Here is a 230686-nt window from a genome sequence, read left to right on the forward strand (position 1 = left end):
AGTACTAATAATCCGTAAGCTTATGTACACCCTTTTCCCCACACCTCGGTGTGGGGGAGAAACTTTCTAAAAATAGTAAATAAAAGTACTTTTCTTTATCTCAGTATGTTAAAATATTAGCTCGACGTAGAGCAGTAACTAGTGAAAAGTAACTAGTAAAGAGTCTAAGGACTAATTACTAAGCACTAATAACTAATTACTAACAACCTTAAGGTGGTTATTGCGGCGGGGCTCACCTCTTCCCATCCCGAACAGAGTAGTTAAGCCCGCCTGCGCAGATGGTACTGCAATTTTGTGGGAGAGTATGTCGTCGCCTTTCTTTTTAAAACCCTGTTTCATAGAAATGGGGTTTTTTATTCAAATTTTACTTAATTTTTAAGTAAAAATGGTACCTTAGCTCAGATGGTAGAGCAATGGACTGAAAATCCATGTGTCCCTGGTTCGATCCCTGGAGGTACCACATAATGCTCGGATGGTGAAATTGGTAGACACGCTGGACTTAAAATCCAGTGAACAGCAATGTTCGTGCGGGTTCAAGTCCCGCTCTGAGTACTAAAACTTCAATTGGCTTTTGCTAATTGAAGTTTTTTTTTGGACATAAATGAAAATTTTGTTAATGCTATTGGTAAAATTTAATTTATAAAAGAATAAGTATGTATTTTGTATGTAAATTTTATATTTTTACTTTACATATTTAACTATATACTATTTTTTAATCATGCAAAATGTTTTTTTAAAGGAAGATTGTGATCAGTTTATTAATAGAATAAATCAGCTTAAACCTGATTCAAATGGACTTTGGGGTAAAATGTCTGTTGATCAGATGCTTGCCCATTGCAATGTGTCGTACGAAATGGTATATGAAGATATTCATCCAAAACCAAACGGTTTTATGAAGTTTATTTTAAAATTATTGGTAAAGAGCAAGGTGGTTGATGATAAACCTTATCCTAAAAATAATCAAACGGCACCGCAATTTATAATTAAAGGAAATCGTGATTTTGAAACTGAAAAGAAAAGGCTAATATCCTATCCTATTTGATTAGAACTCAGACTTTAGGCACAAATGAATTCGAAGGTAAAGAATCGCACTCTTTTGGAAAATTGACTTCGAAAGAATGGAATAATATGTTTGCAAAACATTTAGAGCATCATCTTTCACAATTTGGAGTTTAATAAAATTGAAATTTTATGAGAAGTTTTATTGCTATATTATTTCTATTTCTTGGGTTAGTATCTAATGCCCAAAAGCAAGATGTTCAAAAATGTATTGATGTATTTTTTGAAGGTTTTCATAAAAAAGACACGCTTAAATTGAAATCAGTTTGTGGGGATAAGGTTATTTTACAATCGATAAGTGAAAGTAAAACTAAAGGCAATAAATTGTCAAATGAAAGCGCAGAAGAGTTATATAAATCTATTGCATCAATTCCTGCGAATTTTAAATTTCAAGAAAAAATATTGAGTTATAATATTCAAATTGATGGGGCAATGGCACATGTGTGGGCACCTTATGAATTTTATATCAATGATAAATTAAGTCATTCGGGTGTAAATACTTTTACATTATTTAAAGAAAAAGATAATTGGAAGATTATTTATTTAATTGATACGCGAAGAAAGTAGTTTTTTAGATTACTTCTTGTAAATAGTAGTGACAAACATCTGCTATAAGGCATTCTTCGCATTTTGGTTTTGGTCTGCAGGTTTCTCTGCCAAGAAAAGATATAGCCATACCAATTTCAGACCAAATATTTTTAGGAAGTATTTGCATGAGATCTTTTTCTACTTTATTTCCGTCTTTACTTTCTTTTATAATTCCAATTCTTGGAGCTACTCGTATTACATGTAAATCAGAAATAATGCCCTCGGCTGGTTGATTAGTTTCTCTTAAAATTACATTTGCCGATTTTCTTCCAATTCCTTTTAGGGTTGTTAAACCACTCATAGTTAGTGGAATATTTTTGTCTTCTTGAATAGTCTTTGCAATTTCTAAAAGCCAGTTTGCTTTTGTCTGAAAGTTTCGAACTTTACTGATATAGGGAACAAATGTTTCCAAGTCTGTTTTTGAGAGACTATTTAAGGTTGGGTATTTATCAAATAAAGTTGGTGCTATTTTATTGATATTTGCATCAGAATCTTGTGCTGATAAAACAACCATAACCAATAATTGGTAAGTGTTCTTATATTCTAAAGGATGTTTCTTTCCTTTATATTTTTCTAAAATGGGCTCTAATTTAGTTTCCCAATTTGATGTTTCTCCAAATAAATCCATTTTTTTCTTTTTTTGAATTAAATAGGTAAAACGTTAATTCTTATGAAATTAAGAGTTTTTGATGAATTCTAAAGTCTTTTTAATTACATTTTGATTTCCTAGAATTTTTCTATGCCCTAAACCATCTGTTAAGAATAATTCTCCATTTTCAAGATTTTGATGAATATGAATTCCAGCTTTTGGGGGAACTTCAGGATCATCATTATCATGTATAACCAAAACAGGTATTTTTACTTTTTGAGCGGCTCTGTAAGCTGAAAAATTATCCATTTTTACTTGATACTTATTCTCGAAAAACTCACGTAAGCGTTCGCTTATGGCTTGTTTTAAACCTAATTTAGCAACAAAATCATCAAGAATATCCTGAACAATATCTCCACTTCCAATTACAATAGCTTTTTTCACTTTTAAGCCGTCTTTAATTGAATTTAGTACCGACATTCCTCCTAAAGAATGACCAATCGCAAATTCAAATGGGCCATATTGTTTTTCTATTTCTAGTATAGAAGCAATAAATTCAGACATAATTGTCGTATTTCCTTTTGATTTCCCATGTGCGGGAGCATCAAAACTTACTACAGAGTAATCATTTTCTAAAAGCTCGTCGGCAATTTTAAATAATTGCGTGCCTCGACCAGACCATCCATGAACTAATAAAACTTTACGATCACTTTTGCCATACTGATATGTCACAACACTTTTGTTTATTTCAGGGACGTAGATTAAGTTTTGGATGCTTTTTTTATCCATCTCAAATTCTCGTTTTGGAACCTTATGTTTTATAGGTGTTGTAAATAATTTTGCTGTATATGATGTGACTAGTTTTGATGAAATTAAAGCACAAATTTTACATGATACAATAATAAACTGTGGAATTTTTAATGATTTAGTAGGATTGTTTGCCTTTTTTGACATATCAATAAATTTTACTTGTGGGCTTAATTCTGTTTATTTTTTGCTAAATTTAAAAAACATAAAAGTAGCTATTTATATAGGACTGCTGAAAAATAATTCACAATTTGTTATAATTTTTAACATGGAAATATTTCATATTAGTGCCGAATGTTATCCAATGGCAAAAGTTGGCGGTTTAGCTGATGTTGTTGGTGCATTGCCAAAATACCAAACTAATGCAGGTCATCAGGTACGAGTAATTGTTCCGTGTTATGATACTAAGTTTAGAAAAGAGAATGACTTTGAATGTGTTCATTGGGGAACAGTTAAACTTGGAAATTTTAATTTCCCGTTTAGTATCCTGAAAGAAACTACTAATAAATTAGGGTATGAATTATATCTTGTCGAAATTAAAGAATTATTTGACCGTCCTAATATTTATGGCTATGAAGATGATATAGAACGTTTTTTAGCTTTTCAGATAGCAGTTTTAGATTGGATAATTTGTCGAAATACAATTCCAGATGTTATAAATTGTCATGATCATCACACTGGATTAATTCCATTTTTAATTCAGTTTGCTTACAAGTATGATAGTTTGAAGAATGTAAAAACAGTAATTACAATTCATAATGGTTTGTATCAAGGCTGGTTTGGATTTGATAAGCTGCATTATTTACCGGAATTTGATTTAAAGCATGTTGGATTTTTAGAATGGAATAATTCGATTAATTCATTAGCAGTTGGTGTAAAATGTGCAAATGCGGTTACTACGGTATCTCCAAGTTATTTAAATGAAATAAATCAGGCTGCTAATGGTTTGGAATCTTTGTTCAAATCAGTTCGCAGTAAATCGAGAGGAATTTTAAATGGAATTGATATTGAAGTTTGGGATCCTTTAAAAGATCAGATGATTGTAGCGAATTATTCGATTGAAACTTTTGAATCTGGAAAACAAAAAAATAAAGAAAAGCTTTGTGAGCAGTTTGATTTAGATCCTGAAAAACCGTTATTTAGTTTTATCGGCCGTTTGTTTGAGGAAAAAGGAGGAGATTTATTACCTCACGCATCTGCTTTAGCATTATCTGAAAATTTCGAAAATATCAATATTCTGATTTTAGGATCTGGAAATGCAGTTATAGAAGAACAATTAGTGCAATTAAGAAATGATTATAATGGTAATTACAATGTTTTTATTGGTTATAACGAAGAATTAGCGCATTTGATTTACGCTGGGTCAGATTATATTTTAATGCCTTCTAGAGTTGAACCTTGCGGTTTAAATCAAATGTATGCGATGCGTTATGGAACAATTCCGATAGTTAGGAGAACTGGAGGCTTAAGAGATACGGTTATTGACTTTGGGGACGAAGGAAACGGAATTTGTCATGATCAAGCTTCAGTTGGAGATATATGTTATTCTATAAATCGAGCAGTAAAGCTGTATAATAATAAATTAAATTTCAATAAAGTTTTAGAAAGAGGAATGGCTGCTGACCATTCCTGGGAAAGAGTTTGCCAAGAATACATCGAGATATACAACCTAATAATTGAGAAAAATGAAATTTAAAAAGAAAAATGTAGTTGCTATTATTTTAGGAGGAGGACAAGGATCACGTTTATTTCCGTTAACCGAAACGAGATCAAAACCTGCAGTGCCAATTGGCGGAAAATATAGATTAGTCGATATTCCTATTTCAAATTGTATTAATTCGGATATTTTTAAAATATTTGTTCTAACACAGTTTAATTCAGCATCTTTAAATGCGCATATTAAGAATACTTTCAATTTTAGTATTTTCAGCCAGTCGTTTGTAGATATTTTGGCAGCGGAACAAACACCAGATAACCCAACGTGGTTTCAAGGAACTGCAGATGCCGTTAGACAATGTATGTCTCATTTTTTAAAACACGATTTTGATCACGCATTAATTCTTTCTGGCGATCAATTGTATCAAATGGATTTTAATGAAATGCTGGAGGCTCATATTGCAGCCGATGCGGCTATTTCCATTGCAACACTTCCTGTAAATGCTAAGGATGCACCAGAGTTTGGAATTTTAAAAACGAATCATGAAAGCTGTATAGAAGCTTTTATTGAAAAACCAGACGCATCATTACTGCCAGATTGGGAATCTGAAGTAAGTGAGCAAATGCAGGAAAAAGGCAAAAAATATCTAGCTTCAATGGGAATTTACATTTTCAATAAACCATTACTCGAAGAATTAATGTCGAATCCTGATACAAAGGATTTTGGAAAAGAAATTATTCCGCAAGCCGTTGGAAAGCATAAAATTCTAAGTTATCAGTACGAGGGTTATTGGACTGATATTGGAAATATCGAATCCTTTTTTGAAGCAAATATTGGTTTAACTGCTGATATTCCAGAGTTTAATTTATTCGATAATGAGAATAAAATTTTTACGAGACCTAGATTATTGCCACCGTCGAAATATAGAAATACAACAGTTGATCAATCCTTAATTTCTGAAGGCTGCATTATTAATGCAAAAGAAATTAAGAGTTCTGTAATTGGTATTCGTTCTAGAATTGGAGTAGGGACGGTACTTGAAAATTGTTATGTTATGGGGAATGATTTCTATCAGGATCTTGACGAACTAAATCATGAGAGTACAATTAATAAAATTCATGTAGGCATTGGTGAAAATTGCTTTATAAAAAATGCTTTAGTCGATAAAAATGTTAGAATTGGAAACAATGTTCATATTAGCGGCGGAAAACATCTAGACAATTTTACTAATGAATTGTACAGCATAAAAGACGGAATTGTTGTAATTAAAAAAGGGGCAGTCCTTTCGGATAATTTCAGAATTGAATAAAATTAAAAATTCCAATTAAAAAATCTAAATTCCAATAGTTGCCTTAAAAAACAAATATGACAAAAGTAATTACACATTCTCTGTTTACTGATTTTGATATTGATTTATTCAAAGCTGGAAAGCATTTCAAATTGTATGAAAAGCTGGGAGCTCACTTAATTGAAGTTAATGGAGTAAAAGGAGTTTACTTTGCCGTTTGGGCTCCAACTGCACAGACAGTTTCGGTTGTAGGTGATTTTAATTATTGGACTCAGGGAGAACATGTTTTAAATGTACGTTGGGATTCCTCTGGTATTTGGGAAGGATTTATTCCAGAAATTACAAAAGGAGCACTTTATAAATATAAAATCCAGTCGAATATTGACGAAATTGTAACTGAAAAAGCAGATCCATTTGCTTTGTACTGTGAGAAACCGCCGCATACGGCATCTGTAGTATGGGATTTGGAATACAAATGGAAAGACGAAAACTGGATGCAGAATCGTAAGCAGAATAATGCGTTAGATAAACCTTATTCTGTTTACGAAGTGCATTTGGGGTCATGGAAACGTGCCGAGAATAACCGTTTTTTAACTTATTTGGAGCTTGCTGATGATTTAGTTAAATATGTAAAAGAAACTGGTTTTACTCATGTTGAGTTCATGCCAATAATGGAGTATCCTTATGATCCTTCTTGGGGATATCAGTTAACGGGATATTTTGCGCCAACATCACGTTTTGGTAAACCGCAGGATTTTATGGTTTTAGTTGATAAACTGCATCAAGAAGGAATTGGAGTAATTTTAGATTGGGTTCCTTCACATTTTCCAGATGATGCACATGGTTTAGGTTTTTTTGATGGATCACATTTATACGAACATCCAGATCGTCGAAAAGGATACCATCCTGATTGGAAAAGTTTGGTTTTTAATTATGGACGAAATGAAGTTCGAGCTTTTTTGATTAGTAATGCTGTTTTTTGGCTTCAAAATTATCATGCCGATGGTTTAAGGGTTGATGCCGTCGCTTCGATGTTGTATCTTGATTATTCAAGAGAAGATGGAGAGTGGGAACCTAACATTTTTGGCGGAAGAGAAAACCTGGATACGATTAGTTTTCTAAAAGAGTTCAACGAAGTAATTTATGCTAATTTTGATGGAGTACAGACTATCGCCGAAGAAAGTACTTCTTTTCCGATGGTTTCAAGGCCCACTTTTACAGGTGGTTTAGGTTTTGGAATGAAATGGATGATGGGCTGGATGCATGACACTTTAGAATATTTTCAAAAAGAAACAGTTTACAGAAAATACCATCAAAATGATTTGACTTTTTCGATGACGTATGCTTTTACCGAAAATTTTATGCTTCCGTTTTCGCATGACGAAGTAGTTTACGGAAAAAAATCTCTTATCTATAAAATGCCCGGCGATGAATGGCAGCGATTTGCCAATTTGAGATTATTATACGGATATATGTTCACGCATCCCGGAGCAAAATTATTGTTTATGGGAGCTGAATTTGGTCAAACGAGCGAGTGGAATTTTGAGAATAGTTTAGACTGGCATCTGCTTCAATATGATTTTCATTCAGGAATAAAAAAACTAATTACAGATTTAAATAAGCTGTATAAATCATATCCTGCTTTATACGAAAAGCAATTTACAGGCGAAGGCTTTGAGTGGATTAATTACTCAGATCATCAAAATGCGGTTTTATCTTATATCCGAAAAGGAAATAAACCTGATGAAAATGTTATTGTGGTTCTCAATTTCACACAGATTGTAAGAGAAAATTATAGAATCGGAGTGCCAAAAAAGGGAAAATTACAGGAAATTTTTAATAGCGATGCTGCAGTCTATGGTGGAAGCGATGTTGGAAATTCTAAAGTAGTAAAAGCAGAAGCAATACCATATGACGGAAGAGAATTTTCTGTTGAATTAATTCTGCCTCCTTTAAGTATTACTGTTTTTTCTTTCATATAAAAATTTGGCAAATTAAATTTTACAACTATTTTATTAGTATTTCGTTCTTAAATTATCAAATTGATGATTTTTGGAGAAGAATTCTAATACCCATTCAGAAAAAACGTTTTCGTGAATAAACCTTTTATTCATAGGGCTTTATAAACTTTTTTTGTAAGTTTGAAAGAGCGTTAACGTTTTATAATTAATTCATTTGGAGATATGATTACAAACACGGCATTAGAATACAAAGGCGATTTATATCCATCAAAAATTGTCTCTTTTCAACACGAAGGCGATTCCATTTTTTTTAATACAGATAATAAAGTAATCCTAAAAGTTACTATTCTTAGAGATAGTTTAATTCGATTTCGTTTTACAACAAAGGGATATTTCAGCAATGACTTTTCGTATGCAATTGATAAATCCCAGCTTCATGGTTATAATTTTCTTGAACTAACTGAAGAAGAAACTTATTTTCAAATTAAAACCAGTAAAGTAAAATGTAAAATTCAAAAATCAGATCTTCGTTTATCGATTTACGATTTAAACGATTTTCTAATTCTTGAAGATGAGCTTGGTTTTCATTGGGAAGAAAGCTACGAATATGGAGGAAATATCGTAAAAATGAGTAAATCATCTAAAGATGGTGAATGTTTTTACGGACTTGGTGACAAGGCAACTCAAATGAATTTAAAAGGTAAAAGAGTTGAGAATTTTGCTACAGATCAATATGCTTACCAAAAAGAACAAGATCCGCTTTACAAAGTAGTTCCTTTTTATATAGGTTTACATAACAAACAGTCTTATGGTATTTTCTTCGACAATACATTTAGGACTTTCTTTGATTTTTGTCAGGAAAGACGAAATGTAACTAGTTTTTGGGCAGAAGGTGGTGAAATGAATTACTATTTCATTTACGGGCCGCAAATGCAGGATGTTGTTACCAATTATACAGATTTAACAGGTAAACCAGAACTTCCGCCGCTTTGGGTTTTAGGGTACCATCAATGTAAATGGAGTTATTATCCTGAAAGTAAAGTAAAAGAAATCACTTCAAAATTTAGAGAACTTCAAATTCCGTGCGATGCCATTTATTTGGATATTGATTATATGGAAGGATTTCGATGCTTTACATGGAATAAAAATTACTTTCCAGATCCAAAAAGAATGGTTGCCGAATTAGCCGAAGATGGTTTCAAAACGGTAGTAATTATAGATCCGGGAATTAAAATAGATCAAGATTATTGGGTTTATAAAGAAGCTTTAGAGAAAGATTATTTCTGTAAAAGAGCCGATGGACCTTATATGAAAGGAAAAGTATGGCCGGGCGAATGTAATTTTCCAGATTATACAAATCCTGCAGTTAGAGAATGGTGGGCAGGATTATTTAAAGAATTAGTGGCTGATATTGGAGTAAAAGGAGTTTGGAATGATATGAATGAACCAGCTGTTATGGAAGTTCCAAATAAAACATTTCCAATGGATGTTCGCCATGTTTACGACGGAAACCCTTGCAGTCATAGAAAAGCACATAATATTTATGGAACTCAAATGGCAAGAGCGACTTATCATGGTGTAAAGCGTTTTGCCTATCCTAAACGTCCCTTTGTTATAACAAGGTCAGCTTATTCAGGAGCACAGCGTTATACATCATCTTGGACAGGAGATAACGTAGCAACTTGGGAACATTTATGGATTGCTAATATTCAGGTACAAAGAATGTCAATTTCAGGAATGGGATTTACAGGTTCTGATATTGGTGGTTTTGCGGAACAGCCAACTGGCGAATTGTATGCACGCTGGATTCAGTTAGGCGTATTTCATCCGTTTTGCAGAACACATTCCTCAGGAGATCACGGTAATCAAGAACCTTGGGCTTTTGATGAAGAAGTGATTAATATTACTAGAAAATTTGTAAGCTTACGTTACCAATTACTACCGTATTTATATACCATGTTTTGGCAGTATATCGAAGAAGGAATTCCAATGTTGAAACCATTAGTTTATTTCGATCAAGATGATACACAAACACATTATCGCAACGACGAATTTATCTTTGGAAATCAAATATTAGTCTGTCCGATTCTTGAGCCAAACGCAGTAGGAAGACGTATGTATATTCCAAGAGGAGAGTGGTATAATTACTGGACAAATGAATTTTCAGTTGGAGGACGTGAAGTGTGGATTGATACAAAATTTGATGAAATTCCAGTTTTTATAAAAGCAGGCGCCGTAATTCCAAAATATCCAGTGCAGCAATATGTTGGAGAATTAGAATTTGACGAATTAACACTTGATGTATATTATAAAAATGGCAAAGAAAAATCTGTAGTTTACGAAGATGCGCAAGATGGTTATGATTATAAAAAAGGACGTTACAGCTTTTTGTCTTTTAGAACAATAGGAAAAGAAAAAGAACTAATTATTCAACTTCACAAAGAAGGTAAATATGATACACCTTACAGCAAATACAAAATCAACTTGATTGGATTACCATTTAAAGTGAGTGAGATTGAAATTGACAACGAAAAAATACAATTTGATAAAGCTGCTTTTGAAGTAAATCAGTTTTTAATTGTTGAAAAAGGTTTTAGCGAACTTCATATAATTGGAGAATAAGTTAATTCTGATAAATTAGTCAATAATTATATAAAAGCTACATTAATAATTATTGTATTTTTGTATGTTGAAAAATATCAGAATCATGAAAAAGCAATTATTACTAGGGTTATCTGCGGCTCTTTTTATTGGATGTGCAACCAATCCAGTGACAGGAAAAAAGAATTTAAATTTTGTTTCAAATAGCGAATTATTTCCCTCTTCATTTCAGCAATACAGCCAGTTTATTTCTGAAAATAAAGTAATAACAGGAACGGCTGATGCAAAATTAGTAGAGAAAGTTGGTATAAAAATAAAAGCAGCTGCTGAAAAATATTTAACCTTTTTAGGACAATCTCAATATTTAAAAGATTATAGATGGGAGTATAAATTGGTCGATAATAAAGAGGTAAATGCTTGGTGTATGCCGGGAGGAAAAATCGTAGTTTATTCAGGAATTTTGCCAGTTACGCAAAATGAATCTGGTTTGGCAACTGTTATGGGACACGAAGTTTCACACGCTTTGGCTAATCATGGAGCACAAAGAATGAGTGCAGCACAATTGCAGCAAATTGGTGGAGCAGCTTTAGATGCAGCGACAAGCGGTAAATCGCAATCGACAAGAGATATTTTTGCACAAGCATATGGAGTAGGTTCGCAAGTTGGAGTAATGCTTCCGTTTAGTAGAAGCAATGAAAGTGAAGCAGATAAAATTGGACTTACTTTAATGGCAATTGCAGGGTATAATCCAGATGATGCTATTGCATTTTGGAGTAGAATGTCGGCAAAATCAGGAGCATCTGGAACACCAGAATTTATGAGTACACACCCTTCTGATGCTACGAGAATTGCGAACTTAAAAGCATTAATTCCAGAAGCAAAAGCTACAGCACTGAAAGTTGGAGTTATAAAATAAAAACAAAATAATACAAAGATAATTTGAAAGCTGTCCAGATTTTTGGACGGCTTTTTTGTTTCTATAGATGACACTGCACAATAGCCTTGTTTATAATTTATTAATACATGATTTATTGAATTTCTATTTGATTATCATAAAAAAGAGATAAATTCGTAGCCTGTTAACAAAACCATTTCTATGAAAGAATTAAAAAAAGGCGATAAAAAACTATTAAACGCCTGGGCATTTTATGATTGGGCAAATTCTGTTTATACACTTACAATAGCATCTGCAGTATTTCCTATTTTTTATGAAGCATTATTTTCAAAAAGAGATCATTATATTGATGTTTTTGGACTTCATTTAAAGAATTCAGCACTAATTAGTTTTATTACCGCGGCAGCATTCTTAGTTGTTTCTTTTATTTCACCACTATTATCAGGTATAGCAGATTATGTAGGAAATAAAAAATGCTTTATGAAGTTTTTCTGTTATTTAGGAGCATTATCCTGCATGGGATTGTATTGGTTTGAATTGACTGATATTTATATCGGATTGGCATTTTACTTCTTTGGATTATTAGGATATTGGGGAAGTTTAGTTTTTTACAATTCATATTTACCAGATATTGCTTTTGAAGAACAACAAGATAGAATCAGTGCAAAAGGATATTCTTTAGGTTACATAGGAAGCGTTATTTTATTGGTTATCAATTTAGCGATGATTATGAAGCCAGAATGGTTTAATATTTCTGGTCCAGAACCAGCAATGAAAGCGATGCGTTACTCTTTTATCATGGTAGGAGTTTGGTGGATATTATTTAGTCAGTATACGTATTATTATTTACCAAAAGGAAGAAAAGAAAAGGGCGAAAAACTAACAAAATCTGTTGTCTTTAATGGCTTCAAAGAATTGAAAAAGGTTTGGGGTTTACTGAATGAAAATGTTCCTTTACGACGTTATTTAGGTGGTTTTTTTGTTTCAAGTATGGCCGTACAAACTGTAATGCTGGTTGCAACTTATTTTGGAGCACAGGAAATTCAATGGTCATCAAAAGAAGAAAGTACTATTGGTTTAATAATTTGTATTTTGATAATTCAGCTGGTAGCTGTTGTGGGTGCAGTTTTAACTTCGAGAGCTTCAGAAAAATTTGGAAATATTCCAACGCTGATTTTTATTAATGCCATTTGGGCTGCTTTTTGTGCTTTGGCTTATTTCATAATATTACCAATGCATTTTTATGTTATGGCAACAGTTGCCGGATTTGTTATGGGCGGAATTCAGGCTTTGTCACGTTCTACCTATTCAAAGCTCTTGCCAGAAACAGAAGATACAGCTTCGTTTTTTAGTTTTTATGATGTTGCTGAAAAAATAGGAATTGTAATAGGAATGTGTGTTTACGGAATTATCGATCAAATAACAGGAAGTCCTCGTGCGGCAATTGTTATTTTAGCAGTTTTCTTTGTTACTTCTATTTTCTTATTAAGAAGAGTGCATAAAAAAGACGTTTTAAATTAATAAAACGCCTTATAAAAATTTAAATGTCACGAATTAGAATTTGTTATTGATTGATGATGAATAAAAATTCGTGACATTCTTTGTGTTAGACTTTTGAAATATTTCCTGATCCAGAAACTTTTACATCACGTTTTTCAGGATTTCCAGTATATTTAATATCACCAGAACCAGAAACTCGAGCAGTCAAAGTTTCGCTGCAATTTACTTTACTGTCTCCAGAACCCGAAACATTAACTACTACATTTTTAGATTTTAAAGCGCTGGCATCTATATCTCCAGATCCCGAAAGTTTTGTAGTAAAGTTATCAGTATTGCCTTTTAAATTTACATTTCCTGATCCGCTTAAGTTCAGTTCAAAAGAATTGGAGTCAACCGCTAAACTAAAATTTCCTGATCCTGAAAGTTTCGCTAAAAACGAATCGTTTTTGATAATATCTCTTGATTTAATATTTCCAGAACCAGAAAGACTTAATTCTGATATTTTTTCAAACGGAATTGTTACTTCAACCTTTTTGCCTATACTTGAACGGATGTTAGTATTTTTCTTTGTATAAATTTTCAAAGTATTTTCTTCAACTTCAACTACGATTGCAGATAAAATATTTTCTTCACCCTTAACGATAATTTTTCCTTCTTTTCCAGCAACTAAATCAACATCAAAAGAACCTGCAATTTTTATTGCATCGTAGCCCGCTGTTGATCTTGTTTCAGTAACAACTTTACCGTTTCCGTTTATTTTTTCTGATTGCGCATTAGCCATAAAACCAATTAAGAATGCACCACAAACTACTAATAGAGATAATTTTTTCATTTCTTTAAATTTTTATGATTATTGTTTTTTGTTTAATGTTACGTTTCCGTAAGTAGAATTAATAGTAACCTTATTTTGACCTTTCTTTTTATTAAAGCCGCTGATTCTTTTACTGGCATTTTTAGTTTCATTAACCAAAACATCTAGAGAATTATCGCTTTTAATGCCTCCATATCTTGTATTAATATCAAAATCAAAAGAATAATTCATATCATAACCCATATAAACATCAGAATAACCAGAGTTTATATTGACATTATTAGCCTTGCTTGTTACGTTAGAAATATTGATTTTACTATAGTTTGTATCTAAATTTACACTATTCGAAATCTCAGCGATAGAAATGGTTAGATAATTTCCCGAGCCTGTAAAGGAGTTTATTTTCTGAAATTTGAACGTCCCGTAATTACAGTCGTATTTTATATTTTGTCCTTCAAGAATTACTAAATCAGTATAATTAGTATCTAAATTTAGATTACCAGATTCGTTAATTTTTAATCCAGAATATTTTGCTGTAATATTTCCACTTTTGATATAGTTAATAGCTGAAGTTTGGCAATATTCTATTTTTATGTTATTGCTTGAATTGTTTAACTTCCCTAAAGAAATTTTACCATATTTACAGGCAATATCTGTAGCGCCATAAATATTTTCAGTTGCTATATCTCCGTACTTATTAAGCAGTTTTACAGAACCGTTTTTTGGAATCTTGATAACATAATTGATTTCAAAAAAGTTAGTACTTCCTTTACTTTTTAACGAAGAAGTTCCAATAGAAGTTACAGCAGTAACCATTGATTTTAGAGCTGTAATATTAACATCAATATTATTTAGTTTTTCGTTAACCCAATTTTCATTTGGCCCAGTAACTTTTATAATGATATCAAGATCTATTTTATCCTCATCCCAAGTCGAGACAGTGATATTACCATATTTGTTATCAATATCGATACCTGCATTTGAGTTTACGATATATGTTTTTTTAATATTTTTTTGTTTTGTGATATAAGCACCATCATTTGAAAAACCTAAAAAAGGAATCAAAAGAAGTAAGATGAGTAAATTATAATGTTTTTTCATGAGAAGTATTTTTTAAGTTTTCGTTTTCTTCAATTCGCTGTAAAACAGTCTGCAAGAATGATATTCTAGTCTGCAGATTGCTTATCATAGCATAAATAATTTGTTTGTTTTCTCCATTTTTCTGAACCTCTTTGATGATTTTTTCATAGTCAGCATCAAAGACTTTCATTTGTTTTAAAGCATCATTTATAATTTGCTCATTTTCTGGAGAGTTTTTTTCTTTTAATTTAACCAGCTCATTTTTAATCAAAATACTAAAGATAGAATCCGTACGCTGCGTTTCAGTTGATGCAAATTTTAGTTCTTTCGGTTTCTCATTATTGTTGTACAATATTGATACTCCCAAAAACAGAACTATCGAAGCTGCAATTGCCCACACAGCATAATTTTTTCTCTTAGGTTGTTTTTTATTTAATTTATTTAAAAAGTCAACTTGATGATCTGAGCTCATTTCGCGAACATCCCATTGGTTTTCAAACTTGTTAAACAATTGATCTAATTCGTCATTTTCCTTTTTCATAATATCCAAAATTTATTTTGTAGAGGTGATAGATGATATCGCTTTTTATTTACCGGCGTTTGTGCGCACAAACTTTTTTTAATTGGCGAACTCATAAATCCTCTAATTTTTTTCGTAAACTTTCTTTAGCCCTGCTCAGCGTAGTTCTGCAATTCGCATAACTAATATTTAAGATTTCACAGATTTCTTCCTGATCGTAACCCTCAATATAAAATAAGGTCAAAACCATTCGGTAGTTATCTTTTAAACCTGAAATTGTGTCCAGAACCTGCTGTACTTTAAGTGAATTGAGATCGATATTTTCAGATAAAATAGAATTATCTTCCTCAATCTTGTAAAGTGTTTTGTTCAGGTCTTCCATTTGGAAAGCATTATTTTTTTTATAAAAATCAATGCTGTAATTAATTACAATTTTTTTGAGCCAAGCTCCAAACGCTACTTCCTGTTTGTAATCGTTAATCTTTGTAAACGCTTTCAAAAAACCTTCCTGCATGACGTCTTGTGCAAAATGTTCGTCCTTTACAATTCTATAAGCGATATTGTACATAGCTTTAGAATAGCGATTGTAAATTTCGAATTGAGCCTTTTGATTATTGTTTTTACAAAGTGCAATTAATTCTTCGATATTTTGATTAGTTATACTCAAGTAATGGTTGCTAGTTTTTTATAAGGACGGTGCTTTTTTTTGTTTGTTACAGTTTTATAAAAATAATTTTATTTTTTTTAGAAATAAATGCAAATACTAGTTAAAATATAAAATTCAAAACTGACTATTTTGGATTTGGCATAATGATTGTCTAATTTTATGGCCTATCTTGTAACTGCAGTACTTAATAGAAATTATAGTCTTTTATGCTCCATTTGCAATTTGGATTAAACTTTTAATGACAAAACGACTTATATATTATTATGTCAAATCATAAAATACTTACTATTGACAATCTGTCACTTCAAGAATTTGATTCAGAAGCAGAATTAATTCCATTATTAACTCCAGAGGACGAGGAGGAAATGAACAATGAAGAACTTCCTGTTTCGCTTCCAATTTTACCATTGCGTAATACTGTTTTATTTCCGGGAGTTGTAATTCCAATTTCTGCAGGAAGAGATAAATCAATTAAACTGATAAATGATGCCAATGCCGGCGGAAAAATTATTGGAGTAGTTTCTCAAATTAACGAAGAAGACGAAGATCCATCAAAAGATGATATTCATAAAATAGGAACTGTAGCACGAATTTTACGTGTTTTAAAGATGCCTGACGGAAATGTAACAGTTATTTTACAAGGAAAAAAACGTTTTGAAATTGACGAAGTTGTTTCAGAAGAGCCTTATATAACTGCTACAATCAAAGAAGTATCAGAAGAACGTCCAGATGAAAATGATACTGAGTTTACTGCTATTTTAGATTCTGTAAAAGAATTGGCAATTCAAATTATAAAAGAAAGTCCAAACATTCCATCAGAAGCTACATTTGCGATAAAAAACATTGAAAGCCAGTCGTTTTTGATCAATTTTGTTTCTTCTAATATGAATTTATCCGTAAAAGAAAAACAAGGTTTGTTATCTATAAACGGATTAAAAGACAGAGCTCTTGAAACTTTGCGTTATATGAATGTTGAGTTACAAAAGCTGGAATTAAAAAATGACATTCAGTCAAAAGTTCGTTTTGATTTAGATCAGCAGCAGCGCGAATATTTCTTGCACCAACAAATGAAAACCATTCAAGAAGAATTGGGCGGCGTTTCGCAAGAGGAAGAAATGGACGAAATGGGGCAGAAAGCGAAAACCAAAAAATGGGACGAAAAAACGCAGAAACATTTCGAGAAAGAATTATCTAAAATGCGCCGCATGAATCCGCAATCTCCTGATTTTGGAATTCAGCGTAACTATTTAGAGTTGTTTTTAGAATTGCCTTGGGGCGAATATTCTAAAGATAAATTTGATTTAAAACACGCTCAAAAAATATTAGACAAAGATCACTTTGGTCTTGATGAAGTTAAAAAAAGAATGATTGAACATTTGGCAGTTTTAAAATTGCGAAATGACATGAAATCACCAATTATATGTTTAACAGGGCCTCCAGGAGTTGGAAAAACTTCTATCGGGCGTTCAGTTGCAGAGGCTTTAGGTCGTGAGTATGTTCGTATTTCGTTAGGTGGTTTACGTGACGAAGCGGAGATTCGCGGACATAGAAAAACATATATCGGTGCAATGCCGGGACGAATTATTCAGAGTTTGAAAAAAGCAGGAACATCAAATCCAGTTTTTATTTTAGACGAAATCGATAAGTTGTCAAACGGTAACAGCGGCGATCCATCATCTGCATTATTAGAAGTTTTAGATCCAGAACAAAACAGTGCTTTTTATGATAATTTCCTAGAAATGGGATATGATTTATCTAAAGTTATGTTTATAGCTACTTCAAACAATATGGCGGCGATTCAGCCTGCGTTGCGTGATAGAATGGAAGTTATAAAAATGTCTGGTTATACAATTGAAGAAAAAGTAGAAATTGCTAAAAGACATCTTTTTCCAAAGCAATTAGAAGCACACGGATTAACGTCTAAAGATTTGACAATTGGAAAAAAACAATTAGAAAAAATTGTTGAAGGTTATACAAGAGAATCAGGTGTTCGTAATCTTGAAACTAAAATTGCTCAAGTAATTCGTAATGCAGCAAAAGCTGTTGCGATGGAAGAAGAGTATAACAAAAAAGTTACAGATGAAGATATCGTGAAAGTTTTAGGTGTACCAAGATTAGAGCGTGATAAATACGAGAATAATGATGTTGCAGGAGTTGTAACAGGTTTAGCTTGGACAAGTGTTGGAGGAGATATTTTATTTATCGAATCCTTAATTTCTGAAGGAAAAGGAGCTTTAACCATTACAGGAAACCTTGGTAATGTAATGAAAGAATCGGCTACAATTGCTCTAGAATACATCAAAGCAAATGCTAAAAAGTTAGGTTTAGGAATTGAGCTATTTCAAAAATACAATATCCATTTGCACGTGCCAGAAGGAGCAACTCCAAAAGATGGTCCAAGTGCAGGTATTGCAATGTTGACTTCATTAGTTTCGTTATTGACACAAAAGAAAGTGAAGAAAAATCTTGCTATGACTGGAGAAATTACGCTTCGCGGTAAAGTATTACCAGTTGGCGGAATTAAAGAAAAAATCTTAGCTGCAAAAAGAGCCGGTATTAAAGAAATCATTTTATGTCACGAAAATAAAAGTGATATTGATGAAATTAAAGCAGAATACTTAGAAGGACTTACTTTTCATTATGTAAAAGAAATGAGCGAAGTATTGGCTTTAGCACTTACAGATCAAAATGTAAAAAATGCTAAAGTGTTGAAATAAAAACTTCTATTTGAAGCATGAATTATTTAAAATCCAAATTCCAATTTTTAATTAAGATTGGGATTTGGATTTTTTTTATACTGTAATTTATTTTTTTAGGTTTATAATTTTACCTTCGCAACTGCGTTATTCCCATATAGGAACGCCAAGAAAAGAATGTTAAAACATTATGTTTTATTTTTTATAATATTCGTTTGTTCGGTTTCATTCGGACAAGTTGGCGGGCGTTACACCTATCAATTTTTAAATTTGACAGCATCGCCAAGACAGGCAGCTTTAGGAGGTAAAACGATCACTATTTATGATGAAGATGTTAATCAGGCAATGTCTAATCCTGCAGTTTTAAATGACGAAATGGATAATCACTTGGCTTTAAATTATGGAAATTACTACGGACAAGCTTCTTATGGAAGTGCTTCGTATGCCTATACCTATGATCGACACGTGCAAACATTTTATGCTGGAGTTAATTATATAAACTACGGATCATTTGAAGGTTATGATGAAAATGGGCAGTCAACATCGGATTTTAGAGGAAGTGAAGGTGCATTATCGTTGGGATATGCCTACAATGTTCCGTATACCGATCTTCATATTGGAGCTAATGTTAAGTTAATAACTTCAAATTTAGAGAGTTATAATTCTATTGGGAGCGCTATTGATTTAGGATTTTTGTATATATTTGAAAAAAATAACGTAAATTTGGCTTTAGTAATCCGTAATATTGGTACACAATTTACAACCTACTCAGGAATACAGGAAAATTTGCCCTTTGAAATTACTGCAGGAGCATCGCAAGAATTAGAACATATTCCTATTCGCTGGCATCTTACATTAGAGAATTTGCAACAATGGAATATTTCATTTTCGAATCCCGTTCGAAGTGAAACTAATATCGATGGATCGACAAGCAGCGAGAAAGTTTCGTTTGTTAACAACGCTTTAAGGCATGTTGTTTTTGGTGTGGAGTTATTTCCTAAAAAAGCAATAAATCTGCGTTTAGGATATAATTTTAGAAGAGGGGAAGAATTACGAGTAGAAGAAAAGCGTAATTTTTCAGGAGTTTCATTAGGATTTGGTCTGAAAATGAATAAATTAAAGTTTAATTATTCATATTCGAGATACACATTGGCGGCGAATACAAGTCTTTTTGGTCTAATTTTAAATTTTCAATAATTTGTATGAAAATATTTAGTTTATTTTTGTTTATGACTGTGGGGTTATTTACGGGCACAAACCATTACTTCAAAGAAGAATCTATTACCAGTTTAGAAATTGAAAGAATCAACAGCAGAATAGGCGACATAAGAAACATGATTACTATCGATAAAAAATACAATACAAAAATTGCTTTTTTGATTGATATGAAAGTGCCTTCTGGAAAAAATCGCTTCTTTGTGTACGATTTAGAAAACAACAAGGTTTTAGATCAAGGGCTTGTTGCGCATGGTTCTGGTTCAGAAACTGGAATAAAAGGGTTGCTTAGATTTAGCAATACACCAAACTCCAATTGTACTGCGTTAGGCAGATATGTTATTGAAAAATGCTATAAAGGAATTTTTGGAAAAGCATATCGATTAAACGGTTTAGAAGAATCTAATAATAATGCTTTAAAAAGAGCAATTGTTTTACATTACTATTCTGCAGTTCCTTATGACGAACAAGATTATTATATAAGTAATAGTCATGGTTGTCCAATGGTGAACGAGCAGTTCTTTAAACGAATTGAAAAAATAATTGATAGTTCTAAGTCGAATATTATCTTAGATATTTATTATTAAAATAATAGTTAGAAGTACTTTAAAAAGTATAGTCCTTTTATAATTGTGAACCATTGTGTTTTCGATTTTAAAAGGATTTTTTTTGCCTTAGTTATTTATGAAAAAGACATTATTTGCCACAGTTTTTATTCTCTTAGCATTTGCAGTTTATAAATTTGTTTACAGAAATGAGAACTTGAAAGAAGATAAAAAAAATGAAGAAAGATTTAGTTCGCAAGTAGATGAAGTAAAAAAGTTGATTAAGAAAGATTCGAAATACAATCAGGATATTGTGTTTTTAATAGACATGAAAATACCGTCTGGAAAAAATCGATTCTTTGTTTATGATTTAAAAACAAATAAAATTATAGATCAAGGTTTAGTTGCGCATGGTTTAGGTTCTGAAACACCAACCAAGGGAAAACTTAAATTTAGCAATGTACCAAATTCGTTAAGTACTTCATTAGGCAGATATTCGATCGGGAATTCTTATGTTGGTAAGTTCGGAAAAGCCTATAGGCTGTATGGTTTGGATACAACTAATAGTAATGCTTTTAAGCGAGATATTGTTTTTCATTACTACTATGATGTTCCGTATAAAGAGAAAGATGGTTACATTTGTAACAGTTTTGGCTGTCCAATGGTCAACAAAAAGTATTTTGAAAGAATAGCTAAAATTATAGATAAGTCAGAATCTGATATTTTGATGAGTATTTATTACTAGAAGCTTTTAGGATTAAAAATTAAAACATAAAAAATTGAGAAAAATTACAATTGCTATCGACGGATTTTCATCAACAGGAAAAAGTACATTAGCGAAACAATTGGCAAAAGAACTTGAATATGTATATGTAGATACGGGAGCAATGTATCGTGCGGTAGCTTATTTTGCCATGCAGAATAAATTTATTGGAGTTGATTTTTTTGACAAAAGTGCTCTGATAAATGCTTTGTCAAAGATTCAGTTAGAATTTAAATTTAATACTGAATTAGGTTTTGCCGAAATGTATCTGAATAGTGAAAATGTCGAAAAACAAATTAGAACAATTGAAGTTTCTAACTTTGTGAGTAAAGTGGCAGAAGTTTCTGAAGTACGCGCTAAATTAGTAGAGCAGCAACAAGAAATGGGAAAAAACAAAGCAATAGTAATGGACGGAAGAGATATAGGAACCGTTGTTTTTCCAAATGCAGAACTTAAAATATTTATGACAGCTAGTGCAGAAACTCGTGCACAAAGGCGTTTTGATGAATTACAGCAAAAAGGAGATAATGTTTCGTATGAAGACGTTTTAAAGAATGTAGTGGAAAGAGATTATATTGATACACATCGTGAAGATTCGCCTTTAGTGATAGCTGATGATGCAATAGAAATAGATAATTCTTACTTAAATAAAAAAGAGCAGTTTGAAGCCGTTTTAGAATTGGTAAATGATGCTTTAAAAACCATTTAATTTTTTGTAGATATTATTTTTAATGGTAGTTTTACCGCTTCATTTTTACTAAAAAGACAATTTCATCATATGGGAATTAAAAATAGATTAATTGTAATGAGTTTTCTTCAGTTTTTTGTTTGGGGAGCTTGGCTTATTACAATTGGAAATTACTGGTTTGGAACCAAAAATTGGGAAGGAACACAATTTGGTTTAGTATTTGGAACCATGGGAATTGCTTCTTTGTTTATGCCAACCTTAACTGGAATTATTGCTGACAGATGGGTAAATGCCGAAAAATTATATGGTGTTTTACATATTGCTTATGCGGCAGTTTTGTTTGGAATTGCTCATGTGACTACTCCAGATAATTTTATTTATGTAATGTTTGCTGCAATGTGCTGTTATATGCCGACAATTGCATTAAGTAATTCAATTTCTTATACTTCGCTGAAGCTAAATAATAAAAATATTGTAAAAGATTTTCCGCCAATTCGTGTTTGGGGAACTATTGGTTTTATAGCTGCAATGTGGATTACTAATTTAAGTGGAAGTAAAGCAACTGAATATCAGTTTTATATTGCTGGAATTGGAGCTTTGATTTTAGGAATTTATGCTTTTACATTGCCAAAATGTGAACCGCAGCGTTTAACTAAAGAAGATGCGTCGTTAACCGAAACTTTGGGCTTAGAAGCTTTTAAATTATTTGGTAATTACAAAATGGCTTTGTTTTTTGTTTTTTCTATGTTTTTAGGAGGAGCACTTCAATTGACAAATGCATATGGAGATGTGTTTTTAGATGAGTTTAAGCATTTTCCAAAATATGCTGATTCTTTCGTGATCCAGTATTCGACTATTATTATGTCGATTTCTCAAGTTTCTGAAACGTTATTTATCTTAGCGATTCCATTTTTCTTGAGACGTTTCGGAATCAAACAAGTTATGCTTATTAGTATGCTGGCTTGGGTTTTACGTTTCGGATTATTTGCTTTTGGAGATCCTGTTGGAGGATTATGGATGATTATTCTTTCTTGTATTGTTTATGGAATGGCGTTTGATTTCTTTAATATTTCAGGTTCATTATTCGTAGAAAGCAATACTGATTCTAAAATTCGTTCTTCGGCGCAAGGTTTGTTTATGATGATGACCAATGGAGTAGGAGCCGTTTTAGGAAGTTTAACTTCCGGTTGGGCTATTGATCGTTTCTTTACAAAATCATTTACCAATACAACTGAATTAGCAGGATTTTTACAAACTGATGCAACAAATTCTAAGATGTTAGAATTTGTAAAAGGCCAAGGAAATTCGATTTCGACAGATGGAATTTTTGCAAATCCAATATTAATGAAAGACTGGCATACGATCTGGTTGTCTTTTGCAGCTTATGCTCTGGTTATTGCGATTGCTTTTGCTGTTTTATTTAAACATAAACATGACCCGAAGGAAATCGAGAATTTGAGTCATTAAATAAAAATACTATAACACAAACCCGATAAATTTTATTTGTCGGGTTTGTTGTTTTAAAGAATGAAATTAAATCAAAAAACTTAATTTTGATTTAAAAGATCAAAATTATGATTCGACAAATTTTAGCTGTAATAGCAGGTTATGCTATTTTTGTAATCACTTCTGTGCTTTTATTCCAAGTTTCGGGAGTTAAACCGCATTCTGACGCTTCAGGATTATTTATGGGTTTGACTTTTGTATATGGAGCGGTTTTTTCTTTTTTAAGTGGACTTGTTACACAGTTTATTTCGAAAACTAAAAATTTAAAAGTCAATTATATCCTATTTGCTATTATGGCTGGATTTGCCACTTTTTCACTTTTTAAATCGAGTGGTAGTTCCTGGACGCAATTGTTTGCAATTTTTGTTTTTGCGCCGGTTTCAGTTTTGGGAGGATTGTTTTGGATTAAAAAGAAATAAAGTTTATAAAAATTAATATGAAAGCATTAAAGATCATTTTTGGGATATTTTTATTTTTTAATTTCAGTTTTATTTATGCGCATAAGGATAGAATAGAAATTCCTCAAAAATTTGTATTTATTTTAAAAAGTAAAGATGTAGTTCAATTTGAATCTATTGATTCAAAACTGGAAGAATTCTGTAAGGAAATTGTTACTGGAAAAAAAGAAATTTCAGAAGTTCAGTTATACTATAAAACAGGAGAAATTGTAACTGTTCGATCTGAGGGGAAAAACTGGATATTATTTAAAATTACTTTTAAAGATAAAAGTTTATATGTTCCTGAGGAAAAATTAAAAAAGATTCCTGAAATTAATTTCTCGACTTTGAACTTATTTTGGTCAGGAGAAAGTAATGCATTTAATTCTCATCATCTATGTATGAGGTTAGATATAGGAACCAATCGTTCATTTGATGTTTTACCAAATTTAGAATTGCATTTCGAAAATCGCAAATTTACCAGAGCTGAAGTTTGGACACAAACAAGCGAGAACTCAAGACATGGGAAGGCTTTTTAAGAAAAATTTTGACAAAGATAGTTACGCAGAGTAAACCCGACAGGTTTTTAAAACCTGTCGGGTTTGTTGTTGAAAAACACAACACTTAAAAAAAATCTTAGAATTTTTTGAGTAAGGTTCTTAAAAACTATTAAATTTTCTAATCTAGCCCCGATAGAAGTGAAAATCTTTTTGTGCCGGGGTTCGGTATAAAAGATTGTAACGGATAGCGGGACTTCAGGTCTTGAAAACCCAAAAAACGTCTGCTTCAGAGCAATTGACTGATAATCATTTGAATTTATTTTGTAAGTACAGAAATTTGTAGTAATTTTGCAAACCTTTTGGCAGAGAAGAGTTTCCATTAGGTATCAACCATTTATGTAAAACAACTTCTGTTTTTTCTATCGCTTTGAGAAACTCAAGAAAAACAGAATACAAATTTTTTATCAGCATGTCTGAACAATTAAAATCACAAGAAGAGTTTTTAGCAAATTTTAACTGGCATAACTTCCAAGAAGGAATTGATGCAGTAGATGAGAAAAACTTACAAGAGTTTGAAGAACTAGTATCAAAAACTTTCATCGCTACAGATCAAGAAGAAGTAGTTGAAGGAGTTGTTGTTAGAATTACAGATAGAGACGTTATCGTTGATATCAATGCTAAATCTGAAGGTGTTATTTCTTTAAATGAATTCCGTTACAACCCAAACTTAAAAGTAGGTGACAAAGTTGAAGTATTAATCGACATCCGTGAGGACAAAACAGGTCAATTAGTATTATCTCACAGAAAAGCACGTACTATCAAATCTTGGGATAGAGTTATTGCAGCTAATGAAACTGGAGAAATCGTTAACGGTTTTGTTAAATGTAGAACTAAAGGAGGTATGATCGTTGACGTATTCGGTATCGAGGCGTTCTTACCAGGATCTCAAATTGACGTTAAGCCAATTAGAGACTACGATGTATATGTAAACAAAATGATGGAATTCAAAGTGGTAAAAATTAACCACGAATTCAAAAACGTTGTTGTATCTCATAAAGCGCTTATCGAGGCTGATATTGAAGTACAGAAAAAAGAAATCATCGGTCAATTACAAAAAGGACAAGTATTAGAAGGTGTTGTTAAAAACATTACTTCTTATGGTGTGTTCATTGACTTAGGTGGTGTTGACGGATTAATTCACATTACTGACCTTTCTTGGAGCAGAATCAACCACCCAAGTGAAGTTCTTGAATTAGACCAAAAATTAAACGTTGTAATCCTTGATTTCGATGATGAGAAAACAAGAATTCAATTAGGATTGAAACAATTAAACGCTCACCCATGGGATGCTTTAGATGCTAATTTAACAATTGGTGATAAAGTTAAAGGTAAAGTAGTTGTAATCGCTGATTACGGTGCATTTATCGAAGTTGCTGAAGGTGTTGAAGGTTTAATCCACGTTTCTGAAATGTCATGGTCAACTCACTTACGTTCTGCTCAGGACTTCGTGAAAGTTGGAGATGTTGTTGAAGCAGTTATCTTAACTCTTGACAGAGATGATCGTAAGATGTCATTAGGTATCAAACAATTAACTCAAGATCCATGGACTGACATTACTTCTAAATACCCAGTAGGTTCTAAACATACAGGTATCGTTAGAAACTTTACAAACTTTGGTATTTTCGTAGAATTAGAAGAAGGAATTGATGGATTAATCTACATTTCTGACCTTTCTTGGACTAAGAAAATTAAACACCCATCTGAGTTTGTAAACGTTGGTGAAAAACTTGATGTTGTAGTATTAGAATTAGATGTTGAAGGACGTAAATTATCTTTAGGTCACAAACAAACTACTGCTAATCCTTGGGATCAATACGAAGATTCTTTCGCTGTAGGAACTATCCACAATGGTGAGATTTCTGAAATCGTTGACAAAGGAGCTACTGTAGAATTCGGAGATGATATCGTTGCTTTCATTCCAACTCGTCACCTTGAAAAAGAAGACGGAAAGAAATTGAAAAAAGGTGATACTGCTGATTTCAAAGTAATTGAATTCAACAAAGAATTCAAAAGAGTAGTTGCTTCTCACACTGCTATCTTCAGAGAAGAAGAAGAGAAAAACGTGAAAGCTGCAACTGAAAATACTTCATCTAACTCTACTACTAATGCACCAGCTGCAACTTTAGGAGATAACAATGATGTATTAGCTGCATTAAAAGCTAAAATGGAAAAAACTGAGAAAAAATAATTCTCAATTTTTTATAAATAGAAAGTCCCACAGCAATGTGGGACTTTTTTTTGTTTCAGGTTTTCTTTGTTTGCTTCGTCATTTTGGTTTTCAGTCTAGTGTCAGGTTTTAAGTTCTTATATTGACTGTTTTTTTTCTACTTGTTTTTCAAATATAGCCCGTGGTTTCAAGCATGGGAAACGTGTTGTGATATTTCTTTGTGTTCCAATAGTTGAAACCATTGGCTATGTTTGTTTTATTTTGAAGCTAATAATTTTGATTCTTCTAGTGTAAATTCGTTGACTATTGCATAAGTGTTGATTTTTGCAATTGCCATTTCGTCCAAAATATCTACTAGATTTTGAAAATTACTTTTTGAACTTGGTTTTATAACTACAATTACTCCACTTTTAGGCTTTCCTACAGATACCATATATTCTTGAATTTGTTTCTTTTTTAAAAATACTTCTTCACGAATACCTTTTTTTCCGAATTCAAATTTTTTAGGAATTTCAATTGGAAAAGTTAAAATACCAGAATATGTTATTATTCTATTGTTATCATCAAGTAAAATTGTATATAAACGATTTGGCTTAATATGACCTATCGGTCCACATACAATATCACCATTATCTGGCAGATCTAAGTTTGCTCCTTTAGGCTTGGATAATTCACCAACAACCATAAAAAATATAATCAGTAAAAAAGAAACATTGACCATTGCAGTTAAATCAACTCTTGTGTTTAACTTTTTACTTCTGACTTTTTTAGGTAGATTTTCCATAATGAATTGGTTTTGAATTTAAAGTTAATAATAAAATAGAGACAAAAATCATCGTGTCTTTAAAAAAAAATAAAAAAGTTTTGGATAGTTAAAAGCTTGTTTTATAATCGATTTTGAGAATGTTTAGGTATTATTTGAGATTATTTCAGATTTCTTTAAAACCAAAACAAAAAGTTCTCCGTAAATGAAGATATAACTTAAAACATTAATTATGAAAACTAGAAAATTTTTAGCTGCAGCAATTTTAACTTTAGCGTTAGGATTTACATCTTTTGCTCAAAAAACAGTAATGGTTGGCGGCGCTGCAATGTATCCGAACAAAAATATTATTGAAAATGCCGTTAATTCAAAAGATCATACAACATTGGTTGCTGCTGTAAAGGCTGCTGATTTAGTAGAAACACTTCAAGGAAAAGGACCATTTACTGTTTTTGCTCCAACAAACGCAGCTTTTGATAAACTGCCAAAAGGCACTGTTGAAACATTGTTGAAACCAGAGAATAAAAAAATGCTTCAAAATATTTTGACTTACCATGTTGTTGCAGGAAAATGGAATGCATCAGACATTGCAAAAGCAATTAAAGAAGGAAAAGGAAAAGCAACTATAAAAGCAGTAAACGGTGGAACACTAACAGCTTGGATGAAAGGAAAAGACTTATATATAAGCGATGAAAGCGGAAATAAATCTAAAGTTACAATTGCTGATGTCAATCAATCAAATGGTGTAATTCATGTTGTTGACACAGTATTATTGCCAAAGAAATAATTTAAAATCTCCAAAACAATACCTACGTTTATGAAAGCCTTGTATTTGCAAGGCTTTTGTTTTTTATCGTTTTGCTGTTAATGTAGCGCCAACAGAGGCAGATACAACACAAACGACTGCTAGAATCTCGTAAAAGTTCAGTTTTTCTTGTAGAAATAGAAAAGCACAAATTGAAGCAGCGGCTGGTTCTAAACTCATTAAAATGCTAAATGTACGGGGTGGAAGCTGTCCTAGTGCTTTCATCTCTAAAGTAAACGGAATTGCACTTGATAAAAGGGCAAGAGCAACACCATAACCAAAAAGTTTAGGAGTCAGATTAGCTAATCCGTTTTCATAAAAACCAAAAGGTAAAATAAGTAGAGAGGCGAATAACATACCAGTTGCAACCGCCTGACCGCCGTGCATTATTTTTGATACTTTTCCGCCTAGAATAATGTAAGTTGCCCAGAAGGTTGCAGCTAAAAGAGCAAATAAAACTCCTACTATGTCTATTGAGTCATTTGACCATGGTGCTATTAATGCAATTCCGGCGGCAGCTAATAATACCCAGCAATAATCCATTAAGCGTTTTGAGCCAATTATTGCTAGTAATAAAGGACCGACAAATTCTAGAGTAACAGCTAACCCAATTGGGATTCTTTCAATAGCTAAATAAAAAGTTAAGTTCATAGCTCCTAAGCACAAGCCGTAAGGAACTACAGTTTTCCATTGGTTTGGTTTTATCTGCTTTAAATTAGGTCTGTATGCTAAAAGCAGAATCAATGCCGAAACCCCAATTCGGATAGATGCCGTTCCGGCTGCTCCAATAGCAGGAAAAAGAGTTTTTGCAATTGCAGCTCCGCATTGAACGCTTATGATTGCTAAAAGTACGGCAGGAACAGGGGGGATATTTAATTCTTTATTTTTCATGGAGAAATTCATGTAAAGTGAACAGCAAATTTTATCTCATTGCGGTTCATTTACGTTATGCTGCTATTTTGAATTCGATTTATAAAATACCGATTCAAATGTGATTTTTATTCTAAACTAAATTATTCTAAGGCCCGTTTAGTAATAAAAGCTCTGTAACCAATAAGAGCCATTTGTCATTTTTTGGCTTTAGAAATATCTAAACCTTGTTTGGTAAAACTTGGTAAAAGTATTTTGTTTAATTTGGCTAAAAATTTGTACATCGCAGGTTAATTTTGCGCAAAGATACAAAAAAAGACTTTGCGGTCAGGCAAAGTCTTTTTTGTAACATATTCTTAAATTAAAGATTAAGAACGTTTATTTTCTTTTTCAAATTTCTGAATGTTTTTTTCGTACACTTTCATCTTCTGTTCGTATACTTTCATTTCTTTTTCAAATTGTTCCATCTTTTTTTCGAAATCACCTCCAAATTGCTGGTCAATTTGAGCGTTGTATTTGTCCATTTCTGCGTTAAATTTATCCATCGCAATTTCGAACTTTTCCATTTCTTTGTCATAGCCACCTTCACGTTTAGCCATAATTTCATCTACTTGTTTTTCGTAAGCTGATAATTGCGGCTGAAAAGCTTCCATTTTTCTTTCAAATTCCGCCATCTTTTTTTCGAAATTTTTCACTGCAACTTTATCCTCAAAATTTCTTGGAGGTATTGGTGCTTTTGGCATTTTAGACATATTTGGCGGAGCTGGAAGTTCTAAGTTTTTAGGTAACTCAGGCAGTGCAGGAGGAGCAGGCGGCGGAGGTAGTGCCGAAGTTATTGGTGCTGCAGGCGGAACTGGCGGTTCAGGCATATCTTTGCCGTTAAAATGCTTAATATCTACCACACGACTTCCTGCTGTTATTGGTTCGTCAATTTCTTCACCAGTAAGAATGCCGGCTTTTTTGGAGCCATTGCTGTTCGTTGTAATTACAATACCACTTTCATTAATAGGATTGTTGCCTTCAATCTCTAAAGTTTGTGCTTTTCCGGTTCCTTTGTCGATGTCAATTTTAATCGATGTTAATTCATTATTAGAATTTCTGATAACATTAGAAACAACAACATTTACATCATGCTCTTTTTTAAGTTTAGCCGTCATTTCTTTTAGTTCCTGATCAGTTGTTGTTTTCTTGATTTTGAATACAATAATCGGATCTGTTTTTGAAGTAATTTCTTGAGCTTCTTTTCGTTCTTTTTCTTGCGCTATTGTTTTAATTTGGAATAAAAGCACAAAAGCAACAAGAGCAGGAAGTATGGCATAATACTTCCAATAATTCCATTTTTTTGATTGATTTTTGTTTAACATGACAATTCGTTTTTTGATTAATGATTGATAAAAATGATTGGTGATTGCGACACAGCTTTCATGTGTCGTGATTTTTAAAAGCGTGTATTGATACGCTTTTTTGTCTGAAATTTTTTTGGCAGCTTCACTGTCGGCAATAAACTCGAGATTTTGCAAAATCGCTTTTTTGTATAGCCAGATAATTGGATTGAACCAAAACAGCACACAAAATACTCTAGAAATCAAAACATCCATTGTGTGATTTTGATCGCTGTGCACTTTTTCATGCTCAATAATATTCTCTAATTCAGCCTCTGTATACATTGATGAGTTGTATACGATATAATCAAAATAGGAGAAAGGAGCAATGTTTTCATTTACATCTATAAATTTAAAATCAGCTTGCTGTTGTACTTTTTTGCCTTTTAAAACGGAATTTAAACTATAAAAATCCATTGCGAATTTTATAATTAAAGCCAGAAATCCAAGAGCATAAATTGCAATTGCAACATAATTCCAGTTAATTTCAAAAGATTCTTTTTCGATAGTCTGCGGATAATAGCCTCGAGTATAATTAAAGTTTTCAATTATTGGCGCCGGGTCAACCCAAACGATTTTAGTATACACCAAAAATGGCAAAACAATAGAGGTGAATAATCCAGCTAATAAAAACCATCTGTTACTATTGAAAAAAGTTTCTTTACGAAGTAAAAAGAAATAAGCACAATAAAACAGTACTAATAAACCGCTTGATTTTGTAATAAAAATAAAAAGTGCTTCCATATCGATTATTTTTCTTCTTTTGGAGTTTCGATCATAGCTAAGATTTCGCGTAATTCATCTGCAGAGATTTTCTCTTCTTTGGCAAAAAAGGAAACCATATTTTTGTATGAACTATTAAAATAGTTGTCAATCGCAGTATTCATGTACTTTTTGCTGTAAGCTTCTAAACTAATTGCAGGATAATATTGATGAGTGTTTCCAAATGCATTGTGTGCCACAAAGCCTTTTTCTTCAAGATTGCGAACAATAGTCGAAAGTGTATTGTAATGCGGTTGATCTTCAGTAATTTCCGCCTGAATTTCTTTTACAAAAGCTTTTTTAAGCTTCCATAAAATATGCATAATTTCCTCTTCTTTGTTGGTTAACTTTTGCATTTTTAGGCTATTTATATGTTTCAACCTCAATTACACCATTCGATCCGCTCTCTCCATATTTAGCTTTTGCTTGAGTTCCTTTAGATATAACAATCGTTTTAATTTCATTTGGTTTAAGCTCTTCAAGGTTGTAATCGCTTGACATTACTGTGCCATTTATAACTACTAATTGATTGCCTTTTTTCATATTGCTTCTAGTAGAATTTGAGATCGTTATTGAAGAATTATTTCCATCTGTCGTAATTACTTTTGTCGTAACATTATTGTCAGAATCTGTCGTTACAGTAGTGCTAATATTTGTATTAATATTAGTGTCAGTTTTTGCACTAACATCAGAATTATTGCTATCATTAGTATTTGATTTAGTTATTGTTTTTGTGCTGCTTACAAATTTTGCTTTTTTGCCAGTTTTAGAATCATTGGTTTCATCAGAAGTTTGAATACCAACTTTTTTACTGCCTTCTTTATCAGTTGTAACAACTATTCCGAAACTCTTAATAGGTTGATCGCCTTTTGTTTGAATAGATTGTACCTGCTGAGTTCCGTTTTTAATATCAATTTTAATTGATGTTAAGTCATTCTCTGCATTTCTTCGTATTTCAGAAGTTTCGAAATCAATATTGTATTTTTTCTTTAAGTTTTCTTTGATTTCGTTTAATTCTTTATCCGTAGAATTTTTCTTGATTTTGTAGATGTCCTCTGATTCTTTTTTCTCAGAAACTCCTTTTAATACCAGTTGTTTTTCTTTTGCAATTACTTCAATTTGAAATAAGAACACAAAAGCGGCAAGAGCTGGAATTACAGTATAGTACTTCCAAGAATTTCGTTTTTTTGATTGATTTTTGTTTAACATAACAATTCGTTTTTTGATTAATGATTGATAAAAATGATTGGTGATTGCAACGCAGGTTTCGTGCGTTGTTATTTTTAAAAGCGTGTATTGATAGGCTTTTTTGTCAGATAGTTTTTTAGCAGCTTCCTTATCAGCAATAAACTCTAAGTTTTGAACTATTGCCTTTTTATAAAGCCATATTATTGGGTTAAACCAAAAGATAATGCAAAAAACACGAGTAATTAAAACATCGATAGTATGATTTTGTTCGCTGTGTACTTTCTCATGTTCAATGATATTTTCTAATTCTTGTTCGTTATACATTGATGAATTGTATACGATGTAGTCAAAGTAGGAGAAAGGAGCTATATTTTCGGCAACATCAATAAACTTAAAATCGGCTTGTTGTTTTACTTTTCGGCCTTTTAAAATTGTGTTTAAACTATAAAAATCAAAAGCAAATTTTACGATCAATGCCAAAAAAACGACAGCATAAACCGCTAGTAAGATATAATTCCAATTAAGTTCAAAAGTTTCTTGGGTAATTTGCGACGGCTGAAGCTGCGAATAGTCAATATTAAATGATGGAGCACGGTCAACCCAAATAACTTTAGTGTAAACTAATAAAGGTAAAACTACAGCTGTTATTAAACCAGTTAATAAAAACCATCTATTGCTGTTAAAAAATGTCTCCTTGCGAAGTAAAGCTTGATAAGCACAATAAAATAGTGCGATTAGACCTGTAGATTTTGCAATATAAATGAAAAGTGCTTCCATAACCATTATTTTTCTTCTTTTGGAGTTTCGATCATAGCTAATATCTCGCGTAATTCATCTGCAGAGATTTTCTCTTCCTTGGCAAAAAACGAAACCATATTTTTATAAGAACTATTAAAATAGTTGTCAATTGCCGTTTTCATATATTTCTTGCTGTAGGCTTCAAGAGTTACAGCAGGATAATATTGATGTGTATTTCCAAATGCATTATGCGCTACAAAACCTTTTTCCTCCAGATTTCGAACTATTGTCGATAGGGTATTGTAATGTGGTTGATCTTCAGTTATTTCTGCCTGAATTTCTTTTACAAAAGCTTTTTTCAACTTCCATAAAATTTGCATTATCTCTTCTTCTTTGTTGGTTAACTTTTGCATGTCTTTTAATTTTAATTCAAAGCTATAACTATTTTTTTAGTTACGCAACTATAAAAATAGTTATTTAACTAAAAAAGACGTTATTGTAGAATAAAAGACACAGAAAAGTTATTCAAGTTCAAAGTTAATGAATTGAATTTTAATGGTTTAGTTTTGAATAAAGGATTTGTTTATTTTTTTTCCTGCAGTAAAGCTTTTTTAATCCAAAGGCAGCAAAGAGTTGCAATTATTCCAATACAAGCCATAAATAACCAGTTTATTTGATAGCCAAAATCAGAGATAATTTCAAATCCAACTTTAGAACTAACAATATGTGCCAGACTAAAGCTCATGGTATAAAGTGCCATATAGCGTCCTTCTTGGCCACGCGGAGCACGGCTTAATGCAAATGCATTCGAGAACGGAAAGGTTAAGATTTCGCCAATCGAAATACAGATCATGCTGATTACTAACATTCCAGCCCAAAAATTAATTAATAAAAGAAAGAAGCTCGAAGCCATTACAAAGGATCCTAGAATTATTATTTTGATTTTAGGAAATCCTCGTCTCTCTATAAAACCAACCGTCGGAACTTCAAATGCAAAAATTAAAAGTCCGTTTAAAGTCATTAATAATCCAGTTTGAAATGGACTTAAATCAAATTTTTTAAAATGATATATAGGTAGTGTTGTAAATAATTGAAAGAAAATCATAGCCGTTATGAAACTTACAAATAAGAAAACCCAGAATATTCCATCATGAAATACAGATTTCACTTCAGCAGCACTTTCAGTTTTGTCACCATGATCTACTTTTTTCTTTTCCTTAACTAATAATGCAAAAATTAGAATTGAAATAATACAAGAGGCACCATCAACCCAAAACAATCCAGAATAACCCATTCCCATAATTATTAAACCGCCAAGTGCAGGTCCGGCTGCAAAACCTAAGTTTACAGCAAGACGAACCAGTGTTAATGCACGAGTTCTATTTTCAGGTTTTGCATATGCTCCCAGAGATACAAACATTGCTGGTCGAAACATATCGGCAATAGTCATTAAAACAAACATTGCAATACATAAGCCCCAAAAAGTGGTAACAAATTGTACTAGAAACATTGAAATTCCTGTAGTAAACAAGCTAAAAATCATGATTTTATAAAAACCAATTTTATCAGATAATTTGCCGCCCAGCCAAGAACCAAGCATAGAGCCTAAACCAAACGCAACCATAATCCAGCCAACTTGATTATACGTAAAATGAAGGTCTTCTTTTAAATACTTAGACAAAAAAGGAAGTACCATTGTTCCGGCACGATTGATAAAAGTGATAATTGTAAGTATCCAGATTTCTCTAGAAAATCCTTTAAAGTTGTTTATATAGTGACTAAAAGCAGTTTTGAGCATTACGATGATTAAAATTTGCAACAAAGTTAGAAAACTTTGTCATGTTCTGCCGTTGTCATTTTGTTACTTTTAAACTATTTTTGCACTAAATTTCTACGATGAAAAACTACATTATCCTAAGCTTGCTTTTAACTTTTAGTTTTGGTTTCAGCCAAATGAAATTTAAGAGTATTGATGCCGAAAAATTTCAAAAGCAAATAAACTCAGAATATGCTGATGCTAAGACAAGTCCGTTGATGGAAGAAGATTTAAAATCTTTTAAAGCATTGGATTTTTATCCCATTAATGGAAAGTATTTTGTTAATGCAAGATTTGAAAAAGCAGAGAACGAAAAAGTTTTTGAAATGAAAACTACTGGAACCAGAACGCCAAAATATGTAAAATTCGGAACTATTTATTTTACAATTGATGGTATCGAAATGCAGTTGAATGTGTATAGAAACATTGAGTTGTCTAAACAAAAAAAATATAAAGATCATTTGTTTCTTCCTTTTTCAGATTTAACCTGCGGAAAAGAAAGTTATATAGGCGGAAGATATATTGATCTAAAAATCCCAAAAGGAAATATAATTGCAATCGATTTTAATCAAGCTTACAATCCGTATTGTGCTTACAACCATAAGTATTCCTGCCCAATTGTTCCGTTAGAAAATGATTTGAAAATAGAAATTAAAGCTGGTGTAAAAACATTTCATTAATGGACTTTTTTAATTTTCATACACATCAATTTACGAATCATTCTGATATTCTAGAATTGGTAAATCAATATCCGCAAGAGTTTGATGCATCAATTCCTTATTATTCTATTGGAATTCATCCTTGGTATATTAAAGAAGATCGTTTAGAAAATGATTTGAAAATGATTGAAGAAAAACTACAGACCAAAAACTGCTTAGCACTTGGAGAATGCGGTTTGGATAAACGTGTTGAAATTCCGCTTGAACTTCAAATTCAGGTTTTTGAAAAACAATTGGCTTTAGCCGAAAAATACAATAAACCAGTTGTTATTCATTGTGTTGCTGCGTTTCAGGAAATTATTGCAATCAAAAAGAAAATGAAAATTTCAGTTCCTATGATTGTTCACGGTTTTTCTAAAAATAGTCAAGTTGCTGAGCAGCTTATTGCAGCGGGATTTTACATTTCGTTTGGTAAATATTTATTAAAAAATCCAAGTTTGAAAGACGTTTTTCAGAATATTCCAAACGATCGATTTTTTTTAGAAACAGATACAATCGACGAGAGTATTCAACAGGTTTACAATTTGGCGGCAGTATATAAAAATAGTACAGTTAAAGAATTACAAGAGATTATTAATAGAAATTTTGAAAGAGTTTTTGGTGAGAAGTAATTAGTAATTAGTGAAAAGTAAATAGTAAAAAGTAAAATGAGTTTGTCACCCTGAGCGAAGTCGAAGGGGCGCTCAAATTGAACTTCGACTTCGCTCAGTCTGACAGGCAGTGAACTTGAAACAAATAAAAAAACAAAAACAACAAAAGAAAATATATGGCAGAGTGGACAGAAAGAGCTGAGCTTTTATTTACAAAAGAAGGATTAGAAAATCTAAAAAATGCAAACGTGCTGGTAGTAGGTTTAGGCGGAGTAGGATCATTTGCAGCCGAATTTTTGGCTAGAGCAGGAGTTGGAAATATGACAATTGTTGATGGCGATGTTGTGGATATTACGAATATTAATAGACAGCTTCCTGCTTTGCATTCAACAGTTGGTCAGCCTAAAATTACTATTGTCGGTGATCGTTTAATGGATATTAATCCCGAATTGAAATTAACTCGTGTTCAGGAGTTTTTGTCGCCAGAACGCGCTTTTGAAATTGTTTCTCCTGAGTTTGATTATGTTTTGGATTGTATTGACAGTATTACGCCAAAATTAAATTTGATTATTGCGGCAAAACGCAAAAGAGTAAAAATCATCAGCAGTATGGGAGCAGGAGGAAAGATGCTCGCTTCTAAAGTAAAAGTGGCTGATATTTCTAAAACTATAAACTGTTATTTCTCAAAAGCAATTCGCAAGCGATTAAAAGCGGTAAAAATCAATAAATTAAAAGTGGTTTTTTCATCTGAAATTCAAGATGAAAACAGCTTAAAATTGACTGACGGGAAAAATTTTAAAAAATCGTTTTACGGAACTAACAGCTACATGCCTGGTTTGTTCGGACTTCATGCTGCTGAAGCAGTAATTCGTTATTTACTTAAAAAATAAGGCGCTAAGAGGCTGAGATTCTAAGGTGCTGAGTTTAGTGCAGAAAAAAACTTAGAATCTTAGCCTCTCAGAACCTAAGAACCTAAGAACCTAAAAAAAAATGATTAAAACAGTAATTTTTGATATGGACGGCGTAATTGTCGACACAGAACCCGTTCATCGTTATGCTTATTACAAGCAGTTTTCAGAATTAAATATCGAAGTTTCCGAGGAAATGTATACTTCATTTACTGGATTTTCGACTCGAAATACATTTCAAACATTAAAAGGACATTTTCCTTCGATAACTCATGAAGTTGAAGATTTGATTCAACGAAAAAGAAGTATTTTTAATGATGCTTTTGACACAAAAGAAGATTTGTATCTGCTGGAAGGTGTTGAGGATTTAATTAAAGATTTACATGCAAACGGAATCCAGTTAATTTTAGCTTCTTCGGCATCAAAGGTTACGATAGAAAGAGTTTTTACGAGATTTAATCTGCACCAGTATTTTTCTCATATTGTGAGTGGCGAAGATTTTCCTCAGTCAAAACCAAATCCTGCTATTTTTATTCATGCAGCGTCATTATCAATTGCTCCTAAAGAGAATTGTATTATTATTGAAGACAGTACAAATGGTGTAAAAGCAGCAAAAGGTGCTGGGATTTTTTGTGTAGGATATAACAGTCTTCATTCGAACATGCAGGACTTAGATGAAGCGGATTTAATCATTAATAATTTCAATGAATTAAATGCCAAAAAAATAGCTGATTTTCAATCTTGAATTATGTAAATTTTAACATTTGTTCGGTAATTGAATTTGTAAATTTGAACAAACAAAAAAAACTCTTAATAATGAAAAAACTACTTATCGCATTAGCTATAATAATGGCTCCTTTTGCGTCTGAAGCTCAGGTGAAAACACCACAAGCGAGTCCAAAAGCTTATATTAAACAAACAGTTGGGTTAACAGATGTTGAGGTTACTTACTCGCGTCCAGGTGCGAGAGGCAGAGCAGTTTTTGGTAATTTAGTTCCGTTTGGAAAATTGTGGAGAACAGGAGCAAACGAAAATACAATTATTAATTTTAGTGATGATGTTGTAATTGATGGAAAAACTTTGAAAAAAGGGAAGTATGCAATTTACACTATTCCTAAAATCGAAAGCTGGGAAGTTATTTTTTACCTTTCTACAGACAACTGGGGATTGCCAGAAAATTGGAGTGATGCTTATGTAGCATTAAGAACAACAGTAAAAGAAAATGCACTGCCAACACCGGTAGAAACTTTTACAATTGGAATTAATGGTTTAGATCCTAATTTTGGTTATTTAGAAATGGCTTGGGAAAACTCTCACGTTGCTTTAAAATTTGAAGTTCCAACTGCAAAAATTGCAACTGCAAGTATCGAAAAAACATTGGCTGGACCAACTTGGAATGACTATTTTGCTGCTGCACAATATTTGTTTCAATCAAATGGAAATATCGAAACAGCAAGAACTTACATTGATAAAGCTCTTGATATGAGTACTGAAAAACCTTACTACGTTTCTAGATTGAAATCATTGATTCAGGCAAAACAAGGAGATAAAAAAGGTGCTGTTGAAACGGCTAAAATCTCATTGGCTGCTGCTGAAGCTGCAAACAACCAAGATTATGTAAAAATGAACAAAGACAGTATCGCTGAATGGAGCAGATAAAAGCTTTTAAATTTTAATAAAAAAAATCCAAATTTCTTGAATCTAGAAATTTGGATTTTTTTTGACTCTTTCCCTATAAGCGTAATGTTAATTACTTTTTAGGCATTTCATCTTCTGGCAGAATAATTTTATTGAGTTCGGCATCTTTTTTAGCTCTTTTTTGAGCAGCTTTTCCTTTTCCAATAGGCAGACCAGCAGTTACATACAAAGATCTGTTGTATACATTTGGGCCATCGCCTTTCATTACAGGAACCAAACCATAATAGTATTGAACTGTTATGTTCAAGCCATTTCCAACATTCATATGATAACCCGCTCCTAAAGCAAGTCCGGCATCAATAACACGAATTTGATCTCGAATGTTCTTTTTGTAAACCACATCATCTTTATTTACCTCTTTAGAAAACTCGTCAAAAGCTTTGGCTAAAAGACCAAATTGAGGCCCTGTTTTTAGATAAATTCTATTTTTAAACTGATACTTAATCAAAATGGGAACATTAAAATATCGAATCTCACGATTTACAGTTCCGCCTGCAAAAGTATTATCTAAATTCGCATCGTCTAAAGAATACAGCGGAATATGTCGCGCTCCCATTGGCGATTTTACAATTACACCAGTATTAATCATCCAAGCAGGATTTTGTTTTGATCGTAAATCAAAATAAAAACCTAAATTAAAACCAGGATTACTTCCAGAACTATCCAGATCAGAAATTGTAGAAAAATTTATACCTCCTTCTAATCCAAATTCTAAAAAAGGAGAATTTAGTTTGTCTCCAAAAATTAAGGAAATCAGCACCTGAGACTTCGCCTGAGACATACTTAATAATGCAGCAAGCAAGAGTAAACCTTTTTTCATACAATTGGGTTTAAAGTCCAAAACGATATTGAAGTCCGCCTAAAACTTGAGTACGACTTCCTAAAAATCCGCATTCTGCCCTAAACATAATGTGTTTGTTATATTGAAACTGAGTTCCAATAATAAAATTCCACATATCTTTTGGAGCTTTTTGTAATGAGTACTGAACAGAAGAATTTCCAGCAGTACTCAAGGCACCATCAAGATTAGTTAAAAAAGTTCCAGCTCTTTCTAATGCTCTGTTGGCAGTATTATGCTTTGCCGCATTTATAGGATTAGCTTGTTGCGCAGGAGTTAACCCGTTCCACCAGTTATCTACTTTTGTTTGATTCTCGGCTACTTTTTCTAAACCACTGTCAACTTTGCCTTGCGCAGTAGTTAAATCAAAAATATCAGACATTGCAATATTTCCGTTAGTATCGCCAGAAATATGAACTCTAAAACCTCCGACCCATAAAGCGATATTTTGATCTTGCTTATGAAACTTAAAAGTTTTACCTAGTCGAGGTCCAAAAACATACGAAAATGCAGGTTTATCTAAAGAACTAATGTCTGTCCAAGCCATATTCATATCCAATGCAAGCCAGCCGCCGCCAATACCAATTGTTGGCGTCATACCCAAACCAAAAGTTGTAGCGTTAAAATTGGCTTTAGTACTGAAAGAAGCCACTTGCGACCAATTATTATCAGCATCTGGAATCCAAATACCAGCATTAATTTTTGTGGCAGTATTTGCTTTTCCAAAAATTCCATAGATATTTAAAAAAGGTAATAACCAAATATCAGGTCGTATTGTAAGTGCACCGGCTTCGACCGAAGATTTGTCAAAACGCACAATTTCATCTAAGTTGAATTGCGGACCATTATTGAAACCAACATTCAAATCACTAATATCGATTTGAGAATCCTGCCAAAAATAATTTATTGATAATCCCGCTGAGTAAGGTAATTTATAGCCTTTTTGAGCAACTTTTTCGCCCCATATAGGAAGAGCGTATGGGTATTCTTCTACTTTAAGACTATCTTTTAATTGTTGATTTTTTTGTCCTACGATTTTATCGGTATAAACCTGACCGAAAATCTGTACACTAAAGAATAATAAAAAGGCTGATATTACTGTGTTGCATTTCATTGATTGTGGTATTTGTTAATTAATAAAACTGCGCAAAATAAAATAGAACTAATGTATTCTTAAACTGATAGGTATGTACGATTTTGTTTTTTAGATATTTAGGATATAAAAGGTTGAAATTTTGAATGTATAATATTATGTTAATTATTGTTAAAGTTAAATAAATTTTCTTTTGACTTGTACTATTTTTTTTAGAAAATGCAATTAAAAAACAGCAGAGTAAAATAATTTGTTTCAACTAAAGAGATAAAGTATTATTTTTACAGTCATGAAATGGATCGCAATAGTATTATCACTTTACTTAACTGTACTTTCAAATATGCCTTGTGCAGATGTGGAAGTAGGTAGTGCTATGCATAAAACAGCTCAGTTTTCATCAGAAAACAATCATTCTCACGATAAAGACAATGATTTATGCTCTCCTTTTTGCGCTTGCAACTGCTGTGGAGCACAAATTTTGACTTTTCAATATTCGGTGAGTTATGATTTTCCTGCTGCTCACACCATTATTTCTACTTCTTTACCAAATTACATTTCTGTATTTACTTCTAATTTTTACGGAAGTATTTGGCAGCCGCCGCAAATAGCATAATGATAACCCAATTGTTTAGTTTTAAATTTTAAAACTAGGCATTATTTGGGTCAGAGAATTGTGGACTTTCCACAAAATTACAAGACAAATTTTTGTCTAATTTCTCATGTCATTAAATATTTCAAATGCTAGATAAAATCATTCAGTTTAGTATACGAAACAAATTCGTTATACTACTATTTACCCTTGTTTTAATAGCTTGGGGAAGCTATTCGCTTAAAAAATTGCCACTTGATGCCTTGCCGGACGTGACCAATAATCAAGTTCAAATTATTACAACCGCACCTACATTGGCAAGTCAAGAGGTCGAACAATTAATTACATATCCATTAGAACAAGCTGTAAAAACAGTACCGGATATTATAGAACTGCGCAGTATTTCACGTTTTGGATTATCTGTCGTTACCGTTGTTTTTGAAGACGATGTCGATATTTATTGGGCGCGTGAACAAATATTTCAGCGTTTAAAACAAGCAGAAGAAAACATTCCAGAATATGCTGGTTCGCCAGAATTGGCGCCAATTTCTACAGGTTTAGGCGAAATTTATCAATACGATGTTTATGCTAAAAAAGGATACGAAAATAAATACGATGCCGTAAAACTAAGAACCATTCAAGATTGGATCATTATTCCGCAATTGCAAGGAATTGAAGGAGTTGCAGACGTAAGTACTTGGGGCGGAAAATTAAAACAATATGAAATTGCCGTAAACCCAAATACATTAAACAGTCTTGGCGTAACCATTACCGAGATTTTTGATGCTTTAGAAAAAAACAATCAAAATACAGGCGGTGCTTATATTGAGAAAGACCAATATGCTTTTTTTATTCGCGGCGTCGGAATGGCAAAAGGAGTTAAAGATCTTGGAAATGTAGTGGTTAAAAACCGAAATGGCTCGCCAGTTCTAGTGCGCGACGTAGCGCAGGTTCGCGAAGGCGTTGCATTGCGTTATGGAGCATCAACTAAAGACGGTAAAGGTGAAATCGTGTCAGGAATGGTTTTGATGTTGAAAGGCGAAAATTCCAGCGCAGTTGTTGATCGTGTTAAAGAAAGAATGATCCAAATTAATAAAAGTCTGCCAGAAGGTGTTGTTGCCGAGGCTTTTATTGATCGAGGAAAATTAGTAGATAACGCCATCGGAACCGTTACAAAAAACTTATTAGAAGGAGCTTTAATTGTCATTTTTGTGTTGATTTTATTTTTAGGAAATCTTCGTGCAGGATTAATCGTAGCCTCTGTAATTCCGCTGGCGATGCTTTTTGCCATTATTTTGATGAATGCCTTTGGCGTAAGCGGAAATTTAATGAGTCTTGGTGCAATCGATTTTGGAATTATTGTTGACGGCGCCGTGATTATTGTTGAAGCTTCCATGCATCATTTGCAAAAACTCAAACGTAAAAAAGAACTTTCGCAGGAAGAAATGGACGCTGAAATCTACAATTCGGCATCAAAAATTAGAAATAGTGCCGCTTTTGGCGAAATCATAATTTTGATTGTGTATTTACCAATTTTGGCTTTAGTGGGCACCGAAGGAAAAATGTTCAAACCAATGGCAATGACAGTTGGTTTTGCAGTTATTGGTGCATTTATACTTTCGCTGACTTATGTACCAATGATGAGTGCTTTATTTCTTTCGAAAAAAACAGAACATAAAGAAAACTTCAGCGATAGAATGATGCGTTGGTTCGAGAATTTATACACACCATTTTTAAGGAAAGCACTTCAGTTTAAAAAAGTAGTTTTAGGAGCTTCTTTAGGATTGTTTGTATTTGGTGTTATTGTTTTTCAGAATATGGGAGGAGAATTTATCCCTACAATCGAAGAAGGCGATTTGGCTATCAATGCAACAATTATGACAGGAAGTTCGCTTACGCAGATGGTTGAAACAACCACTAAATACGAACAGATTCTAAAAGCTAAATTTCCAGAGATAAAAACAATAGTAACGAAAATTGGAAGTGGTGAAATCCCAACAGATCCAATGCCGATAGAAAGCGGCGATTTGATTATTGTTTTGAAAGATAAGAAAGAATGGAAAGGCAAATATCGCAATTGGGAAGAACTGGCAAATGCCATGAAAAAAGAAATGGAAGTGATTCCTGGAGCGAATATTGAGATTTCGCAGCCAATTCAAATGCGTTTTAACGAATTAATGACTGGAAGCCGAAGCGATATTGCGATCAAGATTTTTGGAGATGATTTGGAAATTCTAGATTCAAAAGCAGCCGAGTTAATTTCGAAGATTAAAAGTATTGAAGGAATTGGCGATTTAAAAGCAGATAAAGTAACAGGTCTGCCACAAATAACAATTAAATACGATTACAACAAAATTGCCTTATACGGATTGAATATTTCTGATATTAATCAAATCATTCGTTCGTCGTTTGCGGGAGAAAGCGCGGGAAAAATCTATGATGAAAGCAAGCGTTTTGATGTTGTGGTTAGAATGAATGAAGATAATCGTGCTGATATTACTGATGTAAGCAATTTATTTATTCCGCTTCCAAGCGGACAACAGGTACCGCTTTCTCAGGTGGCGACAGTCGATTACGAGCAAGGGCCGGTTCAGGTGGTTCGTGAAGATGGGAAACGCAGAATTACGGTTGGATTAAATGTACGTGGTCGTGATATTAAAACGGTTGTTGAAGAAATTCAGCAAAAACTGGATAAAAATTTTAAACTGCCTGCAGGTTATTATGTAACGTATGGCGGACAATTTGAAAATTTGATCGAAGCTACAAAAAGACTTTCAATTGCATTGCCTATTGCTTTAAGCTTGATTTTAATACTGCTCTATTTTACATTCAAAAGTTACAAGCAGGCTCTTTTAATCTTTACTGCCATTCCTTTATCGGCTATTGGAGGTGTTTTTGCGCTTTCGCTGCGCGGAATGCCGTTTAGTATTTCTGCAGGAATTGGGTTTATCGCTTTGTTTGGAATTGCGGTTCTTAACGGAATTGTTTTGATTTCGTGTTTTAACCAATTAAAAACAGAAGGGATTTTAGATCCGTTGCAAAGAATCTTAATTGGAACCAAAACCAGATTACGTCCCGTTTTAATGACTGCAGCAGTAGCTTCATTAGGATTTTTGCCAATGGCATTGTCTACAAGCGGCGGGGCAGAGGTTCAGAAACCATTGGCTACAGTTGTAATAGGAGGACTATTCTCTGCAACTTTACTGACTTTAATCGTTTTACCGATTTTGTATTTAATGTTGGAAAAGTTTAATCATAAAGTAAAATGATTTTCACGCAGATTTGGCAGATTTTAGCAGATTTAATTTTAAAAATGACAAAAAATAATCTTCATATATCTGCTTAAATCCTTTAAAATCTGCGTGAAATATAAAAGATAAAAAATGAAAATACTATATAAAATCAATACAATTCCCTTTGCGAACTTCGCGCATTCTTTGCGAACTTTGCGGTTAAACAAGTTCCTATTGGCGAATAAAACATTGTGGTTAATCACATTTTTACTGATAACCACATTGGCATCAGCGCAAACTAAAATATCTTTAGAGAAAGCAATAGAACTTGCTAAATCAAACAACATTGATTTAAAAATTGCGGATAAGGAAATAGAAAAGCAAAAGACTTTACAGAAGACTGCTTTTCAACCAGATCCGCTTCAGGTGCAATATCAAGGCGGACAGTTTAATAGTGCTGATTATGATCACAATGTTTCGGTGCAGCAATTTTTTCCGTTAGGAAATATTACAAAGGCTAACAGACAGTTGCAGGAAGAACTGGCAAAATTGGCAGAGAAACGCAAGGCTTTATCTTCTTATGAGATTGAAAAAGCGGTAACATTGGCTTATTATCAGTATTTGTACGGAATTTCGATTCAGAAGTTGAATTCTGAATTAAATGAGATTTATACCAAATTTCTAAAAAATGCTGAGCTTCGTTTTAAAACTGGAGAAAGCGGTAATATTGAGGTAATAAGTGCCAAAGCGAAAGTAAAGGAAATCGAAACCCAGAAAGAACAATTGGCTTATGATATGGCAATTTATCAAAAACAGCTTCAGTTTTTTATTCAAACGAATGAAAATATACTGCCAGATGAATCAACTTCGTTAAAATATTCTTTTATTGAAAATCAGGATTCAAAAGCCGAAAGTGTAATGACGGATTTGTATCAACAAGAAATTTCGGTTTTTCAAAAGGAAGCTAAAACATTTAAAGCCATGCGAACGCCAAAGGTAGGTTTAGGTTATTTTGCACAAACAATTAATAAAGAATCTTTATTTCAAGGTTTTACAGCCGGTCTTCAGATTCCATTATTTGGAGGAGTAAATACAGCAAAAGCAAAAGCGGCTGAAATCAGTATTTCGCAATCACAATTGGCATTAGATAAAAATAAGATTATGCTGAATCTTCAAAAAGAAGAATTACAGAACAACTTCAAAAAACAGCAGAAGAATCTGGATTATTATCAAAATGAAGGTTTACAATACGCCAATCAGATTATTGAAACAGCACAAAAAACGTATGCAAACGGTGATTTGAGTTACTGGTCTTATATTAGTTTTTTAAATCAGGCAATCGATATTAAAAAACAATTTGCTGAAGCAACACACAGTTTTAATCAAAGTGCTATCGAACTCCAATTTCCAACCATCAAAAACAATTAAAATGAAAAATATATATAATTCTTTAACCGCAAAGGTCGCAAAGATTTTAACGCAAAGTTCGCAAAGAAAAATTGCTTACAGCTTACTGCTTATAGCTTATAGCGGAATATTAATCTCATGCAATGAAAAAAAGACAGAAGAAACAAAAGAAGAAGAAAAATCTACTACAGAAGTTGCATTAACAGAATCTCAGTATAAAACGGTAGGTATTGAAACAGGATTTGTTGAAGACAGAAATCTTAACAAAATCATCAAAGCAAATGGATATACTACGGTTCCCCCGCAAAATTCAGCTGAAGTTTCGACTTTAATCGGCGGAACGGTGAAGGATATTTTTGTTTTAGAAGGAACTTTTGTCAATAAAGGAAAAGTATTGGCAACGATTCAAAATCTTGAAGTTATCGAAATGCAGGAAGAATATCATTCGGCAACAGCCAATGTTGAATATCTGCAGTTAGAATACAATCGTCAGAAAACATTGAGTGACGAAAACGTAAATCCGAGAAAAACATTTCAGGAAGTAAAAGCCAAATTAGCGGCTGAAAGAGCGCGAGCACAAGCTGCAAAAAACAAATTAGAAGCTTTGCATGTTTCTACAAAAGGAAGTACTTCTGTAGTTCCAATTGTGGCACCTATTAACGGTTATGTTGGGAAAATTAATATTGCCAAAGGTGCTTTTGCACAAACCGGAGTTTCTTTGTTTGAAGTAGTAGACAATAGTCAGATGCATTTAGATTTGAATGTTTATGAAAAAGATTTGGGTTCAATCTCAATTGGTCAGGTTATCGATTTTGTATTAACAAACCAATCTAATAAATCAATTAAAGGAAAGATCTTCGGAATCAATAAATCATTTTCTAATGAAAGTAAAACTGTTGCAGTTCATGCTAAAATTGATCCAGCCGATGCAAAAGGATTGATTCCGGGAATGTATGTTTCGGCAAATATTAATATTGTTAATGCAACTGTTCCGGCTTTACCAAAAGATGCCGTAGTTCGAAATGCCGATAAATACTTTGTTTTTGTTCAGGAAGAAGCTCATGCAGAAGAAAAGCACGAACATAAAGCAGGCGAAAAAGAGGAAGCTCACGAGAAAGAAGTTCATTTTAAAGCCGTTGAAGTAGTTCCAGGAACAACAGATTTAGGTTTTACAGAAATTAAGTTTGTTGGTGCCATTGAATCAGGAGCTAAAATTGTTACAAAAGGAGCTTTTTATTTGTTGTCTGCCATGAAAGGCGGAGGTGAGCATAGTCACTAGATTATTTGCAAATAAGGTGCAAAGTTTTTCTCATTTTATGTCATTTCGACTGAAAGGAGAAATCACACTAGAATTTTGACAAAGTGTGTTGCCAATTTTTGTAGAGTAACGTTTGTGATTTCTCCTTTCAGTCGAAATAACAAACTAGGATGTTTTTTTTAATAAAAAACTTAACGGCTTAGTGTCTTTGCAGCAATGAACTTTGGCATAAAAACCGTAAATTTAGTGCATTATTTAGAAAAAGTTTAAACAAGAAGTTTCCCCATGATACATCAAGATAAAGAAATAAAAAGTACAAAAAATAAAGCAAAACCATCCTGCAGCTGTTCACATGATGAGCCTGTACATTCTGATCATGACGGGCATGATCACGGACATGATCACGAACACAACAGCGAAGGAAGTTTGTTTAAAATGTTTCTGCCTGCCATCATATCCTTTGTTTTATTACTTATAGGAATTGGTTTTGATAACTATTTTCCTCAAACATGGTTTTCAGGTTATGTAAGGATTGTTTGGTACGCTGCCGCTTATCTTCCGGTAGGTTTTCCTGTTTTGAGAGAAGCTTACGAAAGCATTATAAAAGGAGATGTTTTTTCGGAGTTTTTTTTAATGTGTATTGCTACAATTGGAGCATTTGCAATTGGAGAATATCCTGAAGGTGTTGCCGTTATGCTGTTTTATACCATTGGAGAAACATTTCAGGGAATGGCAGTCAGCAAAGCAAAATCGAATATTAAAAGTCTATTAGATTCACGCCCTGATGAGGTTACTATTTTTGAAAATAATATTGCTGTAAAAGTAAAAGCCTTTGAAGTGAAAATAGGATCAGTTATTCAGCTTAAAGCAGGAGAAAAACTGGGATTAGATGGAGAGTTATTATCAGATACAGCATCTTTTAATACCGCAGCTTTAACGGGAGAAAGTAAACCAGATACCAAAAAGAAAGGCGAAACAGTTCTCGCAGGAATGATAAATGAGAATACAATTGTTCAAGTAAAAGTTACAACTGCATACAGCGATAGTAAATTATCTAAAATTCTAGAATTGGTTCAAACTGCTGTAACAAAAAAAGCGCCTGCAGAATTGTTTATTAGAAAATTTGCCAAAATCTACACTCCAATTGTTGTTTATCTCGCAATCGCAATTTGTGTATTGCCAATGCTTTTTGTAGATTATTATGTATTTAATGAATGGTTGTACCGCGCGTTAGTTTTCTTAGTTATTTCTTGTCCGTGTGCGTTAGTAATTAGTATTCCGCTAGGTTATTTTGGCGGAATTGGAGCGGCAAGTAAAAACGGAATTTTGTTTAAAGGCAGTAATTATCTAGACAGTATTTCGGTTATACAGAATGTTGTAATGGATAAAACCGGAACAATGACAGAAGGTGTTTTTAAAGTTCAGGAAGTAATTATTAATCCTGAATTTGATAAAAAAGAAATTCTGAATCTGGTAAATGTTTTAGAAAGCCATAGCACGCATCCTGTTGCAACCGCAATTCATAATTATGTTGGTCGAATTGATTCATCGATTGAATTGAAAAATGTTGAGGAAATTTCAGGACACGGATTAAAAGCACTTTTTAACGGAAAGGAATTGCATGTTGGTAATTTTAAACTCTTGGATAAATTTTCGATACCGTACAACATAGATCCCAGCACAGTTGTTTATACGACAATTGCCATCGCATACGACAGAAAATTTGCAGGTTATTTAACCATCGCAGATGAAATTAAAAAAGACGCGCAGGAAACGGTTACTAAACTAAAAGCATTAGGTGTAAAAGTAACAATGTTAAGCGGTGATAAAACAAATGTGGTTCAATTTGTAGCCGATAAACTGGGTATTACCAATGCTTTTGGAGATTTGCTTCCAGAAGATAAAGTAAATAAAGTAAATGAAATCAAGGCTAAAAATGAAACCGTTGCATTTGTTGGAGACGGCGTAAACGATGCGCCCGTTATTGCTTTAAGCACTGTAGGAATTGCAATGGGAGGTTTAGGAAGCGACGCTGCAATCGAAACTGCCGATGTTGTAATTCAAGATGATAAACCAAGTAAAATAGCAATGGCAATTAATATTGGAAAACAAACCAAAAAAATTGTCTGGCAGAATATTACGCTCGCTTTTGTTGTAAAGGCTTTTGTGCTGATTTTAGGTGCAGGCGGATTAGCAACTATGTGGGAAGCCGTTTTTGCCGATGTTGGAGTTGCCTTACTGGCGATATTGAATGCCGTAAGAATTCAGAAAATGAAGTTTTAAATTTTGACTTTAAACATAAATAAAGCCCAATTCAAATTACTTGAATTGGGCTTTATATTTTGAGTAATGTTACTTTTTTAAATGTTTCTGTTCCTGGATTTCACCATTTCCAAAAGACCAATTTTCATGTCCATTATTTTCTAATAAAACAATGATAACATTATTGATTAAAATTGATGTTGTTGACGAAATTCTTGTAGCAATTTGATGATATAACTTTTTCTTTTGTTCTAAAGTTCTTCCTTGCCCAGCCGTTATTTGAACATAAATTATTTCATCAGAATGTGAAATTCCGAGATAACTCTCTGGATATTTTATTTGATGAGGTTCTAATTCTTCAATAACATGGAAATAATCATCTTTTGGAATATTAAACTCTTCGATCAAAGAGTGATGAATCGATTCTGAAATAGTGTTTTTTGTTTCCTGAGAAAGTTTTTTGGGCAGACTGATTCGGACAAATGGCATTTTAAAAATTTTTATGTTATTGGTATAATAGTGTCAACTTTTTATAAAAATAAGAAATTAATAGTGAACTGAAATTTGAAATTGCTTAAAATTTTAAATCAATAATCTGCCCATTATTTTCAAGTCTAATAGCTGTTTTATTACTTTCAGAAGGAGTTTGGGTAGGATACCAATTTCGATTAGGTCTTACCATAATTAATAAACCTTCGTCATCGCCAATTGCAGCAAAAGCTTCGCTGTTTGTATTTTTAGTAAAGAAGTTTAAGCCGTGTTTTGCGATTAATTGATTTCCTAATTCCAATGGATTTTCATTTACGATTCCAATTTCACTAATATTTAAAATGGATTTAGAACTGAATTCTTCCGTTTGAAAATTATCGAGATCATGTCTGGCAATAAACTCTAATAAATTTCCATTATTATCATAAAAATAAACCGCGTGAGCATTCCAGTTTTCAAAATTGGTAATAACATTTTGATCTTCAATTACAATTAAATCGACTTTGTTTTTACACCATTCAATAGCTTCATCAAGTTTGTTCTCTGGAATATTGAAGGCAAAATGATATATTGAGCTGAAATCGCTGTTTTCAATAAATTTTAAAGTTGAGTTTCCTGCTTTGATAGTAACAAATTCGGAGTTGTTTTCTAAAATCGGTAAACCAAGAATATCTTGATAAAATAATGCAGTCTGTTTAATATCTGCTGTCTGAAGTTGAATGTGTTCAAGTTTCATAAGTGGTATTTTTTATAAAAAGGAGAATTTCTTTTTGTTACAAACAAATTTAAAAAATGGCAATCTCATTTTAGCTGCGGTGTCATTTTATACTTCAATGTGAGAATAGCAAATTGTTATCGAAAAAAGTAAAAGTACAGTTTAGATTTTGTATAAAAGTAAAGCCTGTTTTCTAAATGAAAACAGGCTTTAAGAGTATTGTATTTAACGGGTTTATTTTGGCATTTCTGGTGTCATAATTCTTCTCGTTGGTGTACTCAAAGTTTCAATAAAAGCTAATAAATCGCTTATTTCTTCTTTGTTCAAATTCAACTTTTTAAGCGCAGGATCAACTTTCGGAATCAAAGAATCTCGTGCTGTTCCCAAATATTTTTTTTGAACAGGAGAGGGATTTCCTAAATTATAAAGCTCAACAACATCAAGCAAAGTTGGAAAATGTCCGTGATGCATCCATGGCTTAGTATTTACTACTTCACGAAGTGTAGGCGTTCTAAATTTGCCAATATCTTTTACATTTTTAGTAACATTATAACGTCCAAAATCTTCATTTTTTGTTCCAAACAAAGTCTGTCCGTCATTATGAAATTCATTGTCACTAAAATAAGGTGTATTATGGCAGTTTATACATTGTGCTTTGGTTCGAAATAAATGCATCCCTTTTACTTGCTGATCGGTGTAAATGTCTGATTTTCCGCTTACAAATTGATCAAATTTACTTTTCGGACTATTAATTGATCTTTCAAATGTAGCAATGGCATATTGAATGCGTTCTAAAGAAACTTTTTTATCTCCAAAAGCGGCTTCAAAAAGCGGTTTATAGCCTTTAATTTTGGCAATTTTATCAACGGCAATTGTTAGTTTCTCATTCATTTCTAAAGGATCTCCAATAGGAAATTGTGCTTGATCTTCTAAACTTTTTGCGCGTCCATCCCAAAATAGGGAAGTGGCGTATGCCGAGTTTAAAATGGTCATCGAATTACGTTTTCCTGTTTGGCGGTCGTGACCAAAAGAACGTGTTAAATTATCAGTCCATCCCAATTCTGGATTATGGCAGGATGCGCAGGCAATTTGTCCGCTTCGAGATAACCTCGGATCAAAAAACAATATCTTGCCTAAACTTTCTTTTTCTTTAGAATATGGATTATAATCAGGATATGGAACGGCAGGTAGAACGCCAATATCTTGAAATTTCGACTTATCGATGCTTTCATGTAGTTCTGCCGCAGGCCATTTGGACAAATCTCCGCTAGAGTAGATTTTTCGTAATTCCTGAATATCAATGTAATTTGGCTGCTCAATGCTTTTGTAAGCCGTTAAACTTACCAAAAAGAGAATAGGGAAGATTAGCTTTTTCAATTTTGTTTTTTGTGTTTTTGTTCTTTTTTTGAATGTATTTTTTTAACAGCTTTAGATTAGTGTGATCCGCAAACCTAAAGCTGTCAATTAAAAATTATAGATCAACTTCTTTAGGACAGTCGATGTTTAGAGCTGCAGGTTTAGGATATGTTCTATTGTTGTATATTCTATATTGCGTAGAGACAGTTCCTCCAAAAAGCGCATCGTTTGTTAGTTTTAATTCGAACGAAATTTCAAATAAACCAGTACTAATTTCTTTGTAAGTTCCTGATCCTGAAATTGCAATTATATGTTTGTTTTTATTGCTTCCTGTGATGGTAATGTATTGCGGAATTACTAAAACATTTCCGTTTGTTTTACTGTTTCCGTTTGCTGGAAAAAACTCTAAAGCGGATGAAATATTAAATCCAGGCGAATTTGCTGCTGTTGTACTTTCGTTGCTGAACCATCTTTTCAGGTTGAATGAATTTGTGGTATTTGTTCCAGAAGCTACATTAAAACCAATTCTGAAAGCATCGTGATAAACATCGTCATTTGGATTTGCAGTTCCTTTATCGCTGTATAAAACAGCATTTTCATGGCTTTTGGGAACAACAATAGGAAAGGTAAAGGCATTGTAAGCCTGCCATGCACAAACACCGCTTCTATCAAACCAAGTTTCGCCGTAAGTAAGGTAAAAAGCATTTGATAAATCATAAAATTTAGATGCCGGATTTGCATTAACATCCCTTTTTGATTTGATTGGTTTTACGATTTGTAAAATCGTGTTTCCTGTTGCCGTATAATCACCAGCATTTACTAGTGAAATAGCTGATTCGTAATAAACATCATCGTTTTTAATGTTTTCTAAAAGGGTAAAATGATAAGTAACAGAATTGCTGTTTGCTTTAAAAGGATCATGAGTTAATGAATAATTAAATCCATCTAAGGATTCAAATATTTCAAGATTTTCCATTTCAGAAGGAAAATATCCGTTTGGAAAATTAACATTAAAGTCAAATTTTTCTCCTGCTTCTCCTTTGATATCAAATCGGCTTATTGGAAATGTATAATTTGTTGTTATTGGAGCCAAATCAATTTTGAAGGTATCATTTTTAGCTTCCGTATTTAGGTTTCCAATATGAATACTTGGATCTGATATTGTTTCGATTTTCAATGTAATACTTTGGTTTGCCGCCCATCTTTTATCAAACGAAATAGAAATTGTGTCAGTCAATTTGTTTCCTTGAAAAACAAGTTCATTGACAGGATTTAATCTGAAACCTGAATTGTCGCCTGTTATCGTCGAGCTGAAATTGGCTGTAACGGTATTTTTTAGGGAATAGGCTGTTAGAGCAACAGGAACTTTTAATGTTTTTATTGCTTTGTTTACATAGTTTGACTGTGGAATAAGAGTTCCATTAATCGCAGGATATTCTAAAGGAGTATTGTCGCTTTTTACGAAAAAGTTAAATCTCAAATGCGGGTCAATTTCAGAACCCATCTTGTAATCGTCTTTAGAACAAGAAAAAATAAATAATGCGGTTAAAGTTAATATGCTGAATATCTTAATACGATTCATTTTGTTGTAAGTTTTCATTAAGATTAATATTAAAGATTGGAATAGGCAGTACAAATTTTAGCGATGGATATTCGATGCTGCAATTGTTTGAAATGCAACCGTCATTTCTTGTAATTCCTTTTTGATTACGAGTTAAATCAAAGAAAAGCTGACCTTCAAAACACAATTCTTTTCTTCTTTCTAATAATAGTGCTTCTTTTAAATTGGTTGTATTGGTAAGTAGTGAAGCATTTGCACGGCTGCGAATGGTATTAATATCGGCAAATGCAAGATCAGATCTATTGTTTTCTAAAGCAGCTTCGGCTCGTATTAAATACATTTCGCTTAACCTAAAAGCAACATAGCCCGCGTTATCCTGAAACTTTTTAGTAAAGTTGTAATTTGCTCCAGTAAGCACTCCGTTTATTAAAGTAGGCAGGGAGGCAGTAATAAATAGTTGTTTTCTTAAATCACTGTTTTCATATAAATTAATTAAGTCATTTGAAGCGACATATGCGGCATAATTAGATCCGTCATATCCAAAATAAGAGGACATTGATGATGATACAGAACCTTCGGCATCTTTTGGAATCGAAAATTCTAATAATGTTTCAGAAAGAGGAATATCTGCCTGCGACCATTGTGCAATTAAATTGGAAGAGCTTACTAATGTTATACCTGAATTTGCAATAACATCATTTGCAGTTTCATAAGCATTTGCCCAGTCTTTTTTATACAGATATACTCTTGCAAGAAGTGCTTTTGTATTGTTTTTATTGAAAAACGAATACGATGGTCCCGCTAAAGCGGCGTTACTGGAATAATTGTCTAAAGCCGTTTTTAGATCAGCAATAATTAAAGAATACGTTTCGGCGGCTGTTTTTCTTGCCGGATATTTTAAGCCAGATTTGATAGATTCAGTATTATAAACAATTCCTAAATGCGATGCATTTGGTGTGTAACCGTAATTTTGACTGTAAACTAAGGAAAGTAAAAAGTGTGTATAAGCTCTTATTGCCAAGGCTTCGGCTTTTATTTGATTTTTCTCAACATCAGTGGCATCACGCAGCGACGGAATATATTCTAGAATTAAATTGGCTTGATTTATAATATCATAGCTTTCATCGTAAAATAATTTAAAGTTGCTGGTTTCAGATAAATCTTCAAAAGAATATACGGCTCTAACATTTGGCGCAGCCGTAATTTGTCCTTTACTGTTTCCAGCTGAAGCAGGAGTAAATTTTATGTTTCCTCCCTGCATATCAGCATAAACAGCAAAACGTTCGCCTCTGGTATTTGCTTCTACGTCACGATACAATCCGTTTAAGGCAGTTAAAACACCTTTTTTATTTTGTAAAAGTTCATCTATAGAAGTTTGTAATCCAGGTTCTTGCTCTAAAAAGTCACTGCAGCTTTGTACCGAAAATAGCAGGACAGCAATTGTTATATATTTTAAATATTTCATTTTTTTAAAATTTAGCATTAACACCAAGCGAGATTGTTCTGGCTTGCGGATATGTATAATTAAATTCGCGTATTCCGTTCATTCCTTTCGGGCTTTTTTCTTTGTACCAATATGCTACATTAGTTGCATCTGCAAAAACGGCAAGTGTATCTAGAAATGTATTTTTTAGCGGTATATTATAGCTTAAATTAATATTACTCAATCTGATATAAGTCGCATCATAAACATATTTGCTGAGGTTTGCCACGATTGGAGTTGAAGTAACTGCGGGCTGCGACACAATGTCTCCAGGATTTCTCCAATGATCATTAGCATTAACAGAAAGGTTTCTGTTGAATGTATTTGAATATTTATCGATAAGAACATCTTTTGCTAAGAATTCACCGCCAATTTGAAAATCTCCTCTAAATGATAAAACAAGATTGCTGTAAAAAGAAAAACTATTGTAAAATCCTCCAAAAGCATCTGGTTGTCGGTCGCCGATTGGTTCCCAATCTGCGATAGTATACAATGATCTATAAGTCATAATATCGTAGATTTTACCATTTTTTTGTACCAAGTCTCTTCCCGTTGCAGGATCAACGCCCACCCAGTTTAATCCCCAAATGGTAGTGGTGCTGTAACCTATTTTTTGTGCAAGCGCCATTTCGGCTTGAGAATAATCGCTTCCTAAACCTTTTAATTCTGTTACTTTATTTTTTATTGTAGAAATATTAAAAGCCGTAGTCCATTTAAAAGCATCACTTTTAACCCATTTAATTCGGGTTGAAAATTCAAAACCTTTATTATACATGGTTGCCGCATTTAATTGAAGAGAATTATACCCAGTTTCAGTAGGAATATCTCGTGTTGCAATCAAATCGCTCAAATTATTATAATAGTATTCAACAGAAAATTCCAGACGTTTAAAAATATTAAAATCGATTCCGCCGTTGAATTTTATGTTTTTTTCCCAGCTTAAATCCCCATTTGGAGCTGTATTAGGAACTGCTCCGTCTAAACCATTATAACCATTTTGATGAATTGTGTATAAACCTTTAGATCTGTAAGAACCAATTCTTGAGTTTCCTGTAGAACCGTAACTGGTTTTTAATTTTAAGAAATCAATCCAAGAATTAGAATTAAGAAAATTTTCATTACTTATAATCCAGCTTGCACCTGCGCCGCCATTGAAAGCAACATTGCTGTCGACACCAAAAACAGAACTTTCATCGCGACGGAAATTAGCCAAAAAGTAATAGCGCTTTTTATAGTTGTAATTTACCTGGGCAAATGCCGAAACTCTCGAATTATAACTTATGTCATTTCCAAATGTTTGATTGTTTTTTGATTCATCTTCCGGCGTATTTGGGTTGTCATCCATAACAGCATCCGAAATAGCATTAACTTGATTTGGATTCACAAAACCTACAGCAGATTTATAATTAAAATTGGTTTTATCCTCAGCAAGTTCAAAACCTAAAACCCCATCAATGCCATGGCTTTCAGTAAGCTGTTTCTCGAACAAAAGTTGTCCCTGCCAGTTCCATTTTGTAGAATTTCGTTGGTTTATAAGACGGCGTCCCCATCTAGGATAATCAATACCATTCAACTTAAAAGTATTCAAAAACTGTCCGCTTTCATTTTCAGCAGAATAGTAGCGATCCTGTTCTTTATCCGTATAATCAATACCAAAAAGAGTAGAGAACTTTATCGCCTTGCTAAGCTGATAAGAAACATTCAAACTGCTTAAAAGTCCGTAAGTATTCGTTTCATTTTTATTTTGTTCAATTGCCGCCAGAGGATTTCCTCTGGTAATACCGCTTGAGCCTAAAAAAGAGTAAGAACCATCTGCATTATAAGGAGACAGAGTAGGAAGGTAAGCAAATGAATAAAAGATATTTGGCGCGTGCTGCTGTACAAAACTTGGATTAAGCATTAAGCTTACATTTAGATTTTTATGGTGAAAACCCAAATTAATTCCCGCATTTAATTGTTTCGTATCATTACCCAATTGAGGTTCATCAATTTTGGTATAACTCACATTAGTGCGGTATGAAAATTTTGAAGTTGAACCCGAAACGTTAAAGTTATATTTGTTGTAAACACCAGTTCTGTTCAATAAACTAAACCAATCTGTGTTTACCCCGTTGTACGGCGTTAAAGCACTTCCTGGTGAAGTATTTTTTATAAACTCATTGCGCAGTTCAGTATACTGTTCGCCATTTAAATATTTAATTTGATTAATGGCTGACGAAATACCAAGCTGATTTGAAAATCCAAATTGTGTTTTTCCCTTTTTTCCTTTTTTAGTTGTAATTAAAATTACACCATTTGCACCATCAGCACCATAAATACCAACTGCAGCAGCATCTTTTAAAACCGAAATGCTTTCTATATTCTCTGGAGCAATCTTCATTAACGGGTTAGAAAAGGTTTCTGTAGCATCTCCATTTCCACTAAAAAAAGTACTGTCTAAACCAAACTCTTCGCTCATAACAACGCCATCAACAATAAAAAGAGGCTGTGTAGAAGTTCCAGTTCTAGCATTTGTAAAAGAAGGCAGAGTACCTTGTCCGCGGATATTAATTTTTACGGGACCTCCAACTCCTGTTGTATTTTCAACCAAAACTCCTGCAATTTGTCCCGTAATCATTTTATCAACAGATTCAGAAGCCTGTTCGACCGCAATATCTTTTGCGTTCAAAGTAGAGATACTTCCTACGATTTCCTCCTTCAACTTTGTTGTACCGTATGATGAGGTAATAATAACCGGATTCAGCTCATCAGTAGTTTCTTGAAGATGAAAAACAAATTGTTTTTTGTTGTCTGCCTTTTGCGATTGCGTTTCCATACCCAAAAAGCCAACTTCAAGAACAAGATCATTGATATTATTTCCTTTTAACAGATAAACAAATTTTCCGTTAAAGTCAGTAATAGCACCCATTCCAGTTCCTTTAATGCGTATAGTTGCACCTGGAAGCGGCAGTTTGTCTTTTGCATTATAAACCGTACCGCTTATAAATCTTTCTGTTTCCTGTGTATTTGCAGTAACGTCAGGAACAGCATTCGTTAATAAAACCTGTTTTTTCTGAATGTAAAAAGAAATATTTTTACCCTTCAATAACAGTTTCAAAGTGGTTTCAAGAGACGCATTATTGACATCTAAATCAGCCAGCTGATCAGCATTTATTTTTCTGGCATTATAAATTATTCTAAAATCAGTCTGTTCTTCAATCGATTTGATAATTAGGCTTATAGGTTTGTTTTTTACATGTAACGTTATTAATTTATTTTGAGAAAATCCTTTAAATCCAGATATAAGTATGGCTAAGAAAAATAGAATTTTTCTTAAAACGGGTTGTATCGTAAATGTCATGTTTATTTATTTATCGAGGATTGGTAATGGTAATGGTTTTTTGTTCAATTGAATAATTAAAAGGCGTGTCACGTTTTAGAAGATCTAAAATGTTTTCGACACTCGATTCGCTGATTTTTATAGTACCAGTAAAATTCTGTCTGGCCAAATCAGAATTTTCATTGATAATCTCAACGTCATAGGTACGTTGAATAATCTTTGCGATTGTAGAAAATGGGGTGTTTTTAAACGCTAATTCACCTTTTGTCCAGGCTGAGTAAAAGGCAGGATCAACATTTTTTAAAGTAATTTTTTTTGCATTATGCTGCCAAGTAGCCATTTGGTTTGGCTCAAGTAAAACAACATTTGCAGGATTTGCAGTTTCAAACATTTCAATGCTCCCTTCTATCAAAGTACTGTTAATAGTAGGGTTTTCTGGATAAGCGCTGATATTAAATTTTGTACCAAGAACCTTAATATCAACCTGATTGGCGTTTACAATAAACGGATGCTCCTTGTCTTTGGCAACATCAAAAAAAGCTTCACCAGTTAAATAAACATTTCTATTGCCGTTGATGCCAAACTGCTGTGGATAACGCAAAGTACTTCCTGCATTTAAATTTACAATTGTACCATCTGAAAGTTTAAGTTTGAATCGTTTTCCGTACGGAATCGTAAGTGTATTGTAAACCACCTTTTCATCAGAAGTTTTACCAAAATAAATGATTTCGTTAGGAAATTTTCTGGCCACTAAATCTCCTTTATCATTTAAAAGTGCAGTTTGATTTTTCTCAGAAAAATATTCTAAACGGCCGTCGCCAAGTTCTAGAACAATCTCTTTTGAGGTTTTAGAAGTATTAGTTAATAATAAAAATGTAGTTCCTAATCCTAAAAGAACTAAAAATACTGCAGCATAATTTAAGTATTGCCTCAGTCTATTTTTTGGTTTCATTTGAATTACAGAAACAGCATCAGTTGCAGCAACGTTTGATAAGCCGGAAAGAACCCACGCTTTTTTTGCTGCAATAAATTGTTTCTTGTTTTCGGCAGAAGCTTCAATCCATTCAAAAAGTGCCTGAACTTCTTGCTCCGAAGCTTCGTTAGAAAGGTATTTATTTATTATTTCTGATGTCATATTTAAATATTAAACTTCTGGTTATAGTAAGTACACCTCAGAAATAAAAAACCCTACCTTTTATTCTTAATTATTATAAATAAGGATAAAAATAAGAAATAAATAATCGGATAATTTTGTTTTTAAAATCTTCAAAGCCTTTGTCATGTGGGCTTCAACAGCTTTTAAGGTAACTTGCATTTCTTCGGCGATTTCTGCATTTTTTTTATTCTCAAAGCGTTTTTTTATAAAAACTTCTCTGGTTTTAGGAGGAAGATCGTTAATCGATTCTTGAATTATATGTTCAAGTTCAGTCAATTCTAAAGTATCAAACTGAAGCGAATTTAAAACCTCAATATCCAGTTCTCTCTCTTTATAGTTCAATAAATCATTCTTAAACTTATCCTTTACCTTGTTATGACGAATTAAATTCAAACATTTAGATTTGGCGTAAGTAAACAAAAAAGCCTGAATCCCGTTGATAGAATCTACGCTTTCTCTATTTTGCCACAAATGAAGTAAAGCTTCTTGCGCAAGGTTTTCAGCTTCGTCTGAATCGTAAATAAATTGAACACTAAAAGATTGAATTCGTCTGAAATACTTGTCGTAGAAAAACTTAAACGCAGTTTCGTCTCCTTCCTTAAAGGACAGGAATAGATTTAATTCGAAACTGGTATTATTGTTCATTAAACGAAATTTACTTTGAAAAAGCAATATTAAGTAAATTTTGAAAAGTACTTCGATTTGCTAAGAAAGCGGCAAATATAAAAGTTTATTTATATTAATTCTAAATAAAATTCAAATAAAGATTAATTCGAATGATTTTATTCAGAATAAGTTTAGAAAGTTTTATTCAAGACAAAGTAATGTCATTTCGACCGGAGGGAGAAATCGCACAAGTATATCTACAAAGTTTTGGCAGCAATAGCAACGGAATTTCTAGTGCGATTTCTCCTTCGTCGAAATGACAAATCTGTGAGTTTAAAAAAAGCTTAGTAAAAACGCAAAGTTCGCAAAGCTTTGTGTAAAACTTTGCGAACTTTGCGTAATTGTTTGCGCTCTTTGCGGTTAAATAACCTTACGTTTAAAATTTCGCCATCCAAAACCAATCAGCAATAAATTAAAAAGCAATAAGGGTAAAAACGCTTTTACAAAACTAGTATCAGAGTTATCATTAAAAGTTTCAACTTTAAAATTCTCCCATTTTTCTTGATTAACCGGAGCATTGTCAAATATTTTTGGATAGAAATACAAACGCAGCTTTTCATGAAATTCTGTCGTTTCCTTTAAAAATAAAAGCTGATTTCGTAAATCTGATTTTGCAATTTCATTCAACTGAATTTGAGTATGAAGCGTTGGAATAAACTGTGCTATAAATTCGCCGGCATTATTACGCTGCTGTAGTTTAGTTTCTAATTCTTTTGAATGAACAGCAGATTCGTCGTCACCCATTTGCTGCATGGCATAATACCAAAGCCAGCTGAATTCCTTATCCGGCAAAGGATAATTTTTAAATTGCGGATAATGTTTGTAGAATTTATCCAGCGTTTCCTGCTTGTCCATATCCCATTTTTCGTGATAAGCATTTCTCTGCGTAAGCGTTAATTCTAAAGCCTCAGGAACTTTGTACTTATTGATGATGTACGTATTAATTCCCGCCGGAAGAATTATAATCAAGAATAACCAAATTGTCAATAGAATGACCGCATTGAAGTTTGAGTTTTTTTGCAGCGAAACAATAAAAAAACAAACGGCAAACCAAAATAATAAGTATAAAACAGAAAGTCCATAAAATACAATAAGCGATTTGTCAATTGGAATTTGTAAAAAGATAACCGCTGCTAAAAGAATCAAAGTCAAAAGTCCAATTAAAATTAAAATTCGGACGTAGAATAATTTCAAGATGTATAAAAAGGTGTTTGGACTCTGTGTCGCTACAATTTTCCAAGTTCCAGATTCTTTTTCTTCAGAAATAATATTATATGAAAAAGCGATTATCAAAAGTGGAAATAAATACAAAAGCACAAAACTAAAATCGATATTTCCGGCTAAAAGATTGCTGGGATTATTAAGTTCTGAATCGTATTTCTGAGCTTCCAAACCACGAATGGTAACACTTTGAATAGACGGATTTACATCGCGCTGCCCAATCGATAAACTGTTTATAGGCAGTGTTTTATTTACCAATGAAAACTTGATGTAGTAGAGCAGAAGTCCAATTTCGTCTTTATGAAAAGCGGCATTTCTCGCTATATGTTCCTTTTGGTAAATTACTGCTTCGGTAATATTGTTCTGTTGTTTTTCCTGAAACTGATGTCCAATTAAAAGACTTATAAAGCCAATTGCGAGTAAAAAAAGCAATCCAATTTTGGTGCCTTTCGAACGGATAAAATTTTTAAATAAGAGTACTAACATATTAAATGGCTTTTAGGTTTTTAGCGGCAATTCGGATCAAAATAAACAACAGAATTACCCACAAAAGAATAGAAATAACAGAGGCGATTTCGGTTTTCAAAACCTCCCAGATGCTTTTAGGTTCATAATGAAATTCTTCAACATCAGCCCAATGTTCTTTGCCGATCGTTAAAGGTTTATCATTAGGCTGCGGCTTTTTATTACTGATGTATTTAATTTGTAAAGCATTCATTTTCTGCGCCATTTCGTAACGATATTTCTCGGCTTGTTTCTGAAAATCGATGTATGAATCATAATCTGTATTTGATAATCCCATCGATAAATTTTTCATTGCGATATAAGGATTTAGGAACGAAACAGCTTTAGAAAAACTATTTTGCTCATCATAAATTTGTAGAAGATTTTCTAAATGTTTATTGTAAATATTCGAGCTGATTTTTTCGCCCTCAGTCATAATAAACCCAGAATAATTAAACGGAAGTTTTTGTACGGAATCGACTTTGTAAACTCTCAATAAAGAATCTTTTATAGCCTTGTAATGCACATCGTTTGGATTATGACTGTCGCCTTGTTTCAAAATATCTTTCTCGATATCGCTGTTAAACTGAATTTTTGATGGCGCTTCATACAAATACGCTCCAATTGCCTGAGTTGTTCTTGGCAGAATAATGGTAAAAATCAACCAGATTCCAATTAAAGAAACCAGCGCTTTTTTTGATGTTTGGCTTGAAGCCGAAATCAAAACGGCAACAACACAAAAGAACATCAGGTAAATAAAATGAAACCCAATAAACAACAGCATTTTGATCGATTCATCTGCCGAAATAGAGAAATTTTGAAGCAGTAACCAAATCAAAACTAAAACAATAATGGTTGGAACAAAAAGCAGCATAACAACGCTTGCAACGCCTAGGATTTTACCAAACAAAAGTTGTTTCCAGCTGATTCCTTGACTTAAAAGGATTTTTAAAGTTCCGTTTTCCCTTTCGTAAGCCACAGAATTAAATCCAATAAAAAAGATTAATAACGGAAGCAAAACCTGCAAAACCATCGCAATACTGATTTCGCCAAAACGAAGCATACTGTTTGAGAATCCTGCTTCAGAGAAATTAGCCGTATTTTGTTTGTGCGCTTCTAGGAAAATTGCATTTCCAAAAAACGGTTCCATTCCAAATTCAAAAACACTTAAAGACGTACTTTTTCGAAAAGCAAAATTTCCGTAATGCGCCATTCTATGCGGATTTTTATCTGGATTTTTCAACCAGTCTTCGCGCGATTCATGCTGATATTTTTCGCTGGTTTCGTTTTGACTTTTGTAATTGTCCCAGCCGGAAAACGCTGCAAATAGGAGCAGAGCACCAATAAAAAGTGTAATTACATATATTGCAGCGTTTTTAAAAACGGAGTTCTTAAAATGTTTAGCAATAAGTATTTCGGTGTGTAATAATTTCATGTTAATTAAAATTTACCTGTTGAGTGTAATGTTTAAACACATAGAAACATAGCTTTTGGTTGGTTTTTACAAGACGTTTCATTTGTATAAATTCATATAGCTATGTGTTAGAAACTAGTTTCTTTCAATTATCTTCTTTAGAAAAAAAAATCTATGTTTCTATGTGTTTAAATATTTTTCACTTCAACGAATTAAAATTTATAAGTTACAGTAAGACTTGCATTTCTAGGACTTCCCGGAAACAAACGCAAATAATTCTGCGCACCAAGCCAATAGGTTTTGTTTAATAAATTGCCTGCATTTACGGCAATCTGTACATTACTTTTACTTGGTTTGTAAAACAATGCAGCATCAAAAATGGTAAAATCAGGAAGTGTAAAATCTCTTGTAAACCAAGGCACTTTACTGCTTTGATATTGAACTCCAAAGCCAATTCCGAGATCTTTTAAAACAGAATCAGAAGCAAAGTTGTAACGTGTCCATAAATTGGCGCTGTTTTTTGGTGTATTTTGTTTTCTGGCACCAATTAATGCAGGATTATTGTCTTGAATAATTTCGGCATCAATGTAACTATACGAAACATTAATTTGCCAGTCAGCCGTAATATATCCGGCAAGATCACACTCAAAACCACGGCTTCGTTCAGCACCTCTCGTTACCAATAAATCAGGATTTGCTGGATCATTAGCATTCATTAAAATATTGCGTTGATTGATTTCGTAAATCGCGGCATTGAAACTCATAGAATTATTTAAAAAAGTCGTTTTTATACCCACTTCTTTCAAATCACTTTCAAGAGGATCAAATAAACTTCCGGCAGGCAAAGTCCCTGTTTGCGGCATTAAAGTCACCGTGTTTGACTGCGGCTGATAACCTTCGAGATAAGTTGTATAAACATTAATTGCATCGTTTACAGCATACGTGATTCCAACTCTTGGCAATAAAGCCGATTTTTTTACTTTTAATTCTTTATTAGTGTCATAATTCGTAATGTCTTCAAACCATTCATTTCGCAATCCCAATAAAAAAGTAAATTTTTCCCATTGTATTTGATCTTGAATATAAACCGCATTTGTTGTTGTTAAGGCTGATGGAAGAGCGGTTCTAACATTTAAAGTATAATCGTTAGGACTTGTGATTTTATAAGTAGGATTGCCCAAATTAAAATAATCAACATTTGGTTTAGGCATCACTACGCCGTCAATGGTAACCGTTTGGTAATTTGCTGCATTTGCTGCGACAAAAGAACCTGCAACCGTTCCGTCTTTCAACAAATAACCTCTTGCCGCATTTTGCCCGCCGCCTTTGTTTTTGTTCCAGCTGCTTAAATCGTAGCCTGTTAGTAGTTTGTGATTTAATTTTCCGGTTTTTAAATTAAAATTGAAATAAGCACTTAAGTTGTCAATATCCCAATTTTGCTGACGCTGTACAAACTGCATCATGGCGAGATTGGTAACCGGTTTATTGTTCATATCAACCGCAAAAGCATTTGTAGTTCTATGTTCCTGAAGATCTTCTGTCCAGGTTTGTTTCATGTAAACAGCATTAAAACCAATTTTTGAACTGAATTTATGAGCAAAATTGGTTGTCAAGATCATTTCTTTCGATTTAAAGAAATCACTCGGTGCGCCAAGATTTAAGCTTATCGGGGTTTTGTTCAGACTTGTTTTTCCTGCAACAGCGCCAAAAATAGGCTGACCTCTATCCAGAATTCCCGTCATATTACTTAAAATCAATTCCGTATTAATAGCTGTTTTTTCGTTCGGGATATAACTGAAAGAAGGAGAGAATAAGAACGATTTGTTGTTAACTAAATCCCGAAATGATTTTGCCTGCTGATAAGCACCGTTTACACGATATAAAAGTGTTTTTGATTCGTTTAAAGGACCTGTGAAATCCAACGTTCCTCGTAAAGTACTGAAACTTCCAACGCTCAAACTAACTTCTTTTCTGTCTATTGCCAATGGTTTTTTTGTTACTAAATTGATGCTTCCGCCCGGATCTACAGATGAAAATGTTGCGCTCGACGGACCTTTTATAACTTCAACACGTTCTATATTACTCGTTAAAGGCTGTAAAAAGTAGTATTGGCGTGTTCGCATTCCGTTAATAATCTGACCTTCTTCGTTTTGACTGATTCCTCGAATAGTGTATTGATTGTAATAACTCGCAGGAATAACGCCGCTTGACATTTTTACTGCATCGGCTAGATAGAATGCAGCTTTATCCGCAATTAATTCTTTAGTTATAGTCGAAATAGACTGCGGAATATCTTTGTTTAAAGCGGCAATTTTTGTTGCAGCAAACGAGTAATCGCTGTTGTATTTTTTGGTTGAGCGGCCTACAATTTCAACCGTTTGCAACTCATTTCGTTTGATAGAATCCTTAGCGATTGTGTCTTTTGATCTCCTGTTAACCGTTTGAGATTGTATATAATGTGTGCCAATTATTAAAAATAAAAGGCTGAATAAATGTTTCATTTTTTTGTTTTAATGGAAATTCGATTTCCTTTTATACCGTTTGTAAATACAGATTTTCAAGTTCATTTGCAGAGATTTTGTCAGCTTCGATTACTGTAACTAAATTTCCCTGTTTCATGATTCCAATGTGCGAAGCCACTTCTCTGGCTCTAAAAATGTCGTGCGTTGCCATTAAAATAGCCGTTCCATCTGCAGAAAGTTCTTTTAAAATCTGCGAAAATTCATTAGAAGCCTTTGGATCCAAACCGCTCGTAGGCTCATCTAACAAAAGCACTTTGGCTTTTTTGGCAATCGCAATAGCGATTCCAACTTTCTGACGCATTCCTTTAGAATAACCTCCTAAATCTTTGTTGTGCGCCGCAGCTTGCAAACCTGCTTTCGTTAAAAAATATGTCAATTCACCAGCAGAATATTTGAATCCAGCCAGCGACGAAAAGAATTTTAGATTTTCTAAACCGCTTAGATTAGGATATAACATAACCGTTTCGGGAATGTATGCCACGTGTTTTTTTGTTTCCTGCGTATTTTCTGTAACCGAGATATTATTGATTTGCAGCTCGCCGTCTGTAGGTTCAATAAATCCAAGGAAAAGATTAATTGTTGTTGTTTTTCCTGCACCATTTTGACCTAAAAGAGCAAAAATTTCACCCTCTTTTATCGTTAGATTCAATTTGTTCAAAGCAATATTGTCACCATATTTTTTGGTGAGATTCTCAGCTGTCAGCATATTTTTTTATGTATTTGGATGGATTATTTTGATTTTTGATATAGAAGCTTCGAGCTGATACAGTTTTGTAAAAGCTTGATTTTTAGTTCTTAAAAATAAATGTGAAGATTTGTTTACGAAAATTGATTATTCAGGCGTTTGAACTGATTTTAGAATAAAACAGCTCAAATAATGACATAATAATAAAACGCGATTTTGCTTATTTACAGTGAAATAGGCATGAGGCAATTTTAAAATTGTGACGAATAAAATTTTGTAAACTAAAGTAATGCGGGCGGTGCACGAAGGGCAAAAAGACTGCCTTTGAAAAACGTAGAAACAGTTTGAGAATAAACAAACTGGTAAGATATTTCAGAAATTACTGTATGGAAAGATAGGATCTGAAAGTTGTTTGGAATAAATGTACTAAATGCAAAATGGCAGATAGGACAGTTTGTGTCTGCAGAATGACTGTGTGTTATCTCATTTTGACCAGCAGTATATTTGTGATCGCAGTGTTTCTCAGATAATTGTTTAAAAACGTGTTCGTAGGAGTGAATAGTCTGAAACAGCATTGTAAACAATACAGTTAAAGATATTATGAAGTTGACAACTACGACTTTCTTTTTCATTTAGTGGTATTTCTGTGCGCTATTTGTTAGTATCATTAGTAAAAACAAGTAACGCAACAGTGTTGCAAATATAGTATCTTATTTGTTTTAATAAAAGATTATGAGAATTATTTCAACTATCCTGACATATTTGGCAGGTTTGATTTAGTTGTTTTGGTTTGAAATTTATTGTTTTTGGTATTTTTTTTGAATTAGTATTACCATTTTTTGCTTCAAAAAGATACGCTTATTATTCCTGTTAAAAGCATTAAAAAATGTTATATAATGCAGTTTTTGTTAGTCAGCCTGTTATATAATCCCTATTTTTACCTTACTAGGACCTTTTTTAAGATTCATAAAACGCATTTTTTATGATTTACTTTTCATCTTAAATAGGTCAATTTCTGCTAACGAGTTTCATACTCAATAAAAAAAAATTACATATGAAAATAGGATTAATCGGATTCGGAAAAACTGGAAAATCAGTAGCTTCAATACTATTAGAAAATAAAGGATTCTCTTTGGAATGGGTTTTAAGACAAAGCAAAGTTTTAGAACACAGATCAGTTCCAGAGTTTTTAGGAATTGAATCAGAAGAACCTGGATTAATCTATTCTAGTTCTAATACTGGCGTTGAAGAGCTGCTGGAAAAACATCCAGTAGATGTTATCATTGATTTTTCGTCAAGTGAGGGAATTTATACTTACGGAGAGTGTGCTGCTGATCGAAAAGTAAAAATCATTTCGGCAATCTCACATTATAAAGAGAAAGAATTAAAACTGCTAAAAAAATTAGCCAATAAAACCACTGTTTTTTGGTCACCAAATATTACCTTAGGAGTAAACTATTTATTGTTTGCGGCTAAATTTTTAAAGAAAATTGCACCTTGGGTTGATATTGAAGTAAACGAAGAGCATTTTAAGAAAAAAGAAGGAACATCTGGAACTGCGGTAAAAATCGCAGAAGCCTTAGATATTGAAAAAGAAAATATAAATTCAGTTAGAGCAGGAGGAATAGTAGGAAAACACGAAGTTATTTTTGGATTTCCGTTCCAAACCGTGCGGCTAATTCATGAATCTATTTCAAGGGAAGCCTTTGGAAACGGAGTTGTTTTTGTAGCCGAGAACTTAAAAGACAAGAAAAAAGGGCTTTATAATTTTGAAGATATTTTGACGCCTTATTTTGCGGTGTAATAGTTTTGTTACTGCAAAGGCACTAAAACGCTAAGTTTTGTATTAAAATATTGATTAAGCAGATTATTTGTCATTTCGACTGAAAGGAGAAATCGCACTAGTGAGTCAACAAAGATTGGCGATCATTGTTACGGCATTTCTAGTGCGATTTGCTTCGCCAGTTCGCTATCGCTCGAGCCTCCTTTCAGTCGAAATGACATATTTTTTTATCCTATTAATCGGCGGCTTAAAAAAAATTACATCAAAATTTATTTCCTCAAAAGTACAGCCTTGCTATATTCATAATTCATTTTTGCGATAGAAAGCACCGAAATTCCTTGCGGGCACTCGATTTCGCAGGCTCTTGTATCAGAACAGTTTCCAAAACCTTCAGCATCCATTTCTTTCACCATATTTAATACTCTTTTTGAAGCTTCTATTTTTCCTTGAGGAAGCAAAGCCAAATGAGTTATTTTGGCTCCAACAAATAGAGCTGCACTTGCATTTACACAAGTGGCAACACAGGCACCGCAGCCAATACAGGCGGCAGCATCAAACGAAGCTTCGGCAGTTTCATAAGATATTGGTATACTGTTGGCTTCAGGCGCTTGACCAGTTGAGGCTCCAATAAATCCGCCAGAAGTTATAATAGAATCGAAAGCACTTCTATCGATTTTTAAATCTCGAAGTACCGGAAAAGCTTTTGCTCTAAAAGGTTCAATATAAATAGTTTCGCCGTCTTTAAAGCTTCGCATATGAAGCTGGCAGGTTGTGGTGTTTTTTAAAGGTCCATGTGCACGTCCGTTAATCATAACACCGCACTGTCCGCAGATGCCTTCTCTGCAGTCGTGATCAAATTCGATAACACGTTCTTTTTTCTGAATAAGTGATTCGTTCAAAAGATCAAGCATTTCTAGAAAAGACATATGCTCAGAAACGCCGTCTATTTCGTAATCTACAATTTCTCCTTTTGAGGAAGTATCAAACTGACGCCATATTTTTAAAAATAGTTTCATATGCTTTTAGTTTGTGGTTTATAGTTTATGGTTTGTGGTTTTTGCGTGCAACATTCTGTTTTCAATTGCATTTCCCATTTTACAATTCATCATTTATTTATAACTTCTTACCGCAAGTTCTACAGATTCAAACACAAGAGGTTCTTTATGCAATTTTTGCGGATGATCTTTTCCTTGATATTCCCAAGCCGAAACATAACAGAAATCATTGTCATTACGAACAGCTTCACCTTCGGCGGTTTGGTATTCTTCTCTAAAATGAGCTCCGCAGGATTCCTCTCTCTGCAAAGCATCGTAACACATTAATTCGGCCAATTCTAAATAATCGGCAATACGTCCCGCTTTTTCTAATTCGCTGTTAAGAGTATCATCGCCTGTAATTAAAAGGTCTTTTTCAAACGAAACTTTTAGTTTTTTGATTTCTGTAATCGCTTCTTCAAGGTTTTCCTTAGTTCTAGAAAGTCCGCATTTTTCATAAAGAAGTTTTCCTATCGTTTTATGAAAATAATCTGCACTGAGGGTGCCTTTACTATTTAAAAAATGATCTAACTGCGTTCTCACTGCTTTTTCAGCCTCTTCAAAAGCAGGATGATTGGTATCAAATTTAGGAGCATTAAGTTCTCCTGATAGATAATTCGGAATAGTATACGGCGCTATAAAATAACCATCGACACAAGCTTGCAACAACGAATTGGCACCGAGTCTATTGGCACCGTGATCTGAAAAATTAGCTTCGCCTAAAGCAAATAATCCCGGAATTGTGGTCATTAACTCATAATCAACCCAAAGTCCGCCCATCGTAAAATGTGCTGCAGGAGAAATTAGCATTGGTTCTTTATAAGCATTGATTCCAGTGATTTTTTCGTACATCGCAAAAAGATTACTGTATTTTGCTTCTATACTTTTTTTTCCCTGCGCTTTTATGGCATCAGAAAAATCGAGATAAATAGCATTTTTCATTGGCCCAACACCATGTCCCGCATCAATTCTTTCTTTTGCTGCACGTGACGAAATATCTCTTGGAGCTAAATTCCCGAAAGATGGATAACGGCGTTCTAAATAATAATCTCTTTCTTCTTCAGGAATTGTATTTGGATTTCGATCATCTTTGGCCGTTTTAGGAACCCAAATGCGTCCGTCATTACGCAATGATTCCGACATTAAAGTAAGTTTGGATTGATTAGCACCATGTTGGGGCAGAGAAGTAGGATGAAACTGAATCCAGCTTACACCTGCCATATAAGCGCCTTTTTTGTGCGCTCTCCAAATTGCAGAACTGTTGCAGCCCATTGCCAATGTCGAAAGATAATATACTTTTCCGTAACCTCCCGAAGCCAAAACTACAGCATCTGCACTATGACGCTCTAATGCTCCTGTTTCAAGATTTCGAGCAATAATTCCTTTTGCTTTTCCGTCAATAATGACCAAGTCCAGCATTTCATGACGTGTGTATGTGGTGACTTTTCCTGTAGAAACTTGTCTCATTAAGGCTTGATAGGCACCCAATAATAGTTGCTGCCCCGTTTGCCCGCGGGCATAAAAGGTTCTTGAAACTTGAACACCGCCAAAAGATCTGTTGTTTAAATACCCAGCATATTCTCTTGCAAAGGGTACGCCTTGCGCAACGGCATGATCGATTAAAGCTGCAGAACATTCGGCTAAGCGGTAAACATTTGCTTCACGAGATCTAAAATCACCGCCTTTGATCGTGTCATAAAACATTCTGTAAACGCTGTCACCATCATTTTTGTAGTTTTTAGCAGCATTGACACCGCCTTGCGCCGCTACAGAATGTGCTCGTCTTGCGGAATCCTGAAAACAAAATGATTTAATATTATAGCCTTGTTCTGCTAATGAGGCAGCGCAGGAAGCACCTGCAAGTCCTGTTCCAACAACAATAATATTTAGTTTTTTTCGATTTGCAGGATTTACAAGCTTGGCTTTGGCTTTATAAGTACTCCATTTTTCGGGAAGAGGCCCGTGTGGTATTTTTGATTCCATCATTCTTTTACGGTTTAAAATAAATTCATGCAAAAGCTTAAACAAGAAACTCAATTATAAGAAAGTCTAATTTACTATAAAAATTTGATTTTTTGTAAATAAAAAACTATTTAAACGCATTAAAAATGTTCGGTAAAATTTTAGTTTTTTTATCTTACCAATTGATATTCAGATGTAAAATGTTATAAAAACAAAAACACAGCTCTATAATTAGGCTGTGTTTTGTTTGAAGTGGAATAGATATATTATTTGATAAGTTTTTCTACGTCTGGAATTTTCTCCAATGCTTTTGTGTTTTCTTCCAGAAGTTTAGTGGCGGCTTCATTTATTTTAGCTGCCGGAATTGCTTTCCATTTATCCAGGTCTTTTTCGTAGTCATTTTGAAATAATAGTCTGGATAAATCTCTTATAACACAAAAGGCTGCGATAGAATGACCATTTTCACTGTCATAATTGCCATTATTGATAAAGAATTGCAATCTTTTGTATAATCCATCGGGAGAGTAAAGAGATAATTCAGTCAATTTTGCTCTGTATTCTAAATCAGCAGAACCAACTCCTTTTAATTTTGGAAACAATTTATAGTCAGCAAAATGTCTTCCTTCGTGTCCGATGTAGCTAATTTTAAAGGTTTCTGATTTTAAATCATAAGCTTTCTTTACACAAAACAAAGCTTCTTTTGTTGCCCATCCTGCAGGATAATAGCGGCCTAAAGTGGCATATTCGCTCCAGCCCAAAGTAACAAAATCATCCATAAAATAGATTTTGACATCTGTTTCTTTTCCGTCGTAATTGAGGTTGTAAACAGTATCTTTTTCCGTTTTCCAAACTAATAAATCGTACAAACCTCCCGTTTTACCAAATCCTGTGGTGTGATACCCTAAACTTGAAATGTATTTTTTTTGATAAACATTGATACTGTCTTCATTAAAAGTCAATTTTTCTGAAGAAGGAAGTTTTGTTTTAAGAAAATTGAAAACGTTTTTCATAAGCAGCGTGTCATTTTTCTTTTCCTTGTCTAAGAAAGACATTCTCCAGTAATCTCTGTATATTTTCAGTAATTGATCGATTTTTGATTTTCGGGTTTCAAGGAAATCGCTTTTGTCATTTTTAAATTTAAAACGGTTTTCAAAATCGGTTTTAAACTTTAAGTCTTTTTTAGATATTTTTTTGTTAGGATCGATTTCTAATAAAGATAAAGCCTGTTTAGGATTTCCGTCTAATGCGAGTGAATAAATCTTAGTATAATCAAGCTTTAAACTATCGTTTTGTGCAGTCTGAGAATTTATTTTGGAAAAAGAAACAAAAGTAAAGACGAATACAGTAACAAGTTTTAATGTTTTCATAATAAAAAGGTTAAGTAATATTAGTTTTGATTTAATAATAGCTTTTTATCTATAGAGACCTTTTTTTTAATTTTGTTACAGTTTTAATTATTTTTATAGGTAAACCGATTGAGTTTATTGTGTAATTGTCAGATTTTAAAATGTTATTTTTCAATTATCATCGTAACGCCTTGTCCTCCTGCAGCGCAAATCGAAATCAATCCGCGTCCAGAGCCTTTTTCATTTAACAATTTTGCCATAACACCAATTATTCTTCCGCCCGTTGCAGCAAAAGGATGTGCTGCTGCCAAACTGCTTCCTTTTATATTTAATTTTTCGCGATCGATTGCTCCAAGTGTTTTCTTTAAACCAATTTCTGCACTTAATTGAGGGCTTTCCCAAATTTTTAAGGTTGCCAAAACTTGAGCAGCAAAGGCTTCGTGAATTTCATAATAATCAAAATCTTGTAAGTTCAAGTTTGCTTTTTCAAGCATTCTGCTTACTGCAAAAAGAGGTGCCAATAAAAGGTTTTGTTGATTTTTTACATATTCAATTGCAGCAACTTCGGCAAATGTAATATAGGCTAGAATAGGTAAACCTTGTTCTTTCGCCCATTCTTCGCTGGCAAGAAGAATACATGAAGCCCCGTCGGTAAGAGGAGTTGAGTTACCAGCAGTTAGAGTTCCATTTACTTTATCGAATGCTGGTTTTAATTTTGCAAGTTTTTCAAGCGAACTGTCTTTTCTTAGATTATTATCTTTTTCAAGTCCGTTAAAAGGCGTAATCATATCATCAAAAAAACCTTCGTCATAGGCTTTTGCCATATTTAAATGACTTTTAAGAGCAAATTGATCTTGTTCTTCTCTAGATATTTTATAGTATTTTGCTGTGATTTCAGTATGTCCGCCCATCGAAAGGCCCGTTTGGGATTCTTCATTTTTAGGTACTAATGGTGATAAATCCTTTGGACGAATTTTTAGAAATGCTTTTAATTTTCCTCCTAATGATTTTGCATTTCGAGCATCTAATAAAATCTTTCGCAAATTCTCGCTTATTGACATCGGTATATCACTTATGGAATCAACTCCGCCGGCAATTCCTGATTCTATTTGACCAAGCGCAATTTTATTAGCAATATAAATTGCACTTTCAATTCCGGTGTCGCAGGCTTGTTGTAAATCGCAGGCAGGAGTTGCTGGATCTAGAGAAGTTTTCATTACACATTCGCGAATCAGATTATTATCATAAGTATGTTTTATTACTGCTCCGCCCGCAACTTCTCCAAGTAGTTTTCCGTTTAGGCGGTATTTATCGATAAGCCCATTTAAGGAAGCAACCATCATATCTTGGTTTCCAACATTAGAATAAGCAGTATTTGCTCTTGCAAACGGAATTCGATTATAACCTACAATGGCAACTTTTCTGATTGATGTGGTATTGTTCATATCTAGAGTTTTGTTTCGATGACATAAAATTTTAATACTAAAGATAGGCAGAGTTTATTGATATTTTGATTGCAGAGAGAAAAAATGCCATTTGGTCGTTAATAATCTAAGAGAATTTTTTAATTAATTTTATTTAGAATAATTAAAAATAACTTGCATAGAAAAATATTAGCAATTACTTTTGCCAAATAAAACTTAAAATTTTACTAAAATGATTATAAATACGATTAAGAAATTTTGCTTTTTGATGCTTTTCTTAAGTTCATTAAACATGATAAGTCAGAACTTGGGGAAGGTAAGCGGTAAAGTTTCGCTAAGCGGAAAACAACCCGCAGAAGGAATTTCTGTGGTTCTTAAAGGAACAAAATATACTTCTGTTACAAATGATAACGGATTGTATGAGATTAAAAATGTTAAGCCGGGTTCCTATATATTAAGTGTTCGAGCGGTTGGGATTCATGCTGTAGAAAATGAGATTGAGGTTTATGCAAACCAAACTACTACTAAAAACTTTTCGCTTTCAGAAAGCCAAGAAGATCTCGAAGAGGTTGTAATTACAAAAAACAAATACAAGCAGGACAAACCGTCTTTGTCACTGCGTCTTCAAACGCCAGTTTTAGAGATTCCGCAAAACATTCAAATTGTAAGTGCACAAACCTTAAAAGATCAGCAGATTGTGAGCATGAGCGACGGTGTAATTCGTAATGTGAGTGGTGCGACACGTATAGAACATTGGGGCGATATGTACACTAATATTACAATGCGTGGTTCGCAAATTCAGGCTTTCCGTAATGGATTTAATGTAGTTTCTTCTTTTTGGGGACCATTAACGGAAGATATGAGTTTTGTAGATCATATTGAGTTTGTAAAAGGACCTGCAGGATTTATGCTTTCAAGCGGTGATCCAAGCGGACTTTATAATGTGGTGACTAAAAAGCCAACTGGAATTACTAAAGGTGAAGCGACTGTAATGGGAGGAAGCTATGATTTTTACAGAGCAAGTATAGATCTAGACGGAAAATTGGATAAAAAGGGAAAATTATTATACCGTTTTAATGGTGCTGCACAAAAAAAAGGTTCACATCGTCCTTTCGAACATAATGATCGTTATGTAATTGCACCAGTTATTTCATACCAAATTGATGATAAAACAAAAATTACTGCGGAGTATAATTTTCAATATGCAAATATGACTGAAGTAGGTTCTTTTTATGTATTTGGACCTGAATCTGATGGATATGCAACATTGCCAGTTGGTTTTACAATGACACAGCCGGGATTACCAGATACTAATATTCAAGATCACAGCGGTTATTTGATGTTTGAACATAAATTTGATGATAAATGGAAACTTACTGCGCAAACTTCATATTTTAAATACATTCAACAAGGATATAGTTCTTGGCCGGGAGTAGTTGGACCAGGTAATGTAGATAGAAATTTTGACGGTGTTTCTGAAGGAACTCTTGCAAAAGGTGAAATTATTAGAAATGTTGGTATTTGGGATGCTGAAAGTAATATGTATTTAGGACAAATATTTGTTAACGGAAAATTCAATACAGGTTCTGTATCGCATAAAGTATTAGGTGGAGTTGATTTAGGAAACAAAGATTATATGGCAGATTGGGGACAATCGCATGATCTTGATACTGTTGATAAGCCTTTTAATGTTTATAATCCAGATTACGGAACGCCTTCTAATGGTTTTCCTGAGTTTGATCATAAAACACCTTTAAGCCAGAGAGCAGGCGGACTTATGAGTTCTAAATATGCTGCTGGTTATATTCAAGATGAACTTGGTTTTTTTGAGAATAAATTAAGGTTAACGCTTGCTGCAAGATATACTTGGCTGAGCCAATCAAGCTGGGGATCGACACAAGAAGACAGTCATATTACGCCTCGTGTAGGACTTAGTTATTCTGTTACTGAAAATTTAGCGGTTTATGGTTTGTACGATCAGGCTTTTACGCCTCAATCGGGTATTATTAAAAGCGGAGAAAGTGTAAAACCACTTACAGGAAACAATGTTGAATTTGGTGTTAAAAAAGACTGGTTTGATGGTTCTTGGAGTACAACATTGGCTGCCTACAGCATTTTAAAGAAAAACGAATTAACATCAGATCCTGCAAATACGCCAGGGCAGCAGTTTAGTCTTGTTTTAGGCGAAAAAAGAGCGCAAGGTGTTGAGCTTGATTTGAGAGGAAAAATCTTTGATGGTCTTAATTTAATTGCAAATTATGCTTTTACAGAATCTGTTGTATTGGAGTCTAATGTGTCGACTATTAAAGAAGGTTCGATTGTTCCGGGTTATGCAAAACATACTGCAAATGCTTGGTTAAACTACAGTATTCAAAACGGAACCTTTAAAGGTCTTGGAGCATCTATTGGAGGAACTTATCTTGTAGGACGTATGACAGATACTTGGAGTGTAGGACTTGAAAAACTTCCTAACTATTTTAAACTTGATGGAGGTTTATCTTATGACACTAGAAAATTTAAAGTTACGGCAAACGTATTTAATATCTTGAACAAATACCTTTACAGCGGTTCGTACTATTCTTATCTATCAGCTTATTACTGGCAGACAGAACAGCCAATTAATGTAAGAGTTGGTGTAACGTACAAGTTTTAATTAAAACCGTAGAATTTTTATAAACGAAAAAGCATCTGTCAGTTTTGGCGGATGCTTTTTTGTTTATCGTTTATTGTTGTGGAAGGTCTGCGTAAGGGGATGCTGCCATAAAGAAACTTTGTCATGTATTAAGAGGATTTTTTAATCTGTATCAAAATAGCTTTCACGCAGATTTAAAGAGATTTAAGCAGATCTCCTCAGATTTTACTATTTCTAATATCAAAAGTAAATCTGCTTAATCTGCCAAATCTGCGTGAAAACAATCCTTTTACTCTTTTTATCCCGATAGCTATAGGATAATTTTAGCCACGTGTTAAGAGGATTTTTTAATCTGTATCAAAATAGCTTTCACGCAGATTTAAAGGGATTTAAGCAGATCTCCTGAGATTTTACTATTTCTAATATCAAAAGTAAATCTGTTTAATCTGCCAAATCTGCGTGAAAACAATCCTTTTTACTCTTTTTATCCCGATAGCTATAGGATAATTTTAGCCACGGATTAAGAGGATTTTTTAATCTGTATCAAAATAGCTTTCACGCAGATTTAAATAGCTTTCACGCTGATCTCCTGAGATTTTACTATTTCTAATATCAAAAGTAAATCTGCTTAATCTGCCAAATCTGCGTGAAAACAACCCTTTTACTCTTTTTATCTCGATAACTATCGGGAGCGGCAAAAAAAAACTATCCTTTATGTATTAAAGGAATTAATTTTGTACCAATAAGTTCTATAGCATTCATTAACTGAGAATGTGTTAGTCCTGCATTGTCCATTTGAAAAGTAAATCTCGAAATTCCGCCAAGTGCTTCACTGTGACGCAGAATTTTTTCGGCAGCTCTTTCGGGGCTTCCTACAATTAAAACGCCGAGATCATCAATCAAACCATCAAATTTGTCTTTTGTTACTGGAGGCCAGCCGCGTTCTCTTCCTAATTTTGTCCAAAGTTCTGAATATCCCGGATAATAGTCGTCGATAGCTTTTTGAGTTGTATTCGAAACATAACCAGGAGAATGTAAACCTACTTTTAGTTCATGCGGTTTAAAGCCTGCTGCTTTTCCAGCTTCACGATACAAGTCTATCAACGGACGAAAACGATGTGTTTGTCCTCCAATTACAGCAGCCATCAAAGGCAAACCTAAACTTCCTGCTCTGACAAATGATTCTGGAGTTCCGCCAACGCCCAGCCAAACTGGAAGTTTTTCCTGTAATGCTCTAGGATAAATTGGCAGATTATTTATTGCTGGGCGAAATTTTCCGCTCCAGTTTATAAATTCATTATCTCTAATTTGTAAAAGCAAGTCCAGTTTTTCCTGAAAAAGAGCATCATAATCGTTAAGATTGTATCCAAAAAGGGGATAAGCTTCAATCGAAGATCCTCGGCCTACAACAATTTCAGCCCTTCCTTTAGAGATTAAATCAAGTGTTGCAAAACTTTGATACACACGCACAGGATCAGCAGCACTCAAAACAGAAACTGCACTTGCCAGTCTGATGTTTTTTGTTCTCGCTGCAGCTGCGCTTAAAATAACAGCTGTAGCCGAGTCAAGAAACTCTTTTTTATGATGTTCTCCAATTCCGAAAACGTCCAACCCAACCTGATCTGCAAATTCAATTCTTTGCAGCAGTTGTTCCATTGCATCAACACTGCTTAAAGTGTTGTTGTCGCCATACATTGCCGAAGCAAAACTGTCAATTCCTATTTCTATCATAATAGTAAAGATATTAAATTTATTTTTTTCTCTTCTCAAAAAAAGCGATTTTAAGATTGTTGATATTAGTCAACTGTACCTGTAAAATAATTGTTTTTTGTATCTGTATCTAATCTGTTCAGCCCGCTAATTTTGCTTTGAAACTAAATAACTAGAGAAATGAAAACCACTAATACAGCCAAAATTCAGTTTAATGAAGTTAATGTATCATCATTAAAAGCTGTTGTAAATATGTGCCAGAATAAAAGTGCTGTGAATAGTAATTCCAAAGACAAATCATTGTACTTAATTAATAATTTAGGACTTCCATTAAGTGTTGCTTCTTTTGAAAATCGAGTTATTGGCTATGCTTTTGTTACCATTAATAATGCAGAAGAGCCTGAAATTAATTCGTATTGGGAGAAAGAATTTTACAATATTGAAGCAGAACAAAATTTAAAGTTTCATGCAGAAACTATTTTCCATTCAACATTTAAAGATACAGGAACACGTTCGGTTAAAATTCAGAATGCAACCGAAAAATTATGCAATTGGTTAAGTGTTTGCATTTAATTTTTTAATGGTTACAGATTTAATTTTTATATTTTTACAGGATACAGATTGGAGGATAAAAAGATGGCAAAAGAAGTTTTATATCTAAAAATTGCAAATATAATTGAAGAGCAGATATTCTCTGAAACTCTAAAAATTGGGGACAAACTTCCGTCAATTCGCGCTTTGCAAAAGTTGCACGATGTAAGTTTAAATACCATAAAGCAAGCATTTTTAGAACTTGAAAGTAAATCATTGATTGAATCTAGACCAAAATCTGGTTTCTACATTAGTAATACTTCAAACAGGAAGCTGGCGATACCTTCAATGAATAAATTAAAACTATCTGAAAAGCAGGCTGCTCCAGAAGATTTAATTACAAAGGTTTTTGATACACTGCAGGATAAAAGTATCAGCCGATTTTCATTAGGAGTTCCTGACGAAAGTCTGCTTCCAATTGCAAAACTGAACAAAGGGCTTTTAAAAGTTGCACGAAATTGGGCAGAAAGCGGTACAACATATGAACCAGCTCAAGGAAACGCCAACTTGAGACGAAATGTAGCAAAATGGTCTCTTATATTGGATGGGAAACTGGCTGAAGATGATTTTGTAATTACTTCTGGAGCCATGAATGCTATTTATAATTGTTTAAGGGCAGTTGCCAAAAGAGGTGATACTATTGCAATTGAAAGTCCTGTATATTTTGGAATTATTCAAGTTGCCCAAACTTTGGGACTTAATATTATTGAGCTTCCCACACACCCAGTTACAGGTGTCGATTTAGAAGCGTTGAAAAAAGTGATTCATAAAATTGATGTCTGCTGTTTTATGAGTAATTTCAGTAATCCGCTTGGAAGTTTGATGCCGGATGAAAGCAAAATCGAATTGGTAAAAATGCTCACTCATCACAATATTCCTCTTATAGAAGACGATTTGTATGGGAATCTTTTCTTTGGAAGATCAAGACCAAAACCTTGTAAATATTATGACGAAGCTGGTATTGTAATGTGGTGCGGTTCTGTTTCTAAAACTTTGGCTCCGGGATATAGAGTAGGATGGGTTGTTCCGGGCAAGTTTAAGGATCAGGTAATCAGAGAAAAATTAGTGCAAACTATTTGTCAGCCTTCATTGTATCAAGAAGTAGTTGCTGATTTTTTGGAGCATGGAAGATACGATCATCATTTAAGAAATTTTCGAAATACATTATACACTAATTCACTTCATTTTCAGCGAACGATTGAAGATCATTTTCCAGAGAACACAAAGATTTCGCAGCCGCAGGGAGGTTCATTTCTTTGGCTAGAATTAGATAAGAGTATTGATACTGCAGTACTTTTTGATACCGCAGTAAAGCAAAAAATAGGTTTTGCACCGGGCAGAATTTTTACACAGCACGATCAATATAATAATTGTATGAGGCTTAATTTTGCTGTAGAATGGAATGAAAAAACAGAATTTGACTTAAAACGATTAGGTCAGTTAATAAAGAATACGATTTAAAATTTTTATTTCAATTATAAGCTTGATTGTTTTTAAATTAATGAGAGAATCCAAAAGAAATACTGGTTATAATAATCAGAATAACGATTAACGTAATCACAACATACAAATAATCTTTTTCAAGGAAGAATGAAAACAAAGAGAATATAACCCTTAGAACTGGTGTTAAGAAGAGTAAAATGATTCCAAAATAGATTAAATATTCGCCATTACCTTGAAGTACTCCCTGATAAACAATCGAAATTACTTCAAAGATATTGCGGTCATTTTCTTTAAAAACGGAATAATTTTCAATGTCGCTTCCGTGATGCATTAAATAAACGATACCTCCAATAAAAGCTACTGATAGAGAAATCCAAACGCCGTAACGCAGTAAATTACCAATAATGGTTTGAAAATCTTTTTCTCCAAATTTTTCGTGCTGCATAACTTTAGATTTTTCCATTAAGTCCATTATATATCATATTAATTGCGAGAACAAAGATCAAGCACGCAAAAAAGATTCGTAGTTTTTTAGGGTTTGTTCTAACCAAAATTTTAGCACCTGCCATAGCGCCAAACAATACACCAATAACAACCGGCATACATATTCCGGGTTCAATATATCCTTTTTGAATATAGATTACTGAACTTGCCATTGCTGTAACCCCCATCATAAAGTTACTTGTTGTAGTTGAAACCTTAAACGGAATACGCATAATATTATCCATTGCAATTACTTTGAAAGCACCAGAACCTATTCCGAGTAAACCAGACATCATTCCGGCAAGTCCCATCATGCTAAAACCTCCAATAACATTTTTTGTTCCGTAATGAACAACTTCTCCGTTATGAGTAGGATAAGTTCCCTCCAGTTTTAGTTTTTTAGCCAAAGGACTTGATTCTAAAACAATATGCTCTTCTTTTTTTCTAAGAGAATTTATTGCCGAAAAAATCAATGTAAGTCCAAATAAAACAGCAATAAAAGAAGTTGGAGCAATTGCCGAAAGTAAAGCACCTCCAACAGCACCAATAGTGGTTGCAATTTCAAGAAAAATCCCAAGACGCATATTTGTAATTCCTTCTTTTACATAAGCCGCCGCAGAGCCGGAAGAAGTTGCAATTACCGAAACTAAAGCTGCTCCAATTGCATAATGTATATCAACACCAAGTATAATAGTCAATAAAGGAATAATAATTATACCACCGCCCAATCCTGACAACGAACCAATGAAACCAGCCATAAAAGCGCCAAGAAGCATAATCAGGGTAAATGTAAGTACTGTCATTAAGATATGTTTTGTTTGTGGCTAATTTACGAATACATATCAGTTCCTGAAAAAATAAGGGGCTTAAAAATGGCTTAAAAAAGTTTTTAGTTTATGGTTTAATGTTTAGGGATATTTGACTATAAATCCTTTTTTATATAATTTTTAGATTTGTAGTAACGATATAGATGATCATAAATAATCAATTCATACATTCTTTGTTTGGATGTATATTGACGATTAAGCATCATATGAATATGGCTTGATATAAAAGCATTAAGCGGAATTTGAATTTTGGTTTTAATTTCTAGTATTTTTTCTAAAGATTGATTTCGTTTTGTTTCAATAATTTCAAAAAGATCTGGAAATCTATTTTCGACATCTCCACTTAAAAAAGATTCTATTTCGTCAGCAAATCCGTGATACTTTTTATGAAGTTCTTTTTTTAAAGTTTTATCGGTTTTAAATTCTTCTTTAAAAGACAGTTGTAAGGTATCCATCAATTTAAGCTTCTCTAAATTGGATAGTAGAAAAGTATTTAAAAAAGAATCGATTGAGCCAAAACTAAATAAAAGAGGTATTTCTTTTTTTGGGAATGTTTTTTTTAGTGTAAGATATTGAATCATCATTTCACTATCCTTCCAAAATAAAAATTCAGAATTTTCAATAGTGGTTTCACCATATCTTTCCAATTCCCTTTTATAAGTATCTGTTTGAATTTTCCAGACTAAATTTTCTTGAAGTAAATCATTTATAATAGGATAAAGCATATGAATTACTTTTGATAAAAACTTTTTGTTTTCTATCAAAAATCGAATTCTAAAATGTGTATCATTATCTTTGTATCTGATGAAGAACCATTTTTGGATGATTTTTCTCTTTTTTAATTGTAAAATGACTGGATAAAATTTTTCAAGTAAAATAAGATCTGTTGTTTGAACTCCTGTATAAATTTTATAATACAGCCACTCACTTCCTAAACAAAAATTTCTTTGCATTATGATCTCTCTTTAAAAAATGATATTATAAATTGATTGCTAAAACCTTGTGTCATATTGTTTTTTACAATAGATTCTTCAGAAAATAGAAACTCTACTAAAATAATTTTATCTTTATTATGAACTGACTTTAAAAATAATTGAACTCCAATTTCTGTTTGAAAATATAGTAATAATGTATTGTCAGAATTAACCCAATTAACAAGACGTGGAATATCTTTACTTATTCTCCAATTTGAGAATACTTCAAACATATCTTTGCTATTTAATTCTAAAAATGAAGTTATTTCTTCTTTAGTAATAATCCATTTGGCTTTAGAGAGTATAATTTCTTTGTATTCGACTCTTGGGAAATAGTTATAATGTGACTCTAAGATTCCCCAATTAAAACTAAATATCGGCTTTGTATTTTGTACTTGTAAATCACACAAAAAATGATATACTGGTAAAGAATTATTATAAAAGTTATGCGCGTTTGACAGACAAGGGATAACTTCTTTATTAAGTTTTTTAGAACGTAATACAATTTTATTATTCCTGACAGATATTAATAAATCATTTAAATCAATAGTCTTTTTCTTTTCAATACCTGAATTTGCTAAATAGACAATTTCATAATTTCTTAAAACAGGTCTTCGCAAAATATTTCCTGTTCTGGATTGCGGAATGTGAACAATTTCAGCTAAAATTTTATCATGATGATAGTCCTCTTCTTTTTGAACAATTTCTTGGGTTAACTTATGTATCTCAGGATTTCCATTGCAAAATCTTCCCAAAAATTTTGTGGCGCTTATATTTCCGGAAGATTCAATTGCTAATGTTTCATTATTGTAAATTTCAATTAGTGCTGAGAATGTGACCGGAGTATACTCAAAATTAGAGTTGAAATCTGGAAAATCACTTTCTGATAATTCTATTTTTTCTTGATTCTTTGAAAGACATTCTTGAAGTTTTTTTTCTAAAATTAAATCGTATGAAGTCCAAGTTTGGCTTTCGTTTATATTTTTTTTCTCTTTAAAAGAGAAAGCTTCCAGAATTTCGTGTGAATCATTCATCTCTTGATTTATTGGATAACCTAGTCCAGATTCTGTATCTAAAATATTCATAAATAGCATTTCCTGTGATTCATATCTCTTAGAAAATGCTTTAATAAATGTTTTAAGATTATTAGGTTCTTTTTTAGGTTGTATACCATTTAAAAAATAGAGTCCCTTAGTTACTTTTTTTGCTATAGTTACATTTAAACTATTTGCTCTGGCAGTTGTAATTAAATCGGTTTGAAAGAGATACTTTTCATCATATTCAAATCCTTCTTTCAGGATGTCTTCTTTGATTTTTTGATATTGGTTTTCTGTCGGAATTAAAGAAGTATCTAAATCTGAAATTTGTTTATTTATGTTTTCTAAAAAGTGATATTCTCTTTTTAGATCTGGAATGTTTTTTAAAATGGAGAAAACCTTGTCAAAATCGTTATTGCCAGTCACAGCGGCATCTATTTCGCTTACTAAAAACTGGAAGTTTATTAGATGTATAATAAATTCACTAGCTTCTTCTTTTTCAGAATCATTGCTCGCTAAAAAAGAAACCATTTCGTTTATGGTTAATCCTGATTTTGTTTTAAGCATAATATCTTTTAATGCATCAGACTTTCGTATGGATGTAATAGTATGTTCACGCTTTGTTTTTATGTATTTGTATTCGATATATCTGTAAAAATCACCAAATTCATAAATAGAAGAATTAGGAAAATATTTTAAGTGAAAAATTGCTGTTTCTCGTTTAGCAATATTTTGCAGTAATGCCACCCAAAATTGCATATCAAACTGAGTAAAACGTTTGTATTTTTCAGGGAAATCTAATATTATATTAGTTCCAGTATCTATTTTTCCAACAGAACATCCCGCAAACAAGCCAAAAGGAGTACAGCGTGAAGATATTCTCGCAATATATTTTAGCAGTGTATATTCTAATGTTGATTTTTTATTATTTGTAAAATCAGTATTAATCCATTTGTCCAGTTCTCTTATTAGTTCAGGTGAAGCTAGGTTGATCGCTTCTTTAATCAAAGGTATATTGTAAGTCCTGATTAATTTTTTTAATGAGTAATCTTCTAAAAGATCCAAGTAAAATGACAAAGGGAATAATGGTGTTCGAATTACATACTGTGAAAAAGGGAAAATTTTAACTTGTTTTTTCATTTTTTCATTTTGCTCACTTTTTCAGCAAGCAACATTGCATTATAAACATTTAGAACTTTTCCTGATTTAGATAATTCTGAAAAAGGAACTTTTTTATCTTTTGTTCCAGGTACTATAACTTCAAGATCATAAGCAGTTCCAGAATCCATAATAATTTGTTTAACCTGTACAGCTGTAAGCTTTGGATAATAAGACCAGATTAATGCTGCTGTTCCAGAAACCATTGGAGCAGCTAATGAAGTACCGGAGTCAGTTCCATAAGTATTATTTTTTGTTGTAGTATATATTTCTTCGCCTGGAGCAAATAAATCTACATTTTGTTTTCCGTAGTTTGAAAATGCAGAAACAAATGTATTGTCTAATCTTTTTGAAATTGAACCAACATTGATAAAATTATTGCAAATTTCAGGAGTCCCATCATAATTATTGTCACTAGGGTAATATGGCGTTTTATCATTATCGAATCTTTCATTTCCAGAGGCGTGAACTAAAAGAACATTATGCTTTTCAGCATATTTAAAAGCATTAGACACCCATTGTTGATGGACAGAAAATTCTTTTCCAAAGGACATATTAATTACTTTAGCCCCATTATCAACGGCGTAATAAATAGCCATTGCAATGTCTTTGTCATTTTCATCTCCAGAATAGGAAATATTAAGTGGCATAATTTTTATGTTGTCTGAAAAACCTTCTATGCCAATATTATTTTTTCTATTCGCTGCAATTATACCAACAACTTTAGTTCCGTGTCCTTGAAGATTTTTAAATCCTTTTTTAGATATACTGATATTACCGTTTCCATATCCTTTTTCTAAAACATTTGGATTGTCACCGATTAATTTTCTGTCATTAAATTTTTTGTTTAGATTTCTATTTAGAATAGAATCTATTTCAATGCGATTATCTTGCAGAACTTCTATAGTTTTTTCATTATTTTTGATATTAATCATCATATAGTAAATTAATGCACCTAAGTCTTTATCATTAGACTCTCGCATTTGTCTATATGTCTTGTCATTAATTTTATACTTTTTGTATAAACTATCCAGTTGTACATAGGTATAGTCTTCTTTTGGAAAATAATGCCTTAAGGTATCCTTAACTATAGGAAACATTGTAATACTATGATCTAAAGAGCTCAGCCATCTTCCATATCCTGTATTTTCGGATTCAAATAGCTTTGAAGCTCTCTGGTATTCTTTATAATTTGGCAGATCTTGAAATGAAATCTCATTTTCTTTTTTATCTTTAAAAATAGGATCAAATTCTCTTATAAATCTAACATACTCGAAGTTTCCCCAAACAACATATTCTTCTTTTTTATTTGAGGTGAAATTCCAACCATGAATATCGTCAATGTATCCATTTGCATCATCGTCTATGCCGTTATTTGCAATTTCTTTTGGATTTGTCCAAAATTGACTTTGTAAATCTTCATGGTTGAAATCAATTTGAGTATCTAAAACAGCAACTATAATATTAGTTTTAGATTTTTGCTTATTTTCTTTATACCATTTATCTACTGAAATCCCCTTAATACTATCTTTTTGAAAATCCTTTTGATACCAAGTTTGTGGCAATTTAGAATCTAATTCTTTTTTTGATGTATTGACAAGTGGTTTATCATGTTTTTCTTTAAAAGATCTGCAACTTATTATTGCAAAAAGAATTATTAATAATATAGTATTCTGAAATTTCATACAATTATTTTGCAAAGATTAAACTTTCCTGTCGTTACCTCCGTTAAGTACGTCTGTTACGGTTTTATCATCATCATCATTATTATTAGATGTAGTACCTCCACCATTGATAGATCGTAAGTTTTTTAATTTTGCTATATTGAACTTTTCTAAATCAAACTTATTGACTTCTTTTTTAGTCTTCCTTGTTTTCATAATTAGTTGTATTAAAATTTTAGCAAATATATAGGGGGATTATTATAATTAAAATTTATTACTTCTCGAATTTATCGTAATTCATGAATTTCGATAAATTTAGATTTATAAGGTGTTGTTTTTTAGTTTGTTGTGTTTTTTGGAACTTCTAGTTGTTTTATAAAGTATGTTGGTTTAATTCCTGTTTTTTTGTAAAAAGCGGTTGAAAAAGACTCAGCATTATTAAAACCAAATTCCAGGGCAAGCGCTTGGATTGTATACTTTCTTAATTTACTTTTTTCTTTTAAAGAGTTTAAAGCATATTCAATCCTTAGATCGTTAATATATTGGGTAAAAGTTTTTTCTTTATATACATTAACAATTTTTGAAACATATTTATTGTTAGTTTCAAATGTTTCAGATAAAGACTGAATTGTAGTCGTGGCGTCTAAAAAACCTTTAGTTTTTTCAAACTCGGCTAGTTTTTTTAGGATTTGATTTATCAATTCTTCATTTATACCTATTGTACTTGTTTTCGATTTATTTATTTCGAAATTTTGCTCTTTTTGCTGATTGTTAGTTTGATTGTTTTTATCTAAACTTTGCATTATTTTTTCAAAACGCTTATGATAGTTCTTTTTTAATTTAAATTGATAAAAACCAAAACCAGTAGTTATTATAGTTATTAAAATTAAAAATACGATACCCCAATATGATATGACATTCTCTTTTTTAAGAGATTGAATCAAATTCTCTTTTTCCTGAATTAAATAAGGAGTATCATACTCCCTTTGCAATTTTTTTGTTAACTCCTTATAGTTATTTTGGAGCACACTATCAATTTGCATATACTTTGATAAGTATTTTAACTGATTAAGTTTGTCTCCATTTCTTTTATAATATGAGATTAAATAAGGATAACCACTTATAAACTCAGGAGTAATTCTTTTATTAATATTATATATAGAGTCTACTTTAATAAAATTTTTAACAGCTTCATTTTTATTATTAAGGCCTTCATATGCTTTAGCAGTATAATAATATGCCGCTAATATATTTCCTTTGTCTTTATAAAATGTTATTTCAGGTAATGCTTTGTTTATACTGTCTAAAGCTTCTCTAAAATTTCCTTTAAAAATTTTATTAGCACCTTCATTCAGAATAAAGAGTGCATTAGTATGATTGCTTTTTGTGGCTTTAGATTCAAAATAACCTAATTTATTATAATAAGTTGAAGAATCAGTAATTTTTAATGCTTTATAAGCATCAGCCAGACCGAAAAGGAGGAGCTGATATGAGTACGAATAATCTGGACTCCTGACTTTTTTATCATTATAATATGTTAAACATTCTTTATATAAGTTTAATGCTTCTTTTACTTCTCCCAATTCTTCTGACCTTAATGCAGCAATAGAAAATTTTGTATCATAATACAAATCCATATTATTCTTTTTAGCAATATTCTCAGCTATTAAAAAATTATCAATGGCCTCTTTATATTTGAACTGTTTCTTGTATACAAATCCTTTTCCTGAATAAGCATAAGCTGGAAATTTCGGATCATTTAAATTTTTTGTATAAATAATTGCGCTATCTAAATATTGTAAAGCTTTGGTATTTTCAGATATCAACGAAATCAAAAAAGACCCTCTTGCTTTTTCAACTGGATTATTTTCCTTTTTTGCTTTGATTAAATACGCGTTGGCGTATGGGAATTGTTTGGGAGCATTTTTATCATTTTCCCAAAACAAATTCTTTAATTGCAGATATGAAATTTTTGTAAGGTCTTTTTTTGTATCCTGGCCTAATAAGAAAACAGGAAACAAAATTAGAAAGAGGAGGTTTAGAAATTTAATGCGAATCATATACTATTATTTCTTACAAAAATAGAGTATATATGTAGAATTGTATTAATAAATATGTTGTTTTTGGTTTGGTATTAAGTTCTTGGTTTTTAATTGGTTAGATTATTTTTTTTTGTGGTATTCCTGAATTAAGTACCGGTTTTCCTGAATTTCGATAGGCAGTATTTGCGAGCAATATGATGTTTGTCTAGTTTTGGTTCAAGAAAAGTGAGACATTTTTTACAGTAAGACGTCACTAGAAGAAAAATATTTCTTTTCTATAATGTAATTAGCTAATTATGTGGGATTGATTCAGCTGTTAAGTAACCCAAAAAACTGAGCACTATGATAAAAGGATTATCATAAAATATTTAACTATTTAAAATGAAAAGTTATGAACTTAGAAAATTTAAAATTAGTAGAGCTTAATGCTCAAGAAGTACACGAAGTTGAAGGAGGTAATATTTTTAGAGCCTTTCAGGTTTTACTAGAAGCAGCTTCAATTTATGACGCTATATCAGATTTTAAAGAAGGCTGGAATTCTGTCCCTCGTAATCAAGTGTCAAGTGGGAGTTGGTAAAATAAATTAAATAAAAGAAAAGAATGAATTACTTTTTAACAGCGTTTCAAAAGAAAAATATTATTTACATTCTTAAGTATGTACTACTTTGTATTGTTATTGTTCTTTTTATTGAAGGTATTAAACTTTTGCTTGATTTAGAAGAGTCGATAAATAATAAATTAGAAGAAAGTTTTTTTAATAATTTAAATTGGAGCTGTTTTGGAGCTGTTTTTTTATCTCCACTATTAGAAGAGATAGCATTTAGATTGTCGTTAAGAAGGAATATGTATTTTGTTGCTAGTATTATCATCTGTCTTATTTTTCTTTTATCGTCAAGGTACATTTATACTCAAGTTAGCTGTACAGTGTTTATCATATTAGTTTTAGTTAATCAGTTTAAAAAGAATTTCTCACCTAGATTAATTGAAATTTTACTTATTTGCTTTTCAGTTATGAGTTTTGTTACTGTACACTTCGATAATTATGATAAAGTAGAATTAGATCTTTTGAATCCGTTTGCAATAGTGCTACTATTTATACCACAATTTGTATTGTGTATTATTTTAACAAAAGTTAGGTTACAAACTTGCTTTATCAATTCTTTAATTATTCATTCGTTATACAATTTGATTATTTTAACATTCGCACTATTATTTAACTATTAAAAAAAAAAAAATATGAATACTGATAAATTAAATCTAGAAGAATTAAATGATTTCCAATTAGAAAATATCGATGGAGGTGGTTTTTTTAAAGATCTAGGAGTGGGGTCAAGAATGATTTGGAACGCTTTTTTAGATTTTTCAGACTCTTTGAGTGATACCACAGGCTATGGTGACGCTGGATATTACAAATAAATTTCATAAGTGAGTTTAATTTTACTTGGTTTCAAAGCAGTTACCATTGCTTTAGTTTAATAGTTTCTGTTTTTGAAACCTTGTTATTAATTTGAGCTTTCTTTTGTATGAAAATTATCGGGTAATATGTTCTAACACACCTTACAGTAATGATTTGTTATATGCTGGAAGGTGATCGTGCAGATGATTTTTTAATTCATTTAAAAACGAATAGGAATAATTATCAAAGAACAATTATCACAAAATGTTTAACTATTAAAAACAAAAAGTTATGAATTTAGAAAATTTAAAAGTAGTAGAGCTTAATGCTCAGGAAGTACAAGAAGTTGAGGGCGGCGGATTGTTGCTTTTTCCAATTTACGGCTTTATAGCTGGATATTTGTATGAAAAATATGTTGCTTAATAAATCACAATAAAAAAATATAATTATGAATTTAGAAAAATTAAATTTAGTAGAGCTTTCTAAAGAAGAAAGTATAGAGTTAGATGGAGGTATTATTGCTGAAGTTATTGGTCTAGCGGGTGCCGCATTCTATTTTGGATGGGAATTAGGCAGAGAATATGCTCGTAAGCACTAAAAAAAGTAAACAATTTTAAATTAGGCAAGAGTTTTTACCGACTCTTGTCTAATAAATTAATAATTATTTTAAAACTATGAAAGCTATATTATTAATAATTGAAGACTATGCGAAAAAGCAGACAAATAAGTTTATAGCTTATATTTTAATTGCAGCTTTTGTACTGTTTTATATTGGATTTGTTTTTGGTAGATCATTTGCCGTTTTACCATAAAGAGATGATTATTTTATTTTAATTTATTGCTAGAGTATTTGTGTATGGTTATTCTTATATAATTTATTTTAACCTTAATAAATATTTATTAAAACTTCATTATCTGCATCAAAACCAATATTAATTTCTAAGATAATAGCACTCTATTGCTAAATCAAAACTCTGTACATGGAAAAGTGATTAATAATGAATGTTATTATAGTGTATTAAACACTGCAATAGCGTAAAATACTATTGTAGTGTTTTTTTTAAGAAAAATAAGTAACTATCAAAAATATGAATTTCAGTTTAGATCCCATAAATACAATTGAAAATCTTACTTCGAAAAACAAAACAAAAAGTTTTTCGATTTATTTAATTGTGATGATCATAGTTATAGGTTTCATAATATTGTTGCCAATTATAAAGGTTGATATTACCAGTCAAAGCCGTGGGATTATAAGAAGTACGACAGATAATGTCCCAGTGAGTGTAATAGTGAGCGGTCGAGTTATTCTGCTTAATATTAGAAATAATGCTGTAGTACAAAAAGGAGATACCTTGCTAAAAATTGCTATGCAGAATCTTGAAACAGAGAAAAAAACTCAAAACGTGGTATCAAATTCTGTTTCAGAGCTTTTGCAAGACGTAAATTCTATATTGTCTGGTAAAATAACTGTGTTAAAAACTTCAACGGCCAGAGAAGATTTCTCAAAATTTCAAGCGCGCAAGAATGAACTTCATAGCAAGGTTTTGCAAGCACAAACTAGTTTTAACCGCTATAAAGGTTTGTATGATAAAAATATAATTGCAAAAGTCGAATACGAAAAATACGAATATGAATTTCGTTCAGCTGGTGAAGCATTGAAAAGTTATGTAAGTGAGCAAAAATCAGTTTGGGAGAACCAAAAAAGAGATTTGGAAGATCGCATAAAAAATCTAAGTGGAAGCATTGAAAAAATTAAAGCTGAAGAGAATAATTATGTCATTACTGCACCTATTTCGGGAACAATTGAAAATTTTTCAGGTGTACAATCAGGGTCATTTTTAAATGCAGGTCAAACAATATTAAATATTTCTGCAGTCGATCATTTAATAGTTGAAAACATGATTTCTCCCAATGATATTGGGTTAATTCATAAAAGTCAAAGTGTTAAATTTCAGATCGATGCATTCAATTATAATCAATGGGGATTACTTGAAGGGAAAGTTATTGATATTGATCATAACATTTCTGTGGAAGACAATCAGTCTTTTTTTAAAGTACGCAGCTCATTAAACTCTACCCAAATGAAACTCACATCAGGATATACCACTAAGGTTTCAAAAGGAATGACTCTTACTGCAAGATACAGTATAACCAGAAGAAGTTTGTTTGATTTACTATTCGATAAAATAGATGATTGGCTAAATCCTAAACAATTATCAATCTAGAATTAATACTAAAAAATGGCATCTATAAAAATTAAACAACATGATATTAAAGATTGTGGCGCTGCTTGTTTGGCATCTATTGGAAATCATTACAAAGTTAATCTCCCAATAGCACGAATTCGTCAATATGCACATACAGATAAATGCGGTACAAATGTGCTGGGTATTATCGAGGCTGCAGAAAAAATGTGCTTTACTGCAAAAGGAGTGAAAGGAGGTCTAGATTCACTCGATAAGATTCCGCTGCCTGCAATTGCACATGTAGTAGTACAGCAACAATTACAGCATTATTTGGTAATTTATAAAATTGAAAAATCTAAAACTGAAAAGCAATCTAAAATTACAGTGATGGATCCCGGTCTTGGCACAATGGAAATATACACTTTTGAAGAGTTTCAGAAAGTTTGGACTGGTGTTTTAATACTTTTTGCCCCAAATGATAATTTTAAATCATACAATGAAAAAACTTCACCCGTAACTCGTTTTTGGTATTTGATTCAGCCACATAAAAACATTTTAATTCAGGCTTTATTTGGGGCGATAATTTTTACGGTTTTGGGATTGGCAATGTCAATTTATATTCAAAAAATTACGGATTATGTCTTAGTAGAAGGTAATAGAAAACTGCTTAATTTATTGAGCGTTTCTATGATCGGCATCATTTTATTACAGGGATTTATTGGTTCTCAAAAAAGTATTTTTGTAATGAAAACAGGGCAGTTGATTGATGCGAAATTAATTCTAGGATATTATAAACATCTATTACATTTACCGCAGCGTTTTTTTGATACGATGCAGATAGGTGAAATTACGTCGCGAATAAATGATGCTGTAAAAATTAGATCGTTTATAAATGAGGTTGCAATTGATATGATTGTAAACATTTTTATTGTGATTTTTTCATTTACTTTAATGTTTACATACTATTGGAAATTAGCATTAATAATTTTGGCAGTTATACCTTTTTATGGTTTTATTTACTTTATTCTAAATAAGTTCAATAAAAAAGTAGAACGAAATATTATGGAGAATGCTGCTGAATTGCAAACGCAGTTAGTTGAAAGTGTGACCCATGTTAGAACTGTTAAAGAATTTGGAATTGAAGAATTTTCAAATCTAAAAACGGAAAACAAATTTGTAAAACTATTATTTAATACTTATAAATCTGGGTTAAATAGTATTTTCTCAGGGATTTCGACACAATTTCTAGCTTCGTTATTTACCATTATTTTAATGTGGGTAGGGGCTGGTTATGTTATTGATCGGGCTATTACGCCTGGAGAATTGTTCTCGTTTTATGCTTTAATCAGTTATTTTACTTCTCCAGTCGCATCCTTAATTGGGATGAATAAAACTGCTCAGAATGCTCTTATTGCGGCTGACAGGCTTTTTGAAATTATGGACTTGGAGCGTGAAAAAACAGAGAATAAAGTTGAAATGCAAAGAGAAAATATAGGAAATATAAAGTTTGAGAATGTTAGTTTTAGGTATGGTTCTAGAATGGAGGTTTTTAAAGAATTTAATGCTCTATTTAAAAAAAATGAAACAACAGCAATTGTAGGGGAAAGTGGAAGCGGAAAAACTACATTAATTTCATTACTTCAAAATTTATATCCAATTAAAGAAGGAAAAATTTATATTGGGGATTATGATACTCAATTTATACATTATAAAAGTTTGAGAAACTTGATTGGAGTTATTCCGCAGCAATTAAATTTATTCTCTGGGAATATTATAGAAAACATAGCATTAGGTGATTCATTTCCAAACATTCAAAGAATATTAGATTTATCGAAACAATTAGGAATTACAGAATTTGTTGAGAAATTACCAAATGGCTTCGAAACTCAAATTGGAGAAAATGGAACAATGCTGTCAGGCGGGCAAAAACAACGAATTGCTATTGCCAGAGCGCTGTATAAAAATCCTGAGATATTGTTAATGGATGAGGCTACTTCAGCATTGGACACGAGTTCTGAAATGATAGTTAAACAAACTATAGAAAATTTTAAGAAGCAAGGAAAAACAATTATTATTATAGCTCATCGTTTAAGTACCATTGCTAACGCAGATGAAATACTAGTTATGGAAAATGGAAAAATTATTGAATCAGGAAATCATCATGATTTATTAGACAAAAAAGAAAAGTATTTTGAGTTATGGAAGAAACAAAGTTTGGTTTAAAGTTTTTAAATTGAAGTAGTAACTTGAAAAATGCAAGTTTGTGTTTTTTACAAAGTATTCTTCATTAAACAGATCAAATCCTATTATCAACCGCAAAAGTGGTCTTAGCAATTGTTGAAAGCAGTAAAGCCGCAGCTGCACTGGTAAAAACAGAATAATCAAATGGTGCTTTTATTGAAACAGAACCAGCCATTGCGAGCGCAAAAAGAAGCATTAAAACGGCGGTGCCAAAAGCTGCAATTCTAGTTTTAAAGCCACTGAGTAATAATACGGCAAGCAGAATTTCAAAAAATGTCGCTGCTGCGCCTAATATTTCTGCGGTCGATTTACTTGCCCACGTGTTAAGAGACTGTGTATAGATAACAAAATTTTCCCAGTTTCCCCACGCAACTGCGTTAGATCCTGGTGCGCCCCAAAGTCCAAATCGATCTGCTACTGCCGAAAGCATTGTAATTCCTAAAACTATTCTTAATACTAATCCTGCATCTGCTGTCGATATGTTTCTCATTTATTTTTATTTTAGTTAATTTGAAGATGTTCCAAATTCTTTTTCACCAAAGTTTTATGTCCAACGGGTTTAAAACCAAGCTTTAAATATAATTTTTTGGCATTTGGATTATCTTCCTCTACAAGTAAACCTAAAGTCTCTTTATTTTTATGAACGTATTTATCAATTAAAAATTGCAGAATTGCAGAACCAATTCCTTTTCCCTGATGTTTAGGATTTATACCTAAAGAGTCAATATAATACTCTCCAGCCTGTGTTTCATCTTCGGGATTAAAATCGGGATTATAATTGTTTCGCACATATTCGATTATCGGATTTCGCAATTTTTGCAAATCGGCACCATCATAAAGATTAACAGCACCAATAATTTCATTGTCAGCTTCGGCTACATAGCAATTTTGATAGGAATACTGATTGTTTTCTGTTTCGACAAAATGCTGTAGAAATTCAAGTGCGCTGTTATAATCGTTTTTGCAGATAAATTTATAAATAATGTCTTCCATTGCAAGTAACAAAATTGGAGCAATGTATTTAGAGTCGGAGATAACAGCTTTTCTGATAACCATAATAGAGTATTTTACTTTTTACAAATTTACAATTATAATATTCAGAGCGTATGATGATTTTATATTTACAATGCTGAATTTGTACCATTATAGGATTAAAATATACCATATTTAAAATTTAATCTCCTTGTATCTTTGTTAAAGTAAACTAGTTGAGGTAGGTACTAAAAACAGAAATAACGAAATAAAAAAGTATAAAAATGAAAGCAATAGGATTTAAAACATCATTAGCTATAGCGGAAAAAGACAGTTTTATCGAATTTGAAACGTCAAAACCAGTTCCTGCCGCTCATGATTTATTAGTAAAAATAGATGCCATTTCAGTAAATCCGGTAGATTTTAAAGTTCGTCAGAGCAGTGCCAAAGATACCGTTTTAGAAAACCCGAAGATTATTGGCTGGGATGCTGTTGGAATTGTAGAAGCAGTCGGCGAAAATGTTACGCTGTTTAAAAAAGGAGACGAAGTTTATTATGCGGGTGATATCACAAAACAAGGAAGCAATGCCGAATATCAAATTATTGATGAACGAATTACCGGAAGAAAACCAAAATCGTTAAGTATCGAAGAAGCTGCTGTTATACCGTTGACAGGTTTAACAGCGTGGGAAATTTTATTTGATAGAATCCGAATAAATCCGGAAAAGGATAAGGGAAAATCAATTTTAATAATTGGAGGTGCCGGAGGAGTGGGTTCGATTGCAATTCAGCTTGCTAAAAAAATCGCTCGTTTAACTGTAATTGCAACAGCTTCGCGTCCAGAAACGATAGATTGGTGCAAAAAACAAGGAGCTGATTTTGTAGTTGATCATAAAAACTTAACTGCATCTGTTAGAGAAGCTGGTTTTGAAAATGTAGATTTTATTCTAGATTTTGTTGACACGAACTTGTATTGGGATTTAATGGTTGAATTGATAAAACCGCAAGGACATATTGCTTCAATTACGGGTAGCAGTGACCCTGTGGCGTTGAATAAATTGAAAAATAAAAGCGTATCCTTTTCTTGGGAATTAATGTATACACGTTCGATGTTTCAAACAGAAGACATGATCGAACAGCATAACATTTTGAATAAAATAGCAGATTTGTTAGATGAAGGTGTTTTGAAAACCACTTTAAATGAAACATTAATAGGTCTTACAGCAGATAATCTAAAAAAAGCGCACCAGCTTTTAGAATCAGGAAAAACGATTGGGAAAATTGCAATAAAACTCTAAGTTTTTCTTTAAAATAATTCAAAAGTCCAATTCAACTCGATTGGACTTTTTTTTTGTAAATTGGTGAAATTCTATAAGTTAAAATGTAAATCATATAAGATTTAATATTCTTAATTTTAGATATTTGTTTGTATTAACCCAAATTAACTAATAACTGCTATGAAAAAATTTAAATACATTTTTGTTCTTTCAACTGCTTTTTTGACGTTTAGCTGTTCAAGTAATGATAAAGCAAAGAATGATGGAGGAACAAAAACGGATCCTGTAGAAAAAGAAAAACCAAATTCTAATTATAAACCTGCATTTGCAGGACAAACCCGAGTAAATGGCGTGACTACCAATACTGCGTTTCAGGCTGTTGTTCTTACATCAGAATTAACAAATCCGTGGGGAGTAAAAAGTCTGCCGGACGGACGTCTTTTGGTTACTCAAAAAACAGGAACAATGCGTATTGTTACTCCCGCAGGAGTTGTAAGTGCTCCTATTACTGGTCTTCCAGCAGTAAATGCTTCAGGACAAGGCGGTTTATTAGGGTTGTGTTTGGATCCTGATTTTGCTTCAAACCGAATGATTTATTGGGTTTTCTCTGAAGCAGTTTCGGGCGGAAATATATCTTCGGTGGCAAAGGGAAAATTATCTAATGATGAAAAAACGATCGAAAATGCGACTGTAATTTATCGTTCAAGTCCAGCAAACGCAAGTAATTTGCATTATGGAGGACGAATTCTTTTTGATCAAACAAGAAATCTTATTGTGAGTACAGGAGAACGCTCCGTTTTAGAAACCAGACCTTTAGCGCAATCTTTAACAGCTAGTTTAGGAAAAGTGATTAGAATAACCAAAGAAGGGAAAGCTGCAGCGGGAAATCCAACTTTTGCGGGAGCAGGAGCATTGCCTGAATTGTTTACTTACGGACATAGAAATCCGCAAGGATTGGCTGTGCATCCAATTACAAAAGAAATTTGGTTGAGCGAACACGGACCGCGAGGAGGTGATGAAATTAATCGTCTTCAGGCTGGATTAAATTATGGCTGGCCGATAATTACATATGGAATTGAGTATAGCGGTGAACCCATTGGTGCGGCGATTCAGCAAAAAGAAGGAATGGAGCAGCCTGTTTATTATTGGGATCCTGTTGTATCGCCAAGCGGAATTACTTTTTATGCAGGAAATCTTATACCAGAATGGGAAAACAATCTGTTTATTGGCTGTTTAAGCGGTATGCATATCGTTCGCCTTGTTATTAAAGACAATAAAGTTGCTGGAGAAGAAAGACTTCTTGCCAGCGAAAATCAGCGTTTTAGAGATATTACGCAAGGCAGTGACGGTGCTTTGTATGCAGTGACGGATCAAGGCAGACTTTATAAAATTGATAAAAAGTAAAGATTTTGTTTTAATAAGGTATAATGGCGCATTTAAGCGCCATTTTTATTTTAAAAATATCCTTAAATGTCTTTTAGTCAGTTTATGAGTGTCTTTATATAGTGAAATAAGCTTTCGTAACAATAAGTAAAATTAACGTAAGAAAGTAAAGAGCAGTTGCTACCATAGTAAAAATGATATGGGCAAAAAACAGCTGAATATAGTAATCTCTAAAACCAAGGGGGGGACGATAATGAGTGATTTTAAAAATAAACACCCAGCTGATTATGCCAATAATACCACTAATAACTCCAAGTATAAGAGCACTAAGTGGTGAAACTGCCAAAATATCTTCTGCCCAAATGATATGATAAACTGCTACAAATAGAAAGCCGATTACAAAATGAAGAAACCAGCCCAAATTATTTTTACACTCGTTTGTAATATCAATGTTCATTTGGACCAATACCGAGCTTAGAAGTACGGGTTCTTTGTATAATTTCCTGTAATTTTTAGACATAAAATAGCTGAACCACGTCATTGCTGATGTCGCAGCTCCCGAAATTAAAACCAGTTGTATGAGAATATATAAATCCATAATCTTCGGTTTATAGTTCAAAAAATGCTCTTTTCAAAGTTAAATCGATAATAGCAGGAATGCTTACATTATTGAACTTTGCAATTATATAATTATCAGTATAAAATCGATGATTGCTGCGGTTTTTGTTTTTAAGGTGTTGATTGTTAGTTGTTAAGTTGTTTTTTGGTTATGAAAAAACAATCCAATTAGTTACCTTTATAAGGTTTAGAATTGTTTGAATTTCATAAGTAAATGTTTCTTTTCTGTTATTTTTAAAGAGAGAGGGTTTTTAATTTTACACTATAATTTAATATATAAAGTATGAACACAATTAACGCAAAAGCATTTGGAACCATTGCAGCCGATGCATCATTAGAAGAAATGACAATCGCGCGCAGAGAAGTTTTGGCAAAAGACATCGAAATAGAAATTTTGTATTGTGGTGTCTGCCATTCAGATTTACATACTGCAAGAAACGATTGGGGAGGAACACAATATCCAGCTGTTCCCGGTCATGAAATTGTGGGAAGAGTAACTAAGGTGGGAAGTGAAGTAACAAAACTTAAAGTTGGCGATTTAGCAGGAGTAGGGTGTTTGGTCGATTCATGTCATACTTGTGATAGTTGTAAAAATGACCTTGAGCAGTACTGCTTAAATGGTTTTACAGGAACTTACAATGGACGAGATGTTCATTTAGGCGGACATACTTATGGTGGTTATTCTCAAAAAGTAGTTGTCGATGAACATTTTGTTTTAAAAGTGCCTTCAAACTTAAACTTAGCCGCTGTTGCACCATTGCTTTGTGCAGGAATTACAACTTGGTCACCATTAAAACACTGGAATGTTGGCAAAGGAAGCAAAGTAGCAGTAGTTGGTTTGGGCGGACTTGGACATATGGCTATTAAACTGGCAAAAGGTCTTGGTGCCGAAGTTACCTTGTTCTCAAGAACGCCAGATAAAGAAAAAGACGCTTTAGAACTGGGTGCAGATGCGGTAGTAATTTCAACAGATAATAATCAGATGAATGCAGTAAGCGGAAAATTTGATTTAATTATTGATACTGTTCCTTATGTACATGATGTAAATCCTTATGTTGCTACATTAAGTATCAGTGGAACTTTAGTTCTAGTGGGGTATTTAGGAGGTTTAGAGCCTATTTTAAATACAGTGCCAATGATTTTAGGCAGAAAATCTGTTGCAGGTTCTGTAATTGGCGGAATTGCCGAAACACAAGAGATGTTAGATTTTTGCGGAAAACACAACATTGTTTCGGAAATTGAAATTATTAAAATGCAGGAAATCAACGAAGCTTACGAAAGAATGCTGAAAAGCGATGTAAGATATCGTTTTGTAATTGATATGGCTTCTTTGAAGTAATAGTTTAAGATTTAGAAAAAAGAAAATCCCAAGTGTCATCTTATTGATAGTTGGGATTTTTTTATTGTTAGCTAAAAAAAAGCAGTTTTTTAATTATCGAAAAAATATACGATTAGCATCTTTACAGGCTTTTTGCTTTTGTTGATCGGTACGTGTTTCAATCTTCCATCAAAAAACAGCGAATCGCCCTCTTTTAAAGTGTAGGTTTCATTTGCTATCAAATAATCAACTTCGCCCGATATAATGTATTTATATTCAAAAGCATCTGTACTTACCTGATCTCTGTAACTATTAGGTTCAAGAGTTAAGAAAACAATATCAATAGTAGAATTTTTTATGGTACGGGTTAAAAAACGCTCATACGAAAAACCGTTTGATCCTTCCTTTTGAAACAGGTCATATTCGTCTTTTCTTTTTATAAGCACCATTTCGTCTTCCTGAGTCATATCCTTAAAGAACTCACTCAAGTTAATCTGCAGGGCAGAAACGACACTAAGTAAAACTGTTAATGAAGGAATGCTTCTTCCGTTTTCAATTTGAGAAATCATGCCTTTGCTTACGTCACTTAAATCTGCAAGTTCCTGTACAGTAAATCCTTTTTCGATTCGGTATTGTTTTATTCTCTTGCTGATTTCAAGTAAAATGGCTCCTTCCATGTTTAGTATTTGTATACAAAAGTTAATTAATAATAAACATTACTTTACGATTTGTTTACATATAGTAAACATTTGTATAGTAATATTGCACTGTAAAAATAAACAAAAGTATGGAATTAATTGTATTTGATATGGCTGGCACGACAGTCCATGATGAAAATAAAGTTGGCTTAACATTGCAAACCGTTTTAAAAGAATTTGGTTATGATTTTTCTCTTGATCAGATTAATGTAGTAATGGGGTACGAAAAACCAGTAGCGATTTCGATTTTATTAGAAGAAAAAAGACCTGAGTTAATAAATAAAATCCATCAAGTTTTTGTAGCAAAAATGATTGCTTTTTATGAGCAGAGCAATGATGTAAAAGCAACTTCAAATGCTCATGAAACGATTCAGTATTTAAGAAACATTGGTATAAAAGTAGCTTTCGATACAGGATTTTCTCGTCCCATTGCCGATGCGATTTTCGCAAAACTAAACTGGAAACAAGGTGTTGATTTCGATTTCAGTATTACTTCTGATGAGGTTGAGCACGGACGTCCTTATCCAGATATGATTTTTAGAGCTATGGAGCATTTTAATATCGCAGACGCTTCATTAGTTGGAAAAGTTGGTGATACAATGTCAGATTTACAACAAGGTGAAAATGCAAAATGCGGATTAGTAGTCGGCGTAACCACTGGAGCATACAGCCGCGAGGAATTAGAGCATCATTATCACCATTATATTATTGACGATTTATCAGAATTAAAAAACAAACTTTAATTTATTAAACACATGAAGGCTTTACTGTACATTGCAGCTGCATTATTCTTAACAACTTCGTATGCACAAGAAGTTAAAGGTAAAATCAGCAGTGAATCCGGTCCCTTACATCCGGCTTCGATTTTAGTTATAGAGCAATCTAGAACTGTAGACACAGACCAAAATGGTAATTTCTCTTTTAAACTTAAAGCAGGGCAATATCATTTAGAAATTTCAAGTGAAAACCATACTTCAAAAAAAATTGCAGTAAACGTTTCAACAAAGAATATTGATTTAGGAACTATTGTTCTTACTGGTAAGGAGGAAAAACTGGATGAAGTAGTTTTAGAGTATTATAGCAGCGGAGAAAGAAAAGCGATGGATATGCGCCAAAGTTCAAATGCGATTATGGATGTTGTAAGTGCAGATGCAATGGGTAAAATGCCAGATATTAGTGCAGCTGAGGCCGTACAAAGAATTCCAGGTGTAAGTATAGACAGAGATCAAGGAGAAGGAAGATACGTAACCGTAAGAGGAACGCCGTCGCAATGGAGTTCGGCAACTATTAACGGAGACAGAATGCCATCTGCAAAAACCTCAGGAGATTTGCTTGGTAATCGTACCGTGCCAATGGATTTATTGCCAACAGAATTTCTGGAATATATTCAGGTTGTAAAAGCAATTACGCCAGAATATGAAGGAGATGCTATTGGGGGAACAATTAATTATATTCCGAAGTTTTCTCCAAAAAAAGAAACTTTTCGTGCGACAGTTGCTATTCCTGTTAATCTTCGTGCGGATGATAAAGTGGGGTATAATAGCACAGTATTATACGGTAACCGATTTTTTAAGAAGAAATTCGGCTTTCTAGCTATGACCAATTACAATCGACGTACTTATTCTACAGATGATTATGAGGTTGTTTATGGTAATGCATTACACAATGTAAATACGCTGGATGTTAGAAATTATCAGGGAGTGAGAACCAATACTGGATTTAATGTCGCAACAGATTTTCGTTTTAACAGCCGAAACAAAATTTATGCCCGTGGTTACTACAGTCAATTTCTAGACGAAGAACAAAATAGAAAAACAATGCACTACTTTAATAAAACGACAAGTAATGCTGTATTGCGTTGGAGTACCGTAGATTATTTGTTTAAAAACTATGGAGGTGAATTTGGATACGAAAGTAAACTATCGGACAAATTAAAAATGAACGCCAAAGTTGCTGCTTATACTTCATGGGCAGGTTATAATGGTCCGTCATCAGCAACAAAAAATGACAGAGGTTATTATTACGGAAACTGGATACAAACTGTAAAATATGACAATTTGGTAAAAGTCGACGGTACAAATTATAAGTTTTTGCAAGGCGACGGACCAGCGGGTTATGTGGGTGATCCATCCAATAATATTCAGCCGCACTTTTCGGCTCCATATGATCCAGAAAAATATTATTTAGACAGATATGTAACTTCAATTCGTAATGTCGAAGAGAAAGATCAAGTAGCTGCCGCTGATTTTAATTATACTGCAAAAGAAAATTTAAAAATTAAGTTTGGAGGAAAATTTAGAAATAAAACCAGTACATACGACTACCGTTACATTACCTGGATTTACGATACAAAAGCACCAAAAGCTTATTTGAATCAATGGGAAAGAGAAGCATTTCCAAGTAATAATTGGTTTCCTGAATTGAATAATAATTATGATAATTTAAAATTCAATTATCCAACAGAAAGCTCTTTTATTGACCCAATGGGAAATCCTGCGATTGCTAAGAACTTAAAGTATAACTATCAGGATGTAACCAATTCAAGTTATGCAACAGGTAATTATGATGCGACCGAAAAAGTTTGGGCAGGTTACGGATCTGCAGAATGGAATATTAACGATGATTTTCGTTTTGTGGGTGGAATTCGATACGAAAACACAGCTGTAGATGCAAAAAGTTACGAGTTTAACGATAAAACCAAAGTAGTTACACCAATATACGGAAGTAAAAATTACGGTGCATTTTTACCAATGGCACATCTGATTTACAAACCATCAAAGAAATTGGATTTAAGAGCGGCAGTTACCAGAACTTTTGCCCGTCCGGCTTTTAATGAGTTGAGCCCGAGTAATAGAGTAAATCCCGATAATCATACGGTTGTAGAAGGAAACATCGATTTAAAACCAACATTTTCATGGAATTATGATGTAGTAGGTTCTTATTATTTAAACAAAAACGATTACGTAACCGGAAGTGTTTTCTATAAAGATCTTAAAGATTTAATTTATACATCGACAACTGACGAAATAAGAACTGTTGGTGGAGCCGAAGATTTGTATAAAGTTTCAAGACCTTTAAATTCTGACAATGCATTCTTGTACGGAATAGAAGTAGGTTTCAATAAGAAATTTAAAGAATTACCTGGATTTTTAAGCAATTTTAGTCTAAAAGCAAATTACACGTTTACAAAATCCGAAACCACATTATCAGATCGAGGTGACGAAAAAATAGGTTTAATGAATCAATCGCCAAACATCTTTAATGCATCGCTTATTTACGAGTACAAAGGTTTTGCAGCACGATTGGCGGCAAATTATCGTGAAGCATTTTTAGTTGAAATCCGCGATAACAAAGGAGCTGACAGATATCAGGACAAAGATTTTCATCTAGATATGAACCTTTCTTATACAACGCCTAAGAATATTACATTCTTCATAGATATTAACAACCTTAACAATCAAGAGTTACGTTATTATCATGGTGTAGTTTCAAGACCAGAACAGGTGGAGTATTACGGCATTCGCGGTAAAATTGGAGCAAGCTATAGATTTTAATAATTTCTAAACATAAAGGTAACATTCAAGTAGTACTATTGTGTTTTTTATAAAGATAAGATGAACAGAAGAGGTTTTGTAAAAAGGTCAATGCTCGGAATGATTCCGCTGTTGTTTCCTGTAAAAGTATTTTCATTATTTGCCCAAAATAACAATGCGTATTTTATGCATGGAGTGGCTTCTGGAGATCCTACAAACGATGCAGTGATACTATGGACACGTATTACTACAGAATTTTCAGGGATTTGCAATGTCGAATGGCAGATCGCTAATGATGATGCTTTTAAAAACATAGTAAAAAAAGGCTTCGTAACAACATCACAAGACCGCGATTATACGGTTAAGATTGATGCAACGAATCTAGGAAGTAATCAGGTTTACTTTTACAGGTTTATTTATAACGAAACGACTTCTGATATTGGAGTTTGTAAAACATTGCCTGATTCGCTTTTAAAACCGCTTCAAATAGCAGTTGTAAGCTGCAACAATTACGAAGACGGCTATTTTACCTCATTCCGTCATATTGCAGATAATAAAGCCATTGATTATGTATTTCATTTGGGCGATTATATCTATGAATACGGAACAGGACAATATGCTAATAAAGCTTTTCTTGAAGAAAGCAATCGTTTAAACGACCCGCTTCATGAGCTTATTTCATTAACAGATTATAGAAAAAGATATGCTCTTTATCGTAAAGATAAAGAGCTTCAAAAAGCACATCGCGCAAAATCATTTATCTGTATTTGGGACGATCACGAACTGGCTAATAATGCCTATTTCGGCGGAGCAAAAAATCACCAGAGCAACGAAGGGAATTGGACTGACAGAAGCGCCGCTGCTGTACAAGCTTATTTTGAATGGATGCCTGTGAGAGCTAAATCGACAAGCGAAATGATTCGTTCGATTAAAATAGGAAAGGAGGCTAATTTCTTTTTCTTAGAAGAACGATTAGACGGCAGAGATAAACAGTTATTAAGCAGCGACCCAGAAAAATTTAATCCGCAGCGAAAAATGATTTCCAAGAAACAGTTTGATCATTTATCAGATGAATTGAAAAATAGTGAGGCAAGATGGAACTTTCTTGTAAATCAGGTCATGTTTACAGGTTATAAAAACAAAAAAATAGAAACAGTAAAAGAAGAGGATTGGTGGACAGGTTATCCTTACCAAAGAGAACAGCTGATCGAAGTTTTTGAGGGCTTGAAAAACCCGCCGATTATTTTAACAGGAGATCATCATCAAAGTCATGTTTTAGAATTAAACGCGCCAGATTCAGCCAATAACAAACGTATTGCGTGGGAGTTTTTAACGCCGTCGATAACTTCTAAAAATGATGACCGCCTAACAAGCGAGCAAATAGCAAAAAAAAGCAAACTCTTATACAAGCTTAATCCGCATATGATTTACAATGATATTGCAGCTCACGGCTATTTTATTTTGAAAGTGAGTAAAAAGCAAATCAACATCAGTTATAAATTCAATTCTGATATACTGCTGCGAGATGGTGACGAAAGGCAAGGTCCTGATTTTACAATTGATAACTTAAACAACTTAAAGAAAAATGTGTAGTTCATGTGTTATGCTGTTTAATGAAAAAAACGGCAGTATTCTTCCCGAATATACGGCTTTGCCAGCGTTGCAGACAGGCGAAATTTTAGTAAAAAACAAATACACGACTTTGTGCGGCAGCGACCTGCATACTTTTACAGGAAGACGAAAAGAACCATCGCCAATTGTTTTAGGACATGAGATCGTAGGAGAAATTCTGGAATTATCGCAAAGCGAGCCTTTTTATGATTTAAATGGAAATATCTTGAAAGAAGGTGATCTTATTACCTGGACCATTTTTGCCGCAACAGATACAGATGAGTTTGTAAGAGATAAAATGCCCCAGAAATCTGCGGGTTTATTTAAATACGGACATGTTCAGTTTACCGAAAACGAGAAGTTTAACGGCGGATTAGGAACGCATTGTGTATTGAAAAAGGGTACAGGGATTTTGAAAGTGCCTTCGTCAATAGATGAAAAATTTGCACCAATTATTAATTGCGCCGGAGCTACAGCAATGGCAGCTTATCGATTAGTTAGTCAAATTGAAAGCAAAAATGTACTAATTCTTGGTGCAGGAGTTTTAGGTTTAATTGCTGCAGCGATTGCAAAACAGAAAAAAGCATCATCGGTTACAGTAATTGATATTGATGACAGGCGATTAGAGAAAAGTAAATCTTTTGGTGCCGATTATATTTATAACAGTTCAAATCCAATAGAAGAACTTACTCAGATAACGTCAGGATTTTATAAAAAAGGTTTTGATGTTGTCATCGATATGAGCGGTTCTATTGAAGCTATAAAAACAGGTTTACAGTTTAGTGCAGTAGGAGCAGAACACATTTGGATAGGTGCCGTAACTCCAACAGAAAGTATTGAAGTTAATGCTGAGGTAATGATACGCAAATTATTAAGCATTAAAGGGATGCATAATTACAATTATGAGGATTTTATTAATGCCGTTTCATTTTTTGAAAATCATTTTTCAGATTATCCTTTTGGTACTTTCATCGAAAAAGAATTTCCATTGCAAGAAACCCTGGAAGCATTTCAATATGCAATTAAACATAAACCATACAGGGTTTTAATTACAATTTAATGATGAGTAAAATCTCAAAAAAATACCAAATGCTTTTTATCACCATGTTTTGTTACCTGTTTTTTTATACAGGCAGACATAACTTTGGCTGGGCAACAAAAGCAATGCGCGAAGATTTAGGAATTTCATATACTTTTATTGGCTGGATAAGTTTCGCTATGCTGATAGGATATTCGCTAGGACAGTTTATCAACGGAAATCTCGCCGATCGCTTTAATCCAAAATACCTAGTACCTATAGGCGCTTACTTGTCTATAGCCTGCAACTTAGGAATTAGTTTTACCCATTCGCCTTATATCATTTTAGTTTTATGGTTCTTAAATGGCTACTTTCAATCGATGGCTTGGGCTCCTGGAGGAAAAATAATTGCCAATTGGTTTAAAACCGAAGAGCAGAACAAAGCCTTTGGTTTGTATACCATGGCAGCTGGATTTTCATCGGCAGTGACTTTTGGTATTTCAATTTATATTACCTCGCTGCATTTAGACTGGAGAATGTTGTTTAGACTGCCGGTTTTATTACTGTTTGTATCAGCCACCGTATTTTTAGTTTTTATAAAAGCATCGCCGGTTCCCGTAGAAAGAAAGTCAAAAGGTTTCGATTTTACAGCAATAAAAAAGAGTTACAGTGAAGTTCTGGGACATAAAAAGTTTAGATTAGTCTGTCTGTCATTTGGTTTAGAAAGTATGGCACGCTACGGATTAATATTTTGGGTTCCTGTACATTTTTTAGGTGATAATTGGAAAGAAGATCCTTCGTTAATCTGGGTTACCTTTTTGCTTCCGTTAGGTATGGCTTTTGGCGCTTTTAGTTTTGGACAGCTGTCAACAAGGCTTTTTAAAAGTAATTACAAATCTATATTTATGGGAATGCTGGTTTGCTGCGGACTTTCGTTTCTATTGTTCTTTATGCATAATGAAAATCTAGTTGTGATAGGATTTCTTCTGATTGCCTGCGGTTTCTTTGTTTACGGACCTCAAGCCAATTTTTGGGCTTTGTGTCCGCAAATAATGGGAAGGGAGCGAACAGGAACTGCAATTGGAACCATGAATATGTGTGGTTATCTTTTTGCCGCTTTAGGAGAACCTTTACTTGGATATATTATTGAAAGAACAGGAAATACAAAATTTTTATTCTTAGTCATTTCTATAATATGTTTATTGTCTGCTTCAATAATGTATTTGATTAAAGACGAGCGATAAAAGCAATTTGTCATAAAATAAAAACACCTCTAAAGCCAAAAGTTTTAGAGGTGTTTTTGATTGTAATTGTTTAAATGTGTGCAGAATTTCTATGTGTTTTGAAAGCTCCAGCGGAGCGAAATATTTATAGAAATTGTGCGCTCCGTGATTTCAAGCTCCAGAGGAGCGGAACATGTATTTTTTTTTAATATGTCGCTCCGCTGGAGTTTTTTGTACATAGAAATAAATTGTTCTATAAATATTTCGCTCCGCTGGAGCATTTTTTTAATAGTCTAATTTCAATGAATGAATGTTGATTTTACGATATTTATTAGATCTGAAATTTAAACATTACCCAAGCCTGAAAGGTGAACGGAGAAGCAATTAAAAATCAGTATTAATTACATCATCAAGTCCTTGAACTTAATAATATTGAGCTATCGGGAGCGCGAAAAAATATTAAACACATAGATTTAATTTGAAAACCAACAGAAATCTATGTGTTTAATACACATTCAACAAGAGCAGAGGAAAATTTTACTTTTGCTCAGCAATTGTTGATTTATTAAGCTTAACAACTCGAATTGTTTTATTTGTGTTATCAGATAGAAAGATGCGATCATTAAGTTGTACCGCACTTACAATAGTACCAAAAGGATTTTGTCCCATAATGTCAGAAGCATTTACTCTTGGTTTGTATTCTCTATTGTTAAACTCGTCTTTTGGGTAAAGACGTAAATAAGATGTGTTTCCTGCGTTTTCTGATGTTATCGCCCAATCTTTACTAAATACTACCGAAATTGGTTTTGCGTCTTCAAAAGGAGCTTTTACGGGTTCTAATGGAGTAGTTATTGAAGCTGCAGCATTAGCGCGAATGCCAGCTAAATTATAATACAAATAACTTTTAGCATCTCTTCCTGCTACTACCAAATTTCCGTCCGTTACATCCATAGAATATACCTGATCGAAACCGCTTAGAGTGTTTAGTTTAGCAAAAGGTTTTAAATTCCAGTCGCTGGTTTCAGTAATTTGTGAAGCTTCAAAAACTTTAATAGATTTTTCTTTTTCCTTTACAAACACCAATCCGTCCTTTACAACAACGCCAAAAACGTGTACAAAAGTCTGCCACCATTGTCCGTTTCCAACCGTGTTAATTCCTAGAGTAGTACTTTCGTCAAGAACAAAAAGTCTCGATTCGACACTTCCCACATAAATTCTTCCATTATCAATAGAAACAGATGTCAGATTTACAAACGGAATTGTTGTACTGCCTTTTGTGTAGTTTGCAATTGTTTTAATATGTGCTAAAGTCACGGCATTAAAAACCTCTAAAACATTGCCGTTGCAAACATATAGTTTCTCTTTTGAAATCGTGATTCCTTTAGGATCAAGCGTTCCAGATCCGTCGCCAATTTGTTTAGCTGTAATCGAAGCTTCGTTTGTAGGGTAGTAATAGTCGTAGTTTGTTGGTTCAGGGCCATCAGAATCTTTGCTGCAGCTGGTAATAAAACAAAGCAGCAGTATTAAAAAGGGTAGTTTATTCATGTTGATTTTGCGGGTTAGTTCCATTTTCCTTCTCCTTTATATTTTAGTAAAAATGGGTTTTTAGGATTTATCTTAAACTCTGGTTTTTTGTATTTACCCGTTAGGTAACTTGTTTTGCTGTATCCTTTTAGGACTTCAGGATCTGTAAAAGGCAGATCGTTTAAGTAAATCAAGTATTTATAAAAATCAGTAAGCATTTCCTGTTGACCGCCGCCTTCACCGCTGTTTGCTAAGTTACTGCTGTGTCCCCAGCCAATATGATGAGAGTATTCGTGTGACCAAACCGACATTTCGCCTAACCAATGTCCTGTAACATAACCAGATTCCCATTGAGAAGCCAGTGCGCCGCCGCCTAAAGCTGCTGCACCGCCAACCATTGCCATATTTACCGTTCTGCCGTCAAGGTAATTCCAGTACGTTTTTTCTATTTCCTCTTTAGTTAAATAGTCGTAAGTTCCATCCTTATCTTCAGCATTACCATGCCAATTAAGCGCGCCATTTATTGCGGTTCCTGCTGTAGCAGCCTGTTCCTGTTTGTATTTGTTGAAATTTGTAAAAGTGCTGTAATACAAAGGATGACTTAAAGCATAAGAATAATTAATGATCATCGTTATGGCTTCTTTTGCCAAAACGGGATTCATCGGTAAAAACTTTCCAAGCTCGTTAGTATGATACGAAGCGCTAAATTGCACTAAGTGTGTAGACTTGATTTTTTTAAATTTCAGAAATAAAGGATCAGTTGATTCTACAGAAAACTCGATTGCTCCCGAAGAAAATCCTTCGATTTTGTCGATTGTAACTGTTTTGCCGTTTTCAAGTTCGTAATCATGTTTTCCCGCAGTTAACGGAATTTGATGAAAAGATCTGTGAAAAGCAGGCACTTTTGAAAATTTGTAAAGAACAAAGCGTTTTTCGTAGTTAGGTAATTTAGCATATATTTTCACATCAGTTAATCCAACTGGTGAATACAGTGATACCTGAACAGAATCTTTGCCTTTTTGAATTATTTGCAAAGGTTCATTTACTCTAAACCAACGGTCTTTATTATCGTACATTTTTGAAGAGTTTTCGGCGTCTTCAAACATTGTAAAGGCACGATTTCCTGCTGGTAATGTTGCAGCGTCAATGCTAGGCAGATAATTTGGCTTGTAATTTTCGCCGTCTTCCTTGTCACTGCATGCAAAAGTGATACTTGCCAGAACAGCAAGTACTGGAAAAAAATAATACGTTTTTTTCATTAGTAGGGTTTTGATTAAACTTGGGGTTTGTTTTTAATTTTTTAATATTAAAGCGCAAATTTCGTTTAAAAAACGGTATTTTAAATAAGAAATTTTTAATTTTTTAAGATTTATCTGTAAAATACTCAGAAACAGTAAAAAAAGCAAAGCCTAATGCTGTAAACAAAAGGCTTTGCCGAATATTAATTGAATTAGTAAAGCTGTTCGATGTAATTACTTCATCTGTCCGTTTCGCTCGAGGCTTAAAATTATTTTAAACACATAGAAACATAGGTTTTATTTCTAGAAAGGAAAACTAAAAAGAAACACATTTCTCTCGCATAGTAGTTTATGTATTTTTGGTCAAGTGAAACACCTTTCTCTAAAGCCGTAAAACTATCCAGACAGTTATTTTGACTATGTTTTGAAATTAATTACGACCTAATTCTCGTTAGATGGTTTTCCAATTGTTGCTAAAATACCGCCGTCTACATAAACAATATGACCGTTTACAAAGTCACTTGCTTTTGAGCTTAAAAAGATTGCTGCACCTTGTAAATCGTCTGGATCTCCCCAACGTCCAGCAGGAGTTCTTCCCATGATAAACTCATTAAAAGGATGTCCATTTACTCGAATTGGAGCCGTTTGACTTGTTGCAAAATAACCAGGGCCAATTCCGTTTGTTTGAATATTGAATTTAGCCCATTCCGTAGCCATGTTTTTAGTAAGCATTTTTAGTCCGCCTTTTGCAGATGCGTAAGCGCTTACAGAATCTCGGCCAAGTTCACTCATCATGGAGCACATATTGATTATTTTTCCGCCTCCGCGTGTAATCATTCCTTTAGCAACATTTTTAGAAACAATAAAAGGACCTGTTAAATCAACCTTTACCACAGCTTCAAAATCTGCAACTTCCATTTCGATAATAGGCGTTCTTTTGATAATCCCGGCATTGTTTATTAAAATATCGATAGGACCAACTTCAGACTCAATTTTGTTAATTGCTTCGATTACTGCATTTTCATCAGTTACATCAAATAAGTATCCGTAAGCCTCGATCCCTTCCGATTTGTATTCGGCGATTGCATTGTTTACTGCTTCTTGCGACGAATGGTCGTTTACTACAATTTTTGCACCTGCGTGTCCAAGTCCTTTAGCCATTGCCATTCCTAATCCGTGAACACCACCTGTAATTAATGCTGTTTTCCCTGTTAAATCAAATAAATTAATTGACATTCTTTTTTGTTTATAGTTAATAATAATTCTGTTTTAGTTCTTTTTTACCGTTACAATCAACGGGTTGTTTACTTTTTGATAAAAAGCATTCAAGTAATCAAACCATTGTTTTGCAGTAGTGATTTTACCTGCTTTATCCCACGCCGCACCGGTGTAATACACAATTGGTTCGTTGTTTTTGACCGTTGTTTGTGTTAGTATTTGTTCTTTGTTACTCCACATAGAAGTTACTGGAGTAGTTACAATAGAACCTACAGCGGTTGTGCCGTCTTTTTCGAAAGTAGGTTCCCAATATCCCATAATACCTTGTTGTTCATTTAAAGAAATAACACCTGTCTTTTCTCTTTTTATGATTCCCACGACAACAGGGATCGGTTTGTTGTCATTGAAGGTGTAGATATTTTCGATTCGGTTAAGCTGCGAGCCCGCATCAAGCGAAATAGTTTTTACGGCACTCATTTTTATGCCCCCAGCGTTCCATTCGTCATATTTTAGTTGAAAAGTGGAACGTAAAGGGCCATTATCTAAAACTTTCCATTGGTGATAATTGCCTGAGTAACGAATAGTGTCTTTAATAAACGGAGCCATATTTCCGGCGCCCAAGGTAAAACCTACGTGATAATAATCTAAGCCGTCGCCATGGTCGATATGGTAATCATCGCGTTTGTAGCGGTCGTTTAATACTAATTTATTTGTTTGTTTTACCCAAACATCAAAACCGTAAGCATCACCTTCTGTTTTTTCTAAAGCTTTCCCGTAAGCACGAAACGCAATTTTATCATTTTCCCAAGCAAAATCATCTTTGCGTTCAGGAACGTAGCGCGCATATGTTTTTGCTGCAAAAATCTCGGGTTTTCCTTTTTGAATAGAAAGGTTTAATGCTGATTTTGCTTTAACATTTACCTGCAATAATAAATTTTGAACAGCAGCAGAACCTTTATGTTCCAATTGAAAAGGAACCTGCTTTTTTGTACTCGTATTAATTACAATAAAGTTTGTCGTGTCGATTTGCGGATAGGAGGAAAGTATGTCTTTCCATTTTACAGAAACCACAGTTTCTGTTTGATCTACAGTCAAATTGTTTTTAATAGTAATACTTGCTTTTGTCTGCCCAATAGAAGTAAAGGGTAAAATAAAAGTAAGTAGAAAAATGTATTTTATAATTTTCATAAAATTTTAATTAATAGTTTGTTATGTTGTTTCATTTAAAGTTATTGTTTGATTAAAAAAGGCATGAAATGAGCTTGTCGATCAGAAATGAAATCATTTTGCCGAGTCTGTAATTTTCGAAATTATTGAGTTTGCCTTTGTATAAGGACTTTGTTTTTGCAGCTGTTTAATTAAACAGGCGGAGGGTTATAAAAGAGGCTTTTTGTCTGCATTAGTTAGTTTGTATTGTTGTTTAGTTATTCTTTTGGCTGCTCTAATTTGGCTAAATATTCACTCGGCATACAGCCATAATGCTGCTTGAAAGCGGTTGAAAAATAAGACGGAGAGTTAAAACCGCACATATAGGTAATTTGTGCAATTGTGTATCGCTTACTCTGCATTAATTCTACTGCTTTTTTAAATCGGATTCTTTTTATAAAATCCATTGCCGATTCGCCTGTAATAGCTTTGAGTTTTAAATAAAGATTAGAACGGCTCATACCAATTTGTCGGCTGAAATGATCTACTGAAAACTCAGAATCGGCCAAATGATCTTCGACAATTTGTATGGCTTGTTTAAGGAAATCTTCGTCAAGCGTGTTAAAAGCAATGTTTTCGGGAACCATTTCTTTCCCTACAGCATAATATTCCTTTAAACGTTTACGCGAGCGCAGCAGATTTGTAATTTTCGCTGCCAATATTGGAGTCGAAAAAGGTTTTGTAATATAATCATCAGCGCCCATTTCTATTCCTTTTAACTGCTGGCTCGTTTCGGTTCTGGCGGTTAAAAGCACTAATGGAATATGTGAAGTATTGATGTTTTGTTTAACACGTTTGCAAAAATGCAATCCGTCAAGTTCTGGCATCATTACATCGCTGATGATAATATCAAATTGGTGAATTTCTAGAAGTTCTAAAGCCATTTGACCATTGTAAGCGGCTGTTACATCATAAATTTTACCAAAGTAATCCTGCAGATAATCTATAATCTCTTTATTGTCATCAACTAAAAGCAGTTTTATTGGCTGATCTCTTTCTGCTAATTCGTTTTCTTCTTCAAGAGTGTTTTCGTTATCAAGTTCATTATCAGTAACGATATCTAATTCATATAAAGAATCCTCGATATGCTGATCGTTTTTATAAGCTTGATCAGAAAGAGGAATTGTTACTTTAAAAACACTTCCAACTTCTTTAGTACTTTCGGCAGAAATTTCTCCGTGATGCAGTTCGACTAAGCGTTTTGTAAAAGCCAAACCAACACCAGAGCCCAAATTCATTTCACGATTGTTTACCTGATAAAAGCGATCGAATACTTTTGATAAATCGTCTTCACTAATTCCAACCCCCGTGTCAGCGACTTTTATTTCTACAGTTTCATTTTTCTTTACTAATTCCAGCGTAATGCTTTGACCCGTTTTGGTGTATTTGAAAGCATTGGATAAAAGATTGAATAAAATCTTTTCCATAGCATCTTTATCAAAATAAAATAAAAGCTGTTCTTCCTCTGTGTGAAAGGTAAAATGAATATCGTTTTTTTCTGAAAGCGGTTTAAACGACTCGTAAATTTCACGTGTAAAACGAACAATATCACCTTTACCCACTTTAAGCTGTCGCGTTCCCATTTCGGTTTTTCTAAACTCAAAAAGCTGATCGACTAAGTTGTACAATCTTTTTGCATTTATAAACATTAGTTCGTGTTTCTTCTTAGATATTTTGTCCGCAAACGGGGTCTTTAATAATTCCTCTAAAGGAGCCAGAATCAATGTTAATGGCGTTCTTAATTCATGCGAAACATTAGTAAAGAAATCCATTTTTACTTGGTTGATATAACTTACTCTTTCTTTGTCAATTCGTTCTAATTTTAACTGTTGTTCGGCTTGAATTCTTTCTTTAATAATTTTAAAACCAATGTAAACAGCAATACCAATAATCGTTAATAACAACAGCGAAAACCAAAGCGTTTTATACCAAGGCGCAAGAATATCAATTGTTAGACTTCTTACCGCGCTCATTTCGCCATTTGGACCTACGGCTTTGATTTGAAAGTTGTATTTTCCTGCGGGTAAATTGCTGTAGCTCACTTTTAACTGATCTGTACGCTGCCAGTCTTTATCGATGCCGTCGAGTTTATAATAGTAATACGTTCTATTAGAAGAAATATAGTTGAAGGTGTTGAAAAAGATACTGAACTGCTTGTATTCTGAGCCAATTTCGAGTTCTTTTACCTGATCGATATGTTGTTCTAAAATATTGGTTTCATCGTTTACCGCAACCGTTTTGTTTAAAACCTCGAGTGTTGTAAAACTTAGTTTTAAAGGCAGCGGTTTTTGTTTAATCATAGCAGGATAGAAGTACGAAATACCTTTGATACCGCCAAAAAGTAACATACCATCTTGTGCTTTACAAAACGAATATTCGTTAAACTGTTTGTTTTGCAAACCGTCACTTTCGTCAAAATTTTGAACCGTACGGCTGTCTGGATTAAATTTAATTAGACCATGATTGGTAGAAATCCATAAATTACCATCATTATCAGGAACAATGCCGTAAATGGTTTCTTCAAAAAAGTCTTTTCGAGCTTTGAAGCTTATAAAAGATTCTTGGTTTTCGTCATACAAACGCAAGCCTTCTCTAGTGCCAATCCAAATTCGGTGTTTTTGATCTTCGGTTACACAATTGATAATATCTTCGCTTAGTTTTCCATGCCCAACATTTCCAAACAAAAGCGTATCAGGATAAAAGAGTGTAACTCCGTTTGTAGTTCCTATCCAAATGCGATTTTTACTGTCTTCAAACAAAAAAGTAACAGCGTCTGATGTTAAACGTTTTCCAGCTTTGTCTAAATGAATGTGAGTAAAAGTTTTGGTCTCAGGATGAAACTGATCTAAACCAGTTCTGGTACCCACCCAAATACGACCTTTAGAATCTTTGAGCAAAGCGTAGACTAAATCTCCTGCAATACTGTTAGGATTTTTTTCGTCATGACGAAATCGCTCTGCTGTTCCAGATTTTGGATTAAGAAGATTCATTCCGCCGTTATGAGTACCAACAAGTACATTACCATTATCATCAAAAGCAATGGCTTTAATATTGTTAGAACTAATACTGTTTGGATTGTTTTCGCTATTTGAGTAATAACTGATTGTGCCAGCGTTTTTGTTCCAATAGTTTATTCCTTTGTCATTAGTTCCTACCCAGAAATTTCCTTTAGCATCTTGTTTAATTACGCCAATAACTTCATCGTTTAAAGATGGTTTAGCCGAGTTTTGACTTAAAATATTAAACTTAATATCGTTTTTATGATAGTAATTGATACCGCCATAGTAGGTTCCAAGCCAGATTCCGTTTTGTTTATCCTTCAAAAAGCAGCGTACCGAATTTTGAGCAATGGTGTAAGGTTGTGAAATTTGATGATAATAATTTGTAAAAGAACTGGCAGCTGGATTATAAATAGAAAGACCTCTAAAAGTGCCAAACCAGATATTGCCCTCTGTATCTTTACCCACACAGCGAATATTATTATCAGCAATACTATTTGATGATGAACTGTGTGTAAGACTAGAAGTCTGGCGGTTTTGACCATTATACAAAATCACTCCGTAACCTTCAGTTGCAATCCATAAGTTCTTGTTATCTACAAAAACACTATTGATGTAAGGTTTGTTAGTTCCTAAATTCAGTTTTTTTAATTGATGTGTTTTTGGATTTAATTGAAAAAGACCAACATCGGTGCCTATAAGAAGCTGCTGCTGCCAAAAACCGATGTAAGCAATCTCTTTTATTTCGTGAGAAGAAGCTTTAAATTTAATATTGGTAAATTTTCCGTCTTTTGGCGAAAGAACAAAAATCTCTCCTGTAATTGATGCTGCCCAAATACGATGTTCACTGTCTTCTGTTATTGACGAAATATACCATTCGCCTAAACTTTTTGGAAACTGGTAATTGGTAAAGTTATCAGTATCATAATTATAAACACTTAAACCTTGATTTCCGCCTATCCATAAGCGCCCTTTATGATCTGTAAACAAACTTCGAATGAAATAAGACTGTAAACTATTTTTAGCGTTTTTTAAAGGGCGATACACTTTAAAACCTTTACTGTCATAACGATTTAATCCGTCTTGCGTTCCTATCCAGATAAAACCTAAAGTATCTTGCTGAATAGCAAAAACAGAACTTTGCGACAAGCCTTTATCTACCGAAATAGTTCGGAAATAGCGATCTTGTACCTGCGCATAACTTTTCACGGAGAAAAGAGTTATGTAGAAAAACGTAAAAAGGAGAATCGTTTTCTTCATAAAGGTTTGAATTATAATTTATTGTTTGGTTTGGCTTCTTGTTTAAAAGAACGTAAGCTCTAATTTAAACAAAAAGAAAACACATTATTCTTTTAATTTTTATCGTATTTAGCCGCATCTGGCAATTCGTCAACAACTTCTTGTTTGTTTACTTTAGAATTGTAAATTTCTAGTAATACTGAACTTCCTGCAATTTTTGGTGCATATTTTTTTCCTTCAAACTCTAGAGATTGATTGCCAAAACTAAATGCTGATTTTGCTGATTTGCCAATTACTTGTAAAGCCGCTGTTTTCTTGCCGTCTAACTGTGCTAAAATTTCCCAATCTCCAACTTGTAAATGCTTTAATTTATTAACGTTTGATACTGTTTTAATGACTTCTGTTTTACCTTCTTTGATTTGAATGATCGTTAAGAATCTAAATTTTTGTTTAGGTTCAGAGGTAATTCCAGCATGCCATTGGTTTTTAAAATCTTTAATTTTACCTTCATCATCGGTAACTTTATTCCAGTTTACTGCCGCTTCAAAAAACTGATTGTGTACAGCCATTTTTAACGGACTTTCGGCATAAACATTAGCAGTAACATTTCCTAAGTCTGTTTTTACAACAAATTGCTGCTGATTCGATTTTTCTGCATTCTGACCTTCAATAGTATAATATGGGCAATGAAATTGTGTCGTCCATTTAACTGGATTTTTGGCTTCTAGTTCGTCGTACAAAACAATATATCCGCCTTCTAATTGCAGCATATGTCTTCTGTATAAGGTTACACCAGATTCTCCGTAACCGTTTTCTTTGCTAGGTACAACTTTAATTTGTTCGAATCTGTTGAGCCAGAATTCGCTTTTAATTTCGCCATAAGCATTGCTTGCATCTCCTAAAGCATACTGAATACGTTTTCCTGAGATCGCTCTCGGAATCCATCCGTAACCTTCTTCGCCAATTTTTTGGTTTAAACTGTCAGCCAAAATAGTGTTGTATGCTTTTGTAGATCTATAATGCAAAAGATTGTGCTTGTCGCTGAAATTGCTGTAATAGCCAGTTCCTCCGAAGATTACTTTTCCTTTATAGTTAATGGTAAATGCGTTTTGCGAAGTATGCCCATGTCCCGAAGAACCAAAGGGACTGCTGAATAAATAACTGCTCAAAGATTTGTCGGCGTTGGCTAAATCTTCATGCATAGCAACAACTCCGATATCTCCAAATTTGCGTGTTTTAGGCAAATCTGAAGGAGATGAAACAGGTAATTTTCGGTTTGGTTTAAAATTTAAAAGACGGAAAAGCAGGAAATCATCTGTGCCGTGATAATAAGACGGACATTCTTTTTTTATTCCGTCAACATACCAGTTTAAATAAGGATTATCAATTTTATAAGTCAGCGCATCTGCAAACCAAGCTTCGCCTTTAACAATGTAAGGAATATTCTCCCACATGTCGCCAATTGCAGTACTTGCCGATTTATTAGGATGTGTATAAAGCATATAATAAGGCAGATTCTGCATCCACGGCAATTTGAAATAATCGACTCCGCTAAAATCGCCAAACATTTGAGAAAGATAAATTATCGATTTAAAGTTGACTCTAAAATAACCGTTTCCTTCGTGCCAGCCGCCGTCTGTTGTGCCAAGAACTGGAAAACGTGCCGACCATACTTCATACAAATAAGTAAGCCATTCTTTTGCTTCGGGCACATCGTTTATTACCGAAACGGTTGCAATAGCAAGATTTCGCATCGTAATCTGCCAAACGTGATTGTCACTTACGTGCAACTCAAAACGATTTGGAAGATGATCGTAAACTCTTTTAGATCTAAATTTAATAATGTTTTTAAAAAGTTCTTTTTCATCTAATGATAAAAAATCATATCCTGCATCGTAAAACCAGCCTAAAGCTTCAAGTACTGCACCGCTTGTAAAATCATCGCCAGTTGCAAGTCCGTCAGGATTCATATTGGCAATATTTATGGCTCTGCGTTTGGCATCTAAAATGAAACGTTTGTCTTTAGTAAGCTGATAAGCAATACATAAATTACGAACAGGAGTACCAACGGCATCTCCAAAACCATGATACATTCTCTCGATAATTATCTTTTTTTCTAACGGATTTTTGCCGGTTGTATCAATTACACGTTGCGGTTTCTCTGTTGGGAGAGGAGCAAGCATTAATTTTTCCGCGTAAGCGATAAACTTTTTAGCCTCAGGATTATCAAGATTGTTTTTGTAAAAATCCTCGCCAATTGTGCGCATATCCCACAAAAGTGGATGTGCTCCTTCATTTCTTTTTAAAACTTCGTTTACAGGCGGAGAAACTTTTTGGTTTGCATATTTTGAATCAATAACGAAATCATAAGTTGGAGACCATGTCCATTGATTACTGTTTTTTAGGGCGTACCCATATTTCCAATACCATTTTCCAGATTTTAAAGCCTGATGCAAAGGATAAACCGCCCAACGTTGTTCGTTACTGGCAATTAAATCTTTTGTAAAGTTTTTATCACTTGCCAGCATCACTTTGTAACGCACGTTGCCAATATTAGGATCTTCGGGAATTGCGCTGCCGCTTTCCATTGGTTTTACCATTTCTTTGCCGTTTGTTCCCGGCCAAAGCAGGGCAGGAGCATTTGTCGGCACCGTAATTCCGTTTACAGGATACGGCCATTCGCGCACTCTCGAATGCAATTTTTCGGCAGTGAGTTTAATTTCTGCAGATTGCTGCGCAGATAATCTACCACCTAAAATTAGTAAGATCGCAAAACTTATTTTTTTTATCATGGTAATCATTACTTAGTTTTAGAATCATATTTTGCGACATCTGGTAATTCGTCGATTACTTCTTGTCGTGTTGGTTTGTTATTGATTGTTTCAACAAGCATTGAGCTTCCGCTGGTTTGATGCTGATACGTTTTTTTTCCTAGTTTAATAGAAGAAGCACCGTAATTAAAGGCTGCATTTAATTTTTCATTTTTAATGTTTAACATTGGAGCTTGATCACTATTTAATTGTGCAGATAACTCCCAGTTGCCAAAATTCAGTTGAATGTTTCCGTTTTGCAACGCGACAGGTTTTATGATTTCTGCTGTTTTACCATCGATTTTAATGACGGTTAGAAAGCGCATTTTTTTACTTGGCGTTGAAGTTATTCCTGCATGCCACTGATTTTTGTATTCGAAAACTTTTCCGTCTGGGCCAGTTACTTTGTTCCAGTTTACGGCTGCTTCGGCAAATTTATCATGTACTTGCATTTTAAGATCAGTATTAGCAAAAACACTTGTATTGACTAAACCTACATCTGTTTTTACGGTAAAATTCTGCTGTTTATTGTTGGTTGTTTCTTTTGATTCGATTGTGTAATAGGGCACTTGAAATTGTGTTGTCCATTTTACAGGTTTTTCAGCTTCGAGTTCGTCATAAATCACAACATAACCTTCTTCTAACTGTAGATAATGTCTACGATAAAGAGTAATATTTCGCTCTCCATATCCATTGGCTTCATTTGGCACGACATTAATTTTTTGAAAACGATCCAGCCAAAATTCATTTGTAATAGGACCGTAAGCTTTTGTGGCGTCACCTAACACATATTGAATGTGTTTTCCGGTAATAAAACGAGGTGTCCAGCCATATCCGTCTTCGCCAATTTTCTGTCCCAAACTATCCGCTAAAATAGTTGAGTAAGCTCGAGAAGTACGATAATCTAAAAGGTTATGACGATCACTAAAATTGCTGTAATAGCCAGTACCTCCAAATATTGTTTTGCCCTTATAGTTAATAGTAAATGCATTTTGTGAAGCATGACCGTGACCAGAAGAACCTATTGGGCAGCTAAAGAAATAACTGCTTAAATTTTTAGAAGTATCAGATAAATTTTCATGCATAGCAGTCATCCCCATATCTTTGAACCAACGTGATTTTGGCAGTTCGCTAAAGGGTGATTCAGGCAGGTTTCGTTCTGCTTTGTAATTTAATAAGCGATAAAGCAAGAAGTCATCTGTTCCTTTAAAATGCTTTGGGTAATCCCTTTTAATATTGGCTACGTAAGTATTCAAATAAGGATTGTTTATTCTGTATGAAAGAGCATCGGTAAATAAAGCATCTACATTAGCAATGTTTGGTTCTTTTTCCCACATATCGCCCATAGCCATGCAAGATGCCGCCGATGGATGTGTGTAAAGTAAGAAATAAGGAACGTTTTGCATCCAAGGCAATTGAAAATAATCTACACCGCTCAAATCACCTAATAATTGCGATAAATAAAGAAAAGACCTGAAGTTTACTTTAAAATAACCGCTTCCTTCGTGCCAGCCACCGTCATTATTGCTTAAAATAGGGTATCGGGCAGACCAGACCTCATAAATATAAGTCAGCCATTTGTTGGCTTCAGGAAGCTCATCAACGGCTGCGACAGCACCAATTGCGAGATTTCGTAACGTAATCTGCCAAACGTGATTGTCGTTTATATTGATTTCGAAGCGGTTTGGAAGATGGCGATAAATTCGGTCACCTCTTAATTTGATAACAGATTTTAAAAATACTTTTTCTTCGGGAGTCAGAAAATCAAATCCAGCATCGTAAAACCATCCAACGGCTTCTAACACTGCACCTCCTGTAAAATCATCACGAGTAGCTAAACCATCTGGATTCATGTGAGCAATATTCAACGCTCTGCGTTTGGCATCCAAAATAAATCTTTTGTCTTTTGTAAGCTGATATGCAATACAAAGATTACGTACAGGATTGCCTACCATATCTCCAAAACCGTGGTACATGGCCTCAATATTGATTTTTTTCTGAAGTTCAGATTTACCGGTTGTGTCGATGTAACGTCTTGGTTTTTCTTCGGGAAGCGGCTCCAGCATTAATTTTTCAGCGTAAGCGATAAATTTTTTAGCTTCAGGATTTGATAGGTTTTTTAAGTAAAAATCGCTGCCTATTTTGTTCATATTCCAAAGCCTCGGATGTTGTCCGCTAACACGCTGTAAAACAGTAGCGGCTGATGGTGAAACTAGATTGTTTACAGCTGTTGGATTAACGATAAAATCGTATACAGGCGACCAAACCCAGTTTTGTGAGCTTTTCTGGCGATAGGCATATTTCCAATACCATTTTCCAGATTTCAAAGGCTGATGAAGCGGATACATTGCCCATTCTTGCTCTTCGCTTGTGATCAAGTTTTGCTTAAAATCAGGATCAGAAGCGAGCATTACTTTGTAAACCACGTGGTGAATTTTTGGATCGATGGTGAAATCGTCTCCAATATCTCCGGATAATACAATGTTCTTTTCGCCATTTGTTCCCGGCCAAAGCAAAGCTGGAGCATTGGTATTAATGGTTACTCCGTTTGCAGGATAAGGCCATTCTCTAAGTCTGCTATGTAGTTTTTCGGCTTTTAGCTGAATCGTTGCCGGCTGTTGACCATATATTTGAAATGTTATTACAAATAGCAATAACATAAATGTTTTTTTGTGCAACATAATCTTGTTTTTGGTTTATAACCCAGATTGAAAAGTATCTCCGTTTTCTTTGCACCATTGTTTTAAATAACGGCGCATTTCATTCAGCTGTTTTTTATAGGCTGAATTAACGGCTAGATTTGTAATTTCTCCTGGATCAGTGGTTAGATTGAATAGTTGTTCTTTTAAATCGCCTTTGTTGTAAACGATATACTTAAAATCTTTAGAAATTACAGCGCGTCCGCTAATTCCTAAAAGATCTTCGTTATCGGCAAAATCGGTTTCAATAACCAATGTATCGCGTAGGTTTTGCGCTGGATTGGCTATTTTTTTGCTAAGATCGATTCCTTTTAAATAATTGGGTTTTTGTACTCCGGTAAATCCACAGATGGTTGGGATAATATCAATTCCGTTACAAACCAGCATTTCGTCAGTTCGTGGTGACCATTGGCCTATTTTCGAAATGATAAAAGGTACTTTTGCTGATTCTTCGTATAATATTTGTTTTTGATTCCAGCTGTGGCCTGCATAACCGTCACCATGATCGGCGGTAAAAACGATGATGGTGTTTTTTTCGATATTGTATTTTTTTAATGAAGCTAGAACCATTTCGATGTAAACATCTACTTTTTCTACCAAGCGGTTATACGCCCAGCGGTATTGACGCCATTGATCTTCTGTCCAGTTAACGCTTGGATAGGTTCCTGGATTTACTTTTTGCTGTTCACGTACAATTTTAGGCTCGTGATCTGGAATTTTCCAGTTAAGAGGCAGGGGCGGACATTGTGCTGCGGGTGGAGCTTGTTCTAAAACATCCATTTTTAGATCTTCATGGCGCGCCCACTCACAAATGTCATGCGGATTTAAAAAAGAAGCGACAAGCAAAAATGGTTTGTCTTTGTTTTCTTTAATAAAGCGTGCGCAGAACGATGGGGTTGCGGCATCATTATAATCTTGAAAATTGGTGTTTTCGATGTATTCAAAACCATGCTGGCTTTTCTTCGCAGTTGGTACAGGCAAATGCCATTTTCCTACGTAACCTGTTTTATATCCTCCGTTTTGGAAAATTTTGCCCATCATAAGCAAATCTTCCGGCCATTGTCCGTCTTTCTCAGGAGCATTTCCAATGAAACCATTTTCAAAAGGCATTTTTCCGCTCATGATTGAACTGCGAGATGGCGAACACAAAGGCTGCGCACAATAGGCTCTAGTAAAACGCACACCGTTTTGTGCCAATTTATCCATTGCAGGTGTATGTAAATCTTTATTTCCTGCAATACTCATAGCATCAGCAGTCTGCTGATCGGTCATTATAATTAGAATATTAGGACGATCGCTGGTTTGAGCCTTACTCGCAAATGAGGCGGCGATCAAGCCTGCTAGAGATAGTAGTACTATTGTTTTTTTTAATAACATAATGGTCAGGTTTATTTAATAGCTAGCTGTCTTTTTATAGAACATAGAGTCTTTGAAAGTACAAAACGAATTTAGGGATCATTGATTTAAGATAGTTTTGATTTTGTACAAAATGATATTAATTTTAATTAAAAATGAATGCCTGTGCGGTATTTCATACTGATTTTGCCCTTTAGTTTTGTTCGCTTTTGAAAATATTCTTCAGTTTGGTGGTTTTATTGTTAATGATAGGTTTTGCGCTGTATGCTAAAAATAAAATATAGCCAAGTGTTACAAACAGAAAAAACATAGCATAACGAAGCCCGATGCAATCACCAAGAGTACCAATAATTAAAGGCACTAGTGCGCCGCCAAAAATACCAGAACACAGAATTCCTGAAAATGAACCATGATGTTTATGTGTAGAATTGAGTGCCAGTGAAAATACAATTGAAAACATAACTGAAATAGTAAAACCTAAAGTGATAAATGCCACAACTGCCATTTCTGAATCACCAAACAATGCGGCAATTAAGACGATCATAGAGGAAATACTGGCTGTTTTTAAAACTAGTTTAGAATCCCAAAGTTTTAAAACGACAAGTCCAAGTAAACAACCGAAAGTCATGGCTCCCCAAAACCAAGCAACGGCACTTGCACCTTTAGTAGCGGGATCAAGACCATGATAGCTTCTTAAAAATTCAGACATCCAGTTGGCTAATGATTGTTCTGTTCCTACATAGGCGATAATTCCTAAAAAGAAAAGCCAGATTTCGCGTTTTTTCAGTAATTCTAAATATACTTGGGAAGTTCCAGTTTTTTCATCATCATTGAGTTTTACAATTGGTATTTTCAGGAATGCTACTACTAGAATAATTACGATAAAAATCAAAGTAAACAACCAGTATAAGATTGTCCAGTTTAAATCGTTTTGAACTAGATTGTTAAAAATAAAGTCTAGAAAAGCATTGTTTTGATGTAAGAGATAGGTAAAAACAAACGGACTGATAAATGAGGCTAATCCAAATGTAAGCTGTGCCATAACGGAGTAAAAAGCAAAGTTTTCTTCGCCTCCTGCTGTGCGCATAAGTGGGTTAATAATAACTTGCAGCATTGCCATTCCTAATCCAATAACAAATAAAGAGCCTAGCGCAGTGCTGTAAAGAGGATTTAGAGCAAAGGCTGCTGAACCTATTAAATTTAAAGAAAAAGCGAGCAGCATTGCTTTTTTTTCTCCCATTTTTTCGATTAGTATTCCTGCGGGAATAGACATAATTCCATAAGCTAAAAAGAACGAAAATGGTAAAAAAGCCGCCATTGTAAGGCTGAGTTTGTATGTTTGAATGATGATAGGCATTAATGGACCTAAAATATTGGTTACAAAAGAGATTACGAACCAAATAACTAGAATCATAACAACCAGAAAATTATTTCGTTTCATAGTGTTCCATTTTAAGTTTCTGAAAAACATTTGCAGTACAGCCCAATATACCTGCCTGATTTCCTAATTTGGCAGCAACAATCTGGGTATGAATGGAGGCCGCTGGAATAGACAAGGTTTTTGCTCGGTATCTTAATTCGTCGATATAAAATGTCCCCGCTTCACTGATTCCGCCGCCAATAATTACTTTTTGCGGACTGCAGATGTTTATAAAACCAGCTATGCCTGCGGCTAAAGAATCAAAATGATGTTCCATGGCGCGAACGGCATATTCTTCGCCAATTAGGTATTTTTCGACAATATATCTGCCGTCAACTTCTTCAGAAGGAAATTGGTTTTGTGATTTATAATCCTCAATTAAAGCGGTTACAGATGCATAAGCTTCCAGACAGCCGCGTCCGCCGCAAGTGCAGGACAAGCCATTTTGCTGTATTATGATATGACCTAGTTCACCGCCGCGATTGTTGAAACCGCCGTAAAGTTTTTTGTCAATCATAATGGCTCCGCCAATACCTGTGCCAACTGTTAGAAAAACAGCATCAGAACAATCTTTTGCCGCACCATAGGTTAATTCGCCAAGTCCCATTAAATTGGCATCGTTATCAATAACGATAGTATGACCGGTTAGTTCTTTTAAAATAATACCTAATGGTAATTCTTCGAAACCGGGTAAATTATCTGCACCGCCAATGATTACGTTATTTTCAACAAGACCCGGAAAACCAATACCCACGCCGAGAATTGGTTCTTTTAATTGTAATGTGCATTGTGTGATTGCATCTGCGATTAATTGTATAATTTCTTCTTGGGTGCCTGCATTCTGTAAGGGAACTAAAAAGGACAGTAGAATTTTGCCTTCTTCATTGACTAGACCGCATTTAAGTGAAGTACCGCCAATATCGATTCCAACTGCGTAAGATGATGACAGTTCAGAATTATGTAAGTTTATCATAATTGTAATTTTAATTATCCTCTTGAAGTGTTTATTTTAACTTCGAAGGATAAATTTGAGAGGAATGTTTAAGTAACATTAGATGAAAAAAAGTCGTTTTCAACTCAGATGAAACAATTAATGCAGAACGAGGTCCTGCATTAATGTTAAAAAAAGATATTTTTTACGAGGGGAAAATGAATTGTAAATATTCAAGAACCCACCGTTTAATATTTAGGATTTTGTCGTGTAATATTCCTATTTACGTCGGTTTCATTTTGAGGATAAGGATAAAGTTCATGTTTTCCTGCTACAAAGTTTCCTACTGAAGGATAGAAATAGTTGGAACGAATAAGTTTCACAGCATTAGCAGTTTCAGTTATTTTATCTCCTAAAATTCCCCATCTAATCAAATCGGCTCTTCTCATTCCTTCAAAAGAAAGTTCCCAAGCTCTTTCTTGCTGAACAGCTTTTAGAAAACTAGTTTTGTCAAGACCTGTTGGCAAATTCATCTCTGCTGTGGTTGGTTTTGGCAAAATTCTAGCAGTTGCCGTTGCGCCTGAGCCTTTTCCGTCGACACTTGTAATTGTAACAGTTGGTACAGAAGTATAACCGTCTCCAGTACGAAGCATTGCAATTGTGTTGACAGCACCGCTTGCCAAAGTTACAACAGCTGCTGATGCATCAGAACCACCGCCGCCTGTAATTTGGATTACTACATTTGCTGCAGAACTATATCCAGTACCTTTTGTTTTTAAGTCAACAGCAATACGGCTTCCTTGTACGTCGGCACCAAAACCTCTTCTGCGAACTTGATTAATGGCATCGTAAGCAATGGCATTTGGACCTTCATTTAATTCGTTTTCTACTTCGGCACGCATTAAAAGCAAATCAGAATAGCGCATAATAACCCAGTTAATGTGGCTGTATGCTTTTTCTTGAATTGAATTGGTTTGAAATTCACGGCTCCATTTTCCAACTGTCCAGCTCTCGTCTTGTCTTGTCGTTAAAAGTGGTACTTTATTTCCAGCGGCATTTAGTGTATACATGGCAATTGAGAAATCTCTTCTTTGATCTGCAGCATTAAATCCGTTGTAAAAAGGTTTTGGAACAACACATCTTGAATTGGTCGAAGAATAAAAACCATTTGCAGTTGTTACACCATTAAAATTACCAATGTTAGAGGAGTTTTCTCTATATCCTGCTGGATTGTAAAAGGCAACTTGAAAAATGTTTTCAGTAGGCTCTAAAACGTGCAGACATTGGTTTTTAAAAACCTTTGAATACGATGGATTCAACTTATACGGGTTTTGTGCCATTACTTCGTTGATTTGCTGTTGTGCCAGTTTATAAAAATCTTTATAGTTGGCAGGACGACTCATTACACCGTCAGCACCTAATGAATATCCGCCGGCAAATAAGGCAACTCTTGCCAGTATAGCTTTAGCAGCCCATTTGTTTACACGTTCATCTGTAGGAATTTGTTCCGGCAATAGGAGGGCAGCTTCTTGCATATCTTTGATAATCTGGGTGTAGATTTCTTTTCGATCTACAAGACCGCCTTTTAAATCATCTCCTGCCTGTGAACTTTTTGTTTTAAAGGGAACGTCGCCCCATAAACGCACTAACTCAGAGTAGTAAAAGCCGCGTAAAAATTTAGCTTCACCAATAAATTTGTTTAATTGGTCTTTTTGAGCCTGTGTTCCTTCTGTGTACAAGGTCATTTGCGGAATTCTTTCAATCGCAACATTGGCTCTGTCAATTCCTTCATATAATTTGCTCCAAACGGCATAAAAAACGTTAGTCTGCGAAATACCTTGATAATGAGGAATCATACGCCAGTCATCGGCACTTAAACCATTGATTTGTTGAATGTCAGTATCAGTATCAAAAAGTATAGAGATATTCCATCCATAACTGTCAAAAGAGGACATTGCTTCATAAACTCCTAATACAGCCATATTGGCTTCGTCTGAAGTTTTAAAGAAATTGGCTGTTGTAAAATAAGAATAGGGTGTAACTTCTAATTCTTTTTCACATGAATTAAGCGGCAGTAAAAGAAAAGATACACTCGCTGCTATAATTGCTCCAGAGGAAAATATTTTGTTTTTCATTTTTTCTAATCTTTAAATTATAGTGAAATATTTAAACCAGTGATAAAGGATTTACTTCTTGGGTAAGCACTAAAATCTACTCCTCTGGTAATCGCATTATTAAGTACGCTGACTTCTGGATCAAATCCTGAATATTTCGTAAATACATATAAATTATAAGCTGTAAAATAAACTCTCAAATTTGAGATATACGATTTTTTCAGCCAAGCTTTAGGCAATGTGTAACCTAAACTGATATTGTTGATTCTTAAAAAAGAACCGTCTTCAATAATATCGCTGTACAAACGTCCGGTAGTGTTACCATTAAAAGCAGGGTTCGTTTTACCAACATTTAAAGCCGCTAATTCCGTAGGATCAGTTACACGTTGTCCAGCAGCATTTATAGTTGTCCATCTATCAGCAAACATGGCAAATGTATTTAGATTGTCTAAATTAAGTCTTGAATTGTTTAGCACGTTTGCATTGTAAATATCGTTACCAACAGTAAAATCAAGGAAAACACTTAAATCAATCCCTTTATAACTGAAAGTATTGTTTAAACCTCCTGTATATTTCGGGTTTGCATCTCCTATTGCGGTTCTGTCAAGATCATTGATAACACCGTCTGGAGTACCATTTGGACCACTGATGTCTTTAAATTTAATGTAACCTGGCTGTACGGCAAGATTATCACTTACTACACCGCTTTTTAAAGTATAAGTACCAGCAGTTGCATTATAATCAAAATCACTTACTTGATATAAACCATCGTTTACATAGCCATACATTACTCCAACTGGTTGTCCGACTTTTAGGATGTAGTCATTTTTGTCTGTATAGCTATTAGTGATAAGTGATGTTTCGCCTTCACTTAAAGCCAGTACTTTTGTTTTATTAAAAGCAATATTAAAAGTGGTGTTCCAGTTAAAATTTTCATTTTTAACATTAGTCGTATTCAAGGTAAATTCTATACCACGGTTTGAAGTTGCTCCAATATTCTGAAATTGTTTTTTAAATCCAGAACTTGCAGGAACACGAGTATTGTAAAGTAAATCTTTAGAACGATTTTCATACAATTCTGTAGTAAGAGAAATACGTTGTTTAAAGAATCCTAAATCTAAACCTATGTTGGTCGATTTAGTAGATTCCCATTTTAAATACGGGTTTGGAAGATTACTTTGAAAAGCAGTAATATTTACTTGATTGTTTAAAGGATATGATCCTGAATTGAAAATACCTAAAGCAGCATAATTTGCAATTCTGTTATTTCCAGCTTCTCCATAACTTAAACGGAATTTTAAATCAGAAAATGCAGGAATGTTTTTCATGAAATCTTCTTCGATAACTCTCCAAGCAGCAGAAACCGATGGGAAAACTCCCCATTGATTTTCAGTTCCAAATTTAGAAGAACCATCTGCACGTAAACTTGCTGATAGTAAATATCTGCTTTTGAATGAATAATCAGCTTTTCCAAAAAATGATAATAATTTATCATCTTCAGCAAATGAAGTAGGGATTGCGGCAATTGTACCAAGCTGTAATTTATCCCATCCTAAATTTACATTAGGGAATGCTGACGCTGCTGCTGAAATTCCTTCAGAATAATTGTAAATATACTCTTGACCGGCTGTTACGCTAAGTTTATGTTTTTTAGCAAATGTATTATTGTAGGTTAATACGTTGTTGTAATTTAAACGAGTCGAAAGATTATGTGTAATACCTCCGTTTGCTCCGCCAGATCTAATAGCTTGTATTCCTTCAGCACCATTAAAGTACTTACTTTTAACGCTGTTATCCGTGTAACTTACCAAACCGCTGTAAACTAATTTTGGTGTAAGGTAGTACGAAAGTTGAAAGTTCATGTTGATAGAACGATTTACTGTTTCTCTTTTTTGGCTGTCAATAGTGATAAGCGGACTTTGAAACGCTGGTGAAGCTTGATTGTCTAATGGATCAATCAGCAAATATTTAAGATCATCGTCAGAACCACTTTTTCCAATAGTAGGGCGATATTGTAATAATGTTTGCAGCATACTTAATCTCGCATTTCCACCATCATTTGTAGATAATCCTGTAATTTTTTGATTAGAATAATTGACAATAGCATTAACTGTAAATTTTTTGCTTATCGCTTGTGTTACCTGCAATTTTGCAATGTTTTTTAAAGATTCACTGCCAATCATAATTCCTTGATCATTATTAACAGAATAAAAAGCATTGTATTTTGTATCACTTTCGCCGCCGCTGATACCTATTTTATGATACTGATTTACAACAGCATTTCCAAAAACTTCATCTTGCCAATTGATTCCTGCTCTGTTTTTGTAAAGACCTTCCATTTCATCATAGGTTCCAAAAGTGTTCAGGTATTTTTGCATTCTAGTGTCATCTGTCGCACTTTCGTAAACCAATTGTGTGTATTGGTACGGATTCATTACCGGTAATGTTTTTGCAATTGTTTTTATACCGCCATAAGTATCGTAACTTAATCTAAGTTTTCCGCCGGCAGATTTTTTTGTCGTTACCAAAATTACTCCATTTGCACCTTGTGCACCATAAATAGAGGTAGAGGATGCATCTTTTAATACATCAATAGATTCGATATCCATTGGATCTAAAAAAGCAAGACCGCCAGTTTGTGCGACACCATCAACTACATAAAGCGGTTCATTACTCTGCGTAATCGAAGTTCCCCCTCTAATTCGTAATGAAGGCTGTGCACCAGGAGTTCCGTCAGGCATAGTTACCTGTAATCCGGCAATACGACCTTGCATTGCTTGTGCTACGTCCTGCACAGGAATTTTAGCTATTTCAGTTCCTTTTACAGAAGATATTGCACCAGTAAGGTTTTTTCGTGTTTTTGTTCCATATCCTACTACAACAACCTCGTCAAGATTATTAGCATTATCAATAAGTTTTGTATTGATGAGTGTTCTGTTTTTTACCTGCTCTTCAGTAGTTTTGGTTCCTATAAAAGTAAATACTAATACAGCATTAGATTTTACTTTAATTTGATATTCACCATCCATAGAGGTGACTGTGCTGTTTTTAGTTCCTTTTTCAGAAACGGTTGCCCCAGGCATAGGCATATTTTGGGAGTCGGTTACAACACCTTTAACTGTAATAACATCTTGCCCGTACATCACGCAAGTTGTCAGCAGTAAGAATAAAAATAGAGTCCTTTTCATAGTTTTGGTTTTTTACCGGAATATTTTTTCATTATTCCAGATAGCTATTATTTAAGTTAGTTTTTTAACCTTGTTAAGTAAAAGTTGTAACTGCTTTAATTCGAAAGCTGTAAAAATTGACTTTAGTAAGGTTTGGTTCAATGTCGCTTAAATTGTTTTCTTTATAAATCACAATTGATTTATTGTGGTTTGTCGAGAAAAGTATAACAATTTATGAACTTGTAAAAATACCTTAGGTATTTTCTGTCGTGTAAACAAAAGATGTTTTTGTAAAAATTGATTCATTAGCTTTTGATTAGTCATGTTGGTTATTATTTGATAGAAACAAATATAGAAATCGACCTAAAATGACAGTTTTGAAAACGTCCAAAATACTATTGATTTTGATTAAAACAAGCTTTAAACCCCAAAAAATTAAGGGTAAAAATGTGTTTTTAATATTTTTTCTTACTTTTTATTTAGTATTATCTTTTTCTATTTCATGCAAAAGATAAAGCAGGTTTAAAATGCGGTTAAAATGTGTTTAAATAATTGAAAAATAAAGGCTATTTAAGCCGCTGATATTTAAATAGAAAGTAATTTTAATTTGTTACTGCCTATTATTTTGTGTCTAGATTTTGAAAATTATAAGTACTAGGTTATTTGCTAAAAGGTGGATTTAATTTCTTTGTAAGAGACATCATTAAAACAAGACAAAAAAAAAGACGTCCTGTTGAGACGTCTTTGAAAAAATAGAATATTTGAAATATTATCTTTTACTGCTTTTATAAGGATGTTTTAATGTCGCTTTTCTTGCCGTCAATACTAATTGTAAGGCTTACGATTCCTTTTTCCAGATTATGATCAGCATTTGGTTTAATACTGATTTCAGGAGCTTTAGAACCATTGTAAGGATATACGATACTTATGAAATCTTGTGTTTTATTATCGATTTTATTTTTTTCGAATACAAAAGCAGGTCTTGGGGTTTCTTTACCGTATGCATAAGATACTTTTCCATCTTCTTCACTAAGAGCTATTTTATCTGAATTTAAAGATTGTATCAACAAGTTGTTCCCGTCTTCATAAGTGGTGTACACCTTATTATTAGTTTTGTCAAAAAATGGTTTGCTGTCTTCTTTTAACTGAAAATGAACTCCTAATTTTCCAACCGCATTTCCAATAGCTTTATCAACGATCAAGAAATATTTTTTATTAATAAAAAGCATACTTCTTTGATGGTTTAAATCTTTATAACTTGGATTTGTGTATGTTAAAATATCTAAATTTTGTCCAGTCTGCCATTTGTCTTGTTTTGCTTTGGTGATAACCATATTTTGGTTGTCTAATGTCAAGGTGCTGTGTACTTTGGTTTGACGATACCAGTTTCTCATTTTGGTAACTTCCGCATCGCCGCTGTAAATATAACAACCTGTATCAGGCATAAAATTGCGTCCGTTATTCCAAAGTTCAAAAGTTCCGTTATCCGGTTGTGCGTGAAATTCTCCTGGAGGGCCGGCTTTTAAAATCATTACGGTTGACTGCTCGTTCCATCCATTTCTAAAGGTATAAAAACCGCCGTCTGGCAATGCATTTGATAAGTTCGACGGTAATTTTCCTGATGCGCCATCTGTTGCAAAATATTTAATTTCTTCGTTTTCAGGGAAAGCTTTTGACCATACTGCAAATTGTTTTAGTCTTGCATTTTTTTCAACCAGCCATGCATCACCAAACATTGGAATGTTGTAGTTAGGAAAAGTGATATTTGCCAGTGCAATAATCATTTTTTCAATTGTTTTTGAATAAGAATCTGGAAATTCTTTTTCAACTCCTGCCATTTTAGCTGAATTATATGCCTTTAAGAAAATATCAATTGTAGCAACATGATAAGTTGGCGAAAGTTCCCACTGAACTCCATCTGGCAATACCTGTGATTTTATTTCTCGGTTTAAAACGTCAATTCCGCTTTTACGCCATGCAGCCGCTTCTTTTAGTTCTGGAAAAAAAGCACCAGCACCTAAAATTCGCTGTGCTTCAAACAATAAGTGATTTCCATCTTTAGTGTAATGAGCAGGAATATAGGCAGCTTGTTTAGCATAACAGTTTAAAAACTCCATTAAAAAAGCTGGTGTAAAATTTGGAGAAGGCACAAACAAATTGAAAGTACCAGGCAGACTTTGTACACGATCAGAAACTTCTAACGGACGCCACGCATATCGATCATTGTCTTTAGAAAGTCCTAAAGGATTCTTTTTCTCCCAATCTCTAAATTGAGTAATCCATTCTTTTGCATATTTTTCATCGCCAGAACTTCTATACACAATTCCCATAGGCTGCCACCAATTTACTCTGTGAAGCTGCCAGCGCATTTCATTATCTTTTATAGGCCAATAATTCCAGTCTATATCTGCACCGTAATCAAAATAGCTGTAACCTTTTATCGGTTGAAATTTATGCTGCAAAGCATTGTCGGCTTTTTCCTGATTCGCTTTTCCAACATCTTTCCCTTTTAATCTATTTTCATCTCCTACATTAAATTCAGGATGTTTTATGTTTTTGCGATTGCGGTAGTAACTTAATAATTCTTTTGCGGCATCATTGTATTGTGCTGCGTCAAAGAGTTTTTTTGTTTTTTCTAAACCTGGATAGTTTAAATTTACAACGTCAAAGTTTTCTTTTTTAATTGGAGTTTCTTGAGCATTGACAAAGGATATTGTCAACGAAAGAAACAATACGCTTATACTGTTTTTTAGGTTTTTCATTCAGATTTTTAATTTAATTAGTTGCATAGATTGTGGTTATTTTAATAAAATTAAAAGCTGTTTGATTTCAGTTTTTCTGAATTCCAAAGATAGCTTCGTAAAGTTTTTGTTGTATCACTAAGGCAAAAAAAAATGCCCTGCGTTTCTTAATCTTTTAGGGATTAAGGTTTTGTTGAATTTGGCTTATTTTTCCATTTATGGTTAATGTGAGATCAATTTTGCCATTTGACAGATCATGTCCTTTATTCTCGATGATTTTTATTTCTGGTGGTTTGTTACCAGTGTATGGATAAAGTATAGAGATAAAGCCTTGTGTATTTTCATTGTTTTTAGGTTTTTCAAATACAAAAGCGGGGCGATTTGTCTCTTTTTGATATTGGTAGGAAACAAAACTGGATTCTTCTTTTAAAGTAACTTTATCTTTATTAAGAAGTTGAATAACGAGATTGTTTCCATCGCCGTAATTTGTAACGATGCTGTTGTTTACCTTATTTATGCTCGCGTTACTATCTTCTTTTAAATTGTAATGAATTGCTAAATCGCCTCTTGCGGTTCCAATTGCTCTGTCGATAATGATGAAAAAAGTTTTATCTACGAACAAAAAGTTTCTTTCATGATTTAAATCCTTGTAACTTGGATTTAGGTACGAAAGTAATTGAAGATTTCCATCTGGCTGCCACTTAATTAGTTTTGCATCATTTTGGATGTTTTGATTATCAAGAGTTAAGGTTTGATGTGCTTTCGTAGAACGATACCAATCTCTTTTACTGTTTTCTTGATTGCCAACATTTGCATAAACAAAACTACCAGAGTCAGGAGTAAAGTCACGATCTTTTATCCAAAGAACAAAATTTCCGTTATCAGGTTGAGAATGAAACCCGGCGGGAGGTCCAGCTTTAATTTGCATTACAGTTGATGTTGTGTCCCAGCCGTTTCTAAAGGCATAAAAACCCGCATTGGGCAGACTGCTGGAAAGATACTCAGGTTTCAAACCTGATTTTCCGTCTGTAGCGTAATATTCAATTGTTTTATTTTGAGGAAAAACCTTTGCCCATACTTGATAATTTTTAAGCATGGCACTTTTAGTTGTTAAGAAAGAGTTGCCATATAACGGAAATGTATAGTCAGGAAATGAATATTTACCAACTGCCAATATCATTTTTTCTACTAGATTATGATAGCTTTCTGGAAACTCTTTTTCTACACCATTCAATTGTGCAATTTGCAAGGCATCTAGAAAGATCTTAATTGTACCAATATGATAGGATGGAGACAACTCAAACTGAACTCCATCAGGTAAAACTTGTTTTTTGATTTCGTCGTTTAAAACTGTAATACCGCTCTTACGCCATGTTTCGGCATGATTCATTTCTGGAAAAGAGCTTCCGGCATACATCATATGAAGTGCTTCGTATAAGCGATGATTTCCAATATCAGTATAATTATTCATTACATAATCAGCTTGCTCCTTATAAGAATTTAAAAATTCCATTAAAAATGCAGGAGTAAAATGCGGCGAATTAATAAACATATTAAAATACGACGACCAGTGATTAAGTCTAAAAGAAACTACAAAGGCTTTCCAAGCATACTGTTTATCATCAGGATAAGCGCCTTGTTTGTTTTTTTGGATCCAATCGCGTACTTCAAACACCCATTCTTTTGCATATGTTTCATTACCAGTACTATTGTAAACAATTCCTAATGGCTCCCAAAAAGCAGTACGATGCAAAAAAGTAGTCAGCAATTGATCTTGAACAGGACGATACTGCCAGTTGATGTCTTTTCCGTAATCGTAAGCAGGATAGCCTTTGTGCGGTTTAAATTTGTGCAATAAAATATCATTCGCCAGTGCTAAGGTATTGTCGCTTACTTTTTTACCAGCATATTTTTGTCTGTCAGTAGGGTTAAAATCTAAATTTTTAACATCAGTACGACCGCGATAATATTTTAAAAGCTGTTCACTGGCATCTTCGTACTTTTTTGCAGTAACCAATGCTTTTACTTTTTCAAGTCCTTTATAATCTAGATTGATAAGGTCGAAACTCGTTTTATTTATTTTGGTTTCCTGTCCTAAAATGTTTTGTACAGAAAACAGAATAAATGCAAAAATGAATAGGTATTTGTTAGTCTTCATCTTTAATTTATGGAGTTACGATTTCTCTGGAAAATCTATTTTTTTAATTTCAGCATATCTTTTTAATGCCTCTAAATAATAATAATCTGCATAATCCAGTGGTGTATCAATTTCAGAATTGTATAAGAAAGCTCCAACACTATGTTTTAATAGGAAGTAATTGTTCTCGCCTGGTTTAGCTAAATAAGCTTCTGATGATAAGGATTTTAGTATTTCTTCAGCATAATCGAAGTATTTTTTTCCGTCTTTAACCTGAGTACTTAAATCAAGTAAACCTGAAGCTATTACTGCGGCAGCCGATGCATCTCTAGGAGCTAGTTCATCAGTATCCATTGCATTATGAACATCAAAATCCCAAACTGGAACTTTGTCTTTTGGCATACGAGGGTGGTTCATTATAAACGAAGCAATATTTTCTGCCTGTTGCAAAAATTTCTGATTTTTTGTATTTGCATAACACATCGCATAACCATAAAGTCCCCAGGCTTGCCCGCGTGCCCAAGCCGAATCGTCTGTTACTCCTTGATGTGTTGCTTTACGCAGTACTTTGCCCGTTTTTGGATCGTAATCTACCAAATGATAAGAACTATAATCTTTTCTAAAATGGTTTTTAATTGTTGTTAAAGCATGAGAATTAGCCGCATTTGCATATTCAGGCTTATTAAACTGATTAGCGCCCCAATACAAATATTCAAGATTCATCATATTGTCGATAATAACAGGGTAGTGCCACCAAGCAAAATCCCAAGAACGAATGGCTCCAACTGTTGGACTAAAACGAGCGTATAAATTTTGGGCACCATCGGCAAGTGCAGGAAGATAAGTTTTGTCACCAGTAATTCTGTAGGCATTCCCATAAGAACAATAAAGCATAAAACCTAAATCGTGCGTGTTTTTTATATGTCGGATAGAATCAAGTGCTAGAGTGAATTTTTGTGCATCTTGAGCTAGTTTTTTGTCGCCGGTTAATTCATAGCCGTACCAAAGACTTCCAGGAAAGAATCCAGTTGTCCAATCCGTTAAACCAGCAAGTCTAACAGTTCCGTCGGGATTTGTAGAACGAGGGTTTTTTCCGGGTTTATACGTTTCTGCAGCTTTGCTCAGCTGATAATGGATTACTTCTGATGTTTTTTTTAACCAATCCAGCGAGGGATCATTTTGATTGGTTTGCGAAAACGAACTGAAGGTAATTAGAAAGGCAGTAAAAAAGAGGTTAAAGGTTTTTTTCATAGTTTAATCGTTTTTAGATCTATATCCATTTTGATTGGATTTTTACAAAAGCGAAGTTAAACTTGAGATGCAAATTCGTCTTTCAGTTTTTGTTATAATTGTTTTGAATTTGTCTAAACACTCCTGTTTTATTGGGATTTTTTAGTAATTCTATTGAAAAAAGTACAAAAACAAAAAACGGTCTTTTCAGACCGTTTTTTGTTTTAAAATAGAATTGAGAAATTCCCGCTTTTATTCTTTCACTATTACGATTGTTGCTTTGTAGCCTGTACCAACATTCCATTGACTAGCTTCAATAACAACACCTTTGTCATCATAAACTTGAAACTCTGCTGTATTTGGTGAAGCAGATCCTTCATTCAAAGCTTCAAAGTCAATTTTATTAATTCCGTTTACTAAATTAATTTTAAAACCTTTAAACTCTCCATCTAAGCTTACTTCTGGCTCAACCACTTTGTCGTTTAAATATACTTTTATTTTATCGCCGTCTACAAAAGCAGCATCACGATAACGAATTGTAGAAGTAAAAGAGGTGGTTTTAAAACTTCCTAAAAATTGATTTCGTCTATAAAAAATACCATCAACATTTGACTCTTTTTTATATATACTGGTATCTTTAAAAAGCTCCTCTGGATTAACTTTTAAAGGATCTGGTTTTTCGGCAGCAACCGGTGGTTCTGCTTTTGGAGTATTTTCTTTAGGAGGAGGAATTACTTCTTTAATTTCTGCATTCTTTTTAGGAATCGGTTTAAATTTGGCATTGAGTTCATCCTGCGAATATCCTTGTAAGCAAACACTAAACATAATAACTAAAAAAACTATTTTTTTCATATCTCTGAACTATTTATTTATGGATTAAACACTATTGAGGTGTATTTATAAAAACAATTAATTGAAATATTTATTGTCTTTACAGATAAATTAATGCGCTCAATACGAAAATTAATAGATGCAGTTTGAGTTCAAAGTTTTTTATGTTTTTCTCTTTTTTTAGATTGTATTGGTTTTTCTTTCGGCAGGTCTAAAATACCAAGATACAATCGTTAAAACGATTAACAATATTGGGCCAAAATAATCCTTAGCAGAATCTCCTACTGCAAAATGTGAAAAAACAGCTCCCGTCATGGCAAAAAAGAATCCGGCATATGTCCATTCTTTTAATAAAGAAAATTTAGGGATTAAAATTGCAATAACTCCAAGAAGTTTCCATACACCCAAAAGCGTTAAAAAGTATAAAGGATAACCTAAGCGCGTTATCATTTCAGTTTCATCTTTTATTTTTAATAATTGCACAATTCCTGTTGCAGTCATTCCTAATGCCAGCCAAAGCGTAGCAATCCAATAGATAATTTTGTTTCTTTTACTCATAATATTTTAGTTTAATGTTTTACTCAAAATTTCTTGTAATCGATTATGTGCCATATTAATACCTTGTGCAAAAGGCATTTTTAATGTTTGATCTCTAAGTTCAATAGATCTGTAAATAATTTGAATAGTAAGTCTGCTGGTTTCGTCAGTAATTTTTTCAAATTCTAAAAATTCCAATTGAGGAGAGAAGTTCGTATTTTCCATTTCAAAAGTTCGGGTTATTTTTTGATTTGGAATATATTCATGTATGACACCATTTGCTTTAAAAACTACATTTCCATTAGGATCTGAAGTTTCAAACTGCCAGCCGCCGTGTTTTTTATTTTCAAGTTTCAGTACTTTGGTTCCCATCCATTGCTCTACAAATTCGGCTTCAGTATATCCTTTGAAAAGCAATTCCAACGGAAGATCAAAATCTCTAGTAATCACTAATTGCTGCTGCCCATTTACAGCGCTGACTTTAGTTTTTGGTTCCATAATATTAATCGTTTTTGGGTTTATAGTTCTTCATTATACTTTCTAATTTATTAAACCTGTCATCCCACATTTTGCGAAAAGGTTCAATAAAATTGTCGATTTCCTTAATTTTTTCTGGATTTAAATGATAGTGAATTTCTCTTCCCGTTTGTGTTTGGTGAAGTAACTCACATTCACTCAATATTTGTATGTGTTTTGAAATAGTCTGTCTAGACGATTTAAAATTTTCAGCAATTGCTCCCGGAGTCATTGCTTGTATGGCCACTAAACTTAAAATTGCTCGGCGGGTAGGATCGGCGATTGCTTGAAAAACATCTCTTCTAATTTCCATTGTGCAGTTATTTGACTGCAAATATAATGCAGTTATTTGACTGCGCAATGTTTTTTTAAAACTTTTTTCATAAAAAAACTCCTAAACGAGTAGTTTAGGAGTTTTGAATGTCTTTATTTTTTTTTGAATTATGATTCTGATTTTAAAAATGTTACACTAAACTTAAGTTAGATTTTCTTAAGTATAAGTTTCATTTCCTTGGTATCTAAAACCAGTTCATCTGATGTAATCGTGCTTTCACAAGGGTATGGAGTACCAACTTCATCTTTTATCACTAAACTTTTTCCACCTTTTGTCAATGCATAAGTACCATTTGTAATCTCTCTAGTTAAAAAGCCAGTTACGTGCCCATCTTCTGTAAAAGTTAGGGTTCCATCGCTTAGAATAACTGCTTTTAAAGAATCTGAAAGTGGCATTTTAGCTTCTACAGCAGTAATTTTCCAAGAATTTACTAGTTTATTTCTACCCTTAGCGCATGAAATAATTAATACCGCAGCCAATGCAATTCCGAAGATAAATAATTTAGATTTTTTCATGATTTTGTGATTAAAAATTAGACAGGAAAAGTTACAAAAAAAAGTATTACTCCTAACATTTTATTAACACAAAATGAATTAATGTATCTGATTTATAATATTTTATTGAAATTGCTGATGCCTTGCTCTGATTTTGTTTATTTCTAGAAAGGCTTGGTACGATCCCGTTTTCTGTCTGCTAAAAAAGCTAGTTTAGAGTCAAAGCCCCTAAAATTTCTTCGTACATAAATGGTCCTCCCGGATACTTAGCAGTATAATCGAGATTCATCCATACCTGACCACGTTCATCAATGTGATAGTGAATTTTCTTTTTATAGCTTTCTTTTGGAAAAAGCACATTTTTGATTAGATAATTGACTTTTTCCAAATCGATTAAAGAACCAATAAGTATTTCAGGATATATATGTCCTTTTGTGTGAATTAATCGCGGAGTACCGCCAATAGAACGAATTGCGGCCGCCATTAAAATAGAGTGATCGTCGCAGTCTCCAGAAAAATATTCTAATGATTCGCTGGCGGTTGCAATATAATCGCCTTCTTTTGGATCATTTACATAATTCCAACGGCTGTTTATCTCTTTAAATACAGCAAAACATTGAATTATAGTTCTATAGTCAGAATATCCTTTTATTCCTTTAAAATGTTTAGTAGTCGCCATGATAGCAAAATTCCTAACTTTTGGATTTTGATATTCGATTGCGTTTATAATTTTTGATTTGTTTGGAAACGGCAGCAGTTTTGCAACAATAATATCCTGAGGAAAAGGATTGTCTGACATGGTGTAAATCATCGAATTATAATCCTCAGAGATTTCGCTGAAACCATAATTTCCAATGACCGTTCCATAAATTAGAATCAATAAATAAACAGCAACACATAAAATTATTATGGTTCGCAGCAACATTAAGAGAAAGAAAATTGCAGCAAAAACGAATATAAAAATAAACACACGATCTAAATTGAATGCCCAATTTAAATCGCGTAAATTTTGATGCAGTATGATAAAAATGGGTATCGTTATCAAAAGACTCAACAGCATAATAATCACCCTATCCCAAGGTGATTTCACCTGTAATTTGGATTTTAATTGCGGAAAGTCAATTTTAGGAAAATTTATCATAAGAATCGAAAGCAGTTTTTACAGCGCTTTTACCGTTTCAACAAAAGTACTTTTTTTATCAATAATTCCCAGATCAAATAATTGATTTTGGATTTTGATAAAAGCTTTCTCATTTAAATGTTTTTGAGACCATTGTGTTAATTTCAGCCATTCTTGAATGTCTTCTACTTTTTGATTGAATAATTCCGCTAATGTTTTGTCAATACTCGGAATTTGAGCAAAATCAACCGTAGTTTTGTTTATAATTTCTAAGACTTTTTCAACTACTTTTGGATTTTTCTTCAAAAATTCGTCGCGAACTGTTATTACAAAAGACGGCCATGGAGTAGGACAGTCGCCAATGCGTCTAAAAATACCTTTATCTACAAGTGGTTTTGTCATAAAACGTTCCCACATAAAATAATCTGCAGTTCCGTTTGTCAAAGCTTCAACAGCGCCATCAATTGTATTTACAATCTCAAATTGCAAATCATCACTATTCCAGCCTTGCTCGTTTGCATTAACATAAGCCATCAATTGAGAGCCTGATCCAATTCTAGAAATCGCTGCTTTTTTATTTTTTAAATCTGTGATATTCTTAAAATCAGATTTTGCAGCAACGTGAATTCCCCAGATTAATGGCGATTGCACATAAATTTGAACAATTTTACTAGGATTCCCTGCAACAATATCTTTTACAATTCCTTCGGTCAAAATAACTGCCATATCCGTTTCTCCGTCGCGCAGCATTTGGCACATTTTACCAGTTCCTTCTGGAATATCTTTCCATTGCAAATCAATATTTTCTGCTTCAAATTCGCCATTTTCAATGCATAAATGCCATGGCAGATTGAAGTGTTCCGGAACACCTGCAATTTTTACCGTTTTCATTGTAGTTAAGTTTAAGTTAAGTTTGGTATGCGTATTTAAGTTTGTTTAGTTTTTTAATAAATCAGCTCGATGTTTTTCAGAAAGACATGGCTCTGCAAATTCAAAAACAGAAAGCGTTTCATATTCATTTAAAACACTTCGCACAATCGAATAATCTGTTTCTCTTGCAATTTCGACAGCTAGAAAAGTATCATTTAAACTTTCAGACAAACAATTAATTGCTTTTAGTTTTTCGATTATAATTTCCTTGTCAAAATCTTTTTCTAAAATTAAAATCTGAACTATCGAATTTCCTGAGCTTTCAATCGTTTTTTGATAGACCAAACGTTCTTCTTTTTCATCTAGTTCGGCATAAAACAAATCGTCTGTTGCAATTAATGCTCCAAAAAAAGGAATATTATCTAATTTAAAAAGTCCCTTTTCTAAGTCTACAATTTCAGCCCACATGGTTTCTGAAACCGTATCTTCTAAATAATCACTATAGTATTTGAATAGGATTTTTTTATGTGTTTCTGCCATTATTTATTTTGTAATATTTTTTTTGCGCAAGCTCTTTTCATTATCTAATTCTCAAATTAACTAATTCCAAATTTTATAATTCTATAATTGCTTAATTAATTTCACTTATTATTGCTTTCAATGGAGATATAACAATTCTATAACCATCAGGATCCTGAAACATTTTTCCGTTTTCATTCCAAAAAGGATTTACGGCAGTTATAGTCGAAATGTTATGATGCTCAAGCTTATCTATTAATTCATTGTAATCTAAAATTGTTTTTGGATAAAGGATAATAACATCATCTTCATCAAAAGAATGATTGGCTTTTACTTTAGATTGTGTAAACTCAAAATGCCAGTCTAAACCTATTTTTCCAATAAAAACGCCGTCATAATCTTTATGATTCTGAAAATCACCTAATCGCTCAAAACCAAGAATATTGATATAAAAATTTTCAATTATTTCTAAGTTATCTGTATGTCTTGCAACTCTTAAAAACATAATCTCAAGATTTTTAAATTATCTAATTTTCTAATTAACAAATTATCTAATTATTTCCCCGCTAACTTATTTAATGTATAAGTAATAAGCTCATCAACTGCTCTATAAGGATCCTCGCTGAATGTTCCTGACGCACGGTTGGCAATAATGGCATTTAATGATAAAGCATTATGACCTAAAAGCGCCGAAAGCCCATAAATTGCAGCTGTTTCCATTTCTAAATTTGTGATTCTTTCATCCTCAAATTTAAAATTATCCATTTTACTATTTAATTCCTCATCCTGAATATTCAAACGTAAAACTCTTCCTTGCGGACCATAAAAACCTCCAGCAGTTGCAGTAATTCCTTTAAAAATTTTATCAGATTCTATAAGTTGTTCCAGTTTTTCTGAACACGAAATTACATAAGGTCTTCCTTTACGGCTGTCCCAATTAGTATGTTTGATAAAAGCATCTTCAAGCGCTGCATTTGAAACTTCGTCGATTAAATAGGAGCGGAGCATATTATCTAAACCAAGTCCAAATTTCGACATTACAAAACTGTCTACAGGAATATCTTCTTGTAAAGAACCAGAAGTTCCAATTCTTATAATATTTAATGAAGTTAGGTTTTCTTTTGGCTCACGCGTTTTAAAATCGATGTTTACCAAAGCATCTAATTCATTTACAACAATATCAATATTATCAGGGCCAATTCCCGTTGATATTACAGAAATTCTTTTGCCTTTGTAAATTCCGGTTTGAGTTTTAAATTCTCTTTTTTGTGTCGAGAATTCAATTGAATCAAAAAATTGAGTGATTTTTTCAACTCTATTTTGGTCACCAACAAAAATTATATCATTGGCAATATGTTCAGGACGAAGGTTTAAGTGGTAAACACTTCCGTCTGGGTTAAGTATTAATTCTGATGATTGTATCATTTTTTTTTTAGGTTCTAAGGTTCTGAGATTCTGAGATTCTGAGGTTTTTTGTTGAGACGCACGGCTGTGTGTCTTGTTGAAATTCCAATTTTAAAAATTGAGATTTTCTATTTATCCTCCAACGCGTTTCGTTTTAAATCCTTTTTCTTTTAAAATAGCCATAATTTTATCGCGGTAATCACCTTGAATAATTATAGAATCATCTTTAAAAGTACCGCCAACGCTTAATTTGGTTTTTATTTCTTTGGCCAATAGTTTAAAATCTTCATCACTTCCTTCATAACCTTCGATTATGGTGGTTGCTTTTCCTTTTCGCTTTTCAAACTTGCAGATCATGGGTTCTTTCTGAATGTAAAGAACATGATCCTGCTCTTGAACCTCTTCTGGTTCGTTTGATTCGATATGATCGGGGAATAAATTTTTTAATTGATCTTTAAAATCCATATGTTTCTTCTTCTAAAAAAATAAGCTCCAATTTAAAAATTAAATTCCAAATTCCAATGAAAGTTTGGAATTTGGAATTTTTAAAATTGAAACTTAAATAAGTTTTATTTTTTGATTAAACCTAGATCTACCAAACGTTCGTATAAATAATCACCAGCGGTAATATCTTCGAACTTCTTTGGGTTTTCTTCATCAATACAATTTTCTAAACAATCTAAACGCATATCACTTACAGGATGCATAAAGAACGGTACAGAAAAACGTGAAGTTCCCCATAATTCTCTAGGAGGATTCACTACTTGATGAATAGTTGATTTAAGTTTGTTATTAGTATGTCTAGACAACATATCACCAACATTAATAACCAATTCGTCATCGGCTGCAATAGCGTCAATCCAGTCGCCATTGTGGTTTTGAACTTGAAGCCCTTTACCTTGAGCACCCATTAATAATGTAATCAAATTAATATCGCCGTGAGCCGCTGCACGAATTGCGTTTTCTGGCTCAGAAGTAATTGGGGGATAGTGAATTGGTCTTAAAATAGAGTTTCCGTCTTTTGCATATTGATCAAAATAAAATTCATCTAAACCAAGGTGCAAAGCTAATGCTCTTAATACATAAACACCAGTTTTTTCAAGCATCTGGTAAGCTTCTTTTCCTACAGCATTAAAACGAGGCAACTCAGTAACTTCTACATTTTCAGGATATTCTGATGCGTATTTTGAGTTTTCATCAACGTATTGGCCAAAATGCCAAAATTCTTTCAAATCTCCCTCTTTGCGTCCTTTAGCATGCTCTTTACCAAAAGAAACATAACCTCTTTGTCCGCCAATTCCAGGAATTTCATAATTATGCTTAGTTTCTACTGGCAAGGCGAAAAATTTTCTAATTTCACCATAAAGTTCGTCTACCAATTGGTCGTCAAGAAAATGACCTTTTAGGGCTACGAAGCCAATGTTTTCAAATGCACTGCCGATTTCATTTACAAATTTTTGTTTACGTTTCGGGTCGTCCGAAAGGAAATCACGTAAGTCTACACTAGGAATGTTTTGCATACTTTACATTTTTATTTAAGAAAAAAAGGCTTTAAAAGCCTTTGTATAACAAAGGTAGAGAATATTTTAGAATTGAATTTTAAAAGTTATAATAAAATTAAAATTTTATAACATAAATAAGTAAAATTGTTATATTTTTTTATATTTGATATATAAAAACCAAGAACTATGATCTTTTATAGAGAAAACCTTACAGATGAGCAGTTGTTAGACCTATACAAAAAACTGCTTAAGCCGCGTTTAATCGAAGAAAAAATGCTCATTTTGATTCGGCAGGGTAAAGTATCTAAATGGTTTTCGGGAATAGGGCAGGAAGCAATTTCTGTTGGTGTAACTTCTGTTTTAGACGAATCTGAATATGTTTTGCCAATGCACAGAAATCTCGGAGTTTTTACTACAAGAAATATTCCTTTGCACCGATTATTTTCGCAATGGCAGGGAAAAGCAAATGGTTTTACAAAAGGACGTGACAGAAGTTTTCATTTTGGAACTCAGGAATATAATATTATTGGAATGATCTCACACTTGGGGCCGCAGTTAGGAATTGCTGACGGAATTGCGTTGGCGAATAAACTTCAAGATAATAAAAAAGTTACGGCTGTTTTTACTGGTGAAGGCGGTACAAGTGAAGGCGATTTTCATGAAGCATTGAATATCGCAGCTGTTTGGAAACTTCCTGTAATGTTTGTTATTGAAAATAATGGCTACGGATTGTCTACGCCAACGAAAGAACAATATTCTTGCGAGAATTTAGCCGATAAAGGAATTGGTTATGGTATTGAAAGTTATATTATAGACGGCAATAATATTTTGGAGATTTATAATAAACTGTCAAAATTAAAAGAAGATATGCAAAACGATCCGCATCCTGTTTTGCTCGAGTTTAAAACTTTTAGAATGCGTGGTCACGAGGAAGCAAGCGGTACCAAATATGTTCCGAAAGAATTAATGGAAGAATGGGAAACTAAAGATCCTGTTGTAAATTATAGAAACTATTTAACCGAAATTGGAGTTCTTACTTCCGAACTTGATGAAGAGTTTCACAATGAAATAAAACAAGAAATTGACGAGAATCTTGCCATCGCCAATGCTGAACCTGAAATAATACCTACTTACAGCGGTGAATTAGAAGATGTTTATAAGCCATATCAATATGAAGAAATTATTTCAACATCTGAAAGCAAGAATATTCGTTTTATAGATGCTATCCGTAATAGTTTGGAGCAGTCGATGCAGCGTCATAAAAACCTTGTCATGATGGGACAAGATATTGCCGAATATGGAGGTGCTTTTAAAATTACCGACGGATTTGTAGAGTTTTTTGGTAAAGATCGTGTTAGAAATACTCCCATTTGCGAAAGTGCAGTTGTTTCGACTGCAATGGGATTGTCTATAAATAATTATAAAGCAATTGTCGAAATGCAGTTTGCTGATTTTGTTTCAACGGGATTTAATCCAATAGTCAATCTATTAGCAAAATCGCATTACCGCTGGGGCGAAAAAGCCGATGTTGTGGTTCGTATGCCTTGCGGCGGCGGCACTCAGGCGGGACCGTTTCATTCGCAGACCAATGAAGCTTGGTTTACCAAAACTCCGGGTTTAAAAGTGGTTTATCCTGCTTTCCCTTATGATGCAAAAGGTTTGTTGAATACTGCGATTAACGATCCAAATCCGGTTTTGTTTTTTGAACATAAACAACTGTACAGAAGTATACATCAAGATGTTCCTACTGATTATTATACAATTCCGTTTGGTAAAGCAGCTTTGTTAAAAGAAGGAACTTCGGTTACGATTATTGCTTTTGGTGCTCCAGTACATTGGGCATTGGAAACGTTAGCGAAATATCCTGAAATAAAAGCGGATTTAATCGATTTAAGAACATTGCAACCACTTGATACTGAAACTATTTTTGCCTCAGTAAAAAAAACAGGAAAAGTGATTGTTTATCAAGAAGATACTCTATTCGGAGGTATTGCAAGTGATATTTCAGCTTTAATTATGGAGGAATGTTTCGAGTATTTGGACGCTCCAGTAAAAAGAGTGGCAAGTCTCGATTCGCCAATTCCGTTTACAAAAGCCTTAGAAGATCAATTTTTGCCTAAAAATCGTTTCGAAGAAGTTTTATTAGAATTGTTGAAATATTGATTGTAAAAGTTATATAGTTTTGCATAATGAACATTTTTTTTATCTTTAAACCATAAAAAAATAAATTATGAAAAAACTGTTTGTTTCAATTTTTGCGATTACGCTGCTTTTTTCCTGTAACAAAAGTACTAAGTCTAACGAAGATAAAGCTTTAGATGGAAAATTTGATAAATACAAAGACGGCTTTGTAACGGCTTTGTGGGAAATTAATCCTGGCTGGGCTTCTGGCGTTGGTTACCATAAATACGATAGCATATTATCTATTTATGATGCGAATGAAGAGAAAAGACAACTTGATTTTGTTAATGCGCAATTAGATTCATTAAAACAATTTAACGTTGAGAATTTGTCGGATAATAATAAGACCGATTTTCAAATGATTAAAAATCAGCTCGAAAGTACTATTTTTAGTATCAAAGAGATGAAATCGTCTGAATGGAATCCTTCTGAATACAATGTATGCGGAGCTTTTGCCGAAATTTTAAACGGAAATTATGATTCTCTTGAAGTGCGTTTGCGTGCCTTTAACAAAAAGATGAACGCAGTTCCTGCTTATTATGAAACTGCCAAAAAGAACATTAAAAATCCAACTGTTGAACATACAGAACTTGCAATAGCGCAAAACTTAGGTGGATCTTCTGTTTTTGATGCCGATTTAAAAACGGCTTTAGAAAAAAGTAAATTAAGTGCTGCTGAGAAAAAAGAAATGCTTGATAAAGCTGCTATTTCGATAAAAGCAATCTCAGATTATGCTGCTTGGTTAAAAGCTTTACCGAATAAAACTCCGCGATCTTTTAGACTTGGTTCAGCACTATATGCTAAAAAGTTCAATTTTGATATCCAATCTAGTTATACTCCTGACGAAATTTATAAAATTGCTGTAGATCATAAAAAAGATCTGCACGATAAAATGTTTGTTCTGGCTGATAAACTTTGGACAAAATACAAAGGAAAAGATCCAAAACCAGCTGATAAATTAGATTTAATCAAACAAGTTATTGATAAAATATCTTTACAACATACAACTCCAGAGAAGTTTCAATCTGAAATCGAAAAACAAATTCCTGAATTAACAGCTTATGTAAAAGCTAAAGATTTATTGTACATCGATCCATCAAAACCACTTGTGGTTCGTAAAGAGCCTGCGTATATGGCGGGAGTGGCAGGCGCATCTATTTCTGCACCTGGACCTTATGATAAAAATGGAAATACATATTATAATGTAGGAAGTATGTCTGGCTGGACGGCTGAAAATGCTGAAAGTTATTTGAGAGAATACAACGATTACATTCTTCAAATTTTAAATATTCACGAAGCAGTTCCGGGGCATTACACACAATTAGTTTACAGTAATCAATCTCCAAGTATCATTAAATCTATTTTAGGAAATGGTGCAATGGTTGAAGGCTGGGCTGTTTATGCTGAAAAAATGATGTTGGAAAGTGGTTACAAAAACTCTGACGAAATGTGGTTGATGTATTACAAATGGAATTTAAGAGCAACTTGTAATACTATTTTAGATATTAGTGTTCATACAAAAAACATGTCTAAAGAAGCAGCGTTAGATTTATTGACCAAAGAAGCTTTTCAGCAGCAAGCTGAAGCTGATGGAAAATGGAAACGCGTAACTTTATCTCAAGTGCAGTTATGCTCTTATTTTACAGGTTATACTGAAATTTATAATTTAAGAGAAGAACTTAAAAAGAAAGAAGGAGATAAATTTAATTTGAAAAAGTTCCATGAGAAGTTTTTAAGCTTTGGAAGTGCTCCAGTTAAATACATTAAAGAGTTAATGCTTTCTGAGGAATAGATTTCTGAAAAGTATAGTTTTAAAAACAGGTTTGGTAAGATTAATAATCTCGTCAAACCTGTTTTTTTATGCTAAATAATTTCTGAAAACAATAGTTTAATTTTCTGTTTTGTCAAATTCAAACAACTGCACTTGACTTTTTAATCTGTCAATTAATAAATTCATCATGCGTTTGTTTAAATCAGAAGAATTCTGGATATAAGTATCGTATTCTTCAATCGTAAAAAGCGCCATAACAATTCCTTTTAGAGAATTTCGAAACTTAATATCTTTTTGAATCGAATTTTCTATAGTCTGGAGTTTCTTTTCGATGGTGTACGAATAAAAGTCGGCTTTGTTTTTATTTACATAATTAATAAAAACGGCTATGAATAAATCATTTTGAAGCTTTAAAATAGGTCTAATCGTTTGATTTTGAAATAACTCATCTGCCGAAGATTGAGCACTTACAGTTCCTAAAGTTTCGCCTCTGAATTCTTTTAAAAAAGTGTCTCTATCTGCCATGTTTTTTCTTTAAATTTATAAAAATTTCAAATACAAAAAACTCTATTTTTACTTTTATAAATTAAAATTATGCGATTTCATACTAGAAAGTGGGTTAAGCCCGAAGATTTAAATCCTAACGGAACTTTATTTGGAGGAAAATTATTAGCGTGGATAGATGAAGAGCTGGCGCTTTATACTATAATTCAGTTAGAAAATCCGAGAGTTGTAACCAAACATATGTCTGAAATTAATTTTAGAAGTTCAGCAAGACAAGGAGATATTGTCGAGATTGGGATTGATGTGGTTAAATTTGGAAATACTTCGGTCGTTTTAAAATGTGCAGTTAGAAATATGATGACGCGTGAAACCATTATTACAATCGACGAAACTACAATGGTAAACCTCGATGAAAATGGTAAGCCTAGTGCCCACGGAAAAACTCAAATTGAGTTTGTAAAAGATCGCTTGTAAATTACTTAAATCATTATAAATGATATAAGTAAATCATACAGCAAATAAGTTGTGAGTAATATTAACTTATGTCAAAATAAATATATACTATGAATTTAAAATCACTTTTGTTTCTTTTTTCGATTTTTGCACTTACCATTTCTTGTAATTCTAAAGAAGAAAACACAGGTTACAAACAAGTTTTTTACCGTGCCGTAAATAATAATGATACTGCAATTTTGGTTTTAAATATCAGTGATAAACGTTTTTTTGGACGTTATGAAATATTGTATAATAGGATTGGTAAAGATTCTGGAGATGTAAGAGGCGATATAAAAGGAGATACATTTAGAGGCGATTTTCATTTTATATCTAATGGAGGAAGCTGGAAAAGAGTTCCATTGGCTTTTTTGCGAAAAGAAAATAAACTAGTTTTAGGGAATGGTGTAGTGGGGACTTATATGAACCTTCCTTGTTTTTTGCCGGGAACTTTAAATTATAAAGACCCAAAATTTACTTTTGAAGAGGTTAAATAGTGAATTTAGTTTTTGATTTCAAGATGTTTTTTACAAAAACTTTGCTTTTAGTTCTGGCGTAGGAATCATGCAGCTTTCTTTCTTGCCGTACCATTTGTAGCGATTAGTAGCAATATAATCGTAAATGTAATTTCGAAGCTTTTCTGGAAGAATTTTAAAAATTGCCATTAAACTATACAATCCGCCCAAATCTTCGGCAATTTCGATTACAGCGTCAGATTTATAATAGTAAGCAACACCAGGATTGTACATAATGATACTGTCAATTTTAGTTTGATCAACGCCAATATAAGTACAGATTTCTTTTCCTAAGTCAGATTGCAAAGCCACAAAACGGAAAGTATCTTTTTTATCGTGTTTTATAATAAATTGAACGGCGTTGCTGCATAAATTGCAAACGCCGTCAAATAGTATTATTTTTTTGTTTTCTGCAGTTTTTTGGAGCAGCGAAACAATCTCACTCTGTTTTTCCATTTTATATACGCTTCATTTCCTCGTTTTCCGAATAAAGCTCCAATTTGGATCTAAAAATCCATTGATGATTAAGTATTAAGAATCAAGTATTAATAAACAACTATCAACCAAAAAACATCAACCACCAACCACCAACCACCAACTACTTCTTAGCAGCTTCAACAAGCTCTAATTCGTCTAAACTTACTTTTGAGGTAAAGATACCGTAGTTTACCGTTGCTTTATTTTTTTCGATAGAATCAATACTTCCCACAGATCTTCCGTCGAGCATTCTAACTCTATCGCCAACTTTTAAAATAGGTTTTGGTTTTTCGATAACTGGTTTGAGTTTCTTTTCCTTTTTCTCTTTTCTAATTTCTTCCACTTTCACAGAAACCTCTGCAATTACTTCTTTTTTCTTTTCAATAATCGCTTTACTTTCTTTTGGAGTTGCTTTTTTACGTTTAGAGTTTTCGATTTCAACAATTTTTAAAAACTCACCAATAAGTTCTTTCTTGTTTTTATTGTTGAAGTATTTCTCCGCAATATCTTCTATTTTTTGACCAATGTAAATCGTTTTCTGATTGCTGTCGTATAATTCCTGATAGCTTTCTAGTTTTTGTTTGATTTTTACATTGATGTTTTCCATCTTTTTGCTTTCCTCGCGTGCTCGAGTTTCTTCTTCTTTTAAATTTAAAGAAGTTTTTTCCAGTTTCGATCTTTCTTTTTGAAGTGTTGCGATGGTCTTGTCAAAGCGAACTTTTCCAACTTCGATTTTCTTCTTTGCACGGTTAATCAATCCAAATGGGATTCCGTTTTTTTGAGCAACCTCAAATGTAAACGAACTTCCTGCTTGTCCTAAAGCCAATTTATACATTGGTTCAAGCGATTTTTCATCAAACATCATATTTGCATTTGTAGCAAAAGGCAATTCGTTTGCCAAAATTTTCAAATTAGAATAATGCGTTGTGATAATTCCGAATGCTTCACGATGGTAAAATTCTTCTAAGAAAATCTCGGCTAAAGCACCTCCTAATTCAGGATCAGAACCTGTACCAAATTCATCAATTAAAAACATGGTTTTCTTGTTGCATTTCTTCAAGAAATAATTCATGTTTTTTAATCTGTAGCTGTATGTACTTAAATGATTTTCGATAGATTGATTATCTCCAATATCTGTTAAAATTCGATCAAACAAAAAGGTCTCGCTTCGCTCATGCACAGGAATCAGCATTCCAGATTGCAGCATTAATTGCAGTAAACCAACTGTTTTTAAGGAAATAGTTTTACCCCCGGCGTTAGGACCCGAAATGACAATAATTCTATTTTCTTGCTTTAATTCAATAGTCTGCGGATGCGTAACTTCGTTTTTTTGCTTGTTATTGAGATATAAAATAGGGTGATAGGCTTCTCTAAAAAACAGCCTTCTTTCTTCTGTAATCGTTGGTAAAATGGCATTAATTCGGTTAGCATATTTTGCTTTTCCAGCAACAACATCAATATCACTCAGAAATTCTTGGTATTCAATTAAAAGCGGTAAAAAAGGACGAATTGAATTTGATAACTGTTTCAAAATCCGAGTGATTTCTTCTTTTTCCTCGTATTCTAAATTGCTTAATTCACGCGAGTATTTTAAAGTTGCTTCTGGTTCGATGTAAGCAATACTTCCTGTTTTAGAACTTCCTAAAATAGAACCTTTTACTTTACGACGATACATAGCAAGAACAGCCAAAACGCGGCGATTTTGAACAAAACTTTCTTTAATGTCGTCCAAATATCCTAAGCTGTTGTATTGTGTCAATGCAACACCAAAACTTTGGTTCACTTTTCCGCGTACTAAATTCATGCTCTGACGGATGCTCAAAAGAGCAGGAGAGGCATTGTCTTTTATTTCACCGTATTTATCTACAATTGCATCAATTAAAGAAACAATGTCTTTTGTATACTCAACTCTTGAAGCCCTTGCATTTATATTGGGATAATAATCATCAAACTTTTTTAGAAAAGTAAGCAAGGTATTTGTTGTTGACGAAAGTGTAGCAATTTTTCTAAAACTTCCTACTTCTAGAAAACTATCTTCGATTGCCAGAAATTTAATTTCGTGCGTTATTGCATCAAATCCGTGATTTGGCAATGCGTTATTATTTTGAAAAGAAGAAACATACTCTGAAGTTTGCATTAAAGCCTGCATCAATGTTTCTGTATCTCTAAAAGGTGTTATTTGTAAAGCTTTTTCTTTTCCAATATCTGTGTTACAGCCAGCCGAAATAGTTTCGAGCACCGTTGGAAATTGTAAATCTTGTAATGTTTTTTCGGTAATAGATATCATTATATATCGTAAGTTGTAAGGTTTCAAAGTTACAAAGTTTTAAAAACTAAATAGTACTATTGGTTAGTAGTTTGAAAAAAACTTTGCGTAATTTGTGATAAAATTTTAATTGATGAAAAAGGAATTAGTGGATTATGAAGATAATTTAGTTTTTGGAATTATTAGAAATAATATTTTGAATGGAAAATTAGAATATAAAAAAACGAAAGTTTTTGTAAGTGGTTCATATATAGGTTTTAAGGGTGAAATTAATACAGATCCATATGTAATAAAAGTAGATGTTGCTGGTTTCGACGAAGAGTTAATTAAAGAAGCAATTGTTAAAATGTCAAAAAGTTCCTTTATTGAAGGAGACGGTTTTAGTTTTTCTACTTCTATATCTTCTGCATGGTGCAAAGAGGAGAGCTGGCTAGAAATTAATATATCGCACTTTTTATTTTATACTATTTTTGAATTTAACTTATAATTTATTGGAATGAAAATTAATTTATCTCAAGATTGGCAAGGCGTTTTAAAAGACGAAATTCAAAAGCCTTATTTTTCTACATTAATGGAGGCTTTGGATACTGAGTATAAAACGCATACTTGTTATCCTCCAGATGAGTTGATTTTTTCGGCTTTTAATAACTGCAGTTTTGCCGATTTGAAAATTGTAATTATTGGTCAAGACCCTTATCATGGAGAAGGAGAAGCCAATGGTTTAAGTTTTTCGGTAAATGATACGGTAAAAATTCCGCCGTCACTTCGCAATATTTTCAGAGAAATAAATACTGATCTGGATTCGATTTTTATGCCGTCATCAGGAAATCTTGAAAAATGGGCAAAGCAGGGAATTTTACTTCTAAATGCTTCGCTGACAGTTCGTAAAGACAGTCCAAATAGTCATAAACATTTAAAATGGAATCTTTTTACAGATGCTGTAATTCAAGCTGTTTCAGACCAAAAAGAAAATGTCGTTTTTCTGTTATGGGGAAGTTTTGCTCAGAAAAAAGGATTAAAAATAGATCGCTCTAAACATTATATTTTAGAATCAGGCCATCCGTCTCCTATGAGTGCAAATCAAGGGAAATGGTTTGGAAATAGACATTTCAGTCAAACAAATGCTTTTCTAAAATCAAAAGGGATTAAAGAAATAGAATGGTTGTGAGATTGATCTTGTCATTTCTCCTTTGTCGAAATGACAGAAGCTCGGTAAATTTAAATTTTACAGACTAGTGATCTGCTGGTTTCTTTGTTATTTCTTCTAATACAGCTTTCTTTTCGTAGTTTACTACTTTTAGAATAATCTCTTGATTTTTAGCTGTTTTTCCTTCAATAATGTATATTTTTCCGTTTTTGAACGGAACATTACTTTGGTCAAAATCTACATCGCCATAGGTTAATGTATTTTTTACATCGGCAGTATCAACCCATTTTTCATTTAAAGTCTGAACGGCCTTATCAGAATATTGAAAAGGTTTTGTTCTTAAATCATTTAAAACTCTGGCATTTGGGAAATAGTTGCAACGAGTATCTTTACCACTAAAAATAAGGGCTACAACAAAACAACCCATTACTAAACCAATCAAATAATATGCAAAACGGTGTACGAACTTCATGAAATAAAATTTTTGCAAAGGTACATTAAAGTTCCTTTAAAATACAAGTAAATTAATATCGTTGTCTGGCAGATCAAACCAGTCGCCAATTGCTTTATTTGTTAGAATTCCGTGGTATAAGTAAATTCCGTTTTTAAGCCCTTTGTTGCATCTTATAGCACTCTCTAATCCTCCGTTTTCAGCAATTTGATGTAGATAAGGAGAAAGTATATTACTTATTGATAATGAGGCAGTTTTTGAGTAACGGGAAGGAATGTTTGGCACACAATAATGCAAAACATTGTTTTTAATAAAAGTAGGCTTTTCGTGTGTTGTTACTTCAGAACTTTCAAAGCAGCCGCCAGTGTCGATACTAACGTCAACGATAACGGCACCTTTTTTCATGTGCTCTACCATCGTTTCGGTAACAATAATTGGGCAGCGTTCTTTGCCTCGCATGGCGCCAATTGCAACATCACAACGTCTTAAGGCTTTTAATAATGCTTTTTGTTGAATTGTAGAAGTAAAAATACGCTGGCTTAAATTATTCTGCAGTCGGCGTAATTTAGTGATAGAATTATCGAATACTTTTACATTTGCGCCAAGTCCTATTGCAGTTTTTGCAGCAAATTCGCCAACGGTTCCCGCTCCTAAAATTACGACTTCAGTGGGAGGAACGCCGGTAATATTACCAAATAAAAGTCCTTTACCAAATTCAGTTGTAATCATTAATTCGGCAGCAATAAGTATTGAAGCTGTTCCAGCAATCTCACTTAAAGATTTTACCGCAGGATAAGTGCCGTCTTCATCTTTTATATATTCAAAAGCTAATGCTGTAATCTTTTTTTGCGCCAAAGCTTCAAAATAAGATCTTTTTTTTGTTTTTAATTGAATTGCCGAAATGATAATAGTTTCTGGATTTATCATTTCGATTTCTGCTAAAGTAGGCGGTTCTACTTTTAATAAAAGTGGACAACCGAAAACCCTTTTAGTATCTTTAGTGATTTCTGCACCAGCATCAGAATATTCTTTGTCAGTATAACTCGAGCTTTCTCCAGCTCCAGATTCTATCATTACACGATGACCTTCATAAGTTAAAGAATTCACGGCATCGGGAGTAAGACAGATACGTCTTTCCTGATAGCTGGTTTCTTTTGGAATTCCTATAAAAAGTTCTCTTTTAAAACGACCAACCTCAAGTTTTTCTTCTTGTGGAATTAATTGTTGCTTTGTAAACGGAGTTAAGGTAATTGACATGAGTTATGCAAAAAATTAAGAGTACAAATTACGTAAAAAGTTTTAGAATTAGTGTAAAAATTCTGCTAATACTAAGGTCAAATGTTAAGATATTATTTTCTCCATTTTAATGTCAGCTCTTTTGTAAACCCCTGCTTCTAAAGGGATTTCTGCGAAACCAAATTTTTTGTACAAATGAATGGCAGGAAGTAAAGTTGTATTAGAGTATAAAAAGAGTTTTTTTATGTCATTTTCTTTCGCAATATCGATACAATGTTCAAGTAGTTTATTGCCAATTCCTAATCCTTGTGCAGTATCAGAAACAGCCATTTTGCTTAATTCAAATGTTGAATCGTCAACTTTTAGTAAAGAAACTGTTCCAATAATTTTGTCGTTGTATTTTGCGTAGAAAATCATTCCGCCTTTGTCAATAATTTCTTCTTGCGGATTTGAAAGCGTTAATTCGTCTTTTTCCTCTACTTTAAAATATTTGGTCAGCCAAGCTATATTTAAAGTTTTAATGTGCTCTTTCAGATCTTGTGAAAAAGGAATTATTTCTACGGTATTCTTCATTCTGTTTTTTGTGCTTCTTAAGTTCGAATCATTACATATTTTTAAGAGAAAAATTTACGGCAATGATTCTTCAAAGGTATTTTAAGTTTTTTAGACCAATTTTAATTCTCTTTTTCCGTCTGCCAATAACTCAATTGTAATAGTTGAAGTATCTTCAGGAAGAAGACTTGCAATTTTTTCAGACCATTCTATAAAACACCAGTTTCCTGAATATAAATAATCATCAACGCCCATATCCAGAGCTTCAGTTTCTTTATTTAAACGATAAAAATCAAAATGATAAACAATCTGATTATTAGAAGTATAGTATTCGTTGACCAATGAAAAAGTAGGACTGCTGGTAGCGTCTTTAACACCTAAATTTTTGCATAACTCCTTGATTAAGGTAGTTTTTCCAACTCCCATTTCACCATTAAAAAGAATGATTTTTTTAGGATTTGAATCTAAAATTTGTTTTGCTGCTTCTTGAATTTGATCTAGAGAAAAAACGATATTCATTGTTATGTTATTTTTGCCACGAATTTCACAAATTTTCACGAATTAAAATTTACTTTTTTTACATAAAATAAAAATTCATGAAATTCGAGGCGATATTTTTTTATTTCGGGTTAAAGACCAAAAACGGAATAATCATTTCTTCTAGTGAAATTCCCCCGTGTTGATAGGTGTTTTTGTAATAACTTACATAATGATTGTAGTTGTTTACATAAGCCAGGAAAAAATCATTTTTGGCAAAAATAAACGAACTGCTCATGTTTATTGCGGGTAAACCAATTGTTTTTGGCTCCTTTACTACGTAAACATCTTTTTGTTCGTAGGTTAAGCTGCGACCCGTTTTATAACGCAAGTTTAGACTGGTGTTTTTGTCTCCTACAACTTTCGACGGATTTTTTACATTAATAGTTCCGTGATCTGTTGTTAGAATTAACTTAAAACCTAAAAGTTGTGCCTGCTGAATAATTTCTAATAAAGGAGAGTTTTTGAACCAGCTTAATGTTAAAGAACGATATGCTTTATCATCAGAAGCTAATTCTTTTACCACTTCCATTTCTGTTTTTGCGTGCGACAGCATATCTACAAAGTTGTAAACCACTGTAACTAAATCATTTGTTTTTAAAGCCTTGAAGTTTTCTGCTAATTTTTTACCGCCGGCATAATTGGTGATTTTAAAATAATCTTCTTTAATGTTTAAACCCAAACGTTTTAATTGTGCCGATAAAAATTCTGCTTCGTACAAGTTTTTTCCGCCATCTTCTACATCATTTTTCCAATATTGCGGAAATTGTTTTTCCATATCCAAAGGCATTAAACCTGAGAAAATAGCATTTCTGGCATATTGTGTAGCTGTTGGCAGAATTGAAAAATACGGAACTTCTTTTTCTAATTTGTAATAATTAGAAATCACAGTTTCAAAAGATTTCCATTGGTCGTATCGAAGGTTGTCGATTACAACAAACAGAATTGGTTTGTCTTTCTTTTTAAGTTCTGGAACGACTAATTCTTTGAATAAATTGTGAGACTGAATAGGTTTGTCGGCTTTTGGAGCAAACCAGTCTTCATAATTACGTTCAATGAATTTTCCGAATTGCGAATTGGCTTCTACTTTTTGAGATTCCAGAATTTCAATCATCGCTTGATCGTTGATATTCTCTAGTTTTAATTCCCAAAAAAGGAGTTTTTTATAAAGCTCAATCCAGTCTTCATAAGAATTAACCATCGCTAATTCCATTGAAATTTTTCTGAATTCTTTTTGATAATCTAAAGTCGTTTTCTCTGAAATCAATCTTGAATCGTCTAGATTTTTCTTTAAACTCAATAAAATCTGATTTGGATTTACTGGTTTAATCAAATAATCGGCAATTTTAGATCCAATTGCTTCTTCCATTATGTATTCTTCTTCACTTTTGGTGATCATAATCATAGGAATAGCTGATTTTTTCTCTTTCATTTCAGAAAGTGTTTCCAAGCCGCTCATTCCAGGCATATTTTCATCCAAAAAAACAATATCAAAATTGTCTTCCTCAAATAAAGCAATGGCGTCAAGACCATTATTACAGGTTGTTACAGCGTAATTCTTTTTTTCGAGGAATAATATATGTGGCTTTAAAAGATCGATTTCATCATCGACCCAAAGTATTTTTATTTTGTCCATAAACGAGTTTAATTTTAATGCAATTTAGAAGTATAGAACTTAAAAAGTATTAAAAATAGTATAAAATTAGGAATGTTAATTATAAAATAATTCGGCTTCGATTTTGTTTATTTGTAAATTTTAGGAAAATACTGATGTTAAATCTCGATATTTTAAGTTAAAAACTAAAACCTGTTTATAGTTAATTACTTATATTTGTTGACCAAAAAATAGCCAACTAGTGACTCATTATAACAAGCTTAAAATATTCAACGACCCTATTTACGGGTTTATTTCTATCCCGAACGAACTTATTTATGATTTAATTCAGCATCCGTATTTTCAGCGTTTGCGTCGTATTTCGCAAATGGGAATGTCGTATTTGGTTTATCCCGGAGCAAATCATACCCGTTTTCATCATGCGCTTGGCTGTATGCATTTAATGCAAAAGGCTGTAGATACGCTTAGATTTAAAGGAGTTGCGATTTCTGGAGAAGAAGAGAGTGCACTTTATATTGCAATTTTACTGCATGATATTGGGCATGGACCGTTTTCGCATGCTATGGAAAAAAGTATTGTTGAAGATGTAAATCATGAAGCTATTTCATTGTTATTCATGAATCAGTTAAATGATGAGTTTGAGGGGAAATTAAGTTTAGCCATTCAGGTTTTTAAAGGAGATTATCATCGAAAATTTATGCTTCAATTGATTTCAAGTCAGTTGGATATGGATCGAATGGATTATCTAAAACGTGATAGTTTTTATACAGGTGTTGCCGAAGGAAATGTTAACTCTGAGCGTTTAATTCAGATGATGAATGTGGTTGACGGTGTTTTGGTAATTGAAGAAAAAGGGATTTATTCGGTAGAGAAATTTTTACTTTCAAGAAGGTTGATGTATTGGCAGGCTTATTTGCATAAAACAAGTTTGGTGGCGGAGCTGATTTTGATGAAAGTTTTAAAAAGAGCAAAAGAGCTTACATTAAAAGGAGTTAAATTGCCTTGCAGTGAGCCGCTTTTGTATTTCATGCAAAACAAAATTACAATTGAAGATTTTGATGCTGAAAAATTGGATTTGTTTTCTCAATTAGATGATTTTGATATTATAAGTGCCCTTAAGGCATGGCAGAAACAGGATGATTTTATTCTTTCTACTTTAAGTAAAATGTTAATCAATAGAGATTTATTGAAAATTAAGCTGAGTGCAGAGAAAATTCCGATGGAAGAATCACAATCTTTAAAAGAAGAATTTGCTGAGGAACATCATATTTCACAGTTAGAAGCGGGTTACTTTATATTTAGAGGAAAAATTAAGAATCAAGCTTACAGTAAAGAAGCAGAACCGATTCGAATTTTGAAAAAAGACAAAACAATTGAAGATGTTGTAGAAGCCTCTGATCAGTTGAATTTGAAATCGTTATCTAAATTGGTGACAAAATATTACATCTGTTTTCCAAAACAACTTATCTAAAATTAACATTTAAAATCTATTTTTTATATTTTTGTCGCGATGAAATTTACAGCAGAACAAATAGCGGGAATTTTAGAAGGAGAAGTTGTTGGGAATCCCAATGCAGAAGTTTCTAGGCTTTCTAAGATAGAGGAGGGCGAGGAAGGATCGCTTACTTTTTTGGCTAATCCCAAATATATCAATTACATATATACTACAAAAGCAAGCGTTACAATTGTTAACGACAGCTTTATACCTGAGCAGGAAATTACTACAACTTTAATAAAAGTAGAAGATGCTTATGCTTCTTTCTCTAAACTTTTACACTTTTACAATCAAGTAAAATTGAATAAGAGCGGAATTGAAGCGAACTCTTTTATGACAGAAGGAACTAAATATGGTGAAAATCTATATTTGGGCAGCTTTAGTTATATAGGACAAAACGTTGTTTTAGGTAATAATGTAAAAATTTACCCAAACAGTTTTATTGGTGACAATGTAGTTATTGGTGACAATGTATGTATTTTTGCAGGCGCAAAAATATATTCAGAGACTGTAATTGGAAACAATTGTACAATTCATTCCGGTACTATAATAGGTGCAGATGGTTTTGGTTTTGTACCAAATGAGGAGGGAGTTTATAGTAAAGTGCCACAAATTGGTAATGTTATTATTGAAGATAATGTTGACATTGGTGCTAATACTACGATCGACAGAGCAACTCTTGGTTCTACAATTATTAGACAAGGAGTTAAATTAGACAATCAAATTCAGATCGCTCATAATGTAGAGATTGGTAAAAATACTGTAATTGCTGCTCAAAGCGGTGTTGCGGGTTCTACAAAAATTGGCGAAAACTGTATGATTGGCGGGCAGGTTGGTATAGCAGGCCACTTAATAATAGGGAACAATGTTAGACTTCAGGCACAGTCTGGGGTTGCTAGAAACATTAAAGACGATGAAATTCTGCAAGGAACACCATCACTTGGATATACAGATTTTAATAAATCGTATGTTCATTTTAAAAACTTTCCTAAGATTGTTGCCGAACTGGAAGAATTAAAAAAACAAATAATAAACCCAAAAAATGGAAATAATGGTTAAACAGAAGACCATCAAAAATGAAATTTCACTAACAGGAGTTGGATTACACACTGGAAAAGAAGTTACAATGACTTTTAAACCAGCTCCAATTAATAACGGTTTCACTTTTGTCAGAGTTGATTTGCAAGGTCAGCCAGTCATTGAGGCTGATGCTAATTATGTTGTTAATACACAAAGAGGTACTAACTTAGAAAAATTAGGTGTTAAGATACAAACTCCAGAACACGTTTTAGCTGCATTAGTTGGCTGCGATTTGGACAATATTATTATTGAATTAAATGCCTCTGAACTTCCTATCATGGATGGTTCATCAATATATTTTGTTGAAGCGATTGAAAAAGCTGGAATCGAAGAACAAGATGCCAGCCGTAATGTTTATGTTGTAAAAGAAGTTATCTCGTTTACTGACGAAGCAACTGGAAGCGAAATTTTGGTAATGCCAAGTGATGACTATCAAGTAACAACTATGGTGGATTTTGGTACAAAAGTATTAGGTACACAAAATGCAACACTTAAAAGTATAGCTGACTTTAAAAATGAAATTGCTAATTCAAGAACTTTCAGTTTTTTACATGAATTAGAGTCATTATTAGAGCACGGATTAATTAAAGGTGGTGATTTAAATAACGCAATTGTTTATGTAGATAAAGAAATCTCTGATGCTACAATGGCTAATTTAAAGAAAGCTTTTGGTAAAGATGAAATTTCAGTTAAGCCAAATGGTGTTTTAGACAACTTGACTTTGCATTATCCAAACGAAGCTGCTAGACACAAATTACTTGATGTTATTGGTGATTTATCTCTTATTGGAGTTCGTATTCAAGGAAAAATCATTGCAAATAAACCAGGTCACTATGTGAATACTCAGTTTGCTAAAAAATTGGCAAAAATCATTAAAATAGAACAGAGAAATCATGTTCCAGTTTATGATTTAAACCAAGAGCCATTAATGGATATCCATAAAATTATGGCAATGCTTCCTCACAGACCTCCATTTTTGTTAATCGACAGAATTATCGAGATGTCTGATCGTCATGTTGTTGGTTTGAAGAATGTTACTATGAATGAAAATTTCTTTGTAGGTCACTTTCCTGAAGCTCCAGTAATGCCGGGTGTTTTAATTGTTGAAGCAATGGCACAAACAGGTGGAATTTTAGTATTAAGTACAGTTCCAGATCCTGAAAATTATTTGACATATTTCATGAAAATTGACAATGTTAAGTTCAAGCACAAAGTATTGCCAGGCGATACACTAATTTTCAAATGTGAGCTTATTTCTCCTATCAGAAGAGGAATCTGCCATATGCAGGCAAATGCTTACGCAAACGGAAAATTAGTTACCGAGGCAGAATTAATGGCACAAATCGCTAGAAAACAATAATAAATAATCAATTTTATTGTTTAGGTTTACTGCCCCAAATTAGATTATTTTAATTTAAAATATAAAACATAGATGAATCAACCATTAGCATATGTTCATCCTGGCGCTAAAATCGCTAAAAACGTTGTAATTGAGCCTTTTACAACAATTCACAATAATGTTGTTATTGGTGATGGTACTTGGATTGGTTCAAATGTAACCATCATGGAAGGTGCCCGTATTGGTAAAAATTGCAATATTTTTCCTGGTGCTGTAATTTCAGCTGTGCCGCAGGATTTGAAGTTTGGCGGCGAAGATTCTCTTGCTATTATTGGAGATAATTGTACCATTAGAGAATGTGTTACTATTAATAGAGGTACAGTTGCTTCTGGACAAACTATTCTGGGTAACAATTGTTTAGTTATGGCTTATGCGCACATTGCGCACGATTGCGAAATTGGTAACAATGCCATTATTGTAAATGGAGTTGCTTTAGCGGGTCACGTAGTAGTGGGTAATCATGCTGTAATTGGAGGTTTAGCAGCTATTCATCAATTTATTCATATTGGAGATCATGCCATGATTTCAGGTGGTTCATTGGTTAGAAAAGATGTTCCGCCTTATACAAAAGCGGCAAAAGAACCATTATCTTATGTTGGAATCAACTCTGTTGGTTTAAGAAGAAGAGGTTTCAGTACAGATAAGATCAGAGAAATTCAGGAAATTTACAGAATTCTATATCAAAAAAATTACAATACAACACAAGCTTTAAGTATTATTGAAGCCGAAATGGAAGCTACTCCTGAGAGAGATGAAATTCTAGATTTTATTAGAAATTCATCACGAGGAATTATGAAAGGTTATTCAGGAAACTATTAAAAATAAAATTTAATTGTTTATTTGTATAATCGTTTAGTCGAAACAAATAAACGATTAAGCGATTGAAAAAAAATTAAATAAAACAAAAACAAATGGCATCTACATCAGATATTAGAAACGGATTGTGTATTAAATTTAATCACGATATCTATAAAATCATTGAATTTCTTCACGTAAAACCTGGAAAAGGTCCAGCTTTCGTAAGAACTAAATTAAAAAGTTTAACAACAGGAAAAGTATTAGATAATACATTTTCTGCTGGACATAAAATCGAGGATGTTCGTGTTGAAACACATACTTTTCAGTTTTTATATGCTGAAGGAGATGAATTTCACTTCATGAATGCTGAAACATTTGAGCAGATTTCATTAAACAAGAACATTTTAGATGCGCCGGGATTATTGAAAGAAGGAACAAATGTGATGGTTCAAATTAATACTGAAACAGATTTGCCTTTATCAGTAGATATGCCAGGATCTGTAATTCTTGAAGTTACTTACGCAGAGCCGGGAGTAAAAGGAAATACAGCTACAAATGCAACTAAATCTGCTACCGTAGAAACTGGTGCGTCAGTAAACGTTCCGTTGTTTATCAACGAAGGAGATAAAATTAAAATTGATACAGCTTCAGGTTCTTACATGGAGCGTGTAAAAGAGTAAATTATTAATTAAGATAATTTGTCAATGAGTCAATTAGATAATTTATGAATAAACATAATTTTGAATATTCATTTTCTATTTGACTCATTTTTTAATTGACACATTTTCTAATTGACAAATTTTCTAATTATAAAATATGAAATTTCCAAAAGTTCACTCTTTAGAAGAAATTGCAAATTTGCTTAACTGCGAATTTATTGGTGATAAAAACTTTCCCGTTTTAGGCATGAACGAAATTCATGTTGTAGAACCTGGAGATATTGTTTTTGTTGACCACCCAAAGTATTATGATAAAGCTTTACAATCTGCTGCGACTATTGTTTTAATTAATAAAGAAGTTGAATGTCCAGAAGGTAAAGCTCTTTTAATTTCTGATGACCCCTTCAGAGATTTTAATACCTTAACCAAACATTTTAGGCCTTTTCAAGCGACCACTGTATCGATAGCACTTTCTGCGACTATTGGAGAAGGAACTGTTATTCAGCCTAACTGTTTTATTGGAAACAATGTAACTATTGGTAAAAACTGTTTAATACATCCAAACGTTACTATTTACGATCATACCGTAATTGGAGATAATGTTATGATCCATGCAGGAACTATATTAGGAGCAGATGCTTTTTATTATAAAAAACGCCCTGATGGATTTGATCAGTTAATTTCTGGCGGCAGAGTGGTGATTGAAAACAATGTTGGAATAGGAGCGCTTTGTACAATTGACAAAGGCGTAACTGGAGATACAACTATTGGAGAGGGAACAAAACTGGATAACCAAGTACATGTTGGACACGACACAGTTATTGGTAAAAAATGTTTAATAGCTTCTCAAACGGGTATTGCCGGCTGTGTAATTATTGAAGATGAAGTTACTATTTGGGGACAAGTAGGTACAACAAGCGGAATCACAATTGGAGCAAAAGCGGTTGTAATGGGGCAGACTGGTGTTACGAAATCGGTAGAAGGAGGTAAGTCTTACTTCGGAACACCAATTGAAGAATCAAGAGAAAAGTTAAAACAATTAGCCAATATCAAAAAGATTCCTGAAATTCTAACTAAATTGAAGTAATATGTCTATAAAAGAGTTTGTTCAAAAATTTTATAAGTCGGACGCCTTAATTGATAGTGAAATTCTTAAAACGTATCTTCATCCTGAAGTTATTTTAGAATGGAATAGCAGTAAAGGATATATTGAGATGAATCATGACTCAATGCTGGAAATGGCCAATGAGCTAAGTCGAGCTTATGTTCGTTCGAAAGTGCGAATCAGCCATATTATTGCTGAAGAAGATCTAGTTTCAGTACGTTATTCTCACTATGTAAAAACAATTGAGAATCCTCGTGAAGAGATGCTGCTTGCGCATTTTTCTGCATTTTGGCAGATAAAAGATGACAAACTTTATAGAGGTTATCAGATGAGTCAATTTTCTTAATATTTTTTTGACAATAAAAGAGGCAAAATACATTACAAAACCTTATTTTTGCAACACAATTTTAAAAACTACATAAAATATATATCATGAGTGTTTTAGTTAATAAAGATTCCAAAATAATTGTTCAAGGATTTACAGGGAGCGAAGGAACTTTCCACGCTTCTCAAATGATTGAGTACGGTACTAATGTTGTTGGTGGTGTTACTCCAGGAAAAGGAGGAACGAGCCATTTAGATCGTCCAGTTTTTAATACAGTAAAAGACGCTGTTGATCAAGCTGGTGCTGATACATCTATCATTTTTGTACCGCCTGCTTTTGCTGCAGATGCAATTATGGAAGCTGCTGATGCTGGAATTAAAGTAATTATTGCTATTACAGAAGGAATTCCTGTAGCAGATATGATTAAAGCAAATAATTATGTTAAAGAAAGAAATTCTAGATTAATTGGACCAAACTGCCCAGGAGTTATTACTCCAGGTGAAGCTAAAGTTGGTATTATGCCAGGTTTCGTTTTCAAAAAAGGTACAGTTGGAATTGTTTCTAAATCAGGAACTTTAACTTACGAAGCTGCTGACCAAGTTGTAAAACAAGGTTTAGGAATTACTACAGCTATCGGAATTGGTGGAGATCCAATTATTGGAACTACAACTAAAGAAGCTGTTGAATTATTAATGAACGATCCAGAAACTGAAGTAATCATTATGATTGGTGAAATTGGAGGTCAATTAGAAGCTGATGCTGCTAGATGGGTAAAAGCTGATGGTAACCGTAAGCCAGTTATTGGTTTTATCGCTGGAGAAACTGCTCCTGCTGGTAGAACAATGGGTCACGCAGGTGCTATCGTTGGTGGTTCTGATGATACAGCTGCTGCTAAAAAACAAATTATGAAAGACAACGGTATTTATGTTGTTGATTCACCAGCTGAAATTGGTAAAAAAGTAAAAGAAGTACTTGGATAATCTTCAAGTTATTTAAAATAACAAATTCCAAAAAAGTCTCAATATTTTGTTGAGACTTTTTTACATTTTTAAAATATTGGAATATAAATTAAAAACGGAGCAACTTTGTGTCTCAGTATCTTAGAAGCTTAAAAATAAAAAACGATGAGTAAAGAATTAGAAAAGTTTAAATCAAGTAATAGTTTTACTTTTACTGTTAATGATAGTTTAGAAGAAGCTTGTAATGCTCCTGAGGGGAGTGCTGGGATTTTTGTGGTTTATGAAATTGACGGAGATTCAAAGGAATTAATCATGGCAGGTTCTACAGGTACTGTGCAAAACGACGGAACACTTAAAAGCAAAAGCGGAGGATTATATGATAAAATTGTAAATGGACATCAGTTTGCAAAAACAGGAAGAAAATACTCTTGGCCGGCGCAAATGAAATTAGAGAATATCTCTGTTCTTGAAGTAGTTTGGTATGAAACTTTTAATGCAGATGTAAAAGCAATTCCAACTGCTGTTGAAGCGCAGGTTTTACAAAATTTTCTAGATGAAAACGGAAAATTACCAAGATGGAATGTAGCTTTCTAGAAGTCATTTCGTAGTTTAAATTATAGAAGCCTTACTTTTTAGTAAGGCTTTTTTATTGAGTTGATGTAAAATTTTCGAGTAGTTTAAATCTTACTTTTTGTTGTTTTGAAAGAATGGATATTTTTTTAACATTTATTTAAGAACGCTGACGCAGTCTAAGTTAAGGGCATTTTTTGTATTAAGAAACCGCGTCGTTTATGTAAAATAATTGGTTTTAAATATTTGCTTTTATATATTTAGCGAACAAAACAAAAATTTAATGTTAAAATAATGTGTTCTCTGCATTAATAAAAAATGTCTTCTTGTTTAGATAATAATTGTCAATTATGAAAACCCGAATCTTACCAGTCAATTCTATTGATGACAATACACTTTGGAATGATTTAAAAATAGGAGATGAGAAATCATTTTCACTTCTGTTTGAAAGACACTACAGCGATTTGGTGAGCTACGGGAACTCGCTTTCTCCATATACAGAAAAAGTTCAGGATTGCGTGCAAGATGTATTTACAGATATTTGGCTTTATAGAAATTCATTGCAAGGCTCAGTTGTAGTAAAAGCCTATTTGTTATCAAGTGTAAGAAAGAGAATTGCTCGATTGTACGAACGCGATCATATTTTTAGAAAAACAGCAAGCACAGATGCTGTTGAGTTTTTATTAGAATTTGCTGTCGATAATGAACTTTTGGACGATGATTATGTTACAAAAGAAAAAGTAGTTCATTTGAATAAATTGCTTAACGAATTACCTCCAAGACAAAAAGAAGCCCTTTATCTGCGTTACCATCAGGGTCTTAGTGTTGAGCAAATCGCCGAAATGCTGGATATTAATTATCAATCTGCAAATAACTTGCTGCACCGTGCTTTACTTACTCTTCGTAAAGAATGGAAGGGTAGTTTAACTATTATTACAATACTGTTTTCAAGCACTTTTTAAATAAAGTAAAAAAAAATAAAAAAAAATCACAATTTAGTGAGTATATAATAAGAAAGCTGTCCTCTATGTTTTTGTAACCTTATTTTTAGATGCAAAAACGTAACACATATACCGAAATAGAAGATTTTTTATCTGATGAATCATTTCAATCCTGGATTCTATTTAAAATAGATCAAGATGGATGGGAGGAATGGACTTTAGAAAGTCAACAGAGAGCAAAACTAGTAGAAGATGCTAGATTAATGCTTCTTTCTATGAAAGTTCCTGAAAGCGAACTGACAAAATCTGATATTCACAGAGCGTTACAAGACACTTGGATAAAGATTCGTGAAAAAGAATCTCAAAACGCACAACAAGATTCGAAATCTACTTTTTTTAGAAGATATCTTTTTTCTGGAATTGCGGCATCTTTTCTTTTATGCTTGATGTCTGTTTGGTGTTATAATCAATATTTTAAATCAGAAAGTAAAATAGTTACTTACAAAGAACTTATCGATGATAATAATGAAGGTTTGGTAGAACAGACTAATAATTCTAATAAACCGCAAATTATCACATTATCAGACGGCAGTTCTGTTTTATTGCAGCCAAATAGTAAATTAAGTTACCCTAAAATCTTTACCGGAAACGAAAGAAAGGTGTATTTATCCGGCGAAGGTTTCTTTGAAATTAGTAAAAATCCCCTTAAGCCTTTTTACGTTTATGCGAACGAGATTATCACCAAAGTTGTAGGAACTAGTTTTAGAGTTAAAGCTTATTCTGATCAGCCTGATGTTGAAATTCTTGTTCGTACCGGTAAAGTTAAGGTAAAATCAAACGATATGATTTCTAAGTCAGATCAACAAGAGATTGTACTGCTTCCAAATCAAGCTTTACGTTTTTTGCGTAATGATTTGAAATTTAATAAAATAACAGATATTACTCAAGATGTAGTACTTGCAAAAAGCGTTGGTAATATTGAGCAGTTAAGCTTTGAATTTAACGATATCCCAGTTTCTCAAATTTTTGAAACAATTGAGCAAGCTTATTTAATTGATATTGATTATCCAAAAGATAAATTAAAAGATTGTCATTTAACCACTTCATTGAGCGATCAGCCTTTAACCGAAAAATTAAAAATTGTTTGTAAAAGTATCGGGAATAGTACAAGTTTTGAAATGAACGGAAATCAGATAATTATAACATCCCAAGGCTGTAATTAATCTTTAATGCAACTGTAATTGCATTTAGATGTTTTGTCACTAATCGGAAATTTTTCGATGTAAAAACTTTCAGTTGTGAAACTAATTGTAGTTTATTTCATATTTAAAAATATAAACAAAAAGACCAAAAACTAAACCAACCAAAAAAAATGAAACTGCCTATGTGAAAAAGAATGCTGTAAAAAAAAGTGCCGCGATGCTGTAACACCACGACACTTATTAAATTGAATTTTCTCTCTGTAAAGAGTAATTCATTCGTTTCTTAGAATACACTCGAATAAGTATTAATCAAAACAAATCAAAATTATGAAAAAACCAGTTGTTAAACAACGATTACTCTATAGAATCATGAAAATAACACTATTTCAGTTTGTCTTAGCACTTGTGTTTTCAAGCTTTGCTATGGCAAATAATGTAAATGGGCAAAAGAAATTAGATACAAAAGTTACAATTACAGTTGAGAATTTGACTCTTGATAGTGCTTTGTCTAAAATCGAAAAGTCTGCACATGTAAAATTTTCGTATAATTCAAGACTTCCTCAATTGAGCCGAAAGGTTAGCATTGAGGCAAATCAAGAGACTTTATCTAGTATTCTTAGTCGAATATTAGTGCCTTTTAATATTGCATTTTCAGAAGTAAGCAATCAAATTATCTTGCAAAAAACGACAAGCGAAGATCCGTTTGCAAGTTCAGATAATCATGATTCACTTTTTGAAGTATTAACTGCAGGACCAATTATCAAAGGAAAAGTAACTGATGCCAGCGGAAGCCCTCTTCCTGGTGCAACAGTAATGGTAAAAGGAACAAAAACGGCTGTATTAACAGATTTTGATGGTAATTTCTCTATCGAGATGCCTTCAAACTCTGATAAGCTTGTTATTTCTTACGTTGGTATGGAAACTAGAGAAATAGGTATATCTAATACTACTCCAACGGTAGTTCTTAGTGAAGTAGGACAAAACTTAAAAGAAGTTGTCGTAACTACAGGTTATGAGAAAACATCAAAAAGAACCTTTACAGGGGCAATCAGCAAAATTTCTGGTGCTGAATTGAAAGTTGATGGTGTTGTTGACGTAAGCAGAATGATCGAAGGAAAAGCTGCAGGGGTTACAGTACAAAATGTTACAGGAACTTTTGGTACTGCACCTAAAATTACGGTACGTGGATCATCTTCTATTTTTGGAGATACTAAACCACTATGGGTAATTGATGGAGTTGTTCAAGAAGATATTATCAATTTATCGTTCGCGGATTTAGCTTCAGGAAATTCTGAAACATTGTTAAGCTCGTCGGTTGCGGGATTAAATGCAAACGATATTCAAAGCATTGAAATTCTTAAAGATGCATCTGCAACTTCTATCTATGGATCAAGATCATTAAATGGTGTTGTTGTTGTAACTACAAAGCAAGGACGTAGAGATTCTCCATTAAAAGTAAGTTATGGTTTAGAGCAAACAGTAAGAGCAGTACCAAACTACAGCCAATATGATATTTTGAATTCTCAGGAGTCAATGAGTATTTTTAAAGAAATGGAGTCTAAAGGGTATTTAGATCTTCCTTCAACGGTAAATGGAAGATATGGTGGAGCTTATAATATTTTAGGGCGTGCTATTAATACTTATATTCCTGAAACTGGTGGTTATTTAGTAAATAATGATCCGGTTAGTCGTAACAATTTTTTAAAGAAATATGAATTAGCCAATACAGATTGGTTTAATGTGCTTTTCAGACCATCGATCACTCAAAATCATTCCTTAAGTTTTTCTGGAGGAGGAAAAAATAATACATTTTATGCCTCTTTAGGATATTATACAGATCCGGGATGGACTATCGCTGATGATGTAAAACAGATTTCAAGTAATATCAAAGGGACATTTTATGTAAATGATAGATTAAATATTACACTTTCGACTCTTGCGTCTATTCGTGATCAAGGTGCCCCTGGTAGTTATGAAAGCGAAAAAGATGTTGTTTTTGGTAAAGTAACACGTGATTTTGATATTAACCCATTCAACTATGTTTTAAATACAAGTAGAACTTTGAGACCTTATGATGAGAACAGAGAACTGGAGTATTACAGAAACAACTGGGCAAAGATGAATATCATCAATGAGTTAAAAAATAACTATATGGAAATTGAAGTAAAAGACATTCGTTTTCAATTAGATTTAGATTATAAAATTAATAAACATTTAACGTATAACTTAACAGGTTCTGCTCGTTATGCAAACACAAGCCGTGAGCATAAAATTTTAGAAGGTTCAAATGTAGTAGGAGCTTATAAAGCGGGTACTCCTGAAGGTGAAGATGGAGTTAATACATTAGTTAGAGATCAAAACATCTTTTTGTATCAAGATCCTAATGATTTAACAGCTCCAAAAGTTTCAGTATTGCCAAATGGAGGTTTTCTTAGAAAATTTACAAATGATTTAACTTCTTACAACCTAAGAAACAGTGTTAATTATAGAAACACATTCAATGAAAAACACGAATTAGAAGGTTTGTTTGGAACTGAAATGAGAGTTGTAGACAGAACAAGTGATAATTTTACAGCTGCAGGTTTACAATACGACAGAGGTTTAACAGCATTTACAGATCCAAGAATAATCGAAAAAATAATAAACGGAGGAGATTCGTATTATGGCTTCAACGAAGAAAAAGAAAGAACAGTAGGTTTCTTCGGAAAAGTTGGTTACACTTATGATCGTCGCTATACAGCTTCTGTAACAGGTCGCTATGATGGATCTAACAGACAAGGAAACAGCGATTCATCAAGATGGCTTCCAACTTATACTTTTAGTGGAAAATGGAATGTTGCTGAAGAAAAGTTCATGAAAGATGTTGAATCGGTAAACACTTTAGCGCTTAGAGCATCTTATGGTTTAACAGCTACTGCTGGTCCGGCAACTAACTCATTGGCAATCTACAAAAGCTTTATCACAGATCGTTTTCTTCTTGATGACAGGGAATCTGGAATTAGAATTGATGAGTTGCAAAATGGTGACCTAACTTGGGAAAAACAGTTTGAAACAAATATTGGGGTTGATCTTGGAATGTTTAACAACAGATTACAGCTTACAACAGATGTTTATCGTCGTCAAGCATTTGATCTAGTGGATTATGTGATTACTTCAGGAATTGGGGGGCAAAGAATTAGACAAGGAAATAATGCTGATATGGAAACGGAAGGTTTAGAGATTGGTGTAACTGGGAAAATTCTAAGTTCTCCGAGTTTTAATTGGTCTTCTACAGTTAATTTCTCGGTATTTACACAAAAAATTACAAGATTGCAAAACACTCCAACAGCTTTTGATTTAGTTGATCCAAATGGAGGAAACACACTTAGTCATCCAAGAAACTCAATCTATTCTTATCAGTTTACAGGATTAAACAACCAAGGTTTACCAACATTTATCCTGCAAGATGGTGCAGAGAATAATATTACGGGTGCTAATTTTCAAGATAATATTGATGTAACAAAATATTTGAAATATGAAGGTTCAATTGAACCGAATAAATCAATAGGATGGGCTAATACATTTACTTATAAGAATTGGTCATTATATGTGTTTTTTGTAGGCTCAGGAGGAAATAAAGTTCGTTTAAATCCTATTTATGATAGTGCTTATGACGATTTAACAGTTTTTACTAAAGATTTTACAAATCGTTGGATAAATCCAGGGGATGAAAATCATACTAATGTTCCTGTAATTGCAGACAAGCGTTTGAATGCAAATTACGACGGCGAACGTACTCTTGCAAGAGCATATAATACTTATAATTACTCTGATGTTCGAATTGCTGATGGTGATTTTGTGAGATTAAAAAATATCTCTTTGAGCTGGGAGTTTCCTAAAGATTTTAAAAGAAAATTAGGACTTAGCACTTTTACGTTAAAAGGTTCTGCTGTTAACCCATGGTTGATTTATTCTGATAAAAGATTAAACGGCCAAGATCCTGAGTTTCGTAATTCTGGAGGAGTTGCATTACCAGTAACATCTCAATACACATTTACTTTAAATCTTTCATTATAATAGTCAAAAACATGAAAAACTTAAAAATAACACTATCCCTATTAATACTTATTTGTATTACTGGCTGTGATGATTTTCTTTCGGAAAAACCAGATAACAGAACTGAAATAAACACGCCTGAAAAAATATCAGAATTGTTAGTTGAAGCTTATCCTCAAATGAGTTATTTTGAGATTGCCGAAACAATGTCTGATAACGTTTTTGACAGCGGACTGCCGGAAACAATAAGAAAAAATGAGCAAAACTATAACTGGGAAATTCAAACAGAAGCAACAGAGATCGATACTCAGGCTTATTATTGGGATGCTTGTTATAGAGCTATTGCACATGCAAATAAAGCTTTACAGGCAATTGATGAATTAGGAAATACATCAAATTTAAACCCACAAAAAGGAGAAGCATTAATAGCAAGAGCTTATTCTCATTTTATGTTAGTTTCGCTTTGGGCCAAACGTTATAATCCAGCTACAGCAGCTACAGATTTAGGAGTTCCTTATGTAACAAAACCAGAAACAGAATTAGTGACTAAATACAAAAGAAATACAGTTGCTGAAGTTTTTAATTTTATAGAGAAAGATCTTGAAGAAGGTTTAAAATATGTAACAAACAATTACAAAGAACCTAGATTTCACTTTAACGTAAATGCTTCAAAAGCTTTCGCCAGCAGATTTTATTTAATAAAAGGAAATTGGGATAGAGTAATTGAATTATCTAATGACTTAGGTTCAAAACCAGAAGGAAAACTTAGAGATTATTCAGCTTACGAATCTTTAGGTGTAGAAGATCAGCAGTTAAAGTACTCAAGCAGTGCTGCCGAAACAAATTTATTGATCGTTTCTGCAAATACAATTGTAAGCAGAGTATATCATTTAAACCGTTTTAACCTTTCAGGTGCGCGTCAGCCGGAAGTTTTTGGTCCGACCACAAACCTTTTTGGAAAACCATACTATTACAACCTATATTCATCAAACAGCAGTATAACTTTATTTGTGCCTAAATTTTATGAGTATTTCAAATATTCAAATGTAACTGCAGCAATTGGAGAACCATTTGTCGCTGAAGTTTTATTAAGCAACGATGAATTCTTCTTAAACAGAATTGAAGCACATGTAATGAAAGGGCAAACTGCTTTAGCAAACGATGAATTAGAATATTTCTTAGCAACAAGAACACCAACCTATGCCTCAACAGATAAATTAACGGAAGCAAAAGTGGTTGCTAAATTTCCAGTGGTTGCAAATGAATATACGCCATTCTATACAATGACACCAGTACAGACATCGTACATAAAAGCAATTGCAGAAACAAGAAGAAGAGATTTTATACACGAAGGACTTAGATGGTTTGATATTAAACGTTTTAATATTGTTGTAAAACACGAAACGGCAAACAAACCAGTAAATACATTAGCTAAAGATGACAACCGCAGAGCTTTGCAAATTCCATTGCATGCATCAAGTACGGGCGTTGAACTGAATCCTAGATAATCTTAAAAGTAAAATTATGAAATTATTAAAATATAATAAAATTGCGATTTTAGCAATAGTTTCTACAGTACTAGTTTCATGTGGAAGCGATGAAATGCCGGGAGAAAGCCAGTTAGACTATACGCAGCCAATAAAAACGGAGCTAGATAATTGGATTACAACAACCTATTTAAATCCATACAATATTAATGTGCAATACAAATGGAATCAAAATACAGTAGATAACAGTCGTTTTCTTTTTCCTCCATTAACTGAAAAAGTGCAACCAGCACTTGAAATTGTGAAAACAATATGGCTTAATAGTTATTTAACGATTGGAGGTCCAGATTTTGTGAAAAAAATTGCTCCAAGAGAAATTGTTTTAATAGGCGGTGTGAATTTAAATAGTGTAGGAACCAGAACTTTAGGTTTAGCCGAAGGAGGACAGCGTGTTACATTATTCGAAACCGATTATATAGATCAAGACGATAGAGAAAATGTATCAGAGTTTGTACATACAATTCAGCACGAGTACATACACATCTTAAACCAAAATAAACCATTTGATGAAAAAGCGTGGAAAACCCTGACACCAGGTGGTTACACAGCAGATTGGTACAATTATGAGATACCAGAATCAAATGAACTTGGGTTTATAACCAGTTATGCAAGATCAAACATCAATGAAGATTTTGCCGAAACTGCATCTATGATCTTAATCTATTCAAAAGCTGAATATGCGGCATTTTTAAAAGGTATTAAAAGCCCAACTGCTTTAGCCGCATTAAAAGCAAAAGAAGCAATTGTAGTAAAATATTTTAAAGACGCTTTCAACATGGATTTCTATGCTTTAAGAGATGAGGCAGAGAAAAATACAAGTGCAGTAATAAACAATTAATAAAAGTATTATGAAAATAAAACACCTATATAAATACTTATTTGCAGCTGTTTTAATACTGCAATTAACCGCCTGTAATAATAATACAGATGCTGAGCAATTTTTTGAAGAAACGCCTACAACGCGTTTAAATAATCAAAAATCTGAACTAAACGATGCATTACTTTCATCAGAATTTGGATGGAAAGCAGTCTATTTTACAGATAATACTGTTTTAGGAGGTTATACACATTTATTTAAGTTTGCAAAAGACGGAAGTGTAGAAATGGCATCAGATTTTGATGCAGATACAGATGTTTATAAAAGCGAGTACGCTATTCAGCTTGGAAGTACAGTAAGTGTGACTTTTACAACAAAAAATAGAATTCACCTTTTATCAGAATCAGATAATTTCCCAATTCCAGCCTTAAGAGCGAAAGGATATTTAGGAGATTTTCAGTTTTTGTATTACGGTCAGGAAAAAGGAGAGATTATTTTTAGAACCAATAGAAATAATCGTGAATTACGTTTCGTAAAAGCAACCGCTCAGGACTGGGCAGATTTGCATAAAAATATCGATATGATTCCTAATGTAATTGGGGCTCCGACCAGACCACTGTTTAGATTATTAGAAACAAATGATGGAACAACAAAACATCAGTTTGATTTTTCATTTTCTGCCGTAACTCGTTTTGCAGAGTCAAATTCTATCGAAGCAGGTTATTCTGTAAGCTATAATATGGGAGTAGGATATACCCCAACCGGTATTGTTGTGAGTCCTGCAGTAGTAGTGGGCGGACAAAACCTGACTAATTTTATATATAATGATACTGATGGAAGTTTTACAGCAACAGGAACAGGCGGCGTAAGTGCTGTTATTAAATATACAGACAAACCTTTATCACTTACAGATGATTATAAGATATTGCTTCCTGGGCAGCCATTTACTGCATTTGGATATTATACTAATGATCACACTGTAAATGCTCCAAGTAATTCAGTATTATTTAATGCTGAAATAGCTAAAATTAATGCAGCTTTGCCTAAAGGACAAAGCATTGCAACCGTACAAATTTACACTAATCATGATATTGGAACATTTATTTATTACACTTTCGTAGGAAGGGGAGCACTAATGCATTATGTGACTGCCGAGGAAGATTCAGTTGGTAAAAAAGTGATTTTAAAACATAAATCTTGGAACGGAAATACAACAGTAGCTACGCCAGCATTCCTTGCTAGTTTTGATAAGTATCTGATGGATCCAAACGGAATTTATGTGAAAAAAGAAAGCTTTAGAGTATTTTACAGTGATCCAGTTTATACGTTTACAAGTTCTTCAAGTCCATTTAGAATGACAACTTGGAGGCTTAACTAATAATTTTAGTTTTGTTTTTAATTTTGGAGAAAAAGCGACTCAATTCGGAGTCGCTTTTTTTATATATTTAAGTAAAATAGTATGTTTTTTAATTTTAATAGATTTATTTTCTTATATTTATTATTAGTAATGAGATAGATATGTCTTTTTATTGGTCTGAAACTCAACAGACTTAAAATGATTGAGAGCACAAACATTAAACAACCTAATTATTATGTTAAAAACAATTTTGAATTTTAAAGGAGTTGAAGTTCTAAGCAGGGAAGAGCAAAAGAATTTTATTGGTGGTAGTTATCGTGGACCATTTCAGGATATATGCACAACACCTTGTGCTATGATTATTTCTCCAAACAATCCATGTTTTATAGATGCTTGTCAAAGTATTTTTTTTCCAGGTCCAGACCCGTCTCCAGAGCCTCTTGTAATTGTAGGCTAAAAATAAATAGCAGAATAACCAGTAGAAAATCACTACTGGTTTTTTGTTTTTATTAGAATTATAAGTAATTGTAGTTATCTCTTAAAATTGAAATTTAAATGAATTGCAAATGTAATTTTTTTAAAAAAAGAATTATCATATATTTGACAAGTCATTCATAGCCCTGATAGAAATGGAAATCCTTTTGTTTTTTTCTTTAAAAAAGAAAAGATTGAAATGGATAGCAGGATTAGCTACAAATAAATATTAAAATTAATTTTGAATATGAAATTACTAGAAGGAAAAGTTGCCATTATTACGGGTGCTAGCCGAGGAATTGGAAAAGGAATTGCAGAAGTTTTTGCTAAACACGGAGCAAACGTAGCATTTACATATAGCTCATCTGTAGAATCTGCTCAAGCTTTAGAAGCAGAGTTAAATGGTTTAGGTGTTAAAGCAAAAGGTTACAAGTCTAATGCAGCCGATTTTAATGAAGCACAAACTTTTGTTGATGCAGTTTTGGCTGATTTTGGTACAGTAGATATTTTGATTAACAATGCAGGAATTACAAAAGATAACTTGTTAATGCGTATGTCTGAAGCTGATTTTGATCAAGTAATTGATGTAAACTTGAAATCAGTTTTTAATATGACAAAAGCAATTCAAAAAACGTTCTTGAAGCAGCGTGCAGGTTCTATCATTAATATTAGCTCTGTTGTAGGAGTTTCTGGAAATGCAGGACAAACAAATTACGCAGCATCAAAAGCAGGTGCAATTGGTTTTACAAAATCAGTAGCTTTAGAATTAGGATCACGTAACATTCGTTGTAACGCAATTGCTCCAGGTTTTATTGAAACAGAAATGACTGCAAAATTACCAGAAGATGTAGTAAAAGGATGGAGAGACGGAATTCCGTTGAAACGTGGCGGAACTACAGAAGATGTAGCAAACGCTTGTCTTTTCTTAGCATCAGATATGAGTGCATACGTTACAGGACAAGTGCTTAATGTTTGCGGAGGAATGCTTACTTAATAGTTTTCAGTGTTCAGACTTTAGTTTTCAGTTTTTATCTGACTCTGAACACTAATTTTTTTAATTTGATCACTAAAAACTGATTACTGAATACTAGATATATATGACTACAAACACGATTTTATTATTATTGCTTTCTTTAGTAATAGCGGGTGGGTTATCGTATTTTCAATATTTTTTTAAAGCCAAAAACAAATCGAATCTGATTTGGTTTTTGGCTTTTTTACGTTTTCTAGCCATTTTTGGATTATTGGTGTTACTTATAAACCCTGTAATTTCAAAAAGTTCGCTGGAAATTACCAAAACACCTTTGGCAATTGCTGTCGATAATTCAAGTTCAATAACCGCATTAAAAGCAGACAAAAAAGCAGTTGGATTATATCAAAAGTTAATTTCAAATCCTGCTTTAAAGGAAAAATTTGATATTCAATCCTATCAATTTGATGCCGATTTTAAGACTTCTGATAAATTTGACTTCAAAGGCAAACAAACCAATTTAGACGAAGCAGCAAAGAATTTAAAAAGCATCAATAAAAATCTGATTTTCCCAACCGTAATTATTACTGACGGAAATCAAACTACAGGAAACGATTACGTATACCGATTTGATCCTGTCAATAAAGTTTATCCTTTGGTTGTGGGAGATACAACCACTTTTCTTGATTTAAAAATAAATCAGTTAAACGTAAATAAATACGCATTTCATAAAAATAAATTTCCTGTAGAAGTTTTTCTTCAGTATGCAGGCGATAAATCTACAACTGCCGATTTTACAATTTCGCAGGGAAATACCGTTGTCGCAAAAGAGAAAGTTTCTTTCTCACCATCCAGAAAAACAGCAGCATTAAATTTACTTTTACCAGCCGATAAAGTAGGACTTCAAATATTTAAAGCCAGTATTTCGTCAACCGCAAAAGAAAAGAACAGCTATAATAATATCAAGAACTTTGCAGTAGAAGTAATCGATCAAAAATCGACAATAGCAATTGTGTCAGCCATAAACCATCCAGATATTGCTGCTTTAAAACGCTCAATCGAAGTTAATGCACAACGCAAAGTAATTTTAGTTAAACCAAATGATATCAGCCAGCTGCAAGAAGCATCAGTTTTAGTTTTATACCAGCCAACATCAGCTTTCAAAGCTGTTTTTGACAATAATAAACAAGCTGGAAGAAACACATTTATCATAACAGGAAACAACACCGATTTTAATTTTCTAAACCAGCAGCAAAATAATTTGGTTTTTAAAATGAGCGGACAAATTGAAGATTATTTATCTGAATTTCAGTCACAGTTCAATTTATTTGCGGTTGATAATATTGGTTTCGAGAATTTCCCGCCATTGCAAAATTTATTCGGAACAATTTCAACAAATGGAAATGTGTCTGTTTTGCTTTCTTCAAAAATTAGAAACGTTTCTACAAATGCTCCTTTGTTGGCTTTTGCCGAAAATCAAGGAAAAAGAACAGCTTTTCTTTTAGGTGAAAACAGCTGGAAATGGCGTTTACAAAGTCATATAGACAATCAGTCGTTTGAAAAGTATGATGTATTTATAGATAAAATAATTCAGTATTTAGCAACATCAACATCAAAGAAATCATTAGTTGTAACACATGAAAGTTTTTATAATTCGGGTGAAGAAATTATAATTAATGCACAGTATTTTAATAAAAACTATGAGTTTGACGAAAAAGCAAGATTAACAATCACTGTTACAAATGCCGAAACCAAACAAGTAAAAAACTACGATTTATTAAAAGGAAACAATTCTTTCTCCGTAAACTTAGAAGGATTAACCGTAGGAAAGTATAATTTTACAGTAAAAGAGTTAAATTCAAATACATCTTATTCAAGTCATTTTGAAATTTTAGATTTTGACATCGAAAAACAGTTCGTAAACCCTGACGTTACAAAACTGAAACAATTAGCATTGCAAACCAACGGAAAAGCGTTCTTTGAAGATCAAGCCGATGATTTGATCCAAGAGCTTTTAGAAAGTAAAGAATACAAATCGATTGAAAAAAATGTTTCTACAAAAACTCCAATAATTGACTGGGTTTGGTTATTGGTCTTAATTGCTGCTTTATTGACCACGGAATGGTTTGTTAGGAAATATAATGGGTTGTTGTAGTTTGTCTATAAATTGACTAATTTTTAATAATGAAAGAAGTAATTTTTACTATTTTATTTTTTATTGCGATTTCTGCAACCGGTCAAACTTTTGAGAAAGAGCAAAATGATTCGTTAAAAGATAAAGCGATTACAACATTTCGAGAAATTTATTGGAATAATTTGCCAAGCCCCCAAGGCTGGATTAATGATTATGAAAGAATTTTTTCTGATGATGAAGAAAAGAAGTTAGACAATATAATTTCAAGTTTTGAAAGGGAAACATCTATTGAAATTGCAATTGTAACCATTGATACTGTTAAGACTTCTAGTGACAAGTTTGAAGCGCTATCACTTCATATTGCTAAAACTTGGGGTATTGGAAAGAAAGGAAAAGACAACGGAATTTTGATTGGACTGTCAAAAGGATATAGAAAAATCAGAATAGAACTTGGAAATGGAATAGCAAAAGTGCTTACAGAACAAGAAACAAAAGAAATCATTGATCATGATTTTATTCCAGAATTCAAAAAAGGAAATTACTACCAAGGAATTGTTAATGGAATTACGAAGCTGATGGAAGTTTTAAGAACAAGAATTAAAAGGGAATAAATTATGGATTTCAGGCTAAAAGTATTCTACACCGTTGCGCTCCGCCTTAATTTTACTAAAGCGGCAACAGAGCTATACATTACACAGCCTGCCGTTTCTAAGCACATTCAAGAACTCGAGGAAACCTATAAAACAAAGCTTTTTGAACGAAACGGTTCTAAAATTGCTTTAACTCCAGCTGGAGAAATTCTACTAAAACATGCAAAAGAGATCTTTGAAATTTATCGCGAGATCGATTTTGAAATGAGTTCTTTTATTAACGAACGCCAAGGTTTATTGCGATTAGGAGCAAGTACAACAATTTCGCAATATATTATTTCTCCAGTTTTAGCGCATTTTCATCAAAAGCAAAAAGACATAAAAGTTAATTTGTTAAACGGAAATACAGAACAAATCGAAAATGCTTTAATAAACAAAGAAATTGAAATTGGAATTGTCGAAGGGCAGTCAAAAAATCAATCCATAAAGTATATTCCGTTTTTAAAGGACGAATTGGTTTTGGTATGCAATAGTAATAATCCGTTTGTGAAAAAAAATGAGATTTCTGTAAGTGATTTAAAATCAATGAAATTCATAACGCGCGAACGTGGATCAGGAACACTTGAAGTTATAGAATATGCATTGAAAAAAGCAGGTTTGAAATTTTCAGATTTACAAATCGAAATGCAGTTAGGAAGTACAGAAAGTATTAAATCGTATTTATTAAATTCAGACTGTTTTGCTTTTATGTCTATTCATGCAGTAAGTAAAGAGTTGAAAAATAAAGAATTAATGGTTTTGGATGTGGAAGAATTATCTGTAGATAGGTACTTTTATATCATCACATTGTTAGGTAAATCTGATTCGTTATCAGAGCTTTTTATCCAAAATATGTCAAATCATTATAACTTAAAGTTATAGTCGATTGTAATTTGCGATTGGGAGTTTCGTGTAAAAGGATAGAACTTCGCAGAATAAATTTTTAATTATTCTATTTTGAAAACAAAAGAACATACAGCCTCACAATTATTCGAAGTTAATCGTTACTTACAACAAGCCATTTTTGCAGCTGTTATCTTTTTATGCTTATTTTCGATCATTTCACCACCAATTGCTTTGCTGTTTGGAGTTGTAATTGTAAACATCTTTGGTAATCCATTTGTAGAATTCAATAATAAAGCAATCACTTTTTTATTACAGTTCTCTGTTATTGGTTTAGGATTCGGGATGAATGCATCAAGTGCCATTTCGGCTGGAAAAGAAGGCTTCTTACTAACTATATTCTCCATATTCAGTACTTTAATTCTAGGAACTTTTTTAGGAAAATGGTTAAAAACCGATAAAAAAACATCTCACTTAATATCGTGTGGAACTGCAATTTGTGGAGGAAGTGCTATAGCAGCAATTTCACCAGTAATAAAATCAAACGAAAACCAAACCTCAATAGCTTTAGGAGTAATATTTATATTAAATTCAATCGCCTTATTCGTTTTTCCATTTATTGGTCATCAGCTTGATTTATCGCAAAAAGATTTCGGATTATGGTGTGCAATTGCTATTCATGATACCAGTTCTGTAGTTGGCGCAGCAAATAAATATGGAGCCGAAGCTTTGCAAATCGCTACAACTGTAAAATTAGCAAGAGCACTATGGATTATTCCAATTTCAATTTTAACAGCGGCAATTTTTAAAAGTAAAAATTCAAAGATTAAAATTCCTTATTTCATAGGTTTGTTTATTGTCGCTATGCTTTTAAATAGTTATGTCCCTGCAACAGCAGTAATTGCGCCGCATATTGTAAATATTGCAAAAATTGGATTAACGATAACCTTGTTTTTAATAGGAGCAACATTGAATATGAAAACCTTAAAATCAGTAGGAGTAAAGCCTTTACTGCAAGGCGTATTTTTATGGGTTTTTATAGCTGTTTTAGGTTTAGTATCAATTCTTTATCTCGGTTAAAACGATTATTTCACATTTGAGAATTTGACAGTTGGTTTGCCTGTAATTTTATACCATTTTCCAGAAAAAGAAAGTCTTTTTTCAATTACGAAATTAAATTGTTTTTTAGTTTTAGCCAGTTCAATAATTTCTGATGGTAAATCTACATCGTAATCATCTTCTGTACCTTTTGCTTTTTTGTAAAAACCAGTCGTAGTAATGGCAAAATCTCTAAAAAACTTTTTCGTACCATCGTTGATTACTTTATACGAACTAGACCATTCAGAATTTCCACCATTATTAAATAAAGAATAATAGCCCAATTCCATTAAAGGCTGGTATTTACCATCAAAACCACCAATAAGATATAAATAACCATTGTAAGGAGCACCTGCACCGCCGTTTGCATGTTCTATAGTAAACGCATATTGATCTTCGCCAATTTCGACAAGTTTTGGTGTGGGTGCTCTCGAAAATGCACCAAATGCCGCAATAGCAGGCTGAAAAGATTTCATTTCCCAAACTGTTCCATTTTTAGCAAATTTGGCAACACCAATTAATCCGCCAGAGAAGCGGCCAGTTTGTGCACCATCGGCATCATAAAAAGAATGGTTAAAAGTCAATAATTTGAATTGATTACCTTTCGAATCAGAATAATCTATATTGCTCAGAAGTCTCGTCGCAACACCATCTTTATACGGAAATAGCTGATCTCCTTCAACACCATTTGCATCAATAAAAGGCTGCGGTTTACAGTTGTTACATTTCCAGCTTACAAAAGTATTATGATCTGATAAATTGTATAATTTACCTGGAAATAATTTTTGCATTGTTTTTACAGGATCAAGCGAACCAGATATTTTAAGTACTCTTTTTGTATTTAGAATAGTATCGCTGACATTTTTTAATTGTATATCAGTTTCTTGGGCTAAACAAAGTGAACTAAAAAAGAGAGCGAAATTTAGAATAAAGAGGCGCATATTTGTAAGATTTAATACCGAAACAAACAAACAAGAAAAATTCTCACTATTTTATATTTACCATACTTATATGGTTTAAAAAAGGTTAGAGGTTAAATTAAAAGAATCTTAAAAGCGATTCTTTTAAATTATCTTTAAATAAGGTAAATTTGTCTCTCAAATAAAAACAAAAATGAAAAACTTCAAAATGAGACCAAGATTAATTGCTTTTTTTGCATTAATCATAGGTTTTTTTACTTTATCATGGGGAATTGTAGGCCATGAAAGAATTAATAAAGCTGCTGTAATGGCTTTACCAAAACCACTTCAGGTTTTCTTTTACAATCACATCGATTTTATTACTCAAGAAGCATCTGTTCCGGATATTCGTAAATATGCTTTAAATTACAAAGACGAGAATCCTAGACATTATTTTGATATGGAAAACTTTGGTGCTGCTGATAGTATTCCAAAAACTTTAGAAGAAGCAAAGAAAAAATACGATAGTAAGTTTCTGAACAATAACGGAATTTTACCTTGGTATATCGAGGATATGATGGCTAAGCTAACCAAAGCTTTTAAAGATAAAAATAGAGCAGAAATTTTATTTCTTGCTGCAGATTTAGGTCATTATATTGGTGATGCGCATATGCCATTACATACTTCGGCAAATCATGACGGACAATTGAGCGATCAAAAAGGAATTCATTCTCTTTGGGAAAGCAGACTTCCTGAATTATTTGCTAAAAATTACAAGCTAAATGTTCCTGAAGCTCAATATTATGCTGATGTTCACAAAGCAACTTGGGATATGATAAACGATACGCACACTTTAGTGAAACCGTTATTAGACATCGACAAGAAGTTAAGAACTGCTACTCCAGAAAATCAAGTTTTTAAAATGGATACAGATGGAAAAGTATTAAAAAGCAAATATAATACACCAGTTTTCTCTGATGAGTATGCGAAAAAACTTCACCAAGATTTAAACGGAATGGTTGAAACTCAAATGAAAAAAGCGATTACTGCAACAGCAAGTTTTTGGTATACAGCTTGGGTAAATGCTGGAAAACCAGATTTGAGCGATTTAGATTCGCCAGCTGTTACACAAAGAAATCATCAAGCTTTACAAGATGATTTAAAATTGTTTCAAAAAGGAGATTTATTCGGAATGAAAAATCAAAACGACTAGAACTTTTTGTTAGAAGTTTCACTTGAAAACATAACAGTAATAAAGGAAAGCCTCAATTTCATTTGAAATTGAGGCTTTCCTTTATAAATAGAATTTGGAATTTTTTATTGAACTTTTAAAAGAAATTATTTCTGATATTTCTTTTCCTTCAATACGTACGAAGCCGATTGATAGTAAGAAATCGTTTCGTTTACCAAACTTAGTTTTTCAGTTTTTAACGGAATTTCGTCATAATCAACTTGAAATTCTGGAGCGACTCCTGTCTTCGAATTTATTTTCAGTGAAAACTGTTTAACTTGCTGTTTAGGAGATAAAACAGTTAACACATCATCTTTTATTAAACCTAAATCTTGGTAAGTCGCAATAAAAGCCCTTGGTTTGTAATTATCTTTAAAAACATCCTGTCCAAAGAATTTACTTTTATAATCAAAATGTAATAAGCCGAATAATGTTGGCATAATGTCTATTTGCGACATTAGTTTATTGAATTTTTGAGGTTTGCCATTTGGAGTGTAGATAATTGCCGGAATTCGGTATTTATCCAAAGGCAGTTCTGTTTTTCCTGCACTCGAAGCACAATGATCCGCCACAATTACAAAAACAGTATTATTAAACCAAGGCTGTTTGCGAGCCATTTCAAAAAATCGCCTTAAGGCATAATCAGTATATTTTACACCTCCGTCACGAGATTTTATATCGCCTGGAATATCAATTTTATTATTAGGATATGTAAAAGGTCTGTGGTTGCTCACCGTCATAATATGATTAAAGAATGGTTTATTTTCTTTGGCTTCGGCTGTCATTATTTTTACCGCTTTTTTATACATATCTTCATCACATACTCCCCAAACATTAGAAAATGTGATTTCTTCTGGTGAGAAACTTGATTTGTCTATAATTTGATAATCATTTCCAGAATAAAAATCTCTCATATTATCAAAGAAAGCATCACCGCCATACATAAACTTCACATTGTATCCTTTTTGTTTAAAAAGTGCACCAGTCGAGAATTTATTTTTATTATCCTCTCTTTTTACCACACTTTCTCCAGCAGTTGGCGGCAGGCATAAAGTTACCGCTTCAAGACCACGAACAGTTCTATTTCCTGCAGCATACAAATTGGTAAACTGAAGACTTTTTTGTGACAAACTGTCTAAAAAAGGAGTAATATTTTGCGAGTTTCCATAAGCTTTCATGAAATCAGCACTTAAACTTTCGATTGTAATTAAAACGACATTTTTGCGTATTTCAGCAGAGTCACTTTTTATTTCGTGAGTCGTATCTTCTGGAGAAGAAATAGGCAATTCCTCTTTTAGAATTGCAAAAGCTTTGTCGTGCGGAATTGTTTTGTAAAACTTGAAATAGTCAAGTTTACTGTTTTGAAAAGCCAGATAGAATTTATAGATACCGTTTGATTGTAATTCATTAACAAAAACATTCTTTGAGTTTTCTGTTTTAGATAAAGTTGGAACAGCTATTAAAGAAATCAGAAATAAACTCCAATATACACCTGAGATTTGTAGTTTCTCTTTTAAAGTTGGAATTTCATAAATGTAGTTTTTGGTTTTTTTCAGGATATAATAAGTTATCGTTCCTGTTACCAAGAATAAAGCTGAAAAGATTGGAACTACAGGATAAGACTGCATAATGTTTCCAATTACTTCGTTTGTGTAAATTAAATAATTAACAGCTATAAAGTTGTATTTTACACCAAATTCATTCCAAAAAAAGTACTCGCTTAAACCATTTTGAAGAATTAATAAAACGTAAAGAAAAATTACAAAGGCAAAAAGCCAGAATCTAATTTTGTCTCTCCATTTAGGAAGAAAAAGCATAAGCGCAAATAGAACCGTTTTGATTCCCACAAAAATTAGAACTATTTTAGGTAAAGCACCTCCGTATTGATCAAAAACACTTTTTCCTGAAGCAACATACAAAAAAGCAGCAGTAAAAACACCTAGAATAATATATCCCGAAGGCTTGTTGTATTTTGAATTTGAAATAAAAATTAGATATAGCCAAAGAAAAAAACTAGCAACTGTAAAAACGAAAAAATCAGAAATTAATCCTAGGCAAAAGATTTTTAAACTTTCAAGAAATGAAAATGAAGTTTGAGTAATAGGATGAAAAAACAGAACAATTCGCAGTAGTAAACTGATAATGAAATAGAACAATGCCAAATGATAAAATGGGGTAAGCTTTTTGTAAAATGTCATGATGTAGTATTTTGGGCAAAATTAAGGTTGATAAATTAATAATAGATGAAGTTATACTTTTACCTTACTTAGTGTTAACTTAATGTTTTCTTAAGATTATGCTTGCAGGTTATTCTAATGAGTTTTAATGTTTTGAGAAATTTAAAATTTTTATCTTTGACTGGTCCAAAAGTAAAAAATTTAATAAAAAAACATATGCATATTTTAATCGTGGAAGATGAGTTAGGTATCGTTCAGTTTTTGCAGCAAGGACTGCAAGAAGAAGGGTATAAGGTTACTACAGCAAATGACGGTTCTAAAGGCTTTGAATTAACGCAGGAGCAAAAGTTTGATTTGATTTTATTAGATTGGATGCTGCCTAAAATTAATGGTTTAGATTTATGCAAGGCAATTAGAATTAAAGATCAAATAACGCCAATTATTTTTTTGACTGCTAAAGATACCGTACAAGAAACGATTGAAGGTTTAAAAGCTGGTGCAAATGATTATATTAAAAAACCTTTTAGTTTTGAAGAATTAGTAGAACGTATAAAAGTTCATTTTAGAAATAGAAAAGGAACGGAAGTTCTTTCGTTAGGTACAATTAAAATGGATTTATCAAAACATATAGTTTTGAAAAGCGACGAAGAAATTGCATTAACACAAAGAGAATTTGAATTGCTTACCTATTTAATTAAAAATAAAGGAAAAGTTTGTACTCGAAATCAGATTTTGAAAGATGTTTGGGAAATTAATTTTGAATATGATACAGGTGTAATTGATGTTTTTATGAATGCCATTCGTAAAAAATTAAAGCTAAAAATAGAAGAAGATTACATAAAAACAATTCGCGGTATTGGTTATATCGCTAACGACTTATAAATGGTACAGCTTTCTTTTAAAAATAGAATTGCATTAAATTATATTATTACTACAGGTTTATTGATTGTGGCCGTTTTTTCGGTTATTTATTCTATCGTAAAACACACCGTTTACAGTCATATTGATGAAAAAATAAAAGTTGAAATTCAAAATCATTTAGACGAAATAAAAGTCGTGAACGGCAAAGTAATTTTAATCGATGCCGAAGAATGGCAGGAACGCGAGCATAATACTGTAGACGTGAATCCTGTTTTTGTACAGTTTTTAGATTTGAAAAAAAGAGTGATCGAAAAAGCCCCCAACTTAAAAACAGAAACACTTCAATTTAAAGACTCAGTAGAAGATTACGAATTGTTTGATACCATGATGGGAGATCATGCAATTAGACAAATTCAAGTTTCGCTTCACGTTAATAATAAAAAAATAGGATACGTTATTGTCGCAATGTCGCTGGCCGACTCAAAAATGGTGCTTAATAATTTGTTCGAAATTATGAGTTTGTCGTTTTTAGGAATTCTGCTGCTGCTGTTTTTTATTGCCCGTTTTTTTGCAGGACGTAGCATAAAACCAATAAATGCAATTATAAATACATCGCGAATTATTACCAAAGACAATTTAAAAACACGTATTCCGCTGCCCAAAACGCGGGACGAATTATACACGCTTTCAAAAACCATAAACAATTTGTTAAATAGGATTGAAGATGCAATTGAACGCGAAAAGCAATTTACTTCAGATGCTTCTCACGAATTAAGAACGCCTCTTACAGTTATTAAAGGTACGCTTGAAGTTCTTATTCGTAAACCTCGTGATAATAAAGAATATGAAGAAAAAATTAATTATTGTATTCGAGAAGTAGATCATTTAAATTTACTAGTAGATCAGTTGTTGTTAATGGCTAGATTTGAAAATCAAAAGCAAGATGTTAATACAGAATTAGTATACTTAAATGCGATAATTTTAGATGTTCTGACTTTGAATTCTGAGAAAATTAAGAGCAAGCATATCAATATTAAATTTGAAGCAGAAAAAGATTATTATGTTCAGTCTGATAATTTTCTGGTCATTACGATTTTGAGAAATATTATTTCAAATGCAATTAAATATACAGAGAGTAAAGGCGAAGTTTCTATTTTATTATTCAAACAAAATGGAAAAACAAGCTGTAAAATTTCTGATAACGGAATTGGTATTGCCAAAGAAGATTTGGAGAACATTTTTAATCCATTTTTTAGATCTAAATCAACAGAACATCCCGAAATTAAAGGGACTGGATTAGGATTGTCTATTGTAAAAAGAATTACAGATTTGCTGGATATAAAATTCAAGATGGATAGTAAAATTGATGTTGGAACATCAGTTATTTTAGTTTTTAACGAAGAGGAGAAAACGTTATAGTAGATTGAAAGAATGCAATGAAAATAAGGCTTGAGCTTTTTTTTAACAATAAACTATCGTTAAGTTATATTAAAAATTGCTTTTTTATGAAATTAACTATTATATTTGCAAACGAATCAAAGAATTATAAAACAAACCAAACAATGATTTCAAATCAATTACATCATCATCATTTTCATTATTGCTCTCAAGCGATGTGTTAATGGTATGTGTGTAAATCATCATATTTTAAAACCCGTTTGAGTACATCAAACGGGTTTTTTTATACCAATTCTTTGTACTCAAACTATTAATTCAAAAAAAAACTAAAAAATGAGTACTTTAAAAATTGCAATTCAAAAATCAGGTCGTTTAAACGAAGACAGCATTCAAATCCTAAAAGACTGCGGTATTTCAATAAACAACGGAATCGACCAGTTAAAAGCCGAAGCTTCTAATTTTCCTCTGGAAGTTTTATACCTTCGAAATTCAGATATTCCGCAGTATTTAATTGATGGAGTAGTTGATTTAGCAATTGTTGGCGACAATCTTTTGGTCGAAAAAGGCAAAGAAATTGAAGTTGTACAACGACTAGGATTTTCAAAATGTAAAGTTTCTGTAGCAGTTCCTAAAACCTTCGAATACAATTCGGTTCAAGATTTGGCAGGATTACGAATCGCAACCTCTTATCCAAACACAGTTAACGAATATTTTAATTCTTTTGGAGTAACAGTAGATATTCACCAAATTTCAGGTTCTGTAGAAATTGCTCCAAACATTGGTCTTGCCGATGCTATTGTTGACATTGTTTCAAGCGGAAGTACTTTATTCAAAAACAACTTAAAAGAAGTAGAAGTTATTTTGAAAAGTGAAGCAGTTTTAGCCGTTTCACCAAAAGTTTCACCAGAGATTCAAAAACACATCGATACCTTAAAATTCAGAATACAATCAGTTTTAAGAGCTAGAAATTCAAAATACATCTTGATGAACGTTCCAAACGAAAAAATTGATGAAATAGGAAAAATTTTGCCAGTTTTAAGAAGTTTAACCGTTTTGCCATTAGCACAGGAAGGTTGGAGCAGTGTACACTCCGTAATTGATAAAGATACTTTTTGGGATGTAATTGATAAACTGAAAGATGCAGGTGCCGAAGGAATTTTGGTTTGCCCAATCGAAAAAATGGTTCTTTAAATGCGCTTCGCGCACTTTAGGCAATAAGCTTTAAGCTTTACGCCAGAAAAAAATAGACAAAGTTAATAAAGCCTAAAGCCTACAGCTTAAAGCTTAAAGCCATAGAAGAATGAATAAAATAGACAATCCAAAACAAGATACTTGGTCTGAAATATTAAGAAGACCAACTCAAACTATTGATGATATTGAGGTTACAGTAAAAGAAATTTTTAAAGAAGTACAGAAAAAAGGTGATGAAGCCGTGGCAAAATACACTTCAATTTTTGATGGGATTTCTTTAAATAATTACGAAGTTTCAACAGCAGAAATAAAAGAAGCAATTGCTTTAATTCCAAATGAATTAAAAGAAGCTATTCAGCTTGCAAAAGACAATATTTATAAATTTCACAGTGCTCAGAAAACAGATCGAGTTGAAATTGAAACAATTGAAGGCGTAAACTGCTGGCAGGAGAAAAGACCAATTCAAAAAATAGGATTGTATATTCCAGGCGGAACAGCTCCTTTATTCTCAACCGTTTTAATGCTTGCTGTTCCTGCTGAAATTGCAGGTTGTAAAGAAATCGTGTTGTGTTCTCCACCAGATAAAACAGGAAAAATAAACCCAGCGATTTTGTATGCTGCAAATTTATGCGGTGTGACTAAAATTTTGAAAGTCGGCGGAATTCAGGCAATTGCAGGAATGACTTTTGGCACACAGTCAATTCCTAAAGTATATAAAATTTTCGGACCAGGAAATCAGTTTGTGACCGTGGCAAAACAATTAGCAACCCAGTTTGGTGTTGCAATCGATATGCCGGCTGGGCCATCAGAATTATTAATAGTTGCTGATGATACTGCAGTTCCAGCATTTGTAGCTTCAGATTTGTTGTCGCAGGCAGAACACGGAACAGATAGTCAGGTAATTTTAGTTTCAACTTCTAAAAGATTAATTGACGCAGTAGAAAAGGAAATTCAATCTCAGGTAGAAGTACTTCCAAGAAAAGCCATCGCAATAAAAGCAATCGAAAATTCAAAATTGATTTATGTCGAAAATGATCAAATTGCTTTAGATTTAATCAACGAATATGGCCCTGAACACTTCATTATCTGCTCACAATATGATGATTTTTATTGTAACGGAATTATAAATGCGGGATCTGTTTTTATTGGAAATTATACGCCAGAAAGTGCGGGAGATTATGCTTCAGGAACAAATCACACGCTTCCTACCAACGGTTATGCAAAAAACTACAGCGGTGTAAATCTAGATAGTTTTACAAAATCAATGACATTTCAGAAAATATCTGAAAAAGGAATTCAAAACATTGGTAAAGCGATCGAAACTATGGCTGAAGCCGAAGGTTTACAAGCGCATAAAAATGCCGTTACGTTAAGATTGAAGAGTTTAAAGTAAAAGACAAAGGAAGAAGAAAGAGTAATGAAGTAAGATTTTACAAAGTCTTTCATCTTGGTTTTTACTTCTTAAAAAGACAAAACAATGAGTACTTTCGATATAAATACAATAACACGTGAAAACGTAAAATCGTTAAAACCATATTCTTCTGCGAGAGATGAGTTTGAAGATTTTGATACAGCCGAAATGATCTTTTTGGATGCTAACGAAAATCCATTTCAAAATGGTGTAAATCGTTATCCAGATCCACAGCAAAATTCAGTTAAAGCAATTTTAGCAAAAAACAATAACGTAAAACAAAGTCAAATTTTGCTAGGAAACGGAAGTGACGAAGTTTTAGATTTACTTTTTAGAGCTTTCTGCGAACCCAAAAAAGACAATATTATTTCGTTACCGCCAACATACGGAATGTATGGTGTTTTGGCAAATATCAATGCAGTAGAAAATAGAGAAATTTTACTTTCTACTGATTTCCAGCCGCAAGTTGAAAAGATTTTAGAAGCAGTTGACAACAATACAAAAATTATCTTTTTATGTTCGCCAAACAATCCAACCGGAAATTCATTTTCAGATGAAAGTGTTGTAAAACTACTGCAAAATTTTAATGGATTAGTTGTTATTGATGAAGCTTATATCGACTTTTCGGATAAAGAAAGCTGGCTTGCAGAAATTGACGAATATCCAAATTTAGTTATTACACAAACACTTTCAAAAGCCTACGGTCTGGCGGGAATTCGTTTAGGAATCTGTTATGGTTCTGAAGCTGTTATTTCTGTTTTAAATAAAATTAAACCGCCTTACAACGTAAACGAATTAACACAGCAAAGAGCGAAAGAACGTTTAAAAGACGCTGAAAAGATTAAACAAGAAATAACCTCTATTATAAAGCAAAGAAAGGAGTTACTTAAGGTTTTACTTGAGGTTAATTTTGTTGAAAAAGTATATCCTACAGAAGCAAATTTTGTTCTAGTAAAAGTAGATAATGCGAATAAAAGATACGATCAATTAATAGAAAAAGGAATCGTAATTCGTAATAGAACTACACAGCCTTTATGCGAAAATTGTCTTCGTTTTACTATTGGAACAGAAGAGGAAAATGCTGTTTTAATTAAAGAATTGAAATTATTAAGCTAAAAAATATAGCCACAGATTATAAGGATTAGAATGATTTCTTTCTGTACGTGATTATTCGCCACGAATTTCACAAATTAACACGAATTGAATTAGTGAAAATTTGTGTAATTAGTGGCAAAAGAAAAATCATTTTAATCTGTGTAATCTGTGGCAGAAAAAAATAAATTATGAAAAAAGTACTTTTTATCGATCGTGATGGAACGATTGTTTTAGAACCAGAAAATTTACAATTAGACAGCTTGGATAAACTAGAATTTTATCCAAAAGCATTTCAATATTTGGCTAAAATAGCTAATGAATTAGATTATGAATTGGCAATGGTAACGAATCAGGACGGATTAGGAACGGATAGTTTTCCTGAAGATACGTTCTGGCCAACGCAGAATTTCATTTTGAGAGCTTTTGAAAATGAAGGCGTTTTGTTTGATGAAATTTTTGTTGATAGATCTTTTCCTGAAGAAAATGCGCCAACTCGCAAGCCTAGAACAGGAATGCTGACTAAATATTTAAATAATCCTGAATATGATTTAGAAAATTCTTTTGTTTTGGGTGATCGTTTAACCGATGTTGAATTGGCGAAAAACCTTGGAGCAAAAGCCATTTTTATGAATGATACTGATGGAGCGGGAAGCAATGAAATTTCATCAAAACGTGAAGAGCTAAACGAAACAATTGTTTTGCAAACGATGGATTGGAAGAAAATCTATGAGTTTTTGAAACTTGAAGCGCGCTCAGCGTCGATTACTCGTAAAACCAATGAAACTGATATTTATATCAATTTAAATCTTGACGGAACAGGAAAAAGTAAAATAGACACTGGAATCGCATTTTTTGATCATATGTTAGATCAAATCTCACGTCACGGTCAAATGGATTTGGAAATCCTTGTAAAAGGTGATCTCGAAGTCGATGAACACCACACAATCGAAGATACAGCGATTGCACTTGGAGAAGTTTTTGCAAAAGCATTAGGAAATAAATTAGGAATTGAGCGCTACGGATTCTGCTTACCAATGGATGATTGTTTAGCGCAGGCTGCAATTGATTTTGGAGGAAGAAATTGGCTGATTTGGGAAACGGAATTTAAACGTGAAATGGTAGGTAAAATGCCAACCGAAATGTTTTATCATTTCTTTAAATCGTTTACAGACGGCGCAAAAGCGAACTTAAATATCAAAGCAGAAGGAATTAATGAGCATCATAAAATTGAAGCCATTTTTAAAGCTTTCGCAAAAGCCATAAAAGTAGCCGTAAAAAGAGATACCGAAAAAATGATTTTGCCTTCGACGAAAGGAATGCTTTAAATTAGTCGAAAGTTGAAAGTCATAAAGTCGAAAGTTTTCCAAAATAAGGAGTATTAAAATCGGCTTTAAGACTTTAGACTTTAGACTTTAAGACTAAACTTAAATGAAAATAGTAATTATAAATTACGGAGCAGGAAATATTCAGAGCATCATGTTTGCTATTGAAAGATTGGGTTTTAAAGCTGTTTTGAGTGATAATCCGAATGAAATTTCGTCAGCAGATAAAGTGATTTTTCCTGGTGTGGGCGAGGCGAGTTCAGCGATGGTTAAACTTCGCGAAAGCGGTTTGAATAGTTTGATTCCGCAATTGAAACAACCGGTTTTAGGAATTTGTCTGGGAATGCAGTTAATGTGCAATAAAACAGAAGAAGGAAATACAGAAGGTTTAGGAATTTTTGATGTTGATGTCGTAAAATTTTCCAACAATGTAAAAGTGCCGCAAATGGGGTGGAATCAGATTTATGATTTAAAAACCGATTTGTTTAAAGGAATTTCTGAAAATGAATTTATGTATTTGGTACACAGTTTTTATGCGCCAAATTGTGCAGAATCGATTGCTACGACAAATTATGATGTAGAGTACGCATCGGCTTTGCAAAAAGATAATTTCTACGGAACTCAATTTCATCCAGAAAAAAGCGGTGATGTTGGGGAAAAGATCTTGGGTAATTTTTTAAAAATTCCAATTTCTTAAATCCAAAAATTTCAATTTGAAATATCAAAAATCAATAACAATCAAAATATCAATTTCAATTTTTAGAATCTAAAATCTAAAATCGTTAATCTACAATCTAAAATCAAATGAGAATAATACCAGCCATAGATATCATTGAAGGAAAATGTGTTCGTTTGTCCAAAGGTGATTATGATACCAAAATAATTTACAATGAAAATCCGCTTGAAGTAGCAAAATCATTTGAAGCGCACGGAATCGAATATTTGCATTTAGTAGATCTTGATGGTGCAAAATCAAGTAAAATTGTCAATTATAAGATATTAGAACAAATTGCATTGCAAACGAGCCTAAAAATTGATTTTGGAGGCGGATTAAAGTCAGATGATGATTTGAGAATTGCTTTCGAAAGCGGTGCAAATCAAATAACTGGCGGAAGTATTGCAGTAAAAAATAGAACTATTTTTGAAAAATGGATTTCAGAATACGGTTCAGAAAAAATCATTTTAGGTGCTGATGCAAAAGATGAAAAAATTGCAGTTTCAGGATGGTTAGAAGATTCTGATGAAGATTTGATTCCGTTTATACAAGATTATCAAACGAAAGGAATTCAATATGTTATTTGCACCGATATTGCTAAAGACGGAATGCTTCAAGGGCCAAGTTTTGATTTGTACAGTAAAATTTTAGCGGAAGCAAATGGCGTAAAACTAATCGCTTCTGGTGGAATTTCAACTTTTGATGAATTGCCTAAATTAGCTGAATTAGGTTGTGAAGGAACCATTATTGGAAAAGCAATTTACGAAGGAAGAATTACTTTGAAACAACTGGAGAATTTCATAATTAGAAAATGAGATAATTAGTCAATTAGATAATTCTTTGCGTAGTGCTGAAATTATCTAATTATCTAATTCTCAAATTGACACATTAAAGATATGTTAGCAAAAAGAATCATACCTTGTTTAGATATAAAAAACGGAAGAACCGTAAAAGGTGTTAATTTCGTTGACTTGCGCGATGCGGGAGATCCAGTCGAACTGGCTGAAATTTACTCGGCTGAAGGTGCTGATGAATTGGTTTTTTTGGATATTTCTGCGACTGAGGAACGACGTAAAACACTGGTGAATATGGTGCGAAGTGTAGCGGAGAAAATCAATATTCCGTTTACTGTCGGCGGTGGGATTTCGTCAGTTGAAGATGTAGAAATCCTTTTAAATAATGGTGCTGATAAAGTTTCGATTAATTCATCGGCAGTAAAAAATCCACAGCTCATTAATGATTTGGCTCAGAAATTTGGCAGTCAATGTGTTGTAGTTGCTATAGATGCTAAACAAATTGACGGACAATGGATTGTACATTTAGTTGGCGGAAAAGTGCCAACAGAATTAAATCTATTCGATTGGGCTGTTGAAGTTGCAGAACGCGGAGCAGGAGAAATATTATTCACGTCAATGGATAATGATGGAACGAAAAATGGTTTTGCAAACGAAGCTTTGGCTAAACTTTCAGAATTAGTAAATATTCCAATTATTGCTTCTGGCGGAGCAGGAAATATACAGCATTTTGTAGATTCTTTCAAAGTTGGAAAAGCTGATGCGGCATTAGCTGCAAGTGTTTTTCACTTCAAAGAGATCGAAATCAAAACGTTAAAACAAGAATTAAAAAATAACAATATAGAAGTCAGACTTTAGTTTTAACTTTAAGACTTTCGACTTTACAATCTTAGACTACAATTATGGAAATCGATATCAAAAGTGCACACGGATTAATTCCAGCGATAATTCAGGATTCAGAAACAAAAAATGTTTTGATGCTGGGTTATATGAACGAAGAATCGCTTCAAAAGACAATAGAAACTCAAAAAGTAACTTTTTTCAGCCGTTCAAAACAAAGACTTTGGACAAAAGGTGAGGAGAGCGGTAATTTTTTGAACCTAGTAAGTATTAAAAATGATTGTGACGGTGACACACTTTTAATTCAGGCAAAACCCGTTGGACCAACTTGTCATACAGGAGCAGATACTTGCTGGCAAGAACCAAATGAAGCAAATTATGGTTTTATTTCTCAGTTAGAAAATACAATCAAAACTCGTAGAGAGAATGCTGATTCTGAGAAAAGTTATGTTGCTTCGTTGTTTGAAAAAGGAATCAATAAAATTGCTCAAAAAGTAGGTGAGGAAGCTGTGGAAGTGGTTATAGAAGCAAAAGACGACAATGATGATTTATTTCTAAGCGAAAGCGCTGATTTACTTTTTCATTATCTAATTTTATTGCAGGCAAAAGGTTTTCAGCTGAATGATGTTATTGAGGTTTTGAAGAAACGTCAGAAGTAAGATTTGATTTTTGTCATTTCGACCGAAGGGAGAAATCACACTCGAATGTAGACAAAGATTAGATATGCTTTGCAGAGTTTCTTGTGTGATTTCTCCCTTCGGTCGAAATGACAAACTAACAATTATACTTAATTAAAGATTAACTAAGTCTCATTCCACAAACTCAAAAACAGCAAATTCCTGTGGCTGATGAAAGCTATTCAGTATTGTTGCCATAATCGATAAAACTAAATGGCTAAAGTAAATAAGAATAATGAATTTTAACACTAAATCGGGCTAATAGAAATTATAAAATCATGAAAAAATTGATTTGAATGTTTACATTTGTTGAAGATTAAGATGGTTTAACCGCCTAATTCGTCATAAAATTATAAATAATGAAAAAAATCTTTAGCGGCGTTTTTATCGCCTTTTTAATTGGTTTTACTGCCAATGCGCAAGGACTTTTGAAGAAGTCTGAAACGGTTTTTACACATCAGGATACTTTACGCGGAAGTATTACAAAAGAGAGAGCTTGGTGGGATTTAAAATACTATCATTTGGATGTGAAAATAAATCCAAAGGAAAAAACAATTACGGGTTCAAATACTGTTCGTTACACCGTATTATCAGAGTATAATAAGATGCAGATTGATTTGCAGGAACCAATGCAGATTTATAAAGTTACTCAGGGCGGAAAAGATTTGAAATTTAAACGCGATGGAAACGCTTTTTTTATTGATTTAATAGAAAAACAAAAGATTGGTGAAGTAAAGGAAATTGTGATTTCATTTGGCGGAAAACCTAGAGAAGCAGTTAATGCTCCTTGGGATGGAGGGATCAGCTGGAAAAAAGATAAAAATGGAAAAGACTTTATAGCATCATCTTGTCAAGGATTGGGCGCAAGTGTTTGGTGGCCAAATAAAGATCATATGTACGATGAAGTTGAGAATATGCTGATCAGTATGAATGTTCCAGGAGATTTGACTGGCGTTTCAAATGGAAGACTTCAAAGCGTTAAGAAACAGAAAGATGGAACTAAAACTTTTATCTGGTATGTTTCAAATCCTATAAATAATTATGGCGTAAATATAAATGTTGCAGATTATGTTAATTTCTCTGAGAAATTTAAAGGCGAAAAAGGAGATTTAGATTGCAGTTATTATGTTTTAAGAGATAATTTGGCTCTTGCTAAAGAGCATTTTAAAGATGCGCCGCGAATGCTGAAAGCCTTTGAAAACTGGTTTGGTCCATATCCGTTTTATGAAGACAGCTACAAATTGGTTGAAGTTCCTTATTTAGGAATGGAGCACCAAAGTAGTATAACTTATGGTAATGATTATAAAATGGGATATAGAGGAAAAGATTTAAGCGGTACAGGGTGGGGCTTAAAGTTTGACTTTATTATTATTCATGAATCAGGACATGAGTGGTTTGCAAATAATATTACTTATAAAGATATTGCTGATATGTGGGTGCACGAGAGTTTTACCAACTATTCTGAAAGTTTATTTATTGAATATTATTATGGAAAAGATGCTGCCGCAGAGTATGTAATTGGATGTAGAAGAAACATTCAAAACGACAAACCTATTATTGGGCATTATGATGTAAACAATGAAGGTTCAGGCGATATGTATCCAAAAGGTGCAAATATGCTGCATATGATTCGTCAGGTTATTAATGACGATGCAAAATGGAAATCGATTTTAAGAGGCATGAATAAAACTTTTTATCATCAAACAGTTACAGGTAAGCAAATTCAGGAGTATATTAATGAAAAGTCAGGAATTAATTTCAACAGAGTTTTTGCGCAATATCTAACGACAACTCAGATTCCAGTGTTTGAATATATGTTTAAAAATGGAACTTTCGGATATCACTGGACAAACTGTGTAGCTAATTTTGATATGCCGGTAAGAGTGAAATTAAATGGTGTTGAAACTTGGTTGAAGCCTACCACAGAATGGAAATCAGAAAAAACAGCAAATGAAAATAGAACTATTGAAGTAGATAAAGATTTTTATGTAACGAGTTCTAATATTATAGAATAGAATTCAAAAGCTTTCAATTTTTTAAATCCCAAATTTCAACAATTGAAATTTGGGATTTTTTATGTTTTATAGGTATAGTGTGTCATTTCGACGAAGGAGAAATCTCCGTAAGTAGCTCGACAAAGTTTGGCGATTTGGGAGCGGAGTTACTTGTGGAGATTTCTCCTTCGTCGAAATGACAAAAAGCTCTAAAAAATATTTTTTCAGAGCTTTTTTTATTGGAATTTTAAAAAGTTTAACGGCTATTCAACTTCGCTTTTTCTTTTATAATATCAGCAATCTTGCGATTTTCAATTTTGCTTTCAAGCCATGAAATAATATCTAGATATAAAAAAGCTCTTTTTTCGTAAGTGTTTTTTTCAAGTTCAACAAAACGTGCATGCATTTTTTTGAATTCTTTCTTTATATCCGCTGGATAGAAATTATTCAGGTTTCTTAAGAACTTAATAATTTCCTTTTGAACTTCATGTAAGTCATTCATTTTGATTAGAAATTTATAAGTGTTTTTAAGATGATTTTCTAAGTAATAATCTTTTCCCAGCTCGTAATGTGCAATTAAGGACAATAATCTTGCAAAACACATTAAATCTTCTCGCATCGATAGATTTTTGTTGTTTATGATCTTATCTAAGTAATTGATGCACTCGTTGTATTTTTCATTTCCAAAGTAAATAGAAGCGATTTTGTAGAAGAATAACATTTCGTGATGTTCATCAAGATGCTCACTGTGTAGTTTTATTTTTTCTAAAATTTCAGGAATTAAATATTCGCTTTCGGCAAAAGTACCTTCCAGAATATGTAAATTTAGTTTGTTGTTATATACATATAAAAACGACAGCGATGCAATATTATCGTTTACTGGAAACTTTGGATCTTCAATGGTTTCTTCTAAGAGCGAAAGATATTTTTTAAAATTCGAAGTATATTTTAACATATAAAGCGATTCTAAAAAATAATGATTTCCTTTTAAGAAAAATACAGGATTCAGGTAAATCATATTTGGATTATCGTAGAAAAGTTTAACCCATTTATAAGCAAACTTATAACTTGCTAAGAAGTCCTGAACTAGAAAACTTCGCCAAAGATTGGCGTTGTAGAACCAGTATTTTTCTCGAAAACCAAATTTGCTTTCATCTAATTTGGCAATATGTTTATTAAAGTAATCATCAATATACTTGTATTCTTCGTCACTTTTTACATAACCCGTTTTAAGCATGATTCCGTATAACTGAAGAGAAAGATTTGATAATTTGCTTGAAATTGTATTACGGTAGTTTAATTCTTTAGCCTGTACAACCAATTCGTCTGCGCGACCCTGAATACTTCGTGTGATGTATTGCGATTCAATAAGTTTTTCGAATTCAACAATTTCATACGCCATGTATTTTTCGTCATTCTCTAACGCCTGTTGTTTGGTCTTGTCCAGAATCTTTAAACTTTGTTTGTATAAACCTTTGTTGTAAAGTATAACAGCAAAATCTATTTGTTCACGAAGTTGATAACGAATGTTTTGACTGGGAATATTCAAACGAATACTTACTAAAATCTGTTTATATAAGTATGATTTTAAATTAGACAGCTGTACCTTTTTGATGCTTCCGCTCTTCAAAATAAGTTTTTCATCGTAGGTTTCAGATTTATCCAAAATATTGAATAATTCAATGAATTTAGTATTCGAACTTGTTTCTAATCGACTCGCAAAAATTTTAAACTGTCTTTTTTCAGATTTAGAAAGTGATTTTATAAGAACAAATAAGAAATCTTTTTGATGGTTAGCCATTGTAAAAAATAATATAATAACATATTGATTGTTAGTGTTTTAACTCGTTATAAATTGCGTTATATACAGTATAATTTCATTAAAATGAATTTCGTACTGGAGAAGTACAATATATATTTGTTATCAAGATGTGAAATTACATTAAATAAATGAATATGAATAGAGAGAAAGTTCAAATTTTTGACACCACTTTGCGAGATGGTGAACAAGTTCCAGGATGTAAGTTAGATACTAAGCAAAAATTAGTTATTGCAGAACGATTAGACAAAATGGGAGTTGATATCATCGAAGCAGGTTTTCCTGTGTCAAGTCCGGGCGATTTTTTATCGGTCTCTGAGATTTGTAAAATTGTTGAAAATGCAACCGTCTGCGGACTTACAAGAGCCGTAAAAAACGACATTGATGTTGCTGCAGCTGCTTTAAAGCATGCTAAAAGACCTAGAATCCACACAGGAATCGGAACATCTGAATCTCATATACTCCACAAATTAAATACCACACCAGAAGATATTATCGCAAGAGCAAAATATGCTGTAGCTCATGCAAAAACATATGTAGAAGATGTTGAATTCTACGCAGAAGATGCTGGTAGAACTGATAATGTATTTTTAGCAAAAGTTTGCGAAGAAGTAATTAAATCTGGAGCAACGGTTTTAAATATTCCTGATACAACAGGATACTGTTTACCTGAAGAATATGGAGCAAAAATTAAATATTTAAAAGAAAACGTAAAAGGAATCGAAAACGTAATCCTTTCATGTCACTGTCATAATGATTTAGGAATGGCAACTGCAAACTCAATAGCAGGAGCAATAAATGGAGCAAGACAAATAGAATGTACTATTAATGGTATTGGAGAAAGAGCAGGAAATACTGCACTTGAAGAAGTGGTAATGATTTTCAAACAACATCCTTACTTAAATCTAGATACTAATATCAATACAAGAGAATTAAACGAAATGAGTCGTTTAGTTTCTGAAAGTATGGGAATGATTGTGCAGCCAAATAAAGCGATTGTAGGAGCAAATGCTTTTGCACACAGTTCAGGAATTCATCAAGATGGAGTTATTAAAAACAGAGCGACTTATGAAATCATGGATCCGCTTGATGTTGGTGTAAACGAATCGTCTATTATTTTAACAGCTAGAAGCGGAAGAGCTGCTTTGGCTTATCGTGCTAAAAAAGTAGGTTATGAGCTTACAAAAGTACAATTGGATATTGTTTACATTGAATTTTTGAAGTTTGCTGATATTAAAAAAGAAGTTTTGGATGCAGACATTCACCAGATTATCGAAGCTTCTAAAATTGAAGGTGATTTAATTAGAAGCTAATTAAAAGAGAATAAAAGAAAGAGAAAAAAAATAAAGATTTAAATACATAAAGAACGAGGCATTATGAATTTGAAAATAGCAGTTTTACCAGGAGACGGAATTGGACCAGAAGTAATTTTACAGGCCAAAAAAGCATTATATGCAATTGGCGAGGTGTACAATCATGAATTTGTTTTTGAAGAAGCACTTATGGGTGCTGTTGCAATTGATAAAACAGGAAACCCGCTCCCGGAACAAACGCTGAATCTTTGTTTAAATACAGATGCAGTTTTGCTTGGTGCTATTGGTGATCCAAAATATGATAATAATCCAAAAGCAAAAGTTCGACCAGAGCAAGGATTGTTAAAACTGCGAAAAGAATTAGGTTTGTTTGCAAATATTCGTCCAATTAAACCTTATAAAGCCTTAATTGAATCTTCTCCTTTAAAAAGAGAAATTATTGAAGGAGCTGATTTTACCATTTTTAGAGAATTAACTGGAGGTGCTTATTTTGGAGCTAAAACATTAAATGAAGAAGGAACACATGCTTCAGATTTATGTGAATATTCCGAAGAAGAAATTACCAGAATTGCGCATTTAGCTTTTAAATCGGCACAAAAAAGACGCAAAAAGCTAACATTGGTAGATAAAGCTAACGTTTTAGAAACTTCAAGATTATGGAGAAAAGTTGTTCAGAAAGTGAGCGAAAATTATTCAGATGTAGCATTGGATTTCTTATTTGTTGATAATGCGGCAATGCAGTTGATTTTGAATCCAAAACAGTTTGATGTGATTTTGACAGAGAACTTGTTTGGAGATATTTTATCTGATGAAGCCAGTGTAATTACAGGATCTATTGGTTTATTGCCATCAGTGTCTTTAGGAGAAAAAAATGCTTTGTTTGAACCAATTCATGGTTCTTATCCGCAAGCAAAAGGAAAGAATATTGCCAATCCAATTGCTTCGATATTAGCAGCAGCGCTTTTGTTAGAACATTTTGGATTAACTAAAGAAGCTAATGTGATTTATAAAGCTGTTGAAAAAGCAATCGAATTTAAAGTAGTTACAGTTGATTTAAAACCAGATTCAAAATTCGGTACGAATGAAGTAGGGGAGTTTGTTTCCAATTTTATTTTCAGCAAAGACGATTTACTTTATTTCAATAATGACAATGTAAGTATTGGACAATCGACAATTGTTTAGTGATTTTTGTTAAAAATGTAGAATAAATAACAAGAAGTGGTTTAAATGTTGAGATTTTATTTTTTTAGTTCTTAAAGTTTTTATACTTTTGTCACACTAAAAATAGAAAAGAATGCAAAACTCAATTATTATAACTTCTGTCATTGTTGTCAATGTGGTGATCACATCTGCAAAGGGAATGTTATAAATATAATTGAAAGACTATATTATAAACCTTCCAAATACTGGAAGGTTTTTTTTTGAATAAAAATTAAAATAAAATAATACATAATGGAATTAAATAAGTACAGCAAGACCATCACTCAAGATCAAACACAACCTGCGGCTCAAGCAATGTTGTACGGTATTGGTTTAACTGAAGAAGATTTGAAGAAAGCACAAGTAGGTATTGTAAGTATGGGTTACGATGGTAACACTTGTAATATGCACTTGAACGATTTAGCAAAAGATGTTAAAAAAGGTGTTTGGGATGCAAATCTGGTCGGACTTATTTTTAATACCATTGGTGTAAGTGATGGAATTTCGAACGGTACTGAAGGAATGCGTTATTCGTTAGTATCTCGTGATGTAATTGCAGATTCTATTGAAACAGTTGCAGGAGCACAATGGTACGATAGTATTATTGCAATTCCTGGCTGTGATAAAAATATGCCTGGAGCTTTAATTGCAATGGGAAGATTAAATCGTCCGTCAATGATGATTTATGGAGGTTCTATTCACTCTGGAAAATGGAAAGGTGAATCTTTAAATATTGTTTCTGCTTTTGAAGCTTTAGGAAAAAAAGTAAAAGGCGAAATTACTCCTGAAGATTTTAAAGGTGTTATTCAAAATGCTTGCCCGGGAGCTGGTGCTTGCGGCGGAATGTATACTGCAAATACAATGTCTTCGGCGATTGAAGCATTAGGAATGAGTTTGCCATACAGCTCTTCAAATCCTGCTTTAAGTCAGGAAAAAAGAGACGAATGTCTTGCGGCAGGAGAAGCTATTAAAATTTTATTAGAAAAAGATATTAAGCCAAGAGACATTATGACTCGTAAAGCTTTTGAAAATGCTATTACAATTGTAGCAGTTTTAGGAGGTTCTACAAATGCTGTAATGCACTTAATTGCAATGGCGCACTCTGTTGGAATAACAATTACTTTGGATGATTTTCAAGCAATTAATGACAGAACACCAGTTCTTGCTGATATGAAACCAAGTGGAAAATATATGATGGAAGATATTCATGAAGTTGGAGGTATTCCCGGAGTAATGAAATATCTATTGAAAGTTGGATTGATTCATGGAGATTGTTTAACTGTAACAGGAAAAACAGTTGCTGAGAACTTAGCTTCAACACCAGATTTACAAGACGGACAAGAAGTAATACATGAAATACAAAAAGCATTAAAACCAACAGGAAATATTCAGGTTTTATACGGAAATCTTGCTTCTGAAGGTGCTGTAGCAAAAATCAGCGGGAAAGAAGGAGAATATTTCGAAGGTCCAGCTGTAGTATTTGAAGGTGAATTTGAAGTGATTCCAGGTCTTCAGGCCGGAAAAATTAAACCAGGAAATGTAGTCGTCATTAGAGGTTGTGGACCAAAAGGTGGTCCGGGAATGCCTGAAATGCTGAAGCCTACATCTGCAATTATTGGAGCCGGATTAGGCAGCAACTGTGCACTAATCACAGACGGTAGATTCTCCGGAGGTTCGCACGGTTTCGTGGTAGGACACGTTACACCAGAAGCATATGATGGTGGTGGTATTGCACTGGTAAAGGATGGTGATATAATTGCCATTGATGCGGTGAAAAATACAATCGACCTGAAGATATCTGACGAAGAATTTGCGGCAAGAAAAGCGGCATGGGTTCAGCCAGCTTTAAAAGTTGACAGAGGAGTTTTACTTAAGTACGCTAAGTCGGTTTCGAGTGCATCAACAGGATGTGTTACCGATAATTAATTTTAAAACAATAATATCAAGAATCAGCTGAATCATTGAAAAGTTGAAGTTGATTCTTGAAAAACAATATACTATGAAAATATCAGGGGCAGAAGCCGTTATAAGATGTTTGTTAGAAGAAGGAGTAGACTTGGTTTATGGTTATCCAGGTGGAGCAATTATGCCAGTTTACGACGAATTATATAAATTTCAAGATCAGTTGCATCACGTATTAGTTCGTCATGAACAAGGTGCAACGCATGCCGCTCAAGGTTATGCTAGAGCTACTGGAAAAGTGGGTGTTGCAATTGCTACTTCAGGACCGGGTGCTACAAATTTAGTAACTGGAATTGCAGATGCACAAATCGATTCAACACCAATGGTTTGTATTACAGGACAAGTTGGAAGACATTTATTGGGTTCTGATGCTTTTCAGGAAACTGATATTATTGGAATTTCAACTCCAGTTACAAAATGGAATTTTCAGATAACTGAAGCTTCACAGATTCCAGAAATAATTGCAAAGGCTTTTTACATTGCTCGTTCTGGTCGTCCAGGACCAGTTTTAATTGATATAACTAAAAATGCTCAATTTGATCTTTTTGATTATAGCTATGAAAAATGCAAAGGAATTAGAAGTTATGTTCCAGTTCCCAAATTAAAATTAGATAAAGTAGCTGAAGCAGCGGCTTTGATTAATAGTGCAAAAAAACCTTTTATCGTTTTTGGACAGGGAATTATTTTAGGTAAAGCTGAAGCTGAATTTAAAGCATTGGTTGAAAAATCAGGAATTCCAGCAGCTTGGACTATTTTAGGACTTTCGGCTCTGCCGACAGATCATCCGCTAAATGTTGGAATGCTTGGAATGCACGGAAATTATGCTCCAAATTTATTGACAAATGAATGTGATGTTTTAATTGCATTCGGAATGCGTTTTGATGATCGTGTTACTGGAGATTTAAAAACATATGCTAAGCAGGCAAAAGTAATTCACTTTGAAATTGATCCAGCTGAGATTGATAAAAATGTGAAAACAGAAATTGCTGTTTTAGGAGACGTAAAAGAGTCTTTAGCAGCATTACTTCCTTTAATTGATGCTAAATCACATGATTTATGGCACAACGAATTTAAAGAATTACATAAAATTGAGGTTGAAACGGTTATAAACGAAGAATTAAACCCAACAAATGGTAAAGGAATTTCGATGGGTGAAACTCTTGAAATGATTAATAAGCACTCAAAAGGTGATGCTATTATAGTTTCAGATGTTGGTCAGCATCAAATGTTTGCGTGTCGTTATGCAAAATTTAATTCATCAAAAAGTAATATTACTTCTGGCGGATTAGGAACAATGGGATTTGCTCTTCCGGCGGCTATTGGTGCTAAAATGGGAAAGCCTGAACGTGAGGTTGTTGCTATTATTGGTGATGGCGGATTCCAAATGACGATTCAGGAATTAGGAACTATTTTCCAGACGCAGGTACCTGTAAAAATTGTGGTTTTAAATAACGAATTTTTAGGAATGGTACGTCAATGGCAAGAATTGTTTTTCGACAATAGATATGCTTCAACAAAAATGATTAATCCAAATTTTGTTGCTATTGCTGAAGGGTATCATATTAAATCTAAAAAAGTAACACAGAGAGAAGATTTGGATGCAGCTGTAGCAGAAATGATGGCTTCAAAAGATTCTTATTTCTTAGAAGTTATGGTGGAAAAAGAGAATAATGTATTCCCAATGATTCCAACAGGAGCTTGTGTTTCAGAAATTAGATTAAGTTAAGAAAAGTTTCAATCCCGATAGCTATCGGGAAAAATAAACTAAAAAAAACATGGAAGATAAAACATTTACCATATCGGTATATTCAGAGAATAACGTAGGATTGTTGAATAGGATATCGGGAATATTCTTAAAGCGACACATTAATATATTAAGCTTAAACGTTTCAGAATCAGAAATAGAAAATGTTTCAAGATTTATCATTGTAGTAAATACAACTGAAAAATGGGTTCAGAATATTGTTGGGCAAATCGAAAAACAAATTGAAGTTATAAAAGCTTTCTATCATACAGATGAAGAAACTATTTATTTAGAGAATGCTTTATTTAAAATACAATCAAGTTTGTTGTTTGATGAAAAGCAAATTCAGAATATCATTAAAGACAGTCAATCGACAATTGTAACAGTTTCTAGAGATTTCTTTGTGATTTCTAAATCTGGAAGACGTTCTGAAATAGAAGAATTGTATGCAAAATTCAAACCTTACGGAATTATGCAGTTTGTACGTTCTGGAAGAATTTCGGTTTCTAAAGAAAAAATGGAAATTTCATCTTTATTAGAAACTTTTAAATAGTAGCAATTAAATCGTGATTTTGCAATCACAAACATTTATAGATTAATCAATTATTAAATTTCATTTCATTAAATATTTTAAAACAAAATGGCAAATTATTTCAATACATTACCGCTTAGATTACAATTAGAACAATTAGGAGTTTGCGAATTTATGGAGCAATCAGAATTTGCAGACGGAATTTCGGCATTAGCAGGAAAAAAAGTTGTTATTGTAGGTTGTGGTGCACAAGGTTTGAATCAGGGTTTAAACATGAGAGATTCTGGTTTAGACATTTCTTATGCATTGCGTGCAGATGCAATTGCAGAAAAGAGAGCTTCATACAAAAATGCAACTGAAAACGGTTTTAAGGTAGGTACTTATGAAGAATTAATTCCAACTGCTGATTTAGTTTGTAATCTTACACCAGATAAGCAGCACACGGCTGTAGTAACGGCTATTATGCCATTAATGAAACAAGGATCGACTTTGGCATATTCTCACGGTTTTAATATTGTTGAAGAAGGAATGCAGATTCGTAAAGATATTACTGTAATTATGTGTGCTCCTAAATGCCCAGGTTCTGAGGTGCGTGAGGAATATAAAAGAGGTTTTGGTGTACCAACGCTTATTGCGGTTCACCCAGAGAATGATCCAAACGGATTTGGTTTAGATCAAGCAAAAGCTTATGCTGTAGCAACTGGAGGACATAAAGCAGGAGTTTTAAAATCATCATTTGTAGCTGAAGTAAAATCAGATTTAATGGGTGAGCAAACAATTCTTTGTGGATTATTGCAAACTGGATCTATTTTATGTTTTGATAAAATGGTTGAAAAAGGAATCGATAAAGCTTATGCTTCAAAATTAATTCAGTATGGATGGGAAACTATCACTGAAGCTTTGAAACATGGTGGTATTACAAATATGATGGATCGTCTTTCTAATCCTGCAAAAATTGAAGCTTACGAATTAGCAGAAGAATTGAAAGATATCATGCGTCCGTTATTCCAAAAACATCAGGATGATATCATTTCTGGAGAATTCTCTAGTACAATGATGGCTGACTGGGCTAACGATGATGTTAACTTATTGAAATGGAGAGCTGCTACAGGGGAAACTAACTTCGAAAAAACAGCTCCACAAGAAGCTCCAATCTCAGAACAAGAATATTTTGATAATGGAGTATTAATGATTGCAATGGTTAAAGCTGGTGTTGAATTAGCTTTCGAAACAATGACTGAAGCTGGGATTATCGAAGAATCAGCTTATTATGAGTCATTACACGAATTGCCGTTAATTGCAAACACTATTGCAAGAAAGAAATTGTTCGAAATGAACCGTGTAATTTCTGATACTGCTGAATACGGATGTTATTTATTTGATCATGCATGTAAGCCATTATTGACTGAATTCATGAAAAAAGTAGAAACTAATATTATTGGTAAATCATTCTCGACTACAAACGGAGTAGATAATGCAGTTTTAATTGCTGTAAATAAAGAAATCCGTCAACATCCTATCGAAGAAGTAGGAGCGTGGTTAAGAGAGTCTATGACTGCAATGAAAAAAATTGGATAATAAATTTGGGAATTTCCATACATACGAATGTTGTGGAGTTTGCACTGTATCAATGTTTTAAATTAATATTTTGAATTAGTAAGCACTTATTAAAAAAAAATAGATATAGATGCATGATGCATTCACTTAACTTCAATGATTTTAGAAAGTTAAGTGAAGCAGATCCCTTAAAAAGGGTATGTTTTTTTAGGAAAATGTACTTGTTGAAATTTCTTTTTTAATTAATAAGGATGCTGCTATTTTCAAAATAGAAAAAAGCATTGTAATGCAGAATTACAGAATTAATTGTTATTGAAATTTGTTAATGTAAAAAGGTATGATAGTTTAGTTTGTCATACCTTTTTTCAATTTACATTTTATTTCAAAAATGTATTTTTTTAGAATAACTTCAAAAAAAACGAGTATTTTTTTTAATATGTGTTTTTTTTTGATAAAATTTATAAATTAAATAATTTTAAGAATAGACTGAGATTTAATACTTTTATAAAAAAATTCCACAAACATATGAGTTATTATAAAATTGAAAATTTAGAACAATATTTTAAACATTACAATAAGTCAATAAGGGAGCCAAGAAAATTTTGGGGGAAAATTGCAGAAGAAAATTTTACTTGGTACCAACAATGGGAAAAAGTAGTTGATTTTAATATGGCTGATGCTGAAGTAAAATGGTTTACTGAAGCAAAAGTTAATATTACTAAAAATTGTATTGATAGACACTTAAGTAAAAGAGGAGAAAAAACGGCAATCATTTTTGAACCGAATGATCCGTCTGAAAGTGCTTTACATATAACTTATAATGAATTATACGAGCGAGTTTCGAAAATGGCGAATGTTTTGCGTGAGCAAGGAGTTCGTAAAGGAGACCGTGTTTGTATTTATTTACCAATGATTCCTGAGCTTGCTGTTTCAGTTTTGGCTTGTGCAAGAATTGGTGCTATTCACTCTGTAATTTTTGCTGGATTCTCTGCTTCGGCAGTTTCTGCAAGAATTAATGACTGCGAGTGTAAAATGGTTATTACATCTGACGGGGGTTATAGAGGAAATAAAACTATCGATTTAAAAGGTATTGTTGATGAGGCATTAGACAGCTGCCCATCAGTTTCTAAAGTTTTGGTTGTAAAAAGAACTAAAACTGAAGTTTCAATGAAAGAAGGTCGTGACGAATGGTTACAGCCTTTATTAGATGCTGCTTTAGATAATAGTGTAGCCGAAATTATGGATGCAGAAGATCCGTTGTTTATTTTATATACTTCTGGATCAACTGGAAAACCAAAAGGAATGGTTCATACCACGGCTGGATATATGGTTTACACAGCATATACATTCAAGAATGTTTTCAGCTATGAGGAAAATGATATTTTCTGGTGTACTGCAGATATAGGTTGGATTACTGGTCACTCTTATATATTGTACGGACCATTATTAAATGGAGGAACTACTGTAATTTTTGAAGGAGTTCCATCTTATCCTGATTTCAGCCGTTTTTGGGATATTATCGAGAAACACAAAATCACACAATTTTATACAGCACCAACTGCAATACGTTCGTTAGCAAAAGAAAGTTTAGATTATATTCAAAAATATCCTCTAAAATCACTTAAAGTTATCGGATCTGTTGGAGAACCAATTAACGAGGAAGCTTGGCACTGGTTTAATGACCACGTAGGAGATAAAAGATGTCCAGTTGTTGATACTTGGTGGCAGACAGAAACTGGAGGAATTATGATTTCGCCAATTGCATTTGTTACGCCAACAAAACCAACATATGCAACTTTACCATTACCAGGGATTCAGCCAGTTTTAATGGATGAAAAACGCAATGAAATCGAAGGAAACCAAGTAGTTGGAAGTTTATGTATTAAGTTTCCTTGGCCGGGAATTGCCAGAACTATTTGGGGAGATCACCAACGTTATAAAGACACTTATTTTTCTGCTTTCCCTGGGAAATATTTTACAGGAGACGGCGCTTTAAGAGACGAAGTTGGATATTATAGAATTACAGGTAGAGTAGATGATGTTGTAATTGTTTCTGGGCATAATTTAGGAACTGCTCCTATTGAAGATGCGATCAATGAGCATCCTGCGGTAGCAGAATCTGCAATTGTTGGATTCCCTCATGATATTAAAGGAAATGCTTTGTATGGTTTCGTTATTCTTAAAGAAACAGGAGAAGTTAGAGATAGATCAAACTTGAGTAAAGAGATCAACCAATATATTTCTGATCACATTGGACCAATTGCGAAATTAGATAAAATTCAATTCGTTTCTGGTTTGCCAAAAACACGATCTGGAAAAATTATGCGTAGAATTTTACGTAAAATAGCTGAGGGTGATTTCTCTAATTTTGGAGATACTTCAACTTTATTAAATCCTGAAATTGTAGAAATTATTACAAAAGAAAGAGTTTAATTTAATTAACAGCTAATAAAAAAATAAGCCGTCTCAGATTTGAGACGGCTTATTTTTTTATTGAATTTTATAAATTAAGAATTGCTAAATTGAAGATTACTAAGGTTTTTGTAAATTCCGTTTTCTAAGTTTATCAATTCCTGATGTGTACCTTCTTCAGTAATTATACCATTGTCTAATACCAAAATTTTATCTGCATTTCTGATTGTCGAAAGTCGGTGAGCGATGATGATACTTGTTCTTCCTTCCATTAAAACCTCTAAAGCTTCTTGAACTAGTTTTTCGCTTTCACTATCTAATGATGAAGTTGCTTCGTCTAAGATTAAAATACTTGGGTTTTTAAGTAATGCTCGTGCAATTGCTATTCGCTGACGTTGTCCTCCCGATAATTTAACGCCGCGTTCTCCAACTAAAGTCTCAAATTTCTCTGGGAAACCATCAATAAAATTGAATGCGTTTGCTTGTTTTGCAGCCGCTACAATTTCGTCCTCAGATGCATTAGGTTTGCCATACGCAATGTTTTCCTTTATAGTTCCTCCAAATAATATAACATCCTGAGGTACGATACTCATATTGCCGCGAAGGTTTTCTAAATCGTAGTCATAAATATTTTTCCCGTCAACTGTAATTTCTCCTGAAGTGATATCGTAAAAACGAAGAAGTAAAGAGGAGATTGTTGATTTTCCTGCACCGCTTGGACCTACAATTGCAATTTTTTGCCCAAAAGCAGCAGAAAAATTGACATCTTTAAGAACTTGAACTTCCTTACGGGAAGGATAACTGAATGCTACATTTTTAAAAATAACATTTCCTTTTATTTTTTCTAAAGTTGATGCATTTGGTTTTGCATTAATTTCTTCTGGTTTTTCTTCTAGTAATTCAAAAACACGCTCGGTTGCTCCAACTGCTTTTTGAATTTGTGCATACATTTCGGCAATTCCTCCAAAAGAAGCACCAATAAAAGTAGTATAAAGTACAAAAGAAATTAAATCTCCAACTCCTTCAACTTCTCCTTTAATAGTTAATGTAATACCGTACCAAACTACGGCAACTACGCATCCAAAAAGACATAAAATAATAAACGAAGCGAAGTAACCTCTATATTGACCTCCTTTAATAGCAATTTTTACGATTTCTTTGATCTTATTTTTGTAACGCTGAATTTCATACCATTCGTTGGCAAAAGCTTTTACGTTGCTGATTCCTTGTAATGTTTCCTCAACGATTACTTGGCTTTCGGCTACTTTATCCTGAGTTTTCTTTCCGTACTTACGAATAAACCTTCCAAATACAACTGCTGCTACCGCAACAATTGGTACAATTGCAAGCATCATAAGAGTTAATTTCGGGCTAATGCTTCCTAATATTACAAAACCTCCAATAATCAATATCAGCTGACGTAAAAATTCAGCAATTGTTGTGGTGAAAGTATCTTGCAATTGCGATATATCAGCACTTATTCGGCTGTTTAGTTCTCCAACACGTTTTTGTGAATAGAATGACATTGGCAGCTTAACTAGATTTTCATATAAGGCAAAACGAATGTTAGATAATGAGTTTTCAGTAAAGTTTACGAAAAGTGAAATCCTGAAGAAAGAGAATATTGCCTGTAATGTTAAAATAACCATTAATCCTACAGCAATTTCATTGGCTCTGCTTAGGTCTTTATTAGTTACACAATCTACGAGCATTCCCATTAATTTAGGAAAGGCAAGGGCAGTAGCGCTGGTTAGTAGTAGAAAAATTAAGCCTAGAAAAAATTTCCATTTATGGTTTTTACCGTATTTAAAAATTCTGAGTGCTTTTTGAAGAGAATTAGAGTCTAATTTAGCTTTAGGTAAATCGTTTTCTTGAAATCTTGCCATTTGTATATACAATTAAAGTAATGCAAATGTATGATTCTAGCAAGCGAATACAAAGTGTTATTATAAATTAGACATTCAGATTTTGTTTTTTAACTAAATAGTAAGAAAACGGTGCTTTTTATGTTTTGTTTAAAAAGCTGAAAAATAGAGCGGTAAATATAAAAGCGAAAAAATATTTAATTTTTTTTAAAAATATGCTTGCAAATACGAAATCTAGCTGTATATTTGCACTCGCAATCACGAAATGATAGCAGCCTAGTAAAATAGGGCGATTAGCTCAGCTGGTTCAGAGCACCTCGTTTACACCGAGGGGGTCGGGGGTTCGAACCCCTCATCGCCCACCGAGAAACTCCTTAAGAAATTAAGGAGTTTTTTTTATATAAAAAATAAAAAAAGTATTTTGGAAAAACAGATTTAGAAAAATCAAAAAGACTCTTCAAGAATCAAATAAATAAAAGGCACAAGTATAATTTCTTGTGCCTTTTGTGTTTATTCTATTGTAGGTTTATTTGCTTTTTCTTAAAGAAATTATAGATTGCAGTGCAACCGAAATCATAACAAAAAATAATCCGATATAAAATGAAGTATTTACTTCTTTGCTTTCATCGAAAAACATAAATGCTAATATAATGGCATAAATAGGTTCAAGATTAAAACTTAGATTAACTGTAAAGGCAGGGATTTTTTTCAATACTTCGGCAAAGGAAACATATAACCCAACTGTACAGAAAAGTGATAATAGGATCAGGTAAAAAGTATCTTTGAAATCAGGAATAAGGTTTTCCGCAGGAAAAAAATAAAGGTAAGCAGGAAGCAAAATTCCTAAACCAATTGTTCCGCCTATCATTTGATAGTAGTTGATAATTTTACTGTCGTAAACTTTTACGAGTCTTTCGTTGTAAATAGTGTAAAGCGCTGCAAAAGCCGATGAAATTACGCCTAGGATTATAGCCAGCTGATAGGAACTGTCAAAATGAAAAATCAGACTGATACCTAATAAAGTCAGCATGCTTAACAATAGTTCAGAAAATTTAAACCTAGATCTATCTATTAAAGGTTTGAAAACCGCAGTAAAAAAACTGGTCAAACAATAGCATATAACACCAATAGAGATATTAGAATATTTAATACTTGCATAAAAGAAAACCCAATGTATGGTAATTAGCAAACCTATTTTAGCAATATCAAACTTTTCTTTTGATGTAGTTTGGTCTAGTACTTTAAAAAACTTTAGTATTAAAAATAAAATGACAGCAGAAAAAAAGACTCTGTACCAAGTTAATAAACCTTCATTAAGAGAAATGAGTTTCCCAAAAACACCGGTAAAGCCGGCAAGTATTACAGCGAAGTGTAATAATAAATATGATTTTTTCATAAAAAATTATCTACCGATCCCTTTCGAGACAAGATTTTTAAATTAAAATTTAATTGAGAATTTTAAGCACAATAAAACAGCGAATAAAATATTCGTGCAGCGCTTTTAAAATTTCTAAGAAATATTAAAATCTTGGTGGTGGAAGACAACTCTTTCTGTTCATATTCTTTATTTATCAATCGCAAAACTAGCAAAAAAACTGATTAAGTCAATACTTAAAAATAATATTCCATTTATGAAAAACGTACATACTGTTTTGATATTTTTATGTAGTATTGTAAAAAACTTATTCGACCGTTTTTAGCGGGTATATTTAAGTTAGCAGCAAACAATTCTAAAAAGAAAGCACATTTCCTGATTAATGAATGTTGACAATCAAATATTATTTTTTCTAAGCGCTTTAGGTGTTTTTAATAGTGTTGTTTTGAGTTTTTATTTTTTATTCTTCAAACATAATAAAGCTAAATCGGATTTATTTCTTGGACTTTTATTATTGTCTTTAAGCATAAGAATAGGGAAATCGGTATTTTATAATTTTAATCCGCAATTGTCAAAAACGTATTTGCAGATAGGTTTGTCAGCTTGTTTTTTAATTGGTCCTTTATTATATTTTTATGTTCGATCAATATTGCAAAATCTTAATTACTCTTTTGCAAAGTATACCATCATTTTAATAGTTACAGCTATAATTGTTTTTGGTTTTCTTTTTCCATACAAGGAGAATCCTGTTTTATGGAGAGGAGTAGTGTATTACGTTATAAATATTCAATGGCTTATTTTTATTGTATTATCCATTTATGAATCTAGACAGATTTTTAAGAAGTTACTAATTAATCGCTGTCAAGTAAGCTATTATGAAACTTGGATATTGTCAATTATTTGCGGTGTTTTTGCAATTTGGCTTTCGTATTTTTTAGCGAGATATACTTCATATATTTCAGGGGCTTTGACTTTTTCTTTCAGTTTTTATATTTCCTTTCTTCTTATTTATTATGCAAAAAACAAAGCATTAATCTCGACGATTAATAAGGAAAAGTACGCAAACAAAATAGATGAAAAGTTAGTTGAAGAAATTCAGGAAAAAATAAATATACTTTTTGAATCAAGAAAAATCTATACTAATCCAGAACTTACATTATCAATTTTAGCAAAAGAATTAAATATTCGTCCGCAATTGCTGTCACAGTTTATCAATGACAATTTGAATAAAAGTTTTACTCAATTTATCAATGAATATCGAATTGATGAAGCAAAACGGCTTTTAAAAGATAGTACTCAGTTAAAAATTGAAGCTGTGGGTTTTGAATCTGGATTTAATTCCAGCAGTACATTTTATAGTTCATTTAAAAAAATCACTGGCACAACGCCTTCAAATTACCAAAAAGAATAATTTTTAACTCCTAAAATATATATTTGGAGTCCGTTATTATAAATCTGGAATGATTTAAAACGTAATCAATATAGTTTTGAAGAATATTTTTAAATCATTAAAATCCAGTGTTTATGAAAAGAATCTTTTTCGCAATCTTATTTGTATTATTATCAAATTTATCTTTTTCACAATCAGAGCAGTCTCTGATTGAAAGTTGTATTCAAAATTATATAGATGGAACATCTTATAATAAGCCCGACGATATAAGTAAGGCTTTTTATTCTGATGCCAACCTTTTTTTAAGTCATAAAGAAAAAACTTTATGGGTAGTTCCTAGTTCAGAATATGTCAGTTGGTTTCAAAAAGGAAAAGAAGGAGAATTTAATGGCCGTATAGGGAGAATTATTTCTATAGAATTTTTTAATGATATTGCTATTGCGAAGGCTGAAATTCTCATTCCTGAAAGAAAGCAAGAATTTATGGATATGTTTCTACTCAAAAAAATTCAAGGCGAATGGAAAATAATCAGTAAATCGGCAAGCAGCAAAGCGAGTAATAAATCTGGAAAGAAAATATTATTTATTGTTTCTAATGCCAGTTATTATGGAAATTCAACAATTTCGACAGGAAACAGCTTTGCCGAAATCGTAAATGCTTACGATACTTTTGTAAATTCAGGTTATACGGTTGATTTTGTAAGTCCAAATGGAGGTGATATTCCTTTAGCTTATATTAATACTTCTGATGAAATGCAAAAAAAGTATTTATACAATTCAGACTTTATGTATGCCATAAAGTTTACGCTGAGTCCTAAAGAAGTTGATTATAAAAATTACAAAGCTGTTCATTATATTGGAGGCGGAAGCGCTATGTATGATGTTCCTGAAAACTTAGATATTCAACGCATTTCTATGCAAGTATATGAAGATAATAACGGTATTATTTCCTCGGTTTGTCATGGAACTGCTGGTATTGTTAATTTAAAAACTAAAAATGGAGAATTCTTGGTGGAAGGAAAAAAAATAAGTGGTTATCCTGATTCTTTCGAAAAACAAGATGGCGAATATTTTAAACACTTTCCTTTTTTAATTCAGAAGACAATAGAAGAAAGAGGTGGAGATTTTAAATTTTCAAAGCGAAATGAATCTTTTGTTGAACAAGATGGACGAATTGTTACAGGTCAAAATTTTCAATCATCAAATGGTGTAGCCTTAAAAATTATTGAATTGATTGAGAAGAATAAATAGGATGATTTGTTCAGTTAACGAAAAGATTCAATAGAATCTTGAGGATTTAAACTTCTTAACTTAAAATTTTATTGATCCCAAAAAGATGGATCAAACGCAAAAACTCTGCAAAGAGTTTTTATTAATTATATTAAATATAGCCCGTGGTTTCAACCACGGGAACACAATGTATTTAAAAACACGTTTCCCGTGGTTGAAACCACGGGCTATGTTTAAATCAGGATGTGAAGATTAAAAACCTGTGGATTGATAATATTTTAAGTATAAATATTAGTTAGTCTAGAAAGAAAGTGATATCAATAGTTGCAATTATTGTTTTGACGTGTATAGTTTTCTTGTTTTTGCTTTTAAATTGAGTTCAATTATTCCTCCACGAATTCCAATGAAAACTTTTTCTTCATTTTTTAATGCTATTGAGTTTGGATATAAACCTCCCCAAAAATCATTATTGAAGATAGTTTTTATTTTTAGATTTTCAATTTTATAAAAATTTTGATAAGATGCTATATAAATTTTGTCATCAAATATTGCATATGCTTCTGGGCAATCTTCAAAATCCAAAACTTTTTTATAGCTAAATTTATTTCCTTCGATTTCTAGTTCATATAAAAAACCTTCATTAATCGACAGATGAGATATCCCTTCAATAAAAAAGATTTTGTTTTTATAATTAAAAATAAATAGAATATTTCCCGTTTTTATTTCAGTTTCTTTATTGTCATTTGACCTAAATAAGAGTTGCCCTCCCCATTCTCCATGATTGTAACCTTTTAATATGCCATTATTTATCTTTAATTCCGTATTTCTATTTGGGGTGTAGTTTTCAACTTCTAATTTATTATTTTCATATTTTACTTTATACTCATTTTTTGAATAGTTAAGTTTTCTAATTTCGTCACTGTTTTTTTTAGGTATTGGTATTTCTTTGAAGTTTTTTGGAATTCCAGATTGAGCGCAACTTGTTAAATTAATGCATAGGATTCCTAGAATTATGTAAATTATTTTATGGAACATTTTTAAGTTGTTTTTGTGATGGGTATGGTACTATTTCAATTCTTCATAAGAAATTTTTGTAACGCAGAGTTTTTATCATTAAAAAAACGCATCATAATTTTCATTCTTAGCTTTTTGATACTCTTTTATATATTTGTCTAAAAAGCTGCTTTGTTTTAAAAACTGCATCGGGTCTTTTATATTTAATATTTCGGCAATTGCTTTTTGTTTGTCTTTTTGTTTATTGAAATAAGATTCGGTTATTTTGTAACCTATCCAATATCCTAAATCATTTGGTCTGTCATCTTTTTTTGAGGTTCCATATAACCAATCTTGATAATCAGTATTTTTTAATCTCGCTACAAATTCTCGACATAATTTATCGAGGTTTTGCTGTCCGTATTTGTATTCAAACTTATTTACGGATTCTCCAGAAATAAGTTCACCAATAAAGTCTGCGCCTCCTTCAAGTAAGCACCATTTTAGCAGATTATCTTTACCAGTTATGTTTTGTTGATAGTGAATAAGCTCGTGAGCGATTAAACCAGAAACTCCGTCCAGATTTTTAAGCATTTCAGTTCCAATAATAATTCCATCAGGAGAAGAAGTTCCTCCTGAACTAAATCTACCATAAACAAAATAAATTGGAGGAAATTTTGCTTTTGGATACCAATATTTTAGGGCACTATAAATGGCTTTTACTCTTTTTTCTTTGGTAGAAATATCATCTAAAACATTTCTTGAATTTTCATAATCTGCTTTTCTTTTCTTTACTACAATAAAAAGAGAATCGGCATTGATTATGCGGTTTTCGGTAAATCCTTTAACACCGAGAGAACCATTTTGCATGTATTCGATAAACGGATTTTGTTTTGATTTCTCCATTTTATCAAATGCATCCCAAAAAAATTTTGAATCTTTTGTTTCAAAAACAGCATCTAATGGGTTATCAGAAAAATTGTTTTGTCCAAAACTAAAATTAGAAAAAACAATTAAAAATGTTGTCAGAATAAGGTTTAATTTCATATACAGTATTTTACTTCTGTAACGTTAAATCCTCTAAATTAATACTTCCACAATGAATTTCTCTATCGTTAATTGTATAAAAAAGATTTTGTCCTTTTAAACTGAGTCCAGTTCGCAAAGTACCATGTGCACCTTTTGTTACGCAAAGTAAAACAACATAAAAACTACTCGATTGCTTCGGATTAATAGTTCTTTTTAGTGAAGATGATTTATGAATATTTTTATCTAAGAATGAATTTAAATCTTTAAAGCCATAATTAAATAAAGGGATTTTCTCATATGTCATTTCGTTGGGAGGAAGCAAAATTTTAAAGTATTGGTCAGGTAAAGCTGGAATCTCATAAGAATCTATAGGAAAGGCCATTTTTAACTCAAGAGGATCAGCTGTTTGATTGTTTATTCGAGTCCAGAATAGAACATAAATATATTCCTTACCATTTGGATCAGTATATCTTGATCCTCCTTTTGGCAAACTGTTTTCTATTATTAGACTTGCTCCTTTAGAATCCCTATACTTATATTTAGTGTAAATGGCTTTATTAAGAGCTGCTTGTTTTTTGTTTTCGATATTTTTTACCGAATCTAAAGTTTTTGTATCAACAGTATCTGGAGTTGACTTACTATTTTCTTTACAAGAAGATAGTGCAGCAAGCGTGAGAACTAATAGTAATATACTTTTTTTCATTTTATTGAATTGGATGCAAATGATTTATAGTTGAATAGGCTTTTCTTCAAAACGAATATAAGAAATATTTTTACTACAATTTATTAATTTGTTTAAGATAACGAAGACTTTATTGCTTCTAAAACAGGGTAGTAATTTTTAACTATATTTGGCATCGATATTGTTTTATTTGACAGCTTTTGAGTTGAAAAAGAAATTAAATCATGAAACCCAAATTTTAAAAATGAAAACTAAACTGATAACTCTTTTATTTGTATTTACGGCAATAAATATATTTAGTGAAGCTAGTGCCCAATCGAAGTCAGAGAAAACTAATTATTCTAATAATAAGGTTTTAACGGATAATGATATGGTTACGCATAAAGCCATAAAACCGCTTAAAAAAGTTCCATTAGACAAAGAGTCAATCTTGATTTATGATTACGATGGATCTTTGATGTCATTCAATTTAGAAAAAGAAGCTTTTAATTGGACTGTAAAAGCGACAGATCTTACTATCGAAATGTGTGCAAATCAAGTAACGCTGCTTGATGGAGTTATATACATTCCGTTTGTTAACGGTGAAATTTTTGCAATTGATAGTCAAACAGGCTCTATTTTTTGGAAATCTAGACTGGGAAATATTAAGGATCAAATTGTACTCAAAAATCAAGTTCCGGTTGTTAATGATGGAAAATTGTTTATTACGACACAAAGTCCAAATAATAATATTTATGCTCTTGATGTAAAAGACGGGAGTTTAATATGGAATTATAAGCTGGATAATTTATATAATGATAATCCAGTTCTATTTTTTGACAACAAAGTTTTTGTACAGAGTGCGTCTAATTTATATAGTTTTGTGGCAAATTCTGGTAAACTTCTTAACCAAAAAGGCTTTGAGGAAGCTATGACTGGAAAACCTGTAACGGATGGCGAAAATGTATTTATTGCAAATGAAAAAGATGTGGTTTTTGCTTTAAGTCCAGATAAACTAGATGTTTTATGGCAATTTAAACTAGCTGAAAACCAAAACAATATTAAGGATCGTATATTTTGCAAGGACAAAAAAGTATATTTTGCGACTCAAGGTTCTGAGGTTTCTTCGATCTATGCTGTGGACTCAAAAACGGGAACTCAGATTTGGAAAACAGATTTTAAAGGTGACAATGTCGAATACATGATTGAGGAAAGTGATAATATTTGGGGATATACTGGTAAGGGAAAACTTTTTCAAATAGACATTACAAATGGTGAAATTGCATTTGAAGTAAAACTAATAACAAAACCTATTTCAAATCTGGAATTTGCGGTGGATGATTTCTTGTATTATTATTCAGATGCTGCTTTGATTCAATTTGAGTTTAAAACAAAAGATGAAAACGAAGTTTATCTGCGAACTTCTATTAAAGATGATGCTTATAGTGCGTATTTAAAGTTAATTCAATAAAAAAGAATCTTAATACAATCAGTATTTTAATGATTAATAAAACAGTTTTTGATTATCTAAAACTATTAATCTTGCATAAAGTATTCGATTGTAGATGCTAATTAAAACCTCCAGAATAAAATAATTCTGGAGGTTTTTCAGTTTATTTAGGCTTTTAATAATTCTCTCCAAGTGTAACTTTTATGCACAATTTTCCAAGTACCTTCATATTTAAGAATTAAGAAATAATCTGTAAAAACGCGCCAGTTTGGCACAATGATTTCTGCTTTTGCTATTGCCGCATCTTTTTCAATATCGATCGAAATAATACTCCCTTTTCTATTAGACTTTTCACCAACTTTTATATTCGAAATATACTTTTCTCCAGAACGTATCCATAAAGTATCTTTTTCAACAGTATATAAATTAAAATTTGGATTAAAGGCTTTTCGCAATCTTTCAGGTTGTCCGTTTGCAGTTCCTTCAATATAATTAAGCAGAACTTCTGTAATTTGTTCTAAATCATCTTTCTTGCTTGTATCAGAATTATTAAAATTAGTTTTTAAAATTCGGATAACTTCATTAGCCACTTTTGATGCTGAAGTAGGATCTTGTCCTGTTACAAATCTTCCGTCAACAATATAGAATGCATCACCTCCTTTATCAGAATATACAAAATTACCTTGATTATTATTAATCTCTTTATCAATTGAAAAAGGAAATGCTTTGTAATATTCGGCATTTCTATTTTCGAATTTATCTGGAAAACCAGTAATTTTTCTTCCGCTATAAAGAGGCTTTTTGTTTTCGTCTGTTAAATAAACAATTCCTGCAGTTCCGTGGCAAATAGTAGAAATAACACCATTTTTATTATAAATACTTCGTGCTATTTTTTGAATAACAGGATTTTCGGCTACACCATACATTGCGGCACCACCGCCGGTATAAAAGATCGCTGTATAATCATCTATAATAACTTCTGTTGGTTTCTTTGTGTGTTCTAATTTATCCATAAACCATCCGTTGTACAAATATTTTTTTTGTAAGCTGTCTGAGGTATTGATATAGCCAACGGGAACAGCTCCGCCTTGAGGACTTACAAAATCAACTGTATATCCTGCTTTTATAAATACATCGTACGGTTTTATGATTTCTTCAAAATGATTGGCTGTCGCAATTGTAGTATTGCCGTAAAAATCCTGATTTGAAGTCACAAAGAGTATTTTGTTTTGAGCGTGAATATTCATCGAATACAAACCTATAAGAATAAGAAATATGAGCGCTGTGTTTTTCATCATTTAGAAATGTAGAATTAAAGAAAAAGAATACCTGATTTATTCTTATTGTTTTACAGCTGGTACTTCAACTGTTTTATGAGGTGTTCTGGTTGATATTTTGTCTACAATAAACCAGCCTTGATTGGTTTTTAAAAGATTAAAGTAATCTGTAAACAAAAGCTTTGAAGTACTTATTTCGGCTTTTGCAATGGCTACATTATTTGTTACGTCGATAGAAACAATACGCCCTGACCAGTTATTTGATTTTGGATGCTTTTTATACCCTACTATATACTTTGATTTAGGGACGATAGTAAATTTGTCTTCAGCAAAATATTTTAATTGCCAAGAATCATGAAATGACTTTGCTACCATTGCAGAATCGCCTGTAGCTTGTCCGTCTAAATAAAGATTAAGTGTTTTTTGAATTAAAAGCCAATCATTTTCATCATTATTTACTTGAGCATTTGCAGTAAAAAAGAATAAACTAAAGGAAATTGCTAAAAGAATTTTTCTCATTTTTAAAAAATTAAATTGTTAATAATGAGAGCAAATATCTTAGATATGAACAGTTTAAAAGTTTTACTTTATAAAGTAGAACTCCTATTTTGTAATATTGAACTTATTTTGAATATGATTTTTGATATTCAGCAGGAGTTAAACCGGTTGTTTTTTTAAAGGCTGTAAAAAAGGTTGATTTAGAATTAAAGCCGCTGTCATAACCTAAACTTTCAAGTGTTAAGTTTTTTTCTGTCTCTAATAGTTTTTTTGCTTTTTCAATTCGATATTCTTTGATTAGGTTTGAGAAGGATTTGCCTAATACTTCATTTACATATTGAGACAATAAATGTTTCGTTATATTTAGTTCTTTTGCAGCTTCTTCAAGGTTAAAATTTGGATTTAGGAATAGTTCTTTTTCTACCATTAATGATAGTTTTTGATCTATAAGACTTAGAGTTGCTTTATCAATTTCTTTGTTTTTGTATTTTTCTCTTTCATTAAAAAATGCAGGCTCATTATTATTCCTAAATATTAGAATGAGCACAATTAAATAGAATAGAAATGTAAAGGATAAAGCGCCTATTATATAAGAAGTATAAGCTGCAAAATTATAGGCCAGCCATATAATGGTAACTCCTATGTAAATACTAAGAAACCAAACATCTATTTTTTTTAAACTTTCTTTTACTCTAATTTTTTGAATAATGGGTAAAATAGATTTAAAAGATAATAGAATGTAAATAAACCATTGATAGTAGATTGCTTTTACGATCCAAGTACTCCAAATTTTACGATACTCAACATAGGGATATAAAATTCCTATTACAGCAACTATTGCAAAAGAAGGTATTACATGTTTTATCCAATATGTCTTTTCTGTTGATGTGTTTGTTTTTAAGTATAAAAAAAGAAAGGGACCGATAAGAACGCACGCCGAAAGACCAATCTGAATGAATATATTTGATAAGTTTGGATTGAAATAAAAAAAAACTGATTTAACAATTCTAATACTTAGAACTAATAGGAGCAGAGATAGAAAGTAGTTTGTATTGTTTTTTTTTGCATTTATAGCAAAATACAATGAAAGCAACAAGCCGTTAAAAGCTCCTAATGCACTAAAGAAAAAAAGCAACTGATTTGATTCTGTCATTGTTTATCTAAATAGCTGTTTATTTAATACAACACCAATTCTTAAAAATGGAGTGCTATTTATTGAGCTAATATAAGTAATATCTTTACTATAATTTACTTCTGAATTCAAATTAATACTATTCTTTTGTAGATTTTCCTTAGTTTATGTCTTTCTTCTTTAAACATCTGCCTCTTGGTTCATCTCCGCTATGGAGCACAATTTCAGAATGCAGGAATTCTGCAGCTTCTGCTGAATCTTTTACCTTGACTGCACTTCGTTTTAACATTTCTGATTCATAATCTGTCAGTACACTTTGTCTGATGCCTTTTTTTCTCCATTGTGACAAAGGTTTACATCCTTTCAGTATTTTGCGAGCGAGCGAGAGTGCGTCTAAAATAGCTTGATTTGCTCCTTGTCCTTTAAACGGACTCATTGGGTGAGCGGCGTCTCCAATCAAGGTTGCATATGCTGCTTTTTCAAGCAATTCTGGTTTTAGCAATTCTCGGTCATATACAGGATAACCAGAAATTTGAGCTTCTAAAGTGGCGCCTACAATCTGAGGAACGGGATTGTGCCACTGCGTTCTGCGAAGGGATTCTTCTTTGAGAGCTTTTGGTCCTAAAGCACTTAATGCCTTGGCTTCATTTTCAGACATTGGAAAACTAAGCTGCCACATAACTGAATCTGCTGTATAAGGCATAACGTAAATGCGTTCATTTCCATTGGCGGTTTGAAATACTGTTGCTGAGTCTAATAAAGAACTTTCAAGATTTTCAAGAGCACTTAAAGGACAAATCCCTAATATTACAATACAGTCTAGATAACGCAGGGGAGTGCTGTCATCGCCAATTAAGAGTTTGCGGACAGAACTTCGAATACCATCTGCGCCAACGACAAGATCGGCTTTGGTTTCTATTATATTTCCGTTTACCTGAAAACTTAGGCTTACACCTTCATTAGATTCTTTTAGATCTATTAATTGATGTCCCCATTGTATTTTATCTTGCCCGCCTAATTGCTCCAGCATTGCTAAACGTAGCGCTTGTCTGGCGATATGTATATTATTACGTTTTGGAGAAATTTTTTCGTGTGATTGTATCCATTTTCTAATTCCCCATTCTCCAATTACTTTACCATCGGTATTATGTACAATGTGTCTGGTCGAAACCACTCCTTCTTTTAAGGTAAAAATTCCTAGTCCCTCTATCGCTTTACTGGCTTGCTGTAAAGTAAGTCCGTAGCCTTGAGATCGAGCATCAAAATTATAATCTCGTTCATAAAGTGTAAAAGGGATTCCGCGGTGTAAACAAGCTGTTGCAAGAGCAACACCGCCTATGCCGCCTCCAATAATGGCAACATGAGGATAGTTTTCAGTATCTGGTGTTGGGTGGTTTACAGAAGGAATCAAGCCTGAACCTGAACATTTTGCACAAGGATGCTGCGGAGCTTTGGGACGAGCAGGAGCGGTTCCTTCTTTATTTGTTTTTTCAAACTGATCTAAAGCTGCTTGGTAGCGCAGTCGTACCTTTTTGCTAAGTCTTTTGGTTATTTTGCCGCGTCCTTGACATTCCTGGCAGACAGCCCAGTTTGTTTTCTCGTTTTCAACGTTATTCACTTCTTCTTTGTTTTTCAACTTGCTGTCTAAATAAGTTAAGATTTATTCTATTTCTATAAATAGACATTCATTTTTTTTATCAAGAATGGTTTGCGTTATTGAGAATAACAATAACAATTTCAAGATTTATAGTTGTTGATTTTTTATTGTGCGAAGATAAGAAATATTCTTACTATGATGTGGCGATCAGTTTTTCAAAACCTTCAAAGTCATTTGATATTGAAGGTTTTGTTGTTTTTCTTTATTTTATTAAGCTAACTCGCTTTCAACTCCGCTTGTAAGCCATAGAAATTTTTCATTAAATTCAGATTTTTCAATTTCGTTTTTTAAGGATTTTGCCGATTGTTTAAAGTGCCACCATCCTTCATAATGTATTGGAATTACAATATTTGGATTTAAAAGCTGGGTTGTTTTTAAGGCTTCTTCACCATTCATTGTTACTCGCAAGTTCTTTTTTAAATATGGAAATGCGCCTGCACCTAAGTGTAAAATGGCAATGTCTACTTTTTTCCTTTTTTCTAATTGTACTAAACCATCAAAAAATACTGTATCTCCAGAAATATAGATACAGCGGTTTGTTTGATCTTCCCATTCTATTGTAAAACCAAGAACTTTACCCATGATTTTGTCTAATCTTCTAATGTTTGTATGCTGAGCAGGTATGGCAGTTATTTTCAGCTGTTTTACTTTTGGAGTTTCTACGTGATATTCTTCCCAGTTATCAAGACCAATTGTATTGTTGTTTTTTAGACGTCTAACGGCATCTTTTGTAGAAAGAACAACTGGAACGGTTTTGATGAAAATTCTACCTTGATGGTCTAGATTGTCTTTGTGATGATCGTGACTTAACAGCACTAAATCGACTTTGCCAATTTGTTCTATTGATAACGTTGGATCAATATATTTTTTTGAAAAGGCTAGGGGACTGCTGACATACTTAGGAAAAAAGACGTCTTTTTTGTCTAACGTCGGGTCTGTTAGAATTTTGAAACCATTAATGTTTATTAAAACACAGGCTGTGTCAATATGCGTAATTGTAACTTTCATTTTGTATTAAATTTTAGTTTTTAAAATAGTAATACAAAGCTCTGTTTATTAAAAGTTTTAAGAATTGACTTTGGTCAAGTAATGCGTTTTCTAATTCGGCTTAAGGTTTCTGGAACTACGCCTATATAGGATGCAAGATATTTTAATGGAATTTGTTGAATGTATTTTGGCTGTTCAAGAAGCAGTTTACTGTATCGTTCTTGTGGTGATTTCGTCAACAGATCTAATTCTCTTTTTACTTTTTTGTCTAATAAATACTCTGTTGCGATGCGACCTAGTTTTTTGGCTGTTTCACATTTTTTATAAAGCTTTTGTAAATTCTCGTATGAGATGGAGTGCAGTTGACAATCAGTTAAGGTTTGAATGTAAATTTTAGTTTTTGTTCTATTGTAAAAGGAATCGTATGCACAATAGAATGAATCCTTAAAGGCAAAATCAAATGTAATTTCCTTTTCGTTTGCAATCACATAATAGCGAACAATTCCTGTGTCTATAAATGATAAATAGTTCTCCAATTGCCCATCGGCTAAAATCAATTCGTTTGCTGAAAATTCACGAGTTTTTATACAATTTAAAAATTCGGACAAATCACTTTCTGAAAAGCCAAGTTTGGTAAAATATGCTATTAATGATGTCATTATAATTGGTTACACTATGTAATGTTTGTTATTTTTACATTCCAGGCCAGTACAAAACATTAAATTTATGTCCGTCCAAATCAGAAAAACCAAAAGTGTAGCCTAAATCATAGTTTGAGGGTTCAAGAAAAATTTTACCACCAGCTTTCCTGACTGTTTCTGCCCATTGATCGACTTCTTCTTTGCTTTTTGCTGAGAGCGAAAATAAAATTTCATTTCCTTTAGATAAATCGGCTATTTCAGGCATGAATTTTTCAAGCTGCTCTTTTAAATAGAAATGTATAATAAATTTGTTGTCTCCAACAAAAAAGCTGGTTATTTCTTTCGAACTTCCATTTGATTTAAATCCCAGATCAGAATAGAATTTAGTGGTTCGTTCGAGGTCTTTTACTGCTAAATTAGCCCATATTTGTTTCGTTTCCATAAGCTTAACTTTAAGAATATAAAATTAAGCTTTTATTGATTTTATTTAGTTGAATAACAGTTAAAAAACAGATATAGCCGTAAAATATTCTCTAATAAATTGGCTCCCAAAGCTCAATCTTGTTGCCTTCTATATCCATGATGTGTACAAACTTTCCGTAGCTGTAGGTTTCAATTTCGTCAAGAATTGTTACGCCATTTTCTTTGAGCTTTTCTACAAATGCTTCAATATTTTGAACACGATAGTTAATCATAAAATCTTTTTTGGATGGTGAAAAATATTCATCTCCTTTTTTAAAAGGACACCATTGTGTTGATTCTATTTGTTCAGGTTTATCAATATTTCTTGATTCAAAACCTGCAGAGCCCCATTCGTTGATTTCAAA

Annotated in this window: 193 protein-coding genes, 3 tRNA genes, 1 rRNA gene and 1 pseudogene (1 of these 198 cut by a window edge); 101 read left to right on the forward strand and 97 right to left on the reverse strand. The window is 32.9% G+C overall.

What is annotated here, in order from left to right; all coding sequences use genetic code 11:
- Window positions 1–209 precede the first annotated feature (209 nt).
- From rrf to ACHRV0_RS16985, 6 genes are all read left to right on the forward strand, one after another.
- Window positions 210–319 (forward strand): 5S ribosomal RNA (gene rrf, locus ACHRV0_RS16960).
- A gap of 68 nt (window positions 320–387) precedes the next feature.
- Window positions 388–460, forward strand: a tRNA-Phe gene (locus ACHRV0_RS16965).
- Between the two features lie 6 nt (window positions 461–466).
- Window positions 467–552 (forward strand) — tRNA-Leu (locus tag ACHRV0_RS16970).
- A gap of 166 nt (window positions 553–718) precedes the next feature.
- Window positions 719–1042 (forward strand): hypothetical protein, encoded by a 324-nt coding sequence (locus ACHRV0_RS16975; RefSeq protein ID WP_395441728.1) that lies wholly within the window; start codon window positions 719–721, stop codon window positions 1040–1042.
- The gene (locus tag ACHRV0_RS16980; protein WP_395441729.1) at window positions 1039–1176 is read left to right on the forward strand and encodes a hypothetical protein; all 138 of its coding nucleotides are present in this window, start codon (window positions 1039–1041) and stop codon (window positions 1174–1176) included. Before ACHRV0_RS16975 ends, ACHRV0_RS16980 begins: the two co-directional genes overlap by 4 nt.
- 15 nt (window positions 1177–1191) lie before the next feature.
- Window positions 1192–1626: a nuclear transport factor 2 family protein gene (locus ACHRV0_RS16985; RefSeq protein ID WP_395441730.1), complete on the forward strand. Its 435-nt coding sequence runs from the start codon at window positions 1192–1194 to the stop codon at window positions 1624–1626.
- 4 nt (window positions 1627–1630) lie between these two features.
- Here the strand turns inward: ACHRV0_RS16985 and nth are convergent, their stop codons facing one another.
- A complete protein-coding gene (gene nth / locus ACHRV0_RS16990) occupies window positions 1631–2275 on the reverse strand; it encodes an endonuclease III (RefSeq protein ID WP_129024697.1) in 645 nt (214 codons plus the stop codon).
- 48 nt (window positions 2276–2323) lie between these two features.
- Window positions 2324–3190, reverse strand: coding sequence for an alpha/beta fold hydrolase (locus ACHRV0_RS16995; RefSeq protein WP_395441731.1), 867 nt, complete (start codon window positions 3188–3190; stop codon window positions 2324–2326).
- Window positions 3191–3311: 121 nt separating this feature from the next.
- Between ACHRV0_RS16995 and ACHRV0_RS17000 the strand changes: the two genes are divergently transcribed.
- The 6 genes from ACHRV0_RS17000 to ACHRV0_RS17025 all read left to right on the forward strand — a co-directional run bounded on the left by ACHRV0_RS17000 (window position 3312) and on the right by ACHRV0_RS17025 (window position 12966).
- Window positions 3312–4739: a glycogen synthase gene (locus ACHRV0_RS17000; protein WP_395441732.1), complete on the forward strand. Its 1428-nt coding sequence runs from the start codon at window positions 3312–3314 to the stop codon at window positions 4737–4739.
- Window positions 4729–6009, forward strand: coding sequence for a glucose-1-phosphate adenylyltransferase (locus ACHRV0_RS17005; protein ID WP_395441733.1), 1281 nt, complete (start codon window positions 4729–4731; stop codon window positions 6007–6009). Before ACHRV0_RS17000 ends, ACHRV0_RS17005 begins: the two co-directional genes overlap by 11 nt.
- 56 nt (window positions 6010–6065) lie before the next feature.
- Complete coding sequence (gene glgB / locus ACHRV0_RS17010) at window positions 6066–7970, forward strand: 1,4-alpha-glucan branching protein GlgB (RefSeq protein ID WP_395441735.1); 1905 nt, start codon at window positions 6066–6068, stop codon at window positions 7968–7970.
- A gap of 201 nt (window positions 7971–8171) precedes the next feature.
- The gene (locus ACHRV0_RS17015; protein ID WP_129024702.1) at window positions 8172–10571 is read left to right on the forward strand and encodes a glycoside hydrolase family 31 protein; all 2400 of its coding nucleotides are present in this window, start codon (window positions 8172–8174) and stop codon (window positions 10569–10571) included.
- An 85-nt stretch (window positions 10572–10656) separates the two neighbouring features.
- Entirely contained in the window at window positions 10657–11466 is an 810-nt protein-coding gene (locus ACHRV0_RS17020) for a M48 family metallopeptidase (RefSeq protein WP_129024703.1), read from the forward strand.
- 180 nt (window positions 11467–11646) lie between these two features.
- Window positions 11647–12966 carry an MFS transporter gene (locus tag ACHRV0_RS17025; RefSeq protein ID WP_395441737.1) on the forward strand — a complete coding sequence of 440 codons (1320 nt, stop codon included), beginning with the start codon at window positions 11647–11649 and terminating at the stop codon, window positions 12964–12966.
- A gap of 85 nt (window positions 12967–13051) precedes the next feature.
- Here ACHRV0_RS17025 and ACHRV0_RS17030 read toward each other — a convergent pair whose 3' ends face one another.
- The 4 genes from ACHRV0_RS17030 to ACHRV0_RS17045 all read right to left on the reverse strand — a co-directional run bounded on the left by ACHRV0_RS17030 (window position 13052) and on the right by ACHRV0_RS17045 (window position 16023).
- Complete coding sequence (locus ACHRV0_RS17030) at window positions 13052–13777, reverse strand: head GIN domain-containing protein (protein WP_395441738.1); 726 nt, start codon at window positions 13775–13777, stop codon at window positions 13052–13054.
- A gap of 18 nt (window positions 13778–13795) precedes the next feature.
- Complete coding sequence (locus ACHRV0_RS17035) at window positions 13796–14857, reverse strand: hypothetical protein (RefSeq protein WP_395441739.1); 1062 nt, start codon at window positions 14855–14857, stop codon at window positions 13796–13798.
- Window positions 14841–15377: an anti-sigma factor gene (locus ACHRV0_RS17040; RefSeq protein ID WP_129024705.1), complete on the reverse strand. Its 537-nt coding sequence runs from the start codon at window positions 15375–15377 to the stop codon at window positions 14841–14843. Before ACHRV0_RS17040 ends, ACHRV0_RS17035 begins: the two co-directional genes overlap by 17 nt.
- A gap of 91 nt (window positions 15378–15468) precedes the next feature.
- Complete coding sequence (locus tag ACHRV0_RS17045) at window positions 15469–16023, reverse strand: RNA polymerase sigma factor (RefSeq protein ID WP_089055585.1); 555 nt, start codon at window positions 16021–16023, stop codon at window positions 15469–15471.
- Between the two features lie 263 nt (window positions 16024–16286).
- Here ACHRV0_RS17045 and lon point away from each other — a divergent pair, with 263 nt between their 5' ends.
- From lon to rpsA, 9 genes are all read left to right on the forward strand, one after another.
- Window positions 16287–18740 (forward strand): endopeptidase La, encoded by a 2454-nt coding sequence (lon, locus tag ACHRV0_RS17050; RefSeq protein WP_395413682.1) that lies wholly within the window; start codon window positions 16287–16289, stop codon window positions 18738–18740.
- 156 nt (window positions 18741–18896) lie between these two features.
- Complete coding sequence (porQ, locus tag ACHRV0_RS17055) at window positions 18897–19916, forward strand: type IX secretion system protein PorQ (RefSeq protein ID WP_395441740.1); 1020 nt, start codon at window positions 18897–18899, stop codon at window positions 19914–19916.
- 5 nt (window positions 19917–19921) lie between these two features.
- Window positions 19922–20521, forward strand: a complete 600-nt coding sequence (locus tag ACHRV0_RS17060) for a murein L,D-transpeptidase catalytic domain-containing protein (RefSeq protein WP_089055582.1) — start codon at window positions 19922–19924, stop codon at window positions 20519–20521.
- 97 nt (window positions 20522–20618) lie between these two features.
- Complete coding sequence (locus tag ACHRV0_RS17065) at window positions 20619–21224, forward strand: murein L,D-transpeptidase catalytic domain-containing protein (RefSeq protein WP_395441741.1); 606 nt, start codon at window positions 20619–20621, stop codon at window positions 21222–21224.
- Between the two features lie 34 nt (window positions 21225–21258).
- On the forward strand, window positions 21259–21951 hold the full coding sequence (gene cmk, locus ACHRV0_RS17070; RefSeq protein WP_395413689.1) for a (d)CMP kinase: 693 nt from the start codon (window positions 21259–21261) through the stop codon (window positions 21949–21951).
- A gap of 69 nt (window positions 21952–22020) precedes the next feature.
- Window positions 22021–23397 (forward strand): nucleoside permease, encoded by a 1377-nt coding sequence (locus ACHRV0_RS17075; RefSeq protein ID WP_129024711.1) that lies wholly within the window; start codon window positions 22021–22023, stop codon window positions 23395–23397.
- Between the two features lie 107 nt (window positions 23398–23504).
- Window positions 23505–23855, forward strand: coding sequence for a hypothetical protein (locus ACHRV0_RS17080; protein ID WP_129024712.1), 351 nt, complete (start codon window positions 23505–23507; stop codon window positions 23853–23855).
- A 17-nt stretch (window positions 23856–23872) separates the two neighbouring features.
- Complete coding sequence (locus ACHRV0_RS17085; RefSeq protein WP_129024713.1) at window positions 23873–24412, forward strand: hypothetical protein; 540 nt, start codon at window positions 23873–23875, stop codon at window positions 24410–24412.
- 430 nt (window positions 24413–24842) lie between these two features.
- Window positions 24843–26621, forward strand: coding sequence for a 30S ribosomal protein S1 (rpsA, locus tag ACHRV0_RS17090; protein WP_068840655.1), 1779 nt, complete (start codon window positions 24843–24845; stop codon window positions 26619–26621).
- A gap of 235 nt (window positions 26622–26856) precedes the next feature.
- Here rpsA and ACHRV0_RS17095 read toward each other — a convergent pair whose 3' ends face one another.
- Window positions 26857–27384: an ExbD/TolR family protein gene (locus tag ACHRV0_RS17095; protein ID WP_395441743.1), complete on the reverse strand. Its 528-nt coding sequence runs from the start codon at window positions 27382–27384 to the stop codon at window positions 26857–26859.
- 211 nt (window positions 27385–27595) lie between these two features.
- On the opposite strand from ACHRV0_RS17095, the gene ACHRV0_RS17100 reads away from it, so the two are divergent.
- Window positions 27596–28150 carry a fasciclin domain-containing protein gene (locus ACHRV0_RS17100; protein ID WP_089055576.1) on the forward strand — a complete coding sequence of 185 codons (555 nt, stop codon included), beginning with the start codon at window positions 27596–27598 and terminating at the stop codon, window positions 28148–28150.
- 63 nt (window positions 28151–28213) lie between these two features.
- Here the strand turns inward: ACHRV0_RS17100 and ACHRV0_RS17105 are convergent, their stop codons facing one another.
- The 7 genes and pseudogenes from ACHRV0_RS17105 to ACHRV0_RS17135 form a co-directional block, all read right to left on the reverse strand.
- On the reverse strand, window positions 28214–29059 hold the full coding sequence (locus tag ACHRV0_RS17105) for a DMT family transporter (RefSeq protein ID WP_129024717.1): 846 nt from the start codon (window positions 29057–29059) through the stop codon (window positions 28214–28216).
- Window positions 29060–29238: 179 nt separating this feature from the next.
- A pseudogene (locus ACHRV0_RS17110) lies at window positions 29239–29322 on the reverse strand (SsrA-binding protein); the annotation flags it as partial.
- A gap of 84 nt (window positions 29323–29406) precedes the next feature.
- The gene (locus tag ACHRV0_RS17115; protein ID WP_395441744.1) at window positions 29407–31164 is read right to left on the reverse strand and encodes a M56 family metallopeptidase; all 1758 of its coding nucleotides are present in this window, start codon (window positions 31162–31164) and stop codon (window positions 29407–29409) included.
- Between the two features lie 5 nt (window positions 31165–31169).
- A complete protein-coding gene (locus ACHRV0_RS17120) occupies window positions 31170–31538 on the reverse strand; it encodes a BlaI/MecI/CopY family transcriptional regulator (RefSeq protein WP_089055572.1) in 369 nt (122 codons plus the stop codon).
- 7 nt (window positions 31539–31545) lie between these two features.
- A complete protein-coding gene (locus ACHRV0_RS17125; protein ID WP_395441745.1) occupies window positions 31546–33147 on the reverse strand; it encodes a M56 family metallopeptidase in 1602 nt (533 codons plus the stop codon).
- Between the two features lie 5 nt (window positions 33148–33152).
- Complete coding sequence (locus ACHRV0_RS17130) at window positions 33153–33521, reverse strand: BlaI/MecI/CopY family transcriptional regulator (RefSeq protein ID WP_089056688.1); 369 nt, start codon at window positions 33519–33521, stop codon at window positions 33153–33155.
- Window positions 33522–33691: 170 nt separating this feature from the next.
- Complete coding sequence (locus ACHRV0_RS17135) at window positions 33692–34906, reverse strand: MDR family MFS transporter (RefSeq protein WP_395441747.1); 1215 nt, start codon at window positions 34904–34906, stop codon at window positions 33692–33694.
- A 98-nt stretch (window positions 34907–35004) separates the two neighbouring features.
- On the opposite strand from ACHRV0_RS17135, the gene ACHRV0_RS17140 reads away from it, so the two are divergent.
- The 5 genes from ACHRV0_RS17140 to ACHRV0_RS17160 all read left to right on the forward strand — a co-directional run bounded on the left by ACHRV0_RS17140 (window position 35005) and on the right by ACHRV0_RS17160 (window position 38800).
- Window positions 35005–35604, forward strand: a complete 600-nt coding sequence (locus ACHRV0_RS17140; RefSeq protein ID WP_395441748.1) for a DUF1684 domain-containing protein — start codon at window positions 35005–35007, stop codon at window positions 35602–35604.
- Window positions 35604–36254, forward strand: coding sequence for a TatD family hydrolase (locus tag ACHRV0_RS17145; protein ID WP_395441749.1), 651 nt, complete (start codon window positions 35604–35606; stop codon window positions 36252–36254). Before ACHRV0_RS17140 ends, ACHRV0_RS17145 begins: the two co-directional genes overlap by 1 nt.
- Window positions 36255–36409: 155 nt before the next feature.
- Window positions 36410–37123: a ThiF family adenylyltransferase gene (locus ACHRV0_RS17150; RefSeq protein WP_129024723.1), complete on the forward strand. Its 714-nt coding sequence runs from the start codon at window positions 36410–36412 to the stop codon at window positions 37121–37123.
- Between the two features lie 100 nt (window positions 37124–37223).
- Complete coding sequence (locus ACHRV0_RS17155; protein ID WP_129024724.1) at window positions 37224–37886, forward strand: HAD family phosphatase; 663 nt, start codon at window positions 37224–37226, stop codon at window positions 37884–37886.
- Between the two features lie 71 nt (window positions 37887–37957).
- Entirely contained in the window at window positions 37958–38800 is an 843-nt protein-coding gene (locus ACHRV0_RS17160; RefSeq protein WP_089056775.1) for a DUF2911 domain-containing protein, read from the forward strand.
- 91 nt (window positions 38801–38891) lie between these two features.
- Here ACHRV0_RS17160 and ACHRV0_RS17165 read toward each other — a convergent pair whose 3' ends face one another.
- Window positions 38892–39659, reverse strand: a complete 768-nt coding sequence (locus ACHRV0_RS17165) for a porin family protein (protein ID WP_395441750.1) — start codon at window positions 39657–39659, stop codon at window positions 38892–38894.
- A 10-nt stretch (window positions 39660–39669) separates the two neighbouring features.
- Window positions 39670–40791, reverse strand: a complete 1122-nt coding sequence (locus ACHRV0_RS17170; protein WP_129022978.1) for a hypothetical protein — start codon at window positions 40789–40791, stop codon at window positions 39670–39672.
- A gap of 268 nt (window positions 40792–41059) precedes the next feature.
- On the opposite strand from ACHRV0_RS17170, the gene ACHRV0_RS17175 reads away from it, so the two are divergent.
- From ACHRV0_RS17175 to ACHRV0_RS17195, 5 genes are all read left to right on the forward strand, one after another.
- On the forward strand, window positions 41060–41383 hold the full coding sequence (locus tag ACHRV0_RS17175; protein ID WP_395441751.1) for a DUF6660 family protein: 324 nt from the start codon (window positions 41060–41062) through the stop codon (window positions 41381–41383).
- 125 nt (window positions 41384–41508) lie between these two features.
- On the forward strand, window positions 41509–44628 hold the full coding sequence (locus tag ACHRV0_RS17180) for an efflux RND transporter permease subunit (RefSeq protein WP_395441752.1): 3120 nt from the start codon (window positions 41509–41511) through the stop codon (window positions 44626–44628).
- Window positions 44629–44742: 114 nt separating this feature from the next.
- Window positions 44743–46020 (forward strand): TolC family protein, encoded by a 1278-nt coding sequence (locus tag ACHRV0_RS17185; RefSeq protein WP_129022980.1) that lies wholly within the window; start codon window positions 44743–44745, stop codon window positions 46018–46020.
- Between the two features lies 1 nt (window position 46021).
- Window positions 46022–47278: an efflux RND transporter periplasmic adaptor subunit gene (locus ACHRV0_RS17190; RefSeq protein ID WP_129022981.1), complete on the forward strand. Its 1257-nt coding sequence runs from the start codon at window positions 46022–46024 to the stop codon at window positions 47276–47278.
- Window positions 47279–47542: 264 nt separating this feature from the next.
- A complete protein-coding gene (locus ACHRV0_RS17195) occupies window positions 47543–49540 on the forward strand; it encodes a heavy metal translocating P-type ATPase (RefSeq protein ID WP_395441753.1) in 1998 nt (665 codons plus the stop codon).
- Between the two features lie 69 nt (window positions 49541–49609).
- On the opposite strand, the gene ACHRV0_RS17200 is transcribed toward ACHRV0_RS17195, so the two are convergent.
- The 13 genes from ACHRV0_RS17200 to ACHRV0_RS17260 all read right to left on the reverse strand — a co-directional run bounded on the left by ACHRV0_RS17200 (window position 49610) and on the right by ACHRV0_RS17260 (window position 67242).
- Complete coding sequence (locus tag ACHRV0_RS17200) at window positions 49610–50008, reverse strand: tautomerase family protein (protein WP_395441754.1); 399 nt, start codon at window positions 50006–50008, stop codon at window positions 49610–49612.
- A gap of 85 nt (window positions 50009–50093) precedes the next feature.
- Window positions 50094–50744 carry a VOC family protein gene (locus ACHRV0_RS17205; RefSeq protein WP_395441755.1) on the reverse strand — a complete coding sequence of 217 codons (651 nt, stop codon included), beginning with the start codon at window positions 50742–50744 and terminating at the stop codon, window positions 50094–50096.
- 213 nt (window positions 50745–50957) lie between these two features.
- Entirely contained in the window at window positions 50958–52100 is a 1143-nt protein-coding gene (locus ACHRV0_RS17210; protein ID WP_395441756.1) for a cytochrome-c peroxidase, read from the reverse strand.
- A 94-nt stretch (window positions 52101–52194) separates the two neighbouring features.
- On the reverse strand, window positions 52195–53679 hold the full coding sequence (locus tag ACHRV0_RS17215) for a hypothetical protein (protein WP_395441757.1): 1485 nt from the start codon (window positions 53677–53679) through the stop codon (window positions 52195–52197).
- A complete protein-coding gene (locus ACHRV0_RS17220) occupies window positions 53648–55105 on the reverse strand; it encodes a RagB/SusD family nutrient uptake outer membrane protein (protein ID WP_395441758.1) in 1458 nt (485 codons plus the stop codon). Before ACHRV0_RS17220 ends, ACHRV0_RS17215 begins: the two co-directional genes overlap by 32 nt.
- Window positions 55106–55109: 4 nt before the next feature.
- Window positions 55110–58463: a SusC/RagA family TonB-linked outer membrane protein gene (locus ACHRV0_RS17225; protein WP_395441759.1), complete on the reverse strand. Its 3354-nt coding sequence runs from the start codon at window positions 58461–58463 to the stop codon at window positions 55110–55112.
- A gap of 10 nt (window positions 58464–58473) precedes the next feature.
- On the reverse strand, window positions 58474–59577 hold the full coding sequence (locus ACHRV0_RS17230; protein ID WP_395441760.1) for a FecR family protein: 1104 nt from the start codon (window positions 59575–59577) through the stop codon (window positions 58474–58476).
- Between the two features lie 66 nt (window positions 59578–59643).
- A complete protein-coding gene (locus ACHRV0_RS17235; protein ID WP_089055552.1) occupies window positions 59644–60243 on the reverse strand; it encodes an RNA polymerase sigma-70 factor in 600 nt (199 codons plus the stop codon).
- A 381-nt stretch (window positions 60244–60624) separates the two neighbouring features.
- On the reverse strand, window positions 60625–61971 hold the full coding sequence (locus ACHRV0_RS17240) for a DUF3526 domain-containing protein (protein ID WP_395441761.1): 1347 nt from the start codon (window positions 61969–61971) through the stop codon (window positions 60625–60627).
- A 1-nt stretch (window position 61972) separates the two neighbouring features.
- Window positions 61973–63424 carry an ABC transporter permease gene (locus tag ACHRV0_RS17245; protein ID WP_395441762.1) on the reverse strand — a complete coding sequence of 484 codons (1452 nt, stop codon included), beginning with the start codon at window positions 63422–63424 and terminating at the stop codon, window positions 61973–61975.
- Between the two features lie 191 nt (window positions 63425–63615).
- The gene (locus tag ACHRV0_RS17250; protein WP_395441763.1) at window positions 63616–65904 is read right to left on the reverse strand and encodes a TonB-dependent siderophore receptor; all 2289 of its coding nucleotides are present in this window, start codon (window positions 65902–65904) and stop codon (window positions 63616–63618) included.
- A gap of 31 nt (window positions 65905–65935) precedes the next feature.
- Window positions 65936–66631: an ABC transporter ATP-binding protein gene (locus ACHRV0_RS17255; protein ID WP_395441764.1), complete on the reverse strand. Its 696-nt coding sequence runs from the start codon at window positions 66629–66631 to the stop codon at window positions 65936–65938.
- 260 nt (window positions 66632–66891) lie between these two features.
- Window positions 66892–67242 (reverse strand): hypothetical protein, encoded by a 351-nt coding sequence (locus ACHRV0_RS17260; RefSeq protein WP_395441765.1) that lies wholly within the window; start codon window positions 67240–67242, stop codon window positions 66892–66894.
- Between the two features lie 422 nt (window positions 67243–67664).
- Here ACHRV0_RS17260 and ACHRV0_RS17265 point away from each other — a divergent pair, with 422 nt between their 5' ends.
- Window positions 67665–68414: a 4-hydroxy-tetrahydrodipicolinate reductase gene (locus tag ACHRV0_RS17265; protein WP_129022993.1), complete on the forward strand. Its 750-nt coding sequence runs from the start codon at window positions 67665–67667 to the stop codon at window positions 68412–68414.
- Between the two features lie 248 nt (window positions 68415–68662).
- Here the strand turns inward: ACHRV0_RS17265 and ACHRV0_RS17270 are convergent, their stop codons facing one another.
- The 4 genes from ACHRV0_RS17270 to ACHRV0_RS17285 form a co-directional block, all read right to left on the reverse strand.
- Window positions 68663–69409, reverse strand: coding sequence for a succinate dehydrogenase/fumarate reductase iron-sulfur subunit (locus tag ACHRV0_RS17270; protein ID WP_089056712.1), 747 nt, complete (start codon window positions 69407–69409; stop codon window positions 68663–68665).
- 93 nt (window positions 69410–69502) lie between these two features.
- Window positions 69503–71413 carry a fumarate reductase/succinate dehydrogenase flavoprotein subunit gene (locus ACHRV0_RS17275; RefSeq protein ID WP_395441766.1) on the reverse strand — a complete coding sequence of 637 codons (1911 nt, stop codon included), beginning with the start codon at window positions 71411–71413 and terminating at the stop codon, window positions 69503–69505.
- A gap of 242 nt (window positions 71414–71655) precedes the next feature.
- Window positions 71656–72756: a hypothetical protein gene (locus ACHRV0_RS17280; protein ID WP_395441767.1), complete on the reverse strand. Its 1101-nt coding sequence runs from the start codon at window positions 72754–72756 to the stop codon at window positions 71656–71658.
- A gap of 143 nt (window positions 72757–72899) precedes the next feature.
- The gene (locus ACHRV0_RS17285) at window positions 72900–74180 is read right to left on the reverse strand and encodes an acetyl-CoA C-acetyltransferase (RefSeq protein ID WP_395441769.1); all 1281 of its coding nucleotides are present in this window, start codon (window positions 74178–74180) and stop codon (window positions 72900–72902) included.
- A 211-nt stretch (window positions 74181–74391) separates the two neighbouring features.
- On the opposite strand from ACHRV0_RS17285, the gene ACHRV0_RS17290 reads away from it, so the two are divergent.
- A complete protein-coding gene (locus tag ACHRV0_RS17290) occupies window positions 74392–76812 on the forward strand; it encodes a TonB-dependent siderophore receptor (RefSeq protein ID WP_395441770.1) in 2421 nt (806 codons plus the stop codon).
- 684 nt (window positions 76813–77496) lie between these two features.
- On the opposite strand, the gene ACHRV0_RS17295 is transcribed toward ACHRV0_RS17290, so the two are convergent.
- On the reverse strand, window positions 77497–78519 hold the full coding sequence (locus ACHRV0_RS17295; protein WP_395441939.1) for an LLM class flavin-dependent oxidoreductase: 1023 nt from the start codon (window positions 78517–78519) through the stop codon (window positions 77497–77499).
- Window positions 78520–78681: 162 nt separating this feature from the next.
- Here ACHRV0_RS17295 and ACHRV0_RS17300 point away from each other — a divergent pair, with 162 nt between their 5' ends.
- Together ACHRV0_RS17300 and ACHRV0_RS17305 are read left to right on the forward strand one after the other, a co-directional pair.
- Entirely contained in the window at window positions 78682–79074 is a 393-nt protein-coding gene (locus ACHRV0_RS17300; protein ID WP_395441771.1) for a hypothetical protein, read from the forward strand.
- A 63-nt stretch (window positions 79075–79137) separates the two neighbouring features.
- On the forward strand, window positions 79138–80553 hold the full coding sequence (locus ACHRV0_RS17305) for a PLP-dependent aminotransferase family protein (protein WP_395441772.1): 1416 nt from the start codon (window positions 79138–79140) through the stop codon (window positions 80551–80553).
- A gap of 37 nt (window positions 80554–80590) precedes the next feature.
- Here the strand turns inward: ACHRV0_RS17305 and ACHRV0_RS17310 are convergent, their stop codons facing one another.
- The 7 genes from ACHRV0_RS17310 to ACHRV0_RS17340 all read right to left on the reverse strand — a co-directional run bounded on the left by ACHRV0_RS17310 (window position 80591) and on the right by ACHRV0_RS17340 (window position 88738).
- A complete protein-coding gene (locus ACHRV0_RS17310) occupies window positions 80591–80998 on the reverse strand; it encodes a DUF1634 domain-containing protein (RefSeq protein ID WP_395441773.1) in 408 nt (135 codons plus the stop codon).
- On the reverse strand, window positions 80985–81821 hold the full coding sequence (locus ACHRV0_RS17315; RefSeq protein ID WP_089055537.1) for a sulfite exporter TauE/SafE family protein: 837 nt from the start codon (window positions 81819–81821) through the stop codon (window positions 80985–80987). Before ACHRV0_RS17315 ends, ACHRV0_RS17310 begins: the two co-directional genes overlap by 14 nt.
- Window positions 81822–81940: 119 nt before the next feature.
- Window positions 81941–82798: a thiopeptide-type bacteriocin biosynthesis protein gene (locus ACHRV0_RS17320; RefSeq protein WP_395441774.1), complete on the reverse strand. Its 858-nt coding sequence runs from the start codon at window positions 82796–82798 to the stop codon at window positions 81941–81943.
- Window positions 82798–84996 (reverse strand): lantibiotic dehydratase family protein, encoded by a 2199-nt coding sequence (locus ACHRV0_RS17325; RefSeq protein WP_395441775.1) that lies wholly within the window; start codon window positions 84994–84996, stop codon window positions 82798–82800. Before ACHRV0_RS17325 ends, ACHRV0_RS17320 begins: the two co-directional genes overlap by 1 nt.
- On the reverse strand, window positions 84993–86699 hold the full coding sequence (locus ACHRV0_RS17330) for a S8 family peptidase (protein WP_395441776.1): 1707 nt from the start codon (window positions 86697–86699) through the stop codon (window positions 84993–84995). The genes ACHRV0_RS17325 and ACHRV0_RS17330 overlap by 4 nt, the downstream gene beginning before the upstream one ends.
- 18 nt (window positions 86700–86717) lie before the next feature.
- Window positions 86718–86894: a hypothetical protein gene (locus tag ACHRV0_RS17335; protein WP_395441777.1), complete on the reverse strand. Its 177-nt coding sequence runs from the start codon at window positions 86892–86894 to the stop codon at window positions 86718–86720.
- A gap of 122 nt (window positions 86895–87016) precedes the next feature.
- Window positions 87017–88738, reverse strand: a complete 1722-nt coding sequence (locus ACHRV0_RS17340) for a helix-turn-helix domain-containing protein (protein ID WP_395441778.1) — start codon at window positions 88736–88738, stop codon at window positions 87017–87019.
- Window positions 88739–89111: 373 nt separating this feature from the next.
- Here ACHRV0_RS17340 and ACHRV0_RS17345 point away from each other — a divergent pair, with 373 nt between their 5' ends.
- The 7 genes from ACHRV0_RS17345 to ACHRV0_RS17375 all read left to right on the forward strand — a co-directional run bounded on the left by ACHRV0_RS17345 (window position 89112) and on the right by ACHRV0_RS17375 (window position 94525).
- Window positions 89112–89297 (forward strand): hypothetical protein, encoded by a 186-nt coding sequence (locus ACHRV0_RS17345; protein ID WP_395441779.1) that lies wholly within the window; start codon window positions 89112–89114, stop codon window positions 89295–89297.
- A 659-nt stretch (window positions 89298–89956) separates the two neighbouring features.
- Window positions 89957–90136 (forward strand): hypothetical protein, encoded by a 180-nt coding sequence (locus ACHRV0_RS17350; protein WP_395441780.1) that lies wholly within the window; start codon window positions 89957–89959, stop codon window positions 90134–90136.
- Window positions 90137–90407: 271 nt separating this feature from the next.
- Window positions 90408–90539, forward strand: a complete 132-nt coding sequence (locus ACHRV0_RS17355) for a hypothetical protein (RefSeq protein ID WP_395441781.1) — start codon at window positions 90408–90410, stop codon at window positions 90537–90539.
- A 25-nt stretch (window positions 90540–90564) separates the two neighbouring features.
- Complete coding sequence (locus ACHRV0_RS17360; RefSeq protein WP_395441782.1) at window positions 90565–90714, forward strand: bacteriocin; 150 nt, start codon at window positions 90565–90567, stop codon at window positions 90712–90714.
- Between the two features lie 76 nt (window positions 90715–90790).
- Window positions 90791–90928, forward strand: coding sequence for a hypothetical protein (locus ACHRV0_RS17365; RefSeq protein ID WP_395441783.1), 138 nt, complete (start codon window positions 90791–90793; stop codon window positions 90926–90928).
- 276 nt (window positions 90929–91204) lie between these two features.
- Entirely contained in the window at window positions 91205–92341 is a 1137-nt protein-coding gene (locus tag ACHRV0_RS17370; RefSeq protein WP_395441785.1) for an HlyD family secretion protein, read from the forward strand.
- Window positions 92342–92356: 15 nt separating this feature from the next.
- Complete coding sequence (locus tag ACHRV0_RS17375; protein ID WP_395441786.1) at window positions 92357–94525, forward strand: peptidase domain-containing ABC transporter; 2169 nt, start codon at window positions 92357–92359, stop codon at window positions 94523–94525.
- A gap of 73 nt (window positions 94526–94598) precedes the next feature.
- Here the strand turns inward: ACHRV0_RS17375 and ACHRV0_RS17380 are convergent, their stop codons facing one another.
- Window positions 94599–95033 carry a DoxX family membrane protein gene (locus tag ACHRV0_RS17380; protein ID WP_089056719.1) on the reverse strand — a complete coding sequence of 145 codons (435 nt, stop codon included), beginning with the start codon at window positions 95031–95033 and terminating at the stop codon, window positions 94599–94601.
- Window positions 95034–95044: 11 nt separating this feature from the next.
- On the reverse strand, window positions 95045–95599 hold the full coding sequence (locus tag ACHRV0_RS17385; protein ID WP_395441787.1) for a GNAT family N-acetyltransferase: 555 nt from the start codon (window positions 95597–95599) through the stop codon (window positions 95045–95047).
- A gap of 200 nt (window positions 95600–95799) precedes the next feature.
- Here ACHRV0_RS17385 and ACHRV0_RS17390 point away from each other — a divergent pair, with 200 nt between their 5' ends.
- Both ACHRV0_RS17390 and ACHRV0_RS17395 read left to right on the forward strand, forming a co-directional pair.
- Entirely contained in the window at window positions 95800–96813 is a 1014-nt protein-coding gene (locus ACHRV0_RS17390; RefSeq protein ID WP_395441788.1) for a zinc-binding alcohol dehydrogenase family protein, read from the forward strand.
- 159 nt (window positions 96814–96972) lie between these two features.
- Window positions 96973–98196, forward strand: a complete 1224-nt coding sequence (locus ACHRV0_RS17395) for a PQQ-dependent sugar dehydrogenase (protein WP_395441790.1) — start codon at window positions 96973–96975, stop codon at window positions 98194–98196.
- A gap of 94 nt (window positions 98197–98290) precedes the next feature.
- Here ACHRV0_RS17395 and ACHRV0_RS17400 read toward each other — a convergent pair whose 3' ends face one another.
- A complete protein-coding gene (locus tag ACHRV0_RS17400) occupies window positions 98291–98794 on the reverse strand; it encodes a hypothetical protein (protein ID WP_395441791.1) in 504 nt (167 codons plus the stop codon).
- Window positions 98795–99076: 282 nt separating this feature from the next.
- On the opposite strand from ACHRV0_RS17400, the gene ACHRV0_RS17405 reads away from it, so the two are divergent.
- A complete protein-coding gene (locus tag ACHRV0_RS17405) occupies window positions 99077–100132 on the forward strand; it encodes an NAD(P)-dependent alcohol dehydrogenase (RefSeq protein WP_370433141.1) in 1056 nt (351 codons plus the stop codon).
- An 89-nt stretch (window positions 100133–100221) separates the two neighbouring features.
- On the opposite strand, the gene ACHRV0_RS17410 is transcribed toward ACHRV0_RS17405, so the two are convergent.
- Window positions 100222–100788 (reverse strand): helix-turn-helix domain-containing protein, encoded by a 567-nt coding sequence (locus ACHRV0_RS17410; protein WP_089055530.1) that lies wholly within the window; start codon window positions 100786–100788, stop codon window positions 100222–100224.
- Between the two features lie 110 nt (window positions 100789–100898).
- Here ACHRV0_RS17410 and ACHRV0_RS17415 point away from each other — a divergent pair, with 110 nt between their 5' ends.
- The 5 genes from ACHRV0_RS17415 to ACHRV0_RS17435 are packed head-to-tail and all read left to right on the forward strand — an operon-like array spanning window position 100899 to window position 108215.
- The gene (locus tag ACHRV0_RS17415; RefSeq protein ID WP_395441792.1) at window positions 100899–101552 is read left to right on the forward strand and encodes an HAD hydrolase-like protein; all 654 of its coding nucleotides are present in this window, start codon (window positions 100899–100901) and stop codon (window positions 101550–101552) included.
- 12 nt (window positions 101553–101564) lie between these two features.
- Window positions 101565–104363, forward strand: a complete 2799-nt coding sequence (locus ACHRV0_RS17420; RefSeq protein ID WP_395441793.1) for a TonB-dependent receptor — start codon at window positions 101565–101567, stop codon at window positions 104361–104363.
- A gap of 60 nt (window positions 104364–104423) precedes the next feature.
- Entirely contained in the window at window positions 104424–105935 is a 1512-nt protein-coding gene (locus ACHRV0_RS17425) for an alkaline phosphatase D family protein (RefSeq protein ID WP_395441794.1), read from the forward strand.
- Window positions 105928–107013: a zinc-binding dehydrogenase gene (locus tag ACHRV0_RS17430; RefSeq protein WP_395441795.1), complete on the forward strand. Its 1086-nt coding sequence runs from the start codon at window positions 105928–105930 to the stop codon at window positions 107011–107013. The genes ACHRV0_RS17425 and ACHRV0_RS17430 overlap by 8 nt, the downstream gene beginning before the upstream one ends.
- 29 nt (window positions 107014–107042) lie before the next feature.
- Window positions 107043–108215, forward strand: a complete 1173-nt coding sequence (locus ACHRV0_RS17435; RefSeq protein ID WP_395441796.1) for an MFS transporter — start codon at window positions 107043–107045, stop codon at window positions 108213–108215.
- 516 nt (window positions 108216–108731) lie between these two features.
- On the opposite strand, the gene ACHRV0_RS17440 is transcribed toward ACHRV0_RS17435, so the two are convergent.
- The 27 genes from ACHRV0_RS17440 to ACHRV0_RS17570 form a co-directional block, all read right to left on the reverse strand.
- Window positions 108732–109763, reverse strand: coding sequence for a hypothetical protein (locus ACHRV0_RS17440; RefSeq protein ID WP_395441797.1), 1032 nt, complete (start codon window positions 109761–109763; stop codon window positions 108732–108734).
- On the reverse strand, window positions 109754–110977 hold the full coding sequence (locus ACHRV0_RS17445) for a hypothetical protein (RefSeq protein ID WP_395441798.1): 1224 nt from the start codon (window positions 110975–110977) through the stop codon (window positions 109754–109756). The genes ACHRV0_RS17440 and ACHRV0_RS17445 overlap by 10 nt, the downstream gene beginning before the upstream one ends.
- A 420-nt stretch (window positions 110978–111397) precedes the next feature.
- A complete protein-coding gene (locus tag ACHRV0_RS17450) occupies window positions 111398–112192 on the reverse strand; it encodes a gluconate 5-dehydrogenase (RefSeq protein ID WP_089055523.1) in 795 nt (264 codons plus the stop codon).
- 33 nt (window positions 112193–112225) lie between these two features.
- Window positions 112226–113362, reverse strand: coding sequence for a DUF4861 family protein (locus ACHRV0_RS17455; protein ID WP_395441799.1), 1137 nt, complete (start codon window positions 113360–113362; stop codon window positions 112226–112228).
- A gap of 236 nt (window positions 113363–113598) precedes the next feature.
- Entirely contained in the window at window positions 113599–117639 is a 4041-nt protein-coding gene (locus ACHRV0_RS17460; protein WP_395441800.1) for a two-component regulator propeller domain-containing protein, read from the reverse strand.
- 92 nt (window positions 117640–117731) lie between these two features.
- The gene (locus tag ACHRV0_RS17465; RefSeq protein WP_395441801.1) at window positions 117732–120410 is read right to left on the reverse strand and encodes a DUF4962 domain-containing protein; all 2679 of its coding nucleotides are present in this window, start codon (window positions 120408–120410) and stop codon (window positions 117732–117734) included.
- A gap of 8 nt (window positions 120411–120418) precedes the next feature.
- Entirely contained in the window at window positions 120419–123088 is a 2670-nt protein-coding gene (locus tag ACHRV0_RS17470; protein WP_395441802.1) for a DUF4962 domain-containing protein, read from the reverse strand.
- Window positions 123089–123124: 36 nt separating this feature from the next.
- On the reverse strand, window positions 123125–124504 hold the full coding sequence (locus ACHRV0_RS17475; protein WP_395441803.1) for a sulfatase: 1380 nt from the start codon (window positions 124502–124504) through the stop codon (window positions 123125–123127).
- Window positions 124505–124676: 172 nt separating this feature from the next.
- Window positions 124677–125924 carry an MFS transporter gene (locus ACHRV0_RS17480; protein ID WP_129023019.1) on the reverse strand — a complete coding sequence of 416 codons (1248 nt, stop codon included), beginning with the start codon at window positions 125922–125924 and terminating at the stop codon, window positions 124677–124679.
- Window positions 125911–126876 carry an ROK family protein gene (locus ACHRV0_RS17485; protein WP_395441804.1) on the reverse strand — a complete coding sequence of 322 codons (966 nt, stop codon included), beginning with the start codon at window positions 126874–126876 and terminating at the stop codon, window positions 125911–125913. Before ACHRV0_RS17485 ends, ACHRV0_RS17480 begins: the two co-directional genes overlap by 14 nt.
- Window positions 126877–127082: 206 nt before the next feature.
- Window positions 127083–128969 (reverse strand): RagB/SusD family nutrient uptake outer membrane protein, encoded by a 1887-nt coding sequence (locus ACHRV0_RS17490; protein WP_395441805.1) that lies wholly within the window; start codon window positions 128967–128969, stop codon window positions 127083–127085.
- A 17-nt stretch (window positions 128970–128986) separates the two neighbouring features.
- Window positions 128987–132136, reverse strand: coding sequence for a TonB-dependent receptor (locus ACHRV0_RS17495; protein ID WP_164974997.1), 3150 nt, complete (start codon window positions 132134–132136; stop codon window positions 128987–128989).
- A 764-nt stretch (window positions 132137–132900) separates the two neighbouring features.
- Complete coding sequence (hepC, locus tag ACHRV0_RS17500; RefSeq protein ID WP_395441806.1) at window positions 132901–134877, reverse strand: heparin-sulfate lyase HepC; 1977 nt, start codon at window positions 134875–134877, stop codon at window positions 132901–132903.
- A 154-nt stretch (window positions 134878–135031) separates the two neighbouring features.
- Entirely contained in the window at window positions 135032–137014 is a 1983-nt protein-coding gene (gene hepC, locus ACHRV0_RS17505) for a heparin-sulfate lyase HepC (protein WP_395441807.1), read from the reverse strand.
- A 15-nt stretch (window positions 137015–137029) separates the two neighbouring features.
- Window positions 137030–138244, reverse strand: a complete 1215-nt coding sequence (locus tag ACHRV0_RS17510) for a glycoside hydrolase family 88 protein (protein WP_395441808.1) — start codon at window positions 138242–138244, stop codon at window positions 137030–137032.
- A gap of 231 nt (window positions 138245–138475) precedes the next feature.
- Window positions 138476–139075 (reverse strand): hypothetical protein, encoded by a 600-nt coding sequence (locus ACHRV0_RS17515; RefSeq protein WP_089055515.1) that lies wholly within the window; start codon window positions 139073–139075, stop codon window positions 138476–138478.
- A 159-nt stretch (window positions 139076–139234) separates the two neighbouring features.
- Window positions 139235–139612 carry a DoxX family protein gene (locus ACHRV0_RS17520; RefSeq protein ID WP_395441809.1) on the reverse strand — a complete coding sequence of 126 codons (378 nt, stop codon included), beginning with the start codon at window positions 139610–139612 and terminating at the stop codon, window positions 139235–139237.
- 6 nt (window positions 139613–139618) lie between these two features.
- On the reverse strand, window positions 139619–140089 hold the full coding sequence (locus ACHRV0_RS17525) for an SRPBCC domain-containing protein (RefSeq protein WP_395441810.1): 471 nt from the start codon (window positions 140087–140089) through the stop codon (window positions 139619–139621).
- Between the two features lie 4 nt (window positions 140090–140093).
- The gene (locus ACHRV0_RS17530; protein WP_099718160.1) at window positions 140094–140420 is read right to left on the reverse strand and encodes a helix-turn-helix transcriptional regulator; all 327 of its coding nucleotides are present in this window, start codon (window positions 140418–140420) and stop codon (window positions 140094–140096) included.
- A 167-nt stretch (window positions 140421–140587) separates the two neighbouring features.
- Window positions 140588–140956 (reverse strand): hypothetical protein, encoded by a 369-nt coding sequence (locus tag ACHRV0_RS17535; protein WP_395441811.1) that lies wholly within the window; start codon window positions 140954–140956, stop codon window positions 140588–140590.
- Window positions 140957–141143: 187 nt separating this feature from the next.
- Window positions 141144–142076, reverse strand: a complete 933-nt coding sequence (locus tag ACHRV0_RS17540) for a transglutaminase family protein (protein WP_089055510.1) — start codon at window positions 142074–142076, stop codon at window positions 141144–141146.
- A gap of 18 nt (window positions 142077–142094) precedes the next feature.
- Entirely contained in the window at window positions 142095–142946 is an 852-nt protein-coding gene (locus tag ACHRV0_RS17545) for a substrate-binding domain-containing protein (protein WP_395441812.1), read from the reverse strand.
- Between the two features lie 45 nt (window positions 142947–142991).
- Window positions 142992–143465 carry a DUF4265 domain-containing protein gene (locus ACHRV0_RS17550; RefSeq protein WP_129023028.1) on the reverse strand — a complete coding sequence of 158 codons (474 nt, stop codon included), beginning with the start codon at window positions 143463–143465 and terminating at the stop codon, window positions 142992–142994.
- Window positions 143466–143556: 91 nt separating this feature from the next.
- On the reverse strand, window positions 143557–143949 hold the full coding sequence (locus tag ACHRV0_RS17555; protein WP_395413853.1) for a VOC family protein: 393 nt from the start codon (window positions 143947–143949) through the stop codon (window positions 143557–143559).
- Between the two features lie 50 nt (window positions 143950–143999).
- Entirely contained in the window at window positions 144000–144869 is an 870-nt protein-coding gene (locus ACHRV0_RS17560) for a nucleoside phosphorylase (RefSeq protein ID WP_395441813.1), read from the reverse strand.
- 111 nt (window positions 144870–144980) lie between these two features.
- Entirely contained in the window at window positions 144981–145313 is a 333-nt protein-coding gene (locus tag ACHRV0_RS17565; RefSeq protein WP_089056753.1) for a translation initiation factor, read from the reverse strand.
- Window positions 145314–145417: 104 nt separating this feature from the next.
- Window positions 145418–146368, reverse strand: a complete 951-nt coding sequence (locus ACHRV0_RS17570; protein WP_129023030.1) for an isopenicillin N synthase family oxygenase — start codon at window positions 146366–146368, stop codon at window positions 145418–145420.
- 168 nt (window positions 146369–146536) lie between these two features.
- Here ACHRV0_RS17570 and ACHRV0_RS17575 point away from each other — a divergent pair, with 168 nt between their 5' ends.
- Both ACHRV0_RS17575 and ACHRV0_RS17580 read left to right on the forward strand, forming a co-directional pair.
- The gene (locus ACHRV0_RS17575) at window positions 146537–148513 is read left to right on the forward strand and encodes a thiamine pyrophosphate-dependent enzyme (RefSeq protein ID WP_395441814.1); all 1977 of its coding nucleotides are present in this window, start codon (window positions 146537–146539) and stop codon (window positions 148511–148513) included.
- Between the two features lie 67 nt (window positions 148514–148580).
- Window positions 148581–150323, forward strand: a complete 1743-nt coding sequence (locus tag ACHRV0_RS17580; protein WP_395441815.1) for a DUF885 domain-containing protein — start codon at window positions 148581–148583, stop codon at window positions 150321–150323.
- A gap of 96 nt (window positions 150324–150419) precedes the next feature.
- Here the strand turns inward: ACHRV0_RS17580 and ACHRV0_RS17585 are convergent, their stop codons facing one another.
- On the reverse strand, window positions 150420–150827 hold the full coding sequence (locus ACHRV0_RS17585) for a glyoxalase (protein WP_129023033.1): 408 nt from the start codon (window positions 150825–150827) through the stop codon (window positions 150420–150422).
- Window positions 150828–150896: 69 nt separating this feature from the next.
- On the opposite strand from ACHRV0_RS17585, the gene ACHRV0_RS17590 reads away from it, so the two are divergent.
- A complete protein-coding gene (locus ACHRV0_RS17590; protein ID WP_129023034.1) occupies window positions 150897–151280 on the forward strand; it encodes an acyl-CoA thioesterase in 384 nt (127 codons plus the stop codon).
- A gap of 89 nt (window positions 151281–151369) precedes the next feature.
- A complete protein-coding gene (locus ACHRV0_RS17595; RefSeq protein ID WP_395441816.1) occupies window positions 151370–151795 on the forward strand; it encodes a hypothetical protein in 426 nt (141 codons plus the stop codon).
- A gap of 30 nt (window positions 151796–151825) precedes the next feature.
- Here ACHRV0_RS17595 and ACHRV0_RS17600 read toward each other — a convergent pair whose 3' ends face one another.
- Together ACHRV0_RS17600 and ACHRV0_RS17605 are read right to left on the reverse strand one after the other, a co-directional pair.
- Window positions 151826–152269 (reverse strand): thiol-disulfide oxidoreductase DCC family protein, encoded by a 444-nt coding sequence (locus tag ACHRV0_RS17600; protein WP_395441817.1) that lies wholly within the window; start codon window positions 152267–152269, stop codon window positions 151826–151828.
- 142 nt (window positions 152270–152411) lie between these two features.
- Window positions 152412–154577, reverse strand: a complete 2166-nt coding sequence (locus tag ACHRV0_RS17605) for a DNA mismatch repair protein MutS (protein ID WP_395441818.1) — start codon at window positions 154575–154577, stop codon at window positions 152412–152414.
- Window positions 154578–154689: 112 nt separating this feature from the next.
- Here ACHRV0_RS17605 and ACHRV0_RS17610 point away from each other — a divergent pair, with 112 nt between their 5' ends.
- Together ACHRV0_RS17610 and ACHRV0_RS17615 are read left to right on the forward strand one after the other, a co-directional pair.
- Window positions 154690–155043 (forward strand): hypothetical protein, encoded by a 354-nt coding sequence (locus ACHRV0_RS17610; protein ID WP_395441819.1) that lies wholly within the window; start codon window positions 154690–154692, stop codon window positions 155041–155043.
- Window positions 155044–155052: 9 nt separating this feature from the next.
- Window positions 155053–155724 carry a uracil-DNA glycosylase gene (locus ACHRV0_RS17615; protein ID WP_395441820.1) on the forward strand — a complete coding sequence of 224 codons (672 nt, stop codon included), beginning with the start codon at window positions 155053–155055 and terminating at the stop codon, window positions 155722–155724.
- 64 nt (window positions 155725–155788) lie between these two features.
- Here ACHRV0_RS17615 and ACHRV0_RS17620 read toward each other — a convergent pair whose 3' ends face one another.
- From ACHRV0_RS17620 to ACHRV0_RS17640, 5 genes are all read right to left on the reverse strand, one after another.
- Window positions 155789–156175, reverse strand: a complete 387-nt coding sequence (locus ACHRV0_RS17620) for a DUF4258 domain-containing protein (RefSeq protein WP_129023040.1) — start codon at window positions 156173–156175, stop codon at window positions 155789–155791.
- A 36-nt stretch (window positions 156176–156211) separates the two neighbouring features.
- Window positions 156212–157411: an alanine dehydrogenase gene (locus ACHRV0_RS17625; protein WP_395441821.1), complete on the reverse strand. Its 1200-nt coding sequence runs from the start codon at window positions 157409–157411 to the stop codon at window positions 156212–156214.
- Between the two features lie 84 nt (window positions 157412–157495).
- The gene (locus ACHRV0_RS17630) at window positions 157496–157963 is read right to left on the reverse strand and encodes a GNAT family N-acetyltransferase (RefSeq protein WP_395441822.1); all 468 of its coding nucleotides are present in this window, start codon (window positions 157961–157963) and stop codon (window positions 157496–157498) included.
- Window positions 157964–158053: 90 nt separating this feature from the next.
- On the reverse strand, window positions 158054–158461 hold the full coding sequence (gene tsaE / locus ACHRV0_RS17635; RefSeq protein WP_129023042.1) for a tRNA (adenosine(37)-N6)-threonylcarbamoyltransferase complex ATPase subunit type 1 TsaE: 408 nt from the start codon (window positions 158459–158461) through the stop codon (window positions 158054–158056).
- Between the two features lie 100 nt (window positions 158462–158561).
- Window positions 158562–160115 (reverse strand): bifunctional response regulator/alkaline phosphatase family protein, encoded by a 1554-nt coding sequence (locus ACHRV0_RS17640; protein WP_129023043.1) that lies wholly within the window; start codon window positions 160113–160115, stop codon window positions 158562–158564.
- 220 nt (window positions 160116–160335) lie between these two features.
- Between ACHRV0_RS17640 and ACHRV0_RS17645 the strand changes: the two genes are divergently transcribed.
- The 21 genes from ACHRV0_RS17645 (at window position 160336) to ACHRV0_RS17745 (ending at window position 184513) form a co-directional block, all read left to right on the forward strand.
- Window positions 160336–161565 carry an HD domain-containing protein gene (locus ACHRV0_RS17645; protein WP_129023044.1) on the forward strand — a complete coding sequence of 410 codons (1230 nt, stop codon included), beginning with the start codon at window positions 160336–160338 and terminating at the stop codon, window positions 161563–161565.
- Window positions 161566–161604: 39 nt separating this feature from the next.
- On the forward strand, window positions 161605–162648 hold the full coding sequence (lpxD, locus tag ACHRV0_RS17650; protein WP_089056769.1) for a UDP-3-O-(3-hydroxymyristoyl)glucosamine N-acyltransferase: 1044 nt from the start codon (window positions 161605–161607) through the stop codon (window positions 162646–162648).
- Window positions 162641–164029: a bifunctional UDP-3-O-[3-hydroxymyristoyl] N-acetylglucosamine deacetylase/3-hydroxyacyl-ACP dehydratase gene (locus ACHRV0_RS17655; RefSeq protein WP_395441823.1), complete on the forward strand. Its 1389-nt coding sequence runs from the start codon at window positions 162641–162643 to the stop codon at window positions 164027–164029. Before lpxD ends, ACHRV0_RS17655 begins: the two co-directional genes overlap by 8 nt.
- A gap of 72 nt (window positions 164030–164101) precedes the next feature.
- Window positions 164102–164887 carry an acyl-ACP--UDP-N-acetylglucosamine O-acyltransferase gene (gene lpxA, locus ACHRV0_RS17660; protein WP_089055487.1) on the forward strand — a complete coding sequence of 262 codons (786 nt, stop codon included), beginning with the start codon at window positions 164102–164104 and terminating at the stop codon, window positions 164885–164887.
- A 92-nt stretch (window positions 164888–164979) separates the two neighbouring features.
- The gene (efp, locus tag ACHRV0_RS17665) at window positions 164980–165546 is read left to right on the forward strand and encodes an elongation factor P (protein WP_089055486.1); all 567 of its coding nucleotides are present in this window, start codon (window positions 164980–164982) and stop codon (window positions 165544–165546) included.
- 136 nt (window positions 165547–165682) lie between these two features.
- Window positions 165683–166612, forward strand: coding sequence for a UDP-3-O-(3-hydroxymyristoyl)glucosamine N-acyltransferase (locus tag ACHRV0_RS17670; protein ID WP_089055485.1), 930 nt, complete (start codon window positions 165683–165685; stop codon window positions 166610–166612).
- A 1-nt stretch (window position 166613) separates the two neighbouring features.
- Entirely contained in the window at window positions 166614–166976 is a 363-nt protein-coding gene (locus ACHRV0_RS17675) for a nuclear transport factor 2 family protein (RefSeq protein WP_089055484.1), read from the forward strand.
- An 86-nt stretch (window positions 166977–167062) separates the two neighbouring features.
- A complete protein-coding gene (gene sucD, locus ACHRV0_RS17680) occupies window positions 167063–167935 on the forward strand; it encodes a succinate--CoA ligase subunit alpha (protein WP_089055483.1) in 873 nt (290 codons plus the stop codon).
- A gap of 144 nt (window positions 167936–168079) precedes the next feature.
- A complete protein-coding gene (locus ACHRV0_RS17685) occupies window positions 168080–168508 on the forward strand; it encodes a hypothetical protein (protein ID WP_395441825.1) in 429 nt (142 codons plus the stop codon).
- Between the two features lie 326 nt (window positions 168509–168834).
- Window positions 168835–169446 (forward strand): RNA polymerase sigma factor, encoded by a 612-nt coding sequence (locus ACHRV0_RS17690; RefSeq protein ID WP_395441826.1) that lies wholly within the window; start codon window positions 168835–168837, stop codon window positions 169444–169446.
- An 89-nt stretch (window positions 169447–169535) separates the two neighbouring features.
- Window positions 169536–170648: a FecR family protein gene (locus ACHRV0_RS17695; protein ID WP_395441827.1), complete on the forward strand. Its 1113-nt coding sequence runs from the start codon at window positions 169536–169538 to the stop codon at window positions 170646–170648.
- 306 nt (window positions 170649–170954) lie between these two features.
- Window positions 170955–174683, forward strand: coding sequence for a SusC/RagA family TonB-linked outer membrane protein (locus ACHRV0_RS17700; protein ID WP_395441828.1), 3729 nt, complete (start codon window positions 170955–170957; stop codon window positions 174681–174683).
- 11 nt (window positions 174684–174694) lie between these two features.
- On the forward strand, window positions 174695–176170 hold the full coding sequence (locus ACHRV0_RS17705) for a RagB/SusD family nutrient uptake outer membrane protein (RefSeq protein ID WP_395441829.1): 1476 nt from the start codon (window positions 174695–174697) through the stop codon (window positions 176168–176170).
- A 16-nt stretch (window positions 176171–176186) separates the two neighbouring features.
- A complete protein-coding gene (locus tag ACHRV0_RS17710; RefSeq protein WP_089055477.1) occupies window positions 176187–177047 on the forward strand; it encodes a substrate import-associated zinc metallohydrolase lipoprotein in 861 nt (286 codons plus the stop codon).
- Window positions 177048–177057: 10 nt separating this feature from the next.
- Entirely contained in the window at window positions 177058–178404 is a 1347-nt protein-coding gene (locus ACHRV0_RS17715) for a DUF4302 domain-containing protein (RefSeq protein WP_395441831.1), read from the forward strand.
- A gap of 181 nt (window positions 178405–178585) precedes the next feature.
- Window positions 178586–178840, forward strand: a complete 255-nt coding sequence (locus ACHRV0_RS17720; RefSeq protein WP_395441832.1) for a hypothetical protein — start codon at window positions 178586–178588, stop codon at window positions 178838–178840.
- Between the two features lie 264 nt (window positions 178841–179104).
- Window positions 179105–179851, forward strand: a complete 747-nt coding sequence (fabG, locus tag ACHRV0_RS17725) for a 3-oxoacyl-[acyl-carrier-protein] reductase (RefSeq protein ID WP_089055474.1) — start codon at window positions 179105–179107, stop codon at window positions 179849–179851.
- A 103-nt stretch (window positions 179852–179954) separates the two neighbouring features.
- Window positions 179955–181982 (forward strand): hypothetical protein, encoded by a 2028-nt coding sequence (locus tag ACHRV0_RS17730; protein ID WP_395441833.1) that lies wholly within the window; start codon window positions 179955–179957, stop codon window positions 181980–181982.
- A 29-nt stretch (window positions 181983–182011) separates the two neighbouring features.
- Window positions 182012–182572 (forward strand): TPM domain-containing protein, encoded by a 561-nt coding sequence (locus tag ACHRV0_RS17735; protein WP_395441834.1) that lies wholly within the window; start codon window positions 182012–182014, stop codon window positions 182570–182572.
- Between the two features lie 3 nt (window positions 182573–182575).
- Entirely contained in the window at window positions 182576–183472 is an 897-nt protein-coding gene (locus tag ACHRV0_RS17740) for a LysR family transcriptional regulator (protein ID WP_089055471.1), read from the forward strand.
- Between the two features lie 75 nt (window positions 183473–183547).
- The gene (locus tag ACHRV0_RS17745; RefSeq protein ID WP_395441835.1) at window positions 183548–184513 is read left to right on the forward strand and encodes a YeiH family protein; all 966 of its coding nucleotides are present in this window, start codon (window positions 183548–183550) and stop codon (window positions 184511–184513) included.
- 5 nt (window positions 184514–184518) lie between these two features.
- On the opposite strand, the gene ACHRV0_RS17750 is transcribed toward ACHRV0_RS17745, so the two are convergent.
- Window positions 184519–185322 (reverse strand): hypothetical protein, encoded by an 804-nt coding sequence (locus tag ACHRV0_RS17750; RefSeq protein ID WP_395441836.1) that lies wholly within the window; start codon window positions 185320–185322, stop codon window positions 184519–184521.
- Window positions 185323–185644: 322 nt separating this feature from the next.
- Between ACHRV0_RS17750 and ACHRV0_RS17755 the strand changes: the two genes are divergently transcribed.
- Window positions 185645–186643: a zinc dependent phospholipase C family protein gene (locus tag ACHRV0_RS17755; protein ID WP_395441837.1), complete on the forward strand. Its 999-nt coding sequence runs from the start codon at window positions 185645–185647 to the stop codon at window positions 186641–186643.
- 125 nt (window positions 186644–186768) lie between these two features.
- Here ACHRV0_RS17755 and ACHRV0_RS17760 read toward each other — a convergent pair whose 3' ends face one another.
- Window positions 186769–188859, reverse strand: coding sequence for an LTA synthase family protein (locus ACHRV0_RS17760; protein ID WP_395441838.1), 2091 nt, complete (start codon window positions 188857–188859; stop codon window positions 186769–186771).
- Window positions 188860–189054: 195 nt separating this feature from the next.
- On the opposite strand from ACHRV0_RS17760, the gene ACHRV0_RS17765 reads away from it, so the two are divergent.
- Both ACHRV0_RS17765 and ACHRV0_RS17770 read left to right on the forward strand, forming a co-directional pair.
- Window positions 189055–189720, forward strand: coding sequence for a response regulator transcription factor (locus ACHRV0_RS17765; RefSeq protein ID WP_395441839.1), 666 nt, complete (start codon window positions 189055–189057; stop codon window positions 189718–189720).
- Window positions 189721–191118 (forward strand): sensor histidine kinase, encoded by a 1398-nt coding sequence (locus tag ACHRV0_RS17770; protein WP_395441840.1) that lies wholly within the window; start codon window positions 189721–189723, stop codon window positions 191116–191118.
- 99 nt (window positions 191119–191217) lie between these two features.
- Here ACHRV0_RS17770 and ACHRV0_RS17775 read toward each other — a convergent pair whose 3' ends face one another.
- Window positions 191218–191343, reverse strand: coding sequence for a hypothetical protein (locus ACHRV0_RS17775; RefSeq protein ID WP_256371701.1), 126 nt, complete (start codon window positions 191341–191343; stop codon window positions 191218–191220).
- A gap of 87 nt (window positions 191344–191430) precedes the next feature.
- Here ACHRV0_RS17775 and hisG point away from each other — a divergent pair, with 87 nt between their 5' ends.
- From hisG to ACHRV0_RS17820, 9 genes are all read left to right on the forward strand, one after another.
- A complete protein-coding gene (hisG, locus tag ACHRV0_RS17780; protein WP_089059469.1) occupies window positions 191431–192288 on the forward strand; it encodes an ATP phosphoribosyltransferase in 858 nt (285 codons plus the stop codon).
- A gap of 109 nt (window positions 192289–192397) precedes the next feature.
- Window positions 192398–193681 (forward strand): histidinol dehydrogenase, encoded by a 1284-nt coding sequence (gene hisD / locus ACHRV0_RS17785; protein WP_395441841.1) that lies wholly within the window; start codon window positions 192398–192400, stop codon window positions 193679–193681.
- A gap of 84 nt (window positions 193682–193765) precedes the next feature.
- Window positions 193766–194815 carry a histidinol-phosphate transaminase gene (gene hisC / locus ACHRV0_RS17790; RefSeq protein ID WP_395441842.1) on the forward strand — a complete coding sequence of 350 codons (1050 nt, stop codon included), beginning with the start codon at window positions 193766–193768 and terminating at the stop codon, window positions 194813–194815.
- Between the two features lie 167 nt (window positions 194816–194982).
- Window positions 194983–196119, forward strand: a complete 1137-nt coding sequence (gene hisB / locus ACHRV0_RS17795; protein WP_395441843.1) for a bifunctional histidinol-phosphatase/imidazoleglycerol-phosphate dehydratase HisB — start codon at window positions 194983–194985, stop codon at window positions 196117–196119.
- A 103-nt stretch (window positions 196120–196222) separates the two neighbouring features.
- The gene (gene hisH, locus ACHRV0_RS17800; protein ID WP_395441844.1) at window positions 196223–196813 is read left to right on the forward strand and encodes an imidazole glycerol phosphate synthase subunit HisH; all 591 of its coding nucleotides are present in this window, start codon (window positions 196223–196225) and stop codon (window positions 196811–196813) included.
- Between the two features lie 107 nt (window positions 196814–196920).
- Window positions 196921–197646: a 1-(5-phosphoribosyl)-5-[(5-phosphoribosylamino)methylideneamino]imidazole-4-carboxamide isomerase gene (hisA, locus tag ACHRV0_RS17805; protein ID WP_395441845.1), complete on the forward strand. Its 726-nt coding sequence runs from the start codon at window positions 196921–196923 to the stop codon at window positions 197644–197646.
- 81 nt (window positions 197647–197727) lie between these two features.
- Window positions 197728–198483 carry an imidazole glycerol phosphate synthase subunit HisF gene (gene hisF / locus ACHRV0_RS17810; protein WP_089055997.1) on the forward strand — a complete coding sequence of 252 codons (756 nt, stop codon included), beginning with the start codon at window positions 197728–197730 and terminating at the stop codon, window positions 198481–198483.
- Window positions 198484–198527: 44 nt separating this feature from the next.
- Window positions 198528–199124 carry a bifunctional phosphoribosyl-AMP cyclohydrolase/phosphoribosyl-ATP diphosphatase HisIE gene (gene hisIE / locus ACHRV0_RS17815; RefSeq protein WP_395441846.1) on the forward strand — a complete coding sequence of 199 codons (597 nt, stop codon included), beginning with the start codon at window positions 198528–198530 and terminating at the stop codon, window positions 199122–199124.
- Between the two features lie 377 nt (window positions 199125–199501).
- Window positions 199502–201157 carry a M1 family metallopeptidase gene (locus ACHRV0_RS17820; protein WP_395441847.1) on the forward strand — a complete coding sequence of 552 codons (1656 nt, stop codon included), beginning with the start codon at window positions 199502–199504 and terminating at the stop codon, window positions 201155–201157.
- Window positions 201158–201392: 235 nt separating this feature from the next.
- Here the strand turns inward: ACHRV0_RS17820 and ACHRV0_RS17825 are convergent, their stop codons facing one another.
- Window positions 201393–202937, reverse strand: coding sequence for a hypothetical protein (locus tag ACHRV0_RS17825; RefSeq protein ID WP_395441848.1), 1545 nt, complete (start codon window positions 202935–202937; stop codon window positions 201393–201395).
- Between the two features lie 155 nt (window positions 202938–203092).
- On the opposite strand from ACHRV0_RS17825, the gene ACHRV0_RS17830 reads away from it, so the two are divergent.
- The 7 genes from ACHRV0_RS17830 (at window position 203093) to acs (ending at window position 213696) form a co-directional block, all read left to right on the forward strand.
- Complete coding sequence (locus ACHRV0_RS17830) at window positions 203093–204268, forward strand: 2-isopropylmalate synthase (RefSeq protein WP_395441849.1); 1176 nt, start codon at window positions 203093–203095, stop codon at window positions 204266–204268.
- A gap of 63 nt (window positions 204269–204331) precedes the next feature.
- Window positions 204332–205450: a 3-isopropylmalate dehydrogenase gene (gene leuB, locus ACHRV0_RS17835; protein ID WP_395441850.1), complete on the forward strand. Its 1119-nt coding sequence runs from the start codon at window positions 204332–204334 to the stop codon at window positions 205448–205450.
- A gap of 270 nt (window positions 205451–205720) precedes the next feature.
- Complete coding sequence (gene ilvD / locus ACHRV0_RS17840) at window positions 205721–207394, forward strand: dihydroxy-acid dehydratase (protein WP_395441851.1); 1674 nt, start codon at window positions 205721–205723, stop codon at window positions 207392–207394.
- Between the two features lie 73 nt (window positions 207395–207467).
- The gene (gene ilvB, locus ACHRV0_RS17845; RefSeq protein WP_129024900.1) at window positions 207468–209156 is read left to right on the forward strand and encodes a biosynthetic-type acetolactate synthase large subunit; all 1689 of its coding nucleotides are present in this window, start codon (window positions 207468–207470) and stop codon (window positions 209154–209156) included.
- A gap of 49 nt (window positions 209157–209205) precedes the next feature.
- On the forward strand, window positions 209206–209727 hold the full coding sequence (ilvN, locus tag ACHRV0_RS17850) for an acetolactate synthase small subunit (protein ID WP_089056006.1): 522 nt from the start codon (window positions 209206–209208) through the stop codon (window positions 209725–209727).
- Window positions 209728–209814: 87 nt separating this feature from the next.
- Complete coding sequence (gene ilvC, locus ACHRV0_RS17855; RefSeq protein WP_129024899.1) at window positions 209815–211284, forward strand: ketol-acid reductoisomerase; 1470 nt, start codon at window positions 209815–209817, stop codon at window positions 211282–211284.
- A gap of 504 nt (window positions 211285–211788) precedes the next feature.
- Window positions 211789–213696 (forward strand): acetate--CoA ligase, encoded by a 1908-nt coding sequence (gene acs / locus ACHRV0_RS17860; protein ID WP_129024898.1) that lies wholly within the window; start codon window positions 211789–211791, stop codon window positions 213694–213696.
- Window positions 213697–213770: 74 nt separating this feature from the next.
- Here the strand turns inward: acs and ACHRV0_RS17865 are convergent, their stop codons facing one another.
- Window positions 213771–215561, reverse strand: a complete 1791-nt coding sequence (locus ACHRV0_RS17865; RefSeq protein ID WP_395441853.1) for an ABC transporter ATP-binding protein — start codon at window positions 215559–215561, stop codon at window positions 213771–213773.
- A 266-nt stretch (window positions 215562–215827) separates the two neighbouring features.
- Here ACHRV0_RS17865 and ACHRV0_RS17870 point away from each other — a divergent pair.
- Window positions 215828–215902: transfer RNA gene (locus ACHRV0_RS17870), tRNA-Val, on the forward strand.
- A gap of 164 nt (window positions 215903–216066) precedes the next feature.
- Here the strand turns inward: ACHRV0_RS17870 and ACHRV0_RS17875 are convergent.
- Window positions 216067–216936 (reverse strand): DMT family transporter, encoded by an 870-nt coding sequence (locus ACHRV0_RS17875; RefSeq protein ID WP_395441854.1) that lies wholly within the window; start codon window positions 216934–216936, stop codon window positions 216067–216069.
- Window positions 216937–217360: 424 nt separating this feature from the next.
- On the opposite strand from ACHRV0_RS17875, the gene ACHRV0_RS17880 reads away from it, so the two are divergent.
- Together ACHRV0_RS17880 and ACHRV0_RS17885 are read left to right on the forward strand one after the other, a co-directional pair.
- Window positions 217361–218326 (forward strand): helix-turn-helix domain-containing protein, encoded by a 966-nt coding sequence (locus ACHRV0_RS17880; RefSeq protein WP_395441855.1) that lies wholly within the window; start codon window positions 217361–217363, stop codon window positions 218324–218326.
- A gap of 113 nt (window positions 218327–218439) precedes the next feature.
- Window positions 218440–219555 (forward strand): nuclear transport factor 2 family protein, encoded by a 1116-nt coding sequence (locus ACHRV0_RS17885; RefSeq protein WP_395441856.1) that lies wholly within the window; start codon window positions 218440–218442, stop codon window positions 219553–219555.
- Between the two features lie 309 nt (window positions 219556–219864).
- Here the strand turns inward: ACHRV0_RS17885 and ACHRV0_RS17890 are convergent, their stop codons facing one another.
- The 3 genes from ACHRV0_RS17890 to ACHRV0_RS17900 all read right to left on the reverse strand — a co-directional run bounded on the left by ACHRV0_RS17890 (window position 219865) and on the right by ACHRV0_RS17900 (window position 222259).
- Window positions 219865–220569, reverse strand: coding sequence for a hypothetical protein (locus tag ACHRV0_RS17890; protein ID WP_395441857.1), 705 nt, complete (start codon window positions 220567–220569; stop codon window positions 219865–219867).
- Window positions 220570–220647: 78 nt separating this feature from the next.
- Complete coding sequence (locus ACHRV0_RS17895) at window positions 220648–221574, reverse strand: DUF2268 domain-containing putative Zn-dependent protease (RefSeq protein ID WP_395441858.1); 927 nt, start codon at window positions 221572–221574, stop codon at window positions 220648–220650.
- A 10-nt stretch (window positions 221575–221584) separates the two neighbouring features.
- Entirely contained in the window at window positions 221585–222259 is a 675-nt protein-coding gene (locus ACHRV0_RS17900) for a hypothetical protein (RefSeq protein WP_395441859.1), read from the reverse strand.
- A 223-nt stretch (window positions 222260–222482) separates the two neighbouring features.
- Between ACHRV0_RS17900 and ACHRV0_RS17905 the strand changes: the two genes are divergently transcribed.
- The gene (locus ACHRV0_RS17905) at window positions 222483–223688 is read left to right on the forward strand and encodes a PQQ-binding-like beta-propeller repeat protein (RefSeq protein ID WP_395441860.1); all 1206 of its coding nucleotides are present in this window, start codon (window positions 222483–222485) and stop codon (window positions 223686–223688) included.
- 146 nt (window positions 223689–223834) lie between these two features.
- Here ACHRV0_RS17905 and ACHRV0_RS17910 read toward each other — a convergent pair whose 3' ends face one another.
- The 8 genes from ACHRV0_RS17910 to ACHRV0_RS17945 all read right to left on the reverse strand — a co-directional run.
- Window positions 223835–224965, reverse strand: a complete 1131-nt coding sequence (locus tag ACHRV0_RS17910; protein WP_395441861.1) for a nuclear transport factor 2 family protein — start codon at window positions 224963–224965, stop codon at window positions 223835–223837.
- Between the two features lie 42 nt (window positions 224966–225007).
- Entirely contained in the window at window positions 225008–225463 is a 456-nt protein-coding gene (locus ACHRV0_RS17915) for a nuclear transport factor 2 family protein (RefSeq protein ID WP_129026254.1), read from the reverse strand.
- Between the two features lie 103 nt (window positions 225464–225566).
- A complete protein-coding gene (locus ACHRV0_RS17920; protein ID WP_395441862.1) occupies window positions 225567–226595 on the reverse strand; it encodes a helix-turn-helix domain-containing protein in 1029 nt (342 codons plus the stop codon).
- 139 nt (window positions 226596–226734) lie between these two features.
- On the reverse strand, window positions 226735–228210 hold the full coding sequence (locus tag ACHRV0_RS17925; RefSeq protein ID WP_395441863.1) for an FAD-dependent oxidoreductase: 1476 nt from the start codon (window positions 228208–228210) through the stop codon (window positions 226735–226737).
- Window positions 228211–228441: 231 nt separating this feature from the next.
- Window positions 228442–229239, reverse strand: a complete 798-nt coding sequence (locus tag ACHRV0_RS17930) for an MBL fold metallo-hydrolase (RefSeq protein ID WP_395441864.1) — start codon at window positions 229237–229239, stop codon at window positions 228442–228444.
- Window positions 229240–229313: 74 nt separating this feature from the next.
- Window positions 229314–229877, reverse strand: coding sequence for a Crp/Fnr family transcriptional regulator (locus ACHRV0_RS17935; protein WP_129025357.1), 564 nt, complete (start codon window positions 229875–229877; stop codon window positions 229314–229316).
- 34 nt (window positions 229878–229911) lie between these two features.
- The gene (locus tag ACHRV0_RS17940; RefSeq protein WP_395441865.1) at window positions 229912–230301 is read right to left on the reverse strand and encodes a VOC family protein; all 390 of its coding nucleotides are present in this window, start codon (window positions 230299–230301) and stop codon (window positions 229912–229914) included.
- 91 nt (window positions 230302–230392) lie between these two features.
- Window positions 230393–230686, reverse strand: the 3' portion of a protein-coding gene (locus ACHRV0_RS17945; RefSeq protein WP_129025361.1) for a VOC family protein. The gene runs 120 nt beyond the window's last position; the window shows 294 of its 414 coding nt (coding positions 121–414); its start codon lies beyond the right edge, outside the window; the stop codon is at window positions 230393–230395.

The sequence above is a fragment of the Flavobacterium sp. FlaQc-30 genome (assembly GCF_044005885.1).
In the GTDB taxonomy this organism is placed as follows: Bacteria; Bacteroidota; Bacteroidia; order Flavobacteriales; family Flavobacteriaceae; genus Flavobacterium.

What these genes read in the sequence shown, in the direction of transcription:
- ACHRV0_RS16975 (WP_395441728.1), top strand. Translation starts at nt 719, where the DNA reads ATGCAAAATGTTTTTTTAAAGGAAGATTGTGATCAGTTTATTAATAGA.
- ACHRV0_RS16985 (WP_395441730.1), top strand. Translation starts at nt 1,192, where the DNA reads ATGAGAAGTTTTATTGCTATATTATTTCTATTTCTTGGGTTAGTATCT.
- nth (WP_129024697.1), bottom strand. Translation starts at nt 2,275, where the DNA reads ATGGATTTATTTGGAGAAACATCAAATTGGGAAACTAAATTAGAGCCC.
- ACHRV0_RS16995 (WP_395441731.1), bottom strand. Translation starts at nt 3,190, where the DNA reads ATGTCAAAAAAGGCAAACAATCCTACTAAATCATTAAAAATTCCACAG.
- ACHRV0_RS17000 (WP_395441732.1), top strand. Translation starts at nt 3,312, where the DNA reads ATGGAAATATTTCATATTAGTGCCGAATGTTATCCAATGGCAAAAGTT.
- ACHRV0_RS17005 (WP_395441733.1), top strand. Translation starts at nt 4,729, where the DNA reads ATGAAATTTAAAAAGAAAAATGTAGTTGCTATTATTTTAGGAGGAGGA.
- glgB (WP_395441735.1), top strand. Translation starts at nt 6,066, where the DNA reads ATGACAAAAGTAATTACACATTCTCTGTTTACTGATTTTGATATTGAT.
- ACHRV0_RS17015 (WP_129024702.1), top strand. Translation starts at nt 8,172, where the DNA reads ATGATTACAAACACGGCATTAGAATACAAAGGCGATTTATATCCATCA.
- ACHRV0_RS17020 (WP_129024703.1), top strand. Translation starts at nt 10,657, where the DNA reads ATGAAAAAGCAATTATTACTAGGGTTATCTGCGGCTCTTTTTATTGGA.
- ACHRV0_RS17025 (WP_395441737.1), top strand. Translation starts at nt 11,647, where the DNA reads ATGAAAGAATTAAAAAAAGGCGATAAAAAACTATTAAACGCCTGGGCA.
- ACHRV0_RS17030 (WP_395441738.1), bottom strand. Translation starts at nt 13,777, where the DNA reads ATGAAAAAATTATCTCTATTAGTAGTTTGTGGTGCATTCTTAATTGGT.
- ACHRV0_RS17035 (WP_395441739.1), bottom strand. Translation starts at nt 14,857, where the DNA reads ATGAAAAAACATTATAATTTACTCATCTTACTTCTTTTGATTCCTTTT.
- ACHRV0_RS17040 (WP_129024705.1), bottom strand. Translation starts at nt 15,377, where the DNA reads ATGAAAAAGGAAAATGACGAATTAGATCAATTGTTTAACAAGTTTGAA.
- lon (WP_395413682.1), top strand. Translation starts at nt 16,287, where the DNA reads ATGTCAAATCATAAAATACTTACTATTGACAATCTGTCACTTCAAGAA.
- porQ (WP_395441740.1), top strand. Translation starts at nt 18,897, where the DNA reads ATGTTAAAACATTATGTTTTATTTTTTATAATATTCGTTTGTTCGGTT.
- ACHRV0_RS17060 (WP_089055582.1), top strand. Translation starts at nt 19,922, where the DNA reads ATGAAAATATTTAGTTTATTTTTGTTTATGACTGTGGGGTTATTTACG.
- ACHRV0_RS17065 (WP_395441741.1), top strand. Translation starts at nt 20,619, where the DNA reads ATGAAAAAGACATTATTTGCCACAGTTTTTATTCTCTTAGCATTTGCA.
- ACHRV0_RS17075 (WP_129024711.1), top strand. Translation starts at nt 22,021, where the DNA reads ATGGGAATTAAAAATAGATTAATTGTAATGAGTTTTCTTCAGTTTTTT.
- ACHRV0_RS17080 (WP_129024712.1), top strand. Translation starts at nt 23,505, where the DNA reads ATGATTCGACAAATTTTAGCTGTAATAGCAGGTTATGCTATTTTTGTA.
- ACHRV0_RS17085 (WP_129024713.1), top strand. Translation starts at nt 23,873, where the DNA reads ATGAAAGCATTAAAGATCATTTTTGGGATATTTTTATTTTTTAATTTC.
- rpsA (WP_068840655.1), top strand. Translation starts at nt 24,843, where the DNA reads ATGTCTGAACAATTAAAATCACAAGAAGAGTTTTTAGCAAATTTTAAC.
- ACHRV0_RS17095 (WP_395441743.1), bottom strand. Translation starts at nt 27,384, where the DNA reads ATGGAAAATCTACCTAAAAAAGTCAGAAGTAAAAAGTTAAACACAAGA.
- ACHRV0_RS17100 (WP_089055576.1), top strand. Translation starts at nt 27,596, where the DNA reads ATGAAAACTAGAAAATTTTTAGCTGCAGCAATTTTAACTTTAGCGTTA.
- ACHRV0_RS17105 (WP_129024717.1), bottom strand. Translation starts at nt 29,059, where the DNA reads ATGAAAAATAAAGAATTAAATATCCCCCCTGTTCCTGCCGTACTTTTA.
- ACHRV0_RS17115 (WP_395441744.1), bottom strand. Translation starts at nt 31,164, where the DNA reads ATGGAAGCACTTTTTATTTTTATTACAAAATCAAGCGGTTTATTAGTA.
- ACHRV0_RS17120 (WP_089055572.1), bottom strand. Translation starts at nt 31,538, where the DNA reads ATGCAAAAGTTAACCAACAAAGAAGAGGAAATTATGCATATTTTATGG.
- ACHRV0_RS17125 (WP_395441745.1), bottom strand. Translation starts at nt 33,147, where the DNA reads ATGGAAGCACTTTTCATTTATATTGCAAAATCTACAGGTCTAATCGCA.
- ACHRV0_RS17130 (WP_089056688.1), bottom strand. Translation starts at nt 33,521, where the DNA reads ATGCAAAAGTTAACCAACAAAGAAGAAGAGATAATGCAAATTTTATGG.
- ACHRV0_RS17135 (WP_395441747.1), bottom strand. Translation starts at nt 34,906, where the DNA reads ATGCTCAAAACTGCTTTTAGTCACTATATAAACAACTTTAAAGGATTT.
- ACHRV0_RS17140 (WP_395441748.1), top strand. Translation starts at nt 35,005, where the DNA reads ATGAAAAACTACATTATCCTAAGCTTGCTTTTAACTTTTAGTTTTGGT.
- ACHRV0_RS17145 (WP_395441749.1), top strand. Translation starts at nt 35,604, where the DNA reads ATGGACTTTTTTAATTTTCATACACATCAATTTACGAATCATTCTGAT.
- ACHRV0_RS17150 (WP_129024723.1), top strand. Translation starts at nt 36,410, where the DNA reads ATGGCAGAGTGGACAGAAAGAGCTGAGCTTTTATTTACAAAAGAAGGA.
- ACHRV0_RS17155 (WP_129024724.1), top strand. Translation starts at nt 37,224, where the DNA reads ATGATTAAAACAGTAATTTTTGATATGGACGGCGTAATTGTCGACACA.
- ACHRV0_RS17160 (WP_089056775.1), top strand. Translation starts at nt 37,958, where the DNA reads ATGAAAAAACTACTTATCGCATTAGCTATAATAATGGCTCCTTTTGCG.
- ACHRV0_RS17165 (WP_395441750.1), bottom strand. Translation starts at nt 39,659, where the DNA reads ATGAAAAAAGGTTTACTCTTGCTTGCTGCATTATTAAGTATGTCTCAG.
- ACHRV0_RS17170 (WP_129022978.1), bottom strand. Translation starts at nt 40,791, where the DNA reads ATGAAATGCAACACAGTAATATCAGCCTTTTTATTATTCTTTAGTGTA.
- ACHRV0_RS17175 (WP_395441751.1), top strand. Translation starts at nt 41,060, where the DNA reads ATGAAATGGATCGCAATAGTATTATCACTTTACTTAACTGTACTTTCA.
- ACHRV0_RS17180 (WP_395441752.1), top strand. Translation starts at nt 41,509, where the DNA reads ATGCTAGATAAAATCATTCAGTTTAGTATACGAAACAAATTCGTTATA.
- ACHRV0_RS17185 (WP_129022980.1), top strand. Translation starts at nt 44,743, where the DNA reads ATGAAAATACTATATAAAATCAATACAATTCCCTTTGCGAACTTCGCG.
- ACHRV0_RS17190 (WP_129022981.1), top strand. Translation starts at nt 46,022, where the DNA reads ATGAAAAATATATATAATTCTTTAACCGCAAAGGTCGCAAAGATTTTA.
- ACHRV0_RS17195 (WP_395441753.1), top strand. Translation starts at nt 47,543, where the DNA reads ATGATACATCAAGATAAAGAAATAAAAAGTACAAAAAATAAAGCAAAA.
- ACHRV0_RS17200 (WP_395441754.1), bottom strand. Translation starts at nt 50,008, where the DNA reads ATGCCATTTGTCCGAATCAGTCTGCCCAAAAAACTTTCTCAGGAAACA.
- ACHRV0_RS17205 (WP_395441755.1), bottom strand. Translation starts at nt 50,744, where the DNA reads ATGAAACTTGAACACATTCAACTTCAGACAGCAGATATTAAACAGACT.
- ACHRV0_RS17215 (WP_395441757.1), bottom strand. Translation starts at nt 53,679, where the DNA reads ATGAAAACTTACAACAAAATGAATCGTATTAAGATATTCAGCATATTA.
- ACHRV0_RS17220 (WP_395441758.1), bottom strand. Translation starts at nt 55,105, where the DNA reads ATGAAATATTTAAAATATATAACAATTGCTGTCCTGCTATTTTCGGTA.
- ACHRV0_RS17225 (WP_395441759.1), bottom strand. Translation starts at nt 58,463, where the DNA reads ATGACATTTACGATACAACCCGTTTTAAGAAAAATTCTATTTTTCTTA.
- ACHRV0_RS17230 (WP_395441760.1), bottom strand. Translation starts at nt 59,577, where the DNA reads ATGACATCAGAAATAATAAATAAATACCTTTCTAACGAAGCTTCGGAG.
- ACHRV0_RS17235 (WP_089055552.1), bottom strand. Translation starts at nt 60,243, where the DNA reads ATGAACAATAATACCAGTTTCGAATTAAATCTATTCCTGTCCTTTAAG.
- ACHRV0_RS17240 (WP_395441761.1), bottom strand. Translation starts at nt 61,971, where the DNA reads ATGTTAGTACTCTTATTTAAAAATTTTATCCGTTCGAAAGGCACCAAA.
- ACHRV0_RS17245 (WP_395441762.1), bottom strand. Translation starts at nt 63,424, where the DNA reads ATGAAATTATTACACACCGAAATACTTATTGCTAAACATTTTAAGAAC.
- ACHRV0_RS17250 (WP_395441763.1), bottom strand. Translation starts at nt 65,904, where the DNA reads ATGAAACATTTATTCAGCCTTTTATTTTTAATAATTGGCACACATTAT.
- ACHRV0_RS17255 (WP_395441764.1), bottom strand. Translation starts at nt 66,631, where the DNA reads ATGCTGACAGCTGAGAATCTCACCAAAAAATATGGTGACAATATTGCT.
- ACHRV0_RS17260 (WP_395441765.1), bottom strand. Translation starts at nt 67,242, where the DNA reads ATGAAAAAGAAAGTCGTAGTTGTCAACTTCATAATATCTTTAACTGTA.
- ACHRV0_RS17265 (WP_129022993.1), top strand. Translation starts at nt 67,665, where the DNA reads ATGAAAATAGGATTAATCGGATTCGGAAAAACTGGAAAATCAGTAGCT.
- ACHRV0_RS17270 (WP_089056712.1), bottom strand. Translation starts at nt 69,409, where the DNA reads ATGAAACTATTTTTAAAAATATGGCGTCAGTTTGATACTTCCTCAAAA.
- ACHRV0_RS17275 (WP_395441766.1), bottom strand. Translation starts at nt 71,413, where the DNA reads ATGATGGAATCAAAAATACCACACGGGCCTCTTCCCGAAAAATGGAGT.
- ACHRV0_RS17280 (WP_395441767.1), bottom strand. Translation starts at nt 72,756, where the DNA reads ATGAAAACATTAAAACTTGTTACTGTATTCGTCTTTACTTTTGTTTCT.
- ACHRV0_RS17285 (WP_395441769.1), bottom strand. Translation starts at nt 74,180, where the DNA reads ATGAACAATACCACATCAATCAGAAAAGTTGCCATTGTAGGTTATAAT.
- ACHRV0_RS17290 (WP_395441770.1), top strand. Translation starts at nt 74,392, where the DNA reads ATGATTATAAATACGATTAAGAAATTTTGCTTTTTGATGCTTTTCTTA.
- ACHRV0_RS17300 (WP_395441771.1), top strand. Translation starts at nt 78,682, where the DNA reads ATGAAAACCACTAATACAGCCAAAATTCAGTTTAATGAAGTTAATGTA.
- ACHRV0_RS17305 (WP_395441772.1), top strand. Translation starts at nt 79,138, where the DNA reads ATGGCAAAAGAAGTTTTATATCTAAAAATTGCAAATATAATTGAAGAG.
- ACHRV0_RS17310 (WP_395441773.1), bottom strand. Translation starts at nt 80,998, where the DNA reads ATGGAAAAATCTAAAGTTATGCAGCACGAAAAATTTGGAGAAAAAGAT.
- ACHRV0_RS17315 (WP_089055537.1), bottom strand. Translation starts at nt 81,821, where the DNA reads ATGACAGTACTTACATTTACCCTGATTATGCTTCTTGGCGCTTTTATG.
- ACHRV0_RS17320 (WP_395441774.1), bottom strand. Translation starts at nt 82,798, where the DNA reads ATGCAAAGAAATTTTTGTTTAGGAAGTGAGTGGCTGTATTATAAAATT.
- ACHRV0_RS17325 (WP_395441775.1), bottom strand. Translation starts at nt 84,996, where the DNA reads ATGAAAAAACAAGTTAAAATTTTCCCTTTTTCACAGTATGTAATTCGA.
- ACHRV0_RS17330 (WP_395441776.1), bottom strand. Translation starts at nt 86,699, where the DNA reads ATGAAATTTCAGAATACTATATTATTAATAATTCTTTTTGCAATAATA.
- ACHRV0_RS17335 (WP_395441777.1), bottom strand. Translation starts at nt 86,894, where the DNA reads ATGAAAACAAGGAAGACTAAAAAAGAAGTCAATAAGTTTGATTTAGAA.
- ACHRV0_RS17340 (WP_395441778.1), bottom strand. Translation starts at nt 88,738, where the DNA reads ATGATTCGCATTAAATTTCTAAACCTCCTCTTTCTAATTTTGTTTCCT.
- ACHRV0_RS17345 (WP_395441779.1), top strand. Translation starts at nt 89,112, where the DNA reads ATGAACTTAGAAAATTTAAAATTAGTAGAGCTTAATGCTCAAGAAGTA.
- ACHRV0_RS17350 (WP_395441780.1), top strand. Translation starts at nt 89,957, where the DNA reads ATGAATACTGATAAATTAAATCTAGAAGAATTAAATGATTTCCAATTA.
- ACHRV0_RS17355 (WP_395441781.1), top strand. Translation starts at nt 90,408, where the DNA reads ATGAATTTAGAAAATTTAAAAGTAGTAGAGCTTAATGCTCAGGAAGTA.
- ACHRV0_RS17360 (WP_395441782.1), top strand. Translation starts at nt 90,565, where the DNA reads ATGAATTTAGAAAAATTAAATTTAGTAGAGCTTTCTAAAGAAGAAAGT.
- ACHRV0_RS17365 (WP_395441783.1), top strand. Translation starts at nt 90,791, where the DNA reads ATGAAAGCTATATTATTAATAATTGAAGACTATGCGAAAAAGCAGACA.
- ACHRV0_RS17370 (WP_395441785.1), top strand. Translation starts at nt 91,205, where the DNA reads ATGAATTTCAGTTTAGATCCCATAAATACAATTGAAAATCTTACTTCG.
- ACHRV0_RS17375 (WP_395441786.1), top strand. Translation starts at nt 92,357, where the DNA reads ATGGCATCTATAAAAATTAAACAACATGATATTAAAGATTGTGGCGCT.
- ACHRV0_RS17380 (WP_089056719.1), bottom strand. Translation starts at nt 95,033, where the DNA reads ATGAGAAACATATCGACAGCAGATGCAGGATTAGTATTAAGAATAGTT.
- ACHRV0_RS17385 (WP_395441787.1), bottom strand. Translation starts at nt 95,599, where the DNA reads ATGGTTATCAGAAAAGCTGTTATCTCCGACTCTAAATACATTGCTCCA.
- ACHRV0_RS17390 (WP_395441788.1), top strand. Translation starts at nt 95,800, where the DNA reads ATGAAAGCAATAGGATTTAAAACATCATTAGCTATAGCGGAAAAAGAC.
- ACHRV0_RS17395 (WP_395441790.1), top strand. Translation starts at nt 96,973, where the DNA reads ATGAAAAAATTTAAATACATTTTTGTTCTTTCAACTGCTTTTTTGACG.
- ACHRV0_RS17405 (WP_370433141.1), top strand. Translation starts at nt 99,077, where the DNA reads ATGAACACAATTAACGCAAAAGCATTTGGAACCATTGCAGCCGATGCA.
- ACHRV0_RS17410 (WP_089055530.1), bottom strand. Translation starts at nt 100,788, where the DNA reads ATGGAAGGAGCCATTTTACTTGAAATCAGCAAGAGAATAAAACAATAC.
- ACHRV0_RS17415 (WP_395441792.1), top strand. Translation starts at nt 100,899, where the DNA reads ATGGAATTAATTGTATTTGATATGGCTGGCACGACAGTCCATGATGAA.
- ACHRV0_RS17420 (WP_395441793.1), top strand. Translation starts at nt 101,565, where the DNA reads ATGAAGGCTTTACTGTACATTGCAGCTGCATTATTCTTAACAACTTCG.
- ACHRV0_RS17425 (WP_395441794.1), top strand. Translation starts at nt 104,424, where the DNA reads ATGAACAGAAGAGGTTTTGTAAAAAGGTCAATGCTCGGAATGATTCCG.
- ACHRV0_RS17430 (WP_395441795.1), top strand. Translation starts at nt 105,928, where the DNA reads ATGTGTAGTTCATGTGTTATGCTGTTTAATGAAAAAAACGGCAGTATT.
- ACHRV0_RS17435 (WP_395441796.1), top strand. Translation starts at nt 107,043, where the DNA reads ATGCTTTTTATCACCATGTTTTGTTACCTGTTTTTTTATACAGGCAGA.
- ACHRV0_RS17440 (WP_395441797.1), bottom strand. Translation starts at nt 109,763, where the DNA reads ATGGAACTAACCCGCAAAATCAACATGAATAAACTACCCTTTTTAATA.
- ACHRV0_RS17445 (WP_395441798.1), bottom strand. Translation starts at nt 110,977, where the DNA reads ATGAAAAAAACGTATTATTTTTTTCCAGTACTTGCTGTTCTGGCAAGT.
- ACHRV0_RS17450 (WP_089055523.1), bottom strand. Translation starts at nt 112,192, where the DNA reads ATGTCAATTAATTTATTTGATTTAACAGGGAAAACAGCATTAATTACA.
- ACHRV0_RS17455 (WP_395441799.1), bottom strand. Translation starts at nt 113,362, where the DNA reads ATGAAAATTATAAAATACATTTTTCTACTTACTTTTATTTTACCCTTT.
- ACHRV0_RS17460 (WP_395441800.1), bottom strand. Translation starts at nt 117,639, where the DNA reads ATGAAGAAAACGATTCTCCTTTTTACGTTTTTCTACATAACTCTTTTC.
- ACHRV0_RS17465 (WP_395441801.1), bottom strand. Translation starts at nt 120,410, where the DNA reads ATGATAAAAAAAATAAGTTTTGCGATCTTACTAATTTTAGGTGGTAGA.
- ACHRV0_RS17470 (WP_395441802.1), bottom strand. Translation starts at nt 123,088, where the DNA reads ATGTTATTGCTATTTGTAATAACATTTCAAATATATGGTCAACAGCCG.
- ACHRV0_RS17475 (WP_395441803.1), bottom strand. Translation starts at nt 124,504, where the DNA reads ATGTTATTAAAAAAAACAATAGTACTACTATCTCTAGCAGGCTTGATC.
- ACHRV0_RS17480 (WP_129023019.1), bottom strand. Translation starts at nt 125,924, where the DNA reads ATGAAACGAAATAATTTTCTGGTTGTTATGATTCTAGTTATTTGGTTC.
- ACHRV0_RS17485 (WP_395441804.1), bottom strand. Translation starts at nt 126,876, where the DNA reads ATGATAAACTTACATAATTCTGAACTGTCATCATCTTACGCAGTTGGA.
- ACHRV0_RS17490 (WP_395441805.1), bottom strand. Translation starts at nt 128,969, where the DNA reads ATGAAAAACAAAATATTTTCCTCTGGAGCAATTATAGCAGCGAGTGTA.
- ACHRV0_RS17495 (WP_164974997.1), bottom strand. Translation starts at nt 132,136, where the DNA reads ATGAAAAGGACTCTATTTTTATTCTTACTGCTGACAACTTGCGTGATG.
- hepC (WP_395441806.1), bottom strand. Translation starts at nt 134,877, where the DNA reads ATGAAAAACCTAAAAAACAGTATAAGCGTATTGTTTCTTTCGTTGACA.
- hepC (WP_395441807.1), bottom strand. Translation starts at nt 137,014, where the DNA reads ATGAAGACTAACAAATACCTATTCATTTTTGCATTTATTCTGTTTTCT.
- ACHRV0_RS17510 (WP_395441808.1), bottom strand. Translation starts at nt 138,244, where the DNA reads ATGAAAAAAACCTTTAACCTCTTTTTTACTGCCTTTCTAATTACCTTC.
- ACHRV0_RS17515 (WP_089055515.1), bottom strand. Translation starts at nt 139,075, where the DNA reads ATGAAAAAAATAGTTTTTTTAGTTATTATGTTTAGTGTTTGCTTACAA.
- ACHRV0_RS17520 (WP_395441809.1), bottom strand. Translation starts at nt 139,612, where the DNA reads ATGAGTAAAAGAAACAAAATTATCTATTGGATTGCTACGCTTTGGCTG.
- ACHRV0_RS17525 (WP_395441810.1), bottom strand. Translation starts at nt 140,089, where the DNA reads ATGGAACCAAAAACTAAAGTCAGCGCTGTAAATGGGCAGCAGCAATTA.
- ACHRV0_RS17530 (WP_099718160.1), bottom strand. Translation starts at nt 140,420, where the DNA reads ATGGAAATTAGAAGAGATGTTTTTCAAGCAATCGCCGATCCTACCCGC.
- ACHRV0_RS17535 (WP_395441811.1), bottom strand. Translation starts at nt 140,956, where the DNA reads ATGAAAAAATCTAAATTATTTATCTTCGGAATTGCATTGGCTGCGGTA.
- ACHRV0_RS17540 (WP_089055510.1), bottom strand. Translation starts at nt 142,076, where the DNA reads ATGATAAATTTTCCTAAAATTGACTTTCCGCAATTAAAATCCAAATTA.
- ACHRV0_RS17545 (WP_395441812.1), bottom strand. Translation starts at nt 142,946, where the DNA reads ATGAAAACGGTAAAAATTGCAGGTGTTCCGGAACACTTCAATCTGCCA.
- ACHRV0_RS17550 (WP_129023028.1), bottom strand. Translation starts at nt 143,465, where the DNA reads ATGGCAGAAACACATAAAAAAATCCTATTCAAATACTATAGTGATTAT.
- ACHRV0_RS17555 (WP_395413853.1), bottom strand. Translation starts at nt 143,949, where the DNA reads ATGTTTTTAAGAGTTGCAAGACATACAGATAACTTAGAAATAATTGAA.
- ACHRV0_RS17560 (WP_395441813.1), bottom strand. Translation starts at nt 144,869, where the DNA reads ATGATACAATCATCAGAATTAATACTTAACCCAGACGGAAGTGTTTAC.
- ACHRV0_RS17565 (WP_089056753.1), bottom strand. Translation starts at nt 145,313, where the DNA reads ATGGATTTTAAAGATCAATTAAAAAATTTATTCCCCGATCATATCGAA.
- ACHRV0_RS17570 (WP_129023030.1), bottom strand. Translation starts at nt 146,368, where the DNA reads ATGCAAAACATTCCTAGTGTAGACTTACGTGATTTCCTTTCGGACGAC.
- ACHRV0_RS17575 (WP_395441814.1), top strand. Translation starts at nt 146,537, where the DNA reads ATGATCTTTTATAGAGAAAACCTTACAGATGAGCAGTTGTTAGACCTA.
- ACHRV0_RS17580 (WP_395441815.1), top strand. Translation starts at nt 148,581, where the DNA reads ATGAAAAAACTGTTTGTTTCAATTTTTGCGATTACGCTGCTTTTTTCC.
- ACHRV0_RS17585 (WP_129023033.1), bottom strand. Translation starts at nt 150,827, where the DNA reads ATGGCAGATAGAGACACTTTTTTAAAAGAATTCAGAGGCGAAACTTTA.
- ACHRV0_RS17590 (WP_129023034.1), top strand. Translation starts at nt 150,897, where the DNA reads ATGCGATTTCATACTAGAAAGTGGGTTAAGCCCGAAGATTTAAATCCT.
- ACHRV0_RS17595 (WP_395441816.1), top strand. Translation starts at nt 151,370, where the DNA reads ATGAATTTAAAATCACTTTTGTTTCTTTTTTCGATTTTTGCACTTACC.
- ACHRV0_RS17600 (WP_395441817.1), bottom strand. Translation starts at nt 152,269, where the DNA reads ATGGAAAAACAGAGTGAGATTGTTTCGCTGCTCCAAAAAACTGCAGAA.
- ACHRV0_RS17605 (WP_395441818.1), bottom strand. Translation starts at nt 154,577, where the DNA reads ATGATATCTATTACCGAAAAAACATTACAAGATTTACAATTTCCAACG.
- ACHRV0_RS17610 (WP_395441819.1), top strand. Translation starts at nt 154,690, where the DNA reads ATGAAAAAGGAATTAGTGGATTATGAAGATAATTTAGTTTTTGGAATT.
- ACHRV0_RS17615 (WP_395441820.1), top strand. Translation starts at nt 155,053, where the DNA reads ATGAAAATTAATTTATCTCAAGATTGGCAAGGCGTTTTAAAAGACGAA.
- ACHRV0_RS17620 (WP_129023040.1), bottom strand. Translation starts at nt 156,175, where the DNA reads ATGAAGTTCGTACACCGTTTTGCATATTATTTGATTGGTTTAGTAATG.
- ACHRV0_RS17625 (WP_395441821.1), bottom strand. Translation starts at nt 157,411, where the DNA reads ATGTCAATTACCTTAACTCCGTTTACAAAGCAACAATTAATTCCACAA.
- ACHRV0_RS17630 (WP_395441822.1), bottom strand. Translation starts at nt 157,963, where the DNA reads ATGAAGAATACCGTAGAAATAATTCCTTTTTCACAAGATCTGAAAGAG.
- tsaE (WP_129023042.1), bottom strand. Translation starts at nt 158,461, where the DNA reads ATGAATATCGTTTTTTCTCTAGATCAAATTCAAGAAGCAGCAAAACAA.
- ACHRV0_RS17640 (WP_129023043.1), bottom strand. Translation starts at nt 160,115, where the DNA reads ATGGACAAAATAAAAATACTTTGGGTCGATGATGAAATCGATCTTTTA.
- lpxD (WP_089056769.1), top strand. Translation starts at nt 161,605, where the DNA reads ATGAAATTTACAGCAGAACAAATAGCGGGAATTTTAGAAGGAGAAGTT.
- ACHRV0_RS17655 (WP_395441823.1), top strand. Translation starts at nt 162,641, where the DNA reads ATGGTTAAACAGAAGACCATCAAAAATGAAATTTCACTAACAGGAGTT.
- lpxA (WP_089055487.1), top strand. Translation starts at nt 164,102, where the DNA reads ATGAATCAACCATTAGCATATGTTCATCCTGGCGCTAAAATCGCTAAA.
- efp (WP_089055486.1), top strand. Translation starts at nt 164,980, where the DNA reads ATGGCATCTACATCAGATATTAGAAACGGATTGTGTATTAAATTTAAT.
- ACHRV0_RS17670 (WP_089055485.1), top strand. Translation starts at nt 165,683, where the DNA reads ATGAAATTTCCAAAAGTTCACTCTTTAGAAGAAATTGCAAATTTGCTT.
- ACHRV0_RS17675 (WP_089055484.1), top strand. Translation starts at nt 166,614, where the DNA reads ATGTCTATAAAAGAGTTTGTTCAAAAATTTTATAAGTCGGACGCCTTA.
- sucD (WP_089055483.1), top strand. Translation starts at nt 167,063, where the DNA reads ATGAGTGTTTTAGTTAATAAAGATTCCAAAATAATTGTTCAAGGATTT.
- ACHRV0_RS17685 (WP_395441825.1), top strand. Translation starts at nt 168,080, where the DNA reads ATGAGTAAAGAATTAGAAAAGTTTAAATCAAGTAATAGTTTTACTTTT.
- ACHRV0_RS17690 (WP_395441826.1), top strand. Translation starts at nt 168,835, where the DNA reads ATGAAAACCCGAATCTTACCAGTCAATTCTATTGATGACAATACACTT.
- ACHRV0_RS17695 (WP_395441827.1), top strand. Translation starts at nt 169,536, where the DNA reads ATGCAAAAACGTAACACATATACCGAAATAGAAGATTTTTTATCTGAT.
- ACHRV0_RS17700 (WP_395441828.1), top strand. Translation starts at nt 170,955, where the DNA reads ATGAAAAAACCAGTTGTTAAACAACGATTACTCTATAGAATCATGAAA.
- ACHRV0_RS17705 (WP_395441829.1), top strand. Translation starts at nt 174,695, where the DNA reads ATGAAAAACTTAAAAATAACACTATCCCTATTAATACTTATTTGTATT.
- ACHRV0_RS17710 (WP_089055477.1), top strand. Translation starts at nt 176,187, where the DNA reads ATGAAATTATTAAAATATAATAAAATTGCGATTTTAGCAATAGTTTCT.
- ACHRV0_RS17715 (WP_395441831.1), top strand. Translation starts at nt 177,058, where the DNA reads ATGAAAATAAAACACCTATATAAATACTTATTTGCAGCTGTTTTAATA.
- fabG (WP_089055474.1), top strand. Translation starts at nt 179,105, where the DNA reads ATGAAATTACTAGAAGGAAAAGTTGCCATTATTACGGGTGCTAGCCGA.
- ACHRV0_RS17730 (WP_395441833.1), top strand. Translation starts at nt 179,955, where the DNA reads ATGACTACAAACACGATTTTATTATTATTGCTTTCTTTAGTAATAGCG.
- ACHRV0_RS17735 (WP_395441834.1), top strand. Translation starts at nt 182,012, where the DNA reads ATGAAAGAAGTAATTTTTACTATTTTATTTTTTATTGCGATTTCTGCA.
- ACHRV0_RS17740 (WP_089055471.1), top strand. Translation starts at nt 182,576, where the DNA reads ATGGATTTCAGGCTAAAAGTATTCTACACCGTTGCGCTCCGCCTTAAT.
- ACHRV0_RS17750 (WP_395441836.1), bottom strand. Translation starts at nt 185,322, where the DNA reads ATGCAAAAATTATTTCCAGGTAAATTATACAATTTATCAGATCATAAT.
- ACHRV0_RS17755 (WP_395441837.1), top strand. Translation starts at nt 185,645, where the DNA reads ATGAAAAACTTCAAAATGAGACCAAGATTAATTGCTTTTTTTGCATTA.
- ACHRV0_RS17760 (WP_395441838.1), bottom strand. Translation starts at nt 188,859, where the DNA reads ATGACATTTTACAAAAAGCTTACCCCATTTTATCATTTGGCATTGTTC.
- ACHRV0_RS17765 (WP_395441839.1), top strand. Translation starts at nt 189,055, where the DNA reads ATGCATATTTTAATCGTGGAAGATGAGTTAGGTATCGTTCAGTTTTTG.
- ACHRV0_RS17770 (WP_395441840.1), top strand. Translation starts at nt 189,721, where the DNA reads ATGGTACAGCTTTCTTTTAAAAATAGAATTGCATTAAATTATATTATT.
- ACHRV0_RS17775 (WP_256371701.1), bottom strand. Translation starts at nt 191,343, where the DNA reads ATGATGATTTACACACATACCATTAACACATCGCTTGAGAGCAATAAT.
- hisG (WP_089059469.1), top strand. Translation starts at nt 191,431, where the DNA reads ATGAGTACTTTAAAAATTGCAATTCAAAAATCAGGTCGTTTAAACGAA.
- hisD (WP_395441841.1), top strand. Translation starts at nt 192,398, where the DNA reads ATGAATAAAATAGACAATCCAAAACAAGATACTTGGTCTGAAATATTA.
- hisC (WP_395441842.1), top strand. Translation starts at nt 193,766, where the DNA reads ATGAGTACTTTCGATATAAATACAATAACACGTGAAAACGTAAAATCG.
- hisB (WP_395441843.1), top strand. Translation starts at nt 194,983, where the DNA reads ATGAAAAAAGTACTTTTTATCGATCGTGATGGAACGATTGTTTTAGAA.
- hisH (WP_395441844.1), top strand. Translation starts at nt 196,223, where the DNA reads ATGAAAATAGTAATTATAAATTACGGAGCAGGAAATATTCAGAGCATC.
- hisA (WP_395441845.1), top strand. Translation starts at nt 196,921, where the DNA reads ATGAGAATAATACCAGCCATAGATATCATTGAAGGAAAATGTGTTCGT.
- hisF (WP_089055997.1), top strand. Translation starts at nt 197,728, where the DNA reads ATGTTAGCAAAAAGAATCATACCTTGTTTAGATATAAAAAACGGAAGA.
- hisIE (WP_395441846.1), top strand. Translation starts at nt 198,528, where the DNA reads ATGGAAATCGATATCAAAAGTGCACACGGATTAATTCCAGCGATAATT.
- ACHRV0_RS17820 (WP_395441847.1), top strand. Translation starts at nt 199,502, where the DNA reads ATGAAAAAAATCTTTAGCGGCGTTTTTATCGCCTTTTTAATTGGTTTT.
- ACHRV0_RS17825 (WP_395441848.1), bottom strand. Translation starts at nt 202,937, where the DNA reads ATGGCTAACCATCAAAAAGATTTCTTATTTGTTCTTATAAAATCACTT.
- ACHRV0_RS17830 (WP_395441849.1), top strand. Translation starts at nt 203,093, where the DNA reads ATGAATAGAGAGAAAGTTCAAATTTTTGACACCACTTTGCGAGATGGT.
- leuB (WP_395441850.1), top strand. Translation starts at nt 204,332, where the DNA reads ATGAATTTGAAAATAGCAGTTTTACCAGGAGACGGAATTGGACCAGAA.
- ilvD (WP_395441851.1), top strand. Translation starts at nt 205,721, where the DNA reads ATGGAATTAAATAAGTACAGCAAGACCATCACTCAAGATCAAACACAA.
- ilvB (WP_129024900.1), top strand. Translation starts at nt 207,468, where the DNA reads ATGAAAATATCAGGGGCAGAAGCCGTTATAAGATGTTTGTTAGAAGAA.
- ilvN (WP_089056006.1), top strand. Translation starts at nt 209,206, where the DNA reads ATGGAAGATAAAACATTTACCATATCGGTATATTCAGAGAATAACGTA.
- ilvC (WP_129024899.1), top strand. Translation starts at nt 209,815, where the DNA reads ATGGCAAATTATTTCAATACATTACCGCTTAGATTACAATTAGAACAA.
- acs (WP_129024898.1), top strand. Translation starts at nt 211,789, where the DNA reads ATGAGTTATTATAAAATTGAAAATTTAGAACAATATTTTAAACATTAC.
- ACHRV0_RS17865 (WP_395441853.1), bottom strand. Translation starts at nt 215,561, where the DNA reads ATGGCAAGATTTCAAGAAAACGATTTACCTAAAGCTAAATTAGACTCT.
- ACHRV0_RS17875 (WP_395441854.1), bottom strand. Translation starts at nt 216,936, where the DNA reads ATGAAAAAATCATATTTATTATTACACTTCGCTGTAATACTTGCCGGC.
- ACHRV0_RS17885 (WP_395441856.1), top strand. Translation starts at nt 218,440, where the DNA reads ATGAAAAGAATCTTTTTCGCAATCTTATTTGTATTATTATCAAATTTA.
- ACHRV0_RS17890 (WP_395441857.1), bottom strand. Translation starts at nt 220,569, where the DNA reads ATGTTCCATAAAATAATTTACATAATTCTAGGAATCCTATGCATTAAT.
- ACHRV0_RS17895 (WP_395441858.1), bottom strand. Translation starts at nt 221,574, where the DNA reads ATGAAATTAAACCTTATTCTGACAACATTTTTAATTGTTTTTTCTAAT.
- ACHRV0_RS17900 (WP_395441859.1), bottom strand. Translation starts at nt 222,259, where the DNA reads ATGAAAAAAAGTATATTACTATTAGTTCTCACGCTTGCTGCACTATCT.
- ACHRV0_RS17905 (WP_395441860.1), top strand. Translation starts at nt 222,483, where the DNA reads ATGAAAACTAAACTGATAACTCTTTTATTTGTATTTACGGCAATAAAT.
- ACHRV0_RS17910 (WP_395441861.1), bottom strand. Translation starts at nt 224,965, where the DNA reads ATGATGAAAAACACAGCGCTCATATTTCTTATTCTTATAGGTTTGTAT.
- ACHRV0_RS17915 (WP_129026254.1), bottom strand. Translation starts at nt 225,463, where the DNA reads ATGAGAAAAATTCTTTTAGCAATTTCCTTTAGTTTATTCTTTTTTACT.
- ACHRV0_RS17920 (WP_395441862.1), bottom strand. Translation starts at nt 226,595, where the DNA reads ATGACAGAATCAAATCAGTTGCTTTTTTTCTTTAGTGCATTAGGAGCT.
- ACHRV0_RS17930 (WP_395441864.1), bottom strand. Translation starts at nt 229,239, where the DNA reads ATGAAAGTTACAATTACGCATATTGACACAGCCTGTGTTTTAATAAAC.
- ACHRV0_RS17935 (WP_129025357.1), bottom strand. Translation starts at nt 229,877, where the DNA reads ATGACATCATTAATAGCATATTTTACCAAACTTGGCTTTTCAGAAAGT.
- ACHRV0_RS17940 (WP_395441865.1), bottom strand. Translation starts at nt 230,301, where the DNA reads ATGGAAACGAAACAAATATGGGCTAATTTAGCAGTAAAAGACCTCGAA.